Origin of the sequence: Sulfitobacter sp. S223 (genome assembly GCF_025143825.1) — a bacterium.
Taxonomy (GTDB): domain Bacteria; phylum Pseudomonadota; class Alphaproteobacteria; order Rhodobacterales; family Rhodobacteraceae; genus Sulfitobacter.
This window is the reverse complement of sequence record NZ_CP083560.1, coordinates 458,151-680,481: the sequence shown is the minus strand read 5'-3', so window position 1 is coordinate 680,481 and position 222,331 is coordinate 458,151. Positions and strand designations below refer to the sequence as shown.

Genomic DNA, 222,331 nt, shown 5'->3' with positions numbered 1-222,331 from the left:
GAGTGAAAACGGCGTCAACCAATCCCACCAGCCTCCGGCATAGGCGCGGTTCTCAACCTCGATCCCTTGCACAAGGGCGCCCAATGCAATGCCCTGACACAATGCGGCAGTCAGCGATCCCCCAAAGAAACCCATATCCCAAAGCGGTTTCCAGCGCTCCGTCCGCCACCGGTATTCAAAGGCGACGCCGCGAAAAACAAGGCCCAGAAGCATCAGGATGATCGGCATATAAAGCGCAGGCATCACAATCGAATAGGCCAACGGGAAAACAGCGAATAACCCGCCGCCGCCCAGTACCAGCCATGTCTCGTTTCCGTCCCAGACGGGCGAAATCGAATTCATCATGACGCCCCGCTCTTCTTCATCCTTGGTCAGCGGAAACAGCAGACCGACCCCCAGATCGAAGCCGTCCAAAATGACATAGACCAGCACGGCAAAGGCGATGATCCCAGCCCAGATAAATGACAGTTCAAGTCCGAACATATTAGTGTCCCTCCTTACGTTCATTGTAGGGAGCGGCCTGCGTGACCCCTGCCGTTCTGATTGGCCCCTCGTCGCGCAGCGACTGCTCCGCGACCTGTCTGACCGGTTTGTTCATCATGCGTAGCAGATAATATGTGCCTGCGCCGAAGACGAAAAAGTAGACAATGATGAAAGCCGTAAGCGATGCTGCAACCGCAGGCGCGGCGATGGGCGACAAACTATCCGAGGTCCGCATCAACCCGTAAACAGTGAACGGCTGGCGGCCCACTTCGGTCGTAATCCAGCCAGCCAGAACCGCAACAAAGCCGGCAGGCCCCATGGCAAGCGCTGCGCGGTGCAGCCAGGGCGCATGGTACAGCCGTCCCCGAATGCGCTGTGTCAATGCCCAGATGCCCAGCCCCAACATCGCGAAACCCAGTGCGATCATCACACGGAACGACCAGAATACGATCGCCACCGGAGGCTCGTCTTCATCCGGAATGGTATCCAGACCGGCCAATGGTGCGTTAAGATCATGTTTGAGGATCAGCGAACTCAGTTTTGGAATCTCGATTGCATAGTCGATCCGCTTTTCTTCCGGATTGGGTATGCCAAACAGGATCAGAGGTGCACCGTCAGGATGGCTGTCATAGTGACCTTCCATTGCCATGATCTTGGCTGGCTGATGCTCTAGCGTATTCAACCCATGATAATCCCCTGCAATAATCTGGAGCGGCGTCACGACAACCAACATCCACATCGCCATCGAAAACATCTTACGGCTGGCCACGTCGAAACGGTCCCGCAACAAATGAAGTGCGCCGACGGCCCCGACCACCAGAGCTGTCGTCAGGTATGCCGCCAACACCATGTGGACCAGCCGGTAGGGGAATGAAGGGTTGAACACGATTGCCCACCAATCTTCTGGCACGAACTGCCCGACCTCATTCATTGCAAAACCTGCCGGCGTTTGCATCCAGCTGTTCACTGAAAGAATCCATGTCGCGGAAAGAAGCGTTCCAAAGGCGACAACGCCGGTTGCCAGCATATGCAGCTTATCGCCCACACGCTCGCGCCCGAACAGCATGATACCCAGGAAACCGGCCTCCAGGAAAAAGGCAGACAGAACTTCATAGGCCATTAACGGGCCGATAACTGGTCCCGCCCTATCCGAGAAGACGGACCAGTTGGTTCCGAACTGGTAAGACATCACGATGCCTGAAACGACACCCATCGCGAAAGCGACAGCAAAGATCTTTTTCCAGTATTCGAACAGAAGTCTATAGGTATCGTTGCGCGTGCGTAGCCAAAGAGCATTCAGCACGGCCAGATAGCTTGCTAATCCGATGGAGAACGCTGGAAAGATAATGTGGAATGACACCGTAAAAGCAAACTGGAAACGCGCCAGTACTTCAGCCGTAAAACCGTCAAACATCGCAATACCCTCATAACTCTTTCGCTCTTCAAATATAGCAGAGCCACCCTAAGACTAGGGGGCAAGTTGCCGCAATCAACCACGTGCAAAAGCGATGAGCATCCGCGACTAGGCGGAGGGAAACTGAATCCGCACACACAGCCCCGGCTGTGCGTCCTCAAACGACAACTCTGCTCCATGTAATCGGGCCACCCCCTCAACCAGGCTAAGACCCAACCCGTTACCGGCGGTATTCCGGCTGCGGTCCAGTCGGTAAAGCCGTTGTGTCACACGTCCGAGTTCTTCCGCAGGAATCCCAGGGCCATTGTCCCGAACTAACAAGACCGGCCTTCCATATTGATATTGAAGTGACGCGCATATCTCTGCGCCCTCTCCGGTATGGCGCAGGGCATTTTCCAGCAAGTTCGCAATCATCTGGCCAAGAAGGTTCTTTTCTCCGTCAACTTGCAGGCTGTCCGGGCCGTCAAAACTCAACCGTTGCTTCCGCGCAGCGGCTGTCGGTTCATAGACTTCCACCATCGTGCGGCACAAATCGGCCAAATCAACCGACGCAAACTGCGCTTTCAGCGCGCCATTCTCAACCTGTGCCAGTTGCAACAGCGCTTGAAATACGGCTGCAATGCCGTCCACTTCCTCACGGGTTTGCGCGACCAAATCCGCAGCTTCGCCGTCATCCACTACTTGGGCCAGTGCCTCAAGGCGCAGCGATACCCGCTGCACCGGAGTCTTAAGATCATGGGCAATATCGGATGACACCTGACGCAGTGCGGTGACAGAGCGTTCTTGCGCCTCGGCCATGCCATTCACGGCTTTGCCGATCCCCAGCAAATCGTCGGACCACCTTGGCCCTGTCTTCACACGCGCGCCCAGATCACCGCCTGACAACTTTTCAAGCGCGCGGCGAACCACCTCAACATGCCTTTCAGAGCGGCGCGCAAGGATAAGCCCCCCTGACAGGGCAATAAGCACGGTCGGTAGCAAGCTGATCCACAGAATATTGAAGAAAACGGGCCGCAGCGCTTCGATCTCTGCGCGGCTTCGAGCGATGGTCAACCGACCACCATGGAGCCGCGCGCTGAGCGCAAGATATTCCCCATCCAGTGTCGCCCGCCCCTCTTCCAGAGAGATAATATGAAACCCCTCATCGTCGCGCGCCACAGCACCGTTGCCGTAGATACGCCCCGACCGCGTGACATAGCTGAGCACCAGACGGCCAGGATCGGTATCCTCTGATTCCGCCTGAACCAAAAGCGCCACAGCGCCAGCGGTAGGGGCTGCCCGAAAGCCCGCCAGATCCTGCGCCAGATCATCGCGAATGGCCTGCTCGAATGCGGCGCGGGTAAAGGCATAGCTGGCCGCAAGACTGAGTAGGCTGACAGTGCCGAACAACACCACAAGCACCAGCGCCAACCGCAGCGGCATCGAGCGCCACAAACGTCTCACCCGTCAATCCTGTAGCCAGCGCCGCGTACCGTCTTGATCAGCTCCGTTTCAAAAGGTTTGTCGACCTTCGCGCGCAACCGACTCACATGGGTCTCAACCACATTGGTCATTGGATCGAACGACAAATCCCAGACGCCCTCAAGCAGCATCGTGCGGGTTTGAACGCGGCCTTTGCGGCGCAAGAGGAATTCGAGCAAAGCAAACTCGCGCGGCAGCAGATCAATTTCCTGTCCTTCCCGCGACACCTTGCGGGTCAATAAATCCAGCGTCAAATCCCCGGCCTGCAAACTGGTTTCTTGCTCTACCGCCTGCGGCCTGCGGCCAAGCGCAGCAACACGCGCGGACAGTTCTCCGAAAGCGAAAGGTTTCACCAGATAGTCGTCCGCGCCGGCATTCAGCCCGCCGATGCGATCTTCGACCGATCCCATTGCCGTCAGGAAAAGGGTTGGCGTTGAATTGCCTGCGCCGCGCAGCGTTTTGACCAACGTCAGGCCATCCACCTTTGGCAGCATCCGGTCCACGATCAGAACATCATGCCCTCCGCCGGTTGCGGCAACCAGCCCTTCGTGACCATCAGTCACCAGATCGACCACGTGCCCCTCCTCGCGCAGGCCGCGCGCAATGTAGGTACCTGTGGTAACATCATCTTCGATCACGAGTATTTTCATAAGCGTCTATATAATGGCTGCCATTGCCGACTGCATCCCTTGGCAGGTTACAGTTTTGTATAACGAAGGCGGACTTTCCTGTAACCTAGGGGCCCCATCTTGGCTGCAATCGCAACCAGATGCATGAGGAACAATAATGACATCTTTGCTTACCAAATCCGCCCCTATCGCCCTTGCAGCAGCATTGGCGATTTCGCCGATACTTGCCCCCACTGCCGCATTCGCCGTTCCCGCCGGAGGGTATGCCGATCTGGTGGAAACTGTAGCACCCGCTGTGGTTTTCATCGAAGTGACCGGCGCAGTACAGGCGACAAGCGGCATGCCAGAAACCCTGCGCCGCCGCTTTGAGCGCAACAGCCCGCAGGAATCGCCGCGCGCCGGTCTAGGTTCAGGATTCATCATCTCCTCTGACGGTCAGATTGTCACGAACCATCACGTGATTTCCGGTGCCAAGAACGTTGAGGTCACCCTTTCCGATGGCACGAAATATGATGCCGAAGTCATCGGCAGCGATGCCGCCACAGATATCGCGTTGTTGTCTATCAAAGCGGATGTGGACCTGCCGTTTGTCTCATTCGGTACATCCGAGCAGATGCGCGTCGGCGACGAAGTGGTCGCCGTGGGCAACCCCTTCGGTCTGAGTTCATCCGTAACCAGCGGCATTATTTCCGCCAAGGCACGTGATATCAACGCCGGACCATATGACGACTTCATCCAGACCGACGCAGCGATCAATCGGGGCAACTCTGGCGGTCCGCTGTTTAACAACTCAGGTGACGTGATTGGCGTCAACACGGCCATCATCTCTCCGGCTGGCGGTTCTGTCGGTATTGGTTTTGCGGTGCCGTCGGATGTGGTGCGTGAGGTTGTCGCAGACCTAAGCGATGACGGAACAGTCACACGCGGGTGGCTTGGTGTAAGCATCCGCCCGATGAGCGACGAAGTGGCTGAGGTTCTGGGTTTTGAAAGCACAAAAGGCGCCGTAATCGAGGCCGTCTCAAAAGACAGCCCTGCCGCAACCGCCGGGTTGGAAAAAGGCGATATCATTCTGGATTTCGATGGTACTCAGATCAGTGCACTGCGTGATCTAACCCGTGCTGTTGCTGCTAAGAACCCTGAAGAAAAAGCTTCAATGACCGTCCTTCGGCGCGGCAAGGAAATGACGCTTGATGTGACCATCGGGACCCTTGCACCGCAAGAAACCTAACCCCCAATCCGGTCCGCCCAGCCCCAATGGCCGGACCGGTCCGGCCTTTTGATCCCACTCCAGAAGGCTGTACGCCCCGATGCCCTGTAGGCATTGGGGCGGCTTTTCGCCAACGTGGTGTCTATGTCGCACATCCGTGCTCTGGCCCTGCCTTCAACCTTGATGTATCGAACACCCAATGAAACGGCTTGGTCATATTCTTTCCGTGAACGGTTTGCTGGCGCTGATGGTTTTGGCGCTGCTCAGCGTGCCGTTCGTACACCGCGCAGGGGCCGCACCGGTCACGCCGGAGATGAGCCGCTTCGTCGCCATGGGCGGCAACCTATCAGATATTTGTGGGGAAAACGGCGGACATCGCGCTGGCGGCTGCGAAAGCTGCATGATTGTTGGCTCTATGATGCTGACATCTCCCGTGCTGCCACAGCACCCGGTTTTTGCATCATCTTATCTTGATACGGACCAAGCCCGCGCTGTGGCTTTACTGCCTGCGGCACCCCGTACAAATCCTCCTGTGCGCGCACCGCCGCAAAAGTGACGTTTCGCCTTTTTTAAACGTCACTATGCGCTGAGAAACTGCGCACATCACAGGATCGACTCATGAAACTTATGAAATACACCGCCCTTGCCCTATTTTTCGGCGCCAGCACTGTTTGGGCCGCCGATTACACGCTTGGCCAGATCACGGTCACCCAGCCATCAACGTTTGAAACAGCCAAGAACACGAAAGTCGGCGGTGGCTACATGACCATCACCAACGATTCAAAAACCGATGATCGGTTGGTCGAAGTGCGTGTCGAAGGTATTCCGCGCATCGAATTGCACCTATCCGCCACGGACGAAAATGGCGTGGCAACCATGACCAAACAAGACGGTATTGATGTACCTTCCGGCGAGACAGTCACGCTTATGCCTGGTGGGCTGCACGTGATGTTTATGGGCCTTGGCGACAATCCGTTTGAATTGGGCGATCAGGTCGATGCCACGTTGGTCTTTGAGAACGCCGGCGAAATGGACGTCACATTTGACGTGCGCGCCCGCACCGCATCCGATCACAGCGGGATGAAGATGTCAGACTGACAGCTTTCCGGATAACAACAGTCAGGCCGCAAATTATTGCGGCCTGCCTAAAGATTGACCAGCTTTTCCAAACAATGTCTCAACACTTCACGCTCTTGTTCGGTGAAATGTCTGGCCAAGGCGGCGTCATATGATCTGGCAGTTTCATAAAGGTCGTCATAAACGGCCACGCCCTGCCGGGTAAGCGATAGGGTCTCAAGCCGACGATCCTGCTTCTGTGGCATACGAGACAAAAAGCGTTTTGCCTCAAGCGCATGGACCGCCCTACTGACTTTAGTCTTGTGCAGGCTCGCGCGCTCGCAGATTTCTTTTGCCGTCATTTCTCCGTAACGACCAAGATGGAACAGCACCCGCCACTCCGTGCGCAACATGCCATAGCGCTGGCGATAGAATTTCTGAAATCCCATACTGGTGGCTTCGGCAGCTTGACTCAGCGCATAGGGCAGGAACCGGCCTAGATCGAATTCGTCTTCTGTCATTTTTCGAACTTACCTGTTGTTAGTTACAAATCAAACTAATATCCCCGATACAACATTCTAAAAGGGGAACACCATGACCAAAGAGCTTTCGCCACATGGATTGCAATCTGCCGTCTCCCCCGTAGGGACGACCGAAGGCTATATGCCCGGCTTTGGAAATGACTTTGAAACCGAGGCATTGCCCGGTGCCTTGCCTCAAGGCATGAACTCCCCCCAAAAGGTGAATTACGGCCTGTATGGCGAACAGTTGAGCGGCACAGCCTTCACGGCACCAAGTCACCAGAACGAACGGACATGGTGTTACAGAATCCGGCCCTCGGTGAAGCATACTCACCGCTTCACAAAGATTGATCTTCCCTACTGGAAATCCGCGCCCCATGTGGATCCAGATGTAACTTCTTTGGGCCAGTACCGTTGGGATCCGGTGCCGCATTCAGATCAACCGTTAACCTGGCTGACCGGCATGCGCACAATGACCACGGCGGGTGATGTGAACACTCAGGTCGGCATGGCTAGTCACATCTATCTTGTCACGGAATCCATGAAAGACGCCTACTTCTACTCGGCCGATTCAGAGTTGCTGGTCGTCCCCCAAGAAGGACGGTTACGGTTCGCGACAGAGTTGGGTGTGATCGACATTGAACCGCAAGAGATCGCGATCATTCCACGCGGGTTGGTATACCGCGTCGAAGTTCTTGAGGGACCCGCACGCGGATTTGTCTGCGAAAACTACGGCCAGAAATTCCACTTGCCGGGCCGCGGCCCCATCGGTGCGAACTGCATGGCAAACCCGCGTGATTTCAAAACACCCGTTGCCGCATTCGAGGACCGCGATGCGCCCTCAACTGTGACCATAAAGTGGGCAGGCCAGTTCCACGAAACCAAAATAGGCCATAGCCCGCTGGACGTGGTGGCGTGGCATGGGAACTACGCGCCCTGTAAATATGATCTGCGGACCTATTGCCCTGTTGGCGCGATCCTGTTTGACCACCCTGATCCATCCATCTTCACCGTTCTGACTGCCGATTCAGGCGTAGAAGGTACCGCCAACATCGACTTTGTCCTATTCCGAGACCGATGGATGGTGGCCGAAGATACCTTCCGCCCGCCGTGGTACCATAAGAATGTTATGTCGGAGCTGATGGGCAATATCTTTGGCATCTATGACGCCAAGCCAAAGGGTTTTGTCCCCGGCGGGATGAGCCTGCACAACATGATGCTGCCGCATGGCCCTGACAAGAACGCGTTTGAGGGCGCTTCAAACGCCGAGCTTGGCGCAGAGAAACTGGAAAACACCATGTCTTTCATGTTCGAGACGCGCTTTCCTCAGCATCTGACAGCATTTGCAGCAAATGAAGCGCCTTTGCAGGATGACTACATCGACTGCTGGAGCGATCTGGAAAAGAAATTCGACGGAACGCCGGGTAAGAAATAGTGGAGACTGCTCTTATCATTCTAGGATTTGTCGTTTTTTGCGGCGCGGGGATCGCGTGGGATTATTATAAGCCTACGCGCTTTCGCACCACCTATCGTAGCGTGAGCAATCGCGGGACGGGCAGTGGCGGATATTCCCTGGATAGCGATTGTGGCGGCGACAGCGGAGACGGCGGCGGCGATTGAAAAACGGCGCGGCCCCTCCGCACCAAAATTTAGGACCAGTGATGACTTTGATGAAATCTTGGGTAGAAAGCGCGAACCGCGCAGAGTGCCCTTTTCCCTTGAACAACCTTCCCTACGGTGTGTTCACCACCAACAGCCTTGAGCCGCGCTGCGGTGTGGCCATCGGGGATATGATCCTTGATCTGTCTGCCGCGGAAGAAGTTGGCCTGATCGAGCTGGCCGAAAACCCCGTTTTCGATGTGCCATATTGGAACGACGTGATGGAGCTAGGGCCTGAGGCGTGGGAAATCTTACGCGCACGGCTCCAAGAGTTGCTTGTAGAAGGCGCATCCGAACAGGCCACTGTCGCGCCGCATTTGGTACCGATGTCAGAGGCGCGCATGGAAATGCCCATTGTTGTAGCCGAGTACACCGATTTTTACGCAGGCCGCCATCACGCCACGAATGTCGGCACGATGTTTCGTGGGGCTGAAAACGCGTTACCGCCCAACTGGCTACATATACCGATCGGGTACAACGGGCGTGCTTCTTCTGTTGTTGTTTCGGGAACCGATGTCATACGCCCCAATGGCCAAACCAAAGCACCGGATGCCGACACACCCTCCTTCGGTCCATGCAAACGACTTGATATCGAGCTGGAGATGGGTGCGATTGTTGGCACTGCGTCAGAGCTTGGTCATCCTGTCAGCGTGGCGCAGGCAGATGAGATGATCTTTGGCTACGTTCTGCTCAACGACTGGTCAGCACGCGACATTCAGGCGTGGGAATACCAGCCGCTCGGTCCGTTCCAGGCCAAGGCGTTTGCCACATCAATCAGCCCATGGATCGTCACACGCGCTGCGCTTGAGCCGTTTCGCACATCCACACCAGCGCGTGAGCGCGAACTGCTGCCCTACCTGCAAGAACCCAAGCCGATGCTGTACGATATCGACTTGTCAGTGACGATCCAGCCGCAAGGCGGCGCCAAGACAACGATCTGCGAAACCAACTACAAAGAAATGTATTACTCTGCCGCCCAACAGCTTGCCCATCATGCAAGTTCGGGCTGCGCGATGACGCCCGGCGATCTCTTGGGGTCAGGCACGATTTCCGGCCCTGAAAAACACCAGCGCGGCAGCCTGCTTGAGCTAAGCTGGGGCGGCAAGGAGCCGGTCGATATCGGCAACGGTCAGACCCGCAGCTTTATCGAAGACGGTGACACGCTTACCCTGCACGGCGCCGCAAAAGGCGATGGCTACCTGATCGGGTTTGGCGCCTGCACCGGCACGATCAAACCAGCCGTTAAATTCCCATAATCTCACGTTAGGACACCCCAATGGCCAAAGCTTTTGCCTCCCAAGGCGACATGACCGAAAAGAAAATCACCTTCGACGAGATCGGTCGCGATCTGTGGGCCTTTACCGCAGAGGGCGATCCGAACTCCGGCGTTATCATTGGCGACGAAAGCGTGATGATCGTAGAGGCGCAGGCAACCCCGCGACTGGCGCATAAAGTCATCGAACAGGTCCGTAAAGTCACCGACAAGCCGATCAGCCACGTCGTTCTGACCCACTATCACGCGGTACGTGTGCTGGGTGCCTCTGCCTACGGCGCAGACCAGATCATCATGGGCGAAGCCGCCCGTGGCATGGTGATGGAGCGCGGTCAGGAAGATTGGGATTCCGAATTCCAGCGTTTCCCGCGCCTGTTTGAGGGATACGAAAGCATTCCCGGCCTCACCTTTCCAACGACTACGTTCAACGACCGCATGACCGTTCATTTGGGTAAGCGCCGCGTTGATCTGATGCACCTTGGTCGCGCCCACACAGCAGGAGATATCGTGATCCACGTTCCGGACGAGAACGTGATGTTCACTGGCGACATCGTGGAAGATCATTCCGCCTGCTATTGCGGTGATGGCCACTTCGCTGATTGGGGTACCACGCTGGACGCAATCAAAGCCTATGACGTGAACTCAATCGCCCCCGGTCGCGGCGGTGCATTGATCGGCAAAGAAGCCGTAAACCGCGCCATCGAGAGTACGCGCGACTTCGTGGACTCCACTTATGCACCTGCTGCCCGCGTGGCAGCACAGGGCGGCACGTTGAAACAGGCATGGGACGCTGTACGCGCCGAGTGTGATCCGAAGTTTGCCGACTATGCGATCTATGAGCATTGCCTGCCGTTCAATGTTGCCCGCGCCTATGACGAAGCACGCGGCATCACCCACCCGCGCATTTGGACCGCCGAACGCGATCTGGAAATGTGGGCCGCACTTCAGGGCTAAACCCCATCAAAAGATGAGTGGGCGCAGACAAGCAAGCTGCGCCTACTTCACCAAATTTGGGAGACATTAAAGTGGTCGCCACTCGTTACAAAACCGCCTTCCAGCTTTATCCTTACGTCCGCGTAGAGGAGCAGAACAGCGCCCCCGCCCGTCATCCTGTTGTCATCGTCGGAGGTGGGCCTGTCGGCTTGGCTCTTGCATTGGATCTGGGCCAGAAAGGCACACCTGCGCTGGTGTTGGACGACCATGATGGCGCGGGGCTCGGCTCCAAAGCGATCTGCTTTTCCAAACGCACACTCGATATTGCCAACCGGTTGGGTGCCAGCCAGCCGATGGTCGATAAAGGCGTGGTCTGGAACGTCGGCAAAGTATTCTATGCGGATGAAAAGCTTTTTGATTTCAATCTCCAACCCGACACCGGCCACCGCAATCCTGCCTTCATCAACTTGCAGCAACCTTACTTCGAAAAATACCTTGTTGATGCGATTAACGCCGCACAGGCAGCGGGTGCGCCGATAGAAATTCGGGGGCGCAACTGTGTCTCCGCGCTCAAAAACCACGGCAGCTACACCACTCTGACCGTAGATACGCCTGACGGCCCCTACACGCTTGAGGCCGACTACCTCATTGCCTGTGATGGTGCTCGCTCACCGCTGCGCGACATGATGGGTCTCACCTTTGATGGTCGCGTGTTTGAGGACAACTTCCTCATTGCAGACGTTCACATGAAAGCCGACTTCCCGACCGAGCGATGGTTCTGGTTCGAGCCGCCTTTCAAGGGCGCGGGACAGTCAGCGCTATTGCACAAGCAGCCTGATGATATTTGGCGCATCGACTTTCAACTTGGCTGGGATATCGACCGGGAACAAGAACTTGATCCCGACCGTATTCGCGCAAGAGTGGACGCCATGCTATCTTCACAAGCAGGCTATGTCCCCGAATATGAACTTGAATGGACTTCAATTTATACCTTTCAATGCCGTCGGATGCAGAAATTTCGCCATGGCAATGTCATTTTCGCGGGCGACAGCGCGCATCAGGTTTCGCCGTTTGGCGCACGCGGCGCGAACTCGGGCGTGCAGGACGCCGAAAACCTGGCATGGAAGCTGGATCTTGTACTTAAGGGCCTTGCCGATGAACGCCTGCTGGAAACCTACTCAACCGAGCGCGAGCATGGCGCAGATGAGAACATCCTGAACTCCTCTCGCGCGACGGATTTCATGACGCCCAAAACCGATATTTCCAAGGTTTTCCGCAACGCGGTGCTGGAACTAGCAAGCCGCCACACCTTTGCCCGGCCGATGGTCAACTCCGGGCGCCTGTCCGTGCCATGTAACTATGCGGGATTCGATCTGTTTGGTGAAGACGCACTGGACGGGGGGCCGACTGCGTCCAGTCCCGGCATGCCCTGCCCTGATGCACCACACGGCGACGGCTTCATCCTTGATCACCTCGGCGGCGGGTTCACCCTGATGGCAGTAGGCTGCGCAGTCAGCGATGTCACAACAGGCGGCATCCACGCGACAGTCTTGCACGTTGATAATCCGTCGGAGGAACTCACAGCCCGTTACCTTGGAAAGGAGCCAGCGGCAGTCTACCTCATCCGGCCCGATCAGCACGTCGTCGCCCGCTGGTCCCGTTTTGACGAGACCGCAGTCGCCCGCGCCCTACAAACCGCCATTGGAAAGGCCTGATTATGCTGAACCTAAGCCCGAACCTGACCGACCCCGACGGTTTCTACGAAGAGCTGATCCGCGCGCATGAGGGGCTGAGCAAGGAACAAAGCGATGCATTCAACGCGCGGCTGATCCTGACGTTGGCCAATCACATCGGCGACCGGGCCATACTTAGCGCCGCATTGAACGCCGCTAAATGAAGGAAATTGTCCTATGGGACTATCCCAAATCTTCGGCCAGCTACCGACTGCGCATTGCACTGAACCTTGCGGGTGTGGATTACCGGATTGAGCATGTAGATTTGCTTGCCAAAGAGAACCTTGGCGCGGACCATCTTGCGCGCAATCCACAAGGCTTTGTGCCCGTGTTGGATATTGACGGTCACCGAATGACCCAGTCTCTGGCCATTCTGGACTACCTCGACGCCACCCGAGATCTGCGACTTTTGCCAGCGAATTCCTACGAACGCGCCCGCCAGACTGCCCTTGCCCATGCGATTGCAGTGGACCTTCACCCAGTGTGCAACCTGTCTGTCGTCGACTTCGCCACGCAAAGAAAAGAGCCCGCCCGCACCAATTGGATGCGCCATTTCATCACAACACGTCTGGCGGCATTCGAAGGCCTGCTTGTGGGGTTCACACAGGAACCGTTCTGTTGCGGCCCGAAACCGGGGTTGGCTGACATCGTCCTCATGCCACAAATCTATAACGCAAAACGCTGGGGCGCTGATTTTGGCGGCTTCCACCGGATAAAAACGGTAGAGCAAAGCTGCGCGCGGCACCCCGCGTTCATAGATGCTCATCCGGATTTCTAGAATACGCGTAGGAGTAAAATAGCGACCATGATGGTTCGCTTCTTGCTCATGTCAGACCGCAAGCATTCAATCTGACGTCTTTAAGACGTCTGTTCCCGAGAAGGGCTGCGCCAGCCCGGCTGGCGCGTCATTTCAGCTCCCGCGAAAGACAGCATTCTCAAGCCCCTATCATAGCCCCAGATTGCTGAAAATGAGGCATCCCCGCCATCCTGCAAAGCAGTCTCGGGTCGTTTACTGTTCAATGTATTATTGAGAAGCAGACTTGTTCCGCCATTCTTCACACTTCGAGAAACTCATCTAAAGTGTGAAGTGGCGGACCGAGGAGGATTCGAACCCCCGACCCCCTGATTCGTAGTCAGGTACTCTATCCAGCTGAGCTATCGGTCCACTGAGGGGCGGTTTAGTAGGAGCGTTCGGGCAATGCAAGCCCTCAAAGAGCGCAAAATCAACAAGACGGCAATATTTCTCAAATCGTGCCGTCACCCTTCGGCAGAGAGATAGTAAACTCACTTCCCTCCGAGCCCGTTTTGGACAACCGGATGTCCCCGCCATGCCCTCGCACCAACTCTGCCGAGATAGCAAGCCCCAGACCAGAGCCACCTTTCCGCACAGACCCTTGAAACGGTGCAAACAGGTGCTCCTGCGCCTTGGGTGGTAGACCAGGGCCGGTATCTCGGAATGTAATAACCCATTCATGGGCATCTTCCGTGGCGTTAATGACGATCTCACCTACTGATTGGGCCGATGTGATCGCCTGACGGGCGTTACGGACGAGGTTACCAATCACGCGGTACATCTGTTCAGGATCCGCGCGAATATGGAGGTCTGGCGGGACGTCGTTAATGAGTTCAAGCGCACAGTCCCCTGAAGCAAGACGCTCACCTTCCAAAACTTCTTCCACGATATCCGCCAGACGAACCACAGTCAGGGTCGGCCCCGGCTCTTCAGCCCGACCAAAAGCAAGCGTCGATTCGCAAAGATGCACGGCACGGGTGATTGACCCGACGAGCTTGGGCGCCATCCGGGCAACAACAGGATCCTCCGACATTTCGATCCGGTCGGTAAATAGCTGTGCGGAAGTAAGAATGTTGCGCAAGTCGTGGCTGATCTTGCTCACTGCCGCGCCTAACTGCGCCAGACGCTCTTTCTGGCGAAGCGCGCCAGTTAATTGTGTCTGCAGTGATTTCAGCGCTTCTTCGGCCTCTCGCAGCTCCGTCACGCCGGCAGACGGAATGATGATTCGACGGGCATCTTCGGGCGCTGCCGAATAGCGCTGCATATCTTCGACCACGCCCTTGATCGGTTTCACCAGAAAAATCCGCATGGCAATGAACAAAAGGAACGCCGTAAACACGGATATAACCGCGGAAAGCAGCAGAATCCTTAGACCGTAGTCAATCATCGCCGCGCGCATCGGCGCCGTCTCCATTGTTACCTCAATCAGAATACCAGCGTCCCGAACTGGTGCACCGATCACACGGATGACTTCATTTTCCGGCTTCAACAGGCGCCTCATCGCGTCGCGGATCAGAACAGCCGCGGCGCTATCGCGCAGATCTACTGTGCCCGAGATCACCTGCGGCATGGGCGAAGACAGAACCAGTTGGCGCACTTCGTCCCGGCGAAGCACAATGTTGAACACCTCGGCATTTCGCAGCAACTCCGCCTCCAGCTCAACATCGATCATGTCGTCAGCCAGCAACGTCAGAGAAGCGATCTGCGCCCGCTCGAGCCGATTGAGCATATAGTCTTCGCGAAACCTTGCGATTGAGGGGACAAAGATCAGCACCTCGGCAAGCATGACAAACACAGTTGTCAGGACCAGCAGTCGACCGGAGAGAGAGTTAATCATTGCAAGGCCTTTGATCACTTCGGGACGGCGGGTGGGGCGCCGTCGCAGACGCGCGTCACTGCTGTCACGGTACGAACCGCTGCACAAACCCTACAACACGTTTAACAAGATCGCTTTCGAACAGCCGTGGGCTGAAATACGCGCCTGCTGCGCGCTTGTTGATCTCGCCAATCGTGGGATAAGGGGCAACCATAGCGGCAATCTGGCTCATCTTCATCTTATTGGCCAGCGCCAACGCCCAAAGATTGATCAGCTCCCCTGCCTGATACCCAACGATAGAGGCCCCAACAGGTCGGCCTTTAACGACCATCACCTTAATAAAACCTTTTGTTTTTCTCTCAGCAATCGCACGATCATTGTGGTTGTAGTGAAACCTCACAACTTCCAACGCCTCTCCATGGTTCTCACGCGCCTCCGCCTCTGTCATCCCGACCTGCGCCAATTCAGGGTCTGTATAAGTTGCCCAAGGGATGTGGGATGTTTTGGCCTTTGACGGCAGCCCGAACAGCATAGAGCGGATAATAACACCGGCATGGTATCCAGCTACGTGGGTGAATTGCAGACCACCTGCAACATCGCCAATCGCATAGACGCGGCGGTTGCTTGAGCGCAAGCTATCGTCCACTTCGATGCCATTGCGCGAAGGTTTTACCCCACCGGCTTCCAGATCAAGCTTGTCGGTGTTGGCCCGCCGTCCAACAGCCATCAGCAGATGGGTTCCCTTGAAAAGACGCCCGTCCTTGGTCTCTATCTCGATTGCCCCCGCTTGCCCCCGGATTTCTGCGGCAACCGCATCCTCGGCGATCTCTACGCCCTCGCCTTTGAGTGAGTTCAATACAACTTCAGCCAACTCGGGATCATCTTTGCCCAACGCTTTTGCACCTTCAATCACGGTAACCTTGCAGCCCATCCGGATGTGGGCCTGCGCCATCTCCATTCCGATTGGTCCGCCCCCGATGATAATCAGATGATCGGGCTTTTCACGAAGATCGAATAACGTCTCGTTTGTTTCAAACGGCACTTTGTCCAAACCGGGAATCGGCGGCACCAAAGGCGACGACCCTGTAGCGATCACAATCCGTCTTGCTTTGATAACGGTGTCACCGGCTTGAACTTCGTCTTTTGAAATAAAACGACCAAATTCGCGGATCACATTGATCCCGAACCCCTCGAACCGTTCCTGACTGTCCACGGGCGCAATTGTCGCAATCACATCTGCCACATGATCCTTCGCAGCAGCATAATCCACATCCCCTGCTGCATCAGCTACGCCGTATTGCGCGCTGTTGCGCTGCGAATACGCCGCCTTGCCCGTCGCAATTAGCGCCTTGGAAGGAACACACCCATAATTGAGACAATCCCCCCCCATCTTATGCCCTTCGAGAAGCACGACGTCCGCCCCCATCTGCGCGGCGCCCGCTGCGACAGAAAGCCCGCCTGAACCCGCACCAATAATGAGAATGTCTGTTTTGATACGTTTCATTTCAGTAGGTCCTTTTTACCGGTGACGGCCTTGATGAGAACGGGCAGCAACGACAATGCGCACAGCCCAAGGATTGGAAACAGAATATGTGGCTCGAATATGATTCCAAGGTTTGGAGTCTCTCCACGCGCAAAAACTTCCCCAAGGCCTGCGCCAACCGAGGTGTAAACAAGCGAACCTGGGATAATTCCCAAAAACGTAGAAACAACAAACCTAGTCAGCGGCACACCCAAGAACGCCGGGATCAGGTTGGCAACAAAGAAGGGAACGGCGGGAACCAGACGGATAAAGAACAGCATCGACCACTGATTTTCGTCCAAGCCTTTCTTGATCCGCGACACGATTCCGTCGGATGCATCCAAGCGCGCCTTGAGCCTCTCTCCAAGCCCCATACGCGCCGCTAGAAAGATCAGCGTAGCACCTGATGTAGCCGCAGCCACATTGAGCGCGGAGCCCGCAGCAGTTCCGAACAGAAATCCACCAGTGAGCGTAGCAATCGTTGCACCGGGCAATGAAAAGGTCACGATCAGCACATACGCTATCAGAAAACCCAGTACGGTTAAGATCAGATGATTGTCCCGAAACGCAATCAACGCCTCGCGATTATCGCGCAATACCTCGAAGCTGAGATAGTCGCGCAATAAGAATGCGCCAAGCGCAGCGACCAGCACGATCACCACAAACGGGCCGAACCGCGCAATCGGGGACTTTTTCGCATCAATCTGGCTAGTCATTGTCATCTTTCCTGCTCCAAGGCGGCTGTCTGACATCCTAGATGCGCTCTTGCGCCGCAGTTAGACAGCCCGCTCACGCTTGCTTGATCACACGTGTTGAATTGTGGGCCTCTTTGCGCCCTAATACGCTGGATTGAAACATTTCACGCCCCGTCAAAGCATATTTATTGCAGATCAAGACGTTTTCCCGCCCAGCAGGGTTTGACTTGGGGCGCGCAGCCCTTTAGAGGACGGGTCTGAATTGACGCGTCGCCGCGAATCCGCAGCGCGCAGCTTATACTAGATGGAGACGGAGCGATGAAGCGCACCTACCAACCTTCGAACCTCGTTCGTAAGCGCCGCCACGGTTTTCGTGCGCGCATGGCAACAAAAGCCGGCCGTAAGATCATTAATGCGCGCCGCGCACAGGGCCGGAAAGAGCTGAGCGCGTAATTCGCGCCCAAGCCTTAACGCTATGACACCGCCGGAGACCGACCTGATTGGCACAACCGCCAACGGGGCAACGTCTCCGGCGGTTTTGTCATGCCCATCTCTTACCGTATTGACCCAACGGCGTGACTTTCAGCGCGCGGCTCGGGGCAAACGCGTTGCGATGTCCGGTTTTGTCCTGCAAATGCTGCGTCGCCCCGATGGCGATGCCGAAGGCATACGCATCGGATACACTTGTTCCAAGAAAGTCGGCAATGCTGTCGCGCGCAACCGCGCCAAACGCCGCCTGCGCGAAATTGCGCGTGCAGTACTGCCAACCGAGGGGCGCGTTGGCCACGACTATGTCCTGATCGGGCGTAATGGTGCCACTGCCGCCCTGCCCTTCTCCCGATTACTAGATGATCTGCACAAGGCATTGGCTATACTGCATGGCCCGAAAAAATGACGGTTCTGGTTCGAATCATCGCTTTGCCTATTCGCGCGTACAGACTTGTTTTCAGCCCGTGGGTCGGGTTCAATTGCCGCTACCAACCAACCTGTTCGGCCTACGCTCTTGAAGCGCTAGAAAAGCACGGACCGATCAAAGGCAGCTGGCTTGCCGCCCGCCGCATCGGGCGCTGCCACCCGTTTGGCGGCGACGGCTATGATCCTGTTCCAGAGAAGGACTGATAGTGGATACCGGATTTTTCAAATGGGTCTGGCGCTTCAATGCCATCGCCATCGGTTTCGCAGTTCTGACATTGCTCTTCTTGATCGGCTGGCAATTGAGCCGTGATTTCCGTGAGGCCCGCTTTGCCCCCAAAGAATCCACCGCCGTCGCGCTGATGGCGCCTCAAAAGGCCAGCACATCCGCGCATCCCCTTCGTTTCGGCGTTCCGCAGATACCAAACGGATCGCAGCCCTATGCTCTGCCATTGTATCTGGAGCAAACTGACAGCGATCAAGGCTATGGCCGACAAACCAACAACGCTTTGGTCAACTTTCGGATTGTTGATATCGAAGGACAGACCAACCGCTGGCTTTTTGCGCAAACGGATCGCCTGATAATCGAAACCCGCGATCTAATTTTAGCCTCAGCCGATACTGATCAGAAACTGGGGCAAATCATGGTTGTGATAGAGCAGGACACTGACGGCAACGGCCACCTATCCGAGCGTGACGATAAAACCCTCTATCTGACAGACGCCAGATGGAGCGCTCCGGTGCAAATCGCTAAGAGCGTACGCGCGTTGCTAGCCGTGTCTACACAAAGTGCGACGCAGGCTGACGTGATATTCGAAACAACCAAGGGCACCCATGCTGCCCGTATATCATTGCCGGAGGGCATTACCCTTTCCGAGCAGGCATTCAGCCCGAACGACTAGCTTACTGCTTTTCAAATGTGATGATCACTTCGCCAATGTCAGCACCAAATTTCTTCATATAGGCGCGGTTGAGCACACGACCCCCGCCCATATCCCACATCCAGTCGTTGAAACTCACCCGCAGCGAGCCTTCTGGCACGGGCAGATCGATGCGGTAGGTCCAGTTGAATGTATCGCCACGTTCTTCACCCTTGGCTGTGCCAATGACGCCGCCTGCAGAACCAGTCCAAGTCTGGTCTGCCACCCTGGGGCCAGTCTTTTTCAGGTACCAGATCCGCTGTTCGGTAGTGCCTTCAGCGTAGGTGAAATCCTCTACCAGTTTCAGTGTGGTCCCATCCCAAGTTCCCGTTACGACGACGTCGAACCGCCGCCGGACCGTGCCGAACACGTCCTGAAACTGTCCTTTTGCCAGCACGCGACCATCAAAATATTCCTCAAGATTGAAATCACCTTTTGACATCTTTTCGTCGTCAAGCGCGGGCTTTGCTATGCAAGCACCCAACATCATCGTCGCCACAAGAAATACAAACCGCATACCGCTTCCTCCAAGCCCTTTAGTTCAGAAGTAACGTGCTATAAATAAAATCAACCGCCAAAGGACGACGACATGCTTGATCAACCCGAAGACATCCACGCGCTGTTCAAAGGCGCACCACAAACCACCGAGTTCAAAAAACTACGCAAGCGCATTGTGCGTCAAACCCGCGAAGCGCTTGATCAATACGGCATGATTGAGCCGGGCACGAAATGGCTGGTTTGTCTGTCAGGCGGCAAAGACAGCTACACACTTCTAGCGGTCTTGCATGAGCTCAAATGGCGCGGCCTGCTACCGGTTGAGTTGCTTGCCTGTAATCTTGATCAAGGCCAGCCGGGGTTTCCAGCAACCGTCCTGCCCGAGTTTCTTGAGAGAATGGGCGTACCCCATCGAATAGAGTACCAAGACACCTATTCCATCGTGATGGACAAAATCCCCGCCGGCCGCACCTTTTGTGCGCTCTGCTCGCGGTTGCGACGTGGCAACCTCTACCGGATCGCACGTGAGGAAGGGTGCTCTGCCGTTGTCCTAGGGCATCACCGGGACGACATTCTTGAGACCTTTTTCATGAACCTCTTTCACGGTGGTAGGCTGGCGACGATGCCGCCCAAGCTGCTGAACGAAGAGGGAGATCTGTTCGTCTATCGCCCTCTCGCACATGTGGCCGAGACCGACTGCGAGAAGTTCTCGACCGCGATGAAATACCCGATCATTCCATGTGATCTGTGCGGTTCGCAGGATGGATTACAACGCCAGCAGGTCAAAGCGATTCTAGACGGATGGGAACGCAACAGCCCAGGACGGCGTCAGGTCATGTTTCGCGCACTCACCAATGCGCGTCCTTCTCACCTTTTGGACCCTAACCTGTTCGATTTTGCGGGTCTGATGCGAGAAAATGAAAATTTGAAATAGTTTTCAATTTGGTAGTTTCGATACGTTAACCCATGTTCGGGCAATGTTCCTCCACGATGTCAGCATCGGACTACATACGGTCCGTATCGGAGGGACACCTGTGCCACGAAAAACTAAAGATGGTAAAGCGTTCAATGTTGCAGCCTTTCGGAAACAACTTTTTGATCTGCTGACAGCGCCACCTGCGCTGGCGTTTGTGCCTGCATTCTCACTTGCCGTATTTTGGTTCGGTGGCGATGGCGCGCTTCTGGTTTTCGCGGCCCTGGCTCCCGCCGCCTATCTGATTTCTGGCGGGATACATACGTCATCGGTGACGAAAGCGTCGGCCAATGGCTTGCTGCCACGGTCCGCCATGGCCGCACGCTGCGAAGCAACCTTTGAAGAGGCCGCAGAAACCGGTCAGCTTTCTTGCATTTACGCCATTGAAATAGAAGATTTTGCAAATCTGACTGACCGATATGGGTCGGCCGCTGCCGACACAATTGTCGAACGGATAGGCGAACGTCTCAAGGCTGCAATGCGAGATGACGACGTCATCGGCCAGATCGGCGAGGCCCGCTTTGCTGTATGTGTCGCACCCGTCCGCCAACTCTCGCTGGAACTCTGCATTCAAATGGCGGGCAGGCTTCAGATGGGTGCTGAGGCGCCAATCTCCATTGACGGAACGGTAGTGTATGTGGATGCCACTATTGGATTCTGCCAACATTCCCGCGCGCCAGAGCGCCAAGGCAAGCAATGGCTTGAAGCAGCCTGCATCGCGCTACGTAGCGCTCAGTCAAGGGGCGCCTCAAGCATTCGCGCCTATTCCGATCAGATGCACCAAGAGCGCAAAACGCGCCGTGCGTTGCATGAGGATGTCGCGGCAGCATTGGACGGTGGCGAAATCACGCCTTGGTTCCAGCCGCAACTTTGTACTGACACCGGCCGTATCACTGGATTTGAAGCACTTGCTCGATGGACCCACCCGGTTCGCGGTGTCCTGCAACCCGCAGATTTTTTGTCAGCTATTGAAAGCTCTAACCTGCTAGAGAGGCTTGCAGAAATTATGATGTACCATAGTTTTCGCGCGCTAAAACAATGGGATACTGCAGGTGTCAACGTGCCGCAGATCGGGGTCAACTTCGCAGGCACTGAGCTGAGCAATCCGAGACTTTTGGAAAAGATCAAATGGGATCTGGATCGCTTCGAACTAACGCCTGACCGGCTTGCGGTTGAGGTTCTCGAAACAGTTGTCGCCAGCTCCCCTGATGACATAATTACATCTAATATCAATGCCCTGAGCGCTCTGGGATGCCGTATAGATCTAGACGATTTCGGCACTGGCAACGCCTCGATCGCATCAATCCGCCGCTTCTCGGTCAGCCGCATCAAGATTGACCGTAGTTTTGTTATGAAAGCTGACTGCGATCCAGAGCAACAACGCATGATCAGCGCAATTCTCACTATGGCAGAGCGGCTGCAAATTGAAACTCTTGCAGAGGGCGTCGAAACCGTAGGTGAGCATGTGATGCTTGCACAACTTGGTTGCCAACATGTGCAAGGGTTCGGGATCGGGCGGCCCATGCCGTTTGACCAGACGCTTGCATGGATCAGCGCCCACAATGCAAAGCTTCAGGAGGTGCCGGTCATCATGCAGAGCAGACGAAAATAACCGGAAATTAGCCCAAAACCTATGTGACAAAGGGGCAGCTAGCGGCGAATCCGCTTGACCTTTGGCGCGCCCCGTTGTGTACCCACCGGACAGTTTTCAGACATCAGGTGGCGGTGCCAATGGACGATCAAAACAAGAACCTTATCATTGCGACGGCGCTTAGCTTTGTCGTGATCCTTGTGTGGTTTGTACTCTTTCCACCTCCGGAGCCTGAAACGCCAATTGATGGCACGGTTGCGTCGCAATCAACGCCTGCCGAAGGTACGTTGGCAACGCCCAGCGCGGATGTTCCCGCCGCAAATCCGACGTCAACAGTCAGCACCGAAACAGCGCCAAGCGCGCTTGATAACGCAGCTCGTGTCACCATTGAAACACCCCGCGTAAGTGGCTCTTTGTCACTGCTGGGTGGGCGCATTGACCAGCTGTCTCTGAATGATTACCGCACTTCGCTTGAAGAAGACGCGACCATTGTCGAAATTCTTTTCCCCGCGAATGAGGCAAATGCGCAGTACGCATTACACGGCTGGGCCGCAGCAGCAGGCGTTGATCCAACAGCAGTCCCTGGCCCCAACACTCTTTGGGAACTCGCGTCCGGAGACACGCTTGGCACCGCTTCTCCTGTGACCCTGCGATGGGACAATGGCGCCGGACTGATTTTCTCCAAAGAGATCGCGATTGATGACGAATTTATGTTCACCATCACGCAGACTGTTGAAAATACTGGCAGCGCCGCTGCCTCTGTTGCGCCTTATGGCGTTCTTGCCCGTCACGGGATGCCCCCGGATTTGAAGAACTTCTTCATTCTCCATGAAGGTGTCGTTGCGATGACCGATGGTGAATACTCCGAAACTGACTGGAAAGACATGCCAGACTTCGAGTTCAACCAACGTGCAGGAGCCCGCACCAAGGAGCAGAACATAACCGAAAACGGCTGGATCGGATTCACCGATCACTACTGGATGAGCGTATTGATCCCAACTCAGGGCACCGCGTTCAAATCCGTCGCCAAATATGACGAGCGCCGTGATATCTACCAAACAGAAGCCGTTAGCCCGGTGCAGACTGTTGAGCCGGGTCAGACCATCACCAACACCACGCAATTCTTTGCTGGCGCAAAGGAATGGGATGTACTCAAGGCCTATGAAGAAGGCGGCGTTTATAACTTTATCGATGCGATCGACTGGGGCTGGTTCTCATTCCTGACCAAGCCGATTTTTTGGCTGCTTCATCACCTCAATCTCCTGATTGGCAACATGGGTCTTTCCATCATAGGTCTGACGCTGTTCATCAAAGCCCTGCTATTTCCGCTGGCGTACAAATCCTACGTTTCGATGGCGAAGATGAAAGAACTTCAGCCAAAGATGGAAAAGCTGAAAGAAGAAGCAGGCGACGATCGTCAGAAAATGCAGCAAGGCATGATGGCGCTCTACAAAAAGGAAAAGGTTAATCCAGCTGCCGGCTGTTTGCCTATCCTGCTTCAGATTCCGATCTTTTTCTCGCTCTACAAAGTGATTTTTGTCACGATCGAACTGCGTCACGCACCATTCTTCGGACCGTTTCAGGATCTAAGCGCACCTGACCCGACCTCTATCTTCAACTTCTACGGCCTGCTGCCATGGGGCACACCCGAGGTAGGCAGCGTTATGGCGTTGGTGTTTATCGGCATCCTGCCGCTACTGTTGGGTATTTCCATGTGGTTGCAGCAAAAGCTGAACCCGGCGCCCACCGATCCGACACAGCAGATGATCTTTGCCTGGATGCCTTGGGTATTCATGTTCATGCTGGGCAGCTTCGCCTCCGGTCTGGTCGTTTACTGGATCGCGAACAACACCATCACCTTCACCCAACAGTACCTGATCATGCGCAGTCAGGGGTACAAGCCTGACTTGTTGGGGAACATCAAAGGTAGCTTTGGCCGCAAGCCCAAAGCAGAGCCGAAAAAGTGATGAAGGTATCGGCGCTCTGGCGCCACCCTGTCAAAAGCCACGGGCGTGAGGCGCTAGAGCGTGTCACGCTGACCCAAGGCAAGTCGATGCCATTTGATCGCCTGTGGGCCATTGCCCATGACGCCTGCAAGGCAGATGGTAGCGAATGGGCCGCTTGCCAGAACTTTAGCATCGGTTCGAAGTCACCCGCCCTGATGGCTATCACGGCCTCTCTGGATGAGGTCACGAAAACCATCACATTGCGGCACCCGGATACATCTGATCTGACAGTACAGCCCGACACGCAAAGCGACGCGCTGTTGCAGTGGGTGCGCCCCTTGGCTGATCCAAAACGGCCGCAGCCTGCACGGGTTTTCAAGCTAGAGGATCGCGGCTTTACGGATACTCCTTTTGCTTCCGTTTCTTTGTGCAACCGCGCGTCACACGAAGCTGTCGAAACGCTCGCAAACGCCTCGCTCCAGCCAGAGCGCTGGCGCGGCAACATCTGGTTTGATGGTGCCCAAGCGTGGGAAGAATTCGAGTGGTTAGGCCGCGAGTTACGCTTGGGGACCGTCAGGCTCAAAGTGGAAGAGCGCATTCAGCGCTGCAAAGCCACAATGGCCAACACCGATACGGGCATACGCGACGTTGATACACTTATGGCTCTCAATATGCTGGATCACCAGCATTTCGGGATTTACGCCAGTATAATAGAAACGGGCGAAGTCGCCCTTGGCGACCAATTGGAGCTTATCTAATGCAGCTGCCTTTCCCCCTTGTCGAAGAACCTGATGCGGTCTCAGCTGAAAAGGGCCGGTTGCTTTTTGCCGGCCAAACAGAATTTGTTAAAGGCGTTGTCGCGATGTCTGGCTTGCCCGAAGCAGATCGAATGGAGGTCTGTTTTGCCGGTCGGTCCAATGTGGGTAAATCAACCCTGATCAACGCCCTGACAGGGATGAAGGCCCTTGCCCGCGCCTCAAACACGCCGGGACGCACCCAAGAGATTAACTATTTCACGGCTGGTGACGATCTCTATCTCGTTGATTTGCCGGGCTATGGTTATGCAAACGCGCCTTTGCCAGTGGTCGAAAAATGGCAGCGTCTGCTCAAACAGTTCTTGCAAGGTCGCCAAACGCTGCGCCGCGCCTTTGTTCTTATTGACGCGCGCCACGGTGTAAAAAAAGTCGATGACGAAATAATGAGCCTGCTCGACAGCGCCGCGGTGACATTTCAGGTCGTGTTGACCAAGGCGGACAAAGTCAAAGAAGTCGAACGGGAAAAGGTGTTGGATCAGGTGCGCAGAGCGTTAAGCAAACACCCTGCTGCATTTCCCGAACTGATTGTGACATCTTCAGAAAAAGGCTGGGGCATCCCGACGCTACGCTCGGTCATTGCCACGCTCGAATAAGTACCTATGATCCCGATGAACTAGGGATCACGGATATGAGAAAACAAGATATGAACCGCGATTGGGCCGCTACTGCCGCCACTCTTTCACAAGCGCTGCCGTATATGCAGCGCTACAATGACGCGACCGTCGTAATTAAACTTGGTGGACACGCCATGGGCAGCGATGAAGCCATGGACGAATTCGCCCGCGACGTTGTGTTGATGCGTCAGGTTGGCGTAAACCCCGTGATTGTACACGGCGGCGGACCAATGATTAACAGCATGCTCAAACGGCTCGGCATTCAGTCAGAGTTTGTGGACGGCAAACGGGTGACCGATGCTGCGACCATGGAAGTGGTTGAGATGGTCCTGTCCGGACTGGTCAATGCCCGCATCGTTCAGGCAATTTCCGAACAGGGTGGCCGCGCAGTCGGCGTTTCCGGCAAGGATAGCGGTCTTATTATCTGTGAGCCCGAAGATCCCGCACTTGGCCTTGTTGGCAGGCCAACACAGGTAAACCCTCGGTTGTTGCTGGATATGGCTGAAAAAGAACTCATTCCTGTCATTGCCCCTTTGGGTATGGGAATGAACGGAGAGACTTTCAACATCAACGGCGACACCGCAGCCGGTGCGATTGCTGCAGCGCTCAAGGCCGACCGCCTGTTGCTTCTGACAGATGTGTCCGGCGTCAAAAACGCCTCTGGTGAAGTCCTGACCGAGCTCACAGCAAGCCAGATTAAAGACATGACATCAGAAGGTACCATCGCGGGCGGAATGATACCGAAGACACAGACCGCATTGGATGCACTGGCTGCCGGAGTACGCGCCGCTGTTATCCTAGATGGTCGTGCACCGAACGCCTGCCTATTAGAGCTTTTCACCGAGCATGGCGCGGGCTCAATCATTCGGGCCGGGTAAGGTATGAGGCTGCCGCTGCACACCTGCTTGTCTAACAATGTGTTGACTTAAAGCATGAGGGTGTTGGAGCGGATTGAGCAATCAATTTCCCCTATGGGCCTGATGTTGATGGGGTATTTGCCGCATCCAGACTACGCGCATCAAACGATTGTCTTGATTGGTACGGATGAAAAATTCTGGAATGTTTTTGTGGCATCGCCAGAATACAGCGATTCTAAGCCCGATCCAGTAGATCGCTGGTCAAAACGCATACTTGGCCGTCTCGCAGATGATATGGGGGGAACCTGCGTATTCCCGTCTGATGGGCCACCCTACGCACCCTTCATTGCTTGGGCGCGAGCCACAGGGCGATTCTGGCAATCTCCAACAGGTATGTTGGTCCACGATCGCGCCGGCTTGATGATATCAATCCGCGGTGCTTTGATGCTGGATGAAAAGGTCATGCAATCGAAAATTGGGCCAAGCCCTTGCAGCACCTGTCACGACCGCCCATGCACTAAGGCCTGTCCGGTGGGGGCCTTATCAGACGATGCCCCATACGATGTGCCTGCGTGTAAAACATATATCAAAGGCCCGCAGGGTACAGCATGTATGAGTTTGGGGTGCGCAACACGGCGTGCCTGCCCTGTCAGTCAGGCATTCAATAGACCGGCTAAGCAATCCGCATTCCATATGCGCGCTTTTAAAGGAGCATGAATGAAACGTCTTATCTTGATGCGGCACGCAAAGTCTGACTGGTCAGACCTAACAAAGCCCGACCACGAGCGCGTGATAAACGAGCGCGGACGCCGTAGTGCAGAGGCCATTGGGCGTTGGATGCGCAGCCGTTCTTTGCATCCTGATCACATTCTCTGCTCGGACGCCGCACGCACGCGCGCGACTGTGGCAAGGCTGAGTCTGGAAGATACACCAACAACTCTCATGCGGCAGCTTTATCTGGCAGAGCCTGACGTTATGGCAGACGCTCTGCGATCTCGCGTTGAAGATTGTATTCTCATGGTCGCACATAACCCCGGCTCAGCCATGCTGGCCGATATGCTGGTGGAAACGGCGCCGGACCACCCGTCCTTCGATGCCTACCCGACTTGCGCAACACTTGTCGTAGATTTCGATATCGAAAACTGGCGTGAGCTTCGCCATGGCACAGGTAAAGTCGTCGAGTTTGTCGTTCCCCGTGATCTCGTAGAATAAGGGCGGAGGTTTCCCCCCGCCCTATCATCACATGAAAATATACGCTGTTTAGTGTCCCAGAATCTGGCTCAGGAACAGCTGTGTGCGTGGGCTTTGAGGGTTGTTGAAGAACTCTTCCGGTTCGTTCTGCTCAACAATCTGGCCCTGATCCATAAAGATGACGCGGTTCGCAACCTGACGGGCAAAGCCCATTTCGTGCGTTACGCAAAGCATTGTCATGCCTTCTTCGGCAAGCTCGATCATTGTATCCAGAACTTCCTTGATCATTTCAGGATCAAGGGCCGATGTCGGTTCATCAAACAGCATGATCCGTGGACGCATGCAAAGCGAACGGGCAATCGCCACACGCTGTTGTTGACCACCCGAAAGCTGGCCGGGGTATTTATCAGCCTGATCAGGGATCTTCACCTTCTCAAGGAAATGCATTGCGATTTCCTCGGCTTCCTTCTTGGGTGTTTTACGAACCCAGATTGGTGCCAATGTACAGTTCTCAAGGATCGTCAGATGAGGGAAAAGGTTGAAGTGCTGAAAGCACATGCCAACTTCAGACCGGATCTTATCGATGTTCTTAAGGTCCGATGACAGAAGCGTGCCATCAACTTCGATTGAACCCTTCTGATGCTCTTCCAGTGCGTTAATGCAGCGGATCAACGTGGATTTACCCGAGCCTGAAGGCCCACAAATCACGATACGTTCCCCTTGATACACAGTCAGATCAATGTCGCGCAGCACGTGGAAAGTGCCGTACCACTTGTTCATATTCTGGATCGAGATTGCGACTTCGTCGGATACTTTGAGTTTTGCGGTATCAGCCATGTTCCGGCCTCCTTAACGATGATCTGTCGCAAGACGGCGTTCCAGCCACTGCGAATATTGTGAAATGCCGTAGCAAACGACGAAGAACAGCAAGGCGGCAAAGCCCAAAAGCTCCCAGTATACCCCGTTCCAATCGGTAGAAGCGAGGATCGGTCCCCTGATCATACCAACCAGATCAAACATCGAGATAACGGAAACAAGCGTGGTGTCTTTGAACAGACCCACCGCAATGTTCACGATGCCTGGGATCGAGATTTTCAACGCTTGCGGTAGAATGATCAGCCGCATTGCCTGTGCGTAATCCAAACCAAGGCTGTCTGCCGCTTCGTACTGCCCTTTGGGCAAAGCGGCCAAACCACCACGGATCACTTCGGCGATATACGCTGAGGAAAACATGGTGATCATGATGACGACCCTAAGGAACAGATCAACTGTTGCCTCCGGCGGGAAGAAATACGCCAACATCACGCTTGCCACGAACAACAAAGTAATAAGCGGCACGCCGCGAATGAATTCGATGAAAACCACACAGATCCATTTGATCAGTGGCATTGAGCTTTGTCGTCCTAACGCCAGCGCAATTCCAAGCGGAACAGATAGCGACACACAGGTCAGACCCAACATCATATTAAGCATGAAGCCGCCCAGATCGCGGGAAGGTACAGCTTCCAACAAGGGGGTTTCGGGCGCGATGAGCGAAACGATAAGGCTACCGATATACCAAGCGACCATCGCGGCGGCGACACCACCGGAAAGAGCCAGCGCAAAGTTCCGTGCAACGAAGCGGCTGTAGACAACGTAGCCAACAGCAAAACCCACCAGCGCGAAAATCGGGGTCAACACAGTGCCACCCCAGATCAGCCAGTAAGCGATGAAAGGATAAAGAATGGTGGCGATCAACAGCTTGCGTGGCAAGTCAAAGAACAGCACAGGCGCCAAAGCAACAAACATCAGCACAAGTGCCAGTGTCGGGCGCCAGTACATATCAGACGGGTATTTGAACCCGAACAGCAGCTGGTTCCAGCGCTCGGTCAGGACCGAGAAACAGGCCGCCGATTTGCCCTGAAGGACTTCCCGGCACTCTGCCAGAGATGATGTGGTCCATAGGCCGCCAAAAATCCATGGCAACGTTGCAGAAAGGATCAGATAGATCACATAGATCGCAGCCACGGTAAGCAGCGCATTTGCCCAAGTTGGAAACAGGTTTTCACGCATCCATTTGACCGGTCCCGCTGCATTCATCGGTGCCGGTTGTTGTGGAATCTCTGTTGTCCGAACGAAGGCGACGGAGTGTTCATGTGTATCTGACATCTCAGCGCTCCTTCAATTTCATAGCGTTGTTATAAACGTTCATCACGGCGGAGATCGTCAACGAGATCACAAGATAGAAGAGCATCAGCAAAAGCACGCATTCAATCGCGCGGCCCGTCTGGTTAAGCGTAATACCCCCGAGTGTCGCTGTGATGTCAGCGTAGCCAACCGCAATCGCCAGCGAAGAGTTCTTCGTGATGTTGAGATATTGCGAGATCAGCGGCGGGATGATTACCCGAAGCGCCTGAGGCAGGACAACAAGGCTCATAACCCGGCGTGGGCGAATACCCAACGCGGCTGCCGCTTCTGTCTGTCCCTTGGAAACCGCCTGAATACCTGCACGCACGTTTTCAGCAATGAAAGCGCCTGTGTAGATCGACAGCGCGAACCAAAGTGCGATCAGCGGGCCGCCAATTTTGATACCACCACCAAAGTTAAAGCCCTTGAGCGCAGGGATGTCCCAAGTCAGGCCAAAGATGAGGCAGAAGATAGAGATCGGCAAAATCCAGATTGCAAGGTTGGTCCAAAGCGTATTGGGACGGACACCTGTCGCTTCTTGAATTCTGTTCGCCCGCGCTGTCAGGAACCGCGTCGCAAAAAACGATCCAACCAGCACTGCAATCACAAGCACCCAATTCAGCGCGCTCCCCTCACCGCCGCCGAACCCGCGGGTAAAGTAGGGACCGGGAACATAGACGCCACGGTTGGTGAATGCGAAAAGATCAAACAACATTGAAGAAGCCGGCGTGTCACCCCTGAAGTCCCGTGGGCTGGGCATGACGGCTGTCATGATCGTGAAGATGATGATGATCCAGATCAACACGGGAATGTTCCGGAAGATTTCAACGTAGACGGCCATCAGTTTACGCACGAGCCAGTTGTTCGACAGGCGCAAAACGCCCGCGATCACGCCGAATATCGTTGCTGTAATACAGGCCAGAAAGGCCACCAGCAGTGTATTGAGAATACCGACAACGGCGGCACGTAGGTTTGATGATTGGCTATTATAATCAATCAGTGTCTGGTTGATATCATACCCGGCTGAGCTGTTAAGAAACCCGAATGAAATATTCAAACCGGCCGCCCGAAGGTTCGCGGCGAGGTTCGAATATAAATATGCGAGTGACAGCGCAAGAATGATTGCTGCGATGACTTGCAAAGTCATCGACCGGTACCTCGTATCGTTCAACAGCATAGATAGCCGGAACGAGCCCTGTGGTGGGTCCGTGAGTGTCGACATTTTATGTATCCCCGTGGTCCCGGTTTATTTCCATGCGTCTTTTGACGTCAGTACCGGATCATTTATTTTATTGTCGTATCGTAAGGCACAAAGGGCGCGGAAAACCGCGCCCTTTGCTTGTTATGCTTAACGGAATGGTGGTGTGTACAGCAGGCCGCCATCTGTCCACTGTGCGTTCAGACCACGCGCCAGACCGATTGGCGTGTCTTCGCCGATGTTCTTAGCAAAGATTTCGCCGTAGTTACCCTGTGTTTCGATTGCGCGCTTGGCCCAATCTGCGTCCAGGCCCAGCATCGCGCCAAGGTCACCTTCGGTGCCCAACAGGCGTGCAACTTCTGGGTTGGTTGTGGACGTTGCCATTTCGGCGATGTTCGCGGAAGAAACACCCAGCTCTTCAGCTGCGATAAGTGCGTTCAAAGTCCAGCGAACGACATCGCCCCACTCGTTGTCGCCATGGCGAACCAATGGGCCGAGTGGCTCTTTGGAAACGATTTCTGGCAGCAGGACGTGGTCACCAGGTGCTTCGAATGTCGCACGTGTCGCGGCCAGACCGGAAGCGTCTGTTGTGTAAACGTCGCAGGCACCGGCAAGGTACTGCTGGTTTGCTTCTGCATTGGTTTCGATTGGCACAGGCTCGTAGCTGATGTTGTTGGCGCGGAAGAAGTCGGCCAGGTTCAGCTCGGTTGTTGTACCTGTCTGAATGCAAACTGTTGCACCATCAAGATCTTTGGCAGAGGACACACCCAGTGCTTTTGGCACCATGAAGCCTTGGCCGTCATAATAGTTCACACCGATAAAATCGAACTTCAGGTCGACGTCACGGGAGAATGTCCATGTGGTGTTACGGGCCAGCATGTCGATTTCGCCGGACGCCAGTGCGGTGAAGCGCGTCTTGCCGGTTGTTGGTACGAATTCAACAGCAGTCGCGTCGCCCAGAACAGCAGCGGCAACAGCACGGCAGACGGAAACGTCAAAACCAGTCCATTCGCCATTCGCATCGGGTGCCGCGAAGCCAACAAGACCTGTGGTTACACCACAGTTCAGTTTGCCGCGTGCTTTGACATCATCCAACGTACCAGCAGCTGCTGCACCGGCAGACAGACCGGCGATCGTGAGTGCGCCAAGAATAATTGATTTTTTCATCTTTACCTCTTCCTGATTTTCCATCGCTTTTCGGATGGATAAACCGGCGTTTTCCACACCGGTGGTGATACTGCACGAACCACGTTCGTGTAGTGCAAGGGAGTTTGGGCGGATTCCCGCATAAAGGTCAAGGCTAAGGCGACCAAAAATCCAGCACAACAGTGTCTTGACTCAGAGGAAATGCCCGTTTTTTGACTATTCGGCCTGACGCAAGTCATACATACGCTTCGCATGCAGGAATGCTTCGCGCTTTATCTCGGCCAGTGCGGTGGCGTCGGCGTCCTCACCCCACTTCTCTTCTTGCCACAGTTCATCGAGACGGGACAGTTTCCACAGGGTTTCTACAGGCCTCGCATCCAGAATAGCGGCAAATCCAAGGATCAGAGATCCGGACAAACTGACCAAATCGTGGAAAGCGGCCAATTCAAAAGCATCAAGCGCATGTGTACGGCGGCGCAATGCCTCAACAACCTCGGGGTCTTGTGGTAGGTGCATGACGCCAGTACGTGCTTCCAGTTTCGCTGAAAGCGTCTCGGCCGCCCAATCCAGCATGGGGTCCCATTGTTCGGCTTGCCTTTCGACCAGTTCAACCGGAGCATCTGCGCGGTAGCATAGCAAATCACTGTCACCATAAGCCGCAAGCATGTCCGCGACTTCGGCATGCTGAATGGTGACCTTATCGATCGCGGCGTTGGCAGTTTTGGTGGCAGGCATCGTGTTTGGGTTGATCAGGTCTTTCTGCGCGTCCCACTCTTGCGCAATGGCAAGGGCCATCGCACGGGTTGGCACATGCAAGGGCTGCTTGGCCGGAGTTTTGACGGCCCGTCCATCCAGCGTGATCGCATAAGCGGCCCCAGCCTCTGCTACGCTGGCCTCTTTCCAGAACCGTTTTGCTTTCCAGTCGCTCATCTCTTATTCCTTCCAGATGCTGTCCAACAGCGGTGGAACCGCATCGAAACTTTCAACCAGATGCCGCGCAGCAGTCAGCCGCGCAGGCGGATGATAGCCCCAGCTTACCCCGATTCCCGTGATCCCTGCCGCTTTTGCCATCTCCATGTCAAAGCTGGTGTCCCCCAACATCACAGCATCATCCGCGCCAATACCTGTTTCGTGCAATGCCTCTATCAACATCGAAGGGTTGGGTTTGGAAGGATGAAAATCTGCGACTTGTTGCGTCACAAACATACCCTCCAGGCCGTGTGCCTCTATCAGTTTGTCCAGCCCGCGACGTGATTTACCAGTGGCCACGCCCAGCAAGACATCAGGCCGCGCTTGTAGCGCCTCAAGTGCCGCGCGCGCGCCCGGATAGAAGGGGGAAGATTCACCGCGCGCAACATCAGCACGCAGTGTCATGTAGGCATCCTTGTAGCCTTGCACCAATCGCGCCTGCGTGGCGGCATCCGCCTCTGGCGCGAGATGTGGCATCAATACATCGAGCGACAGTCCGACAACGCCCAGAATATCCGCGCGCGCCGGCGTGCTTAGCCCCTCAGCCGCGAAAGACAGATGCATCGCCCCAAGGATGTCTGACTGGCTGTCTACAAGGGTGCCATCCACATCGAAGATCACCAGACGCAAAGGCGTATCAGTCATCCCCAGTCATCTCCGAACGGGTTGTCAGGTGCAAATTTCGTATGCCACGCGAAGGTGTCCCATGTGCGCTGCATATGATCCGGAAGAGGCGCCACGATATTCAGCACCGCTTTTGTAGCAGGATGCTGGATCGTCAGGCTGCGCGCGTGCAGGTGCAGCTTTTTGGAGATATCTCCGCCCAGCTGAGCCCCCCAACCGTCACCCATGTTTTCCTGTCCAGAGCCACCATATTTCCCGTCACCAATGATCGGATGACCGATCTCTGCCATATGCACACGCAACTGGTGCGTACGGCCTGTAACCGGACTAAGTGCCACCCAAGACGTGCGGGTGCCAGCCTGCTCCAACACGGAATAATCCGTTGTGGCGCGCTTGGCCCCTTCGGTGCTGTCCACATCGCGGGGGTGGACAGCATGCATCTTTTCGCCTTCGCCCCGCGGGCCATGGCCGCCAGCTTTGACCAAGCCGAACTTGATTGTACCGTTACGCGGATGCGGCGCACCCGCGACAGCCGCCCAGTAAATCTTGCGCGTCTCCCGGTGCCGGAAATTGGCAGTCAGCGCTTTGGCCGCTTCACGCGTCCGCGCCAGCAGCAGCACACCGGACGTATCTTTATCCAACCGGTGCACAAGGCGCGGTTTTTCATCCAAGTCAAACATCAGCGCTTCTGAAAGCGCATCAACATGCCGCTCCCCCTGCCCCGAGCCACCTTGCACGGGTAGGCCCGGTGGCTTGTTCAGCGCGATTACATGGTCATCGCGATAAATCACGCACGCGCGGATCATCTTGGCTTCGGCATCTGTGACTGTCGTGCGCTTGGGCGGCGGTGGAGCCTCACCCGTGGGGAGTGGCGGAATACGCACTTGCTGGCCGACTTCGACACGGGTGGCGCCCTTTACACGGCCTCCATCAACGCGAATTTCACCCTTGCGGCACATCTTTTCGATGCGGCCCTGCGGCACATGCGGGAAAATGCTCTTGAACCAGCGATCCAAACGCTGATCCCCGTCACCTTCTGCTACGGTAATAGTCTGGACACGGCTCATGCGAATACCCCTCTGGCAATCCAAAGTCCCAACATCAATCCACCCAGACTCAGCCCGACAGAAAGCGCCACATAGGCCCCCGCCGCAGCGATCTGCCCACGCTCCATCAGCGTAATCGCTTCAAGCGAGAACGCCGAGAAAGTGGTAAAGCCGCCAAGGACACCTGTCATGACAAACGGGCTCATATGCGTCAGCCCCTTTTGGGCTGCGGCAACCACAAACACGCCCATCAGGAACGAGCCGATGATGTTCACGGTAAGGATCGCCAACGGAAAATCCGCAGGCCCCATGAGACGCATCATGCCAACCCCGACAAGGTAGCGACATGCAGCACCAATAGCACCGCCCAAAGCAACAAGGGACATAGTTGAAATCATGCAGACCCAATCGCGCGCGCGCTGGCCAGAGTCAACTCTCTCGCTGCGTTCTCAGTTTTGAGAAATACTCCAACCGCTTCTTCAGATCCCGTTCAAACCCGCGCTCGACCGGCTGATATAGCGCCGGACGCTCCATCCCGTCTGGGAAATAGTTCTGTCCCGAGAACCCGTCTTCGGCATCATGGTCATAGGCGTATCCCGCACCGTATCCCTGATCTTTCATCATGCCTGTCGGCGCATTGAGAATGTGTTTGGGCGGCGGAGCCGATCCCGTAGCCTTGGCCGCTCGGCGCGCGCCCTTGTAGGCGACATAGTTCGCGTTGCTTTTCGGCGCGAGGGCAAGATAGATGACCGCCTGAGACAATGCCAGTTCCCCCTCGGGAGAACCAAGCCGTTCGTATGTGTCCCAACATTGCAAGCAAACCGCCTGCGCTTGGGGATCGGCCAGCCCGATATCCTCTACTGCCATCCGCACGATCCGACGTGCAAGATAGCGGGGGTCTTCGCCCCCCTCCAGCATCCGCGCGAACCAATAGATCGCCGCATCAGGATCGCTGCCACGCACTGACTTATGCAGCGCAGAAATGAGGTTATAATGCTCATCCCCGCCTTTGTCATATTGGGCTGCGCGCTTGCTTAGCCGCTTACCCAAGGCGATGGTGTCCAGCGGCGCGTCCAGTTTCCAAGCTGCTATTTGTTCTATCAAATTGAGAAGGGCACGCCCGTCACCGTCAGCCATGTCCAATAGCGCCTGCCGCGCGGCGGGGACCAGCGGCAGGCTGGCGTCCAGTTCTTCCTCGGCCCGCTTCACCAACTTTTCCAGATCATCCGGCCCGAGTCGCTCCAGTACGAGGACCTGAGCACGACTCAGGACAGCACGGTTCAGTTCAAAACTTGGATTCTCCGTAGTCGCACCCACCAAAAGGATCGTACCGTCCTCCATATGCGGCAAGAACCCGTCTTGCTGCGCTTTGTTAAAGCGGTGGATTTCATCAACGAAAAGCAGTGTTCCCTGCCCGTTCTGTCGCCTGATCTTAGCTGCATCAAACACGCGGCGCAGTTCTGGCACGCCGCTGAAGATCGCGCTGATCTGTACAAAGTGCAGATCGGTTTCATCCGCCAGCAACCGCGCTATCGTGGTCTTACCCACCCCAGGTGGCCCCCAGAATATTAACGAACTAAGGGCGCCGCCTTCCAGCATCGCAGTCAATGGCGCATCCGGTCCCAACACCTGAGACTGGCCAATCACTTCTCGCAAGGTTTTGGGCCGCAAGCGGTCAGCGAGCGGGCGGCGGCCGCTTTCAGTGGCGGCGGCCGGACTTCCAAATAAATCGGCCATCCCCTACCCCCTAAACCGCATGGTAATCCGTTGCGCGCCGCGCTGGACTATCATCTCGACCTGTCGCACCCGCTGTGACAGCATTTCGGACACCTGATCAGGATGTGAAAGCGCGACGCCATTCAGGGCCAAAATCACATCCCCGCTGCGCAGCCCCGCGCGCGATGCAAATACGCCGGCATCAATCACTGCAACGCCCTCAACCTCCAACGGCAGATTGAGTTCGGACAGAACGGCAGGATTGATGCGTACCAGCGTCAGACCCGGAAACGGACTGTCATCAGCCAAGGTCACCGCGTCACGTGACGGTTCTTCCGGGGCCGCAATCAAAGCGACCTTTACGCTTTCTTCAACGCCTTCCCGACTGAACAATACTTCTGCCTGAGCATCCAATCCTGCGACGCTCATCCGGTAAACCATCTCTGACGGCGTGTTGACCTGTTGTCCGCCGACGGAAAGGATCACGTCACCAACCTGCAAACCGGCTTCCTGAAAGGGGCTCGCGGGGTGCAGGCCGGAAATGATAATGCCGCCAGAGCGATCAAATCCCAGCGTTGCTGCCATGTCCGTATCCAACGGCTGCCCGCTAATCCCGGCCCAAGGACGCCCGAATTCGGTCCGCCCCTCTTCTGCTTGCGCCACAAAGGCCGCAACCAAATCAGCCGGAATGGCAAAACCTATTCCATTCGAACCACCTGACCGCGTCAGGATCGACGTATTAACGCCGATCAGATGGCCCTGAACATCCACCAAAGCTCCACCAGAGTTGCCAGGATTGATCGGCGCATCTGTCTGGATGAAATACCCGCGCCCGCCACCGCCAGAACGCCCCGATCGCGCAAGCCCTGAGATAATACCGCTACTTACCGTCTGACCCACGCCAAACGGGTTTCCGATCGCAAGGGCTAGCTCCCCTACTTCGACAGTATTGCTGCTGCGCAAGGGCAAAAACGGTAAGGGCTCTGGCGCATCGATCTTCAGGATAGCCAGATCACTTTCCTCGTCGCCAAGAAGCACCTGCGCCGAGAACTCGCGCCGGTCATTGAGGACAACGCGGATATCCGTGGCCATTCCGACCACATGATAGTTACTGACCACAATGCCGTCGGCTGACAGGATGACCCCTGAGCCAAGAGAATTCTGCACCCGTGGCTTTCGATCCGTCAAAGGATCACCGAACAAGCGCCCGAAAAACGGATCTGCCTGTAGGGGCGTGCGCTGCACCTCACGCACGACTTTGACGTAGATGTTTACAACCGCTGGCGCGGCCTCTCGAACGATTGGCACAAAGCTAAGCTGCATTTCAGCAGCGGATTGCGGAACCTGCTGCGCACTTAAGGGCGCGCCGAGCAGTGCAAGGATAAAGGCAAAGTATTTCATACCCAAAGATATGCGCAGCCACCGCCCATCATGCAACTGCTCTCATTTCTCTTTACCGAGAATATATCGTCAAAACAAAAAAAGCCCCGCCAGATGGCAGGGCTCTTCGTCTCACCATGAGGTGAAATCTTATTCTGCGGCTTCTTCAGCTGCAACGCGGGCCTTGTCTGCGGCGCCTTTGGCGTCGCGGTCACGGTCCACAAATTCGATGATCGCCATAGGCGCCATGTCACCATAGCGGAAGCCCGCTTTCAGCACGCGCACATAACCACCTTGGCGGTCTTTGTAGCGAGGTCCGAGGATGTCGAACAATTTTGTGACGTACTGGTCTTCTTTCAGACGTGCGCGCGCCTGACGACGGGCGTGCAAATCGCCACGTTTCGCCAGTGTGATCATCTTCTCGATGATTGGGCGCAGTTCTTTTGCTTTTGGCAGGGTTGTCTTGATCTGCTCATGCTCGATCAGTGAGCCGGCCATGTTGGCCCAAAGCGCCTTACGGTGCTCATGTGTGCGGTTAAGACGACGGTATCCACGTGCGTGACGCATTTTAGTTCTCCAATAGATATGCCCTCTACGGGCGGTTTTGCTTTGTCTGGCTGACGTGCGTAGCGTCAACTCTCCTTGGGGTCAGGTGACCCAGTCTGTAGAAAGGCGGGGATCAAGCCCCGCCCCTCTCTCAATGGCTTAAAAGTTGTCTTCGAACTTCTTGGCCAGATCTTCGATGTTGTCCGGTGGCCAGTCCTCAACGTCCATGCCAAGGTGCAGACCCATGCCTGACAACACTTCCTTGATCTCGTTCAAGGATTTGCGGCCGAAGTTCGGTGTGCGCAGCATTTCTGCTTCGGTTTTCTGGATCAGATCGCCAATATAAACGATATTGTCGTTCTTCAGGCAGTTGGCGGAACGTACGGACAGTTCCAGCTCATCCACTTTCTTCAGCAGAAGCGGGTTGAACTCGAGGCCATCGTCGTCGTCCTGACGCGAAGCTGATTCAGGCTCGTCGAAGTTGACGAAGATGCCCAGCTGATCCTGAAGAATACGCGCAGCAAACGCCACAGCATCATCAGGCGTCAGAGAGCCGTCTGTTTCGACTTTCATTGTCAGCTTGTCATAATCCAGAACCTGACCTTCACGGGTAGGCTGAACATCGTAGCTGACTTTTTTCACAGGGCTGTAGATCGCGTCGATCGGGATCAGACCGATAGGCGCATCTTCAGGCTTGTTCTTGTCTGCGGCGACATAGCCTTTGCCAGTGTTGACCATCAGCTCCATGTAGATATCCGCACCATCGTCTAGGTGGCAGATAACATGGTCGCGGTTCAGGATTTCGATGCCAGCAGATTCGCTGATATCGCCAGCCGTCACAACACCGGGGCCTTTCGCGGAGATCGACAGACGCTTTGGCCCTTCGACTTCCATGCGGATGGAAACACCTTTGAGGTTCAGGATGATGTCGGTGACGTCTTCACGCACACCGGCAACAGAAGAAAACTCGTGCAGAACGTTGTCGATCTGAACGGATGTGATCGCGGCACCTTGCAGCGAGGACATCAGAACGCGACGCAGGGCGTTGCCCATTGTCAGACCAAAGCCGCGCTCAAGCGGCTCGGCAATCACAGTTGCCTGACGTGCAGGATCGTTACCAGGTTTTACGTCAAGCTGTGTTGGCTTGATCAATTCAGCCCAATTCTTGTGGATCATATGTCCCTCCATTCCTGTTCGCACCCGTATGTCCAACCGGGGCAAACTCCCGAGGTTTCAAAAACTCGTGCGCCTTCAGCACACTGTAGAAAGTCGTAAAGGGTCCGCGAAAAATCGCGAACCCCGAGTAGCATAATGATCGCTTAAACGCGGCGGCGCTTTGGTGGGCGGCAACCGTTGTGCGCCATAGGCGTAACATCACGGATCGATGTGATGTTGAAACCGGCAGCAGCAAGTGCGCGCAGAGCGCTTTCGCGGCCCGAACCTGGACCCTGCACTTCGACTTCCAGCGTTTTCACGCCGTGGTCTTGTGCTTTCTTGCCCGCATCTTCTGCAGCCATCTGAGCAGCGTAAGGTGTCGATTTACGCGACCCTTTGAAGCCCATTGTGCCTGCCGATGACCATGCAATCGCGTTGCCCTGAACATCGGAGATGAGGATTTTTGTGTTGTTGAAAGAAGAGTTCACATGCGCCACACCAGCGGCGATGTTCTTGGAGACCTTCTTTTTGGTGCGTTTTGCATCGCGTGCCATAATCTGAGCCCTCCCTTATTTCTTCTTGCCGGCAATGGCCTTCGCGGGGCCTTTGCGGGTACGAGCGTTTGTGTGTGTCCGCTGACCGCGAACAGGCAGGTTGCGGCGGTGGCGCAGACCACGGTAGCAACCCAGATCCATCAAACGTTTGATGTTCATCTGTGTGTCACGGCGCAGGTCACCTTCGACGGTATAGTTTTCGTCGATGTGCTCGCGGATTTTCAGAACTTCGGTGTCGGACAGCTCGTTGACGCGACGCGTCATGTCGATGCCTACTGCTTCGCAGATAGCTTCAGCAGAAGAGTTACCGATACCAGTGATATATGTGAGGGCGATTGGAACCCGCTTTGCAGTCGGGATGTTTACGCCGGCAATACGTGCCACGTGTGCAATTCCTTTTCGTTGCGGGTCCGTTATGCCAGACCCTTTTTTCACAACACAAGCCCGAGGCGATTAGGCCACCGGGCTACAGCTGATCAGGTGATCTTGTAAAAATGGAGCGACCATATTCACAGTTTGATTCTCTATCGAGATGTCGCTGACTATGAGCTTTTCATTAGGGCGTCAACCCATGCGCTGACGTTCAGGTTGAAATCCAACTCGGAGCGATAGCGAGGCGGAATTTTGACACTGGTCCGAGCGTCAATCCGCTGTCTTTATGTTAACTATAGACCGATGCAACCCGATATGGGACCGGTCGCGCTCAATAAATGAAGAGTGGATGATGGGCTGAGCGCTAACAAAGGATCGCTCAGCCACCTCCCTATTGGTTAGCGGTCAAGAACTGCCGCGATGTCGACCTGTACAGCTTCCATGGTGCCCAGACCATTCACAGAACTCAGCATCCCCTTAGCATAGTAATAGCCGATCAACGGGGAGGTCTGCTTGTAGTAAGCCATCAGGCGGTTTTTAAGACTTTCTTCGTTGTCATCCGCGCGACGCTTGAATTCGGTTCCGCCGCAGGATGTACATTTTCCATCTGCGGGGATTGGCTTGGTGTTGTCGTTGTAGACCTCACCACATGAACCACATGTGGAACGCGCGGTGATACGGTCAACCAAGGCTTCGTCATCCACACGCATTTCGATGACTGCATCAAGAGACTGACCCTCTGCTTCCATCAAAGCACCCAACGCATCCGCCTGAGGCAGCGTCCGCGGGAAGCCGTCGAAAATGAAACCGCCATGCTCTGTCTTATCGGCCAGCTTTTCACGGATAAGGCCAATAACGATTTCATCGGTAACCAATGCGCCGCGTGCCATAACATCAGCGACAATATTGCCCATCTCGGTCCCACTGTCTTTAGCTTCGCGCAGCATGTCACCCGTGCTCAGCTGAACCATCCCGCGTGTCTCAACGAGATGCCGTGCTTGAGTGCCTTTGCCCGCACCGGGGGGTCCAAGAAGTATAATATTCATTTGCGTGCTGGGCTCCGTTTCTTGCGGCCTTTTCCGGATTTTCCGCGCAATTGCGACTTCTCAAGAAGACCTTCATATTGATGCGCCAAAAGATGGCTTTGTACTTGTTGGATAGTATCCATGGTGACGGAGACCACAATCAAAACCGACGTACCGCCGAAATAGAAAGGGATCGCAAACTGGCCGCGCAGAATTTCGGGCAGGATACATACTGCGGCCAGATACGCCGCGCCAAGAACGAGAACGCGGTTTACCACATACTCCAGATATTCGGAGGTCCGCTTGCCAGGACGAATGCCGGGCACAAAACCATTCTGGTTCTTCAGGTTCTCGGCCACATCGTCAGGCTTGAATGCCACATTGAACGTATAGAAATACGCAAAGAATACGATCATCGCGATGAAGAAAAGCAGATAAAGCGGTTGCCCGGGGCCAAAGTTGGCCAACAGCCAAGACATGACAGGGCTGGTGGAATTGCCCGAGAACGTACTGATGGTCACAGGCAGCAACAGCAAGGAGCTTGCGAAGATAGCGGGAATAACGCCTGCCGGGTTCACCTTGATCGGCAAGTGGCTGGAACCGCCATCATAGACTTTCATCCCCACCTGACGGCGCGGATATTGAATGTGTATCTTGCGCAGAGCACGCTCCATGAAGACCACAAACATAATTGTGACGATCACCATGACCAGAACTGCCACGATAACAGCAGGGCTGATTGCACCAGAGCGGCCGGAGGCGAAGAACTGTGCGATCGCAGCCGGCACTTCGGCAATGATGCCAACAAAAATGATAAGCGAGATACCGTTGCCGATACCGCGTGCCGTGATCTGCTCACCCAGCCACATCAGGAACATTGTGCCGCCGACCAAAGTAATCATACAAGCAATGCGGAAGTACATGCCCGGATCTGCGGCGATATCGCCGGCCTCAAGACTGACAGCCAGCCCGTAAGATTGCACAGTAGCAAGGGCCACGGTTCCCCAACGGGTATACTGGTTGATCTTCTTTCGCCCTTGCTCACCCTCTTTCTTCAGCTGCTCCAGCGACGGCACCATGGACGTCAGAAGCTGCACAATGATCGAGGCCGAGATATAAGGCATGATACCAAGGGCAAAAATGCCCATTCGACCAAGCGCGCCACCGGTGAACATCGAAACCATGCCGCCGATGCCCTGCCCTGCACTCTCCATAAATTCGCGTAGCGCGGCGCCGTCGATACCGGGCACGGGAATAAATGTTCCCAAGCGGTAAACGATCAACAGACCAAGCGTGAAAAGGATGCGATGGCGCAGGTCAGTTGCCTTGCCAAAGGCGGACCAGCTTGAATTGGCGGCCATATTCTCGACGGCAGATACCATGTGAGGGCTCTCTTCTTTGAAACAAAACGCCGCCCGAACCGTTTTCCGGTGGGCGGCGTTTGGGAAAACTTGAAGCTTTATGTAAGCGGCTTACGCGCCGCTCACAAGACCGAAGCGTTATTCGGAGGCTTCTGCTGCTGCCGCGACTTTAACAGTCAGGCTACCGCCCGCCTTTTCAACTGCTTCAACAGCTGATTTGGACGCGCCGGTGACTTCGAGGTTCATCTTCGCGGTCACATCGCCTTTGGCAAGAACGCGGATACCGTCACGCTTCCGACGGACCAGACCGGATGCGATCAATGCATCTTCGGTGATCGCGTTTTTGATGTCGATTTTGCCTTCGTCGATGAACTTCTGGATCAGGCCCAGGTTCACAACGGCATATTCTTTACGGTTCGGTTTGCTAAAGCCACGCTTTGGCAGACGTTGGTAGAGGGGCATCTGACCGCCTTCGTACCCTTTGATCGCCACACCCGAACGGGATTTTTGACCTTTGATACCACGGCCACCCATTTTACCGGTGCCGGAACCAGGACCACGGCCAACGCGCTTGCGTGGTTTCGTTGCGCCTGCATTATCTGAAAGTTCGTGAAGTTTCATGTCGCTTCTCCTTTTGCCGGAAATACCCCCCAGCGACGGGAGCGGGCACACGCGGCGTTACGATTCTCATGAGCACACAAATGCCCACGGCGGGCGTATAGGGTAACGGCAATCTCAAAGCAAGGGGCTCCCTCTTTAGAAGCCCAGTACTTTCGTTAGCTTCAACCGCCGCGCACCCCAACCAACTACCAGCGGGCAAAGCACGCCAACCAGCATTGTAAAGGACACCACTGCCACTAGATCGGAAATCCCGAATTTGAGCATTGCTATCCGCAGGGCTGCCGAAAATATTGTATGGGTCAGATAGATCACCATCGACGCCTGCCCCAGATAGCGAAGAACGGCCATAATCGACGTTCCGCCTGCAATAGCTTGATCGACAAAGGACCACGCAAACCATGCTGTGATCACCAAAACCAGCGAGTGCAGCACACTCGCTTTTTGTAGGCCTACCGCCCAGAGCATGATCACAAACGCCGCTGCTGCGCCCCCAGCCAACAGCGCAGAAGGACGGTACGCCGCGAGACCTCCCAAGCCAATTCCGGCAAGCAGGTATGGGAAGTGTTCAACGGCTGGACCAAAGACAAGCGAAGGAACCGACAAGAAGGGATTAATTAATGCAAGAACAACCGCAAGCACGATAGCCCCGACCCGCGACACATAAGGCGAATAGATACGAAGCCCGAAAGCATAGGCGCAGATCAGCCCGCTTTGCATTAAGAACAGAGCCCAAAGAAACCACAAATGCTCATAGGGGGGCAGTGGAATAATTGGGAAGTCAGTGAAGCTGACGGGCGTATTGACCGACGATCCGGCAAAAAGCTTCAATGCAAAGAAGATCCAGCCCCACAAAACCATCGGCCACAAAAGGCGCTTTACCCGCCCTTCCAACAACGGCTTCATACCGTATTTCTGTAGAGTGTCAAAAAAAAGCAAGCCGGCTAGAAAAAAGAAGAAGGGCATGTGGAATGCATACACTGCGGCATCGACCGTCCGAAAAAAGTCGAAGTCGGGTATTAAATCTGCTGCTTCGGCGCCCCGCCAGGCATGTCCGAAGACGACCAAAAGGATCGCGAGGCCACGCGCACTGTCCATGGCATGAAGCCGCCCGATAGCAGGCTCGCCACGAAAGAGTATCCCATCTTTGGAATTAGGTAAGGGCGCGTATTCCATGCGAAAACTTTTACGGACAATGAATTCAGGAAATCAGGGGAAAATATATGAGGGAGGATCAGTCAGCCTATGCAATCCAAAACCCGCCTGTACCGATGAGTACACCGCAGCCATTATGAAAAACGCCCCGCAGCAAGCCGCGAGGCGTCTATTCACAATCATCTACGGAAAAGAGACAACCCGTATGGCTTAGCCTTTTTCCTCGATGATTTCGACCATGTGGCTGACCGCGTTGATCATGCCACGTACGGATGGAGTATCTTCCAGCTCGCGCACACGGTGCATTTTGTTCAGGCCCAAGCCAACCAGCGTTGCGCGCTGCTTTGCGGGGCGACGGATGGGCGAACCCACCTGTTTGATGACAATAGTCTTAGCCATGCTTATGCCTCCTCAGCCACTTGAGCGGAAGAATCGGATGCATCTTCACGCTTGGGCAGAATGTCAGCCACTTTCTTGCCGCGACGCTGCGCAACGGAACGTGGTGACTGTTCCTTTTTCAATCCGTCCATGGTGGCGCGGATCATGTTATATGGGTTTTGTGAGCCAATGGACTTGGACACAACATCTTTAACGCCCAGCATCTCGAACACGGCGCGCATTGGGCCACCGGCGATGATGCCCGTACCTTCTGGTGCTGTGCGCATCACAACCTTGCCTGCGCCGTGACGGCCAGACATATCGTGGTGCAGCGTGCGGCCTTCGCGCAGCTGAACGCGGATCATCTGACGCTTGGCTTGCTCGGTTGCCTTGCGAATGGCCTCAGGCACCTCTTTGGCTTTACCTTTGCCAAAACCTACACGACCTTTTTGGTCACCAACCACAACAAGGGCAGCAAAACCAAAGCGCTTACCACCTTTTACGGTTTTCGACACACGGTTGATCGCGACAAGGCGGTCTGCGAATTCTGGCGCTTCTTCGCGCTGGTTGCGACGGTTGTTGCCGCCCCGGTTTTCGTCTCTGGCCATGCTGGCCTCCTTACACTTGCGGGCTGGCGCCCTGATTCTTACAACCCTTGGTGAGCAACAAGCTCCCGGGTCATCGAGAGGCCCGCAACCGGGCCCCTACGTGTGGTGAATCGGCAGAGCAAACACCCTGCCGACAGTTTTAGATCTTCAGACCACCTTCACGGGCCGCGTCGGCCAAGGCCTTCACTTTACCGTGGAAGAGGAAACCGCCGCGATCAAAGTAAGCAGATTCAACACCAGCCTTCTTGGCACGCTCGGCAATCGCCGAACCAACCTTTGTGGCAGCTTCGATGTTGTTCTTACCTACAACGCCAAGATCTTTTTCAAGCGACGAGGCGGATGCGACTGTTACGCCGTTCACATCGTCGATCAGCTGAACACTGATATTCTTGTTGGAGCGGTGCACGGAGAGGCGCATACGGCCCCGGTTTGTGCGGCGAAGTTTGTTCCGAACGCGCAAGCGGCGTTTGATGAACAGTTGTCTTTTGCTGTTTGCCATCTGTGCGTTCCTTACTTCTTCTTGCCTTCTTTGCGGAAGACGAACTCACCCTTGTAGCGGATGCCTTTGCCCTTATAGGGCTCGGGCTTGCGCCAAGCGCGGATGTTCGCGGCGACCTGACCAACAAGCTGTTCGTCAATGCCTTCCACAATGATTTCAGTCTGCTTTGGCGCCGTTACAGTCACACCAGCTGGCGGAGTGTAATCGACGTCATGGGACAGGCCGAGGTTCAGTTTCAATGTGTTGCCAGTCATAGCAGCACGATAACCAACACCTTGGATTTCAAGTTCTTTTTTGAAACCGTCGGTAACGCCGGTCACAAGGTTACCAACCATAGTGCGGGACATGCCCCACTGCTGGCGTGCGCGCTTGGACTTACCGCGTGGTGTGATTGTCACGACGTTGTCTTCAACAGTCATGGTCACATCATCGGTGGCTTTGAAGGTCCGAACCCCTTTGGGGCCTTTCACTTCGATGGTCTGGCCGCTGACCGAAGCAGTAACACCGCTGGGCAGATCGACCGGTTTTTTACCAATACGAGACATCAAATTCTCCTTAGAATACGGTGCAAAGCACTTCGCCGCCAACATTGGCTGCGCGTGCGCTTGCGTCCGACATCACACCCTGTGGGGTGGAGACAATCGACACACCCAGGCCCTGACGGACGGATGGGAGGTCTTGTGCGCCCATATAAACGCGGCGGCCTGGCTTGGAGATACGCTTCAGTTCACGAATGACGGGCTCGCCTTCGTAGTACTTCAGGCTGATCTCGATGGCAGGGTGGCCATCGGCGCCTGTCATCTTCTCATAGCCACGGATGTAGCCTTCGTCCGCCAGCACGTCCAGAACCCATGCACGCAGCTTGGAAGCTGGGGTCATGACTGTGGATTTGCCGCGCAACTGGCTGTTACGGATGCGTGTCAGCATATCTGCGATAGGATCGTTCATCTGATGCGCTCCTTACCAGCTCGACTTCACCATGCCGGGGATCTGGCCTGCGGAGCCAAGATCCCGCAGCGCGATGCGCGAGATTTTCAATTTACGATAATAAGCGTGTGGACGGCCTGTCAGCTGGCAACGGTTGTGCAGACGCACAGCCGAAGAGTTGCGAGGCAGTTTCGCCAGCTTCAGGGAGGCGCGAAAGCGATCTTCCATTGGCTTGCTTTCGTCGGAGATGATTTCTTTCAACTCCGCACGCTTGGCGGCGTACTTCTTGACCAGTGCTTCACGCTTCTTTTCGCGTGCGATCATGGATTTCTTAGCCATATCTAATTCCTTCCCGCGCTTATGAGTTGAAGGGCATGTTGAAAAGCTTCAACATTGCCTTCGCTTCGGCGTCGGTTTTCGCCGTGGTGGCGATGATGATGTCCATACCCCAAGTTTCATCGACCTTATCAAAGTCGATTTCAGGGAACACGATGTGCTCTTTCATACCCATGGCATAGTTGCCGCGGCCGTCGAAAGATGTGCCTTTCACGCCGCGGAAGTCGCGAACGCGTGGCAGAGCAATTGTGATCAGACGATCAAGGAATTCGTACATGCGGTCACCGCGAAGTGTAACCTTCGCGCCCAGAGGCATCTCTTCACGAACCCGGAAACCCGCGATGGATTTCTTGGCGATTGTGGTAAGTGCTTTCTGGCCCGCGATGGATGTCAGGTCTTCCTGAGCGGATTTGGCTTTCTTGCTGTCACGAACAGCTTCTGCGCCACAACCGATGTTCAGAACGATCTTGTCCAAACGTGGGATCTGCATTTCGTTTTTGTAGCCGAACTCTTCTTTCAGGGCTGCACGGATGCGGTCCTTATAGTCGGCCTTCAGGCGGGGTGTATATGTTGCGGTATCGAGCATCAGATCGCGTCCCCTGTTGTCTTGGCGAAACGCACTTTGTTTTCGCCATCCATCTTAAAGCCCACGCGGGAAGGTTTGCCGTTGGCATCCTTGATCGCGAGATTGCTCAGGTCGATTGGCATCGATTTAGGGATGCGACCGCCCTGGGATGTCTGGGACTGGCGTGTAGCACGCACGTAAACATTGATACCGTCTACAACAGCCTTACCGGATTTCGGGTCAACGGAGGCAATCTTGCCCTCTTTGCCTTTGTCCTTGCCGGCCAGAACGATGACAGTGTCACCTTTTTTCAGCTTAGCAGCCATGATTACAGCACCTCCGGAGCGAGCGAGATGATTTTCATGAAGTTCTTTGCGCGCAGCTCACGAACAACTGGTCCGAAGATACGGGTGCCAACTGGCTCGTTGCTGTTGTTCAAGATAACAGCAGCATTGCGGTCAAAACGGATGGCTGTGCCATCGTCACGACGAACTTCTTTTGCGGTACGAACGACGACGGCTTTACGCACGTCACCCTTCTTTACACGGCCGCGTGGAATGGCTTCCTTTACCGAGACGACAATGATGTCGCCAACGGATGCGTACTTACGCTTGGAACCACCCAGGACCTTGATGCACTGAACACGGCGAGCGCCGCTGTTGTCAGCAACATCCAGGTTGGTCTGCATCTGGATCATTTGGTTTCTCCCGACCTGTAGGGGGCGATGCGTGCCTGATCCCTAGGGTTTCGATTAAGTTGCTATCCGAAATGGATAACGCGACCACCCTTACAGATGGCCGCGCGAAGGATCATGCTTCCGCAGTGATCACTTCCCAACGCTTGGTTTTGGAACGTGGCGCACATTCAATGATGCGAACCTGCTGGCCCACTTTGAACGTGTTGTTTTCATCGTGAGCCCGGTATTTTTTGGACTTACGGATGGTCTTTTTCAGAACCGGGTGCGTAAAGCGGCGCTCTACGGATACGGTGACTGTCTGTTCGTTGGCGTCCGAGGTTACGGTGCCTGTCAGGATACGCTTTGGCATAGGTCTAGGCTCCTCTTACGCGTCTGTTGCTGCGGCTGCAGCTTTTTGGTTCAACACTGTCTTAACACGGGCTACGTCACGCTTAACTGTGCGCAGGCGTGCAGGGTTTTCCAGCTGGCCAGTGGCCTGCTGAAAACGCAGGTTGAACGCTTCTTTTTTCAGGTTCACAAGCTCGTCGCGGAGCTGGTCCGGCGTCTTGTCGTTCAGTTCGTTGGCTTTCATGCCATTTCCTTTCAACATCACCAGTAGGCCCCTAGAGGGTGACCATGATTCTGATGGAGTTCATGATGAAGCTGCGCAATAGCCCTGATCGCCCTGTGACGCAACCCCTAGCTGCCCAGCGGCAAGAGGTTTTACGCTTGTTTCAGAAGGCGTGCGCCAATCCATACAGCCAAGGGGTTCGCCAGCGCCACCAAAGACCGTAGCACATTCGATATAGAACGGGAGGCCAGTGGGGAAACACGCACGATGACATCAGTTGATAAAGTGTAAGGTCGAATGCGGATAACATTTGCAGCACACGCGACAGACGGTAAGCATGTCGCATTGGCGCCTATGGGTCTGGATGTCGGGCCGAACATGCAAGAGATAGTCTTTATACAAAACTAATGGCGACCCCCTCGCCCTTTTGGGGACGCGGCGGTATGAGAAGCTATGACACATATCAAATCCCTCTTTGTGACCCGCCTTTACCAAGCGCAGCTTGGTGCAATTGACACCGCCGAACTTGAAGCATCATGCTATTCCATCGCCGAAGATGACGAAGCCGGACAAGAGTGGTGTGAAAAGAACGGCTATCCGGGGTACACCTCCTATGCCTCGCTGACCGATCTGGGCTGGCGTTTCCCGATCTTTGCTGAAGTGGTTAAAGCCCTTGATGCCCATGTCGCGGCCTTTGCCGAAGATCTGGAGCTTGACCTGGACGGACGAGAATTGAAGCTTGAGGACATCTGGATCAATATTCTGCCCGAAGGGGGCAACCACACGGGCCATATCCATCCCCACTCTGTAATAAGTGGCACAACTTATGTGGCCATGCCCGAAGGCGCTAGCGCCATCAAATACGAAGACCCGCGCCTGCCCATGATGATGGCCTCCCCTGCCCGCCGCAAAGACGCACGTGAAGAATTGCGGACATTTGCGTATGTCGCGCCAGCCGTTGGCGACGTCTTGCTGTGGGAGAGCTTCATTCGCCACGAAGTTCCGATGAACATGTCGGAAGAGGACCGCATTTCAGTCAGCTTTAACTATTCTTGGCATGGGTGAGTCATGAAAACCGATCTGCGTAACGTACCGCTTTCCGATTTGTCGGTTGAGGACGGCACCCGCCCCCAGCGCCCCGACCTGGGCGCTGTGGCCGCAAACCAACGGCAATCTGGCAAACATCTTGCAGCAATTCACCGTCACTACCTAATGGAGATGGGCCGCATCGCGCAGGTTCTGCGCCGGATTGAAGCAGGCGATGCTCCGTCGACGGAACTTGAACATATTGTGCTCAACGCAGAGATGACCCAGAACTTTCGCGCCTTCGGCACGATTTGCGGGCAAGAATGCAAAGTCCTGACAATGCACCACGATATCGAGGAACAGTCGATATTCCCCCAACTGCACGCGCGCGGGTCAGAAGCGATGCGTGCCATCGTGGACCGTCTGCGGGCCGAGCATCTGGTGGTGCACGAATTGCTGGAGCGTCTGGCCGCCGTTGCCCATGATCTTGCGGCGTCTCCAGATGCAGCGCATTTTGCCGAAGCAGGCGCCATTTTCGACAAGCTATGGGAGGTGGTCAAATCCCACTTCCACTATGAGGAAACCACGCTTGAAGAGGCCCTTGGCTTTTACGGCGTGATGGTCTGAGCGGAGCGCGGCGTCACTTCTTCTTGCGCGCTTCTTCCTGCTCCTTGACCAAGGCCTTCTCTTCCTTTGTCATCTTGTTACCCCATTGATTATTGCTCAGGCCAAGATCGGCAGGCATTGGCTTGGTCTTGCCCTTTTTAATCTCGCCGCCCTTGTTCAGGAACTGCTGGATGAGGTCTTCGTCTGTGGTGGGCTTGGGAACTTGTTTCATGACGATGCCTTTCGACTAGGGGTTCAGGGCAAACTCTATTGGGTCACACTCTTGTTGGCTAGTGGCCCATGACGGCTTTGCCTGAATTCCAGGCATCGAACCCCAGTGACGGCTCAGCTCGTTCACGGTCAATCACATACGCGCGCATAAATGGCATGCTGGGTGGACTAGCCAATGTGCCTTGCCCATGTCGACCTAAGCGCCGGCAATACTGCCTGCCCTACATCACATTCCTGAAAGGATACCGGCACGATGATTGGCAAAAACAGCACGGAGCTACGGGCATTAGCCAGCGCAGGCCTGATCGGAGAGATCACATTTGAAGCCTATGCCTGGCTTGTCTCGCCACTCTTGTTCGGGGTCAAACTGGAGCCCGCAAATCTGGTGATTGGGTTGACGAAGACATTCACGGGCTCACAATTGCCCTATGCGGCTGCATTCGCGATACATTTTCTGATTGGCTCGCTTGGCTTTGCGGCAGTTGTTTATCTCATCAAGCGGGTCACAAAGCTTGGTTACCTTGGTTCAGGCATTACGGCGGGTCTGCTGTTATGGTTTGTCGCACAAGGAATGTTGGCGCCTCTAATGGGCCGAACCTTCATGATGGGCTTTGGCAGCTACACACAATCATCTTTGATTGGCCATGTGGGAATGACAGCTTTAATTGCCTTACTCTGGGCAAAATTCCAACAACACGCATCAGCATCACAAGTCTGACAGCAGCTGGGGATTGCGCCAAATAAAAAGCCCCCACTGTTCTTACAGTGGGGGCTTTCTTAGTTCTAGCGATGTCGCTTGGACTTACCAGTCTTCGCGAACAACAACGCGTGTTTTGATTGGCAGCTTCATCGCAGCAAGGCGCAGAGCCTCACGTGCAACGTCGTCACCAACACCGTCGATTTCAAACATAACGCGGCCTGGCTTTACCTTGGCTGCCCAGAAATCCACGGAACCTTTACCTTTACCCATACGAACTTCGACGGGCTTGGAGGTTACTGGAACATCTGGGAAGATGCGGATCCAGACACGGCCTTGACGCTTCATGTGACGCGTCATGGCACGACGTGCTGCTTCGATCTGGCGTGCAGTTACACGCTCAGGCTCGATTGCTTTCAGACCGTAAGTGCCGAAGTTCAGGTCAGACCCACCCTTCGCCAGACCCTTGATAGAGCCTTTGAACTGCTTACGGAATTTCGTACGTTTTGGCTGTAGCATCTATCTACTCCTTAACGCCGACCGCCGGCACCACGAGGTGCTGGGCCGTCTTGCATTTCTTGTGCCTTGCGGTCACGGGCAGCTGGATCATGTTCCATGATCTCGCCTTTGAAAATCCACGTCTTGATGCCGATGATGCCATAGGCAGTCATTGCTTCAACATGTGCATAGTCGATGTCCGCACGCAGTGTGTGGAGCGGAACACGACCCTCACGGTACCATTCGGTACGCGCGATTTCTGCACCGCCAAGACGGCCAGCAAGGTTCACACGGATACCCAAGGCACCCATACGCATGGCGTTCTGTACCGCACGCTTCATAGCGCGACGGAAGGAAACACGACGCTCAAGCTGCTGTGCAATGCTTTCACCAACAAGGGCTGCGTCCAGCTCTGGCTTGCGAACTTCAACGATGTTGAGGTGCAGTTCAGAGTCGGTGAACGCGGCAAGTTTCTTGCGCAGACCTTCGATATCTGCACCTTTCTTGCCGATGATCACACCAGGGCGCGCTGTGTGGATCGTAACGCGGCACTTTTTGTGCGGACGTTCGATGATCACACGGGAGATACCCGCCTGATGGCATTCTTTTTTGATGAACTTGCGGATCGCAAGGTCTTCGAGAAGAAGATCACCATAGTCTTTGGTGTCAGCATACCAGCGGCTATCCCACGTACGGTTAACCTGAAGGCGCATGCCGATTGGATTGACTTTATTACCCATTATGCTTGCTCCTCAACCTGACGCACGACGATTGTGATTTCCGCAAACGGCTTCATGATCTTGCCGAAACGGCCACGCGCACGTGGACGACCACGCTTGAGTGTCATGTTTTTACCGACATAGGCTTCCGCCACGATCAGTTCATCCACGTCGAGGTTGTGGTTGTTCTCGCCGTTGGCGATCGCGGACTGAAGGCATTTCTTCACATCGATCGCGATACGCTTCTTGGAGAAGGTCAGGTCCGTCAGGGCCTTGTCGACCTTCTTGCCGCGGATCATGGCGGCAACGAGGTTGAGTTTCTGCGGGGACGTCTTCAGCATGCGCAGTTTTGCACGTGCTTCGTTGTCGGCCACGCGGCGGGGATTTTTATCCTTGCTCATGGCTTATTTCCGCTTCGCTTTTTTATCAGCTGCGTGACCATAATAGGTCCGTGTTGGTGAAAACTCACCAAACTTCTGACCAATCATCTCTTCGCTGATGTTTACTGGGATGTGCTTGTGACCGTTATAGACGCCGAACGTCAGACCAACAAACTGCGGCAGGATCGTGGAACGGCGCGACCAGATCTTGATCACTTCGTTACGACCGCTTTCGCGGGAGGCTTCGGCCTTTTTGAGGACATAAGAGTCAACAAAAGGACCTTTCCATACTGAACGAGACATCTATTAACGCCCCTTCTTCTTGGCGTGACGCGAGCGGATAATCAGCTTGCTAGACGCTTTGTTCTTGTTACGTGTCTTGGCACCCTTGGTTGGTTTGCCCCATGGGGTAACCGGGTGACGACCACCGGATGTACGGCCTTCACCACCACCGTGAGGGTGGTCGATCGGGTTCATAACCACACCACGCACAGACGGGCGGATGCCCTTGTGACGCATGCGGCCAGCTTTACCGTAGTTCTGGTTTGAGTTGTCGGGGTTGGACACAGCACCAACGGTGGCCATGCATTCCTGACGCACAAGACGAAGTTCACCAGAGCTCAGACGGATCTGAGCGTAGCCACCGTCACGACCAACGAACTGGGCGTAGGTGCCTGCAGCACGGGCGATCTGGCCGCCTTTGCCTGGCTTCATCTCGATGTTGTGGATGATGGTACCGATTGGCATGCCGGAGAATGGCATGGCGTTGCCTGGCTTGATGTCAGCCTTGGCGGATGCCACGACCTGATCACCAATGGCGATACGCTGTGGAGCAAGGATATATGCCTGCTCACCGTCTTCATATTTAACCAGTGCGATAAACGCGGTCCGGTTCGGGTCATATTCAATGCGCATGACCGTAGCTGTTACGTCCAGCTTGTTGCGCTTGAAATCAACGATGCGGTAGAGGCGCTTTGCACCACCACCCTTACGACGCATTGTGATCCGTCCGGTGTTGTTCCGTCCGCCGTGCTTGCTAAGACCCTCTGTGAGGGCTTTAACTGGGCGACCTTTCCAAAGCTCCGAACGGTCGATCAGTACCAGCCCACGCTGGCCTGGCGTCGTCGGTTTGTACGACTTGAGTGCCATGTTCTCTGTCTTCCGTTTGCTTGCATGCGGCCCCGTAGGTCCGCTGTGGTTAGAGGGCCCCGAAGGTCCCAAAGTAGCGCGCACAGGGTTTGACCCATGCACAAAGACGAAGCCCCAGACGAATCTGGGGCTATGCCGATGTGGTCTGATAGGGGGGATGGGGGATGGGGTCAAGACAGCAATGTCGGGTTGCCGCCAATTGCCTCCGAAGACCGTGCTGGAGCGGCCCATGGCTCAACGCAATGCAGGCAAACTACTTCTTGAAGTAGGCGGTCAAGTTCTCAACAGAACCGCCTTCAGCCTTAGGAACGATCCTGAATACTGCGTTTACAAAGCAGAAGAGCGAGAAGCACAAGAGGCCAAGGCACAATGCCGCCACAACGAACCTGCCATAGGCTTGCTGGTGCAGCCAGTCGAATGCCGAGCCGAGGCCACCTGCCTGAGATGCATCCACTGTGATGGCAGCATAGGCAATGAGTGCACCGATGATAGCAATAGCTACACCTTGAGCGATCAGCCCGGCACGAAGCAACGGGTTCCAGTTGGCCGTAAAATGGTTTGCCTCAAGGTTGTCCCGATAGCTTTGCGATATGCCTTTGTAGACATAATATCCGCCGGCACCGACGGTGATAAGGCCAGCAGTACCGATGAGCCATGGTCCGGCATTGGTCTGCATCATGGACGAGAGCATAGTTTGCCCCTGCCCACCCGAACTCCGGCCACTTAACGCCGCAAGCGCCAATACGCCAATACCGCCATGCAACAAGCCCGTCACGATCATTGCTATTCGTGCAAATATACCTTTCGCAGAATTTCCATGAGCCTCAAGATCCCAGAAGCTGTCTATGCATCGCCATATTGCATAGGCGAACATACCTGCCGCGATCAGCGACACTGCCGCCAATCCGACCCAACTGTCCAGCGATCGCATGGTGTCTTGCGCGCCTTTGGCTTCGCTGCCTTGCCAGACGGACCAGAGTGAAAATCCAGCAACGACAAGATAAACCAGACCACGGCCCGCATAGCCCGCACGCATGAATGGCATCGTCCACGCAAAGTTCTCCGGGTCGATTTTGGAAAGAATATTCTCACGCACCGAAATGTCGTCGCTTGGTCGTACTTCGCCAATTGCCATCTGCGCGCCTTCCTGAATGTTCTGGACGTAAAGCAAACGCGCCCCATCGCAGTTCGTTCCATCCCAAGATCTGCGGCGCATCCACAAAAAAAGGCGCAGCCCCAAGACTACGCCCTTTGGAATTTATCAACCCTAACCTATGTGGGATCGGCTGGCTTAGATCAGTGCGAGGCTTTTCGCAGCTTCACGACCGTTGCGGTCGGCTTCGATGTCGAACGTGACCTTCCGGGTCATTGATTTTGCCAGCTCGCACAAAAGCGGGAATGTAAATGAAGACGTCCTTGGCACCACTATCGGGAGAGATAGAACCAAAACCGTTAATGGAGTTGTACTATCTCAACATGACTTAGGCCATCAGTGTATTTTTTCGCACTCTGGCATTCGCCGGAACATCGCAGGTGAGTATCCCCCCTACCCCCGATCAAGAGAACGCCGATCTGGACATTCGACCACTGCCAAAACGCGGGTGCGCAGTACCATCATCCCCACCTGACCGCCGATTGTACACAACACGAACCAGCCAACGGCGAGAGGCATCAACACCTCCCATGGGGCTGTCTTGAGATACGCACTTGACCCGAGGACCATACCGGAGCTCCAGCAGAACATCGAAATGATCGCAAGCTGTGACGCGACAACCATATCGCGCGGTGCCAAATCTAACATGGGGCGGCCAACATTCCTGCGCAGGACTGGCAACACAAACATGGCAATCATCAATGCATTCACTGTCATCAACGCCATAAGTGAAACCTTGACCCAGAGCTTCGGCGAGAATGTGGAAAGGTCAAAACCGGTCCGGATGTATATCAGAATAAGGCCGGTGCCCCACAGACCGGCAAAAGCGCAGACAATCCACCGATGTAGCTGCTCAATGGAGCGGATATCGGAGGTTTTGATCGGGGCGTGTAAATCACGACAGGTGCGGTAGTCATGAAACAGAGCCGTCCCCATCCCTGCAGCGAAAAGTACCAAATGCGCAGCGCGCAAAACATCAATAAAAACGGGGCTGAGCACCATTCAGGGGCTCCTTACTTCAAATATGGCAACAATATGCAAAAGCTACTCTAAGAAGCACACATGGATTTCATCAACCTTTCCAGCGCCGTAACGGTACGACTGCGACAATTTGGACACAAACTGACATACGGGTCCGAATTGCTGTGTAATGCAAGGCGCGCTTCACTACCGCTTGGTCAAAGACTCTCGGAAAAAGCCCTGAAGCTCAGCTTAACCCCAAGCAAAAATAGTCCACGGAAACAAAAACGGGCGCATCCATCTGGATACGCCCGTCAAATTCTTCAAGCATTCGCCTCCAAAAGAGGCAGGCGGCTTATGCCAGTGCGAGGTTTGTCGCAGATTCACGACCATCACGGCCGGCTTCGATGTCGAACGTGACTTTCTGGTCATCGTTCAGGCCTGTGAGGCCTGCTTGCTCAACAGCGGAGATGTGAACGAAAACGTCCTTGGCACCACCATCGGGAGCGATAAAACCAAAACCTTTAGTGGAGTTGAACCATTTTACTGTGCCATTGGCCATCAGTGTATTCCTTGTATGTTCTGCCCGCGGAATGCGGCAGGTCGGCTAAGTCAAATAAAGATCGTAAGACTGAGCCGTAAGGAGCAGTAGTAGCGATAGACAGTGTAACGTTGCCTGCCTCAGATGCGCCTTTGCCAGCATAATAGCAAGCAGTTTATCACAGCCCTCTCCGTTAAGAGCGTATATGGCGCTTTACAGCCGAAAAGGCCCACGGCACCTGCAGCAATACCTTCGGTTGACTGCCACACGAACGGAAAAAGCCCCGCTGTTTCCAGCAGGGCTTTCTCAATTTCAGCTTAAGCGGACCTTACAGGCCGGTCGACACGTCGATGGTGTTACCTTCTTCGAGTGTCACATAGGCTTTTTTCACGTCTTTACGTGTGCCCAACTGACCGCGGAAGCGCTTTACTTTGCCTTTGGTGATGGACGTGTTCACGGCCTTCACCTTAACGCCAAAGAGAGCTTCAACAGCTTCTTTGATCATCGGCTTGTTGCTGTCCATCGCCACTTCGAAAACCACGGCATTGGCTTCTGACGCCATTGTCGCTTTTTCAGTGATGATCGGCTTGCGGATCACGTCGTAGTGTTCTGGTTTCGCGCTCATTTCAAACGGGCCTCCAGTGCTTCGAGTCCTGCTTTTGTGATGACAAGTGTATCACGCTTCAGGATATCATATACGTTTGCGCCCATTGTTGGCAGGATATCCAGACCTTCAATGTTGCGTGCGGCTTGCAGGAAGTTCTCATTTACGGTTGCGCCGTCAATGATCAACGCCCGCTTCCAACCCAGGGATTTCACCTGTTTGGCCAGTGCGGAAGTTTTACCATCAGACATTGCATCGTCGATGATCACCAGCGCGCCGGCTTTCGCCTTTGCGGACAGTGCGTGACGCAGACCGAGCTTGCGGAACTTCTTTGTCAGCTCGTGGCCGTGGCTACGAGGAGTTGGACCCTTGTAGATACCGCCCCCGCGGAAGATCGGTGCAGAACGTGCGCCGTGGCGTGCGCCGCCGGTGCCCTTCTGGCGATAGATCTTCTTGGTGGAGTAGCTGACTTCGCGACGAGTCTTGACCTTGTGTGTACCAGCCTGCGCGTTGTTACGCTGCCAGCGCACGACACGGTGCAGGATGTCGGCGCGTGGCTCAAGGCCGAACAGTGCCTCGTCCAGGTCGATCGATCCGGCTTTGCCGCCGTCGAGTTTGATGACATCGAGTTTCATGCGTCACCTTCTTTCTTATCTGCATCGGCTTCTGGTGCTGCTGCATCAGCGCTTTCTGCGGCTTCCATTGCGGCCTGCTCGGCTGCTGCGGCTTCTGCTGCTGCTGCTTCTGCTTCGGCTGCTGCGGCTGCTGCGGCTTCTTCGGCTGCTTTCGCAGCTTCACGTGCGGCGGAGGCCAGAGCGGCAGGAACGATCGCGCTGTCAGGGAAAGGCTTTTTCACAGCATCTTTAACTGTGACCCAACCACCCTTGGAGCCCGGAACCGCGCCTTTGACCATGATCAGACCACGAGCGGTATCGGTTTTGACAACCTCAAGGTTCTGGGTCGTCACGCGAGCAGCGCCCATGTGACCAGCCATTTTCTTACCTTTGAAAACTTTGCCTGGATCCTGACACTGACCTGTAGAGCCGTGTGAACGGTGAGACACGGAAACACCGTGTGTCGCACGCAGACCGCCAAAGTTGTGACGCTTCATCGCACCGGCAAAACCTTTACCAATGGATGTACCGGCAACGTCAACGTACTGACCTGCGAAATAGTGATCCGCGATGATCTCTTCGCCGACGGGCAGCATTGCTTCCGCGTCGATGCGGAATTCCGCAACCTTACGCTTTGGCTCTACCTTTGCAGCGGCAAAGTGGCCGCGCATCGCTTGAGATGTCCGCTTAACCTTCGCTGTGCCAGCGCCAAGCTGAACAGCAAGATAGCCGTCCTTCTCGATTGTGCGCTGCGCGATAACCTGAAGGTTGTCGAGCTGAAGAACGGTCACAGGAATCTGCTTGCCGTCTTCCATGAACAGCCGGGTCATACCGACTTTTTTTGCAATAACGCCTGAGCGCAACATGATATTACCCTCCTACGTTTATGATTGCAGCTTGATCTCGACATCCACACCAGCAGCAAGGTCGAGCTTCATCAGCGCGTCCACAGTCTGGGGAGTCGGATCAACGATATCCAGCAGGCGCTTGTGCGTGCGGATTTCGAACTGGTCACGGGACTTCTTGTCAACGTGGGGGCCACGAAGAACGGTGAATTTTTCAATCTTGTTCGGCAGCGGAATTGGGCCGCGAACGGAAGCGCCTGTGCGCTTGGCGGTGTTGACGATTTCCTGAGTGGAAGCATCAAGCACCCGATAATCAAACGCCTTAAGGCGGATGCGGATGTTTTGGCTAGCAGCCATAATGCAAATCCCTTTATCTGGGATGGAAACGGATTGGAGGGGAAACGCTCATCGCCTCGCCTCTTCGCGCCTTTTTGACAACGCACACGGGGCGCGAATACACGCACCCCGGTGGTTGAGGCGGCTATAGGGGGAATCAGCACACGTGGCAAGAGGGGATTTGAGCTCAGCCATCATTGGGATAAGAAGACCCACGACCACCCATCAAGATTACTTATATTGAGTGCCTGATACAGCTCACGGTACGACTCGAACACATGGTTATTGAGACTGACATATTCGTATGCCAGCGCGGCAAAACGCCACGTGACCGCCAAATCGGGGCGAAAACACCAGAATAAATGCCTTATTCGAGAAATCTTAATGATCCTCGTGTCTTTATAAGTTGTTCAATGAGCACATTGGTCTATCAAGTTGCCAAAGAAGATAAGAAGCAGGCATATGATCCAACACTCAAGCACTGAAATCACCCCCGCTCCAAAGCACGCGAGGGAGTGGGTAAAAGTACTCGCAAATTACCGCGAGCCGAAAACATCCCGCAGCCTGTATGAACTGGCTGTCACACTTGGTCCCTTCGTCGCTCTTTGGGCTCTCGCATGGTGGTCCCTTTCAATCAGCGCATGGCTGACCCTAGCGATCTCATTGTGCAATGCTGCCTTCTTGCTGCGATTGTTCGCCATCCAGCATGATTGCGGCCATAGTTCATTCTTCAAGGACCGCGCGTTGAGTGACTGGGTCGGACGGGTACTGGGGGTTTTGACCCTTACGCCCTATGATGTCTGGCGTCGCGCACACTCGATTCACCACAGCTCGGCGGGCAACCTCGGTCGCCGGGGTATTGGCGACATCGACACTCTCACTGTCGCAGAATACCAAAGCCTCTCGCGCTACAGACAGTTCCGATACCGTCTATATCGGCATCCCATTGTCTTGTTCGGCGTCGGACCAGGCTACTTGTTTTTCTTGCAGAACCGGCTGCCGCTCGGCTTGATGGCCCATGCAAAATACTGGATCAGCGCAATGTGCACCAATGCAGCGATTATCGTTGCCCTCTTGGTGATCTGGTATTTTGGCGGACTGATGCCGATCCTGTTGATTTTCGTGCCGTCCACCCTGCTGGCCGCCACGGCCGGTGTCTGGCTCTTTTATGTGCAGCACCAGTTTGAAACGACCCATTGGGAAGACGACCAGGACTGGGATCTGCATGACGCCGCCCTGCAAGGCAGCTCTCACTATGTCCTGCCTTCCGTTCTGCAATGGTTAAGCGCAAACATTGGCATCCACCACATTCACCATCTCTATAGCCGTATCCCGTTCTACAGGTTGCCAGAAGTCCTGAAGGACCATGCCGGTCTCGCAGAGATCAACCGAATGACAATACGTGAAAGCTTTGCCAACGCACGCCTACACCTCTGGGATGAAAGCTCCAAAAGGCTGCTGTCGTTTGCTGAAGTGAAGCAAGGAGCGGCAATGGCCTAAGGCCACCACACACGTACTGAGACATTTGCACCTATCGGGACGTCCTCGATAGGTGTTTTTTTATGTCCAAGGTGGTCACTCGCAAAGACCAAGTGTGGCCGCATCAACCCCAAAACTATTGCACTTACTGCAATCCCTCCGCAGCCAATTATATTCCACACAATTGAAATGCCCCACTGCCCTCATTAACCAAACAGAATAAGGCCGCTCCGGTAAGGAGCGGCCTTATTCTTTATTCAGCAATCATGTCCCCTTAGGGGAAGATATGCACGGGCTTACGCCCGCGCATTATGATTATTCAGTGATTTTGGAAACCACGCCGGCGCCGACTGTGCGGCCGCCTTCGCGGATCGCAAAGCGCAGACCGTCTTCCATCGCGATCGGGGCGATCAGCTCAACGTCGAACTGAAGGTTGTCACCCGGCATCACCATTTCTGTGCCTTCTGGCAGCTGAACGGTACCGGTCACGTCCGTTGTACGGAAGTAGAACTGTGGACGGTAGTTCGCGAAGAATGGCGTATGACGGCCACCCTCTTCTTTGGTCAGAATGTACGCTTCGGCTGTGAACTTCGTGTGTGGGTTAACGGAACCTGGCTTACAAAGAACCTGACCACGCTCAACGCCTTCACGGTCAACACCGCGCAGCAGGGCGCCAATGTTGTCGCCAGCTTCACCACGGTCCAGCAGCTTGCGGAACATTTCAACGCCTGTGCAGGTCGTCTTCTTGGTGTCGCGGATACCAACGATTTCGATTTCGTCGCCAACGTTGATCACGCCACGCTCAACACGGCCTGTCACAACTGTACCACGACCGGAGATCGAGAATACGTCTTCCACTGGCATCAGGAACGGCTGGTCTACAGCACGTGCTGGTGTCGGGATGTATTCGTCAACAGCGGCCATCAGCTTCTTGATGGACTCTTCGCCGATCTCTGGGTCACGGCCTTCCATAGCTGCCAGTGCGGAGCCAGGGATGATCGGGATATCGTCGCCAGGGTACTCATAAGAGGACAGCAGCTCACGGATTTCCATTTCAACCAGTTCCAGCAGCTCTTCGTCGTCTACCTGGTCAACTTTGTTCATGTAAACAACCATGTACGGGATGCCAACCTGACGGCCGAGCAGGATGTGCTCACGCGTCTGCGGCATTGGGCCGTCGGCCGCGTTCACAACCAGGATCGCGCCGTCCATCTGGGCAGCACCGGTGATCATGTTCTTCACATAGTCAGCGTGGCCGGGGCAGTCGACGTGCGCGTAGTGGCGTGCCTCTGTCTCGTACTCAACGTGCGCTGTGGAGATTGTGATACCACGCGCTTTTTCTTCTGGCGCGCCGTCAATCTGGTCGTACGCTTTGAAATCACCGAAGTACTTCGTGATCGCAGCTGTCAGTGTGGTCTTGCCGTGGTCAACGTGGCCGATTGTGCCGATGTTGACGTGTGGTTTGTTACGTTCAAACTTTGCCTTTGCCATGGTGTTGGCTCCTTTGTGGTCATTTGATAGTTTTAGCCTGCCAGCGGCCCGACGGATACTCGATCGGACCTCTGACACTGGTGTTCATTAGCTCCGCAAGAGAAGCTGCCTCATCTGCGCAGTGTAGCCAGCGACAAGATTGCGAAGCTCAGCCTCGGCGCCTTGTTGTCTTGGACCGGCAGTTTCGCCGCGCAGACGACCGATCAGGATGCCGGATCCGTCCGAGGCGCTGACCGTGGTCCGCAAATGACTTTCGCCAAGAACGGTCCGCGCCACCGAAGCAAATTCCACCCGCACAGTGAGATCAAGAGATCGAGACCCCTGGCCCATACCTGCAAGATTAGCGTTCAGATAAGATGCGAGTTCAGCGGCCACCCTCTCGATACCGAGTGTTTCGACATGGTCGCCGATCACGTTGCCCGCTCCCGTTGCATCAACGCGAAAACTCCGAATCGTCACTTGATCAAGCAACGCGCCCCCACGTGAGGACGGCGTGCCGCTCGAACACGCGGAAAGGGCAGCGAAGGACGCTGCCCCACCCAACGCGATGATCTCGCGACGATTGATCATCAAGCAAACTTTGCCTGAATCTCGTCAGAGATGTTCTGCGGTACGCCCTCGTAGTGGTCGAACTGCATGGTAAAGTTGGCACGACCCGAAGACATCGACCGCAGAGTGTTGATGTATCCGAACATGTTGGCCAGCGGCACGAACGCGTCGATGGCAATCGCGTTACCGCGAGTGTCCTGACCCTGCACCTGACCACGACGGGATGTCAGATCGCCGATGATACCGCCGGTATATTCTTCCGGAGTAATCACTTCGACTTTCATGATTGGCTCGAGCATCTTCGCACCGGCTTTTTTCATGCCTTCGCGCATACCCATACGGGCCGCGATTTCAAATGCCAGAACACTGGAGTCAACATCGTGGTACTTACCTTCGATCAACGCCACTTTGAAGTCGATCACAGGGAAGCCCGCAAGCGGACCGGAGTCCATGACGGATTTGATACCCTTTTCGACGCCTGGGATATATTCCTTTGGCACCGAACCACCCACAACGCGGCTTTCGAAGGAGTAACCTTCGCCTGGCTCTGTTGGCGTGATGATCATTTTCACTTCGGCGAACTGGCCTGAACCACCCGACTGTTTCTTGTGCGTGTAAACGATCTCTGCTTCGCGGCTGACAGTCTCACGGTATGCCACCTGAGGCGCACCGATGTTGGCTTCAACTTTGAATTCACGCTTAAGACGATCCACCAGAATGTCGAGGTGAAGTTCGCCCATGCCCTTCATGATGGTCTGACCGGACTCAATGTCAGTTTCCACGCGGAAGGATGGATCCTCGGCAGCAAGACGTGCCAGACCGGCAGACATCTTCTCTTGGTCGGCCTTTGTTTTAGGCTCAACCGCGATTTCAATAACCGGATCAGGGAAGGTCATCGTTTCGAGAACCACTGGATCGTTGACGGCGCAAAGCGTGTCACCGGTTGTGGTGTCTTTCAGACCTGCCAGCGCGATAATGTCGCCCGCGAATGCTTCGGTGATTTCTTCACGCTCGATGGAGTGCATCATCATCATGCGGCCAACGCGTTCTTTTTTACCTTTGGTGGAGTTCAAGAGCGTGTCGCCCTTGTTCAGAACACCAGAGTAGATGCGTGTAAACGTCAGCGAGCCAACGAAGGGGTCGTTCATGATTTTGAATGCAAGGCCAGAGAACGCCATGTCATCATCCGCACGGCGCGGGATGCTACGTGTTTCTGTTTCATCACCTGGTTTGAAGCCCATGTAATCAACAACGTCCAGCGGGCTGGGCAGATAGTCGATAACAGCGTTGAGCAGAGGCTGAACGCCTTTGTTCTTGAACGCGGAACCACACAGAACAGGAATGAATTTGATGGCCAGTGTACCCTTACGGATCAACGAGCGCAGCGTTGCTTCATCAGGCTCTGCGCCGTCCATCAGGTAGTTTTCCATGGCTTCATCATCCATCTCGACCGCAGTCTCGATGAGGTGAGCACGCCATTCGTCGGCTGTCGCTTTCAGGCTGTCACGGATTGGCTTTTTGACCCAGCTTGCGCCCAGATCTTCGCCTTCCCAAACCCACTCTTCCATGGTTACGAGGTCAACCATGCCTTCAAGCTCAGTTTCTGCACCAATTGGAATCTGGATAGGTGCAGGGATCGCACCTGTGCGGTCTTTGATCATCTTAACGCAGTTAAAGAAGTCCGCGCCGATTTTGTCCATTTTGTTAACGAAAACAATACGTGGAACTTTATAACGGTCAGCCTGACGCCAGACAGTTTCTGTCTGTGGCTCAACACCCGCGTTGGCATCCAGAACAGCAACCGCGCCATCGAGAACGGCAAGCGAACGCTCAACTTCAATGGTGAAGTCAACGTGGCCGGGCGTGTCGATGATGTTCATGCGGAACTTGGTGTCCGAAGTCGCATCGGCTGTAGGCTCTTCCTGGCGCTGCCAGAAAGTTGTCGTCGCAGCAGACGTAATAGTGATGCCGCGCTCTTGTTCCTGCTCCATCCAGTCCATCGTGGCCGCACCATCGTGCACCTCACCGATGTTGTGGGATTTGCCTGTATAATACAGGATGCGCTCGGAACAGGTGGTTTTACCGGCGTCGATGTGGGCCATGATGCCGAAGTTGCGGTAGCGTGAAAGCGGATAATCGCGTGCCATTTGTAAAGCGTCCTCAGAGGTTTTGCTTTGAAAAGGGTCAGGAGCCCAGCGTGCCCGGGCTCCGATCTTGAAGGTATATTACCAGCGGTAGTGGCTGAATGCTTTGTTCGCATCGGCCATCTTGTGCGTGTCTTCACGCTTTTTGACGGCTGTACCGCGCGACTGAACAGCATCCAGAAGCTCGCCTGCAAGGCGCTCTTCCATTGTGTTCTCGTTGCGTGAACGTGCAGCTTTGATCAACCAGCGGATTGCAAGTGCCTGACGGCGCTCTGGACGCACCTCAACAGGAACCTGATAGGTCGCACCACCAACACGGCGCGAACGAACTTCGACCGAAGGCTGGATGTTTTCGAGCGCTTCGTGGAACACTTCCACTGGCGCGCGTTTGATTTTCGCTTCGACACGGTCGAATGCGTTATACACGATACGTTCTGCAACCGACTTTTTGCCGTCGATCATCAGGTTGTTCATGAATTTGGTCAGGATAAGATCGCCGTATTTGGCGTCTGGCAGTACTTCGCGTTTTTCAGCGGCGTGGCGGCGTGACATCTTGTTGTCTTCCTCTTGGCGGGGTGCTGCGCGGTGCGCGGCATAGTGTCTGATTGGTTCAGCCGGGTGTCAGCCACCCGGCCACAGGCGATCTTACTTCGGACGCTTCGCACCGTACTTGGAGCGGCGCTGCTTACGGTCTTTAACGCCTTGCGTATCGAGAACACCGCGCAGAATGTGGTAACGCACACCTGGAAGGTCTTTTACACGACCGCCGCGGATCAGAACCACGGAGTGCTCCTGAAGGTTGTGGCTTTCACCCGGAATGTAGGAGATCACTTCGAAACCGTTGGTCAGGCGAACCTTCGCAACTTTCCGCATAGCGGAGTTCGGCTTCTTAGGAGTGGTTGTGTAAACACGTGTGCAGACGCCGCGCTTTTGCGGGCATTCCTGCAGGTGCATGGATTTCGAGTACTTGCGTTTTGGCTGGCGCGGTTTGCGGATCAGCTGCTGAATCGTTGGCATTCCGGTTTTATCCCCGTGTTGCTGTCGTGTTTGCACTTGGGCGGACCCCCGTGCGGTGAATAGTGCTACATGCGTCCATGCGGCGGTCTGGAGCAGATGATCCAAAGCAATATGGCCGCAACGCTTCCGTACCGAGGTAAGCGAGGCGGCTATGCTTTCAGAGGATCGGGCCAATTAAGGCGGCCTGGATCTTGACCACATGCAATATGATATGCGCAGCAGGGGCGACCCCCAGTTGCTAGATAGCGCGCGTATACGGGGAGTCGGCTATGCTGTCAACAGGGGCGCCCCCTTGCCAAAGCCCCCCCTGCCCCCGCATAGTCTGCTCAAAACCAACGAGGACAGCAGTGACACTCCAAGTAATTGGCCTTTGCCGGTTTTCCTATCCTGCCATTGGCGGATTTCAGGTCGAACATGAAACCATCGAAGAGCGCGTCGCGTATCTTTACGATCACGCCCGTCTGGAAGAACGCTTCCGTCTGATGGAAGCGATTGCGCTCCCTTGCATCAAGGCACAGACCGATCAGGATTTCGAACTTATCGTGGTGATCGGCGATCAGCTACCCAAGAAACACCGTGACCGCCTGAACGATATCACCGCCAATATCCCGCAAGTTCGGATTGTCGAAGAACCTCCGCGCCCGCAGCGCGAAGTGATGAAAGAGATATTGAACAAAGCGCGCAAGAATCCCTCAGAACCCTGCCTACAGTTTCGGCATGACGACGACGATGCCTTTGCAGTCGACTTTATCGAACGCCTCCGTGCCGCATCTGATGATGCGAAAAGCCTGACGGCAAAGCACAAGGCCGTCAACTTTGACTGGAACAAGGGACACGTTGCCGAGTTTGGCTCCAAGGGGATCGCTTCAACTGATATCTTCCGGCAACTTTACCCAGCTGCGATGGGCATGCAGATACGTGGCAATTCGCCCCTGACCATCATGAATTTCGCACATGAAAAAATTGCTCGGTTTATGCCAGTGGTCAGCTATGCTGATCCCCCAATGTTTGTGCGCAGTCACAACGGCTCAAACGACAGCCGCCAAAAGCAGGTAAAGGCTGTGCCAGTGAAGCCCGCCACCTTCGAGCAAGCCGAAATGTACCGCGATCGCTTTGCCATCGATATTGATCATGTCCAGCGCGTGTTCGGAGGCAGCTAACATGCGCACGATCGGAATTTGCCGGTTTTCCTATCACGGCAAAGGGGGGTTCAAGGTGGGCGCGGAAGATCCGAAAGCGCTGGCTGCGTTCCTTTACGGGGAAGCGCGGATGGAAGAACGGTTTCGACTGTTCGAAGCGATCACCTTGCCCTGTGTCGCTGCGCAGACTGACCCCGATTTCACATTTCTGATCGTCACCGGAAAATGGTTTCCGGAAAAGTATCTCAAACGCTTGCGCGAACTGACGGCCGACATCCGGCAATGTGAAATCCGTCAATATCCGCCACGACCGCATCGCAAAATCATGGCAAAGGCGATAAATGACTGGCGCGGTCCACCAGACGATCCCTGTTTGCAATTTCGTTTAGACGATGATGATGCAATGGCCTTAACCTTCGTCGAGCGGCTCAAACAAACAGCGCAAGACCTTGGTGCAATCACGGCGAGGCACAGTGCGGTAGCAGTGGATTTCAATCAGGGCTACGTCTTTACCGCAGGATCTGACGGGGTAAAGCTATGGCCATATAACTATCCCTATTCTGCGATAGCTCTGGGAATGATCGTGCAAGCCGGCAACGACGACACCATCATGAGCCATGGGCATCAGAACCTGTGGAAAACAATCCCGACGATGACCTTCACGGGCGAAGACATGATGATGCGGGGACACAACGACTATAACGACAGCCGTTTGCAGGGCAACAAGAACGTCTTTGACTATCAGCCTATGACTGCAGAACAGTCGGCACATATCTACAGGACATTCGGCATCGACAACGATTACGTGAAGCAGATTTTTTCACGCCCGTGATAGTTTACGCTCTCGGTAAAACGTGAAGATGCCCGTAGCCATGACAATGGCTGCCCCCAGCAGAGTGAGCCCGCGCGGCACCTCGTCAAACACGAAGAAACCGATCAGCATCGCGCCAACCAGACCAGTGTAGCGGAAGGGCGCGATGAATGAGACATCTCCGGTGCGCATTGCCTGTATGCTGGAAAAGTATCCCAGCAAAACAAAGATTGCCGATGCGCAGATGCACAGTGCTGACGAAGCAGATATCGCGGCCCATTCCTGCGTTGCCGATGCGGCTCCTGCCGCAATCATTACCGCCAATGTGGTGCCTAATGTGACGCTCATCCCCGAGACTTCCGAAGAAAGCCTGCGAGTGATCAGATCGCGGACAGTCACACCAATCACAGCGGCAACTGCGTAGAGTGACCAGATGTTAAATCCTTCCGCGCCAGGTCGAACAATCAGCATAACGCCGCCCAGTCCGATCACGATGGCGAGCATGCGCCTCCAGCCAACCGCCTCTCGGTAAAACAGGGCCGTTCCCAATGTGACGGTTAACGGGACCACCTGCATGATCGCGTTAAGGTTCCCGATCGGCATTTTGAACAACGCCGTCAGAAAGAAGTATGCGGTGATGACTTCGGCCAAACCGCGAAGAGCAATCAACGCTTTGTCCCGTCCCGAAATCTGTAATCTCAATGTACCCAGCGAACGGGCCAGAAGAAAAATAAGCACAGTAGCCAAAATTCCACGGAGAAAAATCAGCTGGAACAAAGGCACGGCGCCATTTGTGGTTTTCAAAAATGTATCATTCAGCACGAAGGAGGCCATGGAGGCCATCATCAGCAAAGCACCGGCAGTATTTGGGGACATCAGACTTTCCTAGAACCTGAACGCAACTCTGGGCGAATGTCATCCCTAGAGCAATGCGTCGTCGCAGGTGCGAGGCAAGAAAGGAGATTATTTCGCCAATGCAGCTCTTCAGCTGCGGCTGACCGGGGCGCAGAAAAAAGCCCCCGGATCCAGTTGGATGCGGGGGCCTCTAATATTTAGCAGAATTTAGGCGCGTTATTAATCGCGGCTATCCTCATCAAAGGCTGTCGGCGAAGAGAATACGTCACCACCGACGACATCTTCAGCTGGCGCCGAAGGTGCTGCCAGACGTGCCGCTTCTTCTGCTTCGATACGGCGGGCTTCGATCACAACATTGTCGCGATCCTGAGCCACACGGCGCATCTGCTGGGTTGCCCCACCTGTGCCCGCTGGGATCAGACGGCCAACAATCACGTTCTCTTTCAGGCCCACAAGTTTATCGCGCTTACCCTGCACCGATGCTTCGGTGAGAACACGTGTGGTTTCCTGGAACGATGCTGCCGAGATGAAGCTGCGGGTTTGCAACGACGCCTTGGTGATACCAAGCAAGATAGGTTCGCCTTTAGCGGGACGGCCACCCTTCTTCAGCGCCTTTTCGTTGGCGGTGTCGAATTCCTGCTTGTCCACATGCTCGCCTTTCAGCAGCGTGGTGTCCCCGCTCTCCTGGATCTCCCACTTCTGCAGCATCTGACGCACGATGACTTCGATGTGCTTATCGTTGATCTTCACACCTTGAAGACGATAAACATCCTGCACTTCGTCGATCATGTAGTCAGCAAGAGCTTCAACACCCATGATGGCGAGAATGTCATGCGGCGCTGGGTTGCCGTCCATGATGTAATCGCCCTTCTGCACGAAGTCGCCTTCGGCCACGGGGATGTGTTTGCCCTTCGGCACCATGTATTCGACCTTGTGATCCGGATCTTCGGAGCTCTCGATCGCGATGCGGCGCTTGTTCTTGTAGTCTTTGCCGTAACGCACATAGCCGTCGATTTCTGCGATGATGGCGTGATCTTTGGGGCGACGTGCCTCAAAGAGTTCGGCCACACGTGGCAGACCACCGGTGATGTCCTTGGTCTTGGCACCTTCACGCGGGATGCGCGCGATTACGTCACCGGCCTGCACTTCGTTTCCGTCTTCAACAGACAGAACCGCGTCCACAGACATCGGATAAGTAATCGGGTTGCCTGCATCGTTACGCACAGGTTCCCCATCGGCACCCACAAGGATGATCTCTGGCTTCAGCTCGTTCCCTTTGGCAGCAGAGCGCCAGTCGATCACGATCTTCTGGGTCATGCCCGTTGCGTCATCGGTCTCGTCTTTGACGGCAATGCCGGAGACAAGATCGACGTGCTTGGCCGTACCAGCTGCTTCCGCAATGATCGGCAGCGTGTAGGGGTCCCATTCATACAGCTTGTCACCGCGTTCGACTGTCTGACCTTCTTTGACAAACAGCTTGGTACCGTAACCCACTTTGTGGCTCGCCCGTTCGTCACCGTTTTCGTCGATGATGAGAAGCTTCATGTTACGACCCATAACCATGGTTTCATCTGCGGAATTCTGCAGCGTCATGGAGTTTTCGAACTGGATCTTACCTGCCTGACCGGCTTCCTGGAAGGATTGTTGACCACCCTGAGCAACACCGCCGATGTGGAATGTCCGCATCGTCAGCTGTGTACCGGGTTCACCAATGGACTGAGCCGCGATGATGCCAACGGCCTCACCTTGGTTAACCAGCGTACCGCGTGCAAGGTCGCGACCGTAACACATGGCGCAAACGCCCTCTTCGGCCTCACAAGTCAGAGGCGAACGGATACGCGCAGAAGCAACGCTGGCCTCATCAATGATATCAGCAAGACGTTCGTCAACGATTGTTCCGTTGGCAATCAGAACCTCGTCCGTGCCCGGACGCATGATGTCTTCTGCAACGACGCGACCCAGCAGACGCTCGGCCAGTGAGGAAACAACCTCACCGTCGTTGACCGCAGCAGTCGCTGTGATCGCAACATCAGTGCCACAGTCGTGCATACGAATGATGCAGTCCTGTGCCACATCCACCAGACGACGTGTCAGATAACCGGAGTTCGCTGTTTTCAGAGCTGTATCCGACAGACCCTTACGCGCACCGTGCGTCGAGTTGAAGTACTCAAGAACGGTCAGACCTTCTTTAAAGTTCGAGATAATCGGTGTCTCGATGATGTCGCCGTTCGGTTTGGCCATCAGGCCGCGCATACCGCCAAGCTGTTTCATCTGCGTAACAGAGCCACGCGCACCGGAGTGCGCCATCATGTATACGGAGTTCGGTTCATTCTCGGAACCGTTCTCGGCATATGTGGTGGCAGAGATAGAGCCCATCATCGCGTCGGTGACTTTGTCGTTACACTTTGACCATGCATCAACGACTTTGTTGTACTTTTCACCCTGAGTGATCAGGCCGTCCATGTACTGCTGTTCAAAATCCTTAACCTGTTCACGGGTGTCTTCCACCAGTGTCCACTTGGTCTCGGGGATCAACATGTCGTCTTTACCAAACGAAATACCGGCTCTGAAAGCCTCGCGGAAGCCCAGTGTCATGATCTGGTCACAGAAGATGACCGATTCTTTCTGGCCACAATAGCGGTAGACGGTATCGATGACCTGCTGCACTTCTTTCTTGCGCAGCAGACGGTTCACCAGATCAAACGGTGCTTTTGCATTCAGTGGCAGCAAGGCACCAAGGCGCACACGACCAGGTGTCGTATCGAAACGCACCATGATTTCGTTGCCTTCGTTGTCGATCTGCTTGATCCGCGCTTTGACTTTCGCGTGCAGGTGCACTTCGCCGGAATCGAGTGCGTGCTGCACTTCTTCCACGGAGCCGAACACCATGCCCTCACCCTTCATACCTTCACGCTCAAGCGTGACGTAATACAGGCCCAAGATCATATCCTGAGAAGGAACAATGATAGGTGCACCGTTTGCAGGTGACAGAACGTTGTTCGTGGACATCATCAGAACGCGCGCTTCCAACTGGGCCTCAAGGCTCAGCGGAACGTGCACGGCCATCTGGTCACCGTCAAAGTCAGCGTTAAAGGCAGAGCAGACCAGCGGGTGCAGCTGGATAGCTTTACCTTCGATCAGAACGGGCTCAAAAGCCTGAATGCCAAGACGGTGCAATGTAGGCGCACGGTTCAACATGACTGGATGCTCGCGGATAACCTCGTCGAGGATATCCCAGACTTCGGGACGCTCTTTCTCGACCAGTTTCTTGGCTTGCTTCACTGTGGAAGAAAGACCTTTGGCTTCAAGACGTGAGTAGATGAACGGCTTGAACAGTTCGAGCGCCATCTTTTTCGGCAAGCCACACTGGTGCAACTTGAGCTCAGGACCCGTCACAATGACCGAACGGCCGGAGAAGTCGACGCGCTTACCCAAAAGGTTCTGACGGAAACGACCCTGCTTACCTTTCAGCATGTCGGACAGTGATTTCAGCGGACGCTTGTTGGCACCCGTGATCACGCGGCCACGACGGCCGTTGTCGAACAATGCGTCGACTGATTCCTGCAACATACGCTTTTCGTTACGCACGATGATATCGGGCGCGCGCAGCTCAATCAGTCGCTTCAAACGGTTGTTCCGGTTGATCACACGACGGTACAGGTCGTTAAGGTCGGAGGTCGCAAAGCGGCCACCGTCCAGTGGTACCAACGGGCGCAGCTCTGGCGGGATCACAGGGATCACTGTCAGAACCATCCACTCAGGGCGGTTGCCGGATTCGAGGAAGGACTCAACCACCTTGAGGCGCTTGATGATCTTCTTCGGCTTCAGCTCGCCTGTGGCTTCTTTCAGCTCTTCACGCAGCTGGTCGGCCTCAGCTTCGAGGTCGATCGCGGCCAGCATTTCGCGGATCGCTTCAGCGCCGATGTTGGCGGTGAAGGCATCCATGCCGTAGGCGTCTTGCGCGTCCATGAACTCTTCTTCGGTCATCATCTGACCGTATGTGAGGTCCGTCAGGCCCGGCTCGATCACAACGTAGTTTTCAAAGTAAAGAACACGCTCAAGATCACGCAGTGTCATGTCCAGCATCAGGCCGATGCGCGATGGCAGCGACTTGAGGAACCAGATGTGTGCAACTGGCGATGCCAATTCGATGTGGCCCATGCGGTCACGGCGAACTTTTTGCAGTGTAACTTCAACACCACATTTTTCGCAGACAACGCCGCGATATTTCATGCGCTTATATTTGCCGCACAGACATTCGTAGTCTTTGATCGGGCCAAAGATACGTGCACAGAACAGACCGTCCCGCTCTGGCTTGAACGTACGGTAGTTGATGGTTTCGGGTTTCTTGATCTCACCGAATGACCAAGACAGGATACGCTCTGGCGATGCCAAAGATACCTTGATCTCGTCAAACGTCTTGGTAGGCGCGACGGGGTTAAACGGGTTGTTTGTAAGTTCTTGGTTCATTGGATGTCCTTAGATTTATTCTCGAAAGCGGGGGAGAGAGGGTCCGGTCTCCGCGTGGAAGACCGGACTGGAATATCTAAATTCCAGCGTTGCCCTACTCTTCGTCCTCCGCATCCAGGAGTTCCATATTGAGACCCAAACCGCGGACCTCTTTGACCAGAACGTTGAACGATTCCGGAATACCGGCTTCGAAGTTGTCCTCGCCTTTGACAATGCTCTCGTACACTTTTGTACGGCCAGCGACGTCATCCGATTTCACAGTCAGCATTTCCTGCAAGGTGTATGCAGCGCCGTAAGCTTCAAGTGCCCAGACCTCCATCTCACCAAAGCGCTGACCACCGAACTGTGCTTTACCGCCCAATGGCTGCTGGGTAACCAGCGAGTATGGCCCGGTAGAACGCGCGTGGATTTTGTCATCCACAAGGTGGTGCAGCTTCAGCAGGTATTTCACGCCAACAGTAACCTTACGGCTGAACTGCTCGCCTGTGCGACCATCAAACAGGACAGACTGACCGGATGTGTCAAAGCCTGCACGTGCAAGGCTGTCGTTCACATCCGCTTCCTTCGCGCCGTCAAAGACAGGCGTTGCGATTGGCACGCCGCGGGTCACATTGCCCGCTGCTTCCAACAGCTCTTCCTCGTCCATGCCGGTGATGCCCTCTTCGTAGACATCATCGCCGTAGGCCAGCTTCATCGCTTCACGCACAGGTGTCATGTCGCCGGAACGCTTATATTCCTGCAGCGCTTCGTCGATGTTGATGCCCAGACCGCGTGCGGCCCAGCCCATGTGTGTCTCAAGGATCTGACCGACGTTCATACGCGATGGAACGCCAAGTGGGTTCAGACAGAAATCAACCGGCGTCCCATCTGCGAGGAACGGCATGTCCTCCATTGGTACCACTTTGGAGATAACACCCTTGTTCCCGTGACGACCGGCCATTTTATCGCCTGGCTGCAGCTTACGCTTCACCGCGACGAATACTTTGACCATCTTCATCACACCGGGGGGCAGGTCATCGCCACGGCGTACTTTCTCGACTTTGTCCTCAAAGCGCGCATCCAAGGTCCGCTTCTGGATCTCGTACTGCTCGTTCAGGGCCTCAACGATTTTCGCATCGTCTTCGTCCTCAAGGGCAAGCTGCCACCACTGACCACGGGACAGAACATCGTCCAGTGTTTCATCTGTGATCTGGCTCCCTGGCTTAACACCTTTGGGGCCTTTGACTGCGATTTTACCCAGCAGCATCTCACGCAGACGCGCATAGATGTTACGGTCAAGGATCGCGAGCTCATCGTCGCGGTCACGGGCCAGACGTTCGACTTCTTCACGCTCGATCTGGAGCGCACGTTCGTCTTTTTCAACGCCGTGGCGGTTGAATACACGAACCTCGACAACTGTACCAAAGTCACCCGGCTTTACGCGCAGCGATGTATCGCGCACGTCAGAGGCTTTCTCACCAAAGATGGCGCGCAGAAGCTTTTCTTCTGGTGTCATCGGGCTTTCGCCTTTTGGCGTGATCTTACCCACAAGGATATCGCCCGGCTCAACGTCCGCACCGATGTATACGATGCCTGCCTCGTCGAGGTTGCGCAGCGCTTCTTCACCAACGTTTGGAATATCGCGTGTGATTTCCTCTGGCCCAAGCTTCGTGTCACGGGCGGCGACTTCGAATTCTTCGATGTGGATCGAAGTGAAGACGTCGTCACGCGAAACGCGCTCGGAGATCAGGATGGAGTCTTCGTAGTTGTAACCGTTCCAAGGCATAAACGCGACGACCACGTTTTTACCAAGGGCAAGTTCACCCATGTCTGTTGACGGACCATCGGCAATAACCTGACCCTTTGTAACCGTATCACCAACCTTCACCAGCGGACGCTGGTTAATGCAGGTGTTCTGGTTAGAGCGCTGGAATTTACGCATGCGGTAGATGTCCACACCCGCGTCGCCCAGCTCAAGGTCTTCGGTTGCGCGGATAACGATACGTGTCGCGTCCACTTGGTCGATGATACCAGCGCGCTTGGCCATATAGGCCGCACCGGAATCGCGTGCCACAACTTCTTCGATGCCTGTACCAACAAGCGGTGCTTCTGCCTGAAGCAGCGGCACAGCCTGACGTTGCATGTTCGAGCCCATCAGAGCCCTGTTCGCATCGTCGTTCTCAAGGAACGGGATCAGCGAGGCAGCAACAGACACCAACTGCTTTGGCGAAACGTCGATCAGATCCACGTTCATGGAAGGTGACAACGTATAGTCACCGGATTTCCGTGTTGAGACCAGATCGTTGACGAACTTCATGTTCTCATCAAGGTTCGCGTTGGCCTGAGCCACGGTATGACGCATCTCTTCGGTGGCGGACATGTACTGTACGTCATCAGAGACAACACCATCTGTCACCCTACGATAAGGCGTTTCGATGAAACCGTATTTGTTCACACGGGCGAAGGTCGCCAGCGAGTTGATCAGACCAATGTTCGGACCTTCAGGCGTTTCAATCGGGCACATGCGGCCGTAGTGGGTTGCGTGAACGTCACGCACCTCAAAGCCGGCACGCTCACGCGTCAGACCACCTGGTCCAAGCGCTGAAAGGCGACGCTTGTGCGTGACCTCGGACAACGGGTTGGTTTGGTCCATGAACTGCGACAGCTGCGAAGAGCCGAAGAATTCACGCACCGCAGCGGCGGCTGGCTTAGCGTTAATCAAGTCCTGAGGCATGACCGTGTCGATTTCGACAGAGGACATACGTTCCTTGATCGCGCGCTCCATACGAAGCAGGCCAACGCGGTACTGGTTTTCCATCAGTTCGCCAACGGAGCGCACACGACGGTTACCAAGGTGGTCGATATCGTCGATATCGCCACGGCCATCGCGCAGATCAACCAGCGCCTTGATACATGCCACGATATCGGCACGGTCCAGCGTACGCTGGGTGTCTTCTTTGTCCAGCGCCAGACGCATGTTCATTTTCACACGGCCAACAGCGGAAAGGTCGTAACGCTCGGAGTCGAAGAACAGCGTGTCGAACAGGTTCGACGCGGCTTCAACGGTGGGCGGCTCGCCCGGGCGCATAACGCGGTAGATGTCCATGAGCGCGGTGTCGCGGTTCATGTTCTTATCTGCCGCCATGGTGTTACGCATGTAAGGGCCGACGTTGACGTTATCGATATCCAAGAGTGGGATCTCGGTGATACCGGCATCAACAAGCTCTTTCGCGGTCCCGCCGATCAGCGTGCCGTCTTTGTCGTACTCAAGCGTCATCTCGTCGCCGGCTTCGACATAAATCGCGCCGGTTTCTTCGTTGATGATGTCTTTGGAAACGAACTTGCCCTGAATGTGGTCGAATGGCAGCAGAAGCTCTTTTACTTCGCCAGCGTCGATCAGCTGTTTCACGGCGCGTGGCGTGATCTTCTTGCCCGCTTCAAACAGCACTTCGCCGCTGGCCGCATCTACGATGTCGTAGGTCGGGCGTGTGCCACGAATACGCTCAGGGAAGAATGGAGAAATCCAGCCTTTGCCCTTATCGAGCTTGAAGTTCACAGTGTTATAGTAGGCATCCATGATCGCTTCTTGATCAAGACCCAGCGCGTAAAGCAGCGTGGTGACAGGCAGCTTACGGCGACGGTCAATGCGCGCGAACACGATGTCTTTGGCGTCGAATTCGAAATCCAGCCACGAACCACGGTAAGGAATGATCCGGCAAGCAAACAAAAGCTTGCCCGAAGAATGCGTCTTACCCTTGTCGTGATCAAAGAACACGCCGGGTGATCGGTGCATCTGGCTTACGATTACACGCTCAGTGCCGTTCACAACAAACGTACCGTTCGGTGTCATCAAAGGCATATCGCCCATGAACACGTCTTGTTCTTTGATGTCTTTAACAGACTTCGCGCCTGTATCCTCATCGATATCAAATACGATCAGACGGAGCGTTACCTTAAGCGGCGCTGAGTACGTCATGTCGCGCTGCTGGCATTCCTCAACGTCATACTTCGGCTTCTCAAGCTCGTACTTCACGTACTCAAGGATAGAAGTTTCGTTAAAGTCTTTGATCGGGAAGACAGACTGAAAAACGCCCTGAATACCATCACCATCGGTGGGGGTTTCGGCGTCGCCTGAATTCAGGAACAAATCATAAGAAGATTTCTGAACCTCGATGAGGTTCGGCATTTCCAGCACTTCGCGGATTTTGCCATAATATTTACGTAGACGCTTCTGGCCAAGGAAGGATTGTGCCATGTGTCGTGTCACCTTTCGTGTCTCTTGCCGAATGCGCCATCGCCGGGGCCGCGATGCACACCCATAAGAGCGGCTAAGTCCGGTCTATGCTGGAGCGCGTCCCACCGCACCCCTTCCGACCAATGGACCTATCCAGAGAGACGCTTGTTTACGTAAGCGCCTTCCAAGATAGGTTTGGCTGGACGAGGTTTTCACCCCGTCCAGCCAGTATTTAATGCAGGAAATAGATCCCTGCTTGCGACGGCTTAGGCCAGCTCGACTTCTGCGCCAGCTGCTTCCAGCTTGCCCTTGATGTCTTCTGCTTCGGCTTTGTCGACGCCTTCTTTGATCTTGCCGCCAGCTTCGACCAGATCTTTGGCTTCTTTCAGGCCCAGACCGGTGATGCCGCGAACTTCTTTGATCACGTTGATTTTGGACGCGCCGGCGTTCTTCAGAACGACGTCGAATTCAGTTTTTTCCTCAGCAGCTGCACCAGCATCTGCAGGACCAGCCATCATCACTGCGCCGCCAGCTGCGGGCTCGATGCCGTACTCGTCTTTGAGGATTGTCTTCAGTTCTTGTGCTTCAAGCAGTGTCAGACCAACGATGTCTTCTGCCAGTTTTTTCAGATCAGCCATGTTTTAGCTCTTTCCGTTAACGATATGTGTGTTCCAACGTGTAGTTTCAACCACAACGTCGATTTGACGATATTGTCGCTTACGCAGCCTTGTCTTCGATAGTTGACAAGATAGATGCGATGTTGCTTGCAGGTGCGCCAATGGCGCCAGCGATGTTGGAAGCAGGTGCGCCCAGCATGCCCGCGATCGTGGAGATAAGCTCCTCGCGCGAAGGCATTTTGGACACGGCTTCTACACCGGCGACGTCCAACGCGTTCTCACCCATGGCACCACCGAGAATAACCAGCTTTGGGTTCTCTTTGGCGAATTCCTGAGCAACCTTGGCCGCAGCCACTGGATCCTCAGAATAGGTCAGAACGGTCATACCCGTCAGAAGGTCAGCAATGCTCTCACATGGCTTGCCCTCAAGGGCGATCTTGGCGAGCCTGTTTTTGGCAACACGCACGGCCCCGCCCGCAGCGCGAGCGCGCGCACGAAGGTCCTGCATTTCAGCAACTGTCAGACCGACGTAGTGGCTAACCACTACAACGCCAGAGCTTTCAAAGATTTGGCCGAGTTCGTCGACCAACTGTTCTTTTTGTGCTCTATCCACAGTTTCTCTCCAAAGTTATCGGAGGGGTGACCCTCCGGGCTCGTTTTGCCGGACAGATGTCCGACGTCGGGTCCTTACGGGTCCTTCCCAAGATCATCCGAGAGCAAAGCCCTGAAAAATCTTTAGTCATTCCCCATCTCAGGCAGGAATTATGAACTGATCTCCCAGCTCACCCGCCATCTCGGACGAAGCGCAAAAAGCGCACGACGAATCGTGCGCTATGATGCAAGGGTGGGATTAGTCTGATTGAGAGGGAATGCCAAGACCGAAACTGTAATTCGGCAACCTTCCGACAAAGAAGCCTGCTACAGACCACTTAGAGACAGCAGCGCTTGCGTCAAGTCATGGCGGCGCGGGAAACTTCATCTTGAGACAAGTTATATTTGCTGGAAAACCTCGACCGAGCGGAAACCAGACGGGGGTCATCCGGCTGCAACCCAAGTGTGCGCATAAATTCACCCCGCTGCTTATTCTTTAGTGCATCGCGATCAATCGCTGTTTTCATCGCCCGGTCGATCACCTCGCCGCCCGGACTGACGTGAAACCATTTCGAAAAATCACGGAAGTGATGTTGATTATGGAGCGTTGTCACATGGCGCTCTACCTTCGTTTTGGGGATATTTAGATGCGATGTCATGTGAAACCACTCATACCCCAAGAACATCAGCACGCCCCCGACCAGAACAATGGCGGTAGCTATATGAAACGGTGCGGGCCATCCAAACAAAACCGCTGCCCCCCATACCAAGCCGAAATTGATAAACAGAATGGGCAGAGCAATCCAGATCGGCACAAAGAAGAGTTTGTGATTGGTCGGAAAATCATGGTGCCCGTAATGAGCCTGATAGAGCAAATCAAAAGCCCACTGGCGCGACGGCGGAGGCAAATGAAAGATAAATCTGTGCAGATTGTATTCGTTCAACATCTGCGCAACGAATCCTAGCGGGATAAGCAGCCAGGCCCACCATGGGGCGGATATAATCATTACAGCCAGACCAAACAGGGCAGCGATCGCCATGAAGCATACGCTCGCATGGGAGAACATTATTCTTAGTCTTTGCATCGCCACTCCTCCATCCACGTCAAAGATTACGGGCAGCGCTGTTGAATTGTCAAAATTGACCTCGCGACAAGAAAAGGGCGCCCCGATGGAGCGCCCTCTCAAACTCAAGTCTGCTTAAGCAGCTTACTCGGCAGCAGCGTTGTCCACAGAAACTGTCACGCCTGGGCCCATTGTGGAGCTCAGTGCGATCTTTTTCATGTAAGAACCCTTGGCGCCAGCGGGCTTGGCTTTGGCAACAGCGCTTACGAATGCGCGGATGTTTTCAACCAGTTTGCCTTCGTCAAAGGATGCTTTGCCAACGCCTGCATGGACGACACCGCCCTTTTCAGCTTTGAACTGCACTTCGCCGCCTTTAGCTGCTTTCACAGCTGCAGCAACGTCCATGGTCACAGTACCGACCTTGGGGTTTGGCATCAGGTTGCGAGGGCCCAGAACTTTACCAAGACGACCAACAACTGGCATCATGTCAGGAGTCGCAATGCAGCGATCGAATTCGATCTTGCCGCCTTGTACGATTTCCATCAGATCCTCTGCACCAACGATATCTGCACCAGCTTCCTTAGCTTCATCAGCTTTGGGGCCACGTGCAAATACGGCTACGCGCACATCTTTGCCTGTACCGTTTGGCAGGCCTACAACGCCGCGAACCATCTGGTCTGCGTGACGTGGGTCAATGCCGAGGTTCATGGCGATTTCAACGGTTTCGTCGAACTTGGTGTTCGAGTTACCTTTGATCAGGGCCACAGCTTCTTCAACTGTGAGGTCCTCTTTACCGACGAATGCTTCACGTGCGGCGCGGATACGTTTTCCAAGTTTAGCCATCTTACTTAACCTCGATGCCCATGGACTTTGCGGAGCCCAAAATGATTTTCATCGCCTGTTCGACGTCGTTCGCGGACAAATCAGCCATTTTCGCTTCTGCGATTTCGCGCAGCTGCTTGGGCGTGATTGTGCCAACGGTCTCACGGCTTGGCGTTTTGGCGCCGGAGTTAACTTTAGCCGCTTTTTTCAGGTAGTGAGACGCTGGAGGGGTCTTGATGTCCATCGTGAAGGACTTGTCCTGATAATAGCTGATGATGGTCGGGCAAGGTGCACCAGGCTCCATGTCCGCTGTCTTGGCGTTGAACGCCTTGCAGAATTCCATGATGTTGATGCCGCGCTGACCCAATGCTGGACCGACGGGCGGGGACGGGTTTGCTTGACCCGCTTTAACTTGCAACTTCATCGTACCGACGAGTTTCTTGGCCATGATGGCTCTCCTTTCAACACCCTCAGGACGCGACCCTCGGGATATGTGTTGCGCGGTTATGGTCCGGATGCCGCGGCACCCTCGCCTCCCACGATGTGAATCACCCCTTAAGGCAACTTGGGTCGCATAGCGCATGTAGGGTTGATAATGCAAGCGATGGTTAGAGGCAGTCCTTCGAACGTCTGCTCTGAGCCCATGTTACCGCTTTTGTGCAATGCAGCGAATGAACGCTATCGCCGAACAGCCCGAAGCCTTCAACAGCGGCTTAGGTTTTGAACGGAGTTTTTTGGTAGCATCGATCGGGGTAGTTTAAACCTTGGCCCAAAGGGAGGGTTTTAGAATGTATCAGATGGTGAGTAAGTGCATTTAACGGATATTCAGCCAAGACCCTAGAATGTCAGCACCCTCTTGTTTTCCGTTCGGAGAATTGTCGTTGCTGGATCGAACGCAGCATCAAGTATGCATTGTCTTTGGTTCTAGACGCATCTTCGTCGGTTAGCTTGCCCGCAGGAACTGCAACCAACAAGTCCGAGAAACTCATACCCCACTTGAAGCGTCCAAAGAACGTCGATTTCGTTACACGATCTCTATCGGCGTCCGACATGGCAGTATCTGACATCAAATCGGCAAATAATTCTCCCTCAGCCCTGTCGACAGTCCGTATTGCGCAGTGCGCTTTCTCGGCTAGCCATGTCGGCAGATCTGGAAGCGCCCCACTAACTACGAGATGTGCAGCAAGTCTACGGTAACCGCGGAATTCTTCTAACCCAGTGCCATTGGTGACTGCCCGGCGTAACAAACGATCAATTCTGATAATATGGTCCGGCGACAACGGAGATTGCTGCAAACGTTTGACTAAATGACGTTTTGTATAACCTGATCGGAACAACATGACGTCGGCTTCAAGAAAAGCCAAAGCGAACTCGATTAAGTCGCTTATTGGCTCAGGCCAGCCCGGTTTCGCAACATCTTCCGCAAAGCTCATCAACCTTGAGGACATATTTGTCGGATAGTCTGGCGCGATACCTACAGAAGGTGGGTTGCCGCAATACTCATTTAGAAGGCTTGACCAAGCGTGGTAGGAACACGTTCGCTTTGGCTTAGCAATTGTGGGGATAACTGCCGCCACTGCCTTCACCACTTCCGTCCAATAAATAACGTCTTCGGAGTTCAAACTCTGCAAGCGGTTCTCTTGCTCACATTCGGCGGCAGCCCCTCTTCTGTGCTGCGCCGCTTGCGTGGGTTTTAACTTATTATTTTTCATTTTTTCAGTTTATCAGAAACTTCCCGCCTTGATCTACATTTTGTCTCGCAGACTATTCACAATTCACACCGTTTCAAAAACGACCGTTTGCTGAACGGCTCACCAAACCGGCCATAGACGTACATGCAGCGAAAGGCAGTAAGCTCCGCTCAGCGGACTTTGACTTTCACAAACCGTGAACCAAGGCCGTTGATCAATCGACAAAATAGAGAATGGCGTCACCTCGCAAAAGGTAACGCCATCAAATGTTATTTTGCGTTCGGAACGTGCCGAGGTAATTAAACCTGCTTGTTCACCTGAGTGAAGTCCAGTTCGACGGGTGTTTCGCGGCCAAAGATGGACACCATAACTTTGAGCTTCTGGTTGTCTTCGTCCACCTGCTCGACCATGCCATCGAAGTCTTCGAACGGACCGTCTGCAACTTTGACCTTTTCACCAATCTCGAAGTGGATAAGCGTTCGAGGCGCTTCTTCACCCTCTTGAACACGACCAAGGATCGCGGTGACTTCTGCATCGCGCATTGGCATCGGGCGGCCCTGTGGGCCCAAGAAGCCTGTGACGCGGTTGATCGAGTTGATCAGGTGATAGCCACGATCGGACATTTCCATGTGAACCAGCACATAGCCCGGCATAAAGCGACGCTCGGTCGTGACTTTCTTGCCGCGACGAATCTCAATCACTTCTTCCGTGGGCACAAGTACTTCGTCGATCTGGTCCTCAAGCTCTTGCTCAGCAACCGTGTTGCGAATCTGCTCGGCGATCTTTTTCTCAAAGTTCGACAGGACGCTGACCGAATACCACCTTTTTGCCATTTGATCTTTCCGTCCTTGTCTAGAGCGCGTTGCGCGCTTGCGAATTCCTAAATCTCTTCTGGGCCTTTGCCCACCCGACCTACAACCAGCATCGGCGCGCAACTCGAATCATCGCACGCGTGTCGCAGAACAGGCTTGCGAACTAGCCCACACGCCATTGGGATTCAAGTGTTGGCAGAAGATTTTGCAGCCTTCTTACGGCCCGCATCGTGCATCCGTCCGGCTTTAGCCAAACATGTTCAACACATACTGAAGACCACCGCGGATCACGATATCCACCAGAGCGAAGAATACCGCCGTCAATGCAGCAAGGATAAATACCATCACCGTTGTTAGCATCACCTCACGGCGTGTTGGCCAGACGACCTTTGCCACCTCGGCGCGGACTTGCTGAATAAAATGAAGTGGTTTGGTGACGGCCATGGATCACATCCTGATTTTTCGTGTTAGATGCATCTAACGGCTGATTGTAAGTGTTTCAAGGCTGCAATTTCCGGGGCCTCAAGCACCTTTTTCGTGCAAACCTGACAGGCGGCGCTCCATAGCCTCCGCATGGCGATCCTCCGCAGTTGCCAGATCGCCGAAGTCAGGCAGATACAATGCATCAACAGAGCCTTCGGGAAAGCGATCCAGAATCGCGTCCCAACGGACAGCAAAACGGTCCAGCCGTGCATGTAATACAGCGGCCCGCGCCGGTCGGCGGCTCGCATACCATCGGCCAAGCTTCATAGCTCCCTTCCAGAACCCGTCATATCCGGCGATCAGGAACACCCCGACCAGAATGAGCAAAGCAAGCACCGTCAAGCCGATCACAAGCCAGGGACGCAGAAGAACCAGCAAGGCAAGCGCGCCCAGCACGATATGGGCAGGCTTGGGTCGGTACGCTTTAAGGTTCGATATTACCCCAGCTTCCTGCGCAACCTCCTTGGACTGCGGTATCCGGGCCGGTTTTGCCTCTTTCGTCTTGGCTCCACGGCGGCTGGGGATCCACGCAAGCGAAAGCTTGGGGCTTTTCCGCTTGGGTTGCACTACGCCAGAGTTGCTAACCACCTCAGGGCTTTCAAGCTCTGGCAAAAAAGACGCTTTTCTGGGGGGTGGTGCTATTTTTGGCGCTTCTTCAGCAAGATCGGCTTTTTCACGGGATAACCGGCGGCGCGGTTCGGGCTTCGTTTCTTCCGTCAGAATCGAGCGGATAGCGTCAAGCGCTCGATCATCAAGTACGTTTTCCCCATTTTCGGGGGTTGGGTTTTTCGAAGCTGCTGTCATCTATCCATACCATTACGCTGGTTTCTTGATCGACAGTTATGCCTTACGATACGGCGTTTCGATGAAGTCCAAATGGCAGCAATGTGGCACTGTTTCCGGCCAGTCGACAAAACGTCACCATTCCCAAATCAGTGCGCGAGTTCGCCACGATACAAACCGGCACCACGCAGACGCTGCCGCACGCAAACCGTTCAAAATACAAATAATGTGAAATTAGAATTATCAGCCTCGAAGCTGACATCCAAACAACTGGAATAGCTTCGTCTGATTGGCAGGGGCTGAGGGACTCGAACCCACGACCCTCGGTTTTGGAGACCGATGCTCTACCAACTGAGCTAAACCCCTATGCCGGGTGTCTGGGTAGTCTGGATTGACCAGAGGATCAAGAGGCATCAGAGCCCTGACCACAGAATTCGTTCAGAAAACTTGGAACATCTTGGCGCCCGTTGCGGTTGATACCCCAAGTAAGCAATTACAATCGCTCTAAAGGAGACCGATATGACCATGAACAACCTGCAAGATGTATACTTCGACCAACTTCAAGATCTCTACAGTGCGTGCAAGCAGTCGCTAGAAGCGACCACCGAGTTGGGGCGCGCTGCCACGGACAAAGAACTGAGCGAAGCGTTGATTGCCGGTGCAAATGGCATCAGCCAAGGCATGGACAAAATCAAGTCACTCTGTGCCGAGCATGATCTGGACCCAGAAGCAGAACACTGCAAAGGCATGGAAGGTCTTGTTAAAGAAGCGCACGCGCACGGCATCAAGCAAGAGTTCGGTGATGACGCCACACGTGACGCCATGATCATTACCCAATACCAACGATTGGTGCACTACGCTCTGGCTGGTTACGGTTGCGTCGTGGCCTTCGCCAATCGTCTCGGCTTTGACGAAGATGGCGCCATTCTGCAATCGATGCTTGATGAGACATATGACGGTGACCGTCGCATGACTGCGATAGCGACAGGCGGCAGCGGCTTGAACGAAGCTGCAGCATAAGTTGATAAATCAGGTTTTCCCCCTTTCGCAAGCTGCGGCAGGGGGGAACCTCTTAAACTAATCCTTCTACGAAAGCAGCCTCTCAGCTTCTGAAGCTTCACGGCGCTTTCATGATCAAAGCTTCGACATCGCCCCCACATATCTGCGTTTCGTGCATTAGAATGTGGTCGATCGGCCAATCCCACCAACAAAGAGTTTCGAGCATCTCAATTTGCGCTGACGAGAAACGCTTGCGAACGATTCGAGCGGGATTACCCGCTACCACACTGAACGGCGCAACTTGACCGCCGACCACCGAACCAGCACCTACGATCACCCCGTTGCCTATCTGCGCTCCGGGTAAGATGGTGGCGCCCTGCCCGATCCAGACATCATTGCCAATGCGCGTGTCATGTCCGACCTGTTGAGGGAACGACGGCCTGCCTTCTCGTCCTCCGCCACCAAATACAGCAAATGGAAAAGTTGAAATACCGTCATAACGGTGATTGGCGGAAGCCGTGATGAACCGCACACTATCCGCAATTTGACAGAACTTTCCGATGACCAACCGCTCTGGGCTAAAGTCATAGAGGTAGGGTGCGAGATAGGCCGCCCAATCATCGGGGGGGTGATGCGCACTGGCGTACGAATAATCACCGACTTCGAAACGCGGATGGTCAATGACTGCAGAAAGGAACACGGTCCCTGAATGGCGGGTCCCATCCGGCAGCGTAACCGGGTGTGAGGTATTTGGAGCGGGGAATTGTGCGTCTTCTTCGGCCAATATGGGGTCTCCTGCGTACTGTCGGGAATATGCAGCAACACATCGCAAAGACCAAGCACGCCGATTTGCACACCCGAATGCAACAAGGGCCCCCCTTTCGGGAGGCCCCTGCCTTGTCTCAGTCACATGTCCGACCTTGCGGTCTGACGTGATTATTCAGTGATTTTGGAAACCACGCCGGCGCCGACTGTGCGGCCGCCTTCGCGGATCGCAAAGCGCAGACCGTCTTCCATCGCGATCGGGGCGATCAGCTCAACGTCGAACTGAAGGTTGTCACCCGGCATCACCATTTCTGTGCCTTCTGGCAGCTGAACGGTACCGGTCACGTCCGTTGTACGGAAGTAGAACTGTGGACGGTAGTTCGCGAAGAATGGCGTGTGACGGCCACCCTCTTCTTTGGTCAGAATGTACGCTTCGGCTGTGAACTTCGTGTGTGGGTTCACGGAACCTGGCTTACAAAGAACCTGACCACGCTCAACGCCTTCACGGTCAACACCGCGCAGCAGGGCGCCGATGTTGTCGCCAGCTTCACCACGGTCCAGCAGCTTGCGGAACATTTCAACGCCTGTGCAGGTCGTCTTCTTGGTGTCGCGGATACCAACGATTTCGATTTCGTCGCCAACGTTGATCACGCCACGCTCAACACGGCCTGTCACAACTGTACCACGACCGGAGATCGAGAATACGTCTTCCACTGGCATCAGGAACGGCTGGTCTACAGCACGTGCTGGTGTCGGGATGTATTCGTCAACAGCGGCCATCAGCTTCTTGATGGACTCTTCGCCGATCTCTGGGTCACGGCCTTCCATCGCTGCCAGTGCGGAGCCAGGAATGATCGGGATATCGTCGCCAGGGTACTCATAAGAGGACAGCAGCTCACGGATTTCCATTTCAACCAGTTCCAGCAGCTCTTCGTCGTCTACCTGGTCAACTTTGTTCATGTAAACAACCATGTACGGGATGCCAACCTGACGGCCGAGCAGGATGTGCTCACGCGTCTGCGGCATTGGGCCGTCGGCCGCGTTCACTACCAGGATCGCGCCATCCATCTGGGCAGCACCGGTGATCATGTTCTTCACATAGTCAGCGTGGCCGGGGCAGTCGACGTGCGCGTAGTGGCGTGCCTCTGTCTCGTACTCAACGTGCGCTGTGGAGATTGTGATACCACGCGCTTTTTCTTCTGGCGCGCCGTCAATCTGGTCGTACGCTTTGAAATCACCGAAGTACTTCGTGATCGCAGCTGTCAGTGTGGTCTTGCCGTGGTCAACGTGGCCGATTGTGCCGATGTTGACGTGTGGTTTGTTACGTTCAAACTTTGCCTTTGCCATGGGGGCGCCCTTCCAAAAGTCCAAGGGCCCAACGCGGGCCCGGATTGCGTATGGCGCGCGGCATATTTGGTCTGGGCGACAAAATCAAGCAGGTCTTGCCCTCTGGCTGCAGTTTCATGCCGAAGGGCCACTAGAAAGGCTGCTACTAGTCCTCGGTCAGCACAGCAGCGGCGGCCTCTTCGCCCTTTGAAACAGTAGATTTTGCACTGCTGCCGTTGAACCAACCCTTTTCGCGATTCTGCCGGACAAGGTAATTCTCGATTTGCTTAACCGCGTTCTGACTAAGATTCTTGAACTGCTCCTCGGCTGTTTTCGTATAGCCGGAGCCAACCAAGGGCCCCTGATCCAGCGACTCGAACACGGTAATCTGATGCGCCGTGGCGTTCAGCTTTTTGTTCTTAGCATCATCCCAGACGGTGACACGAATGATCATGACCGACTTCGGAGCAGCAACAACGGGCACACCCGGAGGAGCAAGGCAGTAACCTTCGATGGACACCCCAAAATGATAGAGTCGGTCGCCATCATAGCGATCAAACCGCTCGGCAACGGCTTCTTGCAACATCTTGGTCATTGTCTCTGTGTCCATCTCGCGGCACAGCGGCACCTTCTGGACTTTCGGGGCAACGACAATGTTATGACCAAGGTTGAAGTCACCCAGCGGCACGGCAGCTTTATTAAGATCGGAGGCGCCATTACAGGCGGCCAAAGCGCCCGCCAACAGCATTGCGCCAGTTTTCCGCATCAGTGTCATCCGCCCCATGGTGCATCCCCCTCGAAATTGCTGGCACTGCGATACCGTACCCGTCTGTTTGGTGCAATGCACTGGCGGGCCTACCATCTTGGACAATCGACGTCTGTTGTTATGCAGGCGCATCTGTTCGCTGCGGCAATCCATAAATGCGGTTCGCGTACCTAGTTGCAAATTGCCTTCAGCTCGGACCATTCGTCGACGGAAAGAATATCCCCATATTCCCCTTCTGCGCGGGCGGCATCGCGTGCGCGTTCAATGCGGCTGGATAGGGTTGGGTGACTGACAAAATGCGCCACCACGCCCTGGGTATCTCCGTATTTGGCACGCAGGCGCTCGAACATATCACCAAGGGCAGCAGGCGAAACATCGGCCTTTTCCAAGGCAGCATAGGCAAACTCGTCCGCGCCGCTTTCCGCGCCCTGCGCATAATTGGCACTGATCAACTTCTCTGTCAGGAACAAGACAGCCGCGCCCCCGGCGAAATCCCCGAAAAGTAGCCCCAGAATTCCGATAGAGCCGGCAGAGCGTAGCGCATGCCGTGTCGGATCGCGGTTCTCCACGTGACCTACTTCATGCGCCAGAACGGCAGCGATTTCATTGGGGCTAACGGCGGCATCGATCATACCGCGAAAAAATACCACATACCCGCCAGGCAGCGCGAAGGCGTTAACCAGCTCGTGATCCAAAACAAAGACTTTGATCGCATCATCAGAGCCGCGCGGCACGCCCAGTCCCACAAGCATCGTTTCCAACGCAGCAATACCGTCGGGGCTTTCGCAGGTGGACAATGGCGGCAGCCCTGCACCAGCCAATGCCTGACGTATCTGGTCGAAGGTGGCCTCGCCCAGCGCCCGTTCGCCCGCTGGCGGAACAAAGGTGGCAAGCCTGTCCGCAAGCAGCGGTACCAGCACGCCAATTTGGATCGCTACACCAGCGATTGCGGCCAGCGCCCATGCTGCAAGGCGTCCTCGTCCTTTGGGTGGCGCACGGCGTGTTAGTCTAGGCATGTGTGCCAGAATTGACGGATCAGCCAAATGCAGCCGCGCCATAGGACTACCCGTCCAGCGCAAAATGACCCCATCGCTCCCTGCTGTGTCTTCCAACTGACGAATTTCATCGAGCGGCCAGCGCACCCCCGGCTGATCACTTCCCGGCAGACCGATTTCCAGAACCCGTGCCTGCGCATCAACCATCAGCGTGACACTGCGCGGAACAGGCGTATTTCCGTCGAAATACGAGCTGTCCAGCCCGTTGAATACCGGTGTTTCGGCCCTGACCTGCGGAGGAAGGTCTGGCGGCAAACTCATATCGCTGCTCCCAGATCCAACGCCTCGGAAAAGCCTTCGGCCTCTGCGAATTCATCGCGGGCGCGTTGGCTGATCTGGGTCAGACCAACCACATTTAGAAGGCTAAGAGTAACAGCCATATGCCGCATAAGGGGATAGGTCACGAAGACATGATGCAACACCCCCCAAAACAGAAACATCCCCAGATAAAAAATCGCAACGGTCCCGATAGAAAGCCAGCGCGGAAGCCCTGCCAAAGGCTCCGCAGTGCCAAGCTGCGCCTCTAGGAACACGCCCGACCCCAATAGGCCGAAAGCGACCGCGACAATCGCGAATATACCGATCACAAGGATCGAATAGGCGATAATGGAGCCCAATACGTATATCACCGAAATGCGCAGACCATTGAGGTTCGAACGCATCTGCACGCCCGCGCTAAACTTGTGATCCGCAAGAATACGCTTGCTCACGAAACGGTAGTGCACAGCGCCATAAATCAGGCCTAATCCAGCCGGAGCCAGCAAAAGGAGCCGCCAAATCCCTTGCCACCCAAAGATCGCATATCCGAAAGCCTCCGGATCATCGAAACCATTTACAATATCCTCAAACGGCGTTGCGCTGTCGGGGATAAGCGGGTCCAACCACACCAGCCAGCAGACAAGCCCCACTGTTAACAGAAGAGCCACAAGAAAAGGCACAGTGGCGCGGTAGAGCATTATCCACCGCCCGCCCTGCACCAACTTAGCCGACCCGAAGAAAGTGCGGTCGGTCTTATACTTCTCCAGCCAGAACGTCATCCTTGGCCACAGCACACCCAGTGAACAGATCGTAATCAGCCAGTGCACCAAAGCGCGCCAGGCATATCCCCACGCCCCAGCCTCCAATCCGAAACGCACGCCGCGCCATCGCGTGCGCGCCAATACGTATCGCCGCGCCCTGTACTGCGCATAAAACCAGATGGGAATGACCCCGATAAAACTACCGAAATACCCGACGACCGAGTTCTGGAATAGGGAGAAGCTCACAAACATGAGCAGCAGGTTCACGATCCCGATATAGAAGGTGAGGATCACGACGGCGATGAAAAAGCCCAACAGCTTTTCCCACGGGTCGCCCACATACTCCAACGGGTGTCCGCCCGGACGGATCGCCGACCAGTACCAGCGGCGCAACCGTGTCTTCATCCAGAATCGGTAGAACCCAAGGCTCAGCACCGTCCAGAAACCGGATTTGAGCGCCAACCAGAACAGTGCTGACCGGTTTCCGACAAACCACACATCCAGCCCCTCCTCCGGCAGGGGTGGCGGCGAGATATCAGGTGAACTTGTTGTCACGTGGGAACCCACGGGGTGCCATACGGCCGGCGCTGGCACGTTTACCTGTCCATTCGTCCAGTTCCGTTTCGGTGCGCGTACGACCAGCTGGGTCAAGCCAGCTCAGGCCATCGGCGCGGATAAAGGTGATGGCATCAGACAGGCCGCCATCTTTGTACTTTTGCAAGCGCACACCTTTACCGCGGCCCATTTCAGGCAGTTCTTCGATGTCGAAAACCAGCACTTTGCGGTTCTCGCCCACTGCCGCCACACTGTCACCTGTCACCGTTTTGCACACCAGCGCACGCACATCACCACGCACGTTAAGCACCTGCTTGCCAGAACGGGTCTGCGCGACGACCTCGGCTTCTGGCACGATGAACCCGTCACCTGCAGAGGATACGACCAAAAGCTTGCCGTCGGGTTTATGTATAAACAAATCGACCAGCTGCACCTCATTGGGCAAATCCACGATCAAACGCAGTGGTTCCCCCATACCGCGCCCACCAGGTAAATTGGCGGCCGATACGGTGTAGAACCGTCCATTGCTGCCAAAGGCCAACAGACGGTCGGTCGTTTCGGCGTGGAAGGTAAAGCGCGGGCCGTCTCCGTCTTTGAATTTCAGCTCACGCGTGAGGTCAATGTGGCCTGTCATCGCACGAATCCAGCCCATTTCGGAGCAGACGACCGTAATCGGCTCACGGTCGATCATGGCCTCTAGCGGCACGTCCTCGATTTCGCCAGCCTCGGCGAAGGTCGTACGGCGACCGCCGCCAGCGTATTCCTTGCCGAACTGTTTTTTCGTTTCGCGCAGCTGGTCGGTGATGCTGTCCCATTGCAGCGTCTCATTCTCCAACAGGTCCTCTAGACCCGCGCGTTCTTCCATCAACTCCGATTGCTCACGCAACAGCTCAAGCTCTTCGAGGCGGCGCAAGCTGCGCAAACGCATGTTCAGGATCGCTTCGGCCTGCACTTCGGACAACTCACCGCTACCCGCAGCAGGAGACACATAATCTTTCTCGTCCATTGCGCGAACGTGTGTTTTGCCCCAGTCTTCGCGCATCAGCGCGTCCTTGGGCTCATCATCGTAACGGATAATGTCGATAACCCGGTCAAGGTTGAGGAAAGCGACGATAAAGCCTTCCAAAACCTCCAGACGGTGGTCAATCTTTTCCATCCGGTGACGGGAGCGACGCTCAAGCACTTCGCGACGGTGATCAAGGAATGCGCGCAGCACTTCCTTCATGGAGCAAACCTTGGGCGTTACGCCATCGATCAGAACGTTCATGTTCAGTGAAAAGCGCACTTCAAGGTCGGAGGCGCGGAACATCATGCCCATTAGAACTTCGGGATCGACATTTTTCGAACGCGGCTCAAGCACCATGCGCACGTCTTCGGCGCTTTCATCGCGCACATCGGCAAGAATCGGTATCTTTTTCGTCTGGATAGCTTCCGCGATCTTTTCGATCAGCTTGGATTTCTGAACCTGATAGGGAATCTCGGTGACGACGATCTGCCACTGACCACGGCCGAGGTCCTCGACCTCCCAACGGCAGCGCAGACGGAAGCCGCCTTTGCCTGTGCGGTAAGCGGTCGCGATGTTTTCTGCTGGCTCAACAATCACGCCGCCAGTCGGGAAATCGGGACCGGGCACGTATTTCAGCAGCGTATCATCGCGCGCGTCCGGCGTTTTAATCAGGTGGATGCAAGCGTCACAGAGCTCGGCAATGTTGTGTGGCGGAATATTCGTCGCCATACCCACAGCAATCCCGCTAGAGCCATTGGCGAGCAAGTTGGGAAATTGGGCAGGCAAAACAGATGGTTCGGTCAGGCGGCCATCATAGTTATCGCGGAAGTCGACGACGTTCTCGCCAAGGCCTTCCAACATCGCCTCGGCAACTGCTGTCATGCGCGCTTCTGTATAACGGCTAGCGGCGGGATTATCGCCGTCAATATTGCCAAAGTTACCCTGCCCGTCGACCAACGGGTAGCGCACGTTAAAGTCCTGCGCCAAACGCGCCATCGCATCATAAATCGCGGCATCACCGTGCGGGTGGAAATCACCCATCGTGTCGCCGCTAATCTTTGCGGACTTCAGAAAGCCACCCGTAGAGTTAAGCCGCAGCCGGCTCATCGCATAAAGAATACGACGGTGTACAGGCTTCAGCCCGTCCCTCGCATCCGGCAGCGCACGGTGCATGATCGTGCTGAGCGCATAGGTCAGATAGCGATCCCCCAGCGCACGGCGCAGCGGCTCTGAGGTTTCCTCGAAACGGGGGGGGACTGGTGTGGTTGTATCGGCCATAACCGCTGTGTAACCTTGCCGCCGACAGGCGACAAGCGGCTGCGTTAACAACCGACCCACTAACGCCACATATCGTGACATTCAGGCGACGTACACGATTTACAAAGTTTCCCCCTAATATCGAATCGCTATCCTTGTTAGGGAACTAACGGGGAAACCAAGCGTTGGGTTTTCAATCTAGCTGTGGGGAATGCAACAATGAAATCCTTTATCCTTTTGACCTTCGGTTTTCTGGGTTTCGCCTTTTACGAAATGAGTGGTGGTGCAGAATTTGAACCGGCAAGCGCTCGTGTTGCAGACGCTGCGCCAGTCGCAGATCCCGCGCCGAAGGTCGAAGAACCTGTGCAAATCGCGGAAGCAGCACCAACGACCGGTACCGCCCTGATCAACTCTGCGTCGATAACAAAAATTGACAGCTCCACCAATGTCACGCGCGCATCCCTGAATCTTGCAGATGTCAGCGAAGCGACTGCGCAAGAGGAACAAGAGACTGCAACGGCAGCGGTCGTGAAGGTTATCGATAGCGCGGACACACCGCAGATCATTCTGCCAAGCCTGATTGCAACAACCGACACCCGCCCAAGCGGCGATGGTGACGTGCGTGTGGTTTCCGGCAACCGTGTAAATGTGCGCGGTGGCCCGTCTACAAATTATGGCGTTGTCAGCAAACTGACACGCGGCGATGAAGTTCGTATCCTAGAGGACAACGGCCAAGGATGGGTGCGGATGCAGCCTGTCGATGGTGGCGAAGAAGGCTGGATGGCCGATTTCTTGCTCACTTCGGGCTGATGTTTTCAAGGGCGATTGCCAAATCTTCGAAAAAGGCGCATTTCGGGCCTCGTCCCCGCACGAGGCCTTTTTCATGTCAAAACCTACCATTCTCATCACTGGCTGTTCGTCTGGCATCGGCTATGCAGCAGCATACGGCCTGCGCGAACGGGGCTGGCATGTATATGCTGCATGTAAGCAAGAATTGGATTGCGCGCGCCTGCGCGATGAAGGCTTTGACAGCCCCCGCATTGACTACACCGATCCTGACAGCATCATTACCGCGCTTGCAGATGTGCTTGAGGATACCGGCGGCACGTTGGATGCTGTTTTCAACAATGGTGCACACGCGATCCCCGGCGCAGTAGAAGACCTGCCCACAGAGGCCCTGCGCGAGATATTCGAAGCAAATTTCTTTGGCTGGCACACACTGACGCGAGCCATCATTCCAATTATGCGCGCACAGGGTCATGGTCGGATTGTGCAGTGCTCCTCTGTCTTGGGGCTTGTCGCACTACCATGGCGCGGCGCGTACAACGCCACAAAGTTTGCCCTTGAAGGGCTGACAGATACCCTGCGTCTGGAAATGAAGGGGACAGGTGTCCATCCTATTCTGATTGAACCAGGCCCGATCACGACAAAGATCCGCGCAAACTCCATCCCGCATTTCGAGAGGTGGATTGACTGGGAAAACTCTGCCCGCGCCGATCAATATGAAAACGATCTGGGCCAGCGCCTGTATGGCGAAGGCGGGCCGGACAAATTTGAACTGCCGCCAAAGGCAGTCGTCACAAAATTGATCCATGCTCTCGAAGCACGACGCCCTCGGGCGCGCTATTATGTCACAACACCCACCTATATGGCTGGTATCTTGCGGCGGCTACTGCCTACAAAGCTTTTGGACCGCGTGATGAGCCGCTAAAGGGTTGCAGTGACCCGCCACACCGCTACATCGCTCGGCAGCACTGAAGGGAACCACTATGTCCGATCCGTTTTTCATCCTGATCGTCATCGCCGTAATTGCCGTGGTCATCATTTTGCTGATGGGCTTGGGCGGCTTTGCTGGCGGGGGAGCGTTTAACAAAGCCAACTCGAACAAGCTGATGCGCTGGCGCATTATCGCACAGTTCATCGCCGTGGTTCTGATCGTCGCCTACGTCTATTTCTTCAAAGGGTAAGCAACATGGTTGTTCTAAACAAAATCTACACGCGCACCGGCGATAAAGGTGACACCGCGCTTGGCAACGGAGCCCGTGTCGCAAAGCATGATGTCCGGGTAGAAGCCTATGGCACATCCGATGAGCTGAACTGTTTTGTGGGCGTGGCCCGCCTGCATGCAAAGGGTGAAACCGATGCTGCCCTCTCACGCATCCAGAATGATCTTTTTGATCTTGGCGCAGACCTGTGCCGCCCCGATATGGATAAAGACGCCGATTCCGAATATCCGCCGCTGCGCATGCTTGGCTCTCAGGTGGACCGCCTTGAGGCTGAAATCGACGTGATGAATGCAGTGCTGGAACCTCTGCGCAGCTTTATCCTGCCGGGCGGAACCGAGCTTGCCGCGCATCTGCATGTTTGTCGGACCGTCGCGCGCCGTGCAGAGCGTCTTGCGACCCAACTGGCAACCTTGGAATCTGTGAATGATGCCGCTGTGCGCTACCTGAACCGCCTCAGCGACTGGTTCTTCGTTGCCGCGCGTGTCGCCAATAACAGCGGAAAAGATGATGTATTGTGGGTTCCGGGGGCCAACCGGTAACTTCTATCATACGTTCCTGGACCACTGAAAATCACACCGCCCCGCGCAATAATCTTGCTATTGGGCGGGTAAAAAAGAATGTAACGTGACGTGCCCCACCCGCCATGCGGCGATTTTGCTCTGTTTTACACGGGATTGCTTCGTTAGACATGGCCAAGATAAATTGACTGGCCCCTTCGGGCCTGAGTCGCAACCAAGGAGATAATCGCTCATGAAGGTGCTCGTACCTGTCAAACGCGTGATCGACTATAACGTGAAAGTGCGCGTAAAAGCGGACGGTTCCGGTGTCGATCTTGCCAACGTCAAAATGTCCATGAACCCATTTGACGAGATTTCGGTCGAACAGGCCATTCGTCTGAAAGAAGCTGGTCAGGCCGACGAGATTGTCGTCGTATCCATCGGCGTCAAACAAGCACAGGAAACCCTGCGCACAGCACTCGCCATGGGTGCGGACCGTGCGATCCTCGTGGTTGCGTCCGATGATGTGCACAACGACATTGAGCCGCTGACAGTTGCGAAGATTCTTAAAGGTATCGTTGACGAAGAGCAGCCCGGCCTTGTCATGTGTGGCAAGCAGGCGATCGATAACGACATGAACGCAACAGGTCAGATGCTGTCCGCGCTGATGGGTTGGTCGCAAGCGACATTTGCTTCCGAAGTTGCCATCGAAGGCGACAAAGCTGTCGTAACGCGTGAAGTCGACGGAGGTCTGCAGACGATCAAAGTCGGCATGCCAACAGTGATCACTGTTGACCTGCGCCTCAACGAACCGCGCTATGCGTCTTTGCCCAACATCATGAAGGCGAAGAAAAAGCCGCTCGATGAAAAGACACCTGCCGACTACGGCGTTGATGTGGCTAACCGCCTCGAAATCGTGAAGACCGTAGAGCCTGCTGCACGTGCCGCAGGGATCAAAGTGGGCTCTGTTGACGAGCTGGTGGCGAAACTTAAAGAAGCGGGGGCTGTGTAATGGCTGTTCTACTCCTTGCAGAAGTAAACGACGGCGAGCTGGCGATGGACGCAACGGCCAAGGCCGTTACCGCCGCACAAAAGCTGGGTGATGTCACCGTATTGGCTTGTGGCGGCTCTGCTGCTGCTGCTGGTGAAGCAGCCGCAAAAATCGATGGTGTATCCAAAGTTCTGGTCGCCGAAGATGCATCCCTTGGCCACCGTCTTGCCGAAGCGACAGCAGCGCTGATCGTTTCACTGGCGGGTGACTACGATCACATCGTAGCTCCGGCAACAACGGATGCGAAAAACGTGATGCCGCGCGTTGCAGCTCTGCTTGACGTGATGATCATCTCCGACGCTTCCGGTGTTGTAGATGCTGACACGTTCGAGCGGCCAATCTATGCTGGCAACGCAATCCAGACTGTTAAATCCTCTGATGCCAAGAAGGTTATCACCTTCCGCACGTCAACATTTGACGCGGCCGGCGAAGGCGGCTCCGCATCAGTCGAGACGATCTCTGCTGTTGCAAATCCTGGCCTGTCCGAATGGGTCGAAGACAAAGTTGCCGCAAGCGACCGCCCCGAGCTGACATCAGCTGGTGTTGTTGTCTCCGGTGGCCGTGGCGTTGGCTCAGAAGATAACTTTGCTCTGATCGAACAACTGGCAGACAAGCTGGGTGCCGCTGTTGGTGCATCGCGCGCCGCTGTCGACTCAGGTTATGCGCCTAACGACTGGCAGGTTGGCCAGACGGGCAAAGTTGTTGCGCCGAACCTCTATGTCGCTGTCGGCATCTCCGGTGCGATCCAGCACCTTGCCGGTATGAAAGACAGCAAGATCATCGTCGCCATCAACAAAGACGAAGAAGCACCTATCTTCCAGGTTGCTGACTACGGTCTGGTCGCTGACTTGTTCGAAGCAGTGCCGGACCTGATCGGTAAGCTTTGATCAGCATAGTCTGACCTGAAACATCCTTAAGGCCCGCCACATCTTGGCGGGCCTTTCTTTTTTGCACGACATTGTTCTCTGAAATCCGTCTGACGAAAAGCTGGCAGGTTTTGTCTATGGACCTAGCTTTCAAGCACATTCGGTCGCTAATCAGCCCCCACGAAAAGCCTTAACTGCCCAAAGGTGGCGCCATGCTGCACGGAAAAATGTCAGACATGCGAAAAAAGCCGCCATTCATACCCCAAACTTCGACGACCGCTATGCGGACAAAACGGCAGGTTGCAGGACAAGCACAAATGTTTGTTTCAGGACCGCCGTTCAACAAACAGGTCTTTCTTGAACGTCTGGTGCTGGAGCAGCATTCTACGCCGGTTTACAATTAATTCAGTCTTTCCAGTCTATGCCATAGGCGGGTTATGACGGATATTCTATATGGCAACACTCGCCTCTTATATCTCAGAAGTCAGCTACGCAGGGAACGGGCAAAGCGACTTCATCGAAGTGGTTCTGCCTGCCGGTGCCGACGTAACAGGGTATTCCCTCGAACTTTATCAGGAAGGCGGCCAAGATAGTTATGGTTTGCTGTCGTTCCCTCCCCTTGCCGCCACGATCGCTGGAAATGATGTCTATCTGTTCAGCAAAGATACGGTCGTCAACTTTCCGTCCGCAATGGGCGACGGCGAAGGAATTGCGCTGGTAGACTCAGGCGGGAGCGTTTTGCAATTCGTATCACATGGCTTGGGTCCCTTTACTGCGGTAGATGGTGCGGCAGCAGGCATGACCAGCCAGTATATGGGCTCTGCCACAAGCAACGGCACAGGCCTAGTCACCAACGATAGGGGCGACACCTACGAGGTAACAAGCACACTGACGCCGGGCAATGTTGCTTGTTTTGCCGAAGGTACCCTGATCCGGACACTCGAAGGGCGCGTTCCCATCGAAATGCTAAAGCCCGGCACCATGCTTCCCACGTGGAGCGCCGGATTGCAGGAACTAAGAATAATTCGATTCCGGGAAGTGTCTTATTCCATGAAAACCCCAGACAGGCAGCGCCCTGTTCTGATCCCATCAAAACTAATCGACTGCGCCGGGGTCAACCGGCCGCTGATTGTGTCATCCAATCACCGTATCCCATTGGCTGTGGGCAAACAGCGCCGCCTGCTTCTTTTTTCGGCCAAAGCGCTTGTTGGTTGGCGTGGTATTCGGTTCATGAGGGGGCGACGACATATGCGTTGGGTACATCTTGGCCTACCGGTTCACGCACTTATTGAAAGCGGCGGATTAATCAGCGAAAGTCTGCTACCCGGCGAAATGGTTGAGCAGACGCTAACATCCCTTGAGCGCGCTGCTTGGGCACCAATTTGCAAGGCACCCTGCTTACCACTCATTTCCACCCAAGAGGGGCGTGCCCTCCTTGCGCAAGGCATTGAACTGCCCGATCCCAGCGAGCTGCCCATAAGCTACCCAACGGCGATGACTGGTGATTTTCCAATGCCATCGCCAGCGCATTACGCACAGGGGAGGACCAGTCTTAATCAGCGCGTTACAAGGCTTCATTCCTGAGTGAATATCCCTTTCAGATATACCACCAGTTTGAGCATCGTGCCGCCAGCTTTGTCCATTTACGCATATAGCGGACCCGTGGCGTGTCAAAAAAACGGACGTTTTTAGAACGTCCGCAAGCCTCGTAGTTCGGTTCTCCCACAAATCCCACTCAATGCCTAATTGAGTGCTGAACGGTATTGTCCCCATCGTGAAAGCCGAGGGTGTCCGCGATGCAGAAACGCGGTAAAATGTTCTCCTACCGGCCCTTAGCTGCATGTGCGAACGGTTCTGAACGCATTTTGTTAGCTCAAAGTCCCCTGCGCGCCCAGCAATGACCACTATTGGAATGCGGCCAAGGTGGCGCGCGTAGCCGCCCCCCACAACACTCTGGAAAATCCGATTTGTCGCTTCTTCTGCTAAAACACATGCTCAGGGTTTACGGTCTTTGCTTGCTTGTCAGCTTCGCAAAGTCCAACCGGGCAATCAGGAAATCCATGAAGCACCTGACTTTCGGGGTCAGGACGTTCGACTTCGGATAAATCAACCAAAGAACGGACCCGTCGTGTAAGCGCCAGTCAGGCAGCACACGAACCAAACGCCCTGCTGCGATATCCTGCGCAACGCTCCAGAGCGAATTTATGGAGATACCCATACCCGCCATCGTCGCCAGACGTTGCGATGTTCCGTCGTCGAGGAGGGTGCGGCACATCATTTTTGCAGGATCAAGCAATGCAGTGTGGCCATGCACGTGGATGATCTTTCTCGGAGCAAGGTTGGACCATGACAGGAAGCGGTGCCCCTCAAGGTCATCTGGCGTTATAGGTTGGCCGGAATTTTGGGTGTAGGCAGGCGACGCGCAAAGTATCCGCCTATCGTCTGCAAGTTTACGTCCCAAAAGACTGCTATCTTCAAGGGGCGCACTGCGCAGGGCCAGATCGAAGCTGCCTTCGATGATGTCTTGGCGTGTGTCAGAAAGCCTGAGATCAAGTGTGATGTCCGGGTAAAGCGTCTGAAACTCCGGTAGCAGCGGGATGATATGCAGTTGCGCAAAACTGCTGGGGGCCGCGAAACGAAGCGTGCCGCTTGGGTGCAATGTGCCTTCGCCCAACGCCGCGCGGCCTGCGTCCACTTGGGCGAGGACCTCGCGGGCATAGGGGAGGAAGGCTTCGCCCTCCTGACTGATCGATATTTTTCGAGTGGTGCGGTGCAGCAGTTCTGTGCCCAGCTCGCGCTCCAATTTCGCCAGACGATTGCTGGCCATGGCGGGGGCAAGGCCAAGATCACGACCAGCGGCCGTAATGTTCAGCCGCTCGGAGGCGGCGATGAAAAGGCGAAGGGCGTCGGTATCCATGCCCCCTATTATATCTAAAATCAGAATTCTGAAATAATATATCAGCAGTTTTTATCAGAAATCGGAGTGATATGTCCAGTTCATCACGCCAATCAGGAGCATTGAACATGAAAGCCATCGGTTACACCCAAAACGGACCCATTCAAGGCGCAGGCGCACTGAGCCTCGTTGATGTAGACAGACCAACGCTGCGCCCTCGCGATCTTCTGGTTGCCGTTAAAGGCATCTCCGTCAATCCGGTCGACGTTAAATTGCGCGAGGCCCGTGCGCCTGAGTCAGATCTGGGCATTTTGGGTTTCGACGCGGCTGGCACGGTCGTTGAAACAGGGCCAGAGGTCACGGGCTATGCGGTTGGTGACGAGGTGTTCTACGCAGGGGACGTGACCCGCGACGGGACAAACGTCGAATTTCATGCTGTTGACGAACGCATCGTCGGCAAAAAACCCGCATCTCTTGATTTCGTTGAAAGCGCGGGCCTGCCGCTGACGTCTATTACCGCATGGGAAATGCTCTTTGACAGCTTCCGTTTGGGTGAAGGCGGCGGCGATGGCCAGACGCTTTTGGTGATTGGGGGCGCGGGCGGTGTCGGCTCTATCATGATCCAGCTTGCGAAAGCCCTGACAAATCTGACGGTGATCGCGACAGCCTCCCGGCCCGAAACCGCAGATTGGGTGCGCAGGATGGGGGCCGATCACGTCGTTAATCACCGCGATGATCTGACGGCGCAGGTGAAAGACTTGGGTCTCGTCCCAACTTATGTCGCCGCGTTGACCGCGACGGACCAACATTGGCCCGCGATCCTCGAATTCATTGCCCCCCGTGGTCACATCGCGCTTATCGACGACCCTGAAAGCCTCGATATCTCGGCCGCAAAGCCGAAGGCGCTGACGATCTCTTGGGAGTTCATGTTCACACGTTCGATGTTCAGCACCAGCGACATCACAGCGCAGCGCGATCTTCTCGACCGCGTTTCCCAGATGATCGACGCCGGGACACTTCAATCCACGGTCACCGAACGCGCCGATGTGCTGACGGTGGAAGCGTTGACCAACGCACACAAGCGTCAGGAAAGCGGCCGTGTAATCGGCAAACAGGTTCTTCCCGGATTTTCGTCTTAACCTCGGCTGAAATCCAACGAAGGAAACCAAACATGACCTACTATTCTGTTCTCGATGTAACGCCCACCAGCGAAGACTGGATCCCAGACTATTTGCCGACAGCCAATGAGCGTGTCGCGGCGCATGGCGGCAAGTATATCGCCCGCACGGCCAGCCACGAACAATTGGAAGGCGAGCCACAAGAGGCGGGCCTTCGCATTATCATTGAGTGGCCGTCAAAAGAGGCTGCAAAGGCGTTCATGGCAGATGAGCAATACGCCCCCCATCTGGCCGAACGGACCGCCGGATCGGTCAGCCATCACTATCTGATCCAGGGCAAAGACGATCTTGCCTGAAACACCTGCGTCGCCCTCAAAGATGGGGCGGCGCATCCTGACAGGAGAGCCGCCGTGCGCGACGATACCCACACACCATTCGAACAGATCAATCGCGGCTTCACCGCGACGTTCCAGAACGGTCGGCTGAGTGTCGGGCTTGTTGTGCCGATTGCGCAGTATGGGCAAAGCCCTGTGCCAGATATCGAAGGCCATCTCGAGCGTGTGCAACAGGCGGAACAGCTTGGGTTCAAAGCAGTCTGGCTGCGCGATGTACCCTTCAATGTCCCGAGCTTTGGGGATGCGGGGCAGCTTTTCGATCCCTTTACCTATCTTGGGTATCTGGCCGCAAAAACCACCGATATCGCTTTGGGCGTCGCAAGTATCGTCCTGCCCCTTCGCCACCCCGCACATGTGGCAAAGGCCGCCGCGACAGCTGACGTTTTGTCGGGGGGGCGACTGATCCTTGGCGTGGCATCCGGCGACCGTCCCGAAGAATACCCAGCCATGAACCGCAACTTCGACAGCCGTGGCGAGGCATTTCGAGAGAGCTTTGAGTACATTCGCGCCATGGGGACGACCGCGTCGCAGATCGAAAATCGTTTCGGCAAAGTAGATTCGTCAATTGATATGCTGCCCAGGCCTTCGGGGTCGAAGCTGCCGCTTTTGATCACTGGATCAAGCCGCCAATCGCCGGACTGGATTGCACAACATGGCGATGGATGGATGACCTATCCCCGCCCTGGCGTGGCGCAGGACCGCGTTTTACATGATTGGCAGACTCGGTTGACCACTTTGCGACAGGTGCCGAAACCTGTTTTGCAACCGCTATACATCGACCTCGCCGATGATGCGGATGAGTCGCCAAGCCCGATACATCTTGGCTTCCGGTCCGGGTATCGTCCTCTTGTCCAATATCTTCGGCAACTTGAGAAAATCGGCGTCAACCATGTCGCGTTGAATCTGCGCTTCAACTCCAAACCCGTTGAGGCAACACTTGACGGGCTGGCAGAGCACGTCCTGCCCGCTTTTGAACAAGGAACATAATATGACAAAAACAATCCTGATCACCGGTGCAACCGACGGACTTGGCCGTGCGACCGCACTGGCTTTGGCGAACCAGGGGCACAAAATTATCGCACACGGTCGAAATGCCCAGAAGCTTGACGAGCTGAAGGCTGAAATTGGCGCGAACCTATCAACCGTTCAAGCCGATATGTCCGACTTGGCCCAAGTCGCCCAAATGAGCCGTGACCTCACAAAGGTCCATGACCGGATTGACGTTGTGATCAACAATGCCGGTGTATTCAAGACGTCGCAGCCGCGTTTGGGCGACGGAATGGACGTGCGCTTCATCGTCAACACCTTTGCACCCGCTCTTCTGTCGACCCTTCTGCTGCCCATCGTGCCTAAAGACGGCCGCTTGGTGCATCTGTCCTCTGCTGCACAAGCGCCGGTCGATGTTGATGCCATGAAAGGCAAGCGGCAGCTGCAAGACATGGAGGCCTACGCGCAAAGCAAGTTGGCCCTGACGATGTGGAGTCAGGATTTTGCATCGAAACACCCCGATGGTCCGGTCTCGGTCGCCATCAATCCTGGCTCTCTCCTCGCCACCAAAATGGTGCGGGAGGGTTTTGGAACATCGGGTAATGATCTGAATATCGGGGTCGACATCCTGACGCGCGCAGCACTGTCAGAAGGGTTCAAAAGCGCTTCGGGCAGGTATTTTGATAACGACAGCGGGCAATTTGCGTCCCCCCATGCAGACGCCGCCAATGCCGCGAAAGTTGCGAGTGTTATTGCGATCATCGAAGCGCAGACTGCCGATTAGTCTGGTGTAAAGGTGGACTTCCTTCGGTTATATGGCGAAAGCGAAACGTTGCTTGATTGCGGGTGGGGCTCGCCATTGCCGACACTCGCGCACTACTCAGCATAAGGTATTGAGCGCTCTTTGCGGACCTTCGCTGCGCGATGCGCCGATTACCGCTATGTTGGAAGAGTAACCAAGGTGTAATATCTCGCCGCCTACCTCCGACAACTCGGCATGGCTCCACATACCGGTGGCCCTTTTCTGTTCTAAATGAGTTGATCAAGCACTGGCAGTAGCGCTTGTGCTACTGCACTATGGACACGAGCGGGCGCCACGACCTTTGCCGCCTCCTCCTCTGGGGCGCTCACAATCATCCCATCATATCTGTTGGGCCCGTCAGTTAAGCTTGCGGGAACGTCAACAATCGCACTGACCGCTCCTCGAACTTCCTCAATCATGTCATCACTAACCAACACGGGACCGAACCCCTGCCCCACGGGGCATATTTTATCCTGTGCATCGTTGCCAATTCGCAGAAGCACCACGTGCCCCCCCAACCGATCAATTAACTGGCGCATACGCCTTACCCATGTCCGCTGTAAGATCCGGCGCATTGTCGCAAAGCGCTGACTGTCGCGCTGGAAGAGATCGGACAACATATGTTGCGTAAAATTGAACTGGGAAAAATCCACCTCTGGATATAGCGCCCTCAGGTCGGGTGCGGTGCGAAGGAACCGGTCATTGCGACGTGGATGCACGGAATAGAGCCTGTTGCTCAGATTGATAGCGCCCAACACCTCAAGCACTGTGACACGCGCCCCATGCGCAGCCTCCGCAATGACCGGATCAGACGCAAAGACATCAAGGCCCGCGTTCATCTGCCCGAAATTGACCGAAGCCACTCCGGTCAAATGCTCCACCCTCAAGGGATAGGGCTGCTCAATAAATTTTCCAAAAGTCTGTGTCCCGCCCAAAAAGGCGATATAAGGGTTCTTCAGCTCACGCTGCGGCCCCCGAAAAATCAATTTTGACGTGCCATATCTGCATGGCAGATAGTCCAGTGCCACTGGCCCCAGTACATCATAGATCATTGCACCCACCTTTTTCTCACCCGCTGGCACTATGTTCAGCTGGCTCTTACGATTCGCTTAAAGAACAGATTTGAGACATTTTTTCCGGTGCGACAGCCCTTGCGGCGGGGCGACTGTCCACCGTAAGCTACAGCGATCTCAGCAAAGGAACGCACCCCATGGACATCCAGACAATCGGCATCGTCGGCGCAGGGCAGATGGGCAACGGCATTGCACATGTAATGTCACTGGCAGGTTATGACGTGATGCTGAACGACATCAGCGAAGACTCTCTGAAGTCTGCTATGGAAATCATGCGTGGGAACATGTCCCGTCAGGTTGGTCGTGGAAAAATCAGCGAAGCAGATATGAATGCAGCGCTGGGACGCATCAAAACAACGAAAACACTAACCGATCTGGGTCCTTCTGACCTTATCATTGAGGCCGCTACCGAGCGTGAAACAGTCAAGCAGGCGATCTTCGAGGACCTTTTGCCCCACCTCAAGCCCGAGACAATCCTTACCTCGAATACGTCGTCAATCTCTATCACCCGTCTGGCAAGCCGCACGGACCGACCGGAAAAGTTTATGGGATTTCACTTCATGAATCCTGTGCCAGTGATGCAACTGGTTGAGCTGATTCGCGGGATCGCCACGGATGAAGAAACTTTCGCAGCCTGCAAGGCCGTCGTGGATAGGTTGGAAAAGACCTCTGCCTCTGCCGAGGATTTTCCTGCCTTCATTGTGAACCGGATATTGATGCCAATGATCAACGAAGCGGTTTATACTCTCTATGAAGGTGTCGGTAATGTGAAGTCGATCGATAGCTCCATGAAACTGGGTGCGAACCATCCGATGGGGCCGCTGGAACTTGCTGATTTTATCGGGCTGGATACATGCCTCGCGATCATGAACGTCCTGCATGATGGTCTTGCAGATACCAAATATCGGCCCTGCCCCCTCTTGACCAAATACGTCGAGGCCGGCTGGCTAGGCCGGAAGACACAGCGCGGATTTTACGATTACCGTGGCGATGTCCCGGTGCCGACACGCTAATTCAGTTTGCGTCTAATCCTAGCGTGAGATCCCGTAGCCACGCCATAAAAGCGCGAGGATCATCCGCGCGTGCGTCGATCTTGGATTGGGAAATAGGCGCGCCGACGACGGGCGCCTGAGGCTTGTTGCAGCTATGTGCTATCTCATGCAGCAATAACCCCTGCCGCAGCATCGGGGAAATTTGATTAGCAATCTGATAGGCGCGGCTGTTCTGGCCTGGAAATTTTAACGGCACAACCTGCGCTCCTGAACGGCGGATCATCTTGGCCGTAAAAACGTTCCATTCCGCCTCAATTGCAGGACCCCACCATGTATCTGACGCCGCGACAACACCGGATGGGAACAGCGCGACAACGCCGCCGCTTTTAAGATGGGCCATCGCCTTTGCCCGCATTTCAACGCCTTTGCGTTGTGCATCAGGATCATGCGGAAAGGGTACAGGGATCATGTAGCTGCCTGCCACTTCGTCAATGGAGGTCAGCAAAGATCGGGTCAGGATTCGGTAGTCAGGGCGCACGCGTCCAATCAGGTCAGCAAAAATCATGCCATCCACCATACCGTGTGGATGGTTCGCCACAACGATTACCGGCCCCTCTTTGGGGATCAGGTCTAGCTGCTCTTGCGGCGTTGTGAGGTCGATCCCCATTGTATCAAGCGCCGCGCGCCAGAATGCCTGCCCGCTTGGCGCTCCGCGCTTTTCAAATTGCCGGATCATCTGAAGGATCTTCAGTTTTCCGGTGAACAGCTCGATCGCGGATATCATCCGTGACTTCCAAGGGTCCTCGAAAGTGGAGGCATATGACAAGCTGCGCCGGTCATAGTGAGTGAAACTCACCTGTTCAGCGGCTTCGCCGTTAGGTGCGTCCGAACCAACGATTTGAGTTTTCTCTGTCACGTAAGGTGACCTCGCTGCAACTTCGGGCGCGGTACGCTACATGCCCTCACCAAATTTATCGGCCACCAGCGCTGTCAGTGCGCTGGCAAGCGCCTCTGCATCAGGGCCGGAAGTTTCCACGTCAATAAAGCTTCCCTTGGCTGCTGCCAACATTAAAAGCCCCATGATACTATCGCCGGACGCGTTCATCCCGTCCTTGGACACCTCTGCACTTGCATCAAAGCCCTCAACGACTTCGACCAGTTTCGCGGACGCGCGCGCGTGCAAACCTTTTTCGTTCACGATCTCAAGAGTGATATTGGTCATGGGTTTGCCCTGTTATTCAGTACTGACGTTTTGCGCATCAATATATTTCTTGCCAGCTTCAAGCGCAGCGCGAACTGCTTCGGGCACTGGCTTGTCACGGCTTTTCGCCAGCTTGATTAGCATGGGAAGATTTGCGCCGTATATAATGCGGCGCCCAGCCGGCTGACAGGCAAGCAAGCTTAGATTTGACGGAGAGCCTCCGAACAGATCCGTGACTACAACCACGCCCTGCCCCGTATCTACAGCATCAGCGGCTTCGCAAATCTCGGCCTGCTTGGCAGCGCGGTCATGGTCTGCACGGATTTCAATTGCGCGGACACCATTCTGGGATCCGACCACATGTTCGATCGCCGCAAGATATTCACGGGCCAGTCCGCCATGTGCCACGATCACAATGCCAATCACGTATCTTGCGTCCCTATTCGTTGCCGCGCGCTCAATTCTCTGTGCCTTATTGACACTTGCCAGCCCTCCTCTGCAAGCCGCAAAGCATGGCTTTCCGCAAGGGTCACAGACCTGTGCTGACCTCCGGTGCAACCGAAAGCGATGGAGAAATGGCTTTTCCCCTCTTCACGGCAGGCTGGCAGAATAAGCAGGCTCATATCCAGAACCTTCTGCGCGAACTCTTCATAGCGCGGATCAGTAGCGACATGTGCTGCCACGCGCGGATCGGTTCCGTTCATCTCCCGCAAACTGGGCTCCCAATATGGGTTCTTCAGAAAGCGGCAATCATAAACCATGTCCACGGACCGCGGCAGACCGCGCTTGTATGAAAAAGACTGCACTGTAACAGTCATTTGCCGCTTACCACCGGGTGCAAACCAATGCTCCACCTCGGCCCGCAATTCGTGCACGTTAATGTCTGATGTATCTATCAACACATCCGCACGCGCCCGCAGAGGCTCCAGCAGTTGCTGCTCGGCCTCTATGCCCTCACCAGGACGATCCGCTGGTGCCATTGGATGACGACGGCGTGTCTCTGAAAAACGACGCAAGAGCACATCAGTACTGCAATCCAGAAATACCATTTCAGCCAACACGCCCGGACGGCTTGCCAAATGCCCCAACAAATCAATTACGGTGTTCGTCGAAAAGTCGCGGTTACGTGCATCAATTCCAAGAGCAAGAGGTCGGCTTTGGTCCTGATCCTCAAAGAGGAGTGGAAGCAGTCTCATTGGAAGATTGTCGATAACCTCAAATCCCGCGTCCTCTAGCACGTTCAGTGTAGACGATAGGCCCGCCCCCGAAGGGCCGGTGACGAAGACGATGCGACGAAGTGGATGGTCTGGAGCTGTCATGATACCTCGGGTCCGCTTCCTGCAAGATAAGCAATAAGCGCCGCAGGAAAATAGGGTGCGTCAACTTTGTGCAGGCATCGTACCGGTATGTCCAGCAGTGTAGTACTATGCGCGTCAGGAAGGCGCTTTGTTTCAATCACGTCCATGTCCACGACAAGGTGCACCAAAGTTTGCTTGGTATGACCTGTGTGAAGTATTCCAACGCCGCGCGCTTCGATCAATCCAGCAATAGATGGGGGCGGGGCCGCACGAATTCTGCCACTTTCCAAGGTCAACCGAGTACGGTCATCCGAAACCAACGCTGCTCCTAACGCCATAAGCTGTAGCGCCAAAGATGACTTACCACTACCCGATGCTCCCGTAATCAGGACACCTTTGCCCGCCACGTCAACACAGGTGCCATGCAGGATCAGGCTTTGAGCAGTCATGTCTAGATCGGCAAGCCTACGACAAAACGCGCGCCGAGTGGGTCAGAAGTTATGTCAGCATCGGTCGGCCGGATGTTCTCGGCCCAGATCACACCACCGTGCGCTTCGACAATCTGTTTGGAAATCGCAAGTCCGAGACCGGAGTTATTGCCAAAGTGCTCTTCAGGTCGTTCCGAATAGAAGCGCTTGAAAATCTTGCCAAGCGCCTGATCCGGAATGCCTGGACCAGTGTCTTCAACCACCACAAGGACCCGGTTTTCACGCTTACGCGCCCAGACGCGTATTGCATCACCATCCTCACAGAACGAAATCGCATTGGTGATTAAGTTCACAAAAACCTGTGCAAGACGGGCTTCAAGTCCCTGCACAACAATCGAGTCTTTCGGCAGATCGACGATAAAGTCGATGCCTTTGCTCTTGGCGTCCTCGCCCAGATATTGCCCCAGATTCCCCAGCATGTTCACCAGGTCGAAAGGCTCTTCCTCTTCCTTTACCAGCTCGCTGTCGAGACGGGAGGCGTTCGAAATGTCACTAACCAAACGGTCAAGGCGTCGCACGTCGTGGTCAATCACATCCAGCAACTTTTCCCGCTGGTCTTCACGCTTGATCATACGCAACGTGCCAACAGCCGAGCGCAGCGAAGCAAGCGGGTTCTTGATTTCATGTGCCACATCTGCAGCGAACTGTTCATTCCCTTCAATGCGGTTGTAAAGTGCGGAGACCATTCCGCGCAAAGCGGCGGACAAGCGACCAATCTCATCGGGGCGCGCCGTCAAATCAGGGATGCGGATACGGCCGGGGTTCATCTTGCGGGCGTCTTTGTCACGTCCCAATTCTGCCGCAGCAGCCAGATCAGCCAAAGGGTTTGCGATGGTCGAGGCCAGAACGAGGCTCAAACCGATGGACACGAGGGTTGCGATAATAAACATTTGCAGCACCCGCTCGCGCTCACCTCGAACGAGGCGGTCAATCTCACCGCTAGCGCTCGCAATGGCAACCGCGCCGATTGATGTGTTGCCAAACTCAATCGGAGTGGCCACGGCCAGCAGAGTAGCACCTTCGTCGTCGTGCTCCTCCTTGATTTGAGCACCATTCACGAGAGCGGCAGCAATGACCGGCTTCAACCGATCTTCGATAGACACTGGCTGACCATTGCCCCGAAACGGAGAAGATACAGCATTCCACAACCAACTCAGGCCATCAGTCAATATTGTCTTGCTCTCGGTTCCATCTGCACGCCCTTCGGCACGGGCATCACTGGCGCCTTCGAAACGAGAGATCAAAGCACCGTCCGGATCAAAGATGAACACCTGAATACCACTGCGCAGGTCAAGCCCTGACAGAGTTTTGTCTATATCCACGCCTTCACCGGTCGACAAATCTACGGATTGCCCTTCCGGCAGCTGCGCTTCGATCACATCTGCAATCAGCTCAGCTTCGGAAACAAGTGAGGCCGCACGCTGTACAGCGAGGCTTTCGCGCGAGGAATTGAGATAAAGGATTCCGGCGACCAGAACATTCAAAGCAATCAGATTGAAGGTAATGATTTTCCGCGTCAGCGGCGACGCACGCAATGAAAACAGCCCCCGCCGTTCGCGGCGGGCTCTGATTTCATTTGGTGCAGCACTGTCTGGGGCGACCCAATCGTCCCCCAGAACAACATCACCATCACGTCTTGCTGGTGTCAGATCGCGCACGAAGTTCCTTTCGGCAATCGCCATGATACCGGATCACTCTTCGTTATACCTGTAGCCGATCCCGTAAAGTGTCTCAATCGCGGAGAATTCATCATCCGCGGTCCGCATCTTCTTACGCAGGCGTTTGATATGACTGTCAATTGTGCGGTCATCCACATAAACTTGATCGTCATAGGCCACGTCCATCAACTGATCGCGCGACTTTACGAACCCTGGCCGTTGCGCCAATGCCTGCAACAAAAGAAATTCTGTGACTGTCAGGGATACATCTTTGCCCTTCCAGCTGACGGCATGACGGAGCGGGTCCATCCGCAAGTCGCCGCGCTCCATTACCTTTGTCTCTTCGGTATCGCCGACCTCATCGGTGGCAACCGCGTCCTGACGGCGCAGCAGCGCACGAATGCGTTCTACCAGCAGCCGCTGCGAGAACGGCTTTTTCACATAGTCATCGGCCCCCATGCGCAGGCCCAGAACTTCGTCAATCTCATCATCTTTAGATGTGAGAAAAATCACCGGCATTGCAGTTTTCTGGCGCAGGCGCTGGAGCAGGTCCATTCCATCCATCCGCGGCATCTTGATATCAAGCACGGCCATATCGGGCATACGCTTGTTAAACGCGTCCAATGCGGCCTGACCGTCATTATAAGTTTCCACCTCAAAACCTTCGGCTTCAAGAGTCATCGAGACGGACGTCAGGATATTCCTGTCGTCGTCGACCAATGCAATTTTTGACATTGCCTGTTTCCTTGTGCTGCTCAATGTATTTTTGTTTTTCCAAGCATTGATCACTCCTTTTGCTGTCGAATCAATCCTAAAGTGCGAATCAGTGGATAGTACGGTCATATTTGGGACATAATTTGTTTATGAATGGCTAAATTGCCTCACCTAATCGCCGATGATACTGCGCCCGGCCATCAAAACCCCACTCAACAGAACCATACACAGGCGAAAGCGCGCCATTGTGTCGTGTACTGCGGCAATTGGCTACGTGGTGGCGCTAACTGTGCAAACGCGCCTGTTCAACCTGCAAATCATCGTGTTAAGAGGCCGACATTCCATTGATGCCCGTGCGCTTCTGGTCCCGGGCATTCCCCATTACGCTGCGCTAGACGCGCAGTTTCCAAAGGAGACATTGCATGCAAACCGGACGGGTCAATCCGAACTTCAGCCTCGACGATCAAGGGATCAAAGGGCTCGGCAATGTATATTACAACCTCATGGAACCTGCGTTGATTGAGACCGCCCTCAAACGCGATGAGGGAACATTGGGTAAAGGTGGCGCGTTTCTGGTAACCACCGGAAAATTCACAGGCCGCTCCCCCAAAGACAAACACGTCGTCATGAGCGACAGCGTCAAAGACACGATCTGGTGGGAAAACAACGCTGAAATGTCCGAGGCGGGCTTTGACGCTTTGTACGAAGACATGCTGACCCACATGAAGGGCGGCGATTATTTCGTTCAGGACCTTGTCGGTGGCGCAGATCCAAAACACGCGATCAACGTGCGTTTTGTAACCGAGTTGGCATGGCACGGGCTTTTCATCCGCCACATGATGCGTCGGCCCGACCGCGATCAACTGGACCACTTCTTGGCAGATTTCACCGTCATCAACTGCCCAAGCTTTTCGGCCGACCCGAAGAAGCACGACTGTCGCTCCGAGACCGTCATCGCGATGAACTTTGACCGCAAGATGATCCTCATTGGCGGAACAGAGTATGCCGGCGAAAACAAGAAATCTGTTTTCTCTCTGCTGAACTATCTGCTGCCGGAAAAAGGCGTAATGCCAATGCATTGCTCAGCCAACCATGCCGTTGGCAATCCGGTTGATACAGCAATTTTCTTCGGCCTGTCTGGCACCGGCAAGACAACTCTATCAGCAGATCCAGAGCGCATCCTGATCGGCGATGACGAACATGGCTGGTCGGATACAGGTACCTTCAACTTCGAAGGCGGGTGCTATGCCAAGACCATCAACCTGAGCGCTGAAGCAGAGCCCGAGATCTACGCCACGACCGAGAAATTCGGCACCGTGATTGAAAACATGATCTACGACGACGAAACCAAAGAGCTCGACTTTGACGATGATAGCCTGACGGCAAACATGCGCTGTGCGTATCCGTTGCACTACATCTCGAATGCGTCGAAGAAGGCGATTGGCGGCCACCCGAAAAACATCATCATGCTGACGTGCGATGCCTTCGGGACGTTGCCGCCCATTGCACGCCTCACACCTGCTCAGGCGATGTACCACTTCCTGTCCGGCTTCACCTCAAAGGTAGCGGGTACAGAGCGTGGCGTGACAGAGCCAGAACCAACCTTCTCCACCTGCTTCGGCGCACCGTTCATGCCACGTCGCCCCGAAGTCTATGGCAACCTGTTGCGTGAAAAGATTGCCCAGCATGGCGCGACTTGCTGGCTAGTAAACACCGGCTGGACCGGTGGCGCATACGGCACGGGCTCCCGTATGCCTATCCGTGCCACGCGTGCATTGCTGACGGCAGCTCTTGACGGGTCGCTTATGGCTGGCAAATTCCGCGCCGACGAAAACTTTGGATTTGACGTGCCCGTATCTGTCGAAGGTGTTGCAGACATCCTTCTTGATCCACGCCGCACTTGGGACAATCCGGAAGCCTATGACCGTCAGGTGGCAAAGCTGGTAAAAATGTTCGCCGACAATTTCGAGCAATACATGCCGCACATCGACGACGAAGTAAAAGCTGCGATCATTCGCTGATACAGCGCGGAGTTAATCAAAAAAGGGCCGCTGTTTCGCACAGCGGCCCTTTTTTGCGATCATACTAATTTCAGAGATTTAGGCTGCCATCGCGACAAGGTCGTTAAGAGGAAGCTCCAGAACATAGTGCAGGTCTTCCCGGTCCATGTAGGCCATAAACCCCTCGATCGGGACATCATTGCCTTGCAGAAACCAGCGCAATGCGCCGGGTTGGGTGTGCATCCAACCAGTACGCTCTGCCAGCCCCTTGAACGCAATACCTTTGGCCATGAACGCCACCACGTGGTCTGGGTCCCAATGCTGAATCGCTTCGTAGAAGCCATAGCGCCCCAGAACGCAAGACATGCCTTGGCCGCGCAGGCTTTCTGCGCCTGGCGCGATCCAGAACTCTCCATGGTAGGCTACAGATCCGAACATCCGCATGGCCCCCGGCCCTGCACGAAAACGCGAACGCTCCAGATCAAGCGCCGGTACGGACGGCGGAAATTCACGAAAACGGCGCGAAAAATACTCTCCGACCGATAGCGAATGATTATCCAACATGCGTAAAGCTTGCGTATGGATAACATCTCCGGCGACGTTGCGACCAACAATCCAAAGCGCGTTATTCGCATTCATTTCACGGAGTCGCGGATCGTAAGGGGCGCCCAACTCATGGTCAGGGCGCGCGGATTTTAGTATCTTCCGATACTCTTCGAAATCATATCCGAGCTCCAGCGTTACGCCATATCGCTGAAAAATTTCGGCACTATTTGCGACAAAACGGTCGCCGGTTTGCATCTTAATAAGTGTCATTTGGAATCGCCCCTTCATCCAGTACACCTAAATGCTACCGGATCACGGGGAAAAACACCCGAAATTATCCTTCCCTGACAAAATCCACTCTTGCTTTGTCGGGAACCTGATCCAAAAGGTCTTTGTCCAAGTCTGTGATAAGTATCTCTTTTGCCCGATCCACGACCGAGATAATCGCGGGTGACCCATCAGGCATTTTTACCCCCAACAACAACCTGTCGAAAGCAATGTACTGTAAAGGTCCGTCGGCGCTGAGGCGCATTTTACTTACAATTTGATCTAATCGAACACCGTGGCTCTCGCTTACATCCGTAAACGGCGCCGTAGCGAGGCTCATAAACTGTTCGCCTCCGGGAAACTGGTTGAGGTCCCGCCCGACACTGCTGCGCGCCTCGGCCCAACCATACCAGTTCGAATAGAACGACTTTTCCCCGACTTCTACACAAATCCAACTGTCGGCGATATCACGGTAGGCTAGAATATAAGGCCGGACATGCAGCATTTCCTTGTTTTCAAGCATGCCCTCGCTCTGCGTCCAGGCCTTTAGCGCCTCTCGCAGTAACTCCGAATCGCCGGACCATATCCTACTCAGCGGAAGCTGCTGCTGATGGAATACCCAGCCGGTGTCTCCTTCAAAAGAGACCCGCAACATACCTTCTACATCCTGAAAATTGCCCTGTAACCAAACACTTCCTTGATCAAGAAGCGTTCGGGCCGGTGCCAAAGCGCGCGCGCCCTGATCGGTCAAAGTATATCGACGCTGTTGAACATCAAACAGCTTATGACCCATCGTTTCTTCAAGATGACCGATATGTCGGCGCACCGTTTGACGGGTACTGCCTAATTCCTCAACAGCCTGAGACAAATTAAGGGTATCCGCCAAAGCAGAAAAAGAACGCATCATCTCATACAGCAGAGCCGGAGCTGGAAATTGCTTCTTTGGAGGCAGTGATATCTTCAAATTTGATCCCATACCGAACATTGATCACAAATCACCCATGCGAGCAACAAAAATCACCCATTGCCGTTGCCGCAATCACTCATGTATCTGACATAAATTGATCGAAATATAATAAATGTATCCAATTGATCGTATGAGCAATTTTTCGCAATGCTACAAAGGCACAACCAGAGGTTAAATAGTTATGGCTCATCCAGTAGATGTACACGTAGGGCAAAAGCTTAGAGATATTCGGACGCTGCGCCGTTATTCGCAAACCGACGTCGCACAGCGTCTTGGACTATCGTTCCAGCAAATTCAGAAATACGAAATCGGGTCTAACCGAATTGCGGCAAGCCGCCTTTTCGAATTAGCTCAGATATTCGAAGTTTCACCCGCCTATTTCTTTGAAGGTCTCTACGAAGATGCAAAAAGCGCTGTATCTGAACGAGATTCTGGAATGGAGATCGTAAACGCTCTGGCCTCTATTCAAGATGATAAAGTTAAATCGCGGATCGTTACGTTTATCGAAGATGTCTCCGGTTTGACCGTGGCGCGGCAGGGGTAGTTACCCCAGCCAAGCCCGGCGGATCAGGTTAAGCCCTGCAACCAAAAGCACGGCAAGCGTAGCACGGCGAAATGCCATCTGATCGATTCGGTCCGTGAACGCCATACCGATCGACATCCCCAAATAGGCTGTCGGCACCATCGCGAGAGAAAAGCCTATCGTCTCGGCTCGTAATACACCCGAGCCGACATGAGCAAAAAGAAGCGCCACAGCGCCAAGACCGTATATCACGCCCTGAATCCGCATCTGTTCATGCTTGGGCGTATTCAGCGCCGTCAGATATGCCACGGTCGGCGGGCCCCAAATTCCTGAAAGCCCGCCAAGCGCACCAGCAACGGCGCCAGCAACTACTTCGACACGTGTATTCCGGCGAGACAGCTTGAACGTATAGCCGCCAAGCTGAAGCAGCGCGAAGAAAGTTACCGGCACGCCGATCACGGCCAGCATCACCTGATCGGGGAAAATGCGTACCAATTGAGCACAAGCAATCAGCGCCACGCCCCCACATACCAAGAACACGCGAAAATCTATCGTGGATCGAACTGCGGCATGCATACCCTGCCGCAATGCCTGATGTGCGTTGGTCACGAGGGTTGGAACAATCAACCCCGCCAAAGCAAGTTCGGGCGGCATGAATATTGTCAGGCCTGATATAAAGACCAGAGGCATGGCGAATCCCACGACTCCTTTGACAAATCCTGCGAGAATCGCAATTAAAGCTGCGAGGCCAAGCTCGTAAGGTGATAAAAGCGGGAATAATGTTTCCATAGCCCTACATACCAAATGGAATTTTAGGCGCACGGCAATTCGTTAGCGAAATTTTCGAACATATTGACGCAGCAAAACGTATCTTTGTTGCGCTGCACCTGCAAAGTGATTATGCCGAGCGCTAAGTAAAAAAGGATGTAAATGATGGCACATGATGGACAGATGAACGTAGAGGCCCCTGCCCTCCTTGATGATCTGCTGAAGCTTACAGCATCAGCCGTAGCACCGGTTGAGACGATCCTTACCCGCGCAACCGAAGCAGTCCGCACGATGGTCACTGAAAACGGCCGCGTTTCAAACGCTCTGGTCGAGCAAAATCAAACGGCCGCGCATGGGCTGGCATGGCTAGCAACTTACGCCCAATCCCTGCGCCAGATGCAGTCATGGGCCGAAGCGCTACAGAAAGATGGGAAGTTCGGTGAAACCGAAGCCCTGATCCACCAGATCGCGTTTGGTGAATACCTCTGGCAGATTTACGGTGGCATCCAGATGAACCAAGGCGAAATCGTACGCCTTCAGGATCTTGGTCTTAGCCAGGAAGATCAGCGCGGCTTGAGCGACCCTGCGATTATGGCGTTGACCCAAGGCGGGAACACTCAAAACGCACGCACGCGCCTTGTTGAGCTGATGCAAGAACACTCCGCGAACGTGACGGTCGGTGCATCGGGCCTTGATGAAGAGCTTGAGATGATTCGCGAGCAGTTCCGCCGCTACGCGGTGGAGAAGGTCGAACCATTTGCCCACGAATGGCACCTCAAAGATGAACTGATCCCGATGGAGATCATCGATGATCTTGCTGAGATGGGCGTTTTTGGCCTGACCATTCCGGAAGAATTCGGCGGCTTCGGCTTGTCCAAAGCGTCCATGTGCGTTGTGTCAGAAGAACTCTCGCGCGGCTATATCGGGGTTGGCTCGCTTGGCACACGCTCCGAAATCGCAGCAGAGCTTATTATTGCCGGCGGCACTGACGAGCAAAAGCAAAAATGGCTGCCACGCATAGCAAGCGCAGAAACACTGCCGACCGCCGTTTTTACGGAGCCGAATACAGGGTCCGACCTAGGTTCACTGCGAACACGCGCCGTAAAAGAAGGCGAGACCTACAAAGTCACCGGCAACAAGACGTGGATCACCCACGCCGCGCGTACTCACGTAATGACTTTGCTGGCGCGCACAGACCCTGAGACAACCGACTACAAAGGTCTGTCGATGTTCTTGGCCGAAAAGACGCCGGGTACCGACGAAAATCCTTTCCCGACCGACGGTATGACCGGCGGTGAAATCGAAGTGCTCGGTTACCGTGGCATGAAGGAATATGAACTGGCGTTCGACGGGTTTGAGGTCAAAGGCGAGAACCTTCTTGGTGGAGAAGAAGGCAAAGGCTTCAAACAATTGATGGAGACCTTCGAAAGCGCGCGCATTCAAACCGCCGCTCGCGCCATCGGTGTTGCGCAATCCGCGCTTGATATCTCCATGCAGTACGCGCTTGACCGCAAACAGTTCGGCAAGGCGCTGATCAACTTCCCGCGGGTTTCCAGCAAACTGGCCATGATGGCAGTTGAGATCATGGTGGCGCGTCAGCTCACCTATTTCTCTGCCTTCGAAAAAGACGAGGGTCGCCGCTGTGATGTGGAAGCCGGTATGGCGAAACTGCTTGGCGCGCGTGTGGCTTGGGCTGCAGCCGATAACGGTCTACAAATCCACGGCGGTAACGGCTTTGCCCTAGAGTACAAAATCAGCCGCGTCCTGTGTGATGCGCGCATCCTGAACATCTTCGAGGGTGCGGCTGAAATTCAGGCACAGGTTATCGCGCGCCGTATCTTGGGCTAATCTTTGCCGACAACAGCGGGGCGCCCCCTTGCGGCGCGCCCCGCCTGCGCATACCCCCTACGGTATGACAAGCACGCGCCTCTCGCCGGAAAAATGGATAAATGCTGGATTCGCGGCACTTTGTGCCGAAGGTCCAGCGTGTCTAGCCGCTGAACCAATGGCACGCCGCCTTGGCACCACCAAGGGCTCATTTTATTGGCATTTCAAGGACGTACCTACGTATCACGCGGCGCTTGTGCGCCAGTGGCATACGAACGCCCTTTCCGATGTGATGAAGCGTTTGAAGACAGGGGACAGCGCAGCCTCCGCTCTGCGCGCGTTTGGGCACAGTATTCTGGATAATCAAACCGAAGCTGCGATGCGCGTTTGGTCGCGAAGCGATTCTATCGTTGCCGTTGCCGTGGCTGAAGTAGATGCAGAACGGCTGACCTATCTCCAGCATCTGCTTAACCAGATTGGATTGCGCAATCCTGCCTTCGGTCAATCAATGCTGGCCGCGCTTATCGGTTTGCCACAAATCAAGGCAGAGGCCGATACCCATATCGCCTTTGATGCTCTTGTAGATACGGTACTTGCTCTATCATGAAGCTTCTTGTTGCGATTTTTCTGCTGGCTGTCTCACTGACAGCCTGCCGCGCCGACGACTTTCAGCGGATTTATGGTGGCGCTGATCGCGTTTGGCTGCTGAAACAGTTCAACGGCACCACCTTTCCAGCACATGCAACTCTGACCTTTCCAAAAGCTGGTGAAATCGCGGGCGAAGGTCCTTGCAACCGCTACTTCGGCGGCATGAAGACCCCCTACCCGACCTTTGATGCCGGCCCCATCGGAAGCACCCGCAGGGGATGCCCTGAAATGGAAGCCGAAGTCGCATTTCTCTCGGCGCTCGAAACCGCGACCACCTCAAAAGTCGAAGACGGAACTTTGGTGCTCACCAGCCCGGACGGCACCAAAATGGTTTTCAAAGCGATCGACTGAACGCCTCAACAAAGCGCGCGCGCGCTTGCGGTAGCGGCCTACCGCCCAAACCCGTAGCAAGATGATGCGTCAGAAAGTAGCCAGTTGTTTTAAAGCTTTGCGCGATCTCTGCGTCGTTTGCATCACCGATCCCCCGCAAGACATCCGGTAAGGGCAATAGCCGTTCAGCCCATTCACCCGCACCTTCGCGTGACACCGCCCGCCCCGATTTGGGCGAGACATAGGCCAATCCCTCTGTCGCTCCGGTCACAGCGCAGCTTTCCAGATCAAGACCATAACCAAGCTCTTCCAGCAGGTTCAGCTCCCAACGAAGATATGCCAACGGCCAGATGTCGTCTTGGCCCAGCAGATCGAGCAACGCTTCGGTACGTCGATAAAGAGGCAAATGCACCTCACGTTCGGGCAGACTGAAACTGACCAACCCTGTTACCGCATTCAGCCCAGCCAATGCTAGCCGTCCCCCCATCGCTATCGCGGCGCGGCTGCGGACGGGCTCAACAGTGAACGCCCCCATGTGATCTTCAAGCCGCGCGCGCCAAGTCACGTCCAACTGCGCGCCGGGCTGCAAAATGGGGGCGATTTTCCGACTTGTCCCACCGCGCACAACGCCCGCGTGGCGCCCTTGCGTAGGCGTGAACATCTCAATGATCGCCGATGTCTCTCCATGGCGGCGCGTACTCAGCAAAATGCCCTGATCGCGCCACTCCATTAGCCAAGACCCTCTTGATCCAGCAGATGCCGACCTGCGCGATCTTCCACCTCAATCACCCAAAGATCAGGGTCGAATCCACGCTGCTTGCCCACCGCTTCGTCCACCTCGGGCTCTGGACCTTTTGCAAGTTCGACCCAAACCCTATCACCGCTCATCAGATCAAAGGAGCGTTGAAAGACGGTCGCATTTCCGTCCAGTGTGGCAAGCTTTACCAACACAGCACCACCGGTGTCGTCTCCGTGCGCTACGACAAATGCGGGAATATCAAACGTACGAAGGCGTGCCAGATAGGCATCCACCCAAAACCTTGCCGTCAGACGGGGCACGACGCCCCCTCAATCATAACAGATCCACAATCGCACGCGATGTTGCGGGTCATTGGTTGCCGTCCTTGAACTCCAGCCCCATCTCGGAATAACGCTCTGCCTCTTCAAGCCAGTTCGGACGAACCTTCACCTGCAAGAAAAGATGCACTTTGCGCCCTAGAAACTCCTCCATTTCTTCACGCGCAGCTTTGCTGACAGCTTTGATTGTCTCACCTTTGTTGCCAAGAACAATTCCCTTGTGGCCATCCCGCATAACATAGATCAGCTGGTCAATCCGCGCTGACCCGTCCTTGCGTTCTTCCCAGTTTTCCGTTTCTACCGTCAACTGATAGGGAAGCTCTTGATGCAGGCGCAAAGTCAGCTTTTCCCGCGTCATTTCGGCGGCGATCATCCGCATAGGCAGATCAGCGATCTGATCTTCTGGATACAGCCATGGCCCCTCGGGCACTTCGCCGGCCAGCCACGTGCGCAAAGCCTCTACGCCATGACCCTTTTCAGCCGAAATCATGAAGGTCTCTACGAAAGGATAGGCCTCATTCAGCTTCTGGCTTAGTCCCAAAAGAACAGGCGCCTCTACACGGTCAATCTTGTTGATGGCAAGCGCTACACGGGCGTTCTCACCAATCTCGTTCAGACGCGCCAGAATACGTTCGACACCTTCGGTTACTCCGCGCTGCGCTTCTACCAGAAGCACCACCAGATCAGCGTCCGATGCACCGCCCCACGCTGCGGCAACCATCGCGCGGTCCAACCGGCGACGCGGTTGAAACAGGCCCGGCGTATCCACAAAAACAATCTGGCTGTCACCCTGCATCGCGACACCACGGATGCGCGCACGCGTTGTCTGCACCTTATGCGTGACGATTGAGACTTTCGCACCAACCATCCGGTTCAAAAGCGTCGACTTGCCTGCGTTGGGCTCTCCGATCAGGGCAACAAACCCCGCGCGTGTCGGTGTTTCGGTCATGTGTCTCGCTCCAATTGCGCCAGCAGCGATGCTGCGGCGTCTTGTTCTGCGGCGCGCTTGGCGCCCGCTGTCGCACTTGCGGTCTGTCCAGTGGACAAGCGCGCTGCGATTGTGAATATCGGAGCGTGGTCCGGTCCGCTCCGCTTCGTCAATACGTAGGCAGGTGGCTCTAGCCCGCGGGCCTGCGCCCACTCCTGCAAGGATGTTTTAGCATCGCGCGCGTCCTCTTTGACAGACGTCGTCCGCGAACCCCACAAACGCAACACCAACGCGCGTGCCGCGTCAAAGCCACCGTCAAGGTAAACCGCCGCAATCACCGCCTCCATGGCATCGCCCAGTAGCGCCTGCTTGCGCCGCCCGCCTGACAGCATCTCGGACCGACCAAGCCGCAACACTGCGCCGATGTCGATCTCACGCGCAACATCGGCGCAGGCTTCTTTGCGCACCAGAGCGTTAAAGCGCGGGGCCAACTGACCCTCTGAGGCTTTTGTATCGAGCGCCAACAGCGCCTCTGCCATTACCAGACCCAGAACACGGTCGCCCAGAAACTCCAAGCGCTGATTGTCGTCACGGTTTGCCGTAGACATCGAGGCGTGGGTTACCGCTTCGCTCAGCAGCCTGGGTGCCTCGAACGTATAACCAAGGCGTTTCTCGAACGCTTTGAGTTCAGCAGAGAGCTTCACTTGATCGCTTTGAAGAAGCGATCGCCGCGCCACGTCCAGAAGAACAGCATCGAACGTCCACCAGAGCTGAACACAATCCGGTCAGCGCGGCCAATCAGGTTTTCAAACGGCACGAAACCAACGCCTCCGGCTGTCTGCGCCAAACGGCTGTCAGCAGAGTTATCGCGATTATCGCCCATGAAAAAGTAGTTACCCTCTGGAACCGTGTAGACGCCGGTGCGATCAGAGGCTTGAGGGCCGATGTTAAGCACCACATGGCTCACGCCGTTGGGCAAGGTTTCAATCGCACGATCCTTGCTACATATGCCACCTTGGCCTACTGCGCCGTTGGCGCAACGTGGACGCAGACCTTGTGGGCCCTGCAGCTCCATCAGCTCTTCGAAGTTGCCCGCGGGTTCTTGGGGTGCGGCCACACCGTTGATCTGGACGATACCGTCAGTGATCTGAATTTGATCACCGGGCAAACCGATCAAACGTTTGATATAGTCGCGACCGGAAATCGGATGCCTGAAAACCACCACGTCGCCGCGCTCTGGCTCGCTACCGAACAGGCGCGTGTTGTCGCCGTCAAAAACGCCACATAGCTTTTTCGCATCTACATTTATGCCAACACTGGGGATGATCACACTTGGGCAGGAGGCATAGGAATAGCCGTACGCCATCTTGTTCACAAAAACGAAGTCACCGATCAGCAACGTCTCTTTCATTGAGCCGGAAGGTATCCAGAATGGCTGGAAAAACAGGGTGCGGAAGACACCTGCAATCAACAACGCATAGACAACAGTCTTGATCGTTTCGACAATCGGGTTGCCTGTCTTTTCGGTCTTGGCCATCCGGCGCTCCTAGCGTGTTTTGTCAGGGTTACATGCGCAGGGCAGCGCGCGGTGTCAAGGTGCGCATCAGCCGAGCTGCCGCGCCTCGATCACGACAAATGCCTGCGCCCAAGGGTGATCGTCGGTCAGTGTCACATGAATGATCGCCTCATGCCCCTCCGGTGTCATGGTAGCCAGTCGGTCAGCAGCCCATCCCGTCACTTCCATAACAGGCTGACCGGTATGCAAGTTGCTTACAGCCATATCGCGCCAGCTGATCCCCATACGAAGCCCCGTTCCAAGTGCCTTTGAGCACGCCTCTTTTGCGGCCCAGCGTTTGGCGTAGGTCCCTGCAACATCCACACGACGTTCGGCCTTCGCCTGCTCTATCGGCGTGAAAACACGGTTACGAAAGCGGTCGCCAAATCGGTCCAGCGTGCCTTGGATACGCTCGATGTTCGCCAGATCCGTGCCAATGCCCAAAATCATCGCGTATCCTCGTTCAATAGAAAGCTACCCGTCGGCGAAACCTTTAGACGGCGCGCGCCTCATCCATCAACCGGCGCATCTCAGCGATGGCAGGCTCAAGTCCCAGGAAAATTGCCTCACCGATCAGGAAATGCCCGATGTTAAGTTCCATCACCTCGGGAAAGGCTGCGACAGGGGTCACTGTGTCATAGGTCAAACCGTGACCGACATGCACCTCAAGACCCAAATCATGCGCAAATGTCGACATGTCGCGCAGCTTGCCCAATTCCAGCTCTGCCTGCTCGAAACGGCCCTCATGGTAGGCATCGCAATACGCACCTGAGTGAAGCTCAATCACTTGGGCACCAATACGGTGCGCCGCCTCGATCTGGCGCTGTTCTGCCGCGATGAAGATCGACACGCGGCTGCCTGCCTCACGCAATGGCGCGATAAAATGGGCCAACCGGTTCTCTTCGCGCGCGACTTCAAGACCGCCTTCGGTTGTCCGTTCCTCGCGCTTTTCAGGCACAATGCAAACCGCATGCGGCTTATGACGCAGGGCAATTTCTTGCATCTCTTGAGTAGCGGCCATTTCAAAGTTCAGCGGAACAGTCAAAATTTCCATAAGGCCCTCAATGTCCGCATCCGAAATGTGGCGACGGTCCTCGCGCAGGTGTGCTGTAATGCCATCCGCGCCAGCCTCTTGCGCGATACGGGCCGCGCGCAAAGGGTCAGGCGTATTGCCACCACGTGCGTTACGCACCGTTGCGACATGGTCAATATTTACGCCCAAACGAAGCTTGCTCTTATCAGCCATTCGCTCTTTCCTTTTTATCTTTTGCAGCCAGCTTCTTCTCTTCGGCTTTCGCGGCAGTTTTTGCTTTTAGCGCCTCGAATTTTGCCTTGATCAGGCCTCTGCGACGCTTTTGGTATGCCCGCAAAACCGGCACAGCCAAATAATAACCCAGTGTCGCGAAGAAGATACCGGACACAATGCCGCCGATCAAATAGGGATAAAAGACATCCCGTGAAAAGATCGCCAGACCTGACCAGTCCATGTTGTCCGATGTGAAAATGGAAATGACATTGTGCCAAAGGTCACTACCCGCATCCGAAAACTTGCGGCTCAGCGCGCGCAATTCGCCTTCTTGTAGCTCGGTTCCCAATATCCAGTGGCCAGACTTTAGAGAAGACAGCGCGATGAACAGAAATGTCAGAGGGTTGCCCACAAATGTCGCCATCAGGGATGCAAGAATATTCCCCTTCATTGCCTTTGCAATCAGGACGGCAAACAGAAAGTGCATCCCGAACAACGGCGTGAAGGTAATGAATACCCCCGCCCATATTCCACGGGCGATCCGCTCGGGACTGTCGGGCAAGCGGCGCATCCGGTGTTTGACATAGTGGAAAGCCCGCGCCCAACCACCGCGCGGCCAAAGAAACTCGGCCATCGCGCGGCCAAGTGATTTCGGATCACGGCGCTTGAAGATCACGGCAGATGTCCTCCCGCCGCTACGCTGTCCCCGACCGCATGCACGTTGCGATATCTGTTGATCGCAGCGACATCGTTTTCGGCCTCCAACGTCAGCATCAGCGAATGAAGCTGTGCAGCATCGCGCAACTCAACATGCACCAACACCCGGAAAAAGTCCTGTTTCCGCTCAACAAAGTTCAAGTCTGCGATGTTTGCGCCTGCTTCACCGATCAAGGTGCAGATGCGTCCCAGAACACCTCGGTCATTTGCGACCGTCAGTTCAAGGGTGGCACCGTAGACGGCGGGATGGCTGCCGTCATGCCAGCGTAGATCCAGCCAGCGATCAGGTTGCTCTTCGTAGTCGCTCAATCTGTCGCAATCAATCGCGTGCAGGGTCACGCCCTTGCCGCGGAATGTAATCCCGACGATACGTTCGCCTGGCAGCGGCTCACAACAGGATGCGCGGTCAAAGGATTGCCCCGGTTCAAGCCCGATAACCGCACGCTTGCGATCCACTTCCTCGCCGGTCACCAAACCAAGCTCGGGGTAGACCGCGCTAACGACCTCGCGGCCTGTGCGGTTTGAACTGCCCAGTTGCTCCAACAGGTTGTCCACACCGCCAACACGCAACGCCCGCGCCGCAGTCGCCAACACCTTGTCCGTTGCTCTTTTTCCAACATGTTCAAACGCTGACCGTGCCAATTCGCGGCCCAACTTGATAAACCGTGCGCGATCAACTTCACGCAAGGAGCGGCGAATGGCCGTCTTGGCCTTGCCCGTCGTCGCGATATCCAGCCACGTGGCCTGCGGCGTCTGACCTTCAGCTGTGATGATCTCAACCGATTGACCGTTCTTCACGCGGGTCCACAACGGCACGCGCAGCCCGTCAATCTTGGCCCCCACACAGGCAGAGCCGATACGCGTGTGGATGGCATAGGCGAAATCGATCGGCGTGGCGCCGCGCGGCAGCTTGATCACTTCGCCCTTGGGCGTGAAGCAGAATACCTTGTCGGTATACATCTCAAGCTTGACCGCTTCGAGGAAGTCTTCGTGATCGTCCTCGCCGTTGAACTGTTCTGTCAGTTGCGCAATCCACTTAACCGGATCAACCGCAAAGGGGTTCTTTGAGCGGACACCGTCGCGGTAGGACCAATGCGCCGCAACGCCTGTCTCTGCGACGTCATGCATCTGGCGTGTCCTGATCTGCACCTCGACCCGCTTACCATCACGGCCCGAAACCGTAGTATGGATGGAACGATATCCATTCGTTTTTGGCTGACTGATATAATCTTTAAAGCGCCCCGGCACGGCGCGCCAGCGACGGTGGATTGCACCCAGCGCACGGTAGCAGTCTTCCTCACTGTCCGTAATCACACGAAATCCGTAGATGTCAGATAACCGAGAGAACGACTGCTCCTTTTCTTCCATCTTACGCCAAATCGAATAGGGTTTTTTGGCACGGCCGAAAACCTCGGCTTCCATCCCTGCCTTGGCTAGTTCCTTACGCATATCCGTCGTGATCCGCGAGATGACATCCCCGGTCTCTTTCTGGAGCATGATAAACCGGCGCATGATGGAATGGCGCGCTTCGGAGTTGAGAACCCGAAAAGCCAGATCTTCAAGCTCTTCGCGCATCCACTGCATACCCATTCGGCCTGCAAGAGGCGCATAGATATCCATGGTTTCACGCGCTTTCTGCGCCTGCTTTTCGGGACGCATCGCCTTGATCGTGCGCATGTTGTGCAACCGGTCCGAAAGCTTCACCAGAATAACCCGCAGATCCTTGGACATCGCCATGAATAGCTTGCGGAAGTTCTCGGCCTGCTTGGTCTCGGAAGAGTTCAGCTGAAGATTGGTCAGCTTCGTGACCCCGTCCACCAATTCAGCGACCTCTTTACCAAACTTCTCCTGCACTTCTGCATAAGAAGCGGGCGTGTCTTCAATAGTATCGTGCAAAAGTGCTGTGATAATGGTGGCGTCATCCAGCTGTTGCGAGGCCAAAATGGCGGCAACAGCTACAGGATGGGTAAAGTAGGGCTCACCGGAGTGCCGGAACTGCCCTTCATGCATGCGCTCACCGTAGGCATATGCCGCGCGGATCGACGCTTCGTTTGTTTTGGGATTGAACCCGCGAACCAATGTGACAAGGTCATCGGCAGTGGTTGTCATTATCTGCCTCAGCCCTCAAGCGGAACGGTCATTCCCGCCGCAATCACCCCTGCCCTTGCGCAGCCATCAACTGCCGCAAAAGCATTTCTTCGGACATGCTGTCTTCTTCCGGCTTGTCCTGCTCGGCGCCCATAAGAATCGCCATTGCGTCTTCTTCGGGCTCATCAACTTCGATCTGGTTCTGGTTGCTTTCGATCAGACGCTCGCGCAGATCATCGGCGGACTGCGTTTCATCCGCGATCTCGCGCAGCGAAACCACAGGGTTTTTATCGTTGTCACGGTCTACAGTTACAGCAGAACCTGCGGAAATCTCACGCGCGCGGTGAGCCGCGAGCATCACCAGCTCAAACCGGTTCGGGACTTTATCAACACAATCTTCGACGGTTACGCGGGCCATTGGACGCTCCAATAAAATATCTGCTGGAAAACGCTACCTAGGCCCGTTCGCCCCGATTTACAAGCAGGTATTATAGCGCAAGCACCTCATCGCGCATCGCCTGCGGCAATGCGTCATGCATCTGCTTGATGCTTAGTCCGGTCACTGGATGGCGCCAATCAGGGGCGACATCAAGCATCGGCACCAGGACAAAGGCACGCTCCGCCAAACGGGGATGAGGCAGGATCAACTCCTCCGGCGCGGCGCTTTTTTGTGTCTCAAGCGGCATCTCACGCCAGTATTGGTGTGTTTGGGCATTCGGCAACACCAAATCTTCCGCTGCAATCATATCCAGATCCAACGTGCGTGCGCCCCAGCGAAGCTCACGCCGCCGTCCAAGATCAGCCTCGACCGCATGCAATTCTAACAGCGCACGGTCTGGAGACCACGCCGACCCAAGCACAGCTGCCGCATTCACGAAATCCGGACCAGAGCCTTCCGGAAAAGCTGGTGTTTGAAAAAACCGGCTTTGGGCGCGAATCACAAAGCCTCTGTCTCGAAGGGAAATCAATGCGCGTTCAAGCACTTCGGCAGGTCCGATTTCATCGACACCAACGTTAGAACCCAACGCAATCAAGTAGCTGATGTCTGCCGCCGCAGATCTATCAACAATTTTCCCCATGACATTCTCCAGCAATACCTGTCATTCTATTCGGATAGCCCGAAAAAACTACGGATAGGTTCAAATATCCGAAAGTATATAAGAACTATCCATAAGCTGATTATCGGTACCACAATTCCCATTTGACGTATTTGAAAATGTACTGCACTACGCTCCTAAATTTGAGGACTTTATATGTTTTACAAAGACGAGCGGCTAGCTCTCTTCATCGACGGCTCCAATCTTTACGCGGCAGGCAAGACGCTTGGCTTTGACATAGATTACAAGCTGTTGCGGTCTGAGTTCATGCGCCGGGGAAAGCTTTTGCGCGCTTTCTACTACACTGCTTTGCTAGAGAATGATGAATATTCTCCGATCCGCCCGTTGGTAGATTGGCTGCACTATAATGGTTACTCAATGGTCACCAAAGCAGCTAAAGAATACACCGACAGCATGGGGCGACGCAAAGTAAAAGGCAACATGGACATCGAATTGGCAGTCGATGCAATGGAGCTTGCTCCCCACCTTGATCACATCGTCATTTTCTCCGGTGATGGAGATTTCCGACCACTAGTTGAAAGCCTTCAACGACAAGGTGTGCGCGTGTCAGTGGTTTCAACTATCCGCAGCCAGCCTCCGATGATTTCAGACGAACTGCGTCGTCAGGCAGACAACTTCATTGAATTGGACGATTTGCGTGATGTAATCGGCCGCCCTCCGCGTGAAGTGCCCGACAACACCCCAACAACCTGACTGACGGCAGAAAATGCCAACGAGAAGCAGACCAAAGAATAATGCACCGAGCCATTTTCACAGCATCGGTGCATTGTCGTTATAAAAATCTAGCTCATCTCAAAACAAGCGGGCCAACAATACGCATTCTGAGTGCGCGGCCCGAAATTTTACTACCATCCTCGACAAAACATATCTCCCCCCTTAAAAAGGGGGGTGCGGATGGAGGCGTCTGATGATTGTTGATAGAGCCGCAAAAATAGAAAAGGGTCAGACGATTGATGAGGTCTGGAACGGGCTGCTTGACGTCTTGCCGCTGATCGGAATGGATTTTGCAATTTACATCAGCGTGACGAAGGACTTCGAAGCTCCCTTTACGCTCAGCAATATCCCTGACCTGTACGAGAAAACACCCCCCACAGAAGACCCCTTCCTGATCCATTCCTGCAATAGCTATGAAATCTTGCCGGTCGGTCCGGCCTTTTATCATAGATACACCTATATCACTGACGCTGATCGGGCCTTCATCGAACGTGCAGGGAAGCGGGGCTTTCACGCGGGGATCGCTATTCCAATGCGTTTGAAGGGCAACGACCGATTTGGTGGCGTCATCCTTGGCAACGGCATGGATATTACTGAATTTTCAGAGAAAATCCTGCCCAAGGCGGACGAATTGCGCCTTTTCTGCATGATCATCCATCGCCGCATCGAAGAGCTTGTCGCCTCCCCAGAGCAGCCGGTGACGGCAGAAAACCGTACCGCTCTTGTGGCGCAAGCGCTTCCGGAAATCTTTGACAAGCTGACACCCCGCGAAGCCGAAGTGATCATGCTGCTGTCACAGGGAAAGACACGCGCACAAACAGCCCAAATCTGTAATATTTCAGTACATACCGTGTCCGACTACGCAAAGCATGGCTACCGCAAACTTGGTGTGCACAACCGTGGCGAAGCCGCTGCCCTGATGCTTCCGCCCGATAGGAGAGTTTAGGTCCGCGGATTTGCGTCAATTCTGCACTGGACCTGAAGCAAACCGCACCTTACCTCTGTAGGCCAATCACGGAGCAACCGATGAAAAATCCGCCCCTTACCCTTTATCTTGCCGCACCCCGCGGCTTTTGCGCAGGCGTCGACCGCGCGATCAAGATCGTCGAGATGGCGCTCACCAAATGGGGGGCGCCTGTCTATGTCCGGCATGAAATCGTGCATAACAAATTTGTCGTCGACGGCCTGCGCGAAAAGGGGGCTGTGTTTGTCGAAGAGCTTTCAGAATGCCCCGATGACCGGCCTGTTATCTTTTCGGCCCATGGCGTGCCAAAATCAGTCCCCAACGCCGCGCAGGCGCGCAACATGGTCTACGTAGACGCGACCTGCCCGCTGGTAAGCAAGGTCCACATAGAGGCCCAGCGCCACGCCGATGCCGGCTTGCAGATGATCATGATTGGCCATGAAGGCCACCCCGAAACCGTAGGTACGATGGGCCAGCTTCCCAAAGGCGAAGTGTTGCTGGTCGAAACGCCCGAAGATGTTACCCGTGTCAAAGTTCGCGACGAAACAAAGCTGGCCTATGTCACCCAAACCACGCTCAGCATCGATGACACCGCTGATATCGTCGCTGCGCTACGGGCACGATTTCCTGCGATTGTCGGCCCGCATAAGGAAGACATCTGCTACGCTACGACCAACCGGCAGGAGGCCGTCAAAGCGATGGCGCCAAAATGTGATGCAATGCTTGTGGTCGGCGCGCCAAACTCTTCCAACTCGAAGCGCCTGGTCGAGGTTGGGTCCCGTGCCGGATGTGCCTATGCGCAGCTGGTCCAACGTGCAGATGACATTGACTGGCGCGCGCTGGACGGGATCACCAGCATTGGCATTACCGCTGGCGCATCTGCCCCCGAAATTCTTATCAACGAAGTAATCGACGCGTTCAAAGCACGCTATACTGTCACAGAAGAATTGGTAGAAACCGCCATCGAGAACGTAGAATTTAAAGTTCCCCGTGTTTTGCGAGAACCCGCCTGACGGCAGTGTCCCTGTTCGGCTTCGCATGAAACACAGTACCGATGATACGGGTCCCTGAACCGATCTCGGCGCGCGTTCTTTATGTGGGGCAGGCAGTCACCTGCTGCGCGCAGGCAACGCCAGCACCACAGGCCACCATTCGTTCTTACTCGCCTGAACACCCTACTCACCAGATAGCGAGCATGGACACCAAGGGGATCGTGCGGCATCGTAGCAATGCACACAGCAAAGGAATTACTGATGATCACCCTCCAATTCCTGCTTACCGCGCTTGTTGTCGTCATCGCCCCCGGCACAGGCGTGATCTACACCCTCGCCTTGGGCCTTGGCCAAGGTCGGCGCGCATCCCTCTGGGCAGCATTAGGCTGTACCGTTGGGATCGTTCCACACTTGGCCGCGGCGACCCTTGGGCTGGCTGCCGTTCTGCACACATCCGCACTCTTGTTCACGGCCGTGAAGTGGGCTGGTGTCGCATATCTGCTTTATCTTGGCTGGCAGGCCCTGAAGGATGGTGGCGCGCTAAGCGTACAGGAAACCGGCACCCGCCAAAGTGGCTGGCAGATTGCGCGTCGTGGAGCGTTGATCAACATCCTCAACCCAAAGCTGTCGATCTTCTTCCTCGCCCTTTTGCCTCCCTTTTTATCGGGCAACCCCGCTTCGGCAACGGCAGAGATGACCGTGATGGGCGCCGTATTCATGACCCTCACCTTTGCCGTTTTTGCCTTGTACGGCATTTTTGCTGCTGCCGCCCGCCGCCGCCTGCTAGGGTCAACGCGCGTCATGACGTGGCTCAGCCGCTCCTTCGCTGCTATCTTCGCTGCCCTTGCTGGTCGGCTCGCATTAGAGCGCGCCTGATGTTCGGTATCCCACGCGCCCCTCTGATACTCGGCCTTGCGGGCTTGCTTCCTTTCATTGCGGCGGCATTCGTGTCCACCTTCCCCGGCACCGCCTCTGATGCGCAAACCGCCCACTTACTGACAGCAGTGGACGGGCTCGCCGCCCTATCGCTTTACGGCACCATCATTTTGTCATTCATGTCTGGCGTGCTCTGGGGTTTTGCCACCAAGGTCGAAGGATCGAAGGCAACCATCGGATACGTACTGTCGGTTTTACCTGCGCTCTGGGCATTTTTTCTGCGCGGCAGCTCGGTTACAGACACTCTCTTTTACCTTTCCATCGGGTTTCTCGGCTTATTGATCCTTGATTACTATTTCTTCCGCAAAGGGTTGACCCCGCCGTGGTGGATGCGCCTGCGGATCATGTTGACCGTCATCGTAGTTGTTTGCCTCTCCATTGGTGCAGCCCAATGAGTGATCCTGAAACGCTATCTGTCTATGCGGCACAGTCTGCGCAATACGCATCTCTTACAGATGCGGTATTGACGAATGACCCAATGCTTGCGGACTTTATCACCTCCTTGCCAGAAGGCGGCAGCGCGCTCGACCTCGGCTGTGGGCCCGGCGCCGCAGCCGCTGCAATGGCCGAAGCTGGATTGAAAGTACACGCCACTGACGCTGTTCCAGAGATGATCGTTCTCGCCAGCCGTCACCCTCTCGTCAAAGCCGAAGTCAGATCTTTCGACCAGATCAGCGGAGCTGGTATTTACGATGGCGTCTGGGCCAACTTTAGCTTGCTTCATGCGGACAGAGACGCGCTCCCCACAATCCTCAAGGCCTTACACACGGCGATGAAGCCTAACGGCCGCTTTCATATCGCAATGAAGCTCGGCTCGGAAACAAAACGCGACGCGATAGGCCGCCAGTACACCTACGTCACCGAAACCGAACTGCGCAGCTTGCTCTCCAACGCCGGCTTTACAGTTGGCAAAAAACACACAGGTCGCGATAAGGGGCTGGACGGCACCTATGCGGATTGGATAGCACTCGCCGCAGATGCCTAAGCTATTCGCATATACAGACGGTGCCTGCTCGGGCAATCCCGGCCCCGGCGGCTGGGGTGCATTGATGCAGGCTGTCGATGGCAATACCGTCGTCAAAGAGCGGGAGCTCAAAGGCGGCGAGGCAAATACAACCAACAATCGAATGGAACTGCTGGCCGCCATCAACGCCCTTGAAGCGCTGGAGCGGGACACCGAAATCACAATCGTCACAGACAGCAATTACGTCAAAAACGGGATCACTGGCTGGATCTTCGGCTGGAAGAAAAACGGCTGGAAGAACGCCGCCAAAAAGCCAGTGAAGAATGCGGAACTCTGGCAGCGCCTTGATGCGGCAAACGCCCGCCATCGTGTCACATGGGAATGGGTCAAAGGCCATGCAGGCCATCCGGAAAACGAGCGCGCCGATGCGCTTGCCCGTGCCGGTATGGCCCCCTTCAAATCCAAATGACACTGATCAGCTTTCTTGATTACGCCTCCGTAATCGTCTTTGCGCTTACCGGCGCATTGGTGGCCAGCCGCGCGCAGCTAGATCTGGTAGGGTTCGCATTTATTGCCTGTCTCACAGCCGTCGGCGGCGGGACAATCCGCGACCTGCTGCTAGATCGCAACCCGATCTTCTGGATTGCTGACCCCTCCTATCTTGGCGCAGCCGCTGTCGCCGCGTTGGTTACTTTCTTTACTGCCCACCTTCTAGAAAGCCGCCTGCGCACAATCATCTGGCTTGATAGCTTTGCGCTGGCCGTCGCCGTTGCTGCCGGCGCAGGTGTCGCCATGAGCCTCGACCAAGGGCCAGTCATCGTTGTCCTGATGGGTATCGTAACAGGTTGCATGGGCGGTTTGATGCGAGACGTCGTCGTGGGTGATGTTCCAGTCGTCCTCAAACAAGGCGAACTTTATGTGACGGCCGCCTTCGCAGGCGCGGCAACAAGCGTTTTATTGAAATCCTACATGCCCGGAGTGCCCTACGGCCTCATCATCGGTGCCGCTGTCACATGGGTGTTGCGGGCTGGCTCAATCTTTTTCGGCTGGCATTTACCAGTCTACAAAAGCGCCCCGCCAAAAAGCTGACATTACCTATTTCTTTTGGCCAAAAATATCCCGGGGAAGGTTTTTCCGCCAGGAAAAGCCGGGGGCTGGCCCCCGACCAGCTATTTTCGCCAGTGAAACGGCACAATAACCAGCGCACCGATAGAAGATGCAATCGCATTCACGCCCGGCGATGCAAAACCGATGCCAAACATCAGACGAATGAAGTAGAATAAGAATGCCCCGCCAACGCAGATAATGATGCTCGCCAATATGCCATTGTGCGTAAACTCTGTCTTTTCCGAGAGATACCCGATGATCCCCGCAATCACGACAGTTCCGATCATGGTGGGAAACATGGTGGTTATCCTTTGCTCAAATCCGTACCAACAGCGATCTGCGCGCCACGCTGGAATACACCAACATCTTGCGCCCCTTTGCCGGCCCTTTGCAAGCGCGTCAGCGCAACAGCACCGTCTCCGCAGGCCACGTGCAAAGTGTCGGTAAGCACCACGCCAGCTTTCCCTGATCCTTCGACACAGCTCGACCCGAGCACCTTTATCCGCTGACCATCATATTCAAACCAAGCACCGGGAAAGGGGGAAAGGCCACGAATTAGCCGGTCCACCTGAACGGCAGGCAGGCTCCAATCTATGCGAGCTTCGGCCTTGTCGATTTTTGCGGCATAGGTCACGCCCTCTTCTGGCTGCACCTGCGGGGCCAATTCATCCAGCTTGCCCAGCGCCTCCACAATCAGACGCGCACCCATAACGCTCAACCGGTCATGCAACTGGGCAGTAGTTTCCTGCGTGCCAATGTCCAACGCCTCGCGCAGCAGAACAGGGCCTGTATCCAGTCCAGCTTCCATCTGCATGATACAAACACCGGTTTGCGCATCGCCCGCCATAATGGCGCGATGGATCGGAGCGGCACCCCGCCAGCGCGGCAGCAGGCTCGCGTGGATATTCAAGCAGCCCTTGGCAGGTGCGTCCAGAATCGCCTGTGGCAAAATCAATCCGTAAGCCACAACAACAGCGACATCTGCGCCCAGCGCGGCGAATTCTTCTTGAGCATCTGCTGTTCTCAGCGACACCGGCGTGCGCACTTCAAGACCCAAAGCCTCAGCGCGCGCATGAACCGGACCGGGGCGGTCCTTTTTGCCACGTCCAGCAGGGCGTGGTGGCTGGGAGTAGACGGCCACAATTTCATGTCCAGCCTCAACCAACGCATCCAGCACCGGCACTGAAAAATCAGGCGTCCCCATGAAAACAATCCGCATCGGCTTAGCCCTTCGTTTTACGCGCGCGGCGCAAAAGCATATCGCGTTTGACCTTGCTTAACCGTTCAAAGTACAGCTTGCCCGCAAGGTGGTCGATCTGGTGCTGCACGCTGGTGGCATCCAGTCCGACAAAGTCGCGTTCAACACTTGTACCCGTCTCATCCAGATACCTGACGCGCACTCCGCGCGGGCGACTGACTTTGGCTGAGACGCCGGGCAGACACGGGGAGGCTTCTTCGTGCACGTTCATGATGGCAGAGGCGTCTATCACTTCGGGATTGGCAAGCCGGATGCGTTTATCCCGTGCCTCGGAGGTATCCACGACAGCAAGCCGCAGCATCACACCGATTTGCGGTGCACCAAGGCCGACACCCGGCATCGCGTCCATTGTATCGATCATGTCCTGCCAGATTGCACGTACTTCGTCTGTCACCTCGATGACGTCTTCGCAGGGAGTGCGTAGGCGTTTATCGGGCCACTGCAGAATGGATCTGACGGTCATGCTGCATACTCCGCTTCCAACGCTGCGCGGGTCTGCGCATCAAGATGATCAAGGGTAACGACACCGTCGAGGTGGTCCAGTTCATGCTGGACACAGGCTGCTGCAAAACCTGTAAAGCTTTGGACATAGCGACCACCATTCAGGCCGGTCCACACCATCTGAACCTGCGCAGGTCGCGAAACGTCCGCGCTGATACCTGGGATGCTGAGACAGCCCTCGCTATTGGTCGCACGCTCTTCGCTCACTTCTTGTAGCATCGGATTGAGGCACACCAGCGGATCAGGTTTTCCTTCTTTCCACCCCGCATCCATCACGAATATACGCTGCATGGCACCCACCTGCGGCCCTGCCAGACCACGGCCCGGTGCCGCATACATCGTCTCCAGCATATCGGCGGCCAACGCTTCGATATCAGAAGTGATAGCCTCAATCGGTGCGCAGATTTCCATCAACCTCGGATCAGGCCATTGCAGGATCGGCAGCACGCTCATCCGCGGGCCAGCTCGCGCTTGAACTTGACCATCTTGCGGGTGATCATCTGCCGCTTGAGCGGCTTTAGGTGGTCGATGAAAAGCTTGCCATCAAGGTGGTCGATCTCATGCTGGACACAAGTGGCCCAAAGACCATCCATGCCTTCGAAATGCTCTTTGCCGTCGCGGTCAATCCATTTGACTTCAACCTCGGCGGGGCGCGTCACATCAGCGAACTGTTCGGGGATGCTGAGACAGCCTTCTTCATAGGTGTTCAGTTCATCCGATACGCCAACGAGCTCCGGGTTAAACATAATTAACGGGCGCGGCTTCTCGCCTTCTTCCTTGACGCAATCGAGCACAATCAACCGCGTCAGCACCCCCACCTGAGGCGCTGCAAGCCCCACACCGGGGGCATCATACATTGTCGCCAGCATATCATCTGCCAAACCCCGAAGATCTTCATTCAGATCTTCGACGGGGGCACAGGATTTCTTTAGGCGCGGATCGGGGTGATATAGGATTGGGCGTTTCATGCAGGTTGATGTAGGGCATGCCCCTTGCTGCCGCAAGCAGGGCTTGCACATAAGTCTTTCCTCGTTACGGTTCTGCGCAAATCTATCTGGAGAAATATGATGAGCTTTGACACCCCGATTGAACGCCGAGGAACGCATTGTGTGAAATGGGACGGCATGGAGCAAATCTATGGAGTGCCTGCAGAAACCGGCATCTCCATGTGGGTCGCTGACATGGATTTCGCCACAGCACCGGTTGTCCAGAATGCAGTACAGGCGATGGCAGACCACGGCGTCTACGGGTATTTCGGTGACGACAGTAATTACCGCGGCGCTATCCAGTGGTGGATGAAGGAACGGCACGGCTGGGATCTGGACCCCGCGCACATCTTCACAACGCATGGTCTGGTGAACGGCACAGCCATGTGCGTTGACGCCTTTACGGCGCCGGGCGATGGCGTCGTACTATTCACCCCTGTCTACCATGCTTTTGCGAAAGTGATTAACGCCGCCGGTCGCAAAGTGGTTGAATGTCAGATGCAGCCTCAGAACGGCCGCTATCACATGGATTTTGACGCTTATGACGCGCAGATGACCGGCGCCGAAAAGATGGTGATCCTCTGCTCACCTCACAACCCGGGCGGATGTGTCTGGTCCCGAGAGGAACTGCAACAGGTCGCTGATTTTGCCAAACGCCATGATCTGGTGCTTGTCTCGGACGAGATCCACCATGATCTGGTGATGCCCGGTCACACCCACATCCCCATGAGCCTGATTAACGGTGTCGAAGACCGGCTGGTCATGATGACGGCAACAACCAAGACTTTTAACATCGCCGGAAGCCACTCTGGCAATGTGATCATCGCTGATCCCGACCTGCGCGCGCGCTTTGGGGCCCGAATGATGGCACTGGGAATGTCACCCAACAGCTTTGGTCTATTTATGGCCACGGCGGCCTATTCTCCCGAAGGGGCGGCATGGGTAGATGATCTGATTGCTTATCTGGACGGCAACCGCCGCCTGTTTGACGACGCTGTGAACGCCATCCCCGGATTAAAATCAATGCCGCTCGAAGCGACATATCTGGCGTGGGTTGATTTCAAGGACACAGGCATGAGCCGCGAAGAGTTCACAAAGCGGGTTGAACAAGGCGCAGGAATCGCCGCCAATCACGGCCCCACTTTCGGCAGCGGCGGCGAAACCTATTTGCGCTTTAACATCGCCACGCCCCGCGCGCGCGTTCAAGAAGCTTGCGACCGCTTGGCAGAGGCGTTCAAAGACCTTCAATAATACAGAAAGGCGCCCAGAAAGCTGGGCGCCCATTCGCATCCGTATAAACATCCTATCGTCCGGATTAACGCGCGGTCAGAACAGCGCCTTCAATCTCTGCGGCTGCTGCGTAATCCAATGTAGCCGCTCGCTTAACCGTGAAAATGCGTTCCCCGCCGACCGTTTCACGTGCTTTGATCAGACACTGACCCAGATTCTCTGCCCCGTCATAGAGATCAACAACGCCGTCCAGAACAGGCACATCGTCTGCTGAGACAGCAAACCCCGCCGTCCAGCGCCGCAAGACCGGATATTGAACACCATTAGAGACAACGCTCAGTCTCGCCTGACGGCCCGACCGGCTGAAGCTTGCGCGATCAACACTAGGCTGAAAGCCTTTCGGCAAAAATATATCCATGATTCGCTCCCCCCTTATTCAAGTTCAGGGTATTCCATAAGTTTCATACAGCAACAGTAATTTAAAATTTTGTGTCGCGTTGTGTATTTGCGCACGGGTGCTGCGCGGTCCCGTCTCTACGCTTTCTAGGAGATCAACATTACATTCCTGTTAAACCTGTACAGAGGAGACCCGCGTGGGATTATTGATCGACGGCAAATGGCACGACAGCTGGTATGACACCAAGGAGAGCGGCGGTGCCTTCAAACGGCAAGAATCCAATTTCCGCAATTGGGTCACCGCAGACGGCAGCACTGGCCCCAGCGGTGACGAGGGGTTCAAGGCTGAGCCGCACCGCTACCACCTATATGTCAGTCACGCATGCCCTTGGGCCCACAGAACTCTTATTTTTCGGTCGCTGAAACAGCTGGGTCCGTTGATTGATATCTCTGTCGTGCACCCCGACATGCTGGGCGACGGATGGACCTTCGACACTGATTTTGACGGTGCAACCGGGGATCGGCAATTCGGCCTTCCATACGCGCGGGATGTTTATACGCGCGCGGTGCGGGATTTCACAGGACGGGTCACAGTTCCGATCCTGTGGGACAAAGTCAGCGGCACTATCGTTTCGAACGAATCCTCTGAAATAATCCGAATGATGAACAGTGCCTTCAATGACATCACTGGCAACACTGATGACTACTGGCCAGAGGAGTTGCGGCCGCAGATCGAGGAAATAAATGCCCGCGTGTATGACACACTTAACAACGGGGTCTACAAAGCGGGCTTTGCCACAACGCAAGAGGCCTATGATGCCGCCGTACATCCGTTATTCGACACGCTCGACTGGCTGGAAACCATTTTGTCTGAAAACCGCTACCTGACTGGCGATCAAATCACCGAAGCTGACTGGCGGCTTTTCACCACCCTCGTGCGGTTCGATTCCGTCTATCATCAGCACTTCAAATGCAATCGCAGCAGGATCGTAGAATACCCGAACCTATGGGCTTACACCCGCGAACTGTATCAATGGGATGGCGTCGCAGAGACCGTGCATTTCGACCATATTGTCCGGCATTACCACTATAGCCATGACACGATAAACCCGAACAGGATCATACCGATCAATCCGGTCATCGATTGGAACACCCCACACGGCAGAGATTAGCCTGCGCGCTGTTCTGCCCCGTAATGCGCAACCATCGCCGCCAGGTCCTCTGGCGGCGTGCCGCTTTGCACGAAAGCACGTGCATTTGCGGAATGCGCAAAAATCGACCCATCCGAGAAAAAGCTTGTGTTGGTCACAAAGATAACCCGCGCTGCGGGCTGGCGGTAATTCGCATAATCCGAAATCGCAAGCGCGGAGCCTTCGTCGATGACCAGATCCTGAATAATGATGTCAGTTTCATGCTCTGACAAATGCTCGATTGCATCAGACTGCCCAGCCGCACACACAACATCCATCCCCTGACGGACCAAGTGCTGTTGCCAGAGCTTTGCAAGTTCGGGAACGCTTTCCACAATAAGTACTCGCGTGCTTTTATTCGTCTCACCAGTCATTCGAAAGGCCTCCTCGGCCGTCGATAGCATGTATGAAAATCGTCGTATTCGGGAAAAATAATCAAAAATATTCATTTTTGTAACATACTATTGAATGTCACGCAAAACTCCGGTTTGTGAATTAGTGAAACCGGCATAATCCAGCCGTCCAGACAAACAGAGGGTAGGCAGGTTGCCAAAAACGGTAAGAGATCACGGCGGCGGGATTGATGCAGCAGCCGACCGTTTTGGCGGTTCGCGCCAAGATTGGATTGATTTATCCACGGGCATCAATCCTGTTTGCTATCCGATTGGTCAGATCACTTCGGACGCATGGACAGCGCTGCCTGACAAGGCTGCACACAACGCACTGATTTCTGCGGCGCGTGACTTTTGGAACGTACCCGACGGGGCAGAGATACTCGCCACGCCCGGGGCGTCCGCGCCTATCGCAATGATCCCTCGCCTGCGAGAAGCAGGCCAAGTCCACATCGCGACCCCCACCTACAACGAACACGCAGCAGCTTTCGCCGCGACCGGTTGGGCTGAATCCTCTGACCTGAACGACGCTGATGCACAGGTAATCGTTCATCCGAATAATCCTGACGGGCGGCTCTTTGGCCCTGACGTACTTCATGCTCCCTTACGGATCATTGATGAAAGCTTTTGCGATGTCTCCCCTCAAGACACGCTCGTCGCTCAGGCTGCAACGGATGGGACAATCGTGCTGAAGAGCTTTGGTAAGTTCTGGGGACTGGCCGGTCTGCGTTTGGGCTTTGCTATTGGCGATCCAGCCCTAATCGCAAAATTACAAGAGATGCTGGGGCCTTGGCCTGTGGCAGGTCCCGCGTTGGAAATAGGTGCGCGTGCTTTGTCCGATCATCACTGGGCCGAACAAACCCGCGAGCGGTTGGAGAATGATTCTGAGCGCCTTGATGCGATGATGCGCTCAAGTGGTGCAGAGGTTTTGGGCGGCACGTCCCTATTTCGCCTCTACGAGGTACCCGATGCAGCCAAATGGCAAGACCGCCTTGCACGGCGTCACATCTGGAGCCGTGTCTTTCCTTATAACACGCGCTGGCTCCGCCTCGGGTTACCTTCTCCTGAGCAGTGGGACAGGCTTGCGGCGGCGCTGACATGAACACGGCAGCCATTTTGCTATGCGCGCTATTGCTTGATGCAGTCATGGGCGAACCAAAGTGGCTTTGGGACCGTATTCCGCACCCCGCTGTCCTGATGGGCCGTGCAGTCGCTATACTGGACAAACGCCTCAACCCTGGGCGCGGTGGGTTGGCAGCTGGCGCTCTCACTTTGGTTCTTTTGATGGGGGCCGCATTCCTATTGGGCTGGGGGTTAAGCCAGTTGGGCGGAGTCGTCCAAATCCTTCTCACTGCGATACTGCTCGCGCAGCGGTCACTGGTGCAGCATGTCCGCGCTGTTGCCGATGGGTTGCGGATCTCACTTGGTGACGGGCGGCGCGCTGTTGCCATGATAGTCAGCAGAGATACCGCGGCAATGGACCGCTCAGCCGTTGCACGCTCTGCCATCGAAAGCGCGGCTGAGAACCTATCCGATGGCGTCATTGCACCCGCGTTCTGGTTTCTGCTTGGGGGGCTTCCGGGGCTGATGGTTTATAAGGTCGTCAACACTGCCGACAGCATGATCGGCTACCGAACACCGCGCTACGAATACTTTGGCAAAGCAGCCGCACGCATGGATGATGTTTTGAACTGGCTGCCAGCACGCCTGACTTGTGCCCTGATCGCGCTGCCTGCCGGCGTTTTGGGCAGCTGGCGCGAAATAGCCGGCGACGCGGGGCAGCACCGCTCTCCCAACGCAGGATGGCCCGAGGCCGCAATGGCACGCGCTATAAATGTAGCACTGGCTGGTCCACGCGCCTATGATGGCAGAATGCAGAATTTTCCATGGGTCGGAGCCACAGGCGCCCGCATTATCGGGCCAGAAGCGATTGACGCCGCCGTTCACAAGCTTTGGCAAACATGGGGCATGATGCTAGGACTGGTGCTTCTCTTTGCCCTTTTCGGTTAGTTTTCACAGGTTTTTATGCGTTCATATCTTTTCTCGACCCTGTTGGCCCTTTCTCCCCTTTCTGTCCAAGCAGACGTTCCGTGCGGCGGATCATTCAACAACTTCCTCGACGGCCTAAAAGCTGAGGCACCAGCCCACAGCATTGATGCCGACACCGCCGCGCGGTTCCTGAGCTCCGTTCGGAAAGATCCTGCCGTGTTACGCGCAGATAGCGCGCAAGGGGTGTTTCAACGCCCTTTCGTAGATTTTTCCCGTCGCCTTATCTCAAATGACCGGATCATCCGTGGGCGCAGCAACGCACAGCGCTATGACGGGATTTTTGACCGGATCGAGGCCGAGTTCGGTGTTGATCGCAATGTCCTGCTCGCGTTTTGGGCCTTCGAGACTGACTACGGCGCGATTCAGGGTGACTTCAACACCGCCAACGCTTTGGTGACACTTGCCCATGATTGCCGCCGCCCCGAACTATTCCGCCCTCAGATTTTCGCCGCAATGGAGCTTTTTGCCCGCGGTGATTTTGACCCAGTTACAACAACAGGCGCGTGGGCTGGAGAGATCGGGATGGTACAGATGCTGCCCCGCGATATTCTGGAAAGTGGTACTGATGGTGATGGCGACGGTCATGTTTCCCTCAAAACATCCGCACCGGACGCGCTGATGTCCGGTGGCAAGATGCTCTCATCTTTGGGATGGCGACCAAATGAGGCGTGGATCGACGAAGTAAGCGTACCTGACAGCTTCGATTGGTCACTCAGCGGCCTAGAAACCGAGAAGACAGGCGCGCAATGGGCCGAACTTGGGATCACAGCCCGTGATGGTACTTTGGAAACCAGCCTACCCGCCTCGTTGATCCTGCCGCAAGGACGGCGCGGACCAGCGTTCCTCGCCTATCCGAATTTTCGCGTCTATTTTGAGTGGAACCAAAGCTTTACGTATGTGCTCACTGCGGCCTATTTCGCCACGCGCCTCAGTGGCGCAGGGATCTACGATGTGGGTACGCCCGAAGAAGGCCTAAGCAGCACGCAGATGCAGCAGCTGCAAAGCAAACTTCAGGCACGCGGCTATGACGTTGGGGATATTGACGGTATCCTTGGGGCCAAAACCCGTCAGGCAGTGCAAGCAGAACAAAAGCGCCTTGGCCTGCCTGCAGATGCTTGGCCGACACCTGAACTTCTGTCCAGAATCTAGGAAAGGACATCCAATGCCCCTCAAGATTACCGCCGCTCAAATGGTCGCCAATGCGCGCGACCGGATCGAAGAGATCAACGCAGCAGATGCAGTTGCACTGGTGAATGACCCCGGCGTCCAAATCGTTGATCTTCGCGATCCGCGTGAACGTGAACGCACCGGCTTTATCCCGGGCAGCTTCCATTGTCCGCGTGGCATGCTGGAATTCTGGGTCGATCCCGACAGTCCCTATTTCAAGGATGTCTTTGCCGAAGACAAAAAGTTCGTCTTCCACTGCGCGTCAGGCTGGCGTTCGGCAATCTCTGTTGCAACGCTGCAGGACATGGGATTTGACGCCGCGCACATCGCTGAAGGTTTCACTGGATGGGAAAAGGCCGGTGGCCCCGTTGAACACCCCAAACCGCGCAGCTGACTGCGCTTAGGCGACCAGTGTCTCGGCTTTTTTGAGATCAACCGAGACAAGCTGGCTCACGCCCTGCTCGGCCATTGTGACACCAAACAACCGGTCCATCCGTGCCATCGTCACCGCATGGTGCGTGATGATCAGGAAACGCGTATCAGTCTGGCGGCACATTTCATCCAGCAGATCACAAAAGCGCGTCACGTTGGCATCGTCCAGCGGCGCGTCCACCTCGTCCAACACACAAATCGGCGCGGGGTTGGCTAGGAACACCGCAAAGATCAACGCCATGGCTGTCAACGTCTGTTCGCCCCCTGACAAAAGGCTCAGCGTGCTCAGTTTCTTGCCCGGAGGTTGGCACATAATTTCAAGGCCCGCTTCCAGCGGATCTTCAGATTCAACCATGACCAGATTGGCTTCACCACCGCCGAACAGATGAGTGAACAGCAACGAGAAGTTGGTGTTCACTTGCTCAAAAGCAGTCAACAGCCGCTCGCGACCCTCCTTGTTGAGGCTGGCAATGCCAGAGCGCAGGGTCTTGATCGCTTCTTCCAGATCGGCCTTTTCCGCTACCAGATTGTCGTGCTCTTCCTGCACTTCCTTTGCATCTTCCTCGGCGCGAAGGTTTACGGCGCCCAACGAATCGCGCTGACGTTTTAGCCGGTTCACGTCCGCCTCAAGTACATCGGCTGCAGGCATCTCGTCAGGGTTTACGTCCAACTGGGTCAGAAGCTGGTTAGGGGTTAGCTGCTGATCTTCGGCAATGCGCTCTGCCGCCGCAGCCACGGTTTCTTTGGCGGCGTCGCTGCGCGCCTCGGACCGCGCGCGGGCCTCACGGGCCTCTGAAGCAGAACGCTCCGCTTCGCGCTCGGCCAGCGTCGTATCACGCAAGACACCCTCGGCTATCGAGAGTTTGTCCATTGCTTCCGCACGCCGTTCTTCTGCGGCTTCAATACCATTGTTCAACTCGTCCCGTTTTGCGGCAATCTCCAAAGGCGCAGCGCTGGCATCCTTCAACTCAGCCTCTGAGGTTTGCTTGCGCTCGACCAGTTCTGCGCTGCGCTTTTCGGCAGTCTCCAGACGGTGGCGCCATCCGCTCAGTTCTTTTGTCACTTCCTGCGCACGTTTCAGGCGTGCATCCCCTTCGCGGCGCAATTCGTCATGATTTGAACGTCGTGACATCATCGTGATCCGCGCCGCTTCGACGGTCATGCGCAGGTCTTCAACAGCACCACGCGCGTCATTCAGATCACCCAGATCTGCCAGTGCACGCTCTGCTTCAAGCACACGTGCGCGCGCAGACATTGCTTCTTCTTCATGACGCGCAACAGCAAGGCCAAGACTTTCAAGGCGACCTTCAGCCAAGTTGCGGTCTGCCTCAACACGGCTTAGCGCGCGTCCTGCATCTGCTACCATCCGGTCTGCATCCCGCCGCGCCTCGCGGGCGACTTTGTCAGCTTCGGTCTGGGCCGCCAAATGCAAGGTCAGGCTTTCGTGCGCCGCACGCGCCCCATCGGCCCGCTGGCTGGCTTGCTCAAGCGATTGTTTGAGCACCTCCAATCGGTTTAGCTGTTGCAGCCTCAATGCCGCTGCCGAAGGCGCGTCTTCGGCCCAAGCGCGGAAACCGTCCCAACGCCAAAGATCACCCTCAAGCGAAACAAGCCGCTGACCAGGCTGCAAATCAGCCTGCAGTCTTGGACCATCATCAGCGTCCACAAGGCCGATTTGCCCCATCCGCCGCCCCAACACGTCAGGACACGACACATGGTTGGTCAAAGGCGTGACACCGTTGGGCAAGGTTTGGACCTGTGAATAAGACGGCAATGTGGACCAGCCAGACGGACCATCTGCGTCCACTTCCGGCGCCCGCAAATCATCGGCCAGCGCCGCACCAAGCGCCTTTTCAAAACCGTGCTCAACCTGCAAACGGTCAAGAATCTGACCACCCTCAGCTGTGTCACGCTCGACCAGCTTCGCCAGTGCGGTCGTTTCAGCCCTAAGCGCGTTCATCTCACCTTCGGCCTCGGACCTTTCGGCACGTGCGTCCGCTTCACGCGCCTGCGTCGCGGCGCGTGTTTCCTCTGCATTGATCAACGCATCTTCGGCGGCCTCGGCAGCTGCGACTGCAGCTGCCTCCTGCATCGACGCAGCCTCAAAATCTGCCGCCGCCTTGGAAAGTGCCGCCTCACTTGCGGCAACAGCTTCACGGGCGCGCACGGCTTCCGCTTCGGATTTTTGTTGGGTTTTCCGACTGTCATCCAGCAAGCGTTCTGCAGAGCCGTACCGTGCCGCAAGGCGCGCCACATCTTCGGTCTGCTGGCTAAGATCGCCTTCGCGCGCTTGCAGAACCGATGCGGCCTCACGGGCCATCTCGGACGCCGCTTCCAAAGCGTCGCCATGCCCTTCGCCTGCTTTGGCGAGCTCGCGGGCTTCCCATTCCAACCGCTCGATAGTTTCGCCTGCATCGCGGTTCAACCCACCTTCGCGTTCGATATCACGGGCAAGCTGCGCAATCCGGCCTTGTAGCGTTTCAATCAATGCGGTCGCGCGGCTCTCTTGATCGCTGAGCGTGTCACGCTGAACAATCAACCGCTGCACAACAGCTGCTGCAATCGCATCTTCCTCGCGCAGCGCTGGCAGGGCATCCTCCGCCTCCTGGCGCGCATTCGCCGTATTGCGCACCAGACCTTCGGCCTGCGCAGCGGCTGTAAGACGTGCGCGCAGTTCATCCTCTGCACGCGCCCGCGCGTCGTCTGCTTCGCGCCAACGACGATACAAAAGCGTACCTTCGGTGCGCCGCAACTGATCGCCAATCTCACGATAGCGCGCCGCTTGCCGCGCCTGACGAGCAAGTTGCGCCAACTGGGTGGCCAACTGCTCTACTACATCATCCACGCGCGCGAGATTCGTTTCCGCGCCGTTCAATTTCAGCTCGGCCTCATGCCTGCGTGCATAAAGACCGGAAATTCCCGCCGCCTCCTCCAGGATGCGGCGCCGGTTCTTTGGCTTGGCGTTGATCAACTCACTAATCTGGCCCTGCCGCACCAGCGCAGGCGAATGAGACCCGGTAGAAGCATCGGCGAATAGCATTTGCACATCGCGCGCGCGCACGTCCTTACCCGCGGCCTTATAAGCACTGCCCACATCACGGGTGATGCGCCGCACGATTTCTAACGTGTCAGTGTCGTTAAATCCGGGTGGTGCCAGCCGTTCCGTGTTGTCGATCTGCAATGATACTTCGGCAAAGTTTCGTGCTGGACGTGTCGCAGCGCCAGCAAAAATGACGTCCTCCATGCCGCCGCCACGCATTGCGGTTGGCCGGTTCTCTCCCATCACCCAACGCAGGGCTTCCAGCAGGTTGGACTTCCCACAGCCGTTTGGACCCACAACACCCGTCAGACCATCTGCGATGATCAGATCGGTGGGGTCAACAAAGCTTTTGAAGCCTGTCAGCCTGAGTTTCGAAAAGCGCATACGCCGCCTGAGTGATGATTCCGGACCGTGCAACAGCGTGACTGCTTTGACGGGCGGCTGTCAACCACTCACCACAACCCACAGCTTCAATGAGCCAGTTATCCACAAGATATTGCGTTAAAGGCTTGTCTCACACTCGATCAAGACTGATGTACCGCCAAGTTGCTTTACTTCGGTTCCTCGGAGCGGCACACAATCGACATCGACGGGCGTTGGCCGAACCGGCTTGCGTGGTCCCTTACCACATTTCAGGATGCCTGTGGCCTGCGCCTGATCCCCACGAACTTCTTTCACTTCACACCCGCTTACCATTGCCATCGCTCGCCCTGCGCGATCCCGGATCGGGCCAAAGCGCGGCGCGTATTCTGAATTCGTTCGGATCGCTTCTGCCAACTCATCACGCACCCGCACATCGAAGGTGGAACCATCAACCGTAACAGTGGTCGCTGGCAGACCACGAAAATGCGGGCCAGCCGTATTGCAGGCGGACAGCAACGGAAGAAGCAGAAGAACTAGTGATAGGATTCTCATCTGTTGATGGTGCGGCTGTCATCCTTAACAAATGATGAACATCCACTTAGCGACGCTGATGCAAATCCAATATTTCGGTTGGGCGCTTGTCCACCCTATCGTCTGGTCATATAATTTGACCAATTAAAGGATGTGCCATGCCATTTCGCCCCGTCAGCCCGGAAAAGCTTTCTTCAGCCGTTGTAAGGCAGGTTGAGGAGCTCATCTTGCGTGGCATTCTTCAGCCGGGGAAGCGTTTGCCACCGGAACGGGAATTGGCCGAAAGGCTGGGTGTATCCCGTCCTTCTCTGCGCGATGCGATAGCGCAATTGCAGCATGCAGGATTGCTGAGCGCAAAGCCGGGCGCAGGTGTTTTTGTCGCGGATGTTTTGGGTTCTGCTTTCTCCCCTGCCCTCGCCGCCCTTTTTTCGCGCCATGACGAGGCTGCGATGGACTACCTCGCGTTTCGCCGTGACATGGAAGGCCTCGCAGCTGAGCGTGCTGCGCGATTGGGTTCTGACACTGATCTGGCTGTCATAAGCGCGGTATTCCGGAAGATGGAGATGGCACACGACACGCGCAGCGCCGAGGATGAAGCGGCGTTGGATGCCCAGTTTCACATGAGCATCATCGAGGCGAGCCATAATGTGGTGATGCTGCATATGATGCGGTCCATGTACGAACTGCTGCGAAGCGGCGTATTCTACAACCGCCAGATCATGTTTCGGCAGCAGACCAAACGGGCTGTGCTATTGGATCAACATCGCGCAATTCACGATGCTCTGATCGCGCGCGACGCCGTTGGCGCCCGCGAAGCAGTCGAAGCGCACCTTACCTATGTCGAACGTGCGCTGATGGATCAGCAACGCGCCGCGCGGCATGAGGATGTGGCGCGACAACGACTGGATCAGGAAATGGACAGTTAAACGTCGCCTCTGATCAGTGCCTGAACGGGCGCCGATATAAGCGCCAGAAAATGGCAATTGATTCATTGGCTATTTAGATACGCACAAACGAAAAAGCCCCGCCAAAATGGCAGGGCTTTCGAACTATAACTAAAGCATCTTAGTGAAGCTTCGCGTCAACCTGTGCAATGCCGTCATCGATTAGCTTGTTGCCGTCTGTCGCGGTCATCTGCTTGCCGATGATGTCACGAGACGCGGCAATTGCGATCTGAATGGCTTGATCGCGGACTTCTTTGATCGCAGCAGCTTCTGCAGAACCGATCTGCTCTTCTGCGGCAGCCAAACGGCGCTCGACTGAAACGGCAAGATCTGCACGCGCTTGTTCGCCCGCCGTTGCAGCTTCCTGCTTGGCTGCGGCAACAATACGGTCAGCTTGCTCCTGCACTTCTTTTTGCTTGCGCTCATAAGAGGCCAGAAGGCTCTGCGCGTCTTCGCGCAGCTTGCGGGCTTCTTCAAGCTCGGTTTGGATACCTTCGGCGCGCTTATCCAGCATGCCACCTATCAGGGACGGAACTTTGAAATAGAACAGCACCGCAATGAAAAGCAGGAAAGCCAACAGAACAACAAAGTCTGTGTTACCCAGCGAAAAGAACGGACCCGATGCCGCGAACGCAGGGGATGCGCCCAACAGGGCCAATACGGATGTCAGTGTGAAACGCATGACGTTATCCTTTCATCCGTGAGGTTACAGCGGCTGTGATGGTTTTGGCATCGGCCTTGCCACCCATGGCTGCAACGATTTCTTTGACGGTGTCTTTGGCGACCGCTTTCACGCTCTCCACAGCACCGGCACGAATTTCTGCAATCGCTTTTTCTGAAACGGCCGACTGCGCTGCAATCTGATCGTCCGCTTTGGCGATGGCTTTATCGAGATCGGCCTGCATCTCTGCTTTGGCCTCTGTAATGATGCGCTGTGCTTCTGCACGGGCATCCAAAAGTGCCTTATCATAGGCAGCTTCTGCATCTGCGGCTTTGGATTTAAGATCCTCGGCAGCAGCGATATCATTTGTAATGGTACCCTGACGCTCGGCCAGAACAGCCGCGATACGTGGCAGAGCAACGCGCGACAGGATCAGGTAGATCGCGATCAGCGCCAGAACGAGCCAGAAAATCTGGTTGCCCCATGTGGAAAAATCCAGCTGCGGCATGCCCGCATTTCCTGCGCCGGAATGTTCCGCAACGCCCACGGCGTCTGCCAGACCATCGCTATGTGTGGTTTCGGTTGCCATCATGGCCTCCTGTCAGAACATTCAATCCAATGGGCGGTGCAGTGTACCACACCGCCCAATGCGTAAGGAATAACCGTCAGTCGCTTAAACGGCGAACATCAGCAGAAGTGCTACGAGGAACGCGAAGATCCCCAGCGCTTCGGCGAACGCGATGCCGATGAAGAGTGTTGCAGTCTGCGAAGCAGCTGCGGATGGGTTGCGCAGAGCGCCTGCAAGGTAGTTACCTGCAACGTTACCAACACCGATAGCGGCTGCGCCGGAACCGATTGCTGCCAGACCTGCGCCGATGTGTGCGAGTTCGCCTTCCATGTGAATTCTCCTTACGATTGGAAGTTGAGTAGATAGTGAGACGGAAGTAGCCCGCCTGTCGTTAGTGGTGTGGGTGCAGCGCGTCCTTGAGGTACACGCATGTCAGGATCGTGAAAACGTAGGCCTGAATAAAGGACACAAGGACCTCCAGACCGTACATCGCCGTGATCCCGAGGATCGCGATGGGCGACACAGCAACCAGTGCTGCAAAACCCGCGAAAACTTTGATAACTGCGTGGCCCGCCATGACGTTACCAGCCAAACGAATGGAGTGGCTCACGGGGCGTACGAAGTATGAAATCAGTTCGATAATTGCCAGAACGGGGCGCAGCGCCAGCGGTGCAGAAGCAACCCAGAACAAACTCAGGAAAGCGGTGCCGTTTTTGACAAAGCCCAGAACCGTTACAACGATGAACACTGCCAGCGCCAACACAACCGTCACAGCGAAGTGAGATGTGGGCGTGAATGCTGTCGGAAGCAGGCCAAGGAAGTTGGCGCAAACGATAAACATGAACAGTGTCATGATGTAGGGGAAGTATTTGACACCCTCTTTACCGCAGATGTCTTCGACCATTTTGTAAACAAAGCCATAGGCCAACTCGGCGACGGACTGCATCCGGCCCGGAACGACTGCGCGCTTTGATGTCGCGACAACCAGCAGCAGGAACACTGCGATAACGGCAAAGGTTGTCCACAACGCTGCGTTCGTGAATGTAAACCACTGTACCGGACCGTCACCACCCAATGGGGAAACGATGAACTGATCCATCGGGTGAAAGACCAGACCGCCTTCTTCCGCGCCTTGTGCTTCTGTTGCCATCTCTAGGCCCCTTCACTCATCGCCCCGGCTGAGGCGGTTTACGATTACCCCCTGAGGGGCGTTATTCTTCTCCGGCCTCTTCGGCCACTTTTTTGTCCTGCATTTCCTGCGCGGATCGAAGCATCGTCTTTACTCCGGCCGCGAGGCCCAACATGACAAACAGCACCATAAATATGGGCAGCGTTCCAAAGAACAGATCCAGCCCGTACCCGATGCCGAAACCGATCCCAAGACCGGCCACAAGCTCTATCACCATCCGCCAGGCCATCTGCGCCTGTGAGTAGTGCTCATCCGCGCGCGGCTTTGGCTCTTGCGTGCCTTTAGCTGCTGCTATCCGCGCCTCAATCGCTGCCATTTCCGCTTTGCGATCTTGGTCGTTCACAGGTGCGCCCCCGCTTGGATGTCTTGCAGGTTAGGTACTTCGCCGCCCGAACGGAGTCAACGGCCTGAACACGCAACGCAACATGCTGAAATATATAATAAATAAATTTCTCCATTGTTTTGGGATCGCTGTTTAGCCGACCAAAACATCAATTTTCGCGCCTGATCGTTATTCAACCATCCGGTTGATCTTTTGTCTGACCAGCTGCGGCTTGTGCTTTCGCCCACGGGAACGACACGCTATTGGTCTGCCTTATGAAACCCTCACTCGACACCACCTTTGCCGCCCTGTCAGACCCCACCCGCCGAGCCATCCTTGCGATGCTACTGGAGGATGATATGGCCGTCACCGATGTGGCCGAACCATTTGATGTGTCGCTAGCTTCGATTTCCAAACATCTGGGGGTGCTGACTGCCGCAGGCCTGATCACGCAAGAAAAGCGCGGTCGGGTAAAGTGGTGCAAACTGGAGCCCGACGCTTTGCGGGCCGCCTCTGTCTGGATGCAAGGCTTTGGCCAGTTCGAACCTGTGCATCTGGATGCGTTTGAGCGGTTTCTGGAAAAAGAACTGGGCGAAGCCGACGATCCGTCTACCTGAAATGCAAAAGAGAGCCCGAAGGCTCTCTTGAAATCTTACTAACCCAAAACGGGTTGTTACAATACGAACTGGACGATAGCCAAAACGATTACAACGAGGCCGACAAGATAAATGATACCACGCATTGGGTGTTCCTTTCTAATATTAGCTTACCGGCTACATTGAACCGGTCCGTCGGAAGGAAAGTTGCACAATAACCCGGATCACCGAGGTAAAACATGAACCGGCCAATTGGGCAACTTTCGCTCCGTTATCTATCAAACGCTACCCAAACCAATCTTGTTCCATGAAGAAGAAAATTTAGTTTTGAACGGCCTTAATGGATAGCGCGTCGTCGTCCCGGACCAAAAGCAACAAGGCAACAACAGTCAGACCGGTCCCTGCGAGGATCAGTGCCGGTGGCAGGCTGTTGCCCAATGCCGCCTCCCAAACGATCACCCAACTTGGTACAAGATAAGTATAGGCCATCACCTTGGCTGAAGGCAGGCGCAGCGCTGCAAATTGCACCAATACGAATGTAATGGCGCTCGCTCCGAGCGAAACATAAAGAATGGTGACCCAAACCATCGGGCGCAGCGCGTGCCAATCCGTCGCAAGAATATCGCGGGCACCGACCAACCCCAGCCATATCGTTCCGGCAACAAGGGTCCCGAAGGAGAAGACAACAGCTGTCTCTCCGCGATTAAGCAAGCGTACAAGCGGAGTATAGACGGCATGCGCGATACAGCCGAAAAAGAAAATAACCTCGCCGCGCCCGACATCAAATGCGAACAGCGCAACAACGTCGGCACGAAAAATGACCCATACTGCACCCAGTCCTCCGACGCACAGTGCCAGCCCCATTCTCGGCGTGATACGCTGGCGTAGCATGATCCACGCAAACACGCCCGACATCGCAGGGACAAGCGTGAACACCGCCGCCGAACTGACTGGCGCCGAAGTCTTGAGCCCTTCAAACATCAGCACAAAATAGATCGCAAACAATCCGCCCAACAGCACGTACCGCCAAGGCGCCGCGAAATCGCTGCGCGCGAAACCTGTTGTGGCAAAAGCAACTGCCCCCACTGCCGCACCCGCGATCAGAAAACGAACAGCATTCAGCGCCAGTGGCGCGATCTCATTCGCGACCATCCCGCCAAGAGAGAATGAGCCAGCCACAAGCGCAGAAAAGAGCAGCATGGCGAAATGCCCCTGCGCCTGAGGTGCCATCAACCATTCTCCTTGATGCGAGCCTTGAGGAACTTCACCAAAGCCTGCACTTTGCTGGTCCGGTGCAAGTCTACATGCGTAACCAGCCATAACTGCGCTGCCCACTCTGCCCTAGGCGGGGCAACTTGGACCAGTTCGGAATGCGTTGCTGCATCCTCCTCCGTGAGAAAACCGATCCCGGCGCCGGCCCGGATAGCCAGAAAAATCGCATGTTCGTCATCGCTTCGGTAGACAATGTTTTTGGGAGGGACGGTTGTCGCTAGCCATTTGTAGAAAGGAGCGCGCGTATCGGTATCGTCATGCCCGACGAACCGGTGGTTTGAAAAATCTTGGGTATCTTTGGGGACGCCGTGCTTTGCGATATAATCCTTTGATGCGTAAAGGCCGACAGCCTGCGCCGTCAGCGGCTGAACGACATTATCAGGCTGTTCGGGCGCTGCTCCGGCGCGGATCGCAACGTGCGCTTCGCCGTATTCCAACCGGAACAACCGGTCGCCGGTCAGATAGCGTACGACAATACCGGGGTGCTTTTTCTGAAATGCCACCAACATTGGCGCAATCCGCGGCGTCATCGCTTCGACTGAGGTCACGACCAGATCACCCGAGACATCTGTGCCGTGCCCTTTGATCCGACTAAGCAACTGGCTGAACTGATCCTCGGTGGCTTGCGCCACCCGCAGCAGATCCTCCCCCGCCTCAGTGGCAGTATAGCCACGCGCATGACGCTGGAATAATTTTATGCCCAACCGTTTTTCCAATGCATCAATATGCCGAATTACGGTCGCATGGTGCACCCCAAGGGCCTCTGCTGCGCCACTTACCGTACCCATTCGTGCTACTTGATAGGCAGTCCTCACCTCGTCCCAGTTTTGCATGTCGCGGCTTCCTGTGCGCAGATGAACATTTACGCGCCCATTTTCGTATATTCGCACAGAAGTGCAAGGGCGTGTGCGTCCATGACCCGCTATACTTGACTCAGGATCGCCATCAGCCTAAACGACATGCAAATCTCCGGAAGCAAAGCCTTCCGGTCCTGTCCCGATGTCAGGATCGCCCCCAGTCAGCGTGTTACGCCCACTGGGGCATTTGTGCATTCACGCGGTGGCTCCTACATTGGAGACAGACGCAACCGACGAAAAGGGGCTGCTGCCCATGTTTGAGAATCTCAGTGAACGCCTCTCTGGTGTTTTTGACCGCCTGACCAAACAGGGCGCGCTTAACGAAGAGGACGTAAAAACCGCTCTGCGCGAAGTTCGCGTGGCTCTGCTGGAGGCGGACGTATCGCTTCCGGTCGCGCGTGATTTTGTCAACGCTGTGCAGGAAAAAGCGACTGGTCAAGCTGTGACCAAATCCATCACACCCGGTCAGCAGGTCGTCAAAATTGTTCATGACGCCCTGATTGATGTCCTAAAGGGTGAAGGTGAGCCAGGCGCGTTAAAGATTGATAACCCGCCGGCCCCGATCCTGATGGTCGGCCTACAAGGCTCCGGTAAGACAACCACAACTGCCAAGCTGGCAAAACGTCTGAAAGAAAAAGACGGCAAACGTGTGCTGATGGCCTCACTTGATGTGAACCGCCCCGCCGCGATGGAGCAGCTGGCAATCCTTGGTGTGCAAATCGGCGTGGACACCCTGCCGATTGTTAAGGGCGAAAGCCCCGTAGCAATCGCCAAACGCACGAAAACTCAAGCGGCGCTTGGCGGCTATGATGTCTACATGCTCGATACAGCGGGCCGCCTGAGCATTGACGAAGAGCTGATGGCGCAGGTTGAAGCCGTCCGTGATGTCGTCACGCCGCGTGAAACACTGTTGGTGGTTGACGGCCTTACAGGTCAGGACGCCGTGCAAACCGCTGAAAACTTCAACCAGCGCATCGGCATTTCCGGCGTTGTCCTGACCCGTATGGACGGCGATGGCCGTGGTGGTGCGGCATTGTCGATGCGCGCCATTACAGGCAAGCCGATCAAATACGTTGGTCTTGGCGAAAAAATGGACGCGCTTGAGACATTCGAGCCAGAGCGTATCGCAGGCCGCATCCTTGGCATGGGCGATATTGTCGCTCTTGTCGAAAAAGCCCAAGAAACCATCGAGGCTGAACAAGCCGAAAAAATGATGAAGCGCATGGCGAAAGGTCAGTTCAATATGAACGACCTCAAGATGCAGCTTGAGCAAATGATTAAGATGGGCGGCATGCAAGGCATGATGGGCATGATGCCCGGAATGGGCAAAATGGCCAAACAGGTTGAGGACGCAGGTCTTGACGACCGGATTCTCAAACAGCAGATCGCCCTGATCAATTCCATGACCAAGAAAGAGCGCGCCAATCCCGCCTTGCTTCAGGCCAGCCGTAAAAAGCGCATCGCCAAAGGCGCCGGAATGGAAGTGAGCGACCTTAACAAGCTGATGAAAATGCAGCGCCAGATGTCCGACATGATGAAGAAAATGGGCAAGATGGGCAAAGGTGGCATGATGAAACAAGCCATGAAGCAGATGATGGGCAAAGGTGGAATGGACCCTGCCGCGATGGCACAGGGCATGGACCCGAAAGCGCTTGAGGCAGCGGCCAAGCAGATGGGCGGCAAACTGCCCGGTCTTGGCAGCGGCATGGGCCTGCCTTCGGGCCTGTCCGGCTTTGGTAAAAAGAAATGATCAGCTGTACCGTCAGATACGAGATCGACCCGGACAAACTGCCGGAGTTCGAAATCTACGCGAAGGCGTGGCTGCATCTTGTCAAAAAGCTTGGCGGGACGCATCACGGCTATCACATGCCGCATGAGGGTCCGAACGACATCGCCTATTGCCACTTCTCGTTCGCCTCATTGGCCGACTATGAAGATTACCGTGCCCGTATGTGGGAGGACGCCGAATGCTTGCGCGCCTATGAGCACGCCAAGCGCACCAAGTGCATCCGCCGCTACGACCGCTCCTTCACAAAGCCGCTTTTCGATGGCGCAACAGTAGAGGAGTTGGGCCTGTGACCGATCCCGTCAAACTTGCCGCCGAAGTCCTTAAAGGACACCGCGCCAGCATCGACCGCCTTGATGCGATCCTTGTCTATACGCTGGGCGAGCGGTTCAAACATACTCAGGCTGTGGGAAAACTCAAAGCCGAGCACGACCTTCCCCCGTCCGATCCGGATCGCGAAGCGAGCCAGATTGCCCGGCTAGAAGATTTGGCAAAACAGGCCGACCTGGACCCTGAATTCGCCAAGAAGTTCCTCAACTTCATCATCGCTGAAGTCATTCAGCACCACAAACATCACCAAGATATAAACTAAAGGAAACTAAATCATGTCCATGAAAATTCGTCTCGCCCGTGGCGGTTCCAAAAAGCGCCCTTTTTACCGCATCGTTGCAGCTGACAGCCGCATGCCACGCGATGGCCGTTTCATCGAAAAGCTGGGCACATACTCCCCACTGCTGCCGAAAGACAGCGAAGACCGCGTAAAGATGAACGTTGAGCGCATCGAATACTGGATGAGCCATGGCGCACAGCCAACAGATCGCGTTCAGCGCATGCTGGAAGCTGCAGGCGTGAGCCCCAAGAAAGAGCGCAACAACCCTAAGAAGGGTACGCCAGGCAAGAAAGCGCAAGAGCGCGTTCAGGAGAAAGCCGACAAGGCCGCCGCAGCAGCAGAAGCAGCCGCAGCACCAGCCGAGGAAGCACCAGCAGCAGAAGAAGCAGCGGCTGAGTAAGTCAGGAGGCCGCCCCGGCATGCATGCGTTTTCGGATGACTTCCGTGCCGGGCTGACCGACCTGATGCGATGGCGCCGCGATGTGCGCCATTTTCGCACAGATCCCGTGGATGAGGCACTTGTTCAAGAGTGCCTCTCCACACTCTCTTTGGCCCCCTCTGTGGGGCTTTCAGAACCTTGGCGCGTTCTGCGTGTCCGTTCTGACACCGCGCGCGCAGCCGCGCTTGCCAATTACCAAACAGCCAATGAAAAAGCGCTTGAGGGATACTCCGGCGACAAGGCCGCCCTTTATGCATCCCTTAAACTGTCCGGCATGCGTGAAGCGCCTGAACATCTCGCTATTTTCTGCGATGACAGCACGCCGAAGGGCGCAGGGCTTGGTGCAGCGACCATGCCGGAAATGCGCCGCTATTCAGTGGTGGGGGCGATCACGTTGATGTGGCTGCATGCCCGAACTCTGGGGTTGGGTATCGGCTGGGTTTCCGTTCTTGATCCCCAACGACTTTGTCGCGATCTTGATGCCCCCGACGACTGGTCGCTTGTCGCTTACCTTTGCCTTGGCTGGCCCGCCGATGTATCCCTAACCCCAGAGCTTGAAACCAAAGGCTGGGAAGCGCGCGCCGCTGCCCTGCACATTGAGGAACGCTGATGTTCAAACTGCTGAAATTTGTCGCCACACTGGCCTTGGGTGCCGTGTTGGGATTTTACCTTAACGGGATGCTGATGCGTGCAGAATGCTCGGCAGGGGAAGGTCAGTGGACCGGTAGCATTTGTGTAGATTCGGAGTTGCTACAATGAGCGATACACATATCTGTGTCGGTGTCATTTCGGGAGCCTACGGCGTAAGCGGCGAACTGAGGATCAAGAGCTTTTGTGCCATCCCCGAAGATATCGAGACGTATACTCCGCTAACGGACGAGACCGGCAATCGCCAGTTCGCATTGGCTATTCTGCGACCGATCAAAGGCGGATTTGCAGGCCGCCTGCCCGATGTCAGCAGCAAAGAAGATGCGGACGCTCTGCGCGGCACACAGCTCTTTGCTCTGCGTGAGCAGCTCCCGTCCCTGCCCGACGATGAATTCTATCACGCCGATCTGATTGGCATAGATGTCTACGATACGGGCGGAGAGTTGCTGGGCCGCGTGAAAACCGTGCAGAACCACGGTGCTGACGACTTGCTCGAGCTTCAGCTGAGCGGCTCGTCAACGACGACCTTCCTGCCTTTCACCAAGGCCGCCGTGCCGACCGTGGATCTGGCATCGCGACGTATCGTTGCAGACCCGCCCGAAGGCATTTTGCCCACGCCCAAGCCTGCACCGCAGGATTAAGCATGCGGCGGGTCGTCATCCACGCCGGATTTCACAAGACGGGCACGACCAGCCTGCAACAAACGCTGCGCGCCAACCGCGCGGCGTTGCGTCCTGAGATCCGGCTTGTGCTTCGACCCGGTATGACAGCCCTGTGCGACAGCGCCCGCGCCTACAGCCGCTCGCGCGAAGATTACGATCTGGGGATGGTGAAATACGAGGCCGCGTTGCTGATCGAATCCCTGCAGGCAGAGCAGGCGACGACACTTGTGATCAGCTCGGAAGACCTGAGCGGCCATATGCCGGGCCGTCATGGCCTGCATGGATATGGCGCTGCGCCGCATCTGATGCGCGCACTTTCGGTTGCCCTTAAGACCGCAGCCCCGGATGACGAGGTGAGCTTTTTCTTTACAACCCGCGCGGCAGATCCGTGGCTGCGCAGTTGCTATGCCCAGAATTTGCGTGCATCGCGCATGGTCCTGGACGAAGCTGACTACCTCAAACGCCGCAAAACCTCGGCCGACCATGATAGAATTCTTGAAGAGATCAAACGCGAGACCCCCGGTCACGCCTTGATTGACGCGCGCCTTGAGGATCATGGCGACCGCCCGCTTGGCATCGCCGAAGCCATGCTTGATTATCTACAGTTTGACGAAAAGCGGCGTAAGACGCTGGTTGCCGGGAAGGCACATACCCGCAACCCCAAGCTGCCCGACGCCCTTCTGACTGAGTTTCTGGCTCTTAACCGGTCGGACCTTAGCCCAGTTGATCTGAAGAAAGCCAAGCGCGCATTGATTGAGGGAGCAGGCTGATGCCACGCAAGATCGTGATACACGCAGGCTTTCACAAGACAGGCACATCCAGCGTACAGGCCCTGCTGCGCGCCAACCGCAAGGCGCTGATGCCTGCGCTTGCGATCCGGCTCAAAGGTCAGATGCAAGAACTGATGCACGCCACGCGCGGGTACTCCACTTTTGGCAGCGAGGACGCGCTGGATAAGGTTAGCCGCCGCTTCGATGCGCTATTGGCAGACTTGCCTGGCATGCCACGCCGTACTTTGTTGCTTAGCGCCGAAGAACTATCGGGGCACATGCCCGGACGCGGCGTTCTGGCCGATTACCGTGCCGCGCCGGTACTCATGTATCTTTATTGGCAGCGTGCCCGGGCTGCCTTTCCCGAAACGCCTGTCGTGTTCTGCTTTGGCACCCGCGCTGGCGCAGACTGGGAACGCTCAGCATGGGCAGAGCATGTGAAATCATCCGGCATGACCCTCGATTTCACCGATTTCGCCACGCAATATCCTGCTGCCCAAGATCTGGACAGTATCGTGAGCGAGGTCCGCCGCCGTGTACCGGCACCCGTCCACAGCTTCGCCCTTGAGGACTGCACCAAATTGCCGTTGGGCCCTGCCGACCCCGTATTGGATTTGTGTGATATCCCGACGGAGTTGCGCGCGGGGCTCACTGCAGAGCCGGCACAGAACACACGGCTGGACGCAGAAACCCTTGCCGCCTTGCTGGATATCAACAGAACGCATAGGGACACGGACGCACGAAACGCTGCAAAGGCTGCACTGCTCCACAAAGGATCACAGATATGACACCGCCAAACCGCTCTCACGGGAAACAGCGGGTAGTGCCGTTCCTGAAACCGCGCGAATTAATGAGCGACACGCCCGATTACGCGCATGTCTGGCAGGCCCATATCATCACCCTGTTCCCCGACGTTTTTCCCGGAGTTCTTGGGGCCAGTTTGACAGGCCGAGCATTGCAAGAAGGCCGCTGGCAGCTCCATGCGCATGATTTGCGTAAATTCGGGCTGACAAAACACCGCAATGTTGATGATACACCCGCGGGCGGCGGCGCTGGCATGGTGCTGCGCGCCGATGTCGTAGGCCCCGCGATCGAGGCAGTACAAGAGCGTGCGCATGGGCGATGGCCAATCCTTTATATGTCACCACGGGGACGCCGCTTTGATCAGGCAATGGCGCGCGACCTCGCAAGTTGCGCAGGCGTGACCATGCTCTGCGGTAGGTTTGAAGGCGTCGACGAACGGGTGATTGAACACTATGGCATCACCGAAGTTTCCTTGGGCGATTTTGTGATGACCGGCGGCGAACTCGCTGCCCAAGCGATGATCGACGCAACGGTGCGATTGCTGCCGGGCGTGCTGGGCAATGCAGATAGCACGGTAGAGGAAAGTCACTCTGCCGGTCTTCTTGAGCATCCTCAGTATACGAAGCCTGCCGAATGGCAGGGCCGCGAAATCCCACCGGTGCTGATGTCCGGCAACCATGCCGAGATCGAGAAATGGCGCCGCGAAATGTCACACAATCTTACGAAAGAGCGCAGGCCGGACCTGTGGGACGCACATAAGGCACGCGAAGATGTCTAGCTGGGATGCATTGGAGACCGAGCTTGAAGCTTGGGAAGCGGAGGGCCTAACGCCACGCCTTTGGTGGCGCGATGATGATGCACAAACTGTGACGCCCGATCTTGAAATACTGCTGGAATTGTCGGCACGCCATGCGATACCGGTGCATCTATCTGTGATCCCTGACGGGCTAAAGTCGGACCTTGCCGTCAGATTGCGTGGCACGGATCATGCCTACGTTTTGCAACATGGGCTGGGCCACATCAATCACGAACCCAAAGGCCTGCCCGCCTCTGAAGTGGGCGACACCCGCGATCTTGCTCTGCAAGAGACGGATTTGCGGCACGGTTGGGCCCTGCTGGAAGAAGCTCAGATGCCGCGCCTTCTGCGTGGATTTGTGCCGCCATGGAACCGGATCGGCGATGCCACACGTCGCTGCCTGCCGGATTGGGGCTATAGCTTTTTGTCCGCCTACGAAGGGCGCGGTGAGGACGCCGCCGTGAACGGGCTTTCGCATGTTGATGCCCATCTTGACCCGATCCGTTGGAAATATGACCGCGTCTTTCGCGGTGAGGACAAGATGCTTGCGATGTTGATCGAACACTTACAGGACCGGCGCAACGGAGACGCTGAGAAACCGGTGGGATACGTCACCCACCACCTGCAAACACCACCTGCGGTCTGGTCGTTTTCCGACCGCCTTTTTGCCCGCACGCGGGGGATGTGGTCTACGGTGCCACAGATGCAACAGGATGCCCAAGATGGTTGATATCACCTTTGCCACCCCCGATCAGCGCGAAGAAGTCGAAGCATTCATGCACAGCGCTTTCCCCCGCGCCAAATGGGGGGCCGACGGCTGGACACGACTGCTTGCCAATCGTTGGGGCGGCGCCGGTGGCGAATTCGCAGTGACCGCACGGGACAAGGGCGTGCTGGTCGGCGTGATGGGCATGAACGACAGCATCCGCCACACACCACGCGGGCCGCAGCGCTACCGCAACCTGACATCATGGTATGTTCTGAAAACCCACCGCGGTATGGGGCTGGGTGAACGGTTGATGCACACGGCAATGGCAGATCCGGAGGTGACCTCCACCAATCTTACCAGTGCCAAAGCTGCGCTGCCTCTGGTGGACAGAATTGGCTTCAAAATTCTTGATGCCCAGCGCAACATCTGGCGGCACAGCGGAGGCACGCCCCTTTCGCACACGCTTGATCCTCTGAACGACGCGTCGCTTTCGCCTGTGGATGCCCAGGTTTTGGCGGATCACGCAGCTTTGAATCTAAAACCTGCCGTCGTCGAGACACAGGATGGGCCTTTGACGCTGGTGCTGTCTGTCAAACAAAAATCTGATGAATATGTCACCCACGAAGTGCTTTATGTGGGGCAACCAGACCTTCTGGCGCGTCACGCGCGGGCGGTGGCTGATACCTTGCTGCCCGCCGAGGCTGCGGTGTTCAGCGTAGACAGCCGGTTGATTGCAGACCCGCACCCCGACGCGATAGAGACGATCGAGGTGCCACGCTTTTACAAGGGCAGCACGATGCTGCCCTCAGAGATTGATCACATGTATTCCGAGATCGTCCTGATGGACATGAAGCTCTACTAAGCTTTTTCGCGCAAGTAGTTCGCAATCTCGTCTTTCAGCGCCATCCGTTCGCGACGCATCTGTTGCATGTGGTCATCGCTGGTAGGTTCAACGTCTGTTTCAGCGCGGTGAATCGCACGGTTCACAGTGTGATAGCTATCTGAAAGCTTTGCGAAGTGGCTGTCAGAATGGCGCAGCTTTGCAATCTGTTCGACCTGCTCCGGAAACTCTTCGTGCAGCTCATGGGGGGTATGGGACATCGTTTCTTCCTTGTTACGTTTTGCGGTGTTTGGGGTGTAGTGACGTTGCTAGGATATGCTCCGACTGCTGCAAGAGCGCCTCTGCCTGATGGTAAATCTTTGGATCCGGCGGCTGCGCCACAGCAGTGTCTTTTTCGGGATAATCCAACTGGGACAGGAAATGTCGCATGCACGTCAGGCGCGCACGCTTCTTGTCATTGGAGCGGATAACGGTCCAAGGCGCATCGGCAGTGTCCGTATAAAAGAACATCGCCTCCTTTGCTTCGGTGTAATCGTCCCATTTATCAAGGCTGGCACGGTCAATGGGAGACAGCTTCCAGCGCTTGAGCGGATCCGTCTCACGCGAGGCAAAGCGCTGCCTCTGCTCTTCTTGCGTGACAGAGAACCAATACTTGAAAAGACGGATACCGCTGCGCGCCAACATCCGCTCGAACTCCGGCGTCTGGCGCATAAACTCCAAGTATTCTGCAGGCGCGCAGAAATCCATGACCCGCTCTACACCAGCGCGGTTGTACCACGACCGGTCGTACAGAACCATTTCTCCTGCCGTCGGCAAGTGTTTGATGTACCGCTGGAAGTACCATTGCCCGCGCTCTTCATCCGACGGTTTATTCAGGGCCACCACGCGAACAGCACGCGGATTTAGATGTTCGGTAAAGCGCTTGATCGTGCCGCCCTTGCCCGCTGCATCGCGCCCTTCAAAGAGCAGTACAAATTTCTGGCCTGTCTCTTGAATCCAGTGCTGCACCTTCAGCAGTTCAACCTGAAGCGCGGCCTTTTCTGTCTCATAAGCCGACCGGGAAAGTTTGGTTTTATAAGGGTACTCACCTTGTTCAAAACCAAGAATCGGTGTGTTGCGGGATAGCTTGTCTTGGTCGCTTCTTGTAACTGTCATGCGCTCCCCTTTCGGTCTATTTTATCCGCCTATAACTATGGGGAATATCTGTTGCGACGCTTTGATATGGATCAACTGCACAGCACAATTCAGCCCTTGATCCTAAGGCCTTTCAGGCCTATACGCCCATCAACCTCGGAATCGCCAAGTGCGGATCGGGGTCTTTGCGCGTTGGGCGCAGAAAAAGCAAACTATGATGCTATCTCCGGTGGGCTGCACCCTGACCAGATCAGGCCAGACCCGACAGACAGACCGAAGCTCTTGGATCGACAATCAACTTCGTGGCATACCACGAGCATAATAGGAGTCGCGTCAGATGAACCTGATTGCACAAATCGAGGCGGAACATATCGCCGAACTCGCCAAGGAAATTCCTGATTTCCGCGCAGGCGATACCATCCGGGTTGGCTTTAAAGTCACCGAAGGCACACGTACACGTGTGCAGAACTACGAAGGCGTTTGCATCAGCCGCAAGCACGGCAAAGGCATTGCCGGCGCATTCACCGTTCGCAAGATTTCTTTTGGCGAAGGTGTGGAGCGTGTATTCCCGCTGCACTCCACCAACATCGACAGCATCACCGTGGTTCGCCGTGGTCGCGTGCGTCGCGCCAAGCTGTACTATCTGCGTACACGCCGTGGTAAATCCGCGCGTATCGTCGAGAACGCACATTACAAAGCACCGAAGGGGTAATTCAGATGAAAACCGAAACACATCCCGAATACCACACGATCAACGTCAAAATGACCGACGGTACAATCGTGGAAATGAAGTCCACATGGGGCAAAGAAGGCGATCAGCTGTCGCTTGATATCGACCCATCTGTGCACCCTGCATGGACCGGCGGCACAAGCCGTCTGATGGACACTGGCGGTCGCGTGTCCAAGTTCAAAAACAAATACGCTGGTCTTACTCTGTAATTCAGAGCGACCTTCACAAAACACGAAAAAGGCGCAGCTTGCGGGCTGCGCCTTTTTTCGTGTTATGGCTTTGTCTGGGCAGCACCCAATAATGACAACTTTCAATTCTGTCTTCAGGCGACCAACAATTGCGCCTGATGACGCTGAACAGTTGGGCGGGCTGCTTTGCCATATCCATTCGGATTGCTCCGCAACTCGGGAAACAAATCAAACAGCTCGCTGCGCGCTTTGCTCTCAAGGCCAGGCAAGCTGTAGCTGCCCGGTAGATAGCTCTCTGACCAAATATTGGCAGATTTAATCAATTCGTGGCGATCGAACAAAAGGTGGAAATACGTGACTTCTGCCACCTCTCGTTGTCTGATGTCTGTTCCGTTGACCAGAAACTGCGCAGCTGAAATCACTTCTTCTTCGCCAAAATACAAAGACGCCCTGTAGTCATCTATCAGCATCCGGTGTTGAGGTGAGACGCTCAACGGTTGACTGTTGCCGATGCTACCTGGCGCAAACTCGATTGGCGCGAAACTGCCCGCCCCCTCCACTGTGCGGCGACCGATCCAGCGAAGCGGCTGCGGACCACTATCCCGGGTCAGAACCAGATCGCCGGGGCGCAGCGTTCCAATAGCCCGCGGGCCATTCGGCGTATCAATCATCGCATCTTGCGTGAAACAAATGATGCTCTCGATTTCCGAGAAGGTAACTGTGGTGCCGTCAAGAAGTGTCGCGGTCCCCGATTTTCCACCCGGCGCAAGGTCGTCCGAAGTGAGAACAACAGATCCCGTAACGAGCTGACCGTTGAAATCCAGCACATCGCCCGTAGTTTCGGCCCCTTCGCCGCCCACCACATTAATGTTACCACCGCCTAGTTGGCCGTCATCGATGACAAATGTGTCATCGCCGTCACCGCCCTGCGCGTCATCTCCTGTGCCCACGAACAACGTGTCGTCATCGGCACCGCCAAGAAGCGTATCTGCTCCGAAGCCACCTGTTAGAGTGTCGTTGCCTGAACCGGCATCGACAAGATCATCCCCTAGACCACTATTGATCAGATCATCGCCGGCGCCTGCATTGATGGTATCGTCAAAAGATCCCTCTGGCATCGCGTCGAATTCGATGTCCGAGAAATATACTGCCTGCTGCGAATTGCCGCCATTTGCGTAAATGACTTCTATACGTGCGACTGGCCCTTCCACCTCGATCAAAGCTGATGCCTGGGCGCTAGCGGGAGTATAGTTGGTCGAGGATGCGGTGATCGTATTGTCCACGACGGTAAGACTGCTTCCCGCCGTGATGTTCACTGCAATTTCGTTGCCGTCAACATCGAAGGCGCGGACAGTAACGATATCGCGGAAGTTGTTTACGGTGTCGGTTAAACCGTCAATATCACTTATGCGGAACCGTACATTCTGAACCTGACCCTCAAAACCTGACCCAGCCGCCGCATCGAAATCAAAGGAAAGAGTTGTAGGATCACTGCTGCCGTTAGCAAAAAGATAGCTTGCAGAAGTGTTCGAGAATGTCTCTCCCGGCGCGACATAAATCGCATCTGCACCACCGCTTAATTCGGCCGAGAAATTCTCGTCTGTTTGGACGTCGGAATAGCTGACCTCGACGGTGACGCCGCCAGTGTCCTGAATGACACCTGCGCGCAAATCCTGTTCGTCAGCGTAATCGGACCAGTTGAATTCGGACGGTGTTCCGGCCACGTCGGGCTGGTCGACCATGTCGTTGCCCGGATCACCGGTATAGCTATCATCAATGGTATCGTTGCCAGATGTCCCCTCGACGATACCATCAGCCTCCACGTAGTCCGCGTAGGCAAAAGCCGGATCACCAGCGCTTGCGTTAGGTGTCGTATCATACGCGGTGGTTTGATAGCTGCGCCCGACAACCAGCGGCACTTCGGACAGAGTATAATAGCCGGCATTTGTGCCCGAAGTGACGCGAAAGGTTATGACTTCGAAGCTTTGGCCAGTCACGGAGTCGAGCAATGTCCAGACTTCTTCGGCATAGACAGATGACGCAGCGGCAGCATTGCCATTGATGACCGTCGTTGCAGTCGCCGTTTCGTTGGCGACATCTTCAAGAAACAAGCCATTATTGCCGCTGGCGGTGTCGGTAATAACCGCCGTGCCCTCCGCCGTGGCAGGACCATTGTAGACTATCGAACCGCCAACCGTTGTGCTGAAAACGTTTAACGGATCAAATTGATAAATCTTGACGTCCATGCCTGCCACCCTGATTACTGAACATAGGGTTACCTTTCGCGCGTGATGCGGCAGGCAATCCTGTACAGGCTACTTGCACCCGCAAGGCGGCATTGTTTTGCTTTCAACGTGCCAAATGCGTGGCAATTTAAGACAAATTTAAGGCAATCTGTTTTGGCTGGATCAACCGGCTTCCATGGAAGTTGGTCCATTTACATAACGGCCAAAGCTACCCTTCCAATATGCGGCAACCCCACATATAGTGGCCTCTAACAATATTCTGCGATCAAAGCAGAGGATCGAAGGAACAGGCAATGGCGCATATTATCGTCGTCGGAAACGAAAAAGGCGGCGCGGGCAAATCAACTGTCTCCATGCATGTGGCCACCGCACTGGCCCGCATGGGCCATAAGGTCAGCGCGCTTGATCTTGACCTGCGCCAGCGCACTTTTGGTCGCTATTGCGACAACCGCCAGTCCTTCCTGAAGGAAGCCGGTCTGGATTTGCCGAGCCCGCGGTGTCACCCCCTTCCAGAGGTCGACGCAAGCACGCTCAATCCCGGTGAAAATGTCTATGACCAGCGCCTGTCTGCCGCAGTGGCAGAGCTTGAGCCGAACAACGATTTCATTCTGATCGATTGCCCCGGCTCGCACACACGGCTCAGTCAGGTTGCGCATTCGCTTGCGGATACGCTTGTCACGCCGCTGAATGACAGCTTCATCGACTTTGACCTGTTGGCGCACACCGACGCTTCCGGAGACAAGATCACCGGCCCGTCCGTCTATTCTGAGATGGTGTGGAACGCTCGGCAGTTGCGCTCTCAGGCTGGGCTACCTGCAATTGACTGGGTCGTGGTGCGCAACCGAATGGGCGCACAACGTATGGTCAATAAGGACAAGATGGAGCGCGCGATCCTGAATCTGAGCAAGCGCATTGGTTTCCGCGTTGCCCCCGGTTTTAACGAGCGTGTGATCTTTCGCGAACTCTTCCCGCGCGGGCTTACCTTGCTTGATCTAAAAGACATCGGCGTCAAGCAACTCAACATCTCTAATATCGCCGCACGACAAGAGCTGCGCGAATTGATCAAGGCGCTGAAGCTGCCGGGCGTTGACGCTGACTTTTAAGCACCGCGATCACGCTGGATCGACAAGTCAATCTCAGGTGCGGCCGCCGCACCCGACCTCTTTAATTATTACTGAACAATGATGCTTATGCGCACTACTTTCAGCCATATTGCGGCGCGCAACAGCATGTAGGACGCCTAGGCTGGTCGTTAAAGTCGCGCATGCTAAGTTCGGCCGAAGAGATAATCGTCCGGAGTTTTTATGCAAAATATTACAGTACCCTCCAGCCTGCTTCGTTCTCCGGACCGTTTTGGCGGGCAAAAGTCCGGGGACTGCCTGACCGGTTCACCAATCTTCCGCGACGATCGACTTGTCGGTTTAGACGCACCATTGCCCGACACCAATACAGTTGTCGTTGTTCCTGCGCTGACAGAGGCCCATTGTCATCTGGACAAATGCCACACGATCACGCGTCTCGACCCTGTGGCTGGCGATTTAATGACCGCAATCTCAGCACAATTGCGTGACAAAACCCACTGGACCAGCACGGATATTCGAACCCGCGCCACCAGGGGTTTGATAGAGGCGAAAACAGCCGGTGTCGAAGCGCTGCGCAGTCACGTCGATTGGGGCGATGCTGCTGAACCACCGCTAGCGTGGCATGTATTGTGCGAGATCGCCCAGGAACATGAAGATGTGACGCTGCAGCTTAGCCCACTGACCGGCGTTGATCAGATGGCAGAGTGCTCCTTTACACAATCGCTCGCCCGCGCGGCCGCTGCGGCCAAGGGGGCTCTGGGCGCTTTTGTCCATGATCATGCGGAAAAGCGCGAAGGCATTTCACAGATGATTCAGGCCGCGAAAGAGCATGGCCTGCCTCTGGATTTCCACGTCGACGAGGGGCTGGATGACTGCAACGGGCTCGAGTTAATAGCCGACCTGATCCTAGAAACACGGTTTGATGGCCCGGTACTTTGTGGTCATGCCGTAAGCCTGATGAACCGCGATGCAGAACACGTCAAACGCATCGTGGAAAAGTTGGCGCGTGCCAACATTACCGTATGCGCCCTGCCAACAACCAACCTCTATCTGCAAGACCGGCGTCAGGGGACGCCCGATCGTCGCGGTTTAACCCGCCTTCGCGAATTGCGCGCAGCTGGCGTGAAAATCCTGACGGCGTCAGATAACGTCGCTGACGCCTTTTGTCCGATGGGGCAATTTGACCCGATGGCAGCCCTGCATCTGACCTCTCTTGCTGCCCATCTGGACCCGCCTATGGCGCAATGGTTGCCAATGGTCACCACCGATGCACGACGCGCGATGGGCCTTGACCCATTTCATATCGAAGACGTACCCCTATCGCGTTTACGTCTAAGTGACGCCCCCGACTGCGAGGGACTGGTATCGGGTCGCCACCCGCTTCGCGCGCTGTCCCCATCACCGGATTCGCAAAACCGATAGACTTTGACCGCTGAAGCGCTTTGACAACTGTTACGGACAAGCGAGAAAAATCTGGAACTAGCCAACTGAACACCACCTGTTCCGGCCACCGTGCAAGCATATGCACGACCTTCAAAGCCGCAAGATGTCGCTGACGGGAAACTGGTGCCTTGAATGCCCATCCAATGCCCTCAACAAGCGAAAGTAGATACTCACCATCGGCTTCTACGCCTTTGATCTATTGGAACGATAGGGTTGACGGGACGGGCATATCGCCGGATCATCACACCAGAGCTGCTGTAATTGCAGACAGGAAAGCAGGATCAACCTGCGATCACCAAGCCCGCCAGATTGGGTTTTATGTGGCAGTGTGCCCAAATGCACGCCGACACACCTACAACAGAGAGGAAGATCATGACATTCACAACACGCACAGGAAAGCCCCTGCCGCAGTCCATTCTGGACAGCGCGGAGCAGGCTAAGGCCGATCCCGTCAACCGCCGCGAGTTCCTCGCGCTTGCCAGCGCCTTTGGTGCTACCGCTGCAACCGCCTATTCCATGCTGGGCATGGCTGCACCAGCACAGGCAGCATCCCATTCAGACAAGAAGATGGGCGGCACCGTGCGCATGCAGATGGAAGTCCGCGCGCTGAAAGACCCCCGCACCTATGACTGGTCGCAAATCGCGAACTTCTCCCGCGGTTGGCTCGAATATCTCGCGATCTATGAAAACGACGGTACGTTCTCACCTGCGCTGCTGGAAAGCTGGGACATCAATGAAGACGCGACTACCTACACCCTTAACGTCCGCAAGGGCGTGAAATGGAACAACGGCGATGACTTTACTGCCGAAGACGTGGCACGCAACATCACTGGCTGGTGCGACAAGTCGCTCGAGGGCAACTCTATGGCCGGCCGTTTCGCCACACTGATTGACGCAGAAAGCGGCAAGGCAATCGAAGGCGCGATTGAGGTCGTAGATAGCCACACCGTCAAACTGAACCTGCCAGCATCCGACATCACCCTCATCGCCGGCATGGCCGACTATCCTGCGGCGATTGTTCACAGCTCTTTCAACGCAGATAGCATGGTCGACAACCCGATCGGTACCGGCCCTTACCTGCCAGAATCCCTTGAAGTTGGCGTGAAAGGTGTGCTGGTCAAAAATGCCGATCACACATGGTGGGGCACGGATGTTTTCGGCGGACCTTACATCGACCGTCTGGAATACATCGACTACGGCACGGACCCTTCCGCATGGATTGCTGCCGCTGAAGCCGAAGAAGTGGATGCGTTCTATTCCATGGAAGGTGAATTCATCGACATCATGTCCGGCCTCGACGGTTGGGTAGAGCACGAGATCGCCACAGCGGCGACGATTGTTATCCGCCCCAACCAGCTGGCTGAAGTCGATGGCAAGCGCCCCTACGAAGACGTGCGTGTACGTCAGGCGTTGGCAATGGCCGTGGACAACAACGTCCTTCTTGAACTTGGCTATGCAGGTCGCGGTATCGTGGCTGAAAACCACCATGTTGGCCCGATGCACCCCGAATATGCAGAACTGCCGGCACGCAAGGTCGATCCAGCAGGTGCCAAGGCGCTGATGGAAGAAGCAGGGATGGCTGATTTCGAACATGAGCTGTTCTCAATCGACGATGCGTGGCGCAAGGACACAACCGATGCGGTTGCCGCGCAGCTGCGTGATGCAGGTATCAAGGTGAAGCGGACAATCCTGCCCGGTTCGACCTTCTGGAACGATTGGACGAAGTACTCTTTCTCTTCAACCAACTGGAACCACCGCCCACTGGGCGTCCAGATTTGGGCGCTTGCCTATCGCTCTGGCGAGGCATGGAACGAGTTTGGCTGGTCAAATGCGGAGTTTGACGGTTTGCTCACAGAAGCCTTGGCGACAGCCGATACTGAAAAGCGTCGCGCAATCATGGCAAAGGGCGAGGCGCTGATCCAGAATGAAGGCGTAACAATCCAACCTTACTGGCGTTCGCTCTATAACCACACCAAAGATGGTCTGACAGGTGCGGATCACCACATCAGCTTCGAATACCATCCAGCACGGATGGCTTGGAGCTAATCGGCGCCGCCTGACTAGGACAACCGAAAAGGGCCGCGCATGTCGTGGCCCTTTTTGCATCTCAAAGGCAGAGTGCTTGGCCTGCACAGGACGCGCAGGGCGACGCAAATGTACTCTTGGCAATAAGGTCGCGACCTTGCCCCCTTATACGCGACAACAGTACCGTCAGACGCTAGATAGGATGCTACGTGGGCTTCGGGAGAACAGCAGCCACCTCACGGGTCACACTGCCCCGTCTGACCAGGATTTGAATGGAGAGGGGAAGTGGTGGCGTTACCTGGATTTGAACCAGGGACCTAACGATTATGAGTCGTTCGCTCTAACCAACTGAGCTATAACGCCGTGGGCCGTGAACTATGATAGCGGCCCGCCCACGTCAAGCCAGAAACAGCATACCATGTGCTGCTAAATTTCGGGTCAGACCCACTTGGCCATGGGCGGCAGGCTCATCAGGACCGCATTCGCGTCATGCCCGGTCTCAAGCCCGAACTTTGTACCGCGATCATAGACCAAATTATACTCCGCATAGAGCCCGCGATGCACCAGCTGGGCATCCTTGTCAGCATCGGTCCAGACTTGGGGCTTACGCTTTTCCACCAGCGGCAAATAGGCCGGCAGGAAGGCCCGTCCGATATCTTGGGTCAGCGAAAAATCCGCTTCCCAATCTCCGGTGTTGCGATCATCCATAAAGATGCCGCCGACGCCCCGCGCACGGTGACGGTGAGGAATATAGAAATACTCGTCAGCCCATTCTTTCAATTTTGGATAGATCTCAGTTCCATGGGGATCGAGAAATTCCTGCTGGGTCGCGTGGAAATGGGCAGTGTCCTCATCATATTCGATGCAAGGATTCAGGTCTGATCCCCCGCCAAACCACCACGCACCCGGCGTCCAGAACATGCGCGTGTTCATATGGACCGCTGGCGCATGCGGATTCTGCATGTGCGCGACCAGACTGATACCAGAAGCCCAGAACCTTGGGTCATTCTCCATCCCTGGCACACCGCGTGCCGCCATCGCCTTTTGCGCACGTTCGCCCAGCGTGCCGTAAACTGTGGAGATATTCACCCCGACTTTCTCGAACACACGACCGCCGCGCATAACGCTCATCAGACCACCGCCCGCGTCTGATCCATCCTCGGATTTTCGTGATGTCTGGCTGACCTCGAAACGGCCCGGTGCCATATCGCTGAGCGGTCCTTCGGCGTGACTGTCTTCGAGACCTTCGAATGCCTCAACGATGTCATCACGCAGACGACGGAACCAAGTGCTTGCCCGGTCTTTTTCAGTCTCGAAGTTTGCTGTCATGGCCGTGCTCTCTGTCAGATTAATCTGACGCGCTTACAGCATAATTTTTTCTAGGTGAACAGAGGGACCTCTTGCCGCGTCAGTGCGCCGGTGCGCTGACCGCATCCAACAGTGACCTCCCGCCATCTACCACCAGCACTTCACCCGTGACAAAACTGGAGCTTTCTGCCGCCAGAAACTGCACGGCCTCAACCAGTTCACCGGGTGACGCAATGCGGCCCAATGGCGTGTGGCTACGGATGTCATCGCGCCACTCGCGGTTTTCCGCGACAGACGCCTTCAATGACGCCGACATGACCGAGCCAAAAGCAACTGCATTCACGCGGATCCGGTGTGGCGCCAAAGCAAGCGCCATCGAACGTGTCATCTGGTTCAGCGCGGCAGACGCGATCGAATACCCCATAAGATCCGATTGCGTATGCGAAGCGACAGTTGAACTGAGGTTGATAATTGATCCAACAGGGCCGTCCGGCTGTTCTTCGGCTTGCTTCATCATCCGCTTTGCAACCTGCTGGGACAGCCGCAGCGAGGTCATCAAATTCTGCTCCAACAACAATTCGACAGATTGGTCTTCGACATTCAGGGCTTCGGTCGGCATGACCTGCCGCGATGCATTCACCAGAATATCTACCTGCTCAAACGCGTCGATGGTTGCTGAAACAAGGTTTGCGATTGTCAGGCGTTGCCTTAAATCACCGGCAAAGAAACGGATATTTCCTTCGTCGCGCACATCGCCCAGCTCATCCTTGAGCTTCTTTTCATCCATATCGGCGCACATCACATTTGCGCCTTTGTCCGCAAAACCGCGCGCAATGGCGAGACCGATACCGTTGGCTGCACCAGTAACAATTGCGGTCTTGCCGGAAATCGAAAATGACATGTTGTGTCCCTTAAACCGGTCAGCGCCGCTTGCGCAGGGGCCGTGACGCGTGGAAAAGTTTGAACCGCGCATCGCCGCCGATCTCTTCGACCTGTGCAAAGCGGGTTTTCAATTCTGCCTCATAGGGCAAATGACGATTCGCCACCATCCAAAGATGCCCTTGCGGCGCCAATAGGCGGGCGGCTGACGCGACGAACGCCTGCCCGATCTGCGGCTCGGCAGCGCGGCCCACATGGAACGGGGGATTCATGACAATTGTGTCCATCTTGTGCTCGGGCTCCCAATCGGTGCCGTCAGCCCAGTGAAACTGCGCGCGCTTGTCAGTGACATTGCGCTTTGCGCATTCAAGCGCGAGGTGCCCTGCCTCGACCAGATGCACCGCCTCAACACCCTCACGAGTCAGTACATGAGCGGACAAGAAGCCCCACCCAGCGCCAAGATCGCAGACCTGCTTGCCCATTTTTTGTGGCAGCGCATCCGCCAGCAACGCAGAGGCAAGATCAACCCCGTCGGCCGAGAAGACCCCCGGTGCGGTCCAAAAGCCACCTTCCGTGAGGGCCGGTCCGGCCTCCCAATCAGCAAAGCAGTCAGCGGCAGGCGGATCGATCCAGAAAAGCTTACCATGGGTTTTGGTAACAGGGCCATGAACAGTCACACGGGCCTTCATCGCCTTCAGGATGCTTTCGATGCCATCTGTTTTCTGGCCGTCAATCACCACGACGCCATCGCTTAGCGCGCAGGCCTTTGCGATCATCGCCCGCGCTTCTAACTTTGAACGCGGCAAGCAGACCACAGCAGCGCCGTAGCGCCCCTCGCTCAGGACATTCACACGAAAGCCCCGCTCAGCCCATGCGGCATTGGCGGGAAAATGGTCTTGGATAATCTCGGCGCGGTCCTTGGGGATACCGGCAAGATCAGCATCTACACTGGGTGCAAATACAGCAATAGTACCGCTTTCCGGCCACTCAAGGCCGCCGCCGTCAAGCGCCAGCGGCAGTCTCGAATCGAGCATCAGTTATTCTTCTTTTTCCATAGTACATTGCAGCGGGTGCTGGTGACGGCGGGCGAAATCCATCACCTGCGCAACCTTTGTCTCCGCAATTTCGTGACTGAATACGCCGACAACCGCCAGCCCCTTTTTGTGAACGGTCAACATGATCTCAAACGCCTGAGCGTGATTGAGGCCAAAAAACCGTTCTAAAACATGCACAACGAATTCCATCGGCGTGAAATCATCGTTCAGCAGCATCACCTTATACATCGGTGGCCGCTTCGTCTTTGGCTTCACTTTGGTCAGCAGTTCAGTGTCGCCACCGTCTTGCGGGCCTGCCATGGATATCGGATCAAGGTGCATTGCTGCTCCTGCGGTTAAAGCATGTTCATCGGGATGTTCTTTTGTCTATATAACGTGACGCCCCCTTTAGAAAAGAGGCAGCAGACCAATATGTCCCACACTCTCACGACTATCGGCTTCGATGCCGATGACACCTTGTGGCATAACGAACGCTTCTTTGCCCTGACACAGGCGCGATTTGCCGAACTGCTGGCTGACCACACTGACCGTGAAACGCTGATGGCACGGCTTCTAGAGGCGGAACGCCGCAACCTGCCTCACTACGGCTTTGGCATTAAGGGGTTCACGCTGTCGATGATCGAAACCGCTGTTGAGGTGACTGACGGACGCGTTCCAGCATCTGTTATTGCGCAACTTCTGGATGCCGGCCGCGATATGCTGAGCCATTCTGTAGACCTGCTGCCACACGCTGCCGAAACAATCGAAGTGTTGCGCCATGAGTATAAAGTGCTTGTCATAACGAAAGGTGATCTTCTGGATCAGGAACGCAAGCTCGCCCAATCCGGCCTGCGTGATCTGTTTCATGGAATCGAGATCGTCTCGGCCAAAACACCTGACGCTTATGCCCGCATTTTTGCCCAGCACGGCACCGGCGCAGATCAGGGATTAATGATCGGCAACTCGATGGCATCGGATGTTATCCCGATGATCCGCGCCGGTGGTTGGGGCGTCTACATCCCCCATGGACTGACATGGGAAATTGAGAAGGCACCGGCGCCCGATCATGATAAATTTCACGAAATCAGTACATTGTCCGACCTCCCGCCCCTTATCCAGACACTAACTTCCGGAGACCCCAATGCCCCAAGCTGACCTGAGCTATTCCGCAGACATCGCGATAGACGCAACCATCATTCTTGCGAAAATAGAGGAGGTCATTAGCGCCTATGATGGCAACGCAGGAGAGTGCAAAGGCCGCGCCTTTGCCTTGGAAGAGACACACCATACCCACATCCTGCTAAGACTTCGAATGTTACGCAAACCGCATCGTGACGACACCTTTATGCAAGGATTGCTGTCAGCGCTTCAGACCGAACTTCGCCACCATATCCCGCCCCCGTGCATTCTGGGTATCGAGCTGGGATTCCTGGAACAGCATTACGGTTCATTAAGGCTGGAGTGAATCGCCCGCCCGAATTACGGCGAAGCGCGCCCAAATGCTGCCACATTCCTGCCACAATGGCGGGTGTTGTGGTATCTGACTTAGAGGCCTCTAAATGTGCTATGCCGCGCTGCAGAAAATCGCACAAGTCCGTTCAAAACAAGGGTTATCAGACGCCATAATTGCTGCTATCCTCAGGGGATAAATAATACGGCCACCCGAAAAATCGGGGGTCAGAGGCAGAGTTAGGCAGGTTACCATGAAGGTTCGGCGCGTGCAGCCGGCCCGTTTCGGGCTATTCATAATTGCGGCTATCTGGCTGTTCATCATCGTCCCGATGAGCGCCATTGCCGCCCCCTACGCAGCTTACGTTATTGATGCGCGCACCGGCGAGGTCTTGCACGCACGCAACGCAGATACGCGCCTTCATCCCGCATCCCTGACCAAAATGATGACGCTCTATATCGCGTTTCAGGCGATCGAACGCGGTGAGATTTCTCTCGATACTAAAGTGACGGTGTCCCAAAATGCGGCGTCCGAACAGCCAAGCAAGCTGGGCCTGCGGGCCGGACAGAAAATTGCCTTGCGCTACCTCGTGCGCGCCGCAGCGGTCAAATCAGCAAATGATGCGGCTACAGCGATTGGTGAGGCCATCGAGGGCTCGGAGGCGAAGTTCGCACGCCGGATGAACCGCACGGCAAAGCAGTTGGGCATGACCCGTACAACCTTCAAGAACGCGCACGGACTGACTGAAAACGGACACCTTTCGACAGCCCGCGATATGACCGCAATGGGGCGTCACCTCCTGTATGACTTCCCTCAGTATTACAACCTGTTCTCTCGTATCACTGCAGACGCAGGCGTTCGTCAGGTATCCCACACGAACCGCCGGTTCCTGTCCTCTTACAAAGGGGCAGACGGGATCAAGACGGGATACACCCGCGCTGCCGGTTTCAACCTCACCGCCTCGGCAGAGCGCGGCAATGAACGCATTATCGTGACCGTGTTTGGCGGCGCGTCCACGACCTCCCGTAATGCCAAAGTTGCGGAACTGATGGATTTGGGTTTCCGTCGGGCACCTTCATCCGCTCCTTTGCGCAAGCCGGCAGTTCCCGAATACGTTGCTCAAGCCGATCCAGAACCACAGACCGCAGCCCCTGGCGCGAAGGGCAAGACTATTCGCCTGATCCGTGCAGTCAAAGAATCCAAGCGCCCAAAAATTCGACCTGGTTCGGATGAGGCCGTGTTGGCCGCTGTTACCGAAGCATCTGACGCGATGAACGACGTCCTCAGCTCCGCCATTGATGCCGCAGTCGCGCAAGCGAATGCCACACCTGTTCCAGAAGCACCAAAGGTGGCTGAAGCGCAGCCCACTGCAATCACGCCCACCGAACAGCAGAGCGAAACAGTTGAGCAGGTCATACTTGCTGTCGCCAAGACTTCCGTACGCCCCACCCTTCGGCCGAAGGGCCTTGTCGTTATTGGCGCACAGCCAAAATCGGCCAAGCAGGCCGCCCCACAAGAAGTTGTCACACGGGTATCAACATCAGGCGGGCGTCATTGGGGTGTGAACGTTGGCCGCTTTGGCAGCCGCTATGCGGCCGAAAAAGTGCTGATCAAGACCGCTTTGGCTGAAATGGCCACACTTGACGGTTCGCTGCGCAAAGTCATCCAAAAACCGCAGGGGTTTGACGCCAACTTCCTTGGTATGACCCGCGAAACCGCCGATCTGGCATGCCGCCGACTGAAAGCACGTAATGTCAGCTGCTTTATGATTGGGCCGGGCTAAGTTTTACGGCGCCCGGACCGCCTCTGAAATATCATCGCTGTAAATCAGCGGCAGTCGCAACTCATGTCGCAGCTTGTAACAGCGTGCGCGTGTATTCCGTTTGCGGGTTATCGTAAAGCGCGTCCGCATCGCCATATTCCACAACATCGCCCCGCTTCATCACAATGACGCGGTGCGACATCGCGCGAACAACTTTCAGATCATGGCTGATGAACAGATACGCCAGCCCATATTTGACCTGCAATGCGCGCAGCAGATCGACGATTTGCACCTGAACAGTCATGTCGAGCGCCGATGTTGGTTCATCAAGCACAAGCAAACGCGGGCGCAGCACCATCGCGCGTGCAATCGCGATACGCTGGCGCTGGCCACCAGAAAACTCATGCGGATAGCGGTCCATTGTGGCGGGGTCCAACCCGACCTCAACCATCACATCATGCACCAGCTCGCGTTTATCTCGGTCGGGGTCAACTTTGTGAATACCAAGGCCCTCCGCGATGATCTGCATGCAGGTCATACGAGGCGACAGGCTGCCAAACGGGTCCTGAAAAACGATCTGCATATCCTTGCGCAAGCGGCGCAGATCCTTGGTCGACCACTTTCGGACATTCTGGCCCATAAATGTAATTCCGCCCTCCGACGCAATCAGCCGCATGATCGCCAATGCCAAAGTCGTCTTGCCCGAACCGCTTTCACCCACTATGCCGATGGTTTCACCGGCACGCACGCTGATGGTCGCGTCATTAACCGCTTTCACGTGGCCAACGGTGCGGCGCAGCAAACCCTGCTGGATCGGGAACCAGATTTTCAGGTGCTCTGTCTGCGCAACAACTTCCGCTCCAACTGGTACAGGGGCGGGACGGCCCGTAGGCTCCGCGCCAAGCAACTTTTGCGTATAGGGGTGCTGGGGGTTGTCAAAAATGTCCTTGGTCGGCCCCTGCTCGACAATCTCACCGTGCTGCATGACGCAGACACGATCCGCGATCCGGCGCACCACACCCAGATCGTGGGTGATGAAAAGCAGGCCCATGCCTTCGCTGTCTTTCAGATCTTTGAGCAGGTCAAGAATTTGCGCCTGAATGGTCACATCCAGCGCCGTTGTAGGTTCATCCGCGATCAAAACGTCCGGCTTATTGGCCAGAGCCATCGCAATCATCACCCGCTGGCGCTGACCGCCAGACAGCTGATGCGGATAAGAGCCGAGGCGGCTTTCGGCATCGTTTATCCCGACTTTTTCCAACAGCTCCAGAATGCGCTGGTGCAATGCCGCGCCTGTCAGGCCTTGGTGCAGAGTCAGGCTTTCTGCTAGCTGCTTGTCGATCGTGTGCAACGGATTGAGTGATGTCATCGGCTCTTGGAAGATAAAGCTGATGTCATTTCCGCGCACTTTGCGCAGCAGCGCCTCATTGGCGCCGATCATCTGCTGCCCATCATATGTGACGGATCCCTCCACATGAGCAGTATCACCAAGCAGCGATACCGTACTCAGCGCTGAGACCGACTTCCCCGAGCCACTCTCGCCCACTAGCGCGACCGTCTCGCCGCGCTCAAGGTGGAAAGAGATGCCTTTCACCGCAGGCGTCAGTTTACCGTCTTGGCGGAAAGACACGCTAAGGTTTTGAACGTCAAGAAGTGGGGCCATCAGAATGTCACCACACCCGTCAAAATCGCAGTGGCCCAGACGAAACCAGCGAACATGACCACTCTTTCCCGAATAGGCGGGTAGGTAACTGTCAATTTGCGCATACCAGCGACTACCGCCAAAGTAATAGCTCCGCCCATGCAAGCGCAGGCTGAATAATGATTTAACCGGAAACCATCTTGAGTCGCCATCATTGGAACGTCTTTCTGGGATCGAACGCATCGCGGATCCCTTCGAAAATAAACACAAGCAGCGACAACATGATCGCAAAGGTGAAAAAGGCCGTGAACGCCAGCCAAGGTGCTTGCAGGTTCTGCTTGGCCTGCAACGTCAGTTCCCCAAGGCTTGGCGCGGAAGACGGCAAACCGAACCCGAGGAAATCGAGCACCGCAAGGGACGAGATGGTGCCAGTGATCAAGAACGGCAACATCGTGAGCGTCGCGACCATTGCGTTGGGCAGCATGTGCCTGAACATGATCGTTACATTGCCAACGCCCAGCGCCCGCGCCGCACGCACATATTCCAGATTGCGCGCCCGCAGAAATTCGGCACGCACCACGCCCACAAGGGCCGTCCAACTAAACAACACCAACAAGAACACCAAGAGCCAAAAACTACGCCCCAAAATCGCGAACATAATGATGATCACATACAGCGATGGTGTGGATGTCCAAATCTCGATCACGCGCTGGAATATCAGATCAAGCCAACCTCCAAAGAACCCCTGAACGGCACCGGCAGCGATGCCGATGATGGTGCTAAGACCCGTAACCAGCAGGGTAAACACAATCGACAGACGGAAACCGTGTATCACCCGCGCCAGAACATCACGCTTGGTCCCGTCTGTGCCCAGCAGATTCTCCCCGTTTGGCGGCAGAGGTGCTGCGCCGGGTCGATCAACGGCAGTATCATAGCTGTAAGGTATCGGCGGCCAGATCGACCATCCTTTTTGAAATCCTTCAACGCCGTCACCGAAAGTGCCTTCGGAAATCTGCGCGACGATGCCTTCGGGATCGTCAAAACAATCCTCAAGACCACCACTTGCAATCAGGCACTTCACCTCGGGATCGCGGTAGGCGGCTTCAGTCTGGAAATCTCCACCAAAGGCCGTCTCAGGATAGAAGTTAAAGATCGGCATGAAATAGTCGCCGCGGTAATTCACAAGGATCGGCTTATCGTTCGCCAGAAACTCGGCAAACAGCGACAACGTGAATACCACTGCGAAAATCCACAGCGACCAGAACGCGCGCCTGTTACGTGTAAAATTGCGCCAGCGGCGCTGGTTGAGCGGAGACAACGCCATCAGCCTTCCCTCTTCTCGAAATCAATGCGCGGATCAACCAGCACATACATCAGGTCCGAGATGATGCCGACCACAAGACCAATCAACCCGAAGATGAACAGCGTGCCAAACACGATCGGGTAGTCACGTGCCACTGCGGCCTCGAACCCCAACCGCCCAAGACCATCAAGAGAAAAGATCGTTTCAATGATCAGACTGGAGCCGAAAAAGACACCTATGAACACCGCCGGAAAACCCGCGATCACGATCAGCATCGCGTTGCGGAAAACGTGACCGTAAAGCACCTTCCGTTCGGACAAGCCCTTGGCGCGGGCCGTCATCACGTAGTGTTTTTTGATCTCGTCGAGAAAAGAATTTTTGGTCAACAGCGTTAGGGTGGCAAATGCGGAAATGGTAGAGGCAAGAACCGGCAGCGTGATGTGCCAAAGATAATCCGTCACCTTGCCCCATGGGCTGAGTTGATCAAAGTTATCCGAGGTCAGGCCGCGCAGCGGGAAAAGCTCGTAGCAGGTGGGGTTAAACGCCGCCCCGCCGGGCCACATATCCGACAGACCAGGGATGCGAAAACAGTTGGCAGGTACAAATAGAACCAACAATAGGATGGCAAACAGAAAGCCGGGAATCGCATAGGCCGCAATGATTGCGCCCGATGTCCACGTGTCAAATTTCGATCCGTCACGCACAGCCTTCTTGATCCCGAGCGGGATAGAAATAAGGTAAGCAATTAGCGTAGACCAAAGTCCCAGCGTAATTGATACTGGCAACTTCTCTTTGATCAGATCAATCACCGAGATTGAGCGAAAGTAACTCTCGCCGAAGTCGAACATCATATAGTTGCCCAACATGCGAAAAAAGCGTTCGACCGGTGGTTTGTCGAAGCCGAATTCTTTCTCCAGCTCCGCAATAAATTCCGGTGGCAGACCACGCGAGCCGACATAGTTGTCACTGCCGCCCAAATCTACAGTCTCGGAATCAGATCCGGAGCCGGCGAAGCCACCAAAGACATCGCCACCGCCCTGAATCCGCGCAATTGCCTGCTCAACCGGTCCGCCCGGTACGAATTGGACCAGTGCAAAATTGACCAGCATGATCCCAAACAACGTGACGGGGATCAGCAATAGCCTTCTGAGAATATAGGCGCCCATGGATTACCTCAATGCGCCTGCCGCGCGCAGTTTTTCTGCTTTGTCGGCGTCGTACCACCAGAAATCCAGATAGCCCAGCGCATAGGCGGGTTGATCCTCTGGATGGTCATACTGATCGTAGTAGGCAGTCCAGTAGACATCGTTGTACCACGCCGGAATCATGATGAATTCATGGCGCAACGCGCGATCCAGCGCCATCATCGCCGCTTCTTCCTCTTCGCGGGTTTCGGCCCTCAGGGATGCTTCGATGATAGCGTCCACCATCGGGCTGGCCAGGCCAGCGGGGTTAAACAGCGAATAGCTTGCCGCTTCTGATCCATACCGCTGGGAAAGACCTGTACCTGTACCCAAGAAGGCCGCGTATTGATCATAGACCATGTCATAATCGCGATCTCGCTCGCGGGCGGTGTATTGTGAGCTGTCCACTTTCTCCAGAACGGCGTCGATGCCGAAGCTTGAAAGATTGGACATGAAATTCTCAATCACAGCCGACAATGTTGCAGACCCGGCAGAGTTCAGCAGGAAGGTCAGCTTAAGCGGCTCACCTTGCGCATTGCGCCGTTTGCCGTCATCACCCACGGCCCAGCCAGCGTCATCCAACAGCTTCATCGCAGCACGCGCGTTGCGCCGGTCAAAAAGGCGGTCCGCGTTGGACGTGTGCGGCAGACGCACCTCTTCGGTCAGCATCTCAGGCGAAATCACGTCGCCAAGGCGTTGCAACAGGGCCAACTCTGGCCCTTCCGGCATTCCCATCGCCATCAAGGGCGTATCTTGGGTGAAAGACGCACGCTGCTTGAACAGCCCGTATTGCAGCGATTCGTTGATCCATTCAAAGTTGAAGGCAAGCGATACAGCTTCGCGTACGCGTTTGTCCTGCAACACTTCACGACCAAGGTTAAACACAATACCCGCTGGTGACGGGGGCGATCCGTCCGGGATCTCCTCTTTCACAACAAAGCCGTCTTCAACTTTCGGGAAGTCATAGGCTGTCGCCCACTGCTTTGAGTTGCCTTCATTGCGGAACGTATACTCACCCGATTTAAAAGCCTCAAAAGCGGAGTTTTCATCACCGAAGTATTCAACGCGGATGGCGTCAAAGTTGTTGCGCCCCACGTTGAACGGCAGGTCCTTACCCCAATAGTCAGGATTGCGCTTGTAGACGATGCGGCGGTTCACATCGACGCTATTGATCATATAGGCACCAGAGCCCGGCGACGTTTCCAAACGGCTTTCGTCCAGCCGCGCGCCTGTTTCATCATACCATTTCTTAGACCACGCAGGCACACCGCCGACTTGTTCAATCAAACTGCGGCGCGAGATTCCTTCGGTGAAATAGAACTTGATTGTGTAATCGTCGATCACTTCTACTTTCGGGATCTGTTTGCGCACATAATCGGCGTAAGATTTCAGCCCCTGCTCTAGCAGCAGGTTATGCGAGAACGCGATGTCGTGGGCCGTGACCGGATCGCCGTTGGAAAATCGCGCCTCGGGGCGCATGTGGAAGACCACCCAGTCTTTTGTCTCGGGGTATTCAACGCTTTTGCACAACAGGCAGTAATACTCTGAATATACATCGGCTGGCGCGGATTCGCCGCCAACCCCTTCGCCCAGCAGGCTCTCGTACATCACTGTGCTCAACACGCCACCACGGCCCTTGCGGGAATAAGGGTTCATCGAATCGAATGTACCAAGCGTTGAGATCGAAATTTCTCCGCCCTTTGGAGCTTCGGGGTTCACATAATTGAAATGCGGGAAATCTGCGGGATAGCTCAAATCACCGTAGAAAGAATAGCCATGGCTCGTGATTGTTTCTTGATGCTCTTCTGCCTGAACTGCTTCGCCCCAGATTACCGCACATGCGCCCACCGCGAGGGCAGAGCAAAGCTGCGCGATGGAGAAGGGGCGCTTGGGGGCAAAAGTATCTGACGTCATGAAGAGGCTCCTTGGGGCAAATCAAACGGGCTGTGCATTCAGAAATGTAAGCTAAAGGCCACGCACGCCAAGATACAAGTTGCAACTCTGTGATCTGGCGGAAATCTGTCAGCAAACAGCAAAAAGGCCGCCCGAAGGCGACCCTTTGTGATTCTAACGCTCATTTGGTCCCGAATTAGTTATCGAGGCTATCCAGATAGGCGATTACGTCTGCGCGGTCTTCAGCCTTGTTCAAGCCTGCGAAACCCATTGTTGTTCCTGGTGCCGATGCGCTTGGTTTTTCCAAAAACGCATTGAGGTTCTCGGGGCTCCATACATCGCCGACTTGCTCAAGCGCGCCGGAGTACTGGAAGCCCTCCGCAGAATCGATTGCACGACCCACAACACCGTAAAGGTAAGGACCAGTTGCGTTCGCGCCCTGCTCTGCCTTGTGGCATGCGGTGCATTTACGGAACACTTTAGCACCATTATCAGCCGACGCTGCGGCAAGCAGCTCTTCGAAAGGTACTTCTGCTTCGGGCTCTGCGGCCTCTCCGCCGTCAACTGCGATCGCATAGGACGGCTCGCCGTGCAGTTCGGAGTGGTACAGCTCTTCGCCGGCCCAGCCGCCCAACAACAGCACAAGCCATGCGCCCAAAACACCAGCAGCTACTTTCGTAAGGGTCATTGTATCCATGGGTCAGTCCATCGTTTTAAAAAATTTTCAGTTGTTTGACGCGCTATCTATTGCTTTCCCTCTCTGCAAGCAAGGTGTAGTTACCGCGACCAATCGCCCAAGTCGCTATGTTTTTCAAAAGGACCGATGTGATGACCACAAAACAGCCACAGCGCATCGCGTTTCAGGGCGCTCTTGGCGCCTATAGTCATGAGGCCTGTTTGCAGGCACGGCCCGACGGAATTCCAGTGCCTTGCACAACTTTCGAAGGTGTCTTGCGCGCCGTGCGGGAAGGCCGCGCAGATCTGGCCATGCTTCCGGTCGAAAATACGACCTATGGCCGCGTCGCAGACATTCACCGGCTGCTGCCCGAAAGCGGCATGCACATCATTGGCGAAGCTTTTGTACGCGTTCGGATCGCCTTGATGGCGCGTGCCGGAACCACACTGGAACAAGTCAAACATGTCCGTGCGCATCTTGTTCTGCTGCCGCAGGCCCGTAGTTACCTAGATGCACACGGGATCACCGCAGAGGCCGCGGCCGACAGCGCCGGAGCAGCGGAGGAATTGGCCGCAGGCGGGCCCGCCCATGAAGGCGTTCTGGCCAGCGCGGTCGCCGCGAATATCCATGGGCTTGAGGTATTGGCCGATGGCATCGAAGATCTTGATCACAACACCACGCGGTTCCTGCTGATGGCGCCAGAGATTGATCTCACACGGCGCGGCACCAAGATGATGACGACTTTCGTCTTCGAAGTGCGCAACATTCCTGCGGCTTTGTACAAGGCGATGGGCGGCTTTGCGACGAACGGCGTCAACATGACCAAGCTAGAAAGCTATATGGTTGGCGGGTCTTTCACGGCGACACAATTCTACGCCGACATCGAAGGGCACCCTGACGATCCGGCAGTTCAGCGCGCATTGGAAGAACTTTCTTACTTCACAAATATGCTAGAGATTCTCGGCGTGTATCCCGCTGATCCCGGTCGTTGGGATATCGCAACCTAAAAGCAATTCAGGCGCTCAAGTGCCGCTCTTCGAGCGTTTTGACAAATTCCGCGACCCGCAGTTTGTATTTCTTGGTCAACGATGTTTTTGCCAGTTTGAGCGATTGCACCAGCAGACGCGCAGACAGGTTAAGAGGCTTTACGTCAAAGCTCATCATGATCCGCGTGCGGCTTTTGGAAAGGGCAACCAGTTCTACAGTCATCAGTGACATCAACCCTTGCGAGCGACACTCGAAGACCATTTCGTTAGGTTTGTCGAAGGTGACCATTTCAATCTCGACCTGACGCCGCTTGCCGCGCAAACTGAAAGCCGTCCGCCACCCCATGCCGACCCCAAGCGCTGCCTTGGTGTCTGTTCGCTGCACCTCCGCGCCCCGACGCATGGCAGCGCGTTCGAACATTTCGAAGTCACACAGCATCGCAAACACAGCATCAATCGGCGCCTCGATGTCTTCTTTGCTCGCGAATTTCATGACTGCCTCATATTATTCTTTTTATGCGTCTTGTGGATTTTAGGGCCTCTCTGGATAGGTTCAAGCCACTTCGTAACGAAATGCCTATCGTGAAGTTAATCCAGTTCATCTCCAAGCCAACGCTCTATGAGAAAATGAGCGATCGCCCCTTTTCGCGCTGGCATAATCTCGGGATGATGCCCTTGTGATACGGCCATCATGTCTTCGCGGGTGACCCAACGGGCATCCTCGATCTCAAGCGGATCAATGGTTATTTCGCTGGTGGTCGCATGGCCCCAACATCCAAACATCAGCGAAGCAGGGAACGGCCATGGCTGGCTGGCAAGATAGCCTACCTCTCCCACGCGCACCCCCGCTTCCTCGAACACCTCACGGCGCACGGCAGCTTCCAACGTCTCACCCGGCTCAACAAAACCGGCCAACAGTGAATACATTCCCTGAGGCCAACCGGGCGACCGCCCTACCAAAACTGAATTCCCGTGCGTGATCAACATGATCACGACCGGATCTGTTCGCGGAAAGTGGGAGGCCCCACATGCAGGGCAATGCCGCTGCCAGCCTCCCTGCGCAAGCTCGGTCTTGGCCCCGCAACACGCACAGAACTGGTGAATTTCATGCCAGCCGAAGACCGCTTTGCCAGACGCTGCAAGCTCCGCATCGCGCGGCGTCAGCCACGTCATGACACGCCGCAATTCGGCAAATACCATCCAATCCGGCAAAGAAGGGTGGCGTTGTTCGCTTGGGTCCATAAATCCGCCAAGGTTGCGCTCATCCAGATCGGACGGTGCCCAAGCGGATAGATCAACCGCGAACACTGGCCCGCCCTCTTCACGGCCCAACAGAATTGGCGGCGTATCCGAGTCGCGCAATGCTGCGTGATCCAGTGCAAGCCGGATCAATCCCGCAGGGCGCTCTGCAGAAATGAGAGGCTTGCCGCGCCAGAACACAACAGCACGTGCTGACGGGTCAGCCAACGCTTCGCTCAGGGCTTTCGGATCGCTGCGCAGCTCTCCCGCGCGGTCAAGGCCAGAGCCGCCAAATGTCACATGTTCTGCGTTCTTCATTCGAAATTCCTTTTGAACCACTCGGATGTTGTTGGATGTTTGGGCGATCCAAGGGAATCATGCAACGCTTACGCATATTCCGATTTACCCCTGCAACTGTAGGTGGTATTTTTTCTTTATGGCAGCCCCGTTTATCTCGTCCCAGCAATCCCCGACGCGGCCTGCCGCGCAAATTCGCTTGCTGGCAACAACTGACCTGCATGGCCATCTTCTGCCGTATGACTACATCAAGGACCAGCCGACACAAGGCGGCGGCCTTGCCGGACTTGCTACCCTGATTGCAGAGGCGCGCGCGCAGGCTAAGGCCAAGGGCATACCGGTAGCGCTGGTGGATAATGGCGACACATTTCAAGGCACGCCGCTGGCCAGCTATCTTGTCGCAGAGGACGTGCGACCCGACCATCCTATTGTCGCGGCGCTCAATTATCTGGACTACGATGCGGTCGGACTTGGAAACCACGATCTGGATCATGGCCTTCCCTATCTCAAGGCTATCGCACGCGCCTTGAAGATGCCGATACTCAGCTCGAACCTACATGGAAATGACATCCACCCGCTGCAACAAAGCCTTTTGTTACCCATGGATATTGGCCCGAACGCCCCTGCGCCATTGACGCTTGGCATGCTGTCTGTCCTACCAGAACAAAGCGTTGCGTGGCAGAGCCATCACTTGAGCGATCAAACCACGCTAGAGCCCCTGAGCGCGACCATACGAAACGCCGCTGCCGCCCTGCGACAAAGCGGCGCCGATTTAATTGTGATGCTTGCGCATCTTGGCGTCGGCGATCCGGACAGCCCCGAACTGTCTGAGCGCGCCGCCCATGTTGTTGTGCAGGCAGGCTTTGTAGACGCAATGGTGCTCGGACATACACATCGCCGCTTCCCCTCATCGGACTATGCCGATCGAAAAGGCGTGGACCTTTGCAAGAGTATGATCGGGGATATTCCTACGGTTATGCCGGGCCATGCCGGGTCTGACTTGGGCATCATCGATCTGGATTTATCATACGACGCGATAAGTGGCTGGCAGGTCGTCGAACACCAGTGTGTGCTGTTGTCAAATACAGGCCATAACCCTCCTGCCCCGTCAGAAACAATCAAAGCTCTTACCGCGACAAAGCACGCTGAAGTCAGGGCAGCATTGAACGTGCCGGTCGCAAGTACAGGTGAAAACCTTCACAGCTTTTTCTCTTTGGTTGCCCCTGCATCTACGCAGTTACTTGTTGCGCGTGCGCAGCACCGTTTAGTCTCTGAGATGATCGCGGGCACCCAAGATGAAAGCACACCGGTGCTTTCTGCGGTGGCGGCGCACAGCGCAGGCGGACGGGACGGACCGGAAAACTATGTGTTTATCCCCGAAGGCGAAGTTCTAAAGCGCCATATTGCGGGCATGAATCATTTTGCAAACCAAACCGTCGCCATCCGGATCACTGGGGCAGAACTGAAGAATTGGCTTGAGCATTCGGTACTTTTTTTCAACGCGTTGCAGCCCAATCAGCCAATGCAGATGCTGATAAATCCAGAAATTCCTGGGTTTCAATTTGACACAATTTTTGGCCTGCACATCCGGATCGATCCGACAGCACCGAAGCACACCCGCATTACAGAGATGAATTTTGACGACGTGCCTGTGGAACCCCAGCAAGAATTCATATTGGCTACGAACCAATTCCGTGTCGCTGGCGGCGGGGGCTATCCGCTGACAAACCCTGATCGGATCGTAGCAGCAAGCGATCGCGCTCTTCAGGATGCCATCATTGGCGTCTTGCGCAGCTCTGCCCCCCATCCCTACGCAGGGCAGCCACCATGGCGCTTTGCACCGCAGAACGGCGTTGAGACATCTTTTCTGACGCACCCAGATGCACAGAATTACCTTGAAGAGATTGCCGATCTAAAGCCGCAGGTATTGGGAACAACGCCGCAAGGCTTTCTGAGCCTTTCTATCACGCTCTAGTCTTGCAGCATCGCGATAGATTGCCTATATGACCCCTTGAGAGGTTGGTGCGGGCAGGCGCCTCGCCAACCTGGTCAGATCCGGAAGGAAGCAGCCACAACGAGTCCCGCTTGGGTCGTTATCAATCTCTCACCTTAGTGTTTTTTGCACCGCAAAAAGCGCAGAAGTCCTACAGAGGCATTCACAGAACGCGCCCCATAGGACCCTAAAACTAGCAATCACAACCTTGCCGCTGCGAAGGTATCGCACTCTCCTACCGCGCCTGTATCATACCCGCGACCAAACCAGCTCGCGCGCTGTTCAGATGTGCCGTGGGTGAACGTGTGCGGCTGCGGCACGCGACCTGCCTGCCGTTGAAGGTGGTCATCACCAATCTTGCGGGCGGCGTTTAACGCTTCTTGCAGATCGCCCCGTTCCATCAAGCCTTTGACATTTCGCGCCCACACACCCGACAGGCAATCCGCCATCAACTCTAGGCGAACAGTCAGCGCATTTGCCTCTGCCTCAGACCCTCGCTGGCGCGCTGCGTTCACCTTAGGCAAGATACCCAGTTCATTCTGGACGTGGTGAGCCACTTCATGCGCGATGACATAAGCCGCGGCAAAGTCGCCGCCGGCCCCCATCTGGCGATCCAAAGCACGGAAGAAATCGGTATCCAGATATGCTTTGCTGTCAGCAGGACAATAAAACGGGCCGGACGCACCGCTGGCACCCCCACAGGGGCTTTGCGTCACGCCATCGAATATTACCAGTTTCGGCGGCTCGTATGTACGGCCAAGCTGGTCGCGGAACACGTTCGTCCAGACTTCTTCTGTTGTCGTCAGCACCTGCGCGCTAAATGTGCTGGCCGCATCATCGCCGACGGCCGCGCCGCGGCTTTCTTGCTGAACACTGCCACCCTGCAAAAGAGGCGACACATCAATGCCGGTGAAATAGCCGATTGCCAGTACCGCCAGAACACCTGCCACGCCAAGGCTGCTTTTGCCGCCCATCCTCCGCGTGCCGCTGCCACGCCGCTCGACATTGCTACTACGTCGAATTCCCTTAAGCCGCATCGCATCCTCCAAACTGGTCACCACTTGTCATAGTAACACTATTGCGCCACTAAAGTTCAATGCCACAGGAAAACGAACTTGCCCAAGACCGCACCGACTGGGCGGAAGACCGGACCATACTGGCCAACGAACGCACGTTCGCAGGCTGGATGCGAACGGGCATGGCCGCTGTTGCCCTTGCCATAGGCCTGCGCGCAGTTTTCGGCGAGTTCGAGCCAACATGGCTTGCCAAGGTTGTCGCAACTATTTTTGTCGTCCTTGCCATTTTCATTTTCTGGGCAGCGCAATCCTCTGCCCGCCAAACGTTGTCACGCCTGCATGACAACCAAGCCCATGCACAACCGATCAAGCGCATGCAGATTATCGCTGTCATTCTTGCCTTTGGTGCGGTCGCGACAGGCGGTATCCTTTGGGCTCTCTAGCGGTATAATCCCCCCTCCCCGTTGCCCCCGCGCGCACCAGCGCCTACCTTACAGCTATCTCCCGAATCCCATCGTCAGGATCCTCATGTCAGACGCCACCGCCTACCGCGTGCTTGCCCGTAAATACCGCCCCGAAACCTTCGCCGATCTGGTCGGGCAGGAGGCGATGGTACGCACGCTCAAGAACGCTTTCGAAGCTGACCGCATCGCCCAAGCGTTCATCATGACTGGCATTCGCGGCACGGGTAAAACCACCACCGCACGGATCATCGCAAAAGGTATGAATTGCATTGGCCCCGATGGTACCTCCGGCCCGACAACAGAACCTTGCGGCGTTTGTGAACATTGCACGGCCATCATGGAAGGCCGTCACGTCGACGTGATCGAAATGGATGCCGCGTCCAACACCGGTGTGGCCAACATCCGCGAGATCATCGATTCGGTTCACTACCGCGCCGCTTCGGCCCGCTACAAAGTCTACATCATCGATGAAGTTCACATGCTCTCTACCGGTGCGTTTAACGCGCTGCTCAAAACGCTCGAAGAACCCCCCGAACACGTCAAATTCATCTTCGCCACCACAGAGATCCGCAAAGTACCTGTCACGGTTCTGTCGCGGTGCCAGCGCTTTGACCTGCGCCGTATCGAACCGGAGGTGATGATTGCACTTCTGCAAAAGATCGCCGGCAGCGAAGGTGCAGAAATTACTGAAGACGCCCTTGCGCTGATCACCCGTGCGGCCGAGGGTTCTGCGCGTGACGCGACATCGTTGCTGGATCAGGCCATTAGCCACGGCGCCGGTGAAACGACTGCTTTGCAGGTCCGCGCAATGCTAGGTCTCGCCGACCGCGCACGGGTCTTGGACTTGCTTGATATGATCCTGCGCGGTGATGCGGCCGGCGCGCTGACAGAGATTGGTGCGCAATATGCCGAAGGGGCCGACCCCATGGCCGTGCTGCGCGATCTGGCCGAGATCACCCATTGGATCAGTGTGGTGAAAATCACGCCGGATGCCGCCGAAGATCCAACAATCTCTCCTGAAGAGCGCGACCGTGGCCGCGTCATGGCCAGCGAGCTTCCCATTCGTGTGCTGACCCGCCTTTGGCAAATGCTGCTAAAAGCGTTGGAAGAAGTCGCCAGCGCGCCCAATGCGATGATGGCAGCCGAAATGGCGATCATCCGATTGACACATGTGGCTGATTTGCCTTCACCCGACGAATTGGTCCGCACACTTCAAAACACTCCGGCACCGGCACCCGGCGCTTCACCCGCGCCCGGACCGTCTTCGCCGGCGGGCAGTGCAGGCGCACAGGCAGTAACGCACGCACAAACGCGCATGTCCTCAGCGCCGAACGCGGCGGGCCAGACCACTGCCTTGGCACATGATCCGGCCTCTGCGTTGGCGCATTATCCAACATTCGAACATGTGCTGGAACTCATCCGGCATAACCGCGATGTGAAGCTGCTGGTAGAGGTGGAAACATCCCTACAGCTTGCGGCTTATCAACCTGGTCGAATCGAATTTGTGCCGACAGATTCCGCACCACGTGATCTGGCCCACCGTATCGGGGCAAAGCTTCAACTGTGGACGGGCAACCGTTGGGCAGTCACCGTGGTTAATACCGGTGGCGCACCCACTATCGCCTCATTACGTGATGCCAAGCAGAACGCCCTACGCGCAGATGCAGAAGCGCATCCGCTGATGCTGGCTGTTCTTGCCCAGTTCCCGAAAGCAAAAATTACCGAAATCAGAACCGCCGAAGACATCGCCGCCGCTGCCGTCAGCGAAGCCTTGCCCGAGGTCGAAGACGAATGGGATCCTTTCGAGGATAGTTAAGCGCCCCTTGTCGATCCCGACACAAACCAACATATACTGAAACAACCCATCGACAGGAGAACACCATGTTCAAAGGATTAAGCGGCCTCGGCGATATGGCCGGGATGATGAAGAAAGCCCAGGAAATGCAGGGCAAAATGGCTGAGCTGCAGGACGAGATGCACAACATCATGGTCACGGGCGAAGCAGGGGCGGGCCTTGTTAAAGCGACCTGCACTGCCAAAGGCGAATTGAAAGCTCTCGACATTGACCCGTCGATCTTTAACGGCGATGACAAAGAAGTCGTCGAAGACCTGATCCTTGCTGCAATCAAGGACGCCCAAGGCAAAGCCTCCGAACGCGCCGCCGAAGAGATGGGCAAGCTGACCGAAGGCCTTGGCCTGCCCGCTGGCATGAAGCTGCCTTTCTAAGTCTGATCTTCTTTGATCTTGCTTTGCAAACCAAACCCTCTGATGCCGCGGGAGTGACTAGATGAGTTCGACCCGCGACATCGATGCCTTGATCGAGCTGATGGCAAAGCTGCCCGGCCTCGGCCCTCGGTCGGCGCGCCGTGCAGTGCTGCATCTGATCCGAAAGCGGGCTTTGCTTCTGACGCCCTTGGCGGATGTTATGCAGCAGGTGGCCGCGACAGCACGCGAATGTCTGAATTGCGGTAATGTCGGAACGGCAGACATTTGCGATATCTGTGACAGCAACAAGCGTGCCAACGGAGAGCTATGCATCGTGGAGGACGTAGCGGATTTGTGGGCGATGGAGCGATCTGGCGTTTTTAAAGGCCGCTATCACGTTCTTGGCGGTACGCTGTCCGCGCTTGATGCTGTAGGTCCGCAAGAGCTGCGCATCCCCCGCCTGTTGGACCGCGTCCAAAGCGAAGGTATTACCGAAGTCATTCTTGCGCTTAATGCAACGATAGACGGACAAACAACCGCGCATTACATTGCCGATCAGCTTGAAGGTCAGGTGCAACTTACATCGCTGGCACAAGGCGTCCCGATCGGAGGTGAGCTTGATTACCTTGATGACGGCACAATCACCGCAGCGATGCGCGCCCGCAAAAGCCTGTAATCAAAGCGAAGCTGACGACCTGCTTCAATCTTCCCAATCGGTACCGATTGGATCACGATCACGTTTCTGCTCCTTTGCGATCATTCCCTTAATATCGGCCTTTTCTTCGGCGTCGACCGTCCCTGTCTCACTTTTTTGCGCAGGGTCCTCGACCAATGCGAGCCTGAACAGCATCGGAAAATGATCCGAGCCGATTTTCTCAAGCCGGGCCATATTGATCAAGCGAAACTGCGGATCATGGAACAAGTGATCTAACGGCCATCTTGCCCACCAATGAAATGCGCTAAAGGTGTTGAAAAACCCCCGCCCCACGCGCGGATCTAACAAACCTGAGAGACGTTGAAAGCCACGCGTGGTCGTCGACCAAGCAACATCATTCAGATCACCCGTGACGATGGAGGGCAATGTGTCACGCGCCGCCTCTATCCCGATATGAGCAATCTCGCTGTCGCGGCCTTTGGTGTCATGATCTATGACAGGCGGTTCAGGGTGCACAACATAAAGCCGGAGTTCCGCACCAGTCCCAAGCGTGACAGTCGTCCGCACCGATGGGACACCCTCTGTGACGATTTCGCGGACTTCGGAATCTGACAAAGGCAGGCGTGACATCACACACATGCCATATCCTGTTTCTTTCGGCACCGAAATCAAGTGCGGATACTTATCCTTCAATTGCGCCTCCAGGGCGCCAATCCAATCTTCATCAACCTCGATCGCCATCAGGACGTCGGGCTTATGCTTACCAGTGAGATCTATCAACGCCGCATAATCGCGGTTGGATTTTTTAACATTTGCCGCCAGCAGCGAAATATGACAGCGACTGTCAGCCTGCTGGTGCGCATCCGCATCTACAGACTGGCGCGGCCAAAGCGGAGTGAATTTTACGATATAAGCGAGCTGGGCCAAGGCAACGAGCAAAAGCACCGCTGCAATCCAAAACCCTAGCGGCACCGCTAGCGACGCAACAGCCAGCCCGACGGCAATCCAGAATAATTGGACCCGAGGAAAAGCAAGACCGCGTATCGCGCCGAAGCGGATCTTACTCAGAGGTAGAAGAGTTGCCGTCACCAAAATGGCCGTCAGCCCAAACAGAAGCCATTGAAAATAATAGATCACAGCATTCGCCCTACCTTTAATTAGACAAGGGGCGCCCGTGGCAGGACGCCCCTTGAAAGATAAACCCGATCAGCCCTGCTTTGGTTCCGCACCGCAGGACAGAGGCGATCACTTGTCGTCTTCGCCTTCGTCGCTATCGTCGGGAAGGTTAAAGAAGCTGTCGGCATCAGAGAAATCGCCTGGCTTCTTATCGTCTTCGTCATCTTCAGCCATTTCGCCGGAAAGAGTAAACGTCTCAAGCCCTTCAATCGCTGTTGGCATACGTGGTTCGGTGTCCATGCCAAGGCTCTGCTCGGTGCTCACCAGCTTGCGACGTTCGTCATCAGACATGACACCACCTTCGGCTGCCTTTTTGGCCGCCGCTTTCTGTACCATCGCGTCCAGTTCTGACTGTTTACACAGGCCAAGGGCGACAGGGTCGATCGGCTGGATGTTGGAGATATTCCAGTGCGTACGCTCGCGAATCGCCTGAATTGTCGGCTTGGTTGTACCGACAAGCTTGCTCACCTGAGCGTCGGAGAGTTCCGGGTGGAACTTGACCAGCCACAGGATCGAAGCAGGACGGTCCTGACGCTTGCTGAGCGGCGTGTAACGCGGGCCGCGGCGCTTTTCTTCACCAGCGGCAGCGGCGTTGAACTTCAGCGCCAGCTTGTGAAGCGGGTTTTCCTGCGCCTTGTTGATCTCTTCTTCGGTCAACTGGTTGTTTGCAATGGGATCAAAGCCTTTGACACCGGCAGCCACATCACCATCCGCGATGCCCTGAATTTCCAGCTCGTGCATGCCAACGAAATCCGCGATCTGCTTGAAGCCGATTGTTGTGTTGTCTACCAGCCAAACGGCTGTGGCTTTTGCCATAATCGGTTTTGCCATGTCTCTCTCCTATAAACGCACCTTCCCCGTCGCCTGACTTAGGCTGTCCCGGAGGCCGGAACCGTTTCCAATTTGGGGGAACTTGTGGCTTATATAGATAAAGACCGACCATAAGGAAAGACCCGACATGCGCCGCATTTATCTAGCCCTCCTGCTATCGTTCAGCGCGCTATGCGCGCGCGCCGAAGGCGAACGCGCTGGTGAATTTGATTATTTCGTCATGGCGCTGAGCTGGTCGGCGAACTGGTGTGCGCTGGAAGGCGATGCGCGCCGATCCCCGCAATGCGATGCGTCAGCAGATTATGGCTGGATTCTGCATGGTCTGTGGCCGCAATTCCACCGCGGCTACCCATCGTTCTGCCAAACTGCGCAGCGCCCCCCCTCACGCGGGATCACAGCACAGATGGCCGACATCATGGGCACGCCGGGCCTTGCGTGGCATCAGTGGAAAAAACACGGCAGTTGCACCGACCTGACCGCCGAAGATTATTACGCCCTGTCACGCCGCGCCTACGAAACAGTCACCAGACCAGCGATCTTCCGAAAGCTCGACCGGACAGTAAAACTACCTGCATCGGTCGTCGAAGAAGCATTTTTAAAAGAAAACCCTGACCTTAACCCTGACAGCATCACAATCACCTGCCGCAAAGGGTACATTCAGGAAGCCCGCATTTGTCTTTCACGCGATTTGGAGCCTGTCCCCTGCGGCCGAGACACAATCACGGACTGTCCTCTGAAAGATGCTCTGTTCGAGCCGCTTCGCTAGGGCCGAACGATCTTGTCCGGCCCTAGTCTATTTTCCGGATGATTGCGTCCGCTATGTGGGGCCGCAATCATCGGCCGGAGCCTAACCGCCAACCTTGAGAACAAGCTTACCGATGTGGCCGCTGGCCTCCAGATACGCATGGGCGGCAGAAGCGTTTTCAAATTCGAATTCGCTGTCCATCACGGGTGCAACGCGGCCCGCTTCCAGCAACGGCCAGACTGCTTCGCGCAACTCTGTGGCGATGCGGGCTTTGGCCAGATCGGATTGTGGGCGAAGGGTCGAACCCGTCATGGTCAAGCGGCGCATCATTAGCTGAGCAAAGTTTATCTCTGCTTTTGCGCCTTGAAGGAAAGCGATTTGCACCAGTCGCCCTTCCATATCCAAAGCGTTGAGGTTGCGTGCGATATAGTCTCCGCCGACCATATCAAGGATCAGATCGGCGCCGCCTTCTGCCTTCATCACTTCTACGAAATCTTCATTGCGATAATTGATAGCGCGCTCTGCGCCCAGCTTGACGCAAGCGTCACATTTTTCATCATTACCGGCAGTCACAAAGACCCGCGCGCCGAAAGCATTGGCCAGTTGTATCGCTGTCGTCCCGATCCCGGAAGAACCACCGTGGATCAAAATCCGCTCACCTGCTTTCAGCCCACCGCGCATAAAGACGTTGGACCAGACAGTGAAGAATGTCTCAGGTAGGCAGGCGGCTTCTTTCAGACCAAGACCTTTTGGAACCGGCAAGCAATGCGCAGCAGGGGTGGCCACATACTCAGCGTATCCACCACCCGGCAGCAAAGCACAAACCAGATCACCCACGGCCACGTCAGTGACACCCGCACCGACAGAAACCACTTCGCCCGAGGCCTCAAGCCCTGGCAGGTCGCTCGCCGTCGGTGGCGGCGCATAGGCACCTGCGCGTTGCAGCGCATCGGGGCGGTTCACACCAGCCCACGCAACCTTGATCACCACTTGTCCTTGCTCTGGCTGGGGAATGGGGCGCTCCGTCACTTGCAAAACATCCGGTCCACCAGGTTCGGTTATCTCGACTGCACGCATCATATCGGCCATAACGTATTCCTCCAAAATTGTTATTCTGCCGCAACATAGGATAGCACGGAGCGGAGTACAGCCCCTTTACGCCTAACCCTGTGGCCAGCAGACCACAGCTTTGCTAGAGCAGCGGAAAGACTGCGACAAAGGACATCCGATGCCCGAAGGCCACTTTCACTGGCACAAAAACTCCCGCGCGTTTGCAGGTTCCAAAGAGGTTGCGCTGAGATCGACCGATACCTCGGCAGCGATACATCCAGAGCCGGTCGACGAGGCCTTGAACCGGCTTTACAGCGCCATTTCCGGCAGAGGTGTTTTTTGTATAAGCGATACGGCGCTGCCCGCGTTGGACAGTTTGCAGGCAGGGCAATTTGCTACGCTCACCGGTGGCACGTCTGGCTCACCGAAGGTGATTGTGCGCACGCATGCATCATGGATCAAAAGCTTCGATACGAACGCGCAGATGTTTTCCTATGTCGACACCGACAGTATTGCCGTTCTCGGATCGCTCAACCATTCTCTAGCTCTTTACGGTATCATGGAAGGGGCGCATGTCGGGATTTGCGTTCATGCCCTTTCAGCGCTCAAACCTTCAGAGCAGTCTGCCCACATGCAAGATCACGAATGCACAATCCTGTATGCAACCCCGACGCAATTGCGCCTGTTGCCAAAGAACAAAGCGCTGCTGGGTATCCGCCTGATCCTATGCGGAGGAGGCGCGCTGAGCGACGAAGTACGCAAGCATGTGATGACCGTATGTCCCAATGCCAACCTGCATGTTTTCTACGGCGCCGCCGAGACAAGCTTCATCGCGCTTGGCGGGCCTGATACGCCAGCGGGATCCGTCGGCCAACCCTACCCCGGTGTTGATCTGGACGTTCGCCCATCAGGCACCTCTGACACCGGAGAGATCTGGGTGCGCAGCCCCTATCTTTGCTTGCAGTATCTGTATGGAGACAGTGATCACACCCAGCGAAAAGGTGACTGGCTCACCGTAGGTGAGCATGGGTATCTAGATGGGAGCGGGAATCTGTTTCTGCGCGGTCGGGCCGGACGGATCATCACAATTGCGGATCAAACCATTTACCCCGAAGAGCTTGAGGCGCAGTTCAGCGCGCTGCAAGGCATCAGCCATTGCGCGGTCCTCGGGCGTCCTGATGCGATGCGCGGCCATCACCTTGTCGCCGTGTTGGAAGGGAAAGCTGACGCAAGTCTTGCGCAGATGCTGCGTGACTATTGCACGGACAACGGATTGGTCTCACCACGCGAAGTGGCATTCCTTGATCAATTTCCGCTTCTTGCATCCGGCAAACCTGATCTTCAGCGCATCGCCGCCCTGACGGGATGTGCGTTATGACCGCGTATATCATCGCCGCCTGTCGCAGCGCAGTTGTGCCGCGCGGGGGCGCGTTCTCACCTTTGTCACTAGACGCATTGGGCGCGCCAGTTCTGCGCGCGACATTGGCACAGTCCGCCATTGACCCGGCTCAGGTGGACGAGGTCATCCTCTCCAATGCCATTGGCGGCGGCGGCAATCCCGCGCGGCTTGTCTCTTTGGCCGCCGGTCTACCAGATCATGTCGCGGGCCTGAGCATTGATCGCCAATGTGCTGGCGGACTTGATGCACTTTTGTTGGCCGAAGCTTTGGTTGAAAGCAATGCGGCACAAATCGTCGTGGCCGGCGGAGTCGAGAGCTATTCCCGCCGCCCGACCCGCCTCCGCACCTTTGCAGATGGGCGTCCTGCACAGGCCTATGATCAGCCGCCTTTTACGCCGTGGCCCGATCGTGATCCTGATATGGCAGAGGCCGCCGACAGGCTTTCGCAAACCTTGGGTATTACACGTACTCAACAAGATAACTGGGCCATTCATAGCCATGAGAAAGCCCTTTCTGCAGTGCCTTATCGTGGTGAAATCCACCCTATCGAGAGACAAGAACGCGATCCATTTGCGCGATGCCTTTCCCCCGCACTGGCTGCGCGCGCAAAGGTGGTGAGCGGTACCATCACCGCTGCGAATATGGCAGTGGCCGCAGATGGTGCTGCGTTTTGTGTTGTCGTGTCTGAGCAAATGTATCGCCGACTTGGCCACAAAGGGATCGCGCTGCTGGGCGGCGCAACCAGAGGCCATGCGCCCGACATGCCGGCCCTTGCACCCGTGGCCGCGATTGAGGCCGCCTTGACCAGCACCGGCGTACGCACCAGCGATATCACCAGCGCAGAAATAATGGAGGCCTTTGCCGTTCAGGCCATCGCCTGCGTCGAGGGCGCAGGTCTGAACCCCGAATATACCAACATGGGCGGTGGAGCCTTGGCGCGAGGCCACCCTATTGGCGCTTCAGGCACAATTAACGCAGTGCGTCTATATCACACACTGCGCGCCAATGGCGGAACTGGGATTGCTGCCATTGCAGCAGCGGGCGGCATAGCGACCGCCCTGATCTTATCCGCGTGACATCACGCTGCGCGGACGCGCGCGGTAGAGCGCAGCAGTGATCAGTCCGGCCAACACAGCTTTGATGACATCCCCGGGAATAAATGCTGTGACCAGCAACGCGGCTTCTGGCAGGGAACGTCCCAAAACAATCGCCATGCCGGAAATGCCAAAGGCATACAGCACCAGCACACCGCCGATGATCGAAGCGATCATAGCGGCCCAAGTGATCGCCAGACCGCTCATCCGTTCCATCGCATAGCCGGTACAAAACGCGGCCACGGGAAACCCGATCAAAAAGCCTGCCGTGGGTGACGTAAACAGACCCAATCCACCGCGTCCGCCTGCAAGCAAAGGAAGGCCAATCGCCACCAAGCCCACAAACAGCAGCGCAGCATAGAAACCGCGCCGCGCGCCCAGAACCGTGCCGCACAGCATCACGCCTAGGCTTTGCGCTGTGATTGGCACGCCAAAAGCCAAGGTCAGCTGCGGGATAAGCCCAAGCGCTGCGATCAAAGCTGTAAAAAGCGCAATTTGCGCGACATTGTGTTCTGTAGTCATTTGTTCTCGTCCATTCCAAATCCACCGCGCGCTCGAAGCGCATCGGCCACATGATCGGCGTCATCCAACGCCAACACCAAAAACGGCAAAATCACGCGCCAGCCCGCCCGATGCCGCGCTCGCGCGCGCCATGCCATCGTCAAGGCTGCGCCCTTCTCTGTCAAAACGGGGGTAAAGCGGATCACCATCGCGGCGGCAAGTTCAATCTTGCGCAAGTTTACCCCAAGAGAGGCGAAAGGGCGCAAGATGCGGTTGACGACCCCCATCATCGCATCAAGCGTGGTTGTCATGGTTACCAGGTTAGCCAATGCAACCGCGCTTAGCATCCGCAAAACGATCACCGCCCCTTCGCGCGGCGCCCCTGTGATCAGATGCCACGCCATCAGCAGTACTACAAACGGCCAGAGCGGCCAGAGTCGGCGAAGCCCGAAGCGCAAAAATATTTGTCCCGGAAGGGCGTACAAAACCAAAACCGCTATCGCCGCGACCAACTGCGCTTGCCAATATGGCAAAGCAAAAAGCACGACCGAGACTACACAAAGGGCGAGGAGCTTTGCACCGGCGGGCCAGTCATGGGCCCGTGTTCTAACCGGAGAGGTCAGCGAGATCATCGCGCCCTCCCAAATCTGTCATCGCCACCTCGAATGCGCGAGCCACTTCATCGGCAGCCCCTCGCATTTGCACAGCGCCCCTTTCAATCCAAAGCGCGTGATCATATCCCTCAATCATGCGTGGATCATGGGTGATGTGCACAAGGGTAGCCTCGGTCCGGTCCAATACACGCGTCAGGTGCATAGCAGTGGGAATATCCAAACCTGCATATGGTTCATCCAGAATGATAACCTTTGGCCCCATCGCAAGGATCGCCATAAGGCACACCAATTGGCGTTGCCCCTGAGATAGTCTGTGGATCGCCGCTTCTTGCCAATGTGATTTGCCAAACTGCGCCAGCGTTTCCGCGACGCGGACTGCGATCTGCGGTTTGGCCAATCCCATTTGCCCCAAACCAAAGGCCAGTTCTTCGCCCACAGTAGGGAAAATGATCTGGTGATCAGGGTTCTGGAAAAGGATGCCGACCGCGGTCAAAGCACCGCGCCGGTCGCGCGCCACGTCTACCCCGGCAATCCGCACTGTGCCGCTGTCGGGCCGTTGCAGCCCTGCCATCACCCGCGCCAGTGTAGTCTTGCCCGAGCCGTTACGCCCCAGCACCGCAATGCGCCGCGCATCTGACTGCAAGGCAACAGCTTTCAGGATGTTGCGCCCGTCAATCTGCAAATCCACAGCATCAAGATGCAGTAATGTAGTCGGTTCAACGATGGTCTGTGATCCCTTGCGGCGAATAATCTGCCTAGCGATCTAACAGGCCGTTAACCCTGCGAAAAGCGCGAAACGCGATGTTGCTCCGGCGCGATTGGCCTAAGAATATCGCTTATGGCCGCGTCCAACGCCCGGGAAGCCCTGAACGGGGCAACGATTGTGGCGCTTTGACGTGGCTAAGCAACCAGTTCGGGCCACTCATCAGCTTGCTTAGAACCGGATTGTTGTTGACCTGCGCCTTCAGCTTTTCGATCTGCATGACGTTTTCAATCCGCCGGTCAAGAAAGGCCCAAGTATCCGCGTGATCCTCGCTGCTGTCGCCCAGCCAATAAAGCACGGTCGCGGAGTAGACACCGCTAAGCGTGGCGCGTTTCGTGTACCAGTTCACATCATCCGAGGTGTCGCCCAGCGCGTTCCAGATCGCATCGGCAGTGCCCCAGATTGCCTTGGCACCATCCGCCGCATAAATCGGCAAGGCAAACAGCGCGGTACCGCGGCGCACAATCTCTTTGTCCGTCACAGCCTCCAGCCGGAAGCGAACAGCAGCAGCCACACGCGCACTGTATTTCATCTGTTCCAAGTCGGTTTCGGCCAGTCGCGCCAACATTTCCGCGTCACCTTTGGCATGATAGTGCATTGCCAAATCGACTGCACCGCGCGGGCAAACGCTCTCGGCGACCGTACGCTCTACGCCCGAATCGATGATTGCGGCCTCAAATGTGGCCTGCGACCAGCCATCAAACGGCACATGCATGACGGCCGCTTGCAAAAGCAGATCTTTCGGGGCGTTTTGTGCAGAAGGCATGGCTGTTCTCCTATAAGGCAAGACACTAGACATTATAGCACGGATTTGCTATATCGCCACTTCCTGCAAATCCTTGCAACTTCAAACTAGAAAGGTGGTGAAAACCACATGCAGGTTAGTGTTCGCGATAATAACGTCGATCAAGCGCTGCGCGCCCTGAAGAAAAAACTTCAGCGCGAGGGTGTGTTTCGTGAAATGAAGCTTAAGCAGCATTTCGAGAAACCTTCCGAGAAAAAAGCACGCGAGAAAGCCGAAGCGATCCGCCGTTCCAGGAAACTGGCACGCAAAAAGCTTCAGCGCGAAGGTATGATGTAAATCATCCCAACCGCTTTTGCGTAAGAATAGAAGCCCCCGATACCCATGGTGTCGGGGGCTTTAATTTTTGACTGGTTTCAATCGGCTTTGACCCAAGCCTTTGCCGCCTCAAAATCGTTATTGCCAAAATAACGCGCCTCAACACCGATCAGGCGTTTGACCACTTGCACAACCATCGACTTCCAACCTGAATCACCAACAATCGCGGCTTTTTCCATCTGGTCGGCGTGATCCCGTACGATACGGAAATGCGCTGCCATCGCGCTCAATCCCTGCCACCCTTCGAATTCGCGAATATCCAACAGAAGGCGGAAACGCTCGTTCTTGCGGATGAAAGCATTTAAATCTTCGGTTTCTTCCGCGTAAACGTCTGCCTCAACCTTTCCCAACAAGGCAATATGCAGCGTGCCATCACCCAAGTCAGTCTGGTGGATCGCACCGAGGGATTCAAACAACCACAGGCGCGCCTCGTCTTCCGAATACTTCGGAAATACGGAAACAGGACAGGGCATAAAAATCGAGAAACCGCGCACAAGCCGCATCATCGCGGCGTTTCCAGTGACAATCGCCACCCGGTCAAAGCCACCCCAACGGCTGATCCCCATTTTGGCGTCATCCCAAAGCGCACCCATGGTAAAATCGCCCAGATCGGCATCTACCACCACCAACATGCGCAAAGATCCCGCAGTGGCAAGCGCGGCATCAAGCGCAGGCATCAACACATCTTTGTAGTCTTTGTCCGTCACAGGTGCCGACATGTGCACTTCCAACAAACCTTCTCGCGAACCCGTCTTAACCTCGATCATAGTCGATCCTCCTTCAGAGTGATGAGAGCAGCCTAAAGGGCGAAACGCAAAACAACGTTGATCCACGTCAATGTGTGCGGCCTAGACGGGTAACGCCGTCGTTTTGCAAACAGTACGCAGAGCAAAGCTTGATTGCATTTGCCCGACGCCCGGCAACCGGGCCAGGTATTGACGATGGATGCGGGCGAAATCCTCTGTGTCTTCCGCCACCACCTTAAGCAGATAGTCGGCCGATCCTGCCATGAGGTGACATTCGAGTACATCTGGAATCCGCGCCACCGACTTTTCAAAGGCATCGAGAATTTCATCGGCTTGCCCTTGTAGGGTAATTTCGACGAATACGGTTGTCGGCACACCCAGCTTGCGCGCATCCAATAGCGCTACGTAGTCGCGGATGTATCCTTCGGCCTCCAGTCGCTGGACCCGCCGGTGACATGCCGAAGCTGACAGGTTCACTTGCTCGGACAGGTCGCCGTTAGACATCCGGCCACGCTTTTGCAAAGCGGCAAGGAGCTTTCGGTCTATCGCATCCAGCATTAAAGCAATTCCTTTGCGTATATATCGTGTCTGACGCGATAATATCCCGCCCTCACCACATTTGACGAGTCCTAATTGCCACCAAATTGCAGCCAAAGAATAGTACCGTTCACCATCCAACACCGGAGGAGGAACTTCCAATGAAAATCGGCTGCCCCAAAGAGATCAAACCACAAGAGTTTCGTGTCGGCATGACACCGAACGCCGCATTCGAGGCTGTGAAAAACGGTCATAGCGTTATCATAGAAACAGGCGCAGGTGACGGTGCGGGTTTTGTGGACGCGGATTATGAAGCTGCAGGCGCAACCATTATCGGCACCGCCGACGAGGTTTTTGCCGCAGCAGATATGATTGTGAAGGTGAAAGAACCTCAGGCCGTTGAGCGTAAAATGCTACGCGAAGGGCAGATCCTGTTCACCTACCTTCACCTAGCCCCAGACCCTGAGCAGACGAAAGATCTGCTTGCCTCAGGCGCAACCTGCATCGCTTACGAAACGGTCACCGACCGCTCTGGCGGCTTACCCCTGCTGGCCCCGATGTCCGAAGTTGCTGGCCGTCTTGCACCACAGGTTGGCGCGTGGACGCTGCAAAAAGCGAACGGCGGGCGCGGCGTTCTGATGGGCGGCGTTCCGGGCGTGGGCCCTGCCAAGGTCGTCGTCATTGGCGGCGGTGTTGTTGGCACCCATGCAGCTCGCATCGCTGCCGGAATGGGCGCTGACGTGACGGTGCTGGACCGCTCCCTGCCCCGCATGCGCTACCTTGATGATATCTATGGCGGTACGTTCAAGACCAGCTTTGCTTCTGCCGGCAACACGATTGAACTGGCCCGCGAAGCCGACATGATCATTGGCGCGGTTCTTGTACCCGGTGCGGCAGCGCCCAAACTGATCAGCCGCGCACAACTGTCCGAGCTTAAGCCCGGTTCCGCCCTTGTGGATGTTGCCATTGACCAAGGGGGCTGCTTTGAAACATCCCGCGCAACAACCCACCAAGACCCGATCTATGATGTTGACGGCATTATGCACTATTGCGTTGCGAACATGCCCGGCGCTGTTGCGCGCACCTCAACAATCGCGCTTGGAAATGCCACGATGCCCTTCATGATCGCACTGGCCAATAAAGGCTGGAAGCAAGCCTGCGCAGATGACGCGCATTTGCTGGCCGGCCTCAATGTGCACGCGGGGCAGATCACTTATGAAGCGGTTGGCCAAGCATTGGGCATGGATTACATCCGCGCAGAACAGGCGATCGCCTAAATAATAAAGGGGGCCGCGAAACCGCGACCCCCTCCTAGTTTCTATGCCGTTTGGCTTAGGCTTTTTTCAGCGCTACCAGAATCTCGGCCAGCAGCTCTTCTTGTGTTGGGCCAGCAGGAGCTTCTTCAGCTGCTTCTTCTGGCTTAGACGTTGCATCTTTGATCTTGTTAACCTGCTTAACGAGCATGAACACAACAAATGCGATGATCAGGAAGTTGATGATCGCCATGATGAAAGAACCATAAGCGAAAATAGCCGCGCCGCTTTCGCGCGCCTCTTCAAGAGAAGCACCCTCAGGTACAGTACCGCTCAACACAGCGTAGGCGTTTGTGAAATCAACGCCGCCCATAAACAAGCCAATGATCGGATTGATCAAATCGCCAACCAGCGATGCAACAATCGCCGTGAAGGCCGCGCCGATAATGATACCGACAGCCATGTCCATGACATTGCCTTTGGCAATGAAATCTTTAAATTCGTTCATCATTTTTGTTTGTCCCTTTGTACATTTACCGGCTCAGGCTTTCCCACCCTTTGCACCGTTGCACATGAATTAGCACATTGGTGCACCGTGATCACTCTATATCTATGGGGAAAAGGACCTACTTTGCACCAGATAACAAAAGAGGATTCCCATGATTAACCCGACCTCATTTCCGATCAGCGCCCGGTGGCCAGCTACCAACCCCGATGTGATCCAGCTCTACTCGTTTCCGACACCTAATGGGGTGAAGGTTTCGATTGCGCTGGAAGAAACGGGCCTGCCCTATGAAGCCCATACCGTCACACTGTCTGACGCCGATGTAAAAAGCTCCGCTTTTCTATCGCTCAACCCCAACAACAAAATCCCCGCCATCGTTGACCCAAACGGTCCCGATGGCGAACCCATCGGCCTTTTTGAAAGCGGCGCAATCCTGCTGTATCTAGCGGAAAAGTCAGGCCAGCTTTTGGGGAAAACTGCCACGGACAGAACAAAAGCGACCCAATGGCTGATGTTCCAGATGGGCGGTCTTGGTCCGATGCTTGGCCAGATGGGGTTCTTCACCAAATTCGCCGGCTCCGAGTGGGAGGACAAGCGCCCGCAGGAACGCTATGTCTCTGAGGCCAAGCGCCTGCTTGCAGTGCTTGAGCAAGAGCTTGAGGGCAAGGACTGGATCATCGGCGACCACTACACAATCGCGGACATCGCCATCGCACCTTGGCTGCGTGCGCTAGATTTCTATGGTGTCAAAGACCGCCTTGGCTGGGTCGATCACCCCAATCTGGTCTCCTACGTCGAGCGGTTCGAAGCGCGACCTGCGGTGCAAAAGGGCCTTGTCACACCACCACGGGCATAACGCCAACCATGCGCCAAAGGCAGCCACGCGAAGTCAGACAAGTCACTATCAGGCTTTCCGTGGCTGCTGATTAGATGCGTTGATTAGGGAAGTTTGCCGGTCAGAACGTATCGCAGAATTTCCACCACCTGAGCAGGCTCTGACGCAACAGCGAGTGCTGCGGCGTCCACTTCTTTTAGCGCATGCGCATGGTCCGGCCCATGTAGAATGATCAGAGACTTGCCCAGCGCAGCAGCATAGCCTGCGTCAAACGCAGCATTCCATTGCTTGTACTGATCGCCAAATCGCACCACAACCACATCAGCATCGGCAATACCCTTGCGGGTGCGGATCGCGTTGATCTGCGCGCCTTTGCGGTCGTGCCAGAATTTGTCAGCCTCAGCGCCAAGAATTGCAACGCCACAATCATCGCTGGCGGCATGGTCCGTTACCGGCCCCGAAAACTCGATATCCAGCGCCTGTGCACCTTCTGTGATCTGCTCACGCCAATCGGTGTGGATTTCTCCTGACAGATAAACTTTCATCGTCATTCTCCTCACAATTACAAGAACATGTTGTGCTGCAGATTACCCCCGCAGCACACCGCCTGTGGCTTTGGTCACCTTCTCGATAACCTTGGCTCCGACCGCTTCGATATCTGCGTCTTTCAACGTCTGCTCGCGCGGTTGTAACCGCACTGTCAGCGCTAGAGACTTCTTTCCCTCGCCCAAGCTGCCGCCAATGAATTCGTCAAATACACGCACGTCTTCAATCAAGGTTTTGTCGGCACCCATAGCTGCGTTGACCAATGTCAGCGCCTCTACTTCCGCATCCACAACAAAGGCGAAATCACGTTCAACCGCCTGCAGATCGCTGATCTTGAGCGCGGGGCGCGTTGCACCAGCCTTGCGTGGCATCGGAACCTCGGCGGGCCAAAGAGTAAAGGCCATAGCGGGGCCTTTCACATCCAGCGCAGCCAGCACTTTGGGATGCAATTCGCCATAGACACCCAGAACTTTCTTGGGTCCAAGACAAACCATACCGTGACGCCCCGGATGCCACCATGCGTCCGCACCGCGCAGGATCTGCACCTTGGCAGGCGCACCGATGGCAGCAAGAATAGCCTCTGCATCCGCTTTAACGTCGAAGACATCGACATCGCGGGCAGCGCCCAAGACATCCTTTGGGCCGGTCCGACCAACCAGAAGGCCCGTCACCTGCAACTGTTGTTCACCTGGCTCCCCACCGTGGAAGACGGGACCCACTTCGAACAGGGCCATGTCGGCAAAACCACGTGCCTGATTGCGCGCAGCGGCCTGCAACAAACCGGGCAGCAGCGCCGGGCGCATGTGGCTCATGTCCTGACTGATCGGGTTCTCCAGACGCGTGGCATCCGTACCGCCGCCAAACAACGCGGCAGATGGTTGATCGATAAAACTGTAAGTCACGCATTCATGATAGCCAAGCGCGGCCGCCGTGCGCCGTGCCGCCACTTCGCGTCGCTGCGCCGGTGACATCACCGGACGCGGGACGCCAGTGGTCAGACGCGGCAACGGACGGCCTTCAAGCTTGGTCAGTGACGCGATGCGCGCTACTTCTTCGACCAGATCAGCCTCACCCTGCACATCGGGGCGCCAGCTGGGCACATAGGCCATGTCACCGTCCAGACGGAAGCCCAACGCGGTCAGCGTCTGACGCTGCTCTGACTCGGGGATTTCCATCCCGACCAGAGAGATCACCCTCTTTGCGTTCAAACGATAGGCGCGGCTGGTGTCAGGCACCTTACCCGCCACAACAACCTCTGACGCCTCACCGCCCGCGTGATCAAGGATCATCTGCGTTGCGTGCTCGATCCCGTAGGGAGTCCATTCAGGGTCAATGCCCCGCTCAAACCGGTAGCGCGCGTCCGAATTGATCTTGAGCGCACGGCCCGTGTACGCGGTCCGCACCGGATCGAAATAAGCGGATTCCACAAAGACGTTCACCGTCTCATCGCTCACCCCTGTGGGCGCGCCACCCATCACACCGCCAAGGCTTTCGATGCTATTGGCGTCGGAAATCACAGTCATCCCTTCAACAAGGGTATATTCCTTGTCATCCAGCGCAACGAGCGTTTCGCCACCTTTGGCGCGGTGGACGCGCAGGCTGTTGCCAGCGATTTTATCCGCATCAAACACATGCAACGGGCGGTTGCGGTCGAAGGTGAAATAGTTCGTGACATCCACAAGAAAGCTGATCGGGCGCAAGCCAATCGCGCGCAGCTTGTCCTGCAACCAGACAGGGCTGGGGCCATTCTTAACACCGCGAATAACGCGGCCATAGAACACGGGGCATTGGTCAAGCGTATCTTCGTCAATGGTGACACTAACGGGGCACGGAAACGCGCCTTCGACAGCCGCCACATCGCGCTGCTTGAGTTTGCCCAAGCCACGTGCGGCCAGATCGCGCGCAATGCCGCGCACACCCAACGCATCGGGGCGGTTCGGCGTGATTGCGATTTCGATCACCGGATCAACCTTGGCCGGATCCTTTTCAGCCAGCCAATCGACAAAGCTGTCTCCGACGTTGCCCGACGGCAGTTCGATAATCCCGTCATGCTCTTCGGACAGTTCCAGCTCACGCTCGGAGGCCATCATGCCAAAGCTTTCGATCCCGCGGATTTTGCCCACGCCGATGGTGGTATCAATGCCGGGCACATAAACGCCCGGCTTGGCGATCACGACCGTAATCCCCTCCCGCGCGTTGGGGGCACCACAGATGATCTGTTGCAGGCCTTCGTCGGTTTCCACCTGACACACACGCAGGCGGTCCGCATCGGGATGCTTCTCGGCGGATTTCACATAGCCCAAGGTAAAGTCGCGCAGCTTCGCGCCACGGTCCTCGACCCCCTCCACTTCCAGACCCAGATCGGTCAGGGCATAGGTGATCTCATCGACCGAAGCCGTGGTGTCGAGGTGCTCTTTGAGCCAAGAGAGTGTGAATTTCATGATTTATCTTTCTTGTCGAATACCGTCGCCATTTTGCCGAACTTGGAAATGAAATCATCCAGCGGAGAAGTTCGGAACTCACCAAACAATTCTTCAGCCATCGTACCACCCAATTTTGCTCGTGCAGAAACATAGACGTGATAATATTCGTTAACGATATCATCCTTATTAAGATCTCTCCTCCATTCCAAGAATGCAGCTTCTAAAGCGTTTGCTTCCGCCCAGACATCATTACTAGCATACAGTCTCATTATGTCGGAGTGGCTCTGGAATGCTCTGGTTGCATCATTAAGACCCGCAAGATTCTGATGGTTAAAAAGACTTTCCGTTTCAGCATCGTCAACACGTCTCAGAAGTACCAGATACTCTTGATAGACCCTTTGCTTTTCGGAGCGAAACTCTTGGCGGCGATCTATTTTCTTTTGCCAAACATAAACTGCGCCAGCCCCAACCGCACTTATCATCGCAATTAAAAGTGTTGCAAATGTACTCACCTACTCAACCCACCATGCAAATTCGGCTGATCCAAGCTCGCGAACCCGTAGTGCCGCAGCCAGCGCAGGTCGCTATCAAAGAACGCCCGCAGATCGGGGATGCCGTATTTCAGCATCGCAATCCGGTCGATCCCCATGCCAAAGGCAAAGCCCTGCCAGATGTCGGGGTCGATCCCGCCAGCGGCCAGCACTTTGGGGTGGACCATGCCAGAGCCGAGGACTTCCATCCATCCATCACCCTCGCCGATGCGCAGCTGGCCATCGACCCATGAGCATTGGATATCCACCTCTGCCGAAGGTTCGGTGAAGGGGAAGTGCGAGGCGCGGAAACGGGTTTTGATGCCGTCAATCTCGAAGAACGCGGCAAAGAACTCTTCCAGCACCCATTTCAGGTTCGCCATAGAGATGTCTTTGTCGATCGCGAGGCCTTCGACCTGATGGAACATCGGCGTGTGCGTCTGGTCATAATCGGCGCGGTACACACCACCGGGGCAGATGATCCGCAGGGGCGCACCTTCGGCCTCCATCGTGCGGATCTGCACGGGGGACGTGTGGGTGCGCAATACGTGCGGCGGACGTTCGTCGCCCTCGGCACGGGCCATATAGAACGTGTCCATCTCGGCGCGTGCAGGGTGGTGACCGGGGATGTTCAGCGCATCAAAGTTATACCAGTCGGTATCAATGCGCGGCCCTTCGGCAACAGAAAAGCCCATCTCGGCGAAGATCGCGGTCAGCTCTTCGGTAACCTGAGACACAGGGTGCAGCGTGCCAGCGGGGCGCACCCGCGACGGCAGCGTCACATCCAGCCATTCACTGCGCAGACGTTCATCCAGCGCGGCATCGCCCAATGCGGCCTTCTTGGCGGCCAGCGCCGAGTTAATCTCGTCCTTCAGCGCGTTGAGCGCGGGACCGGCTGTCTGGCGTTCTTCCGGGGTCATCTTGCCCAGTTCACGCATCTTGAGGGCAACTTCGCCCTTCTTGCCTACTGCGGTCAGCCGGATGTCTTCCAACGCGGCCTCATCAGCCGCATTTGCAATCTGGCCAAGGTATTTTTGCTTGAGATCATCCATGTCACGCACGTCCTTCAGAATATGAGAACCTGCTACCAGAACCGGACGCAAACGCAACCCATGAGGGCCTGACAGGCCAGCCTATCGAACGCAAAACGCCGCCCCGATAACCGGAGCGGCGTTTCGATTTCAATTCGGTGCGCTGGCGCTTAAGCGGCCAAAGACGCCTGAGCCTGCTTCACGATCGCAGCAAACGATTCTGGCTCGTTCACGGCCAGATCAGCAAGAACCTTACGGTCGACTTCGATACCTGCAAGGTTCAGACCGTTGATGAAGCGCGAGTATGTCAGCGCTTCGTCGTGCATGCGGACAGCAGCGTTGATTCGCTGAATCCACAGCGCGCGGAAGTTCCGCTTACGCACCTTCCGGTCACGTGTTGCATACTGGTTGGCCTTATCGACGGCCTGGCGCGCGACCTTGAAGGTGCTCTTGCGACGGCCATAATAACCTTTGGCTGCCTTAACGACCTTACGGTGACGGGCGTGGGTAACTGTACCACCTTTTGTACGGGACATATCGGCTCTCCTTAGCGGTCGTAGGGCATGAAGCCCTTGATGATCTTGGCATCTGGCGCTGACAATGCTGTCGTGCCGCGTGCGTTACGGATGAACTTCTTAGTCCGTTTGATCATGCCGTGCTGTTTACCAGCCTGACCGCCGATGACCTTACCGGTCGCCGAGACCTTGAAGCGCTTCTTAGCGCTCGATTTCGTCTTCATCTTGGGCATTTCTGTCTCCTGTCGTCTACAGTTTAAGCGCGACTCGGCATGCCACGTAAGCCGGCCGCGCAGGAATGAAACGCCGCTATAGGATGCAAGGCGCGCCAACGCAAGAGAAGAAAAGAGAAACGTCAAAACCGGCACGAAAACCTGTGGCTGTTTCGCTAAATCTTCAGGGCACATACCGCGCGATGACGGTCACAAAAATGTCTGGCAGCTCAGCAAGGTTGTAACCGCCCGGTTTGCCCTGAACCGCAAACAAGATCAGCCCACCCGCGATCAAAATCGTGATAGCGGATGCGCGCGGTGCGCGGCGGTCACTGATTGCCGACAGGATTGAGGGCACAGAGAGTGCCGCCAAAATAATGCCAATGACTAGCGCAAGATCAGTATCCATAGCACCACCTCCAAGAAACTTGAGGAAGGCTACTCCGGATCAGATGCGAAAATCAAACTTTCATCGCAAGGGGCTACGCGAAGAATATTGGTTGTGCCGGGTACGTTGAACGGCACACCCGCCGTCACAACAACAAAGTCGGTCTCAACAGCGAAGCCTTCCTGCAACGCCGCGCGGGCCGCACTTACCACTGCCATCTTGAAACGGTCCAGTTCATCCGTAAGCACGCAGTTCACGCCCCAGCTGAGCGCCAGTCGCCGGGCAGTGCGTTTGAGCGGTGTCAGCGCAATGATGGGTACGCGCGGCCGCTCACGTGCGGTCAGCAGGGCAGTTGTACCAGAATGCGTAAAGCAACAGATGGCCTTTACATCCGTAGTCTCGGCGATCTCGCGGGCGGCGGCGACCATTGCATCCGCAATCCCCGAACGCGAAGCGGTACGGCTGGCTTCAATGATTTGCGTATAGGTGGGATCACGCTCCACCTCTTGGGCGACATCATCCATCGTGCCGACCGCCTCCAGAGGATAGCTGCCCGCAGCGGATTCCGCTGAGAGCATCACCGCATCGGCACCCTCATAAATGGCCGTAGCAACATCCGAAACCTCGGCACGAGTAGGCATCGGGCTTTCGATCATGCTTTCCAGCATTTGGGTTGCGACGATCACCGGCTTTCCGACAGATCGGCACCGGCGCACCAACCGCTTCTGGATTGGCGGCACCGCTGACACTGGCAGTTCTACACCCAGATCGCCGCGCGCCACCATAATGCCATCACTGACGGCCAAAATATCATCGAACCGGTCAACCGCTGACGGCTTTTCAATCTTGGACAAGATCGAGGCGCGTCCCTTGGCAAGCTCACGCGCTTCTGCAACGTCTTCGGGTCGCTGCACAAAGCTGAGAGCCAGCCAATCAACACCCAAGGCGCAGACGAACTCCAGATCAGCGCGATCCTTATCACTCAGCGCCGCAAGCGGCAGCACTACGTCGGGAACGTTCACGCCCTTGCGGTTAGAGATAACGCCGCCTGTTACAACTTCGCATTCTGCGAAATCCGCACCACAGGATTTGACCTTCAGCCGGATTTTACCATCATTGACCAACAAGGCGGCGCCTTCCTCCAGCGCCGCAAAAATCTCGGGGTGCGGCAGGCAAACGCGCAAAGCCGTGCCTTCTGCTTCATCCAGATCCAACCGGAAAGTGGCCCCTTCCGTCAGGTCTTCGCTACCGTTCGCGAAGACACCCACACGCAGCTTTGGTCCCTGTAAGTCAGCCAGAATACCAATCGTTGAACCCAGATCCTCTTCGACGGCACGGATCATCGCGTGCTTGGCGCGGATTTCTTCGTGACTGCCGTGGCTCATATTAAGCCGGAAAACATCGGCACCTTTCTTGTGCAATGCCGAGATCATCTCAGGCGTCTCCGAAGCCGGTCCTAGCGTTGCTACGATCTTTACGTTCCGTTGACGTCTCATTCCGGTCTTCCTTTAACTTCAAACTATGCGCTCACAGCAGCCTTAACAGATGTTAGCGTTCACATTCCAGTCTTGCATGCATTACGCCCTCCTTCAAACCGATCATGATTACAATCTGATGACAATGCTCGGCCCGTGAAACTTGACCCGCACGATCTGTATGCGCATTTATCCTTGATAGACACAGGAGCGATCATGACCGAATACAGCCAACAAGAGATCGAATTGCAAGCTGCAGCCTTCCGTCGCCTGCAGCAGCATCTGATGAAGGACCGGACCGATGTGCAAAACATCGATATGATGAACCTGACCGGCTTTTGCCGCAATTGCCTGTCTCGTTGGTATCAGGAAGCCGCCGCAGAACGGGGCATCGAGATCGGGAAAATGGAAGCGCGAGAGCTGTTCTACGGGATGACCATGGACGAATGGAAGGCCAACTATCAAACGGATGCCTCCGGAGAGAAGCAAGAAGCTTTCAAGACAGCGTTTGCCGAAAACGTCGGCAAAGAATAGTCCCGAATTTCAATGCGCGGGCGCAAAATCTTTAACGGAGTTTTCTTCGGAACACTTTCTGCGCCCGCCAATTCTGCCATTCTAAAGCAATACGCGCGTGGCCCCGCACGCACGGTGCAGGTTTCAAAGTATCGTCAAATTTCTGCCCTGTTTGAATAATATCTTCGAATAACTTTCTTCATACATTTCAGATCCAAGGTAATTAAAATGCTCGCACTGCTACTCATCCCTGCGCTTCTGGGGTTCGCACTGATTATCGACTCTAACGATGATGATAGCGATGCCGTCGACACACCAGACGGGGACACAGCCGATGATCTAGCGACCGGAGAGACCATCACAACAATCCTTGAAGCCGGACAGAACACCTTCGACGGCACAGGTGCAAACGACCGCGTGGACGACACGGACGAAGCCAGCGAAATAAATGGCGGGGCCGGCAGTGATTTCCTTCAGGGAAGAGGCGGCGCTGACACCTTGGACGGCGGCACAGGCAACGACACAATTTTCGCCGGAAGCGGAGATGACTCTGCAACAGGTGGCAGCGGTGACGACCGCGTATTCTTGGGTGATGGGAACGATATCTATTCACCCGAAATTGATGAGACGTCCGCAACGCCTTCGTTTGGTGACACCGATGATCGCGGGAATGATTTCGTTCGCGGTGGAGCAGGCGATGACGCTATCGTTGATTTGCATGGCAGCAACACCATTTTTGGTGACGGCGGTGATGATCTAATTGCTACGTTCGGCTCCGGTAACACTCCAGATGCTCCCGATACGGTTGACGGCGGTTCAGGTGCAGACGTCATTTTTGCCGACGATGGTGACCTTCTAACTGGCGGATCCGGCGAAGACGTATTTGCGGTAGTCGACCCTGCAAATTTCGATACAGACGCTGTGATAATCACCGACTTCAACACCGATGAAGACACTCTGGTTGCATTCGTTCCCGAAGCGGACCAATCAACCGAGGAAATAGAACTGCGATACGATGCTTCTGCGAATGCGCTACGCGCGTTCTGGCGTGGGGACGAAGTGGCTGTGCTGAATGGGCTAAGCAGTGCGGACGCTGCGAACGTTGACGTCAGCGTATTTGATGCTGAAGAACTTCAACGCGCAGGGTTTGCGTAAGGTCGGCAAAACGCCATCCCCCCGGGCCAGAATGCTTAGGGGGATGAACTATCCGTATCGGTCAAACAGCCGCTTTGCGCATCTCTTCAATGTAAATCTCACGCAGCCTTAGCGCGACTTTGCCCGGGGTGCCGTCGCCCAGCGCTACGCCATCAATCTCAACAACGGGCATCACAAAGGCGCTGGCAGAAGTGGTGAAGGCCTCATCCGCTTGCTGTGCCTCTTCGATTGTGAACAGACGTTCTTCGACTGCCATTTGTGCTTCGCGCGCGAAACGCAGAACGGCCGCACGGGTGATCCCGTGCAAGATGTCATTGCTCAATTGCCGTGTGATGATCTTGTTGTCTTTGACGATGTAAGCGTTGTTCGAGGTCCCCTCGGTAACGTTGCCATCTTCAACCATCCATGCATCATCGCACCCGGCCTTCTTCGCCATCATCTTGCCCATCGACGGGTACAGAAGCTGTACAGTTTTGATGTCGCGGCGGCCCCAGCGGATATCTTCGATGGAGATGATCTTCGCGCCCTTCTTGGCGGCCGGGTTATCAGCCAAACCGGGCTTGCTCTGCGTAAACAGCACAATCGTCGGAACAGTAGTTTCAGGATCAGGGAAAGCAAAATCGCGATCACCGTCAGAGCCGCGGGTGATCTGCAAATAAATCAGACCTTCTTCGATGTCATTGGCGCGGATCAATTCGCGGTGCACCTCAAGCAAATCGTCTTTGGTGATCGGGTTGCGCATATCCAGCTCCCCCAAAGACCGTTCAAGCCGTACGGCATGCCCATCAAAATCAACCAACTTGCCGTCCAGAACGGATGTTACCTCATAGACGCCATCCGCCATGAGAAACCCCCGATCGAAGATCGAAATCGTGGCTTCATTTTCAGGCACGTATTGGCCGTTCACGTAAACTGTCCGCATGTCGTCTATCCCCAAAGCGCGCGCACGGGCGGATGCACCCCCGCGCTGTCAAATGTCAAAGCTGCCATGCGGTCTTCGGCCAACAAAAGCGGGCCGTCAAGGTCCACAATCTTCGCGCCTTGCGCCACCAGTACCGCTGGGGCCATGGCCAGAGATGAGCCAACCATGCAACCCACCATGACGTCAAAGCCTTCTGCAAGCGCCGCGTCGCGCAGCGCAAGCGCCTCTGTGAGGCCCCCCGTTTTATCGAGCTTGATGTTCACAACATCGTATTTTCCCTTAAGCGCAGGCAGACTTGCCCTGTCATGACAGCTTTCGTCAGCACAAACAGGCACCGGGCGATCCATACCGATCAGCGCATCGTCCTCTCCCGCCGGTAAAGGCTGCTCAACCAATGCCACGCCAAGGCGCACAAGATGTGGCGCGAGATCTGCATAGACCTCGGCGGACCATCCCTCATTTGCATCCACGATGATGGTGCTTTCAGGGGCGCCAGCACGCACTGCTTCCAGCCTTGGCATGTCATCCGGCGTACCAAGCTTGATTTTCAACAGCGGTCGAAAAGCATTCTTGGCCGCCTGCTCGCGCATCTGTTCAGGGGTGTCCAGCGACAAGGTATAGGCCGTGATTTCGGGTTTTGGTGTCGCCAGCCCCGCCAGCTCCCAGACGGGTGTTCCAGTCTGTTTCGCCTCCAGATCCCAGAGCGCACAATCCACCGCATTGCGTGCCGCCCCTGCAGGCAGCAGTTCATACAATACCTCACGGGTCAGCCTGCCAGGCAAACCTTTTATCTGTGCCGTCACGCTTTCTAGCGTTTCGCCATAGCGGGCATAGGGAACGCATTCCCCCATACCGACTGCATCCCCGTCGGTGATCCTGACTGTCAGCACTTTGGCCTCTGTCCGAGAGCCGCGGGAGATCGTGAACACCTGTGCCAAACGGAATACATCCGCGGTTACTTCGATCTGCATCATGCGTAATTCCCCTTCACCCCGGACACCACCTAAATTCAGGTTGTGTCACTGGTCTTTCGTTTCCGGACATAACATCTTGCCCGCCATTTCAAGCGGAAGATATTACATAGCTTCCAGTGCTTCTGCCAAACGTTCAGCCCCATGCCGGAATGGATCTACTGCTGGCAGGCCCATTTCCTCTTCCACCTTCGTAAGATAGGCGCGGGCTTCTGCTTCGGTCATATGCTGGGTGTTGATCGACACACCGATCACCTCGCACGAGGGATTAGCAACACGCGCCAGCGTGAGCGCCACGTCGCGGATCGCGGCCATCTCTGGCACTTGATAGTCGGGTAAGCCCCGCATGTGCGCCCGGGTCGGTTCGTGGCAGATAATCAAGGCATCTGGCTGTCCCCCGTGGATCAGCGCCAGTGTCACACCGGAGTAGCTGACGTGAAAAAGGCTTCCTTGCCCTTCGATCACATCCCAATGGTCTGAATCATTATCTGGGGTCAGATATTCAATCGATCCAGCCATGAAATCGGCGACAACTGCATCCAGCGGCACGCCGTCTCCAGTGATCAAAATTCCGGTCTGCCCTGTTGCGCGGAAAGTACTTTTCATACCGCGTTCACGCATCGCGTTGTCCAGCGCCAGAGCCGTGTACATTTTCCCCACTGAGCAATCAGTACCAACAGCCAGCACCCGCTTGCCGCTGCGCTTTACACCGCTGGCAATTGGATATTCAACGGTCGGAATGCGCACGTCGTGTAATGTACGACCATGCTCTTGCGCTGCTGCCACCAGATCTTCTTCCTCGCTCAGCAGATTGTGCAAACCCGACGCCAGATCATAGCCCATGGCCAGCGCTTCGATCAGCACAGCTTTCCATGCTTTCGAAATAAAGCCACCACGGTTTGCCACGCCGATTACCAGCGTTTTTGCACCAGCTGCTTGCGCCTGAGCCAGTGTCATATCTTCCAGTCCGACATCAGCCTTACAGCCATCCATGCGGAACTGGCCCACTGCGTTGTCAGGTCTCCAATCCTTGATTCCTTGCGCCACTTTCGCGGCAAGTTGATCCGGCGCGTCGCCCAGAAACAGCAGGTAAGGTGTTTGGATCATGGTCCGAATCTCCGACAGTGAATGACTTTGGCGCAGCTTGAGGAAAAGCTGACGCAATTCAATTGCCTATCTGCCATCTGGCTCGATCTGGCGCAGCAATCGCCCGCAACTGGACTCATCGTCGCGGAATTTTTGATCAGTCACCAATTGCTGCAACTGCGAAAAATCTCCTTGCGACCATGCGCGCAATTTTATAACCAACACGAGCAAATATACGACATTTTATGTCTCGAAAGGATTACCCTCATGAGCTTTCGCCTTCAGCCAACACCCCCTGCCCGCCCCAACCGCTGCCAGCTTTTTGGCCCCGGCTCCAACACCAAGCTGTTTGCTAAAATGGCCGCCTCTGATGCCGATGTTATCAACCTAGACCTAGAAGACAGCGTTGGCCCCAATGACAAAGACATGGCGCGCGCCAATGTGATCGAAGCGATCAATTCGGTCGACTGGGGCACCAAGACAATTTCGGTTCGGATCAACAGCCTTGATACACCTTACTGGTACCGCGATGTGGTGGACCTGCTTGAGCAAGCCTCCGAGCGTCTTGACCAGATCATGATCCCCAAAGTTGGCTGCGCAGCGGACGTCTATGCCGTAGACGCACTGGTCAGCGCAATCGAGGCCGCGAAAGGCCGCAAAAAACGCATCGCCTTCGAGGTCATCATCGAAAGCGCAGCGGGCCTTGCACATGTGGAAGAAATCGCGGCATCGTCACCCCGCCTAGAGGCGATGAGCCTTGGCGCCGCAGACTTTGCAGCATCTATGGGCATGCAAACGACAGGCATCGGTGGCACGCAGGAAAATTATTACATGCTGCATGAGGGTGCAAAATACTGGTCCGATCCATGGCACTGGGCGCAAACCGCCATCGTCGCGGCCTGCCGGACCCATGGCATTCTACCCGTAGACGGCCCCTTCGGTGATTTCTCTGACGACGAAGGCTATCGCGCACAGGCGCGCCGCTCTGCCACGCTTGGCATGGTCGGGAAATGGGCGATTCACCCCAAACAGATCGCCCTCAGCAACGAAGTATTCACGCCCTCAGAGGAAGCTGTGGCCGAAGCGCGTGAAATTCTTGCAGCCATGGAAACCGCGAAGGCAAACGGCGAAGGCGCCACAGTTTACAAAGGCCGCCTCGTTGACATCGCTTCGATCAAACAAGCAGAAGTCATCGTGCGCCAGTCCGAGATGATCGCAGGCTGAATTGGCCAAACAAAACGCAAACGGCCCGCCATTGGCGGGCCGTTTCGCATTTAGGTATGATAGTGTCAGATTATGGCAGTGGCAAATGGCACCGGCGCGGCCTGACCGGAAGGCGACATATCCCATTTCGCGGCATAAAGCGCCGTTGCAACAATCGCACCCAATATCGCTACGAGTAGATAATTCACCAAAACCACACTCAGCCCCTTTTTCACCACACTGCCGCCACATTTTGTCCGCCCAAGACTGCCGAACACAACAAACCTTGGGGAAACAGTGTGTTTCGACTGCGGTTAGCACCTAAATTCCCACGCAAGCCCACAGATTGTTTCCCACGTGGCAACAAACCGTCGCAAAATCGGATTTCAATCCCTAGCGTTTTGCCCCACAGCTACAGCCATGACCTTTGAAACCGTGACCGCGCTCGCCGTATTCGCCTTTGTCAGCTCTGCCACGCCGGGGCCGAACAACCTGATGCTAATGGCCTCGGGCGCAAACTTTGGCTTTTGGCGCACGATCCCCCACATGCTTGGCATCTCGATCGGTTTCATGGTGATGCTTTTTTGTGTGGGCGCAGGGCTGGTTCAGATATTTGACCGCTTCCCGCTCATCTATGATGTGCTGAAGGTAGCGAGTGTGGTCTATATGCTCTGGCTAGCGTGGAAAATCGCAAATGCGGCACCTGTCAGCAAAGCCGAAACAGTCGGCTCTCCTATGACGTTTTTGCAGGCGGCAGGATTTCAGTGGGTCAATCCAAAGGCTTGGGCGATGGCGTTGACTGCGATCACAGTCTATGTCGGCGACACCTCGTTGCTTTGGCTTTCCGCAGCCGCCTTTTTGTTCGCTGTGGTAAACCTGCCTTCTGTCACGATCTGGACGATAGCCGGTCAGCAGTTACAACGCATCCTCACCAACCCGCGCCGGTTGCAGGCCTATAACTGGACAATGGCCGCTTTGCTGATTGCATCGCTCTATCCGTTGCTTGGGCTTTGAGCAGCGTTGCATAAGCCGCTATTCACAGCCATATACAGCCAACACCAGTCCGGAGGCCGCGATGACCCAGTATTTGGATTTTGAGAAACCCCTTGCCGAAATCGAAGGCAAGGCGGAGGAGCTGCGCGCAATGGCGCGGCGCGATCCCGAAACAGATGTGACACATGAGGCCAAGGCGCTAGACGCCAAGGCCGTCAAAATGCTGGACGACCTCTACAAGAATCTGTCGCCTTGGCGCAAATGTCAGGTGGCCCGCCACCCTGATCGTCCACATTGCAAAGATTACATCGACGCGCTGTTTACCGAATACACGCCCTTGGCGGGTGACCGGAATTTTGCCGACGATCACGCTGTCATGGGCGGGCTTGCGCGCTTTAAAGACAAACCTGTCATGGTGATCGGCCATGAAAAAGGCAACGATACGAAGTCGCGGATCGAACGCAACTTTGGCATGGCCCGTCCCGAAGGCTATCGAAAAGCGGTACGCCTGATGGAGATGGCCCACCGCTTTGGCCTGCCTGTTATCACGCTGGTAGACACCCCTGGTGCCTATCCCGGCAAAGGGGCCGAAGAACGCGGTCAATCCGAAGCGATTGCGCGTGCGACCCAGAAGTGCCTTGAAATCGGTGTGCCGCTGGTCAGCGTTATCATCGGCGAAGGCGGATCAGGCGGCGCTGTCGCGTTTGCCACGGCCAACCGTGTCGCGATGTTGGAACATTCCGTCTATTCCGTGATCTCACCCGAAGGCTGTGCGTCTATCCTGTGGAAGGACGCGGAAAAGATGCGTGAAGCAGCCGAAGCGCTTCGCCTCACAGCACAGGATCTCAAGCAGCTGGGCGTGAATGACCGCATCATTCCCGAACCAAAGGGTGGTGCGCATCGCGACCCGAAGACAGCGATTGCTGCTGTGGCAGACGCCATTTCAGAAATGCTCAAATCGCTTGAGGGTAAAAACCCCAAAGCGCTCATTAAGGATCGTCGCGAGAAATACCTCGATATGGGTGATCGAGGGCTCGCGGTCTGAGTACCCTCTTCCCTCTGATCGAAGGCCTTCCCGGTTCACTTTCTATAACCTTGCGTCCAAAGGTGCTGCCGGATGATCTGGCGCACCTGAAAAGCTTCGGTATTGATACCCTCATATCGCTGCTTGAGCCGTCTGAGGCCGCTGAAATTGGTCTAAATGGTGAAGCCGAGGAATGCTCCAATCTGGGGATGTCATTTCTGAACCACCCTATCCGTGACATGCATCTGCCAGACCCCGAACCATTTACCCGCTTTGCTGCCGATGTGGCCCATCAAATACGCTCAGACCATCATATCGCAGTGCATTGTCATGCCAGCATTGGTCGTTCCGGTATGCTGGCTTGCACAGTTCTGGGTCACTTCGGTTTCACGGCAGCTGAAGCGCTCAGGCACGTGAGCGAAAAGCGCGGCGCCACGGTTCCTGATACAAAGCAACAAGCGGCATTTATTCAGCAGGTCATACGCGCACTGGAAACCTGAACAAGCCTACCATTTCATGCGGAACCGTGGTGCCGCGCTCGACATGCGCTCAAACCCTGTTTGCAGGTATACCTCTTGGGCCGCCCGATTGTCTGGATGTGTTCCTACAGTCAGAAACCGGCATCCCTCAGCTCGAGCAAGCTCTATCGAGGCTTTGATCAGCGCGCGCCCGATGCCGCGGCCTCTTGCGTGCGGCGCGACAAATAGATGATGGATATCCATTCCGCGCGCACCAAACTGCACCTGCGCCAGCGGGCAAAGCGCTGCATAGCCATACTCGGATGCGACAAGCCCCCTTACCCATGGGTGCGGACCCAGGAAATCGCGGCGGAGGTCGTCCATAGTGACAGATGCTGCATCTTCGTGATGCGCGGCCAGTGCGTGTACCCAGCCAAGCAACTGGGGAATGTCTTTCTCAAGAATAAGACGAATATGGTTCATGAAGGTCGCTCCGATAAGAGCCCCGCCCATGCCAAAACCCCGCACAGACGGCGGCACGATAGAAATTTTAAGTGAGAATATCGTCCGCGCGCTATGAGAAGCCGCGATAATACGATGTATTATGACAAAAATTGTTGTCCATCATGTAAGGCTCGCCCAATACGCTACGCAGGTCAAGAACTTAGCTCGCTAGCATCCGCAGGCCCTGCGTCACATCGGACCTGACCGCCAGCCTCAGACCAGGCTCATCCCCTGCGCGCAACGCTGCGATAATAAGCTTGTGAAAATGCGGGGGATCGGTGCGGCGCAAACGACCATAGAGCGCACGCATGGTCGGCCCCATCTGCAACCAGACAGTCTCTGCCATAGCCAACATTGCAGGCGCCTGCGCACGCAAATACAGGGTGCGGTGAAACTCAAGATTGGTGCGGATATAGCTCACCGCATCGCGGTGGGCTACGGCCTCACCCACCTTGGCGTTGATGTTCTGCAACCGTTCTATCAGCGCCAGATGCGCCCGTGGCAGGGCACGAGAAGCAAGCTCTACCTCAATCAGCGCGCGCAGGGCGGCCAGTTCTTCAATCCGTTCATTGCTAAGAAGCGGCGTTGAGATACGGCCCGAATTCGACATGCTCAGCGCCCCTTCAGCGACCAGCCGTCGCACCGATTCGCGCGCCGGCGTCATCGACACCTCATATTCTTTACCAATGCCGCGCAGGGTCAGCGCAGCACCGGGCGGAACATCTCCGTGCATGATCCGTGACCGCAAATGCCGATATACACGGTCATGCGCCAAAGGAGCGGGATCAACAGGGCGAGATGTCAGGTT

At 55.5% G+C, this 222,331-nt stretch carries 250 protein-coding genes, 3 tRNA genes and 1 other RNA gene (2 of these 254 only partly in view); 99 read left to right on the top strand and 155 right to left on the bottom strand.

Annotated features, from left to right (window positions below):
* The 4 genes from cydB to K3757_RS03410 all read right to left on the bottom strand — a co-directional run.
* A protein-coding gene (gene cydB / locus K3757_RS03425; RefSeq protein WP_259999409.1) for a cytochrome d ubiquinol oxidase subunit II crosses the window boundary here: on the bottom strand, positions 1–483 show its beginning. It extends 525 nt beyond the left edge of the window; the window shows 483 of its 1,008 coding nt (coding positions 1–483); it begins with the start codon at positions 481–483; its stop codon lies beyond the left edge, outside the window.
* A gap of 1 nt (position 484) precedes the next feature.
* On the bottom strand, positions 485–1,897 hold the full coding sequence (locus K3757_RS03420; protein ID WP_259999406.1) for a cytochrome ubiquinol oxidase subunit I: 1,413 nt from the start codon (positions 1,895–1,897) through the stop codon (positions 485–487).
* Positions 1,898–2,005: 108 nt separating this feature from the next.
* Positions 2,006–3,340: a HAMP domain-containing sensor histidine kinase gene (locus K3757_RS03415; RefSeq protein WP_259999405.1), complete on the bottom strand. Its 1,335-nt coding sequence runs from the start codon at positions 3,338–3,340 to the stop codon at positions 2,006–2,008.
* On the bottom strand, positions 3,337–4,008 hold the full coding sequence (locus K3757_RS03410) for a response regulator transcription factor (protein WP_259999403.1): 672 nt from the start codon (positions 4,006–4,008) through the stop codon (positions 3,337–3,339). The genes K3757_RS03415 and K3757_RS03410 overlap by 4 nt, the downstream gene beginning before the upstream one ends.
* A gap of 136 nt (positions 4,009–4,144) precedes the next feature.
* On the opposite strand from K3757_RS03410, the gene K3757_RS03405 reads away from it, so the two are divergent.
* The 3 genes from K3757_RS03405 to K3757_RS03395 all read left to right on the top strand — a co-directional run bounded on the left by K3757_RS03405 (position 4,145) and on the right by K3757_RS03395 (position 6,292).
* Entirely contained in the window at positions 4,145–5,215 is a 1,071-nt protein-coding gene (locus K3757_RS03405) for a Do family serine endopeptidase (RefSeq protein ID WP_259999401.1), read from the top strand.
* A gap of 178 nt (positions 5,216–5,393) precedes the next feature.
* Complete coding sequence (locus K3757_RS03400; protein WP_259999399.1) at positions 5,394–5,750, top strand: hypothetical protein; 357 nt, start codon at positions 5,394–5,396, stop codon at positions 5,748–5,750.
* Positions 5,751–5,812: 62 nt separating this feature from the next.
* Positions 5,813–6,292 carry a copper chaperone PCu(A)C gene (locus K3757_RS03395; RefSeq protein WP_259999396.1) on the top strand — a complete coding sequence of 160 codons (480 nt, stop codon included), beginning with the start codon at positions 5,813–5,815 and terminating at the stop codon, positions 6,290–6,292.
* A gap of 47 nt (positions 6,293–6,339) precedes the next feature.
* On the opposite strand, the gene K3757_RS03390 is transcribed toward K3757_RS03395, so the two are convergent.
* Positions 6,340–6,771, bottom strand: coding sequence for a MarR family winged helix-turn-helix transcriptional regulator (locus tag K3757_RS03390; protein WP_259999394.1), 432 nt, complete (start codon positions 6,769–6,771; stop codon positions 6,340–6,342).
* 73 nt (positions 6,772–6,844) lie between these two features.
* Here K3757_RS03390 and hmgA point away from each other — a divergent pair, with 73 nt between their 5' ends.
* The 6 genes from hmgA to maiA all read left to right on the top strand — a co-directional run bounded on the left by hmgA (position 6,845) and on the right by maiA (position 13,147).
* A complete protein-coding gene (hmgA, locus tag K3757_RS03385; protein WP_259999392.1) occupies positions 6,845–8,206 on the top strand; it encodes a homogentisate 1,2-dioxygenase in 1,362 nt (453 codons plus the stop codon).
* A gap of 226 nt (positions 8,207–8,432) precedes the next feature.
* Positions 8,433–9,686: a fumarylacetoacetase gene (fahA, locus tag K3757_RS03380; protein ID WP_259999390.1), complete on the top strand. Its 1,254-nt coding sequence runs from the start codon at positions 8,433–8,435 to the stop codon at positions 9,684–9,686.
* Between the two features lie 20 nt (positions 9,687–9,706).
* On the top strand, positions 9,707–10,657 hold the full coding sequence (locus tag K3757_RS03375; RefSeq protein WP_259999388.1) for an MBL fold metallo-hydrolase: 951 nt from the start codon (positions 9,707–9,709) through the stop codon (positions 10,655–10,657).
* Positions 10,658–10,728: 71 nt separating this feature from the next.
* Positions 10,729–12,351 carry an FAD-dependent oxidoreductase gene (locus K3757_RS03370; protein ID WP_259999386.1) on the top strand — a complete coding sequence of 541 codons (1,623 nt, stop codon included), beginning with the start codon at positions 10,729–10,731 and terminating at the stop codon, positions 12,349–12,351.
* Positions 12,352–12,353: 2 nt separating this feature from the next.
* Positions 12,354–12,533, top strand: coding sequence for a DUF2783 domain-containing protein (locus tag K3757_RS03365; protein WP_259999384.1), 180 nt, complete (start codon positions 12,354–12,356; stop codon positions 12,531–12,533).
* Positions 12,530–13,147, top strand: a complete 618-nt coding sequence (gene maiA / locus K3757_RS03360) for a maleylacetoacetate isomerase (protein ID WP_259999382.1) — start codon at positions 12,530–12,532, stop codon at positions 13,145–13,147. The genes K3757_RS03365 and maiA overlap by 4 nt, the downstream gene beginning before the upstream one ends.
* Positions 13,148–13,457: 310 nt before the next feature.
* On the opposite strand, the gene K3757_RS03355 is transcribed toward maiA, so the two are convergent.
* The 4 genes from K3757_RS03355 to K3757_RS03340 all read right to left on the bottom strand — a co-directional run bounded on the left by K3757_RS03355 (position 13,458) and on the right by K3757_RS03340 (position 17,216).
* A tRNA-Arg gene (locus K3757_RS03355) sits at positions 13,458–13,534 on the bottom strand.
* Between the two features lie 79 nt (positions 13,535–13,613).
* On the bottom strand, positions 13,614–14,999 hold the full coding sequence (locus tag K3757_RS03350) for a HAMP domain-containing sensor histidine kinase (RefSeq protein WP_259999380.1): 1,386 nt from the start codon (positions 14,997–14,999) through the stop codon (positions 13,614–13,616).
* A 64-nt stretch (positions 15,000–15,063) separates the two neighbouring features.
* On the bottom strand, positions 15,064–16,482 hold the full coding sequence (locus K3757_RS03345; RefSeq protein ID WP_259999378.1) for an NAD(P)/FAD-dependent oxidoreductase: 1,419 nt from the start codon (positions 16,480–16,482) through the stop codon (positions 15,064–15,066).
* Positions 16,479–17,216 carry a TVP38/TMEM64 family protein gene (locus K3757_RS03340; protein WP_259999376.1) on the bottom strand — a complete coding sequence of 246 codons (738 nt, stop codon included), beginning with the start codon at positions 17,214–17,216 and terminating at the stop codon, positions 16,479–16,481. The genes K3757_RS03345 and K3757_RS03340 overlap by 4 nt, the downstream gene beginning before the upstream one ends.
* A 297-nt stretch (positions 17,217–17,513) precedes the next feature.
* Between K3757_RS03340 and rpmH the strand changes: the two genes are divergently transcribed.
* Genes rpmH through K3757_RS03320 form a run of 4 tightly spaced genes read left to right on the top strand, consistent with a single transcriptional unit; the run spans position 17,514 to position 19,009 of the window.
* Complete coding sequence (rpmH, locus tag K3757_RS03335) at positions 17,514–17,648, top strand: 50S ribosomal protein L34 (protein WP_005849748.1); 135 nt, start codon at positions 17,514–17,516, stop codon at positions 17,646–17,648.
* A gap of 22 nt (positions 17,649–17,670) precedes the next feature.
* Positions 17,671–18,090 carry a ribonuclease P protein component gene (gene rnpA, locus K3757_RS03330; RefSeq protein ID WP_259999363.1) on the top strand — a complete coding sequence of 140 codons (420 nt, stop codon included), beginning with the start codon at positions 17,671–17,673 and terminating at the stop codon, positions 18,088–18,090.
* Positions 18,087–18,314 carry a membrane protein insertion efficiency factor YidD gene (yidD, locus tag K3757_RS03325; protein WP_259999361.1) on the top strand — a complete coding sequence of 76 codons (228 nt, stop codon included), beginning with the start codon at positions 18,087–18,089 and terminating at the stop codon, positions 18,312–18,314. Before rnpA ends, yidD begins: the two co-directional genes overlap by 4 nt.
* Before the next feature lie 2 nt (positions 18,315–18,316).
* On the top strand, positions 18,317–19,009 hold the full coding sequence (locus tag K3757_RS03320; RefSeq protein WP_259999359.1) for a hypothetical protein: 693 nt from the start codon (positions 18,317–18,319) through the stop codon (positions 19,007–19,009).
* A gap of 1 nt (position 19,010) precedes the next feature.
* Here the strand turns inward: K3757_RS03320 and K3757_RS03315 are convergent, their stop codons facing one another.
* Positions 19,011–19,544: a DUF3833 domain-containing protein gene (locus K3757_RS03315; protein WP_259999357.1), complete on the bottom strand. Its 534-nt coding sequence runs from the start codon at positions 19,542–19,544 to the stop codon at positions 19,011–19,013.
* Between the two features lie 72 nt (positions 19,545–19,616).
* Here K3757_RS03315 and ttcA point away from each other — a divergent pair, with 72 nt between their 5' ends.
* From ttcA to K3757_RS03280, 7 genes are all read left to right on the top strand, one after another.
* Complete coding sequence (ttcA, locus tag K3757_RS03310) at positions 19,617–20,456, top strand: tRNA 2-thiocytidine(32) synthetase TtcA (RefSeq protein WP_259999354.1); 840 nt, start codon at positions 19,617–19,619, stop codon at positions 20,454–20,456.
* A 100-nt stretch (positions 20,457–20,556) separates the two neighbouring features.
* Positions 20,557–22,107, top strand: a complete 1,551-nt coding sequence (locus K3757_RS03305) for a bifunctional diguanylate cyclase/phosphodiesterase (RefSeq protein WP_259999352.1) — start codon at positions 20,557–20,559, stop codon at positions 22,105–22,107.
* A 119-nt stretch (positions 22,108–22,226) separates the two neighbouring features.
* Positions 22,227–24,053 carry a membrane protein insertase YidC gene (gene yidC, locus K3757_RS03300; protein ID WP_259999350.1) on the top strand — a complete coding sequence of 609 codons (1,827 nt, stop codon included), beginning with the start codon at positions 22,227–22,229 and terminating at the stop codon, positions 24,051–24,053.
* Complete coding sequence (locus K3757_RS03295) at positions 24,053–24,790, top strand: MOSC domain-containing protein (protein WP_260001172.1); 738 nt, start codon at positions 24,053–24,055, stop codon at positions 24,788–24,790. The genes yidC and K3757_RS03295 overlap by 1 nt, the downstream gene beginning before the upstream one ends.
* Positions 24,790–25,440: a ribosome biogenesis GTP-binding protein YihA/YsxC gene (gene yihA, locus K3757_RS03290; RefSeq protein WP_259999348.1), complete on the top strand. Its 651-nt coding sequence runs from the start codon at positions 24,790–24,792 to the stop codon at positions 25,438–25,440. The genes K3757_RS03295 and yihA overlap by 1 nt, the downstream gene beginning before the upstream one ends.
* Positions 25,441–25,475: 35 nt before the next feature.
* On the top strand, positions 25,476–26,339 hold the full coding sequence (gene argB, locus K3757_RS03285) for an acetylglutamate kinase (RefSeq protein ID WP_259999346.1): 864 nt from the start codon (positions 25,476–25,478) through the stop codon (positions 26,337–26,339).
* A 696-nt stretch (positions 26,340–27,035) separates the two neighbouring features.
* Positions 27,036–27,530: a histidine phosphatase family protein gene (locus K3757_RS03280; RefSeq protein WP_259999345.1), complete on the top strand. Its 495-nt coding sequence runs from the start codon at positions 27,036–27,038 to the stop codon at positions 27,528–27,530.
* Between the two features lie 48 nt (positions 27,531–27,578).
* Here K3757_RS03280 and K3757_RS03275 read toward each other — a convergent pair whose 3' ends face one another.
* The 29 genes from K3757_RS03275 to rpmC all read right to left on the bottom strand — a co-directional run bounded on the left by K3757_RS03275 (position 27,579) and on the right by rpmC (position 49,121).
* A complete protein-coding gene (locus K3757_RS03275) occupies positions 27,579–28,346 on the bottom strand; it encodes an amino acid ABC transporter ATP-binding protein (protein WP_259999343.1) in 768 nt (255 codons plus the stop codon).
* A gap of 12 nt (positions 28,347–28,358) precedes the next feature.
* Complete coding sequence (locus tag K3757_RS03270; protein ID WP_259999341.1) at positions 28,359–29,657, bottom strand: ABC transporter permease subunit; 1,299 nt, start codon at positions 29,655–29,657, stop codon at positions 28,359–28,361.
* A gap of 1 nt (position 29,658) precedes the next feature.
* Positions 29,659–30,897: an amino acid ABC transporter permease gene (locus K3757_RS03265; RefSeq protein ID WP_259999339.1), complete on the bottom strand. Its 1,239-nt coding sequence runs from the start codon at positions 30,895–30,897 to the stop codon at positions 29,659–29,661.
* A 126-nt stretch (positions 30,898–31,023) separates the two neighbouring features.
* Entirely contained in the window at positions 31,024–32,040 is a 1,017-nt protein-coding gene (locus K3757_RS03260; RefSeq protein WP_259999337.1) for an amino acid ABC transporter substrate-binding protein, read from the bottom strand.
* A 195-nt stretch (positions 32,041–32,235) separates the two neighbouring features.
* Positions 32,236–32,949, bottom strand: coding sequence for an ATP12 family chaperone protein (locus K3757_RS03255; RefSeq protein WP_259999335.1), 714 nt, complete (start codon positions 32,947–32,949; stop codon positions 32,236–32,238).
* A gap of 3 nt (positions 32,950–32,952) precedes the next feature.
* Entirely contained in the window at positions 32,953–33,633 is a 681-nt protein-coding gene (locus K3757_RS03250) for an HAD-IA family hydrolase (protein WP_259999333.1), read from the bottom strand.
* A complete protein-coding gene (locus K3757_RS03245) occupies positions 33,630–34,679 on the bottom strand; it encodes an RluA family pseudouridine synthase (RefSeq protein ID WP_259999331.1) in 1,050 nt (349 codons plus the stop codon). Before K3757_RS03245 ends, K3757_RS03250 begins: the two co-directional genes overlap by 4 nt.
* The gene (gene crcB / locus K3757_RS03240) at positions 34,676–35,056 is read right to left on the bottom strand and encodes a fluoride efflux transporter CrcB (protein ID WP_259999329.1); all 381 of its coding nucleotides are present in this window, start codon (positions 35,054–35,056) and stop codon (positions 34,676–34,678) included. Before crcB ends, K3757_RS03245 begins: the two co-directional genes overlap by 4 nt.
* Positions 35,057–35,087: 31 nt before the next feature.
* Positions 35,088–36,395 (bottom strand): replication-associated recombination protein A, encoded by a 1,308-nt coding sequence (locus tag K3757_RS03235; RefSeq protein ID WP_259999327.1) that lies wholly within the window; start codon positions 36,393–36,395, stop codon positions 35,088–35,090.
* Positions 36,396–36,398: 3 nt separating this feature from the next.
* On the bottom strand, positions 36,399–37,775 hold the full coding sequence (locus K3757_RS03230; RefSeq protein WP_259999325.1) for a trypsin-like peptidase domain-containing protein: 1,377 nt from the start codon (positions 37,773–37,775) through the stop codon (positions 36,399–36,401).
* A 129-nt stretch (positions 37,776–37,904) separates the two neighbouring features.
* Positions 37,905–38,321 carry a 50S ribosomal protein L17 gene (rplQ, locus tag K3757_RS03225; protein WP_025059519.1) on the bottom strand — a complete coding sequence of 139 codons (417 nt, stop codon included), beginning with the start codon at positions 38,319–38,321 and terminating at the stop codon, positions 37,905–37,907.
* 138 nt (positions 38,322–38,459) lie between these two features.
* Positions 38,460–39,476: a DNA-directed RNA polymerase subunit alpha gene (locus K3757_RS03220; protein WP_259999322.1), complete on the bottom strand. Its 1,017-nt coding sequence runs from the start codon at positions 39,474–39,476 to the stop codon at positions 38,460–38,462.
* Between the two features lie 143 nt (positions 39,477–39,619).
* Complete coding sequence (gene rpsK / locus K3757_RS03215) at positions 39,620–40,009, bottom strand: 30S ribosomal protein S11 (RefSeq protein ID WP_259999320.1); 390 nt, start codon at positions 40,007–40,009, stop codon at positions 39,620–39,622.
* Positions 40,010–40,024: 15 nt separating this feature from the next.
* Positions 40,025–40,393 (bottom strand): 30S ribosomal protein S13, encoded by a 369-nt coding sequence (gene rpsM, locus K3757_RS03210; protein ID WP_259999318.1) that lies wholly within the window; start codon positions 40,391–40,393, stop codon positions 40,025–40,027.
* Between the two features lie 386 nt (positions 40,394–40,779).
* A complete protein-coding gene (locus K3757_RS03205; protein ID WP_259999316.1) occupies positions 40,780–41,427 on the bottom strand; it encodes an adenylate kinase in 648 nt (215 codons plus the stop codon).
* On the bottom strand, positions 41,424–42,788 hold the full coding sequence (gene secY / locus K3757_RS03200; RefSeq protein ID WP_259999315.1) for a preprotein translocase subunit SecY: 1,365 nt from the start codon (positions 42,786–42,788) through the stop codon (positions 41,424–41,426). Before secY ends, K3757_RS03205 begins: the two co-directional genes overlap by 4 nt.
* A gap of 117 nt (positions 42,789–42,905) precedes the next feature.
* Complete coding sequence (rplO, locus tag K3757_RS03195) at positions 42,906–43,388, bottom strand: 50S ribosomal protein L15 (protein ID WP_259999312.1); 483 nt, start codon at positions 43,386–43,388, stop codon at positions 42,906–42,908.
* A gap of 135 nt (positions 43,389–43,523) precedes the next feature.
* On the bottom strand, positions 43,524–44,561 hold the full coding sequence (locus K3757_RS03190) for an acyltransferase (RefSeq protein WP_259999310.1): 1,038 nt from the start codon (positions 44,559–44,561) through the stop codon (positions 43,524–43,526).
* A 189-nt stretch (positions 44,562–44,750) separates the two neighbouring features.
* Positions 44,751–44,939, bottom strand: coding sequence for a 50S ribosomal protein L30 (gene rpmD / locus K3757_RS03185; RefSeq protein ID WP_259999308.1), 189 nt, complete (start codon positions 44,937–44,939; stop codon positions 44,751–44,753).
* A 2-nt stretch (positions 44,940–44,941) separates the two neighbouring features.
* Positions 44,942–45,526: a 30S ribosomal protein S5 gene (gene rpsE, locus K3757_RS03180; RefSeq protein WP_259999306.1), complete on the bottom strand. Its 585-nt coding sequence runs from the start codon at positions 45,524–45,526 to the stop codon at positions 44,942–44,944.
* A gap of 139 nt (positions 45,527–45,665) precedes the next feature.
* Positions 45,666–46,025 (bottom strand): 50S ribosomal protein L18, encoded by a 360-nt coding sequence (rplR, locus tag K3757_RS03175; protein ID WP_259999304.1) that lies wholly within the window; start codon positions 46,023–46,025, stop codon positions 45,666–45,668.
* An 11-nt stretch (positions 46,026–46,036) separates the two neighbouring features.
* On the bottom strand, positions 46,037–46,570 hold the full coding sequence (gene rplF / locus K3757_RS03170) for a 50S ribosomal protein L6 (RefSeq protein ID WP_259999302.1): 534 nt from the start codon (positions 46,568–46,570) through the stop codon (positions 46,037–46,039).
* Positions 46,571–46,580: 10 nt separating this feature from the next.
* The gene (rpsH, locus tag K3757_RS03165) at positions 46,581–46,973 is read right to left on the bottom strand and encodes a 30S ribosomal protein S8 (protein WP_259999300.1); all 393 of its coding nucleotides are present in this window, start codon (positions 46,971–46,973) and stop codon (positions 46,581–46,583) included.
* A gap of 12 nt (positions 46,974–46,985) precedes the next feature.
* Positions 46,986–47,291 carry a 30S ribosomal protein S14 gene (gene rpsN, locus K3757_RS03160; protein WP_259999298.1) on the bottom strand — a complete coding sequence of 102 codons (306 nt, stop codon included), beginning with the start codon at positions 47,289–47,291 and terminating at the stop codon, positions 46,986–46,988.
* A 19-nt stretch (positions 47,292–47,310) separates the two neighbouring features.
* Positions 47,311–47,874: a 50S ribosomal protein L5 gene (gene rplE / locus K3757_RS03155; protein ID WP_259999296.1), complete on the bottom strand. Its 564-nt coding sequence runs from the start codon at positions 47,872–47,874 to the stop codon at positions 47,311–47,313.
* Positions 47,874–48,179, bottom strand: coding sequence for a 50S ribosomal protein L24 (rplX, locus tag K3757_RS03150; protein ID WP_259999294.1), 306 nt, complete (start codon positions 48,177–48,179; stop codon positions 47,874–47,876). The genes rplE and rplX overlap by 1 nt, the downstream gene beginning before the upstream one ends.
* A 2-nt stretch (positions 48,180–48,181) precedes the next feature.
* On the bottom strand, positions 48,182–48,550 hold the full coding sequence (rplN, locus tag K3757_RS03145; protein WP_093731777.1) for a 50S ribosomal protein L14: 369 nt from the start codon (positions 48,548–48,550) through the stop codon (positions 48,182–48,184).
* Positions 48,551–48,662: 112 nt separating this feature from the next.
* Positions 48,663–48,899: a 30S ribosomal protein S17 gene (gene rpsQ / locus K3757_RS03140; RefSeq protein ID WP_025059476.1), complete on the bottom strand. Its 237-nt coding sequence runs from the start codon at positions 48,897–48,899 to the stop codon at positions 48,663–48,665.
* A 15-nt stretch (positions 48,900–48,914) separates the two neighbouring features.
* Positions 48,915–49,121, bottom strand: coding sequence for a 50S ribosomal protein L29 (gene rpmC / locus K3757_RS03135; RefSeq protein ID WP_259999287.1), 207 nt, complete (start codon positions 49,119–49,121; stop codon positions 48,915–48,917).
* 432 nt (positions 49,122–49,553) lie between these two features.
* On the opposite strand from rpmC, the gene K3757_RS03130 reads away from it, so the two are divergent.
* Both K3757_RS03130 and K3757_RS03125 read left to right on the top strand, forming a co-directional pair.
* Positions 49,554–50,165 carry a 2OG-Fe(II) oxygenase family protein gene (locus tag K3757_RS03130; RefSeq protein WP_259999285.1) on the top strand — a complete coding sequence of 204 codons (612 nt, stop codon included), beginning with the start codon at positions 49,554–49,556 and terminating at the stop codon, positions 50,163–50,165.
* 3 nt (positions 50,166–50,168) lie between these two features.
* Positions 50,169–50,753 (top strand): hemerythrin domain-containing protein, encoded by a 585-nt coding sequence (locus K3757_RS03125; RefSeq protein ID WP_259999283.1) that lies wholly within the window; start codon positions 50,169–50,171, stop codon positions 50,751–50,753.
* A 13-nt stretch (positions 50,754–50,766) separates the two neighbouring features.
* Here K3757_RS03125 and K3757_RS03120 read toward each other — a convergent pair whose 3' ends face one another.
* Positions 50,767–50,964: a hypothetical protein gene (locus K3757_RS03120; RefSeq protein WP_259999281.1), complete on the bottom strand. Its 198-nt coding sequence runs from the start codon at positions 50,962–50,964 to the stop codon at positions 50,767–50,769.
* A 252-nt stretch (positions 50,965–51,216) separates the two neighbouring features.
* On the opposite strand from K3757_RS03120, the gene K3757_RS03115 reads away from it, so the two are divergent.
* Entirely contained in the window at positions 51,217–51,681 is a 465-nt protein-coding gene (locus tag K3757_RS03115) for a DUF1440 domain-containing protein (RefSeq protein WP_259999279.1), read from the top strand.
* Between the two features lie 84 nt (positions 51,682–51,765).
* Here the strand turns inward: K3757_RS03115 and rplP are convergent, their stop codons facing one another.
* From rplP to rpsJ, 12 genes are all read right to left on the bottom strand, one after another.
* Positions 51,766–52,179, bottom strand: coding sequence for a 50S ribosomal protein L16 (gene rplP, locus K3757_RS03110; RefSeq protein WP_259999276.1), 414 nt, complete (start codon positions 52,177–52,179; stop codon positions 51,766–51,768).
* Positions 52,180–52,190: 11 nt separating this feature from the next.
* Entirely contained in the window at positions 52,191–52,898 is a 708-nt protein-coding gene (gene rpsC / locus K3757_RS03105; RefSeq protein ID WP_259999274.1) for a 30S ribosomal protein S3, read from the bottom strand.
* The gene (gene rplV, locus K3757_RS03100) at positions 52,898–53,278 is read right to left on the bottom strand and encodes a 50S ribosomal protein L22 (protein ID WP_259999271.1); all 381 of its coding nucleotides are present in this window, start codon (positions 53,276–53,278) and stop codon (positions 52,898–52,900) included. The genes rpsC and rplV overlap by 1 nt, the downstream gene beginning before the upstream one ends.
* A 3-nt stretch (positions 53,279–53,281) precedes the next feature.
* Positions 53,282–53,560, bottom strand: coding sequence for a 30S ribosomal protein S19 (gene rpsS / locus K3757_RS03095; RefSeq protein ID WP_259999269.1), 279 nt, complete (start codon positions 53,558–53,560; stop codon positions 53,282–53,284).
* A gap of 3 nt (positions 53,561–53,563) precedes the next feature.
* Entirely contained in the window at positions 53,564–54,406 is an 843-nt protein-coding gene (rplB, locus tag K3757_RS03090; RefSeq protein ID WP_259999267.1) for a 50S ribosomal protein L2, read from the bottom strand.
* 253 nt (positions 54,407–54,659) lie between these two features.
* A complete protein-coding gene (locus K3757_RS03085) occupies positions 54,660–55,646 on the bottom strand; it encodes a DUF1206 domain-containing protein (RefSeq protein ID WP_259999265.1) in 987 nt (328 codons plus the stop codon).
* A 306-nt stretch (positions 55,647–55,952) separates the two neighbouring features.
* The gene (locus K3757_RS03080; RefSeq protein ID WP_259999263.1) at positions 55,953–56,561 is read right to left on the bottom strand and encodes a hypothetical protein; all 609 of its coding nucleotides are present in this window, start codon (positions 56,559–56,561) and stop codon (positions 55,953–55,955) included.
* Between the two features lie 313 nt (positions 56,562–56,874).
* Complete coding sequence (locus tag K3757_RS03075; RefSeq protein ID WP_259999261.1) at positions 56,875–57,081, bottom strand: cold-shock protein; 207 nt, start codon at positions 57,079–57,081, stop codon at positions 56,875–56,877.
* A gap of 307 nt (positions 57,082–57,388) precedes the next feature.
* Positions 57,389–57,685: a 50S ribosomal protein L23 gene (locus K3757_RS03070; RefSeq protein WP_259999259.1), complete on the bottom strand. Its 297-nt coding sequence runs from the start codon at positions 57,683–57,685 to the stop codon at positions 57,389–57,391.
* Positions 57,682–58,299 (bottom strand): 50S ribosomal protein L4, encoded by a 618-nt coding sequence (gene rplD / locus K3757_RS03065; RefSeq protein ID WP_259999257.1) that lies wholly within the window; start codon positions 58,297–58,299, stop codon positions 57,682–57,684. The genes K3757_RS03070 and rplD overlap by 4 nt, the downstream gene beginning before the upstream one ends.
* The gene (gene rplC / locus K3757_RS03060) at positions 58,296–59,144 is read right to left on the bottom strand and encodes a 50S ribosomal protein L3 (protein WP_259999255.1); all 849 of its coding nucleotides are present in this window, start codon (positions 59,142–59,144) and stop codon (positions 58,296–58,298) included. The genes rplD and rplC overlap by 4 nt, the downstream gene beginning before the upstream one ends.
* An 18-nt stretch (positions 59,145–59,162) precedes the next feature.
* Entirely contained in the window at positions 59,163–59,480 is a 318-nt protein-coding gene (rpsJ, locus tag K3757_RS03055) for a 30S ribosomal protein S10 (RefSeq protein ID WP_025063450.1), read from the bottom strand.
* Positions 59,481–59,921: 441 nt separating this feature from the next.
* On the opposite strand from rpsJ, the gene K3757_RS03050 reads away from it, so the two are divergent.
* Complete coding sequence (locus K3757_RS03050) at positions 59,922–60,959, top strand: fatty acid desaturase (protein ID WP_259999251.1); 1,038 nt, start codon at positions 59,922–59,924, stop codon at positions 60,957–60,959.
* A 294-nt stretch (positions 60,960–61,253) separates the two neighbouring features.
* Here the strand turns inward: K3757_RS03050 and tuf (K3757_RS03045) are convergent, their stop codons facing one another.
* The 5 genes from tuf (K3757_RS03045) to rpsL form a co-directional block, all read right to left on the bottom strand.
* Entirely contained in the window at positions 61,254–62,429 is a 1,176-nt protein-coding gene (gene tuf / locus K3757_RS03045) for an elongation factor Tu (RefSeq protein WP_259999211.1), read from the bottom strand.
* 87 nt (positions 62,430–62,516) lie between these two features.
* The gene (locus tag K3757_RS03040; protein ID WP_259999249.1) at positions 62,517–62,999 is read right to left on the bottom strand and encodes a hypothetical protein; all 483 of its coding nucleotides are present in this window, start codon (positions 62,997–62,999) and stop codon (positions 62,517–62,519) included.
* Positions 62,999–65,125, bottom strand: coding sequence for an elongation factor G (fusA, locus tag K3757_RS03035; RefSeq protein WP_259999247.1), 2,127 nt, complete (start codon positions 65,123–65,125; stop codon positions 62,999–63,001). Before fusA ends, K3757_RS03040 begins: the two co-directional genes overlap by 1 nt.
* Before the next feature lie 78 nt (positions 65,126–65,203).
* Positions 65,204–65,674 carry a 30S ribosomal protein S7 gene (gene rpsG / locus K3757_RS03030; protein WP_259999245.1) on the bottom strand — a complete coding sequence of 157 codons (471 nt, stop codon included), beginning with the start codon at positions 65,672–65,674 and terminating at the stop codon, positions 65,204–65,206.
* Positions 65,675–65,767: 93 nt separating this feature from the next.
* Complete coding sequence (gene rpsL, locus K3757_RS03025) at positions 65,768–66,139, bottom strand: 30S ribosomal protein S12 (protein ID WP_025063456.1); 372 nt, start codon at positions 66,137–66,139, stop codon at positions 65,768–65,770.
* A gap of 347 nt (positions 66,140–66,486) precedes the next feature.
* Here rpsL and K3757_RS03020 point away from each other — a divergent pair, with 347 nt between their 5' ends.
* On the top strand, positions 66,487–67,299 hold the full coding sequence (locus K3757_RS03020) for a putative rhamnosyl transferase (protein WP_259999243.1): 813 nt from the start codon (positions 66,487–66,489) through the stop codon (positions 67,297–67,299).
* Between the two features lies 1 nt (position 67,300).
* On the top strand, positions 67,301–68,110 hold the full coding sequence (locus K3757_RS03015) for a putative rhamnosyl transferase (protein WP_259999241.1): 810 nt from the start codon (positions 67,301–67,303) through the stop codon (positions 68,108–68,110).
* Here the strand turns inward: K3757_RS03015 and K3757_RS03010 are convergent.
* The 13 genes from K3757_RS03010 to K3757_RS02950 all read right to left on the bottom strand — a co-directional run bounded on the left by K3757_RS03010 (position 68,099) and on the right by K3757_RS02950 (position 84,856).
* Positions 68,099–68,965 (bottom strand): DMT family transporter, encoded by an 867-nt coding sequence (locus K3757_RS03010; RefSeq protein ID WP_259999239.1) that lies wholly within the window; start codon positions 68,963–68,965, stop codon positions 68,099–68,101. The genes K3757_RS03015 and K3757_RS03010 overlap by 12 nt on opposite strands.
* Positions 68,966–69,163: 198 nt before the next feature.
* A complete protein-coding gene (gene rpoC, locus K3757_RS03005; protein WP_259999237.1) occupies positions 69,164–73,414 on the bottom strand; it encodes a DNA-directed RNA polymerase subunit beta' in 4,251 nt (1,416 codons plus the stop codon).
* A gap of 94 nt (positions 73,415–73,508) precedes the next feature.
* Positions 73,509–77,648 carry a DNA-directed RNA polymerase subunit beta gene (gene rpoB, locus K3757_RS03000; RefSeq protein ID WP_259999235.1) on the bottom strand — a complete coding sequence of 1,380 codons (4,140 nt, stop codon included), beginning with the start codon at positions 77,646–77,648 and terminating at the stop codon, positions 73,509–73,511.
* Positions 77,649–77,893: 245 nt separating this feature from the next.
* Positions 77,894–78,265, bottom strand: coding sequence for a 50S ribosomal protein L7/L12 (rplL, locus tag K3757_RS02995; RefSeq protein ID WP_259999233.1), 372 nt, complete (start codon positions 78,263–78,265; stop codon positions 77,894–77,896).
* 79 nt (positions 78,266–78,344) lie between these two features.
* Complete coding sequence (gene rplJ, locus K3757_RS02990) at positions 78,345–78,857, bottom strand: 50S ribosomal protein L10 (protein WP_259999231.1); 513 nt, start codon at positions 78,855–78,857, stop codon at positions 78,345–78,347.
* Between the two features lie 337 nt (positions 78,858–79,194).
* Complete coding sequence (locus K3757_RS02985; RefSeq protein WP_259999229.1) at positions 79,195–79,875, bottom strand: sterol desaturase family protein; 681 nt, start codon at positions 79,873–79,875, stop codon at positions 79,195–79,197.
* Positions 79,876–80,043: 168 nt separating this feature from the next.
* Positions 80,044–80,742 (bottom strand): 50S ribosomal protein L1, encoded by a 699-nt coding sequence (gene rplA, locus K3757_RS02980; protein WP_259999227.1) that lies wholly within the window; start codon positions 80,740–80,742, stop codon positions 80,044–80,046.
* Position 80,743: 1 nt separating this feature from the next.
* On the bottom strand, positions 80,744–81,169 hold the full coding sequence (gene rplK / locus K3757_RS02975) for a 50S ribosomal protein L11 (RefSeq protein ID WP_259999225.1): 426 nt from the start codon (positions 81,167–81,169) through the stop codon (positions 80,744–80,746).
* A 397-nt stretch (positions 81,170–81,566) separates the two neighbouring features.
* Positions 81,567–82,433 (bottom strand): hypothetical protein, encoded by an 867-nt coding sequence (locus K3757_RS02970; protein WP_259999223.1) that lies wholly within the window; start codon positions 82,431–82,433, stop codon positions 81,567–81,569.
* A gap of 278 nt (positions 82,434–82,711) precedes the next feature.
* On the bottom strand, positions 82,712–83,245 hold the full coding sequence (gene nusG / locus K3757_RS02965; RefSeq protein WP_259999221.1) for a transcription termination/antitermination protein NusG: 534 nt from the start codon (positions 83,243–83,245) through the stop codon (positions 82,712–82,714).
* A 225-nt stretch (positions 83,246–83,470) separates the two neighbouring features.
* On the bottom strand, positions 83,471–83,668 hold the full coding sequence (secE, locus tag K3757_RS02960; protein ID WP_259999219.1) for a preprotein translocase subunit SecE: 198 nt from the start codon (positions 83,666–83,668) through the stop codon (positions 83,471–83,473).
* Between the two features lie 78 nt (positions 83,669–83,746).
* Positions 83,747–84,511: a hypothetical protein gene (locus K3757_RS02955; protein ID WP_259999217.1), complete on the bottom strand. Its 765-nt coding sequence runs from the start codon at positions 84,509–84,511 to the stop codon at positions 83,747–83,749.
* 269 nt (positions 84,512–84,780) lie between these two features.
* A tRNA-Trp gene (locus K3757_RS02950) sits at positions 84,781–84,856 on the bottom strand.
* A 153-nt stretch (positions 84,857–85,009) separates the two neighbouring features.
* Here K3757_RS02950 and K3757_RS02945 point away from each other — a divergent pair.
* Positions 85,010–85,510: a ferritin-like domain-containing protein gene (locus K3757_RS02945; RefSeq protein ID WP_259999215.1), complete on the top strand. Its 501-nt coding sequence runs from the start codon at positions 85,010–85,012 to the stop codon at positions 85,508–85,510.
* 97 nt (positions 85,511–85,607) lie between these two features.
* On the opposite strand, the gene K3757_RS02940 is transcribed toward K3757_RS02945, so the two are convergent.
* The 6 genes from K3757_RS02940 to parC all read right to left on the bottom strand — a co-directional run bounded on the left by K3757_RS02940 (position 85,608) and on the right by parC (position 93,259).
* Positions 85,608–86,273, bottom strand: a complete 666-nt coding sequence (locus K3757_RS02940) for a CatB-related O-acetyltransferase (RefSeq protein ID WP_259999213.1) — start codon at positions 86,271–86,273, stop codon at positions 85,608–85,610.
* 152 nt (positions 86,274–86,425) lie between these two features.
* A complete protein-coding gene (tuf, locus tag K3757_RS02935) occupies positions 86,426–87,601 on the bottom strand; it encodes an elongation factor Tu (RefSeq protein ID WP_259999211.1) in 1,176 nt (391 codons plus the stop codon).
* A gap of 145 nt (positions 87,602–87,746) precedes the next feature.
* Positions 87,747–88,364 (bottom strand): hypothetical protein, encoded by a 618-nt coding sequence (locus tag K3757_RS02930; RefSeq protein WP_259999209.1) that lies wholly within the window; start codon positions 88,362–88,364, stop codon positions 87,747–87,749.
* 152 nt (positions 88,365–88,516) lie between these two features.
* A complete protein-coding gene (locus K3757_RS02925) occupies positions 88,517–89,662 on the bottom strand; it encodes a M48 family metallopeptidase (RefSeq protein WP_259999207.1) in 1,146 nt (381 codons plus the stop codon).
* The gene (locus K3757_RS02920; RefSeq protein WP_259999205.1) at positions 89,659–90,975 is read right to left on the bottom strand and encodes a YjgN family protein; all 1,317 of its coding nucleotides are present in this window, start codon (positions 90,973–90,975) and stop codon (positions 89,659–89,661) included. Before K3757_RS02920 ends, K3757_RS02925 begins: the two co-directional genes overlap by 4 nt.
* Positions 90,956–93,259 (bottom strand): DNA topoisomerase IV subunit A, encoded by a 2,304-nt coding sequence (parC, locus tag K3757_RS02915; protein WP_259999203.1) that lies wholly within the window; start codon positions 93,257–93,259, stop codon positions 90,956–90,958. Before parC ends, K3757_RS02920 begins: the two co-directional genes overlap by 20 nt.
* Before the next feature lie 198 nt (positions 93,260–93,457).
* On the opposite strand from parC, the gene K3757_RS02910 reads away from it, so the two are divergent.
* From K3757_RS02910 to K3757_RS02880, 7 genes are all read left to right on the top strand, one after another.
* Positions 93,458–94,048 carry an SH3 domain-containing protein gene (locus tag K3757_RS02910; RefSeq protein ID WP_259999200.1) on the top strand — a complete coding sequence of 197 codons (591 nt, stop codon included), beginning with the start codon at positions 93,458–93,460 and terminating at the stop codon, positions 94,046–94,048.
* Positions 94,049–94,121: 73 nt separating this feature from the next.
* Positions 94,122–94,949 (top strand): SDR family NAD(P)-dependent oxidoreductase, encoded by an 828-nt coding sequence (locus tag K3757_RS02905; RefSeq protein WP_259999198.1) that lies wholly within the window; start codon positions 94,122–94,124, stop codon positions 94,947–94,949.
* A gap of 58 nt (positions 94,950–95,007) precedes the next feature.
* Positions 95,008–95,205 (top strand): twin transmembrane helix small protein, encoded by a 198-nt coding sequence (locus tag K3757_RS02900; protein WP_259999196.1) that lies wholly within the window; start codon positions 95,008–95,010, stop codon positions 95,203–95,205.
* A 5-nt stretch (positions 95,206–95,210) separates the two neighbouring features.
* A complete protein-coding gene (locus K3757_RS02895) occupies positions 95,211–95,783 on the top strand; it encodes a cob(I)yrinic acid a,c-diamide adenosyltransferase (RefSeq protein ID WP_259999194.1) in 573 nt (190 codons plus the stop codon).
* 211 nt (positions 95,784–95,994) lie between these two features.
* The gene (locus K3757_RS02890) at positions 95,995–96,753 is read left to right on the top strand and encodes an electron transfer flavoprotein subunit beta/FixA family protein (RefSeq protein ID WP_259999192.1); all 759 of its coding nucleotides are present in this window, start codon (positions 95,995–95,997) and stop codon (positions 96,751–96,753) included.
* Positions 96,753–97,679, top strand: coding sequence for an electron transfer flavoprotein subunit alpha/FixB family protein (locus K3757_RS02885; RefSeq protein WP_259999189.1), 927 nt, complete (start codon positions 96,753–96,755; stop codon positions 97,677–97,679). The genes K3757_RS02890 and K3757_RS02885 overlap by 1 nt, the downstream gene beginning before the upstream one ends.
* Positions 97,680–98,111: 432 nt before the next feature.
* Positions 98,112–99,242, top strand: a complete 1,131-nt coding sequence (locus K3757_RS02880) for a Hint domain-containing protein (protein ID WP_259999187.1) — start codon at positions 98,112–98,114, stop codon at positions 99,240–99,242.
* Between the two features lie 418 nt (positions 99,243–99,660).
* Here the strand turns inward: K3757_RS02880 and K3757_RS02875 are convergent, their stop codons facing one another.
* Positions 99,661–100,575 (bottom strand): LysR family transcriptional regulator, encoded by a 915-nt coding sequence (locus K3757_RS02875; protein ID WP_259999186.1) that lies wholly within the window; start codon positions 100,573–100,575, stop codon positions 99,661–99,663.
* Positions 100,576–100,682: 107 nt separating this feature from the next.
* On the opposite strand from K3757_RS02875, the gene K3757_RS02870 reads away from it, so the two are divergent.
* From K3757_RS02870 to K3757_RS02855, 4 genes are read left to right on the top strand one after another with little or no spacing between them, the layout of a single operon-like run.
* Positions 100,683–101,693, top strand: a complete 1,011-nt coding sequence (locus tag K3757_RS02870) for a zinc-binding alcohol dehydrogenase family protein (protein ID WP_259999184.1) — start codon at positions 100,683–100,685, stop codon at positions 101,691–101,693.
* 32 nt (positions 101,694–101,725) lie between these two features.
* Positions 101,726–102,028 (top strand): DUF1330 domain-containing protein, encoded by a 303-nt coding sequence (locus K3757_RS02865; protein WP_259999182.1) that lies wholly within the window; start codon positions 101,726–101,728, stop codon positions 102,026–102,028.
* Positions 102,029–102,082: 54 nt separating this feature from the next.
* Complete coding sequence (locus K3757_RS02860; protein WP_259999180.1) at positions 102,083–103,054, top strand: LLM class oxidoreductase; 972 nt, start codon at positions 102,083–102,085, stop codon at positions 103,052–103,054.
* Between the two features lies 1 nt (position 103,055).
* Positions 103,056–103,838, top strand: a complete 783-nt coding sequence (locus K3757_RS02855) for an SDR family NAD(P)-dependent oxidoreductase (RefSeq protein ID WP_259999178.1) — start codon at positions 103,056–103,058, stop codon at positions 103,836–103,838.
* Between the two features lie 245 nt (positions 103,839–104,083).
* On the opposite strand, the gene K3757_RS02850 is transcribed toward K3757_RS02855, so the two are convergent.
* Positions 104,084–104,908 (bottom strand): DUF6473 family protein, encoded by an 825-nt coding sequence (locus K3757_RS02850; protein WP_259999176.1) that lies wholly within the window; start codon positions 104,906–104,908, stop codon positions 104,084–104,086.
* Positions 104,909–105,066: 158 nt separating this feature from the next.
* Here K3757_RS02850 and K3757_RS02845 point away from each other — a divergent pair, with 158 nt between their 5' ends.
* Positions 105,067–105,942, top strand: coding sequence for a 3-hydroxybutyryl-CoA dehydrogenase (locus tag K3757_RS02845; RefSeq protein WP_259999174.1), 876 nt, complete (start codon positions 105,067–105,069; stop codon positions 105,940–105,942).
* A gap of 1 nt (position 105,943) precedes the next feature.
* Here the strand turns inward: K3757_RS02845 and K3757_RS02840 are convergent, their stop codons facing one another.
* Genes K3757_RS02840 through K3757_RS02810 form a run of 7 tightly spaced genes read right to left on the bottom strand, consistent with a single transcriptional unit; the run spans position 105,944 to position 111,301 of the window.
* Positions 105,944–106,819 carry a lysophospholipid acyltransferase family protein gene (locus K3757_RS02840; RefSeq protein ID WP_260001171.1) on the bottom strand — a complete coding sequence of 292 codons (876 nt, stop codon included), beginning with the start codon at positions 106,817–106,819 and terminating at the stop codon, positions 105,944–105,946.
* A gap of 54 nt (positions 106,820–106,873) precedes the next feature.
* Positions 106,874–107,143, bottom strand: coding sequence for an HPr family phosphocarrier protein (locus tag K3757_RS02835; protein WP_259999172.1), 270 nt, complete (start codon positions 107,141–107,143; stop codon positions 106,874–106,876).
* Between the two features lie 12 nt (positions 107,144–107,155).
* The gene (locus K3757_RS02830) at positions 107,156–107,548 is read right to left on the bottom strand and encodes a PTS sugar transporter subunit IIA (RefSeq protein ID WP_259999170.1); all 393 of its coding nucleotides are present in this window, start codon (positions 107,546–107,548) and stop codon (positions 107,156–107,158) included.
* Positions 107,545–108,441, bottom strand: a complete 897-nt coding sequence (rapZ, locus tag K3757_RS02825; protein ID WP_259999168.1) for an RNase adapter RapZ — start codon at positions 108,439–108,441, stop codon at positions 107,545–107,547. Before rapZ ends, K3757_RS02830 begins: the two co-directional genes overlap by 4 nt.
* Positions 108,438–108,869, bottom strand: coding sequence for an HPr kinase/phosphorylase (locus K3757_RS02820; RefSeq protein WP_259999166.1), 432 nt, complete (start codon positions 108,867–108,869; stop codon positions 108,438–108,440). The genes rapZ and K3757_RS02820 overlap by 4 nt, the downstream gene beginning before the upstream one ends.
* Positions 108,870–108,871: 2 nt before the next feature.
* Complete coding sequence (locus tag K3757_RS02815) at positions 108,872–110,590, bottom strand: sensor histidine kinase (RefSeq protein WP_259999164.1); 1,719 nt, start codon at positions 110,588–110,590, stop codon at positions 108,872–108,874.
* A 9-nt stretch (positions 110,591–110,599) separates the two neighbouring features.
* Positions 110,600–111,301, bottom strand: a complete 702-nt coding sequence (locus tag K3757_RS02810) for a response regulator transcription factor (RefSeq protein WP_259999162.1) — start codon at positions 111,299–111,301, stop codon at positions 110,600–110,602.
* Between the two features lie 401 nt (positions 111,302–111,702).
* On the opposite strand from K3757_RS02810, the gene K3757_RS02805 reads away from it, so the two are divergent.
* Positions 111,703–113,301 (top strand): phosphoenolpyruvate carboxykinase, encoded by a 1,599-nt coding sequence (locus K3757_RS02805; protein WP_259999160.1) that lies wholly within the window; start codon positions 111,703–111,705, stop codon positions 113,299–113,301.
* 78 nt (positions 113,302–113,379) lie between these two features.
* Here the strand turns inward: K3757_RS02805 and K3757_RS02800 are convergent, their stop codons facing one another.
* Together K3757_RS02800 and K3757_RS02795 are read right to left on the bottom strand one after the other, a co-directional pair.
* Complete coding sequence (locus K3757_RS02800; RefSeq protein ID WP_259999158.1) at positions 113,380–114,096, bottom strand: hypothetical protein; 717 nt, start codon at positions 114,094–114,096, stop codon at positions 113,380–113,382.
* Positions 114,097–114,160: 64 nt separating this feature from the next.
* Positions 114,161–115,057, bottom strand: a complete 897-nt coding sequence (locus K3757_RS02795) for a LysR family transcriptional regulator (protein WP_259999156.1) — start codon at positions 115,055–115,057, stop codon at positions 114,161–114,163.
* 184 nt (positions 115,058–115,241) lie between these two features.
* On the opposite strand from K3757_RS02795, the gene K3757_RS02790 reads away from it, so the two are divergent.
* On the top strand, positions 115,242–115,604 hold the full coding sequence (locus K3757_RS02790; RefSeq protein WP_259999154.1) for a helix-turn-helix domain-containing protein: 363 nt from the start codon (positions 115,242–115,244) through the stop codon (positions 115,602–115,604).
* Here K3757_RS02790 and K3757_RS02785 read toward each other — a convergent pair whose 3' ends face one another.
* Complete coding sequence (locus K3757_RS02785) at positions 115,605–116,372, bottom strand: sulfite exporter TauE/SafE family protein (RefSeq protein ID WP_259999152.1); 768 nt, start codon at positions 116,370–116,372, stop codon at positions 115,605–115,607. It abuts the gene before it with no gap.
* 144 nt (positions 116,373–116,516) lie between these two features.
* Here K3757_RS02785 and K3757_RS02780 point away from each other — a divergent pair, with 144 nt between their 5' ends.
* The 3 genes from K3757_RS02780 (at position 116,517) to K3757_RS02770 (ending at position 119,177) form a co-directional block, all read left to right on the top strand.
* On the top strand, positions 116,517–118,199 hold the full coding sequence (locus tag K3757_RS02780) for an acyl-CoA dehydrogenase family protein (protein ID WP_259999149.1): 1,683 nt from the start codon (positions 116,517–116,519) through the stop codon (positions 118,197–118,199).
* Positions 118,200–118,356: 157 nt separating this feature from the next.
* Positions 118,357–118,785 (top strand): TetR/AcrR family transcriptional regulator, encoded by a 429-nt coding sequence (locus K3757_RS02775; protein WP_259999147.1) that lies wholly within the window; start codon positions 118,357–118,359, stop codon positions 118,783–118,785.
* A complete protein-coding gene (locus tag K3757_RS02770) occupies positions 118,782–119,177 on the top strand; it encodes an META domain-containing protein (RefSeq protein ID WP_259999144.1) in 396 nt (131 codons plus the stop codon). Before K3757_RS02775 ends, K3757_RS02770 begins: the two co-directional genes overlap by 4 nt.
* On the opposite strand, the gene recO is transcribed toward K3757_RS02770, so the two are convergent.
* From recO to folK, 11 genes are all read right to left on the bottom strand, one after another.
* Positions 119,161–119,886, bottom strand: coding sequence for a DNA repair protein RecO (recO, locus tag K3757_RS02765; protein WP_259999143.1), 726 nt, complete (start codon positions 119,884–119,886; stop codon positions 119,161–119,163). The two genes, K3757_RS02770 and recO, sit on opposite strands and share 17 nt — an antisense overlap.
* A complete protein-coding gene (locus K3757_RS02760; protein WP_259999141.1) occupies positions 119,886–120,215 on the bottom strand; it encodes a DUF1491 family protein in 330 nt (109 codons plus the stop codon). Before K3757_RS02760 ends, recO begins: the two co-directional genes overlap by 1 nt.
* A gap of 49 nt (positions 120,216–120,264) precedes the next feature.
* Positions 120,265–121,182 (bottom strand): GTPase Era, encoded by a 918-nt coding sequence (gene era / locus K3757_RS02755; protein ID WP_259999139.1) that lies wholly within the window; start codon positions 121,180–121,182, stop codon positions 120,265–120,267.
* Positions 121,179–121,865: a ribonuclease III gene (gene rnc / locus K3757_RS02750; RefSeq protein ID WP_259999137.1), complete on the bottom strand. Its 687-nt coding sequence runs from the start codon at positions 121,863–121,865 to the stop codon at positions 121,179–121,181. The genes era and rnc overlap by 4 nt, the downstream gene beginning before the upstream one ends.
* Positions 121,862–122,698 (bottom strand): signal peptidase I, encoded by an 837-nt coding sequence (lepB, locus tag K3757_RS02745; RefSeq protein ID WP_259999135.1) that lies wholly within the window; start codon positions 122,696–122,698, stop codon positions 121,862–121,864. Before lepB ends, rnc begins: the two co-directional genes overlap by 4 nt.
* A 66-nt stretch (positions 122,699–122,764) precedes the next feature.
* A complete protein-coding gene (acpS, locus tag K3757_RS02740) occupies positions 122,765–123,166 on the bottom strand; it encodes a holo-ACP synthase (protein ID WP_259999133.1) in 402 nt (133 codons plus the stop codon).
* A 43-nt stretch (positions 123,167–123,209) separates the two neighbouring features.
* Positions 123,210–123,962: a pyridoxine 5'-phosphate synthase gene (locus K3757_RS02735; RefSeq protein ID WP_259999131.1), complete on the bottom strand. Its 753-nt coding sequence runs from the start codon at positions 123,960–123,962 to the stop codon at positions 123,210–123,212.
* Entirely contained in the window at positions 123,955–124,638 is a 684-nt protein-coding gene (locus K3757_RS02730) for a DUF2062 domain-containing protein (protein WP_259999129.1), read from the bottom strand. Before K3757_RS02730 ends, K3757_RS02735 begins: the two co-directional genes overlap by 8 nt.
* Positions 124,635–126,788 carry a bifunctional (p)ppGpp synthetase/guanosine-3',5'-bis(diphosphate) 3'-pyrophosphohydrolase gene (locus K3757_RS02725; protein ID WP_259999127.1) on the bottom strand — a complete coding sequence of 718 codons (2,154 nt, stop codon included), beginning with the start codon at positions 126,786–126,788 and terminating at the stop codon, positions 124,635–124,637. Before K3757_RS02725 ends, K3757_RS02730 begins: the two co-directional genes overlap by 4 nt.
* 43 nt (positions 126,789–126,831) lie before the next feature.
* Positions 126,832–127,185, bottom strand: a complete 354-nt coding sequence (gene rpoZ, locus K3757_RS02720) for a DNA-directed RNA polymerase subunit omega (protein ID WP_259999125.1) — start codon at positions 127,183–127,185, stop codon at positions 126,832–126,834.
* Positions 127,186–127,255: 70 nt separating this feature from the next.
* Complete coding sequence (gene folK, locus K3757_RS02715; RefSeq protein WP_259999123.1) at positions 127,256–127,846, bottom strand: 2-amino-4-hydroxy-6-hydroxymethyldihydropteridine diphosphokinase; 591 nt, start codon at positions 127,844–127,846, stop codon at positions 127,256–127,258.
* 174 nt (positions 127,847–128,020) lie between these two features.
* Here folK and K3757_RS02710 point away from each other — a divergent pair, with 174 nt between their 5' ends.
* The 8 genes from K3757_RS02710 to K3757_RS02675 all read left to right on the top strand — a co-directional run bounded on the left by K3757_RS02710 (position 128,021) and on the right by K3757_RS02675 (position 133,544).
* A complete protein-coding gene (locus K3757_RS02710; RefSeq protein ID WP_259999121.1) occupies positions 128,021–128,578 on the top strand; it encodes an NYN domain-containing protein in 558 nt (185 codons plus the stop codon).
* Positions 128,579–128,792: 214 nt separating this feature from the next.
* A complete protein-coding gene (locus tag K3757_RS02705) occupies positions 128,793–129,545 on the top strand; it encodes a LuxR family transcriptional regulator (protein WP_259999119.1) in 753 nt (250 codons plus the stop codon).
* A gap of 80 nt (positions 129,546–129,625) precedes the next feature.
* Positions 129,626–130,576, top strand: a complete 951-nt coding sequence (ispH, locus tag K3757_RS02700) for a 4-hydroxy-3-methylbut-2-enyl diphosphate reductase (protein WP_259999117.1) — start codon at positions 129,626–129,628, stop codon at positions 130,574–130,576.
* 240 nt (positions 130,577–130,816) lie between these two features.
* Positions 130,817–131,431: a LysE family translocator gene (locus tag K3757_RS02695; RefSeq protein ID WP_259999115.1), complete on the top strand. Its 615-nt coding sequence runs from the start codon at positions 130,817–130,819 to the stop codon at positions 131,429–131,431.
* The gene (locus K3757_RS02690; protein WP_259999113.1) at positions 131,431–131,886 is read left to right on the top strand and encodes a DUF3429 domain-containing protein; all 456 of its coding nucleotides are present in this window, start codon (positions 131,431–131,433) and stop codon (positions 131,884–131,886) included. Before K3757_RS02695 ends, K3757_RS02690 begins: the two co-directional genes overlap by 1 nt.
* Positions 131,883–132,476 (top strand): class I SAM-dependent methyltransferase, encoded by a 594-nt coding sequence (locus K3757_RS02685; protein WP_259999111.1) that lies wholly within the window; start codon positions 131,883–131,885, stop codon positions 132,474–132,476. Before K3757_RS02690 ends, K3757_RS02685 begins: the two co-directional genes overlap by 4 nt.
* Complete coding sequence (gene rnhA / locus K3757_RS02680; RefSeq protein ID WP_259999109.1) at positions 132,469–132,924, top strand: ribonuclease HI; 456 nt, start codon at positions 132,469–132,471, stop codon at positions 132,922–132,924. Before K3757_RS02685 ends, rnhA begins: the two co-directional genes overlap by 8 nt.
* On the top strand, positions 132,921–133,544 hold the full coding sequence (locus K3757_RS02675; RefSeq protein WP_259999107.1) for a trimeric intracellular cation channel family protein: 624 nt from the start codon (positions 132,921–132,923) through the stop codon (positions 133,542–133,544). The genes rnhA and K3757_RS02675 overlap by 4 nt, the downstream gene beginning before the upstream one ends.
* Before the next feature lie 80 nt (positions 133,545–133,624).
* Here the strand turns inward: K3757_RS02675 and K3757_RS02670 are convergent, their stop codons facing one another.
* From K3757_RS02670 to def (K3757_RS02650), 5 genes are read right to left on the bottom strand one after another with little or no spacing between them, the layout of a single operon-like run.
* Positions 133,625–133,861 carry a hypothetical protein gene (locus K3757_RS02670; RefSeq protein WP_259999105.1) on the bottom strand — a complete coding sequence of 79 codons (237 nt, stop codon included), beginning with the start codon at positions 133,859–133,861 and terminating at the stop codon, positions 133,625–133,627.
* A 5-nt stretch (positions 133,862–133,866) separates the two neighbouring features.
* Entirely contained in the window at positions 133,867–134,781 is a 915-nt protein-coding gene (gene fmt, locus K3757_RS02665; protein ID WP_259999103.1) for a methionyl-tRNA formyltransferase, read from the bottom strand.
* Positions 134,782–134,785: 4 nt separating this feature from the next.
* Positions 134,786–135,283 (bottom strand): peptide deformylase, encoded by a 498-nt coding sequence (gene def, locus K3757_RS02660; protein ID WP_259999100.1) that lies wholly within the window; start codon positions 135,281–135,283, stop codon positions 134,786–134,788.
* On the bottom strand, positions 135,280–135,774 hold the full coding sequence (gene def / locus K3757_RS02655; protein ID WP_259999098.1) for a peptide deformylase: 495 nt from the start codon (positions 135,772–135,774) through the stop codon (positions 135,280–135,282). The genes def (K3757_RS02660) and def (K3757_RS02655) overlap by 4 nt, the downstream gene beginning before the upstream one ends.
* Positions 135,771–136,289 (bottom strand): peptide deformylase, encoded by a 519-nt coding sequence (gene def, locus K3757_RS02650; protein ID WP_259999096.1) that lies wholly within the window; start codon positions 136,287–136,289, stop codon positions 135,771–135,773. Before def (K3757_RS02650) ends, def (K3757_RS02655) begins: the two co-directional genes overlap by 4 nt.
* 99 nt (positions 136,290–136,388) lie before the next feature.
* Between def (K3757_RS02650) and K3757_RS02645 the strand changes: the two genes are divergently transcribed.
* Positions 136,389–137,558, top strand: coding sequence for a MalY/PatB family protein (locus K3757_RS02645; protein ID WP_259999093.1), 1,170 nt, complete (start codon positions 136,389–136,391; stop codon positions 137,556–137,558).
* A gap of 64 nt (positions 137,559–137,622) precedes the next feature.
* Here the strand turns inward: K3757_RS02645 and K3757_RS02640 are convergent, their stop codons facing one another.
* Positions 137,623–137,955 carry a hypothetical protein gene (locus K3757_RS02640; RefSeq protein WP_259999091.1) on the bottom strand — a complete coding sequence of 111 codons (333 nt, stop codon included), beginning with the start codon at positions 137,953–137,955 and terminating at the stop codon, positions 137,623–137,625.
* A 175-nt stretch (positions 137,956–138,130) separates the two neighbouring features.
* Between K3757_RS02640 and K3757_RS02635 the strand changes: the two genes are divergently transcribed.
* Positions 138,131–139,105 carry a glutathione S-transferase family protein gene (locus K3757_RS02635; RefSeq protein ID WP_259999089.1) on the top strand — a complete coding sequence of 325 codons (975 nt, stop codon included), beginning with the start codon at positions 138,131–138,133 and terminating at the stop codon, positions 139,103–139,105.
* On the opposite strand, the gene K3757_RS02630 is transcribed toward K3757_RS02635, so the two are convergent.
* The gene (locus K3757_RS02630) at positions 139,102–139,497 is read right to left on the bottom strand and encodes a response regulator (RefSeq protein ID WP_259999088.1); all 396 of its coding nucleotides are present in this window, start codon (positions 139,495–139,497) and stop codon (positions 139,102–139,104) included. The two genes, K3757_RS02635 and K3757_RS02630, sit on opposite strands and share 4 nt — an antisense overlap.
* 172 nt (positions 139,498–139,669) lie before the next feature.
* Between K3757_RS02630 and cobD the strand changes: the two genes are divergently transcribed.
* The 4 genes from cobD to K3757_RS02610 are packed head-to-tail and all read left to right on the top strand — an operon-like array spanning position 139,670 to position 143,125.
* Positions 139,670–140,617, top strand: a complete 948-nt coding sequence (gene cobD / locus K3757_RS02625; RefSeq protein ID WP_259999085.1) for a threonine-phosphate decarboxylase CobD — start codon at positions 139,670–139,672, stop codon at positions 140,615–140,617.
* Entirely contained in the window at positions 140,614–141,525 is a 912-nt protein-coding gene (gene cbiB / locus K3757_RS02620; protein ID WP_259999083.1) for an adenosylcobinamide-phosphate synthase CbiB, read from the top strand. Before cobD ends, cbiB begins: the two co-directional genes overlap by 4 nt.
* 15 nt (positions 141,526–141,540) lie before the next feature.
* Positions 141,541–142,713, top strand: a complete 1,173-nt coding sequence (locus tag K3757_RS02615) for a lytic murein transglycosylase (protein ID WP_259999081.1) — start codon at positions 141,541–141,543, stop codon at positions 142,711–142,713.
* A gap of 13 nt (positions 142,714–142,726) precedes the next feature.
* Positions 142,727–143,125: a rhodanese-like domain-containing protein gene (locus K3757_RS02610; RefSeq protein WP_259999079.1), complete on the top strand. Its 399-nt coding sequence runs from the start codon at positions 142,727–142,729 to the stop codon at positions 143,123–143,125.
* A 6-nt stretch (positions 143,126–143,131) separates the two neighbouring features.
* Here the strand turns inward: K3757_RS02610 and smc are convergent, their stop codons facing one another.
* Complete coding sequence (gene smc / locus K3757_RS02605) at positions 143,132–146,587, bottom strand: chromosome segregation protein SMC (protein ID WP_259999077.1); 3,456 nt, start codon at positions 146,585–146,587, stop codon at positions 143,132–143,134.
* A gap of 117 nt (positions 146,588–146,704) precedes the next feature.
* Complete coding sequence (locus tag K3757_RS02600) at positions 146,705–147,118, bottom strand: hypothetical protein (RefSeq protein WP_259999075.1); 414 nt, start codon at positions 147,116–147,118, stop codon at positions 146,705–146,707.
* A gap of 137 nt (positions 147,119–147,255) precedes the next feature.
* Between K3757_RS02600 and K3757_RS02595 the strand changes: the two genes are divergently transcribed.
* Positions 147,256–148,023, top strand: a complete 768-nt coding sequence (locus tag K3757_RS02595) for an FCD domain-containing protein (RefSeq protein ID WP_259999073.1) — start codon at positions 147,256–147,258, stop codon at positions 148,021–148,023.
* 139 nt (positions 148,024–148,162) lie between these two features.
* Here K3757_RS02595 and K3757_RS02590 read toward each other — a convergent pair whose 3' ends face one another.
* The 5 genes from K3757_RS02590 to K3757_RS02570 form a co-directional block, all read right to left on the bottom strand.
* The gene (locus K3757_RS02590; RefSeq protein ID WP_259999071.1) at positions 148,163–148,723 is read right to left on the bottom strand and encodes a F0F1 ATP synthase subunit B; all 561 of its coding nucleotides are present in this window, start codon (positions 148,721–148,723) and stop codon (positions 148,163–148,165) included.
* Positions 148,724–148,727: 4 nt separating this feature from the next.
* The gene (locus K3757_RS02585) at positions 148,728–149,291 is read right to left on the bottom strand and encodes a F0F1 ATP synthase subunit B' (protein WP_259999068.1); all 564 of its coding nucleotides are present in this window, start codon (positions 149,289–149,291) and stop codon (positions 148,728–148,730) included.
* 84 nt (positions 149,292–149,375) lie between these two features.
* Entirely contained in the window at positions 149,376–149,600 is a 225-nt protein-coding gene (locus tag K3757_RS02580; RefSeq protein ID WP_011567586.1) for a F0F1 ATP synthase subunit C, read from the bottom strand.
* Positions 149,601–149,661: 61 nt separating this feature from the next.
* A complete protein-coding gene (locus tag K3757_RS02575) occupies positions 149,662–150,420 on the bottom strand; it encodes a F0F1 ATP synthase subunit A (protein WP_259999066.1) in 759 nt (252 codons plus the stop codon).
* Between the two features lie 61 nt (positions 150,421–150,481).
* Entirely contained in the window at positions 150,482–150,775 is a 294-nt protein-coding gene (locus K3757_RS02570; protein ID WP_409202575.1) for an AtpZ/AtpI family protein, read from the bottom strand.
* Positions 150,776–151,056: 281 nt separating this feature from the next.
* On the opposite strand from K3757_RS02570, the gene K3757_RS02565 reads away from it, so the two are divergent.
* Entirely contained in the window at positions 151,057–151,398 is a 342-nt protein-coding gene (locus tag K3757_RS02565; RefSeq protein WP_259999062.1) for a helix-turn-helix transcriptional regulator, read from the top strand.
* A 300-nt stretch (positions 151,399–151,698) separates the two neighbouring features.
* Here K3757_RS02565 and K3757_RS02560 read toward each other — a convergent pair whose 3' ends face one another.
* The gene (locus K3757_RS02560; protein ID WP_259999060.1) at positions 151,699–152,607 is read right to left on the bottom strand and encodes a DMT family transporter; all 909 of its coding nucleotides are present in this window, start codon (positions 152,605–152,607) and stop codon (positions 151,699–151,701) included.
* A complete protein-coding gene (locus K3757_RS02555; RefSeq protein WP_259999057.1) occupies positions 152,607–153,482 on the bottom strand; it encodes a LysR family transcriptional regulator in 876 nt (291 codons plus the stop codon). The genes K3757_RS02560 and K3757_RS02555 overlap by 1 nt, the downstream gene beginning before the upstream one ends.
* A 277-nt stretch (positions 153,483–153,759) precedes the next feature.
* Here K3757_RS02555 and ffh point away from each other — a divergent pair, with 277 nt between their 5' ends.
* Genes ffh through K3757_RS02495 form a run of 12 tightly spaced genes read left to right on the top strand, consistent with a single transcriptional unit; the run spans position 153,760 to position 161,592 of the window.
* The gene (gene ffh / locus K3757_RS02550) at positions 153,760–155,256 is read left to right on the top strand and encodes a signal recognition particle protein (RefSeq protein ID WP_259999055.1); all 1,497 of its coding nucleotides are present in this window, start codon (positions 153,760–153,762) and stop codon (positions 155,254–155,256) included.
* Positions 155,253–155,585 (top strand): NIPSNAP family protein, encoded by a 333-nt coding sequence (locus K3757_RS02545; RefSeq protein WP_259999053.1) that lies wholly within the window; start codon positions 155,253–155,255, stop codon positions 155,583–155,585. Before ffh ends, K3757_RS02545 begins: the two co-directional genes overlap by 4 nt.
* Entirely contained in the window at positions 155,582–155,884 is a 303-nt protein-coding gene (locus K3757_RS02540; RefSeq protein WP_259999051.1) for a chorismate mutase, read from the top strand. Before K3757_RS02545 ends, K3757_RS02540 begins: the two co-directional genes overlap by 4 nt.
* Before the next feature lie 13 nt (positions 155,885–155,897).
* Complete coding sequence (gene rpsP / locus K3757_RS02535; protein WP_259999049.1) at positions 155,898–156,302, top strand: 30S ribosomal protein S16; 405 nt, start codon at positions 155,898–155,900, stop codon at positions 156,300–156,302.
* 19 nt (positions 156,303–156,321) lie between these two features.
* Positions 156,322–156,951, top strand: coding sequence for a 5,6-dimethylbenzimidazole synthase (bluB, locus tag K3757_RS02530; RefSeq protein ID WP_259999047.1), 630 nt, complete (start codon positions 156,322–156,324; stop codon positions 156,949–156,951).
* Positions 156,951–157,100, top strand: a complete 150-nt coding sequence (locus tag K3757_RS02525; RefSeq protein ID WP_259999045.1) for a hypothetical protein — start codon at positions 156,951–156,953, stop codon at positions 157,098–157,100. Before bluB ends, K3757_RS02525 begins: the two co-directional genes overlap by 1 nt.
* The gene (gene rimM / locus K3757_RS02520) at positions 157,097–157,630 is read left to right on the top strand and encodes a ribosome maturation factor RimM (protein ID WP_259999043.1); all 534 of its coding nucleotides are present in this window, start codon (positions 157,097–157,099) and stop codon (positions 157,628–157,630) included. Before K3757_RS02525 ends, rimM begins: the two co-directional genes overlap by 4 nt.
* Before the next feature lie 2 nt (positions 157,631–157,632).
* Positions 157,633–158,421 (top strand): hypothetical protein, encoded by a 789-nt coding sequence (locus K3757_RS02515; protein ID WP_259999041.1) that lies wholly within the window; start codon positions 157,633–157,635, stop codon positions 158,419–158,421.
* Positions 158,421–159,209: a hypothetical protein gene (locus K3757_RS02510; RefSeq protein ID WP_259999040.1), complete on the top strand. Its 789-nt coding sequence runs from the start codon at positions 158,421–158,423 to the stop codon at positions 159,207–159,209. The genes K3757_RS02515 and K3757_RS02510 overlap by 1 nt, the downstream gene beginning before the upstream one ends.
* Entirely contained in the window at positions 159,206–160,003 is a 798-nt protein-coding gene (trmD, locus tag K3757_RS02505; RefSeq protein WP_259999038.1) for a tRNA (guanosine(37)-N1)-methyltransferase TrmD, read from the top strand. The genes K3757_RS02510 and trmD overlap by 4 nt, the downstream gene beginning before the upstream one ends.
* Complete coding sequence (locus K3757_RS02500) at positions 159,996–160,751, top strand: polysaccharide deacetylase family protein (RefSeq protein ID WP_259999037.1); 756 nt, start codon at positions 159,996–159,998, stop codon at positions 160,749–160,751. The genes trmD and K3757_RS02500 overlap by 8 nt, the downstream gene beginning before the upstream one ends.
* Entirely contained in the window at positions 160,744–161,592 is an 849-nt protein-coding gene (locus K3757_RS02495) for a GNAT family N-acetyltransferase (RefSeq protein ID WP_259999035.1), read from the top strand. Before K3757_RS02500 ends, K3757_RS02495 begins: the two co-directional genes overlap by 8 nt.
* On the opposite strand, the gene K3757_RS02490 is transcribed toward K3757_RS02495, so the two are convergent.
* Both K3757_RS02490 and ppk2 read right to left on the bottom strand, forming a co-directional pair.
* Positions 161,589–161,831 (bottom strand): YdcH family protein, encoded by a 243-nt coding sequence (locus K3757_RS02490; RefSeq protein ID WP_259999033.1) that lies wholly within the window; start codon positions 161,829–161,831, stop codon positions 161,589–161,591. The genes K3757_RS02495 and K3757_RS02490 overlap by 4 nt on opposite strands.
* 13 nt (positions 161,832–161,844) lie before the next feature.
* A complete protein-coding gene (gene ppk2, locus K3757_RS02485; protein WP_259999031.1) occupies positions 161,845–162,726 on the bottom strand; it encodes a polyphosphate kinase 2 in 882 nt (293 codons plus the stop codon).
* Between the two features lie 316 nt (positions 162,727–163,042).
* On the opposite strand from ppk2, the gene rplS reads away from it, so the two are divergent.
* Together rplS and rpmE are read left to right on the top strand one after the other, a co-directional pair.
* The gene (gene rplS, locus K3757_RS02480) at positions 163,043–163,417 is read left to right on the top strand and encodes a 50S ribosomal protein L19 (protein ID WP_259999029.1); all 375 of its coding nucleotides are present in this window, start codon (positions 163,043–163,045) and stop codon (positions 163,415–163,417) included.
* 5 nt (positions 163,418–163,422) lie between these two features.
* Positions 163,423–163,644, top strand: coding sequence for a 50S ribosomal protein L31 (gene rpmE / locus K3757_RS02475; protein ID WP_259999027.1), 222 nt, complete (start codon positions 163,423–163,425; stop codon positions 163,642–163,644).
* Between the two features lie 113 nt (positions 163,645–163,757).
* Here the strand turns inward: rpmE and K3757_RS02470 are convergent, their stop codons facing one another.
* The gene (locus K3757_RS02470) at positions 163,758–165,869 is read right to left on the bottom strand and encodes a Hint domain-containing protein (protein ID WP_259999025.1); all 2,112 of its coding nucleotides are present in this window, start codon (positions 165,867–165,869) and stop codon (positions 163,758–163,760) included.
* A gap of 293 nt (positions 165,870–166,162) precedes the next feature.
* Here K3757_RS02470 and K3757_RS02465 point away from each other — a divergent pair, with 293 nt between their 5' ends.
* From K3757_RS02465 to K3757_RS02455, 3 genes are all read left to right on the top strand, one after another.
* Positions 166,163–166,972, top strand: a complete 810-nt coding sequence (locus tag K3757_RS02465) for a division plane positioning ATPase MipZ (protein WP_259999023.1) — start codon at positions 166,163–166,165, stop codon at positions 166,970–166,972.
* Positions 166,973–167,173: 201 nt separating this feature from the next.
* Positions 167,174–168,373, top strand: coding sequence for an amidohydrolase family protein (locus K3757_RS02460; protein ID WP_259999021.1), 1,200 nt, complete (start codon positions 167,174–167,176; stop codon positions 168,371–168,373).
* Positions 168,374–168,766: 393 nt separating this feature from the next.
* Positions 168,767–170,440: an ABC transporter substrate-binding protein gene (locus K3757_RS02455; RefSeq protein WP_259999020.1), complete on the top strand. Its 1,674-nt coding sequence runs from the start codon at positions 168,767–168,769 to the stop codon at positions 170,438–170,440.
* A gap of 265 nt (positions 170,441–170,705) precedes the next feature.
* Here K3757_RS02455 and K3757_RS02450 read toward each other — a convergent pair.
* The 5 genes from K3757_RS02450 to clpS all read right to left on the bottom strand — a co-directional run bounded on the left by K3757_RS02450 (position 170,706) and on the right by clpS (position 173,982).
* Positions 170,706–170,782: transfer RNA gene (locus K3757_RS02450), tRNA-Met, on the bottom strand.
* A 75-nt stretch (positions 170,783–170,857) separates the two neighbouring features.
* Positions 170,858–171,748, bottom strand: a complete 891-nt coding sequence (hemF, locus tag K3757_RS02445) for an oxygen-dependent coproporphyrinogen oxidase (protein ID WP_259999018.1) — start codon at positions 171,746–171,748, stop codon at positions 170,858–170,860.
* A 79-nt stretch (positions 171,749–171,827) separates the two neighbouring features.
* The gene (locus K3757_RS02440) at positions 171,828–172,628 is read right to left on the bottom strand and encodes an SDR family NAD(P)-dependent oxidoreductase (protein WP_259999015.1); all 801 of its coding nucleotides are present in this window, start codon (positions 172,626–172,628) and stop codon (positions 171,828–171,830) included.
* 19 nt (positions 172,629–172,647) lie between these two features.
* Entirely contained in the window at positions 172,648–173,640 is a 993-nt protein-coding gene (locus K3757_RS02435; RefSeq protein ID WP_259999013.1) for a class I SAM-dependent methyltransferase, read from the bottom strand.
* Between the two features lie 3 nt (positions 173,641–173,643).
* Positions 173,644–173,982 (bottom strand): ATP-dependent Clp protease adapter ClpS, encoded by a 339-nt coding sequence (clpS, locus tag K3757_RS02430; protein ID WP_259999011.1) that lies wholly within the window; start codon positions 173,980–173,982, stop codon positions 173,644–173,646.
* A 90-nt stretch (positions 173,983–174,072) separates the two neighbouring features.
* On the opposite strand from clpS, the gene K3757_RS02425 reads away from it, so the two are divergent.
* The 3 genes from K3757_RS02425 (at position 174,073) to K3757_RS02415 (ending at position 176,873) form a co-directional block, all read left to right on the top strand.
* The gene (locus K3757_RS02425; RefSeq protein ID WP_259999009.1) at positions 174,073–174,795 is read left to right on the top strand and encodes an HAD family hydrolase; all 723 of its coding nucleotides are present in this window, start codon (positions 174,073–174,075) and stop codon (positions 174,793–174,795) included.
* Positions 174,782–175,105, top strand: coding sequence for a hypothetical protein (locus K3757_RS02420; RefSeq protein ID WP_259999007.1), 324 nt, complete (start codon positions 174,782–174,784; stop codon positions 175,103–175,105). Before K3757_RS02425 ends, K3757_RS02420 begins: the two co-directional genes overlap by 14 nt.
* Positions 175,106–175,343: 238 nt before the next feature.
* Complete coding sequence (locus K3757_RS02415; protein ID WP_259999005.1) at positions 175,344–176,873, top strand: D-alanyl-D-alanine carboxypeptidase family protein; 1,530 nt, start codon at positions 175,344–175,346, stop codon at positions 176,871–176,873.
* A 61-nt stretch (positions 176,874–176,934) separates the two neighbouring features.
* Here K3757_RS02415 and K3757_RS02410 read toward each other — a convergent pair whose 3' ends face one another.
* From K3757_RS02410 to K3757_RS02390, 5 genes are all read right to left on the bottom strand, one after another.
* Positions 176,935–178,515 carry an ABC transporter ATP-binding protein gene (locus K3757_RS02410; protein WP_259999003.1) on the bottom strand — a complete coding sequence of 527 codons (1,581 nt, stop codon included), beginning with the start codon at positions 178,513–178,515 and terminating at the stop codon, positions 176,935–176,937.
* Positions 178,516–178,705: 190 nt separating this feature from the next.
* On the bottom strand, positions 178,706–179,818 hold the full coding sequence (locus K3757_RS02405; RefSeq protein WP_259999001.1) for an ABC transporter permease: 1,113 nt from the start codon (positions 179,816–179,818) through the stop codon (positions 178,706–178,708).
* On the bottom strand, positions 179,818–180,963 hold the full coding sequence (locus K3757_RS02400; RefSeq protein ID WP_259998999.1) for a microcin C ABC transporter permease YejB: 1,146 nt from the start codon (positions 180,961–180,963) through the stop codon (positions 179,818–179,820). Before K3757_RS02400 ends, K3757_RS02405 begins: the two co-directional genes overlap by 1 nt.
* Positions 180,964–180,966: 3 nt before the next feature.
* The gene (locus K3757_RS02395; protein ID WP_259998997.1) at positions 180,967–182,895 is read right to left on the bottom strand and encodes an extracellular solute-binding protein; all 1,929 of its coding nucleotides are present in this window, start codon (positions 182,893–182,895) and stop codon (positions 180,967–180,969) included.
* Between the two features lie 175 nt (positions 182,896–183,070).
* A complete protein-coding gene (locus K3757_RS02390; RefSeq protein WP_259998995.1) occupies positions 183,071–183,571 on the bottom strand; it encodes a cytochrome c family protein in 501 nt (166 codons plus the stop codon).
* 131 nt (positions 183,572–183,702) lie between these two features.
* Between K3757_RS02390 and K3757_RS02385 the strand changes: the two genes are divergently transcribed.
* A complete protein-coding gene (locus tag K3757_RS02385) occupies positions 183,703–184,557 on the top strand; it encodes a prephenate dehydratase (RefSeq protein ID WP_259998993.1) in 855 nt (284 codons plus the stop codon).
* 7 nt (positions 184,558–184,564) lie between these two features.
* Here K3757_RS02385 and K3757_RS02380 read toward each other — a convergent pair whose 3' ends face one another.
* Together K3757_RS02380 and nudC are read right to left on the bottom strand one after the other, a co-directional pair.
* The gene (locus tag K3757_RS02380; RefSeq protein ID WP_259998991.1) at positions 184,565–185,029 is read right to left on the bottom strand and encodes an SRPBCC family protein; all 465 of its coding nucleotides are present in this window, start codon (positions 185,027–185,029) and stop codon (positions 184,565–184,567) included.
* 95 nt (positions 185,030–185,124) lie between these two features.
* A complete protein-coding gene (gene nudC / locus K3757_RS02375; protein ID WP_259998989.1) occupies positions 185,125–186,093 on the bottom strand; it encodes an NAD(+) diphosphatase in 969 nt (322 codons plus the stop codon).
* A 118-nt stretch (positions 186,094–186,211) separates the two neighbouring features.
* Here nudC and K3757_RS02370 point away from each other — a divergent pair, with 118 nt between their 5' ends.
* On the top strand, positions 186,212–188,047 hold the full coding sequence (locus tag K3757_RS02370; RefSeq protein ID WP_259998987.1) for a 5'-nucleotidase C-terminal domain-containing protein: 1,836 nt from the start codon (positions 186,212–186,214) through the stop codon (positions 188,045–188,047).
* Positions 188,048–188,084: 37 nt separating this feature from the next.
* Positions 188,085–188,182: signal recognition particle sRNA small type (gene ffs, locus K3757_RS02365), an RNA gene on the top strand.
* A gap of 83 nt (positions 188,183–188,265) precedes the next feature.
* Here ffs and K3757_RS02360 read toward each other — a convergent pair.
* Complete coding sequence (locus K3757_RS02360; protein ID WP_259998985.1) at positions 188,266–189,102, bottom strand: neutral zinc metallopeptidase; 837 nt, start codon at positions 189,100–189,102, stop codon at positions 188,266–188,268.
* 59 nt (positions 189,103–189,161) lie between these two features.
* Between K3757_RS02360 and K3757_RS02355 the strand changes: the two genes are divergently transcribed.
* From K3757_RS02355 to recR, 4 genes are all read left to right on the top strand, one after another.
* On the top strand, positions 189,162–189,524 hold the full coding sequence (locus K3757_RS02355) for a YidH family protein (RefSeq protein WP_259998982.1): 363 nt from the start codon (positions 189,162–189,164) through the stop codon (positions 189,522–189,524).
* Positions 189,525–189,609: 85 nt separating this feature from the next.
* Positions 189,610–191,361 carry a DNA polymerase III subunit gamma/tau gene (locus tag K3757_RS02350; protein ID WP_259998980.1) on the top strand — a complete coding sequence of 584 codons (1,752 nt, stop codon included), beginning with the start codon at positions 189,610–189,612 and terminating at the stop codon, positions 191,359–191,361.
* A gap of 65 nt (positions 191,362–191,426) precedes the next feature.
* The gene (locus K3757_RS02345) at positions 191,427–191,771 is read left to right on the top strand and encodes a YbaB/EbfC family nucleoid-associated protein (RefSeq protein WP_259998978.1); all 345 of its coding nucleotides are present in this window, start codon (positions 191,427–191,429) and stop codon (positions 191,769–191,771) included.
* Between the two features lie 61 nt (positions 191,772–191,832).
* A complete protein-coding gene (recR, locus tag K3757_RS02340) occupies positions 191,833–192,426 on the top strand; it encodes a recombination mediator RecR (RefSeq protein ID WP_259998976.1) in 594 nt (197 codons plus the stop codon).
* Positions 192,427–192,450: 24 nt separating this feature from the next.
* Here the strand turns inward: recR and K3757_RS02335 are convergent, their stop codons facing one another.
* The gene (locus K3757_RS02335) at positions 192,451–193,542 is read right to left on the bottom strand and encodes an endonuclease/exonuclease/phosphatase family protein (protein WP_259998974.1); all 1,092 of its coding nucleotides are present in this window, start codon (positions 193,540–193,542) and stop codon (positions 192,451–192,453) included.
* Between the two features lie 108 nt (positions 193,543–193,650).
* Positions 193,651–194,412, bottom strand: a complete 762-nt coding sequence (locus tag K3757_RS02330; protein ID WP_259998972.1) for a DUF1013 domain-containing protein — start codon at positions 194,410–194,412, stop codon at positions 193,651–193,653.
* A 127-nt stretch (positions 194,413–194,539) separates the two neighbouring features.
* Here K3757_RS02330 and K3757_RS02325 point away from each other — a divergent pair, with 127 nt between their 5' ends.
* Positions 194,540–195,178, top strand: a complete 639-nt coding sequence (locus K3757_RS02325) for a ribonuclease T2 (RefSeq protein WP_259998970.1) — start codon at positions 194,540–194,542, stop codon at positions 195,176–195,178.
* Between the two features lie 81 nt (positions 195,179–195,259).
* Here K3757_RS02325 and K3757_RS02320 read toward each other — a convergent pair whose 3' ends face one another.
* A complete protein-coding gene (locus tag K3757_RS02320; RefSeq protein ID WP_259998968.1) occupies positions 195,260–196,246 on the bottom strand; it encodes an NAD(P)H-quinone oxidoreductase in 987 nt (328 codons plus the stop codon).
* 139 nt (positions 196,247–196,385) lie between these two features.
* On the opposite strand from K3757_RS02320, the gene K3757_RS02315 reads away from it, so the two are divergent.
* Together K3757_RS02315 and K3757_RS02310 are read left to right on the top strand one after the other, a co-directional pair.
* Positions 196,386–197,585: an AMP-binding protein gene (locus K3757_RS02315; RefSeq protein WP_259998966.1), complete on the top strand. Its 1,200-nt coding sequence runs from the start codon at positions 196,386–196,388 to the stop codon at positions 197,583–197,585.
* Entirely contained in the window at positions 197,582–198,682 is a 1,101-nt protein-coding gene (locus K3757_RS02310; RefSeq protein ID WP_259998964.1) for a thiolase family protein, read from the top strand. Before K3757_RS02315 ends, K3757_RS02310 begins: the two co-directional genes overlap by 4 nt.
* Here the strand turns inward: K3757_RS02310 and K3757_RS02305 are convergent.
* From K3757_RS02305 to K3757_RS02290, 4 genes are all read right to left on the bottom strand, one after another.
* Entirely contained in the window at positions 198,671–199,222 is a 552-nt protein-coding gene (locus tag K3757_RS02305) for a biotin transporter BioY (RefSeq protein ID WP_259998962.1), read from the bottom strand. The genes K3757_RS02310 and K3757_RS02305 overlap by 12 nt on opposite strands.
* Complete coding sequence (locus tag K3757_RS02300) at positions 199,219–199,833, bottom strand: energy-coupling factor transporter transmembrane protein EcfT (protein WP_259998960.1); 615 nt, start codon at positions 199,831–199,833, stop codon at positions 199,219–199,221. Before K3757_RS02300 ends, K3757_RS02305 begins: the two co-directional genes overlap by 4 nt.
* Positions 199,808–200,503, bottom strand: coding sequence for an energy-coupling factor ABC transporter ATP-binding protein (locus tag K3757_RS02295; protein WP_259998958.1), 696 nt, complete (start codon positions 200,501–200,503; stop codon positions 199,808–199,810). Before K3757_RS02295 ends, K3757_RS02300 begins: the two co-directional genes overlap by 26 nt.
* A 148-nt stretch (positions 200,504–200,651) precedes the next feature.
* Positions 200,652–201,344, bottom strand: coding sequence for a COQ9 family protein (locus K3757_RS02290; RefSeq protein ID WP_259998956.1), 693 nt, complete (start codon positions 201,342–201,344; stop codon positions 200,652–200,654).
* 108 nt (positions 201,345–201,452) lie between these two features.
* Here K3757_RS02290 and rpsU point away from each other — a divergent pair, with 108 nt between their 5' ends.
* Positions 201,453–201,659 carry a 30S ribosomal protein S21 gene (gene rpsU, locus K3757_RS02285; RefSeq protein ID WP_005851231.1) on the top strand — a complete coding sequence of 69 codons (207 nt, stop codon included), beginning with the start codon at positions 201,453–201,455 and terminating at the stop codon, positions 201,657–201,659.
* 77 nt (positions 201,660–201,736) lie between these two features.
* Here rpsU and K3757_RS02280 read toward each other — a convergent pair whose 3' ends face one another.
* On the bottom strand, positions 201,737–202,465 hold the full coding sequence (locus K3757_RS02280; RefSeq protein WP_259998934.1) for an STAS/SEC14 domain-containing protein: 729 nt from the start codon (positions 202,463–202,465) through the stop codon (positions 201,737–201,739).
* Between the two features lie 81 nt (positions 202,466–202,546).
* Entirely contained in the window at positions 202,547–203,002 is a 456-nt protein-coding gene (locus K3757_RS02275; protein ID WP_259998932.1) for an Lrp/AsnC family transcriptional regulator, read from the bottom strand.
* Positions 203,003–203,142: 140 nt separating this feature from the next.
* On the opposite strand from K3757_RS02275, the gene ald reads away from it, so the two are divergent.
* Positions 203,143–204,258 (top strand): alanine dehydrogenase, encoded by a 1,116-nt coding sequence (ald, locus tag K3757_RS02270; protein ID WP_259998930.1) that lies wholly within the window; start codon positions 203,143–203,145, stop codon positions 204,256–204,258.
* Between the two features lie 55 nt (positions 204,259–204,313).
* On the opposite strand, the gene mscL is transcribed toward ald, so the two are convergent.
* On the bottom strand, positions 204,314–204,745 hold the full coding sequence (gene mscL, locus K3757_RS02265; RefSeq protein ID WP_259998928.1) for a large conductance mechanosensitive channel protein MscL: 432 nt from the start codon (positions 204,743–204,745) through the stop codon (positions 204,314–204,316).
* A 148-nt stretch (positions 204,746–204,893) separates the two neighbouring features.
* On the opposite strand from mscL, the gene K3757_RS02260 reads away from it, so the two are divergent.
* The gene (locus K3757_RS02260) at positions 204,894–205,595 is read left to right on the top strand and encodes a glutathione S-transferase family protein (RefSeq protein ID WP_259998926.1); all 702 of its coding nucleotides are present in this window, start codon (positions 204,894–204,896) and stop codon (positions 205,593–205,595) included.
* Positions 205,596–205,678: 83 nt separating this feature from the next.
* Here the strand turns inward: K3757_RS02260 and K3757_RS02255 are convergent, their stop codons facing one another.
* The 8 genes from K3757_RS02255 to pyk all read right to left on the bottom strand — a co-directional run bounded on the left by K3757_RS02255 (position 205,679) and on the right by pyk (position 212,715).
* On the bottom strand, positions 205,679–206,125 hold the full coding sequence (locus K3757_RS02255) for a YtoQ family protein (RefSeq protein ID WP_259998924.1): 447 nt from the start codon (positions 206,123–206,125) through the stop codon (positions 205,679–205,681).
* A 36-nt stretch (positions 206,126–206,161) separates the two neighbouring features.
* Positions 206,162–208,561 (bottom strand): phenylalanine--tRNA ligase subunit beta, encoded by a 2,400-nt coding sequence (gene pheT / locus K3757_RS02250; protein WP_259998923.1) that lies wholly within the window; start codon positions 208,559–208,561, stop codon positions 206,162–206,164.
* Positions 208,558–209,055, bottom strand: coding sequence for a hypothetical protein (locus K3757_RS02245; RefSeq protein ID WP_259998921.1), 498 nt, complete (start codon positions 209,053–209,055; stop codon positions 208,558–208,560). The genes pheT and K3757_RS02245 overlap by 4 nt, the downstream gene beginning before the upstream one ends.
* Complete coding sequence (gene pheS, locus K3757_RS02240; protein WP_259998919.1) at positions 209,052–210,125, bottom strand: phenylalanine--tRNA ligase subunit alpha; 1,074 nt, start codon at positions 210,123–210,125, stop codon at positions 209,052–209,054. The genes K3757_RS02245 and pheS overlap by 4 nt, the downstream gene beginning before the upstream one ends.
* A gap of 149 nt (positions 210,126–210,274) precedes the next feature.
* Positions 210,275–210,640, bottom strand: a complete 366-nt coding sequence (gene rplT / locus K3757_RS02235; RefSeq protein ID WP_259998917.1) for a 50S ribosomal protein L20 — start codon at positions 210,638–210,640, stop codon at positions 210,275–210,277.
* An 11-nt stretch (positions 210,641–210,651) separates the two neighbouring features.
* Entirely contained in the window at positions 210,652–210,852 is a 201-nt protein-coding gene (gene rpmI / locus K3757_RS02230; protein WP_259998915.1) for a 50S ribosomal protein L35, read from the bottom strand.
* 163 nt (positions 210,853–211,015) lie between these two features.
* Positions 211,016–211,240, bottom strand: a complete 225-nt coding sequence (locus K3757_RS02225; RefSeq protein WP_259998913.1) for a hypothetical protein — start codon at positions 211,238–211,240, stop codon at positions 211,016–211,018.
* Between the two features lie 29 nt (positions 211,241–211,269).
* Entirely contained in the window at positions 211,270–212,715 is a 1,446-nt protein-coding gene (gene pyk, locus K3757_RS02220; protein ID WP_259998911.1) for a pyruvate kinase, read from the bottom strand.
* Positions 212,716–212,910: 195 nt separating this feature from the next.
* Between pyk and K3757_RS02215 the strand changes: the two genes are divergently transcribed.
* On the top strand, positions 212,911–213,228 hold the full coding sequence (locus K3757_RS02215) for a DUF1244 domain-containing protein (protein ID WP_259998909.1): 318 nt from the start codon (positions 212,911–212,913) through the stop codon (positions 213,226–213,228).
* A 207-nt stretch (positions 213,229–213,435) separates the two neighbouring features.
* On the top strand, positions 213,436–214,362 hold the full coding sequence (locus K3757_RS02210; protein WP_259998907.1) for a calcium-binding protein: 927 nt from the start codon (positions 213,436–213,438) through the stop codon (positions 214,360–214,362).
* Positions 214,363–214,423: 61 nt separating this feature from the next.
* Here K3757_RS02210 and K3757_RS02205 read toward each other — a convergent pair whose 3' ends face one another.
* The 3 genes from K3757_RS02205 to dgcN all read right to left on the bottom strand — a co-directional run bounded on the left by K3757_RS02205 (position 214,424) and on the right by dgcN (position 217,362).
* Complete coding sequence (locus K3757_RS02205) at positions 214,424–215,284, bottom strand: D-amino-acid transaminase (RefSeq protein WP_259998905.1); 861 nt, start codon at positions 215,282–215,284, stop codon at positions 214,424–214,426.
* Between the two features lie 5 nt (positions 215,285–215,289).
* Positions 215,290–216,255 (bottom strand): N-acetyl-D-Glu racemase DgcA, encoded by a 966-nt coding sequence (dgcA, locus tag K3757_RS02200; protein ID WP_260001170.1) that lies wholly within the window; start codon positions 216,253–216,255, stop codon positions 215,290–215,292.
* A gap of 105 nt (positions 216,256–216,360) precedes the next feature.
* Positions 216,361–217,362, bottom strand: coding sequence for an N-acetyltransferase DgcN (dgcN, locus tag K3757_RS02195; RefSeq protein WP_259998903.1), 1,002 nt, complete (start codon positions 217,360–217,362; stop codon positions 216,361–216,363).
* Between the two features lie 246 nt (positions 217,363–217,608).
* On the opposite strand from dgcN, the gene K3757_RS02190 reads away from it, so the two are divergent.
* Positions 217,609–218,565 (top strand): L-malyl-CoA/beta-methylmalyl-CoA lyase, encoded by a 957-nt coding sequence (locus tag K3757_RS02190; RefSeq protein ID WP_259998901.1) that lies wholly within the window; start codon positions 217,609–217,611, stop codon positions 218,563–218,565.
* Positions 218,566–218,630: 65 nt separating this feature from the next.
* On the opposite strand, the gene K3757_RS02185 is transcribed toward K3757_RS02190, so the two are convergent.
* Complete coding sequence (locus tag K3757_RS02185) at positions 218,631–218,762, bottom strand: hypothetical protein (protein ID WP_259998898.1); 132 nt, start codon at positions 218,760–218,762, stop codon at positions 218,631–218,633.
* A 202-nt stretch (positions 218,763–218,964) separates the two neighbouring features.
* On the opposite strand from K3757_RS02185, the gene K3757_RS02180 reads away from it, so the two are divergent.
* The 3 genes from K3757_RS02180 to K3757_RS02170 all read left to right on the top strand — a co-directional run bounded on the left by K3757_RS02180 (position 218,965) and on the right by K3757_RS02170 (position 221,061).
* Complete coding sequence (locus K3757_RS02180; protein ID WP_259998895.1) at positions 218,965–219,558, top strand: LysE family translocator; 594 nt, start codon at positions 218,965–218,967, stop codon at positions 219,556–219,558.
* A gap of 61 nt (positions 219,559–219,619) precedes the next feature.
* On the top strand, positions 219,620–220,582 hold the full coding sequence (locus tag K3757_RS02175; protein WP_259998893.1) for an acetyl-CoA carboxylase carboxyltransferase subunit alpha: 963 nt from the start codon (positions 219,620–219,622) through the stop codon (positions 220,580–220,582).
* Positions 220,579–221,061 (top strand): hypothetical protein, encoded by a 483-nt coding sequence (locus K3757_RS02170; RefSeq protein ID WP_311201756.1) that lies wholly within the window; start codon positions 220,579–220,581, stop codon positions 221,059–221,061. Before K3757_RS02175 ends, K3757_RS02170 begins: the two co-directional genes overlap by 4 nt.
* A gap of 6 nt (positions 221,062–221,067) precedes the next feature.
* On the opposite strand, the gene K3757_RS02165 is transcribed toward K3757_RS02170, so the two are convergent.
* Entirely contained in the window at positions 221,068–221,502 is a 435-nt protein-coding gene (locus K3757_RS02165) for a GNAT family N-acetyltransferase (RefSeq protein WP_259998890.1), read from the bottom strand.
* Positions 221,503–221,683: 181 nt separating this feature from the next.
* Positions 221,684–222,331 carry the 3' portion of a GntR family transcriptional regulator gene (locus K3757_RS02160; protein WP_259998888.1) on the bottom strand. It continues 3 nt past the right edge of the window, so the window shows 648 of its 651 coding nt (coding positions 4–651); the start codon falls outside the window, past its right edge; the stop codon is at positions 221,684–221,686.

What these genes read in the sequence shown, in the direction of transcription:
- K3757_RS02810 (WP_259999162.1), bottom strand. Translation starts at nt 111,301, where the DNA reads ATGTCAAAAATTGCATTGGTCGACGACGACAGGAATATCCTGACGTCC.
- K3757_RS03075 (WP_259999261.1), bottom strand. Translation starts at nt 57,081, where the DNA reads ATGGCCAATGGCACAGTAAAATGGTTCAACTCCACTAAAGGTTTTGGT.
- K3757_RS03260 (WP_259999337.1), bottom strand. Translation starts at nt 32,040, where the DNA reads ATGAAAAAATCAATTATTCTTGGCGCACTCACGATCGCCGGTCTGTCT.
- K3757_RS02510 (WP_259999040.1), top strand. Translation starts at nt 158,421, where the DNA reads ATGCCACGCAAGATCGTGATACACGCAGGCTTTCACAAGACAGGCACA.
- K3757_RS02435 (WP_259999013.1), bottom strand. Translation starts at nt 173,640, where the DNA reads ATGCTCGATTCGAGACTGCCGCTGGCGCTTGACGGCGGCGGCCTTGAG.
- fusA (WP_259999247.1), bottom strand. Translation starts at nt 65,125, where the DNA reads ATGGCACGCGATTATCCGCTTTCACGCTACCGCAACTTCGGCATCATG.
- K3757_RS03115 (WP_259999279.1), top strand. Translation starts at nt 51,217, where the DNA reads ATGATTGGCAAAAACAGCACGGAGCTACGGGCATTAGCCAGCGCAGGC.
- K3757_RS02305 (WP_259998962.1), bottom strand. Translation starts at nt 199,222, where the DNA reads ATGACTACAGAACACAATGTCGCGCAAATTGCGCTTTTTACAGCTTTG.
- K3757_RS03375 (WP_259999388.1), top strand. Translation starts at nt 9,707, where the DNA reads ATGGCCAAAGCTTTTGCCTCCCAAGGCGACATGACCGAAAAGAAAATC.
- K3757_RS03015 (WP_259999241.1), top strand. Translation starts at nt 67,301, where the DNA reads ATGCGCACGATCGGAATTTGCCGGTTTTCCTATCACGGCAAAGGGGGG.
- cbiB (WP_259999083.1), top strand. Translation starts at nt 140,614, where the DNA reads ATGAACACGGCAGCCATTTTGCTATGCGCGCTATTGCTTGATGCAGTC.
- K3757_RS02260 (WP_259998926.1), top strand. Translation starts at nt 204,894, where the DNA reads ATGATTAACCCGACCTCATTTCCGATCAGCGCCCGGTGGCCAGCTACC.
- rplS (WP_259999029.1), top strand. Translation starts at nt 163,043, where the DNA reads ATGAACCTGATTGCACAAATCGAGGCGGAACATATCGCCGAACTCGCC.
- K3757_RS02615 (WP_259999081.1), top strand. Translation starts at nt 141,541, where the DNA reads ATGCGTTCATATCTTTTCTCGACCCTGTTGGCCCTTTCTCCCCTTTCT.
- rplE (WP_259999296.1), bottom strand. Translation starts at nt 47,874, where the DNA reads ATGCTCGATACCGCAACATATACACCCCGCCTGAAGGCCGACTATAAG.
- lepB (WP_259999135.1), bottom strand. Translation starts at nt 122,698, where the DNA reads ATGGCCAAGACCGAAAAGACAGGCAACCCGATTGTCGAAACGATCAAG.
- K3757_RS02315 (WP_259998966.1), top strand. Translation starts at nt 196,386, where the DNA reads ATGCCCGAAGGCCACTTTCACTGGCACAAAAACTCCCGCGCGTTTGCA.
- K3757_RS02345 (WP_259998978.1), top strand. Translation starts at nt 191,427, where the DNA reads ATGTTCAAAGGATTAAGCGGCCTCGGCGATATGGCCGGGATGATGAAG.
- rpsC (WP_259999274.1), bottom strand. Translation starts at nt 52,898, where the DNA reads ATGGGTAATAAAGTCAATCCAATCGGCATGCGCCTTCAGGTTAACCGT.
- K3757_RS03390 (WP_259999394.1), bottom strand. Translation starts at nt 6,771, where the DNA reads ATGACAGAAGACGAATTCGATCTAGGCCGGTTCCTGCCCTATGCGCTG.
- K3757_RS02820 (WP_259999166.1), bottom strand. Translation starts at nt 108,869, where the DNA reads ATGACTGCTCAAAGCCTGATCCTGCATGGCACCTGTGTTGACGTGGCG.
- K3757_RS03265 (WP_259999339.1), bottom strand. Translation starts at nt 30,897, where the DNA reads ATGTCGACACTCACGGACCCACCACAGGGCTCGTTCCGGCTATCTATG.
- rpoB (WP_259999235.1), bottom strand. Translation starts at nt 77,648, where the DNA reads ATGGCACAATCCTTCCTTGGCCAGAAGCGTCTACGTAAATATTATGGC.
- rpsS (WP_259999269.1), bottom strand. Translation starts at nt 53,560, where the DNA reads ATGTCTCGTTCAGTATGGAAAGGTCCTTTTGTTGACTCTTATGTCCTC.
- K3757_RS02405 (WP_259999001.1), bottom strand. Translation starts at nt 179,818, where the DNA reads ATGGCGTTGTCTCCGCTCAACCAGCGCCGCTGGCGCAATTTTACACGT.
- K3757_RS03205 (WP_259999316.1), bottom strand. Translation starts at nt 41,427, where the DNA reads ATGAATATTATACTTCTTGGACCCCCCGGTGCGGGCAAAGGCACTCAA.
- yidD (WP_259999361.1), top strand. Translation starts at nt 18,087, where the DNA reads ATGACGGTTCTGGTTCGAATCATCGCTTTGCCTATTCGCGCGTACAGA.
- K3757_RS02905 (WP_259999198.1), top strand. Translation starts at nt 94,122, where the DNA reads ATGTCAAAACCTACCATTCTCATCACTGGCTGTTCGTCTGGCATCGGC.
- pheT (WP_259998923.1), bottom strand. Translation starts at nt 208,561, where the DNA reads ATGAAATTCACACTCTCTTGGCTCAAAGAGCACCTCGACACCACGGCT.
- rpsK (WP_259999320.1), bottom strand. Translation starts at nt 40,009, where the DNA reads ATGGCACGCGATGCAAAACGCACCAAAAAGAAGGTCTCCAAGAACATC.
- rpsL (WP_025063456.1), bottom strand. Translation starts at nt 66,139, where the DNA reads ATGCCAACGATTCAGCAGCTGATCCGCAAACCGCGCCAGCCAAAACGC.
- K3757_RS03080 (WP_259999263.1), bottom strand. Translation starts at nt 56,561, where the DNA reads ATGGTGCTCAGCCCCGTTTTTATTGATGTTTTGCGCGCTGCGCATTTG.
- K3757_RS03255 (WP_259999335.1), bottom strand. Translation starts at nt 32,949, where the DNA reads ATGAGCGACTGGAAAGCAAAACGGTTCTGGAAAGAGGCCAGCGTAGCA.
- K3757_RS02415 (WP_259999005.1), top strand. Translation starts at nt 175,344, where the DNA reads ATGAAGGTTCGGCGCGTGCAGCCGGCCCGTTTCGGGCTATTCATAATT.
- K3757_RS02330 (WP_259998972.1), bottom strand. Translation starts at nt 194,412, where the DNA reads ATGGCAAAACCGATTATGGCAAAAGCCACAGCCGTTTGGCTGGTAGAC.
- smc (WP_259999077.1), bottom strand. Translation starts at nt 146,587, where the DNA reads ATGCGCTTTTCGAAACTCAGGCTGACAGGCTTCAAAAGCTTTGTTGAC.
- K3757_RS02395 (WP_259998997.1), bottom strand. Translation starts at nt 182,895, where the DNA reads ATGACGTCAGATACTTTTGCCCCCAAGCGCCCCTTCTCCATCGCGCAG.
- K3757_RS02695 (WP_259999115.1), top strand. Translation starts at nt 130,817, where the DNA reads ATGATCACCCTCCAATTCCTGCTTACCGCGCTTGTTGTCGTCATCGCC.
- secE (WP_259999219.1), bottom strand. Translation starts at nt 83,668, where the DNA reads ATGGCCGTCACCAAACCACTTCATTTTATTCAGCAAGTCCGCGCCGAG.
- K3757_RS02955 (WP_259999217.1), bottom strand. Translation starts at nt 84,511, where the DNA reads ATGACAGCAGCTTCGAAAAACCCAACCCCCGAAAATGGGGAAAACGTA.
- rpmH (WP_005849748.1), top strand. Translation starts at nt 17,514, where the DNA reads ATGAAGCGCACCTACCAACCTTCGAACCTCGTTCGTAAGCGCCGCCAC.
- nusG (WP_259999221.1), bottom strand. Translation starts at nt 83,245, where the DNA reads ATGGCAAAAAGGTGGTATTCGGTCAGCGTCCTGTCGAACTTTGAGAAA.
- K3757_RS02515 (WP_259999041.1), top strand. Translation starts at nt 157,633, where the DNA reads ATGCGGCGGGTCGTCATCCACGCCGGATTTCACAAGACGGGCACGACC.
- rpmE (WP_259999027.1), top strand. Translation starts at nt 163,423, where the DNA reads ATGAAAACCGAAACACATCCCGAATACCACACGATCAACGTCAAAATG.
- dgcA (WP_260001170.1), bottom strand. Translation starts at nt 216,255, where the DNA reads ATGCAGATCGAAGTAACCGCGGATGTATTCCGTTTGGCACAGGTGTTC.
- K3757_RS03315 (WP_259999357.1), bottom strand. Translation starts at nt 19,544, where the DNA reads ATGCGGTTTGTATTTCTTGTGGCGACGATGATGTTGGGTGCTTGCATA.
- dgcN (WP_259998903.1), bottom strand. Translation starts at nt 217,362, where the DNA reads ATGATCCAAACACCTTACCTGCTGTTTCTGGGCGACGCGCCGGATCAA.
- nudC (WP_259998989.1), bottom strand. Translation starts at nt 186,093, where the DNA reads ATGAAGAACGCAGAACATGTGACATTTGGCGGCTCTGGCCTTGACCGC.
- K3757_RS02970 (WP_259999223.1), bottom strand. Translation starts at nt 82,433, where the DNA reads ATGAAAAATAATAAGTTAAAACCCACGCAAGCGGCGCAGCACAGAAGA.
- K3757_RS02280 (WP_259998934.1), bottom strand. Translation starts at nt 202,465, where the DNA reads ATGATCGAGGTTAAGACGGGTTCGCGAGAAGGTTTGTTGGAAGTGCAC.
- argB (WP_259999346.1), top strand. Translation starts at nt 25,476, where the DNA reads ATGAGAAAACAAGATATGAACCGCGATTGGGCCGCTACTGCCGCCACT.
- K3757_RS03050 (WP_259999251.1), top strand. Translation starts at nt 59,922, where the DNA reads ATGATCCAACACTCAAGCACTGAAATCACCCCCGCTCCAAAGCACGCG.
- def (WP_259999096.1), bottom strand. Translation starts at nt 136,289, where the DNA reads ATGAAACGCCCAATCCTATATCACCCCGATCCGCGCCTAAAGAAATCC.
- ttcA (WP_259999354.1), top strand. Translation starts at nt 19,617, where the DNA reads ATGCTTGATCAACCCGAAGACATCCACGCGCTGTTCAAAGGCGCACCA.
- yidC (WP_259999350.1), top strand. Translation starts at nt 22,227, where the DNA reads ATGGACGATCAAAACAAGAACCTTATCATTGCGACGGCGCTTAGCTTT.
- K3757_RS02945 (WP_259999215.1), top strand. Translation starts at nt 85,010, where the DNA reads ATGACCATGAACAACCTGCAAGATGTATACTTCGACCAACTTCAAGAT.
- K3757_RS02610 (WP_259999079.1), top strand. Translation starts at nt 142,727, where the DNA reads ATGCCCCTCAAGATTACCGCCGCTCAAATGGTCGCCAATGCGCGCGAC.
- K3757_RS02180 (WP_259998895.1), top strand. Translation starts at nt 218,965, where the DNA reads ATGACCTTTGAAACCGTGACCGCGCTCGCCGTATTCGCCTTTGTCAGC.
- ald (WP_259998930.1), top strand. Translation starts at nt 203,143, where the DNA reads ATGAAAATCGGCTGCCCCAAAGAGATCAAACCACAAGAGTTTCGTGTC.
- K3757_RS02400 (WP_259998999.1), bottom strand. Translation starts at nt 180,963, where the DNA reads ATGGGCGCCTATATTCTCAGAAGGCTATTGCTGATCCCCGTCACGTTG.
- pheS (WP_259998919.1), bottom strand. Translation starts at nt 210,125, where the DNA reads ATGGATGATCTCAAGCAAAAATACCTTGGCCAGATTGCAAATGCGGCT.
- K3757_RS02590 (WP_259999071.1), bottom strand. Translation starts at nt 148,723, where the DNA reads ATGCGTTTCACACTGACATCCGTATTGGCCCTGTTGGGCGCATCCCCT.
- rplT (WP_259998917.1), bottom strand. Translation starts at nt 210,640, where the DNA reads ATGTCCCGTACAAAAGGTGGTACAGTTACCCACGCCCGTCACCGTAAG.
- rplC (WP_259999255.1), bottom strand. Translation starts at nt 59,144, where the DNA reads ATGTTGCGCTCAGGCGTTATTGCAAAAAAAGTCGGTATGACCCGGCTG.
- rpsU (WP_005851231.1), top strand. Translation starts at nt 201,453, where the DNA reads ATGCAGGTTAGTGTTCGCGATAATAACGTCGATCAAGCGCTGCGCGCC.
- K3757_RS02870 (WP_259999184.1), top strand. Translation starts at nt 100,683, where the DNA reads ATGAAAGCCATCGGTTACACCCAAAACGGACCCATTCAAGGCGCAGGC.
- K3757_RS02455 (WP_259999020.1), top strand. Translation starts at nt 168,767, where the DNA reads ATGACATTCACAACACGCACAGGAAAGCCCCTGCCGCAGTCCATTCTG.
- K3757_RS02290 (WP_259998956.1), bottom strand. Translation starts at nt 201,344, where the DNA reads ATGCCTTCTGCACAAAACGCCCCGAAAGATCTGCTTTTGCAAGCGGCC.
- K3757_RS02910 (WP_259999200.1), top strand. Translation starts at nt 93,458, where the DNA reads ATGAAATCCTTTATCCTTTTGACCTTCGGTTTTCTGGGTTTCGCCTTT.
- K3757_RS02815 (WP_259999164.1), bottom strand. Translation starts at nt 110,590, where the DNA reads ATGGCGATTGCCGAAAGGAACTTCGTGCGCGATCTGACACCAGCAAGA.
- K3757_RS02675 (WP_259999107.1), top strand. Translation starts at nt 132,921, where the DNA reads ATGACACTGATCAGCTTTCTTGATTACGCCTCCGTAATCGTCTTTGCG.
- K3757_RS02225 (WP_259998913.1), bottom strand. Translation starts at nt 211,240, where the DNA reads ATGGATACTGATCTTGCGCTAGTCATTGGCATTATTTTGGCGGCACTC.
- ispH (WP_259999117.1), top strand. Translation starts at nt 129,626, where the DNA reads ATGAAAAATCCGCCCCTTACCCTTTATCTTGCCGCACCCCGCGGCTTT.
- K3757_RS03365 (WP_259999384.1), top strand. Translation starts at nt 12,354, where the DNA reads ATGCTGAACCTAAGCCCGAACCTGACCGACCCCGACGGTTTCTACGAA.
- K3757_RS02780 (WP_259999149.1), top strand. Translation starts at nt 116,517, where the DNA reads ATGGCACATGATGGACAGATGAACGTAGAGGCCCCTGCCCTCCTTGAT.
- K3757_RS03245 (WP_259999331.1), bottom strand. Translation starts at nt 34,679, where the DNA reads ATGAGCCGTGTCCAGACTATTACCGTAGCAGAAGGTGACGGGGATCAG.
- K3757_RS03190 (WP_259999310.1), bottom strand. Translation starts at nt 44,561, where the DNA reads ATGGAATACGCGCCCTTACCTAATTCCAAAGATGGGATACTCTTTCGT.
- K3757_RS02210 (WP_259998907.1), top strand. Translation starts at nt 213,436, where the DNA reads ATGCTCGCACTGCTACTCATCCCTGCGCTTCTGGGGTTCGCACTGATT.
- recO (WP_259999143.1), bottom strand. Translation starts at nt 119,886, where the DNA reads ATGGAGTGGCGCGATCAGGGCATTTTGCTGAGTACGCGCCGCCATGGA.
- K3757_RS02785 (WP_259999152.1), bottom strand. Translation starts at nt 116,372, where the DNA reads ATGGAAACATTATTCCCGCTTTTATCACCTTACGAGCTTGGCCTCGCA.
- K3757_RS02645 (WP_259999093.1), top strand. Translation starts at nt 136,389, where the DNA reads ATGAGCTTTGACACCCCGATTGAACGCCGAGGAACGCATTGTGTGAAA.
- K3757_RS02320 (WP_259998968.1), bottom strand. Translation starts at nt 196,246, where the DNA reads ATGGCCGATATGATGCGTGCAGTCGAGATAACCGAACCTGGTGGACCG.
- K3757_RS03350 (WP_259999380.1), bottom strand. Translation starts at nt 14,999, where the DNA reads ATGATTAACTCTCTCTCCGGTCGACTGCTGGTCCTGACAACTGTGTTT.
- rplR (WP_259999304.1), bottom strand. Translation starts at nt 46,025, where the DNA reads ATGGCAAACAGCAAAAGACAACTGTTCATCAAACGCCGCTTGCGCGTT.
- rpoC (WP_259999237.1), bottom strand. Translation starts at nt 73,414, where the DNA reads ATGAACCAAGAACTTACAAACAACCCGTTTAACCCCGTCGCGCCTACC.
- K3757_RS02390 (WP_259998995.1), bottom strand. Translation starts at nt 183,571, where the DNA reads ATGGATACAATGACCCTTACGAAAGTAGCTGCTGGTGTTTTGGGCGCA.
- K3757_RS02880 (WP_259999187.1), top strand. Translation starts at nt 98,112, where the DNA reads ATGGCAACACTCGCCTCTTATATCTCAGAAGTCAGCTACGCAGGGAAC.
- maiA (WP_259999382.1), top strand. Translation starts at nt 12,530, where the DNA reads ATGAAGGAAATTGTCCTATGGGACTATCCCAAATCTTCGGCCAGCTAC.
- K3757_RS02465 (WP_259999023.1), top strand. Translation starts at nt 166,163, where the DNA reads ATGGCGCATATTATCGTCGTCGGAAACGAAAAAGGCGGCGCGGGCAAA.
- rpoZ (WP_259999125.1), bottom strand. Translation starts at nt 127,185, where the DNA reads ATGGCCCGCGTAACCGTCGAAGATTGTGTTGATAAAGTCCCGAACCGG.
- rplA (WP_259999227.1), bottom strand. Translation starts at nt 80,742, where the DNA reads ATGGCTAAACTTGGAAAACGTATCCGCGCCGCACGTGAAGCATTCGTC.
- rplD (WP_259999257.1), bottom strand. Translation starts at nt 58,299, where the DNA reads ATGAAACTCGATGTCATCAAACTCGACGGCGGCAAAGCCGGATCGATC.
- K3757_RS02360 (WP_259998985.1), bottom strand. Translation starts at nt 189,102, where the DNA reads ATGCGGCTTAAGGGAATTCGACGTAGTAGCAATGTCGAGCGGCGTGGC.
- acpS (WP_259999133.1), bottom strand. Translation starts at nt 123,166, where the DNA reads ATGATTTTGGGCATTGGCACGGATCTGGCGAACATCGAGCGTATCCAA.
- K3757_RS02190 (WP_259998901.1), top strand. Translation starts at nt 217,609, where the DNA reads ATGAGCTTTCGCCTTCAGCCAACACCCCCTGCCCGCCCCAACCGCTGC.
- K3757_RS02205 (WP_259998905.1), bottom strand. Translation starts at nt 215,284, where the DNA reads ATGCGGACAGTTTACGTGAACGGCCAATACGTGCCTGAAAATGAAGCC.
- K3757_RS02355 (WP_259998982.1), top strand. Translation starts at nt 189,162, where the DNA reads ATGCCACAGGAAAACGAACTTGCCCAAGACCGCACCGACTGGGCGGAA.
- secY (WP_259999315.1), bottom strand. Translation starts at nt 42,788, where the DNA reads ATGGTATCTGCCGTCGAGAATATGGCCGCCAATTCAAGCTGGTCCGCC.
- K3757_RS02275 (WP_259998932.1), bottom strand. Translation starts at nt 203,002, where the DNA reads ATGCTGGATGCGATAGACCGAAAGCTCCTTGCCGCTTTGCAAAAGCGT.
- rpsG (WP_259999245.1), bottom strand. Translation starts at nt 65,674, where the DNA reads ATGTCACGCCGCCACGCCGCTGAAAAACGCGAAGTACTGCCAGACGCC.
- K3757_RS02925 (WP_259999207.1), bottom strand. Translation starts at nt 89,662, where the DNA reads ATGAGTTTGCCGCCAGACCTTCCTCCGCAGGTCAGGGCCGAAACACCG.
- K3757_RS02895 (WP_259999194.1), top strand. Translation starts at nt 95,211, where the DNA reads ATGGTTGTTCTAAACAAAATCTACACGCGCACCGGCGATAAAGGTGAC.
- K3757_RS02525 (WP_259999045.1), top strand. Translation starts at nt 156,951, where the DNA reads ATGTTCAAACTGCTGAAATTTGTCGCCACACTGGCCTTGGGTGCCGTG.
- K3757_RS03230 (WP_259999325.1), bottom strand. Translation starts at nt 37,775, where the DNA reads ATGAAATACTTTGCCTTTATCCTTGCACTGCTCGGCGCGCCCTTAAGT.
- K3757_RS02380 (WP_259998991.1), bottom strand. Translation starts at nt 185,029, where the DNA reads ATGAAATTCGCGAGCAAAGAAGACATCGAGGCGCCGATTGATGCTGTG.
- K3757_RS02570 (WP_409202575.1), bottom strand. Translation starts at nt 150,775, where the DNA reads ATGGCAGCGATTGAGGCGCGGATAGCAGCAGCTAAAGGCACGCAAGAG.
- rapZ (WP_259999168.1), bottom strand. Translation starts at nt 108,441, where the DNA reads ATGACAGCTCCAGACCATCCACTTCGTCGCATCGTCTTCGTCACCGGC.
- K3757_RS02495 (WP_259999035.1), top strand. Translation starts at nt 160,744, where the DNA reads ATGGTTGATATCACCTTTGCCACCCCCGATCAGCGCGAAGAAGTCGAA.
- folK (WP_259999123.1), bottom strand. Translation starts at nt 127,846, where the DNA reads ATGGGGAAAATTGTTGATAGATCTGCGGCGGCAGACATCAGCTACTTG.
- K3757_RS02555 (WP_259999057.1), bottom strand. Translation starts at nt 153,482, where the DNA reads ATGCAAAACTGGGACGAGGTGAGGACTGCCTATCAAGTAGCACGAATG.
- hmgA (WP_259999392.1), top strand. Translation starts at nt 6,845, where the DNA reads ATGACCAAAGAGCTTTCGCCACATGGATTGCAATCTGCCGTCTCCCCC.
- K3757_RS03410 (WP_259999403.1), bottom strand. Translation starts at nt 4,008, where the DNA reads ATGAAAATACTCGTGATCGAAGATGATGTTACCACAGGTACCTACATT.
- K3757_RS02425 (WP_259999009.1), top strand. Translation starts at nt 174,073, where the DNA reads ATGTCCCACACTCTCACGACTATCGGCTTCGATGCCGATGACACCTTG.
- rpsP (WP_259999049.1), top strand. Translation starts at nt 155,898, where the DNA reads ATGTCCATGAAAATTCGTCTCGCCCGTGGCGGTTCCAAAAAGCGCCCT.
- K3757_RS02175 (WP_259998893.1), top strand. Translation starts at nt 219,620, where the DNA reads ATGACCCAGTATTTGGATTTTGAGAAACCCCTTGCCGAAATCGAAGGC.
- K3757_RS02705 (WP_259999119.1), top strand. Translation starts at nt 128,793, where the DNA reads ATGATTGTTGATAGAGCCGCAAAAATAGAAAAGGGTCAGACGATTGAT.
- rplO (WP_259999312.1), bottom strand. Translation starts at nt 43,388, where the DNA reads ATGAAACTTCACGAACTTTCAGATAATGCAGGCGCAACGAAACCACGC.
- K3757_RS02805 (WP_259999160.1), top strand. Translation starts at nt 111,703, where the DNA reads ATGCAAACCGGACGGGTCAATCCGAACTTCAGCCTCGACGATCAAGGG.
- rpsJ (WP_025063450.1), bottom strand. Translation starts at nt 59,480, where the DNA reads ATGGCTGCTAGCCAAAACATCCGCATCCGCCTTAAGGCGTTTGATTAT.
- K3757_RS02385 (WP_259998993.1), top strand. Translation starts at nt 183,703, where the DNA reads ATGACCACAAAACAGCCACAGCGCATCGCGTTTCAGGGCGCTCTTGGC.
- rplQ (WP_025059519.1), bottom strand. Translation starts at nt 38,321, where the DNA reads ATGCGTCACGCACGTGGATACCGTCGTCTTAACCGCACACATGAGCAC.
- fahA (WP_259999390.1), top strand. Translation starts at nt 8,433, where the DNA reads ATGACTTTGATGAAATCTTGGGTAGAAAGCGCGAACCGCGCAGAGTGC.
- K3757_RS03250 (WP_259999333.1), bottom strand. Translation starts at nt 33,633, where the DNA reads ATGACTGATACGCCTTTGCGTCTGGTGATCTTCGATGTGGATGGCACC.
- rplF (WP_259999302.1), bottom strand. Translation starts at nt 46,570, where the DNA reads ATGTCTCGTATTGGTAAAAAACCGGTCGATCTGCCCAGCGGTGTTACT.
- K3757_RS02845 (WP_259999174.1), top strand. Translation starts at nt 105,067, where the DNA reads ATGGACATCCAGACAATCGGCATCGTCGGCGCAGGGCAGATGGGCAAC.
- K3757_RS03235 (WP_259999327.1), bottom strand. Translation starts at nt 36,395, where the DNA reads ATGGCCGATTTATTTGGAAGTCCGGCCGCCGCCACTGAAAGCGGCCGC.
- K3757_RS02300 (WP_259998960.1), bottom strand. Translation starts at nt 199,833, where the DNA reads ATGATCTCGCTGACCTCTCCGGTTAGAACACGGGCCCATGACTGGCCC.
- era (WP_259999139.1), bottom strand. Translation starts at nt 121,182, where the DNA reads ATGACCGAAACACCGACACGCGCGGGGTTTGTTGCCCTGATCGGAGAG.
- K3757_RS02770 (WP_259999144.1), top strand. Translation starts at nt 118,782, where the DNA reads ATGAAGCTTCTTGTTGCGATTTTTCTGCTGGCTGTCTCACTGACAGCC.
- K3757_RS02600 (WP_259999075.1), bottom strand. Translation starts at nt 147,118, where the DNA reads ATGAGAATCCTATCACTAGTTCTTCTGCTTCTTCCGTTGCTGTCCGCC.
- K3757_RS02735 (WP_259999131.1), bottom strand. Translation starts at nt 123,962, where the DNA reads ATGGCTGATAAGAGCAAGCTTCGTTTGGGCGTAAATATTGACCATGTC.
- K3757_RS02775 (WP_259999147.1), top strand. Translation starts at nt 118,357, where the DNA reads ATGGCACGCCGCCTTGGCACCACCAAGGGCTCATTTTATTGGCATTTC.
- K3757_RS02370 (WP_259998987.1), top strand. Translation starts at nt 186,212, where the DNA reads ATGGCAGCCCCGTTTATCTCGTCCCAGCAATCCCCGACGCGGCCTGCC.
- rpsN (WP_259999298.1), bottom strand. Translation starts at nt 47,291, where the DNA reads ATGGCTAAGAAATCCATGATCGCACGCGAAAAGAAGCGTGAAGCACTG.
- rpsH (WP_259999300.1), bottom strand. Translation starts at nt 46,973, where the DNA reads ATGAACGATCCTATCGCAGATATGCTGACACGCATCCGTAACAGCCAG.
- ppk2 (WP_259999031.1), bottom strand. Translation starts at nt 162,726, where the DNA reads ATGACAGTTACAAGAAGCGACCAAGACAAGCTATCCCGCAACACACCG.
- rplN (WP_093731777.1), bottom strand. Translation starts at nt 48,550, where the DNA reads ATGATCCAGATGCAGACCAACCTGGATGTTGCTGACAACAGCGGCGCT.
- K3757_RS02215 (WP_259998909.1), top strand. Translation starts at nt 212,911, where the DNA reads ATGACCGAATACAGCCAACAAGAGATCGAATTGCAAGCTGCAGCCTTC.
- K3757_RS03275 (WP_259999343.1), bottom strand. Translation starts at nt 28,346, where the DNA reads ATGGCTGATACCGCAAAACTCAAAGTATCCGACGAAGTCGCAATCTCG.
- K3757_RS02575 (WP_259999066.1), bottom strand. Translation starts at nt 150,420, where the DNA reads ATGGCAACAGAAGCACAAGGCGCGGAAGAAGGCGGTCTGGTCTTTCAC.
- K3757_RS03280 (WP_259999345.1), top strand. Translation starts at nt 27,036, where the DNA reads ATGAAACGTCTTATCTTGATGCGGCACGCAAAGTCTGACTGGTCAGAC.
- K3757_RS02500 (WP_259999037.1), top strand. Translation starts at nt 159,996, where the DNA reads ATGTCTAGCTGGGATGCATTGGAGACCGAGCTTGAAGCTTGGGAAGCG.
- K3757_RS03125 (WP_259999283.1), top strand. Translation starts at nt 50,169, where the DNA reads ATGAAAACCGATCTGCGTAACGTACCGCTTTCCGATTTGTCGGTTGAG.
- K3757_RS02900 (WP_259999196.1), top strand. Translation starts at nt 95,008, where the DNA reads ATGTCCGATCCGTTTTTCATCCTGATCGTCATCGCCGTAATTGCCGTG.
- rnhA (WP_259999109.1), top strand. Translation starts at nt 132,469, where the DNA reads ATGCCTAAGCTATTCGCATATACAGACGGTGCCTGCTCGGGCAATCCC.
- K3757_RS02565 (WP_259999062.1), top strand. Translation starts at nt 151,057, where the DNA reads ATGAAACCCTCACTCGACACCACCTTTGCCGCCCTGTCAGACCCCACC.
- K3757_RS02985 (WP_259999229.1), bottom strand. Translation starts at nt 79,875, where the DNA reads ATGGCGATCGCTGCCCTGTTTGGTCTGGCTGTAATGATTATATCCGCC.
- rpmD (WP_259999308.1), bottom strand. Translation starts at nt 44,939, where the DNA reads ATGGCTAAGACTATTGTCATCAAACAGGTGGGTTCGCCCATCCGTCGC.
- K3757_RS02255 (WP_259998924.1), bottom strand. Translation starts at nt 206,125, where the DNA reads ATGACGATGAAAGTTTATCTGTCAGGAGAAATCCACACCGATTGGCGT.
- clpS (WP_259999011.1), bottom strand. Translation starts at nt 173,982, where the DNA reads ATGCACCTTGATCCGATATCCATGGCAGGCCCGCAAGACGGTGGCGAC.
- K3757_RS02470 (WP_259999025.1), bottom strand. Translation starts at nt 165,869, where the DNA reads ATGGACGTCAAGATTTATCAATTTGATCCGTTAAACGTTTTCAGCACA.
- parC (WP_259999203.1), bottom strand. Translation starts at nt 93,259, where the DNA reads ATGGCCGATACAACCACACCAGTCCCCCCCCGTTTCGAGGAAACCTCA.
- K3757_RS02420 (WP_259999007.1), top strand. Translation starts at nt 174,782, where the DNA reads ATGCCCCAAGCTGACCTGAGCTATTCCGCAGACATCGCGATAGACGCA.
- K3757_RS03130 (WP_259999285.1), top strand. Translation starts at nt 49,554, where the DNA reads ATGACACATATCAAATCCCTCTTTGTGACCCGCCTTTACCAAGCGCAG.
- ffh (WP_259999055.1), top strand. Translation starts at nt 153,760, where the DNA reads ATGTTTGAGAATCTCAGTGAACGCCTCTCTGGTGTTTTTGACCGCCTG.
- K3757_RS03420 (WP_259999406.1), bottom strand. Translation starts at nt 1,897, where the DNA reads ATGTTTGACGGTTTTACGGCTGAAGTACTGGCGCGTTTCCAGTTTGCT.
- K3757_RS02710 (WP_259999121.1), top strand. Translation starts at nt 128,021, where the DNA reads ATGTTTTACAAAGACGAGCGGCTAGCTCTCTTCATCGACGGCTCCAAT.
- rimM (WP_259999043.1), top strand. Translation starts at nt 157,097, where the DNA reads ATGAGCGATACACATATCTGTGTCGGTGTCATTTCGGGAGCCTACGGC.
- def (WP_259999098.1), bottom strand. Translation starts at nt 135,774, where the DNA reads ATGAGCGTGCTGCCGATCCTGCAATGGCCTGATCCGAGGTTGATGGAA.
- K3757_RS02890 (WP_259999192.1), top strand. Translation starts at nt 95,995, where the DNA reads ATGAAGGTGCTCGTACCTGTCAAACGCGTGATCGACTATAACGTGAAA.
- K3757_RS02875 (WP_259999186.1), bottom strand. Translation starts at nt 100,575, where the DNA reads ATGGATACCGACGCCCTTCGCCTTTTCATCGCCGCCTCCGAGCGGCTG.
- crcB (WP_259999329.1), bottom strand. Translation starts at nt 35,056, where the DNA reads ATGATTTCAACTATGTCCCTTGTTGCTTTGGGCGGTGCTATTGGTGCT.
- K3757_RS02545 (WP_259999053.1), top strand. Translation starts at nt 155,253, where the DNA reads ATGATCAGCTGTACCGTCAGATACGAGATCGACCCGGACAAACTGCCG.
- K3757_RS02310 (WP_259998964.1), top strand. Translation starts at nt 197,582, where the DNA reads ATGACCGCGTATATCATCGCCGCCTGTCGCAGCGCAGTTGTGCCGCGC.
- K3757_RS03270 (WP_259999341.1), bottom strand. Translation starts at nt 29,657, where the DNA reads ATGTCAGATACACATGAACACTCCGTCGCCTTCGTTCGGACAACAGAG.
- tuf (WP_259999211.1), bottom strand. Translation starts at nt 87,601, where the DNA reads ATGGCAAAGGCAAAGTTTGAACGTAACAAACCACACGTCAACATCGGC.
- rplB (WP_259999267.1), bottom strand. Translation starts at nt 54,406, where the DNA reads ATGGCACTCAAGTCGTACAAACCGACGACGCCAGGCCAGCGTGGGCTG.
- K3757_RS03400 (WP_259999399.1), top strand. Translation starts at nt 5,394, where the DNA reads ATGAAACGGCTTGGTCATATTCTTTCCGTGAACGGTTTGCTGGCGCTG.
- K3757_RS02885 (WP_259999189.1), top strand. Translation starts at nt 96,753, where the DNA reads ATGGCTGTTCTACTCCTTGCAGAAGTAAACGACGGCGAGCTGGCGATG.
- fmt (WP_259999103.1), bottom strand. Translation starts at nt 134,781, where the DNA reads ATGCGGATTGTTTTCATGGGGACGCCTGATTTTTCAGTGCCGGTGCTG.
- K3757_RS02690 (WP_259999113.1), top strand. Translation starts at nt 131,431, where the DNA reads ATGTTCGGTATCCCACGCGCCCCTCTGATACTCGGCCTTGCGGGCTTG.
- K3757_RS02165 (WP_259998890.1), bottom strand. Translation starts at nt 221,502, where the DNA reads ATGAACCATATTCGTCTTATTCTTGAGAAAGACATTCCCCAGTTGCTT.
- K3757_RS02595 (WP_259999073.1), top strand. Translation starts at nt 147,256, where the DNA reads ATGCCATTTCGCCCCGTCAGCCCGGAAAAGCTTTCTTCAGCCGTTGTA.
- rplL (WP_259999233.1), bottom strand. Translation starts at nt 78,265, where the DNA reads ATGGCTGATCTGAAAAAACTGGCAGAAGACATCGTTGGTCTGACACTG.
- K3757_RS02580 (WP_011567586.1), bottom strand. Translation starts at nt 149,600, where the DNA reads ATGGAAGGCGAACTCGCACACATCGGCGCAGGTCTGGCAGCAATCGGT.
- K3757_RS02490 (WP_259999033.1), bottom strand. Translation starts at nt 161,831, where the DNA reads ATGTCCCATACCCCCCATGAGCTGCACGAAGAGTTTCCGGAGCAGGTC.
- trmD (WP_259999038.1), top strand. Translation starts at nt 159,206, where the DNA reads ATGACACCGCCAAACCGCTCTCACGGGAAACAGCGGGTAGTGCCGTTC.
- rplV (WP_259999271.1), bottom strand. Translation starts at nt 53,278, where the DNA reads ATGAGCAAGGATAAAAATCCCCGCCGCGTGGCCGACAACGAAGCACGT.
- K3757_RS03395 (WP_259999396.1), top strand. Translation starts at nt 5,813, where the DNA reads ATGAAACTTATGAAATACACCGCCCTTGCCCTATTTTTCGGCGCCAGC.
- K3757_RS03220 (WP_259999322.1), bottom strand. Translation starts at nt 39,476, where the DNA reads ATGATCCACAAGAATTGGGCTGAATTGATCAAGCCAACACAGCTTGAC.
- K3757_RS02930 (WP_259999209.1), bottom strand. Translation starts at nt 88,364, where the DNA reads ATGGGGCGGATGACACTGATGCGGAAAACTGGCGCAATGCTGTTGGCG.
- K3757_RS02865 (WP_259999182.1), top strand. Translation starts at nt 101,726, where the DNA reads ATGACCTACTATTCTGTTCTCGATGTAACGCCCACCAGCGAAGACTGG.
- K3757_RS03340 (WP_259999376.1), bottom strand. Translation starts at nt 17,216, where the DNA reads ATGACTAGCCAGATTGATGCGAAAAAGTCCCCGATTGCGCGGTTCGGC.
- K3757_RS03010 (WP_259999239.1), bottom strand. Translation starts at nt 68,965, where the DNA reads ATGTCCCCAAATACTGCCGGTGCTTTGCTGATGATGGCCTCCATGGCC.
- rplK (WP_259999225.1), bottom strand. Translation starts at nt 81,169, where the DNA reads ATGGCCAAGAAACTCGTCGGTACGATGAAGTTGCAAGTTAAAGCGGGT.
- K3757_RS02350 (WP_259998980.1), top strand. Translation starts at nt 189,610, where the DNA reads ATGTCAGACGCCACCGCCTACCGCGTGCTTGCCCGTAAATACCGCCCC.
- rpsQ (WP_025059476.1), bottom strand. Translation starts at nt 48,899, where the DNA reads ATGCCAAAGCGTATCCTGACAGGCACCGTAACCTCGGACGCCAACGAA.
- K3757_RS02800 (WP_259999158.1), bottom strand. Translation starts at nt 114,096, where the DNA reads ATGACACTTATTAAGATGCAAACCGGCGACCGTTTTGTCGCAAATAGT.
- pyk (WP_259998911.1), bottom strand. Translation starts at nt 212,715, where the DNA reads ATGAGACGTCAACGGAACGTAAAGATCGTAGCAACGCTAGGACCGGCT.
- K3757_RS03405 (WP_259999401.1), top strand. Translation starts at nt 4,145, where the DNA reads ATGACATCTTTGCTTACCAAATCCGCCCCTATCGCCCTTGCAGCAGCA.
- K3757_RS02325 (WP_259998970.1), top strand. Translation starts at nt 194,540, where the DNA reads ATGCGCCGCATTTATCTAGCCCTCCTGCTATCGTTCAGCGCGCTATGC.
- rpmC (WP_259999287.1), bottom strand. Translation starts at nt 49,121, where the DNA reads ATGAAAGCCAACGAACTGAACGACAAGACGCCGGACCAGCTCCGCGAC.
- K3757_RS02725 (WP_259999127.1), bottom strand. Translation starts at nt 126,788, where the DNA reads ATGACAACCACTGCCGATGACCTTGTCACATTGGTTCGCGGGTTCAAT.
- def (WP_259999100.1), bottom strand. Translation starts at nt 135,283, where the DNA reads ATGACCGTCAGATCCATTCTGCAGTGGCCCGATAAACGCCTACGCACT.
- yihA (WP_259999348.1), top strand. Translation starts at nt 24,790, where the DNA reads ATGCAGCTGCCTTTCCCCCTTGTCGAAGAACCTGATGCGGTCTCAGCT.
- rplP (WP_259999276.1), bottom strand. Translation starts at nt 52,179, where the DNA reads ATGCTACAGCCAAAACGTACGAAATTCCGTAAGCAGTTCAAAGGCTCT.
- K3757_RS03040 (WP_259999249.1), bottom strand. Translation starts at nt 62,999, where the DNA reads ATGATCAATCGTCGCGAGATCATCGCGTTGGGTGGGGCAGCGTCCTTC.
- K3757_RS03295 (WP_260001172.1), top strand. Translation starts at nt 24,053, where the DNA reads ATGAAGGTATCGGCGCTCTGGCGCCACCCTGTCAAAAGCCACGGGCGT.
- K3757_RS02835 (WP_259999172.1), bottom strand. Translation starts at nt 107,143, where the DNA reads ATGACCAATATCACTCTTGAGATCGTGAACGAAAAAGGTTTGCACGCG.
- K3757_RS02630 (WP_259999088.1), bottom strand. Translation starts at nt 139,497, where the DNA reads ATGACTGGTGAGACGAATAAAAGCACGCGAGTACTTATTGTGGAAAGC.
- K3757_RS02410 (WP_259999003.1), bottom strand. Translation starts at nt 178,515, where the DNA reads ATGGCCCCACTTCTTGACGTTCAAAACCTTAGCGTGTCTTTCCGCCAA.
- K3757_RS02685 (WP_259999111.1), top strand. Translation starts at nt 131,883, where the DNA reads ATGAGTGATCCTGAAACGCTATCTGTCTATGCGGCACAGTCTGCGCAA.
- mscL (WP_259998928.1), bottom strand. Translation starts at nt 204,745, where the DNA reads ATGATGAACGAATTTAAAGATTTCATTGCCAAAGGCAATGTCATGGAC.
- K3757_RS02670 (WP_259999105.1), bottom strand. Translation starts at nt 133,861, where the DNA reads ATGTTTCCCACCATGATCGGAACTGTCGTGATTGCGGGGATCATCGGG.
- tuf (WP_259999211.1), bottom strand. Translation starts at nt 62,429, where the DNA reads ATGGCAAAGGCAAAGTTTGAACGTAACAAACCACACGTCAACATCGGC.
- K3757_RS02640 (WP_259999091.1), bottom strand. Translation starts at nt 137,955, where the DNA reads ATGGATATATTTTTGCCGAAAGGCTTTCAGCCTAGTGTTGATCGCGCA.
- hemF (WP_259999018.1), bottom strand. Translation starts at nt 171,748, where the DNA reads ATGACAGCAAACTTCGAGACTGAAAAAGACCGGGCAAGCACTTGGTTC.
- recR (WP_259998976.1), top strand. Translation starts at nt 191,833, where the DNA reads ATGAGTTCGACCCGCGACATCGATGCCTTGATCGAGCTGATGGCAAAG.
- K3757_RS02850 (WP_259999176.1), bottom strand. Translation starts at nt 104,908, where the DNA reads ATGATCTATGATGTACTGGGGCCAGTGGCACTGGACTATCTGCCATGC.
- rnpA (WP_259999363.1), top strand. Translation starts at nt 17,671, where the DNA reads ATGACACCGCCGGAGACCGACCTGATTGGCACAACCGCCAACGGGGCA.
- rpmI (WP_259998915.1), bottom strand. Translation starts at nt 210,852, where the DNA reads ATGCCCAAGATGAAGACGAAATCGAGCGCTAAGAAGCGCTTCAAGGTC.
- K3757_RS02585 (WP_259999068.1), bottom strand. Translation starts at nt 149,291, where the DNA reads ATGGCAACCGAAACCACACATAGCGATGGTCTGGCAGACGCCGTGGGC.
- K3757_RS03345 (WP_259999378.1), bottom strand. Translation starts at nt 16,482, where the DNA reads ATGAAACGTATCAAAACAGACATTCTCATTATTGGTGCGGGTTCAGGC.
- K3757_RS03070 (WP_259999259.1), bottom strand. Translation starts at nt 57,685, where the DNA reads ATGAGCGCGAAACCAGAACACTACGACGTGATCCGCAAGCCGATCATC.
- K3757_RS02460 (WP_259999021.1), top strand. Translation starts at nt 167,174, where the DNA reads ATGCAAAATATTACAGTACCCTCCAGCCTGCTTCGTTCTCCGGACCGT.
- bluB (WP_259999047.1), top strand. Translation starts at nt 156,322, where the DNA reads ATGCATGCGTTTTCGGATGACTTCCGTGCCGGGCTGACCGACCTGATG.
- K3757_RS03120 (WP_259999281.1), bottom strand. Translation starts at nt 50,964, where the DNA reads ATGAAACAAGTTCCCAAGCCCACCACAGACGAAGACCTCATCCAGCAG.
- K3757_RS02560 (WP_259999060.1), bottom strand. Translation starts at nt 152,607, where the DNA reads ATGGCACCTCAGGCGCAGGGGCATTTCGCCATGCTGCTCTTTTCTGCG.
- rpsE (WP_259999306.1), bottom strand. Translation starts at nt 45,526, where the DNA reads ATGGCCAGAGACGAAAACCGGGGCGGCAACAACCGTCGCAACCAGCGC.
- rplX (WP_259999294.1), bottom strand. Translation starts at nt 48,179, where the DNA reads ATGGCTGCTAAGCTGAAAAAAGGTGACACTGTCATCGTTCTGGCCGGC.
- K3757_RS02855 (WP_259999178.1), top strand. Translation starts at nt 103,056, where the DNA reads ATGACAAAAACAATCCTGATCACCGGTGCAACCGACGGACTTGGCCGT.
- K3757_RS02440 (WP_259999015.1), bottom strand. Translation starts at nt 172,628, where the DNA reads ATGTCATTTTCGATTTCCGGCAAGACCGCAATTGTTACTGGTGCAGCC.
- K3757_RS02790 (WP_259999154.1), top strand. Translation starts at nt 115,242, where the DNA reads ATGGCTCATCCAGTAGATGTACACGTAGGGCAAAAGCTTAGAGATATT.